This is a genomic window from Leisingera methylohalidivorans DSM 14336 (assembly GCF_000511355.1).
GTDB classification, from domain to species: domain Bacteria; phylum Pseudomonadota; class Alphaproteobacteria; order Rhodobacterales; family Rhodobacteraceae; genus Leisingera; species Leisingera methylohalidivorans.
This window is the reverse complement of the sequence record NC_023135.1, coordinates 1181576-1405968: the sequence shown is the minus strand read 5'-3', so window position 1 is coordinate 1405968 and position 224393 is coordinate 1181576. Positions and strand designations below refer to the sequence as shown.

Below are 224393 nucleotides of genomic sequence, written 5' to 3'. Positions count from 1 at the left end.
CCACGCGGCTGCAGGTCTCTTCCTTCGTCGATGAAAACCCGCAGGGATTCGGCCTGATGCAGCGCCCGCGCAAACTGTCGGAATTCAACGACCTGGAAGCCCACTATCACAACCGCCCCTGCCTGTGGGTCGAACCCAGGGACGACTGGGGCAAAGGCGCTGTCACCTTGGTGGAAATCCCGGCGGACAAGGAAATCTACGACAATATCGTCGCCTACTGGCGCCCGCGCGAACCCTATGCCGCCGGGTCCGAGGTGAACCTGAATTACCGCCTCACCTGGGGCGAGGAACCGGTGCTGTCGATGCCCCGGGTGATCGACACTGCCGAGGGCGCGCGGATCTTCGGCGGGCCGGGCCGGATCATGACCATCGATTTCGATGCCCATCCGCTGTTTGACGGCGGCCCGGACACTCTTGACGTCCACATCCACTCTCCCCATGTGGCGGCCAGCGAGGGCGTGCTGCAGCGTAACCCGGAAACCGGCGGTCTGCGGCTCGCCTTTCATTTCGATCCCGGCGAGCGGGATCACGTCGAACTTCGCGCCCAGCTCAGGAAAAACGGCAATGCCGCATCCGAAGTCTGGCTTTACAGGTGGACCGCATGACCGCATGTGATCTGATGCCCCCGGAACAGCCCCTGGCGATGCCGGAGCAGGATTTCAGCAAGGGCTTCCGCGACGCAGAAGCCCCCGGCGATGCCGCACCGCGCCAGGTGGCGCTGTGGCGGCTGCTGGCCTTCTCGCCTGCGATGCTGGCGACCGGTGTCCTCACCTGGGTGATGCGGGGCTGGTTCACCGCGGACGGGTTTTCGCTGCTGGAACTGGTGCTGCTGGCGCTGATCGCCTTCAACTTCTTCTGGATTGCCTTCACCGTCTCCACTGTGCTGCTGGGCCTTTACGGGTTGTCGCGCCGCGAAAAAGCCGTTGGCCGCGGCCCCGCCCGGCCGATGAAGGTGGCGCTTTTGATGCCGGTCTATAACGAGGTGCCCTGGTATGTGCTGGGCAACGCCCAGACCATGCTGCAGGAACTTCACGGCCGCGGCGGCCAGCACGAATATGCGATGTTCATCCTGTCGGATACCCGAGACGACACGATTGCCGAACAGGAACGCGCCAGTGTCACGGCGCTGCGCACGATGCTGCCGCAGGGAACGGAACTGTACTACCGCCGCCGCGCCGATAACGCGGGGCGCAAGGTCGGCAATATCTCCGACTGGGTGCGCCGCTGGGGTGCGGATTACGAGGCGATGCTGGTGCTGGACGCCGACAGCCTGATGACCGGCCGCGCCATTGCCCGGCTGGCCGATGCGCTGGCCCGTGATCCCGGCGCCGGCCTGATCCAAAGCTATCCGCAGCTCATCGGCGCGCAATCGGTCTTTGGCCGCATGCAGCAGTTCGCCAACGGCGTCTATGGCCTCGCCCTGGCCGAGGGCCTGGCCCGCTGGGCCGGCCACGAAGGCAACTACTGGGGCCATAACGCCATCATCCGCACCCGCGCCTTTGCCGCCTGCGCCGGCCTGCCGCTGCTGCGCTCGCGCTTTGGCGGCGGCGGCAAACTGATCATGAGCCATGATTTCGTCGAGGCAGGCCTGTTGCGCCGGGCCGGCTGGTCGGTGCGCTTCCTGCCCCGCATCCGCGGCTCTTACGAGGAAACCCCGGCCACACTGATCGACCACATCCTGCGCGACCGGCGCTGGTGCCAGGGCAACCTGCAGCACCTCAACCTGCTGCATGCCAAGGGCTTCCGGGCAATCTCGCGCTTTCACCTGTTTGCCGGAGCAATCGGCTATTTGATGGCGCCGGTGTGGTTTGCCCTCCTGGTGCTCTGGGCCGTGATCGGCCGCAGCGAGGAAGCCTCGGTGATCAGCTATTTCAGCGAGGCCAACCCCTTCCGCCCCAGCTGGCCGGATATGTCGGAACCCAAGCATGTTCTGGTGATCCTGCTGATCTACGCCATGCTGCTGGCGCCCAAGATGCTGGCCGCAATGGCGCTGCCGCTGACCGGCAGCCGGTTCTCGGAATACGGCGGGCCGGTGCATTTTGCGCTGTCTTTCGTGTCCGAAGTGCTGCTGGCGATCCTCTATGCGCCGATCCTAATGGTGCAGCAGATGATCGCGGTGTTCCGCACCGCATTGGGCCTGCAGCGCGGCTGGGAACCGCAGGCCCGCGACGGCGGCAGCTACTCCTTGCGCACGCTGATCACCTGCCATGCGCTGGAAACCGTCAGCGGCGTGGCGCTCTGGGCCGGGATCCTGTCCGGCACCGTGTCGCTGTGGCTGGCGCCGATTGCGCTGTCGCTGGTGCTGGCGGTGCCGCTTTCGGCGCTGTCCGGGGTGAAGACCGTGAACCGCATCCGCAACTGGATGGCGACGCGGGAGGAGTTCAGCGAACCCCAGATCACCCGCGCCGCCCGCGTGGCGCGTGCCGACCTGAAGGCGCTGCTGGACGGCAGTGGCGCCCGCGGCACCCCGGCGGAATAAACCAGCCAGTCAGCCGGGACCTCCCGCGCCTGCGGGGTGCCCCGGCTGCGCCGGGCCGCCCCTGTCAGCCTTGGGCCAGGCGCCGCACTGACGCGCGGCGCGGTTGCGCGGCGATCCACTGCAATCCTCAACCGCCGGCCCGGCGCCCGCAGGGCGCGCTGCCTGGCCCAACGCTTTGATGGAAATCTCTGATTCTCTCTCAAAACGGCGGGAGCGCTCTGCTCATTGCGAACACAGCCGCTGCATCAGCGCACCACCGGTTCATCCTCGAACCAATCCGCCATCAGGCCCGCCCAGCCCTTGGGCAGCGTATGGCCGCCGTCAAACAGCACCAGGTCAATCCTTGCCCCCGGCCCGCAGTCCCAGCGGCGGCGCAGCAGGCCGTCCTTGCGCAAGGCCGTGGTCGGCGCGTGCGACGTGCAGCCGTTCGCTTCCCGCCAAACCTCCAGCCCGGCAAAGACATCGCCTTGCTCCCAGCGTCCGCCGCCCAGGATCCGGCCTTCCAGCGGCACCACGCCGTCGCGCCAGCCATGCACCTGCAGCAGCCGCACCGGCCCCTTGCAAGTCTCAGGCTGCGGCCGCCAGAACGCGCCGGAAACCGGCGCATAAGCCGCAAAGGCCGCCGGATCGCTGCAGGCCAGGTAGTGCACCATGAAGGCGCCGGCGGAAAACCCGGCGAGAACCGTCTGCGCAGAGGATGTGCCGAACCGGTCCGCGGCATCCGCCAGCACCGCGGCGAAAAATGCGCCCTCGTCGCGGCCTTCGGTGAACGGGCCAAAACCCCAGGACTGCGGCCCGGTGCCGCCGCGGCTGCGGCCCTCGGGGGCAATCACCGCATAGCCGCGCCCTGTCAGCCCCTCGATCAGCGCCGTGTTGCGCAGAACCTGCGCGCCGCTGCCGCCATAGCCATGCAGGAACATCACCACCGGCGCCGGGTCCTTCACTGCCGTTGGCAGCGCAATATGATAGGCACCGTCTGCCGCCTCGCAGACGCCTGCCGCAGCCCCGCAGCCCGCAACAGCAGCACCGCTCCATACTGCAGACAGCACCGCAGCGGCGGCGCCTGTTTTCCATAACTTCATCATCCCTCCCACCGGGCCACTGGCAGATTGCCGGCAATCCAGCCGGGTCCTGCACCGGACCCCAGCATGCCCTCGGGCACGTCCATCACATTGCTGTAGCCTGCCTGTGCCAGCGCCAGTGTCAGCCGCGCCGAACGCACCCCGCGGGCGCAGATCAGCGCCACCGGTGCTGCCCGGCCAGGTCCCGCCGCGGCCTGCAGGGCTGCGATGAAATCCTTGCGCCGCATATCGATCTGATGGCTGCCGACCGGGACGCCTGAAGCGCGCCATTCCTGCGGTGTGCGGATATCCACCAGAGTTATCTCGCCGGCCTGCGCCTGGGCAAAGGCTTCGGCCGCCGTCAGCCGCGGGCGGTCATGGTCCGGAGGCTGGCGCCGCTGCCACCAGATCCCCGCACCGGCCGCCGCTGCGATAGCGCCCAGCAGCGCCAGACGGCGGGACACGCCGCGCCTGCCTGTGTCATTCTGCACCGCCATGCAGCCGCGCCTCCCATTCTCCAGGCGGCCCGGAACCGGGCCCTTGCCCGGCAATCTAGCAGGCCAAGCCGCTGCAATCACCAGAAACGCGCCGATACCGCCGGTCAAGTTCTTGTTATTGGACAGACACTGCCCATTTATGGCGCCAACGAGCGTAAGAAATCCCCCCTGGCCTGCGTCATTATTGCCGCAACCGGGCCGGCGGGGGTGGTTCTGGGCAAGAAAATTGCTTAGCACTGATCCAAAAAACGACGCGCCAACCCGACAGGAGACCTGCACGTGTCCCTATTCCTGATTGCGGCCCTGCCTTTTCTCGGAGCCGTCTTCCCAGCGCTATTGATCCGCGCGGGACGCAATGCGGCAGCCTCCGCCGCCGGTCTGACCTCCCTGCTCGCCTTTATCGGGCTGATGCTGCATATCCCGGCGGTGTTCCGGGGCGAAACTGTTCACGCCTCCGTCGACTGGCTGCCCGCACTGGGCCTGAATGCCAATTTCTTCCTCGACGGGCTCGGCTTCCTGTTTGCTGCGATGATCCTGGGCATCGGCCTGCTGATCATTCTTTACGCCCGGTTCTACCTGTCGCGCGAAGATCCGATGGGCCAGTTCTACAGCTATCTCCTGCTGTTCCAGGGCGCGATGGTCGGCATCGTTCTCTCCGACAACATCTTGCTTTTGCTGGTATTCTGGGAACTCACCTCCCTCAGTTCCTTCCTGCTGATCGGCTATTGGAAGCATCTGCCCGAAGGCCGCCAGGGCGCCCGCATGGCACTGACGGTGACCGCCTCCGGCGGGCTGGCGATGATCGCGGGGATGCTGATCCTGGGCCATATCGCCGGGTCTTACGACCTCAGCGTGATTCTGCAGAACAAGGCCGCCATTCAGGCCTCGCCGCTGTATCTGCCCGCGCTGATCCTGATCCTGCTGGGGGCCTTCACCAAATCGGCGCAATTCCCGTTCCACTTCTGGCTGCCCCATGCGATGGCCGCGCCGACCCCGGTGTCGGCCTACCTGCACTCTGCCACCATGGTTAAGGCCGGCCTGTTCCTGATGGCCCGCATGTGGCCGGTGCTGGCCGGCACGCCGGAGTGGTTCTACATCGTAGCCACAACCGGGCTTGTCACCATGCTGCTGGGTGCTGTGATTGCGCTGTTCAAGGATGACCTTAAGGCGCTGCTGGCGTTCTCCACCGTCAGCCACCTCGGCCTGATCACCATGCTGCTCGGTTTCGGCACCAAGATTGCCGCGGTGGCCGCCGTGTTCCACATCATCAACCACGCCACCTTCAAGGCGGCGCTGTTCATGACCGCGGGCATTGTCGACCACGAGGCCGGCACCCGCGATATCAAACGCCTCGGCGGCTTGCGCTACCTGATGCCGGTCACCTTCACCATCGGCACACTCGCAGCCCTGTCGATGGCAGGCATCCCGCCCCTGAACGGTTTCCTGTCCAAGGAAATGATGCTCGAGGAAGCCGCCCACACAATCTGGAACGGCTCGCATCTGGTGATCCCTGCACTGGCCACGGCGGCGGCGCTGTTCTCGGCGGCCTATTCCTTCCGTTTTATCGCCCATGTGTTCCTCGGCCCCAAGCGCGACGACTACCCCGGCCACCCGCATGACCCCAATACCGGAATGTGGATGGGCCCCGCCTTCCTGGTGGGTCTGGTGGTGCTGATCGGCCTCGCCTCGGCCAAGGTTGCAGGCCCGCTGGTGGCCACTGCCGCAGGCGCGGTGATCGGCGGTGAGAAGCTGCCCTATTACTCGCTCAAACTGTGGCATGGGCTGACCCCGGCGCTGTATATGTCCCTGTTCGCCGTGCTGGGCGGCGCCGTTCTGCTGGCGCTGCATAAACCGCTGCAGCGGATCTGGAACGCCTTGCCCCGCCCCGAAGCCAAGGTCATTTTCGAGACCCTGACCGATGCCTTCACCCGCCTCAGCCAGGGCGTGACCGAAGGGCTGCACAACGGTGTGCTCACCCGCTATGCGGCAGTGATGGTCACCTTCACTGTGGCCATCGCCTATTACGCCTATCAGGGCGGCACGCTGGGGGCACCGAGCCGCGTGGTGCAGCAGCCGGGGCTCCTGCCAGTCCTCGGCTGGTTTTCCTTGGTGGTGGCGACGCTGTTCATCGTCGCCAAGCACCGCAACCGCTTGCTGTCGCTGGTGCTGATCGGCGTTGTGGGGCTGGTCGTCTCGATGTCGTTCAACTACCTGTCGGCGCCCGATCTGGCACTGACCCAGATCTCGGTCGAGGTGGTGACCATCATCCTGCTGCTGTTGGCGCTGAACTTCATGCCCAAGGAAACCCCGGTCGAAACCCCGGTGCTGACCCGGATCCGCGATGGCGCAATTTCGGTGGTGGCTGGCCTGGGGGCCGGAGGTCTGATCTATGCGCTGCTGATGCGCGATTTTGCCTTCCCGACCATTTCCGATTTCCACCTCGCCAATTCCTACAAAGGCGGCGGCGGCACCAATGTGGTGAACGTGATCCTGGTCGATTTCCGCGGCTATGACACCTTTGGCGAGATCATCGTTCTGGGCATCGCCGCCATGGTGATCTATGCGCTGACCGAGGCGGTTCTGAACAGCCGTGTGCGCGCCCATCTTCTGAACCGCACGCCGGACCTGCCGCAGGCGGGCGACGCGCATCCGCTGATGATGGTGGTGGCAACACGGGTGATGATGCCGCTGGCGCTGATGGTTGCGGCCTATATCTTCTTCCGCGGCCACAATCTGCCGGGCGGCGGCTTTATCGCGGGCCTGGTCGCCGCGATCGCCATCATTATGCAATACATGGCGTCCGGCTTTGCCTGGGCGACCGAGCGCCAGCGTTTCCCCTATCATGCCATCATCGGCTCCGGCGTGCTGATCGCCGCCGCCACCGGCATGGGCGCCTGGTTCAACGGCATGCCGTTCCTGACCAGCGCCTTCGGCTACATCCACTGGGCGCCGCTGGAGGAATTCGAATGGGCCACCGCCGCGCTCTTTGACCTCGGCGTCTTCCTGGCGGTGGTCGGCGCCGTGCTTTTGGCACTGGAAAGCCTGTCGCGCTTTGCCTGGCAGCCGGGCATCAGCTCCGAACACGCGATGGACATCAACCCGGCGCGCGATGACGCGGACAAGACCGGGACGGAGGGATAGATATGGAACTTCTCGTCGCTTCTGCCGTGGGCATCCTGACGGCGGCCGGCATTTACCTGATCCTGCGCCGCCGCAGCTTTCCGGTGATCCTCGGCCTGTCGCTGATCACCTATGCAGTCAACGTCTTCCTGTTCGCCACCGGACGGCTGGCAACCGGCGCGCCGCCGATCCTCAACAAGTATCAAGAGGTCGCCTATACCGACCCGCTGCCGCAGGCGCTGGTGCTGACCGCCATCGTGATCTCCTTCGGCATGACCGCCGTTGTGGTGATGATTGCGCTGGGGGCGTATCTGTCGTCGCGCGATGACCGCACCGCCATGCCGGTTGAGCCCGAAGGCGCAGGAGACGACGCATGATCGACCACCTTCTGATCGCCCCGGTGGTGCTGCCCGCCCTTGTGGCCCCCTTCATCATCATGGCGGTGCGCCATCATCTGGACCTGCAGCGGATCTTCTCGCTGGCCAGCGTGGTGCTGCTGGCCGCCATCTCGCTGACCCTGGCCGCACAGGCGCTGGACGGCACCGTCAAGGTCTATGAGCTGGGCGACTGGCCGGCACCCTTCGGCATCGTGCTGGTGCTGGACCGGCTGTCGGCGATGATGATCGTGCTGACCTCGCTCTTGGCCCTGCCCGTCCTGATGTATGCCATCGGCTCCGGCTGGGACACCCGCGGCGCCAACTTCCACGCGCTGTTCCAGTTCCAGCTGATGGGCATCATGGGCGCCTTTCTGACCGGCGACGCGTTCAACCTGTTTGTTTTCTTCGAGGTGCTGCTGATCGCATCTTACGGCCTGATGATCCACTCCGGCGGCACCCGCCGGTTTCAGGCCGGGGTGCAGTATGTGGTGTTCAACCTGCTCGGCTCCACCCTGTTCCTGTTTGCACTCGGCACGCTTTATGCGGTGACCGGCACGCTGAACATGGCTGATCTCGCGGTGAAAGTGGCCCAGATCCCGGCCGAGGACACCGCCCTGTTGCGCGTTGGTGCTGTGATGCTGCTGCTGGTCTTTGCCATCAAGGCGTCGCTGCTGCCGCTGCACTTCTGGCTGCCCTCGGCCTATGCCAATGCGCCGATGCCGGTTGCCGCCCTCTTTGCGATCATGACCAAGGTCGGCGCCTATTCGATTCTGCGCTTCTACACACTGGTCTTCGGCCCGGAGGTTGAAGCCACCGCCGGCCTGACCGAGGCCTGGCTGATGCCCGCGGCGCTGCTGACGCTTGGCGCGGGCGCCATTGGCGTCCTCGGCTCCAAGAAGCTGGGCAGGCTGGCGGCCTTTGGCGCAATCGCCTCGATGGGCACGCTGCTGATTGCAATTTCGCTGTTCACCCCGTCCGCCGCGGCAGCTGCATTGTATTATCTGGTGCATTCGACCCTGGCTGCGGCGCTCTTGTTCCTGGTTGCCGATCTGGTGATCGAACGGCAGGGTCCCTGGATCCTAGCGCAGCTGCCGATGCCGCAGACCGGGCTGGTGTCGGCGCTGTTCTTTGCTGCAGCCATCGCCCTTGCGGGGATGCCGCCGCTGTCGGGTTTCCTGGGCAAGCTGCTGGTGCTGGATGCCACCCGCGGCGTTGATCTGGCCCCCTGGATCTGGGCCGTGATCCTGACCGGTTCCCTGATCACCATCATCGGCATGGCCCGCGCAGGCTCGCTGCTGTTCTGGAAAGGCCACGGCCTGCCGCCGCAGGACACCGACACCAGCGAGGAACCGCCGCTGGAAGACCTGGCCGCAAGACCGGCGCAGCTGCCCTTTGTGGCCTGCTTCGGCCTGCTCGGCGGCTTGGTGGCGCTCACCGTCTTTGCCGGTCCCGCCACCCGCTATGCCGAGGCCACGGCGGCGCAGCTTTATGCGCCGACCGCCTACATCGAAACTGTGCTGGGGAGGCCCGCAAAATGAAACTGGTCCGGCGGCTGTTCCCGCACCCCCTGCTCACGCTTCTGCTGACGCTGACCTGGCTCCTGCTGGTCAATAGCTGGTCTCTGAACTCGCTGGTCTTCGGCCTCATGCTGGGCGTGCTGATCCCGTTCGTGACCCAGCCCTACTGGCCCAACCGTCCTCTGCTGCGCCGCCCGCTGAAAATCGCCGAATATATCCTGGTGGTGCTGCTGGACATCGTGCAGGCCAATATCATCGTCGCCCGCATCGTGCTGTTCAAACCCAATGCCGACCGCCGGCCGAACTGGATCACCATCCCGCTTGACCTGAAAACACCCGAGGCGATCACCGCCCTTGCCGGCACCATCACCATGACCCCGGGCACCCTGTCGGCGGATGTCTCGGACGAAGGCCACGCCCTTCTTGTTCACTGCCTCGATGCGCCCAACCCGGACGCGGTGCGGGATGAAATCAAACAGCGCTACGAGCGCCGGCTGATGGAGATTTTCGAATGATCGAAAGCGCTTCGACCTTTGCCTTTGCCTGCTTTGCCCTGGCGATGCTGATGAACCTCTGGAAGATCGTCACCGCGCCGGATGTGGCCGACCGCATCCTGGCGCTGGATACCATGTTCATCAACGCCATCGCGCTGATGGTGCTCTACGGCCTGGCGCTGGGAACCGAGATCTTTTTCGAGGCTGCAATGATCATTGCCATGCTCGGCTTTGTCTCCACCGTGGCCTATGCGCGCTTTATCCTGCGCGGCAATATCATCGAATAGGGGAGACATATGGAAAGCCTGTTAGAACTCCTTGTTGCCGCCTTCCTGGTGATCGCCGGGATCTTTGGCATTGTCGGCTCCTTCGGGCTGCTGAAACTCAACGATCCGATGTCGCGCCTGCACGCCCCGACCAAGGCCACCACCCTGGGCGTCGGCGGCGTGCTGCTGGCCTCGATGCTGCATGCTGCAGCGTTTGAGAAATACTTCTCGGTGCATGAACTGATGATCACGCTGTTCCTGTTCCTGACCGCACCGGTCACCGCGAATTTCATTGCCAAGGTGCATATTCACCGGCAGGAGAGCCGCGAGACCATGCCCACGGCGGGCGAGGATGACCATTGGGCCACCCATGACACGCCGGAGGACGGGGAACGCAAGACCGCAACCCGCACGGACACCCCGCAATAAGGTCCGCTTTGGTGCGCCGTCCGGACCGCTGCAAAGGCAGGACATGACATGGATTCTTCGCGATTTCCCCTGACCCGTGATCTGGTGCTGATCGGCGGCGGCCACACCCATGCGCTGGTGCTGCGCAAATGGGGCATGCGGCCCCTGCCCGGCGCCCGGCTGACTGTCATCAACCCCGGTCCCGAAGCGCCCTACTCCGGCATGCTGCCCGGTTACGTGGCCGGGCATTATCCGCGCGAGGATCTGGACATCGATCTGGTGCGCCTCGCCCGCTTTGCCGGTGCCCGCGTGGTGCTGGGCGCGGCAAACCATATCGACACTGCGGCCCAGCTGGTGCATGTGCCGGGCCGCCCGCCGATTGCCTATGATGCGGCCTCAGTCGATGTCGGCATCACCTCCGCCATGCCGGACCTGCCGGGTTTTGCCGAACACGGCATCCCCGCCAAACCGCTGGGCCGCTTCGCCGCCCGATGGGCCGCCTTCCGCGAGGGCAGCACCCCAGCCCATGTTGCGGTGATCGGCGGCGGCGTCGCCGGGGCGGAGCTGATCCTGGCGATGGCCTTTGCCCTCAAAGCCCGCGGCCGCCTGGCCCAGGCCACGCTGATCGACAGCGACGCGGCCTTGCGCACGATTGGTGAACAGGCCCGCCGCCGGCTGCGCCGTGCGCTGGTCGAACACGGCGTGCGTCTGGAAGAAAACGTCAGGGTTTTGCGGATCGAAGCGGACCATATCGTCCTACAGGACGGGCGCGAGGTGCTGTCAGAGTTCACCACCGGCGCCGCCGGGGCCCGCCCTTACGGCTGGCTCAGCGCCAGCGGCCTTGCCTTGCAGAATGGGTTCATCCGGGTGAGTGAAACCCTGCAAAGCTCCGCCGCCAATGTCTTTGCCGCCGGCGATTGCGCCCATATGGAATTTGCTCCGCGCCCCAAAGCGGGCGTTTACGCGGTGCGCCAGGCGCCGGTGCTGTACCACAACCTGCGCAGCGTCCTGACCGGCGACCCCTTGCGCAAATACCGCCCGCAAAAGGACTACCTGAAGCTCATTTCGATGGGCCGCAAAGACGCCCTGGGCGAACGCTTCGGCGCCACTCTGGCAGGCCCCCTGATGTGGACCTGGAAAGACCGCATCGACCAGGCCTTCATGGAGAAATTCCGCGACCTGCCCGCCATGGACCCGCCGGACCTGCCCGCCGAACACACGCTGGGCATGGACACGGCACTTGGCGACAAACCCATGTGCGGCGGCTGCGGCGCAAAGGTCGGGCGGGATGCACTGCTGGGCACCCTTGCCGGGCTGAAAGCCGCGGACCGCCCGGACATCACCCCGCTGCCCGGCGATGATGCTGCCCTGCTGACCACTGGCGGCGCGCAGCAGGTGATCAGCACCGACCATCTGCGCAGCTTCTGCAACGACCCGGTGATGATGGCCCGCATCGCAGCCGTGCATGCGCTTGGCGATATCTGGGCAATGGGTGCGGATCCGCAGGCCGCCACCGCCAACCTGATCCTGCCGCGGATGTCGCCGGCACTGCAGTCCCGCACCCTGCAGGAGATCATGGCCGCCGCAACCGAGGTCATGCAGGACGCCGGCGCCGCCATCATCGGCGGCCATACCTCCTTGGGGGATGAGCTGACGGCGGGCTTCACCGTCACCGGCCTGTGCCGCCGCCCGGCGATCACCCTGACCGGAGCTGAACCCGGCGATGCGCTGATCCTGACCAAACCCATCGGCTCCGGCGTGCTGATGGCCGCGGAGATGGCGGGCGAGGCAAAGGGCGCGTGGATCGCCGCCGCGCTGGACCGGATGAGCCAGCCGCAAGGCGCCGCCGCCCGCATTCTGCAAAACGCCCATGCGATGACGGATGTCACTGGCTTCGGCCTCATCGGCCACCTTCTCGGCCTCTGCGAAGCATCACGAACCGGGGCCGAAATCTTCACCGGAAAAATCCCGCTGATGCAAGGCGCGGCAGAGCTGGCCGACCGCGGCATCCGGTCCTCGCTGTTCCCGTCAAATCAGGCTGCCGTGCCCGCGCTGAGGACCACCGGCTGGCAGGATCTGCTGTTCGATCCGCAAACCGCAGGCGGGCTGCTGGCAGCGGTGGCTGCGGATCAGGCGCAGGACCTGCTGGACCGGCTCTGCCTGGCCGGATACCCGGCTGCGCTGATTGGCAGGGTGACTTCAAACCACGGCGCCATCATCCTGAGCGTTTAAGGTTTTCTGCTGCGGCAAGGGGCCAGCCCCTCTTGGCCTTGCGGCCAATTCACCCCGCAGTACAGGCAACCAGAAAGATGCCAGGGACGTCCGCTTGTTCCCAGGTTTCTTTCTGGTCTGAAATACGCCTGCCGGAGACCCGCTGCGCGTCAGCGCAGCGCTACGCCCAACGGGAGCGGGAGCATCTTTGATGCGCCTGCGACAGGCGGGAGCATCGCCGGTCAGAGACTGGAGATGATCCTGGCGACCGCGGCTGCTGCAGCGTCCAGCCCGGCGTCATCCAGCGCGCCGGCTTCGACAATGGCAGCAACCTTTGCGCCGATGGCCGCGCGGGATTTGCGGTAGGCGGGGTCGTAATGCTCGGCCATCAGCGCCTTGGTCAGCCCTGCCTTGTCGCCCTCGGCGATGCGGGAAAACCAACCGTCCACCACCGCACCCGAGCGATAGGCGCGCAGGGGCGCCAGCTTTTCGCGCAGACCGTCCGCGTCTGACAGGATATCGTCATAAGCCGCCGTCAGATAGCCGCAGCGGGCCGCAGCCGGCACCTGCAGTTCGATCCGCGGCGCCTGCTTCATCCCTGCCCAGACGGAGGGCGGAATAATCCGCTGGCCCACCTTGCTCGACTCGGCCTCCACCAGCACCGGGCGGCTTGGGTCCAGCTGCATCACTGCGCCGGCAAGGGCGGATTCGAACCCCTTCTGCGACGGCTGCGGCGTCGGCATGTCCCCCAGCAGTGAGCCGCGGTGATTGGCCAGCCCCTCAAGATCCAGCACCTGCACGCCAAGCTGCCCGGCGCGTTTCAGCACCTCGGTCTTGGCGGAACCGGTATAGCCGTCCAGCGCCACCAGCCGGTGCGGCAGCGCAGTCTGATACAACGCCGCATTCACCAGACGGCGGTAGCTTTGATAACCGCCTTCCACCACCTCGGCGCGCCAGCCGATCTGCTGCAGCATCCAGGTGAAGGACCCCGACCGCTGACCGCCGCGCCAGCAGTAGACCAGCGGCCTCCAGCCGCCCTCATGATGGCTCAGGCGCTGCTCGATGTGGTTTGCGGCATTGCGGAACACCAGCGCCGCGCCCAGCTTGCGCGCCTTGAAAGGGCTGTCCTGCACATAGATGGTGCCTACCTCTGCCCGCTCGGCGTTATCCAGCACCGGCAGGCTGATGGCGCCCGGCACGCGGTCCTCGGCATATTCCGCCGGGCTGCGCACATCAATCACGGTGTCATAGCCATGGGCATAGAAGTCTTGCAGAGAGGTGAATTTCAGTGCCATACCCCTGCTCTACCGCGCCCCTTGGGCAAGGAAAAGCCGCAATTGCCGCAGCTGCGGCAATAAAACTTGCGCGCACTGCGCACGGGGCAGTAAGGCAGTCACGGCGGCCAGCCCCGCAGACAGACAGCCGGCAGCCGCAGAACGGCACCAGAAGAACGGCAAGGACCAGAAGGCCATGGACAGCGACCCTTTGGACATTCACACCCTGCCCGGGCACCTGATCCGGCGGCTGCACCAGGTCTCCGTGGCCCAGTTCATGGACCGGATGGCCGAGGAAGGCACCGACCTTACCCCGGTGCAGTTTTCCGCCATGGCCGCAATCCACCGCCACCCCGGCATCGACCAGGCCTCGGTTGCGGGGCTGATTGCCTATGACCGGGCCACCCTGGGCAAGGTGGTCGACCGGCTGGTGGAAAAGGGTCTGGTGGCACGCAGGATCTGCAAGGCGGACCGGCGCGCGCGCGAGGTCAGCCTGACCGGCGCAGGCGACGCATTGCTTAAACGGCTTCTGCCGGTTGTACGCGCCGCCCAGCCGGGTATCCTGACGGGCCTTACGGAGACAGAACAGGAAACCTTTGTGGCCCTGCTGCAAAAGGCCGCCATCGCCGCCAACGGCCTCAGCCGCGCGCCGCAGCGCGACCTGCCGCCGCGCGAGGCCGCCGGGTAGCCTCAGATCAGCCGGCCGCGCGGGATGCCGCTGTCCTCCAGCGGTTCAATCAGCTCCGGCCCTTCGGCCCGGTTGGAATTCACCGCCGGATCCACCCGGTGGAAATCCAGGATGCCCGCCGCCCCCGGCTGCATCAGCCGCGCAGCACCCGGCCCTTCTTCGCCCAGCCATCCGCCCCAGTCCTGCGGCTCCAGAATCAACGGCATCCGGTGGTGAATGGACGACAGCGCCTCATTTGCCGCCGTGGTGACAATGGCGCAGGTCTTGACCGGGTGTTCCGCTCCCCAGCTCTGCCAGATTGCGGCAAAGGCCAAAGGGGCTGCGTCGCTGCGGTGGATGTACCAGGGCAGCCGGGCGCCGCCGGCGGTTTTGGTCCATTCATAGAACCCCGTGGCCGGGATCAGGCAGCGCCGTTCGCGGCAGGCTGCGGCAAATGCGGGCTTCTCCGCAATCGTCTCTGCGCGCGCGTTGATCAGCAGCGGCCCGGCGGTTTCAGACTTGTACCAATGCGGCAGGAACCCCCAGCGCATGGCAACCAGCTGCCGCCCGGCTTCGCCTGCCTGCACCGCATGCACCAGGCTGGTCGGGCAGACATTGAAGTCGGGCACCCTGGGGAGATTGTTCGCAGGCTGCGCCGCAAACAGCTGCGCCATTGCATCCGTGGGCAGGGTTATGGCAAATCGTCCGCACATGCTGATTTTCTAAACCAGGACTGCCCCCGCGCAAAGAGCCTGCGCACATCCGGGAAACAGCTGCCCTGACATTAAGAGACGGATAGGCCACATGACCCTTCAGAACGACCTCCAGGCAGCGTTCGGCTTTCTCAATCAGGGCAGGTTCAAACAGGCGCTGAAACAGTCCAAGGCCGGGATGAAGCGGCACAAGAGCCAGCCGGATTTTCCCAACATTGCCGGGATCTCCCTGTCCGGTCTCGGCAAACACCGCGAGGCGGTGCCGCATTTCAAAAAGGCGCTGGCTCTGGCGCCCGGGTTTCATGATGCCCGCAAGAACCTGGCGCAGACGCTTTTGTTCCTGCAGCAGGGCGAGACCGCGATGAAACTGCTGGACCGGGTGCTGGCCGATCTGCCCGCGGATCAGGGCGCACTGTACCTGAAGGCACAGGCGCAGCTGGTGCAGAATGATCCCGAGGCAGCCATCGCGACTGCAAGCGGCGCCCTTGCCCGCGATGGCAAGCAACCGCGGATGCTGCGGTTGCGGGCGATGGCGTGGAAGAACCTGGGCGATGAAAAAGCGGCGCTGGAAGACTATCAGGCCACCCTGCGCCTGAACCCTGATGACGTGGACGCGCTGACCAATATCAGCCTGCCGCTGGCCCGCCTCATGCGTCAGGACGAAGCCACCGAAGCCGCGCATAAGGCCGTTGCCCTGGCGCCCGATAACCTGGAAGCGCGGCGGCGGCTGGCCAGCCAGCTGATCTCCAATGGCGAGACTGAAGCCGCCCGCGCCCAATGCCTGGCGATATTGGATCTGGACCCCAAGGACAGCCAGGTGCTGGAGATGCTGGCCCGGCTCAACAGCCGTGAACAGAACGCAGAACTGCTGCCGGTGGCGCAAAAGGCGCTGAAAGCCGCCCCGCCGCGCTCGCTGGACCGGGCCAATGTCAGCTTTGCGCTGGCGCGGATCTCCGACCAGTCCGGCGACAAACACGCCTTTGCGGCTCATAACGACGAGGCCAACGCCTGTATGGCGGCGCAGAACCCCTATGATTACGAGGACAGCGAACGCCAGTTCAGCCGCATCATGGCGGCTTTCCCGGAGGTCATCCGCCCGGCTGACACTGCCCCGGACGGCCCGCGCCCTATCTATGTGGTGGGGATGCCGCGCTCCGGCACCACACTCACCGAAACGGTGATCGGCCTGCACCCCGAAGTCTTCCCTCTGGGCGAACGCGGCGTGCCTGCCTTCCTGCTGCACCCATACCTGGACAAGGATCAGGAGTTTACCCCCTCAGCCGCCCGGAACTTCGCGGCTGAGGACATCAGCCGGCTGCCTGAAATGCCCGCGGGCACCGCGGCCTATGTTGACAAGATGCCGGACAATTACCGCCTGCTGGGCCACTTGCTGACCGCCTATCCCAATGCCCGGTTTGTGCATCTGTGCCGCGATCCGCGCGACGTGGCGCTGTCGATCTGGCGCGGTTATTTCTCCGGCAGTTCGCTCACCTATGCCTATGACTTGAAGGCAATGGCGCACCGCTTCAACCTCTATGGCCGTCTGATGCGGCATTGGCGCCAGGTGATGCCGGGCCGGATCCACGATCTGCGTTATGAGAGCCTGGTGTCTGACATCGAAAGCGAAAGCCGCAAACTGGCGGAGTTCTGCGGGCTGGACTGGGTCGCGGACATGGCCCACCCGGAACGCCACAAGGGCCAGGTTCTGACACTGTCCAACACGCAGGTCAGGCAGGCAGCGCATAGCCGTTCGGTCGGCAAGTGGGAGAAATACGCCGATGTACTGGCGCCATTTATCGATGGTCTGGATCCAGAAGTCTGGTCTGAAATCAAAGGGTAGTTCGAACTACTTCGTGTAGGATTTGCGCGCCAGTTCAATGCGCGCATCCATCATCGACATGTCTTTCAGGATCTCCAGCCGGCGGCTGCGGTCGCCGGTCTCGCGCAGTTCGGCCCGCAGGCGCTGCAACTCGCGCGACAGGCTGACGAACTCCGGCACCCCGCCGCTTTCCCGCACCAGCCGGTTGATCAGTGCGTTTTCCGGGTCGCCGCAGTCCGGCAGCGGCTTGCCGGCGCCCGCCAGATTGTCAAAGGCGCCGTCCTTTTCGGCGGCTTCGATCCGGGCGTTGATAAGGTCGATCAGCGGGTGGTCCATAGTCCGCATTTTGCCACGGCTGCGCAGCGGGTGAAACCCTTTTGCCATTGCTCCGCCCAACCTTAAGGCCAAGCAGAGACTACATATCTAGGGCAGTTGCGACTCTACTCCGCCGCCTGCGGGGCCGGATTGACTGTTTGCCAGGCCTCCAGCCGCTCAATCCCGGCTATCCATCGCAGGATATTGCTGTAGCCCTCAACCGGGTATCGGCAGGGCTCGCGGTAGCACAGGATCGCCGCAACCGAGATATCCGCCGTGGTCATCGTCTCCCCCGACAGCCAGTCGCGCCCGTCCAGATGACCGTCCAGCACCTTGGCGTATTTGTGGAAGTCCTCCGCCGCGGCCTCGATGTCGATATCCTCCCGCCCGAAGAGGTGGCGCGAGATGAATTTGCTGCAGGCCGGCGTCCAATGGCAGCCCTCCCAGAACTGCCAGCGCATGATGTCATAGCGCTGGTTCGATCGCGGCCACAGCGGCGTGTCCCGGTCGGTGCACAGACGGTTGATGATGGCGTTGGATTCCCACAGCGAAGACCCGTCGTCCTCCTCCAGCACCGGCACCTTGGCATTTGGGTTCAGCTTCGAAAATGCTTCCTGAAATTGTTCGCCGGCTTGCAGGTCCACGGTCCGGACCGGCAGATCCAAGCCCAAAAGACTGTTTACAACCAGAACTTTGCGGGAGTTTGGGGACGGGGGGAATACATGAAGTTTCATCAGGCCGCCTCTCTAGCTTCACTAATTAACACTTACGTTAAGTAACCGATACGCACGTCTGCGTCAAGGCACGACGCCCCGGTTGCCCGCCCCGCAGACAGCCGGACAGGTTAACATTCAATAAACAAAATATGTAAGCAATCCTGCCCCAATGTTTCGCGCGCGAAACATTGGGACCGAAGCGGACCCATTTCAGTTCCTCTATTTCACCTGAGTGATCCGCCCGTCCGTATAAGGGGTATAGGGGCCTTGCGCCGCCAGATATCCTGCCAGCACATCGGCCAGATCCGGACCGAAGTCATAGGCGTTTTTATCGCCGCCCTCGAACATCGCATAGCCGTCACCGCCGTTGCGGACATAGTCATTGGTGACCACAAGGTACGTCTTGGCCGGATCGATCGGCGCAAAGCCCCCGCCCTCTGCCACCATCACTTGGGTGATACGCCCTGCGTTCGGCGCCGCTGAGGCGTCCCAGCTGAAGGTGAGGCCTGCAACCTGCGGAAAGCGGCCCTTGACGTCTTCCACCTGGCTGACCCCGTTCTCCAGCGCTTGCACCAGAGTTTTACCGGTGATCTCAAAGGTCGACAGCGTATTCTGGAACGGCAGAATGGTCAGCACCTCGCCCATGGTGACGGGGCCGGCATCCAGGCTGGCGCGGATCCCGCCGGAATTGGCAATGGCAATTGTCACGCCCTGATCCTGCACGCGGTCCAGCATCGCGTCGGCCACCAGATTGCCCATCTGGCATTCCTGCACCCGGCAGACGTCCCGGCTGCCCTCAACCGGTGCGGCGATTTCCGCCACCACCTTGTTGCGGATCTCATCCAGCGGCTTGGCCAGTTCAGCAATGCGGTCCAAAGTGGCCGTGTCCTCGGCGACGGCTGCATCCATGATCAGCGGCTCGCCCTCGGCACGGATCACGTTGCCCGCGTCGTCAAAGGTCAAGTTCAGCTCCCCCAGAAACTTTCCATAGGCATAGGCCTGCACGATCTGCACCCCGTTCACCACGGTTGGGTACGGCCCCGCCGCCTTATCCGAGATATTGGACAGATAGGTGTTGCTGTGGCCGCCAACGATCACGTCAACGCCGGTGGTTTCCGCCGCGACCCGCTGGTCGACGCCGTAACCGGAATGGCTCAGCACCACGATCTTGGTCACCCCTTTTGCGCTCAGCCGGTCCGCCTCGGCCTGCACAGCTGCCACCGGATCGGAAAATGTGATGTTCCTGCCGGGGCTGGCCAGCTCGTGGGTGTCCTCCGGTGTCAGGCCAATCAGGCCGATCTTTTCGCCGCCGCGCTCGATCACCGTGGATTTTTTCAGCACCTCCGCCAGCGCCGGCTCGGCCGAGACATCGGCATTGGACATCAGCACCGGAAAGCCCACCGCGTCCATGAAGCCGCGCAGCACTTCGGGGCCGTCGTCGAACTCATGATTGCCGACAGTCATGCCGTCATAGCCGAGCTGGTTCATGAACTCGGCCGCGGCCTTGCCCTTGTAATAGGTGTAGAACAGCGAGCCCTGAAACTGGTCGCCGCCATCCACCAGGATCGTGTTCTCTGCCCGCGCACGCGCTTCGGCAATCGCCGTCAGCAGCCGCGCGGTGCCGCCGAAACATTTGCCCTCGGCCTGATCCTCGGCATCGCAGGTGCTGTCGTATTTGCTGATCGGCTCGAACCGGGAATGAAAATCGTTGGTGTGCAGGATGGTCAGCCTGTAGTCTGCCGCCGCCGCGCCGGCGGCCAGGACCAAGGCTGCAACCGATGTGAGAATCCGTGCAATCATTAGGGGCGCTCCCGTGTTCTGTTTTGGAAAGAGCCTGCGCCCAAAGCCTGGCTCCGTCAAAGGGGAAAAGCAGGGCTTGTGCATCTCCTCGCGTCAGCAATCCCGGTGGCGCCGCGCCTTGCGAACGCCAATCCCCCTTGATTCATCCGCAATCGCAGGGCATCAGGCCTGCATGCTGATTTACAAGATTTTCCGGGCGGACGAATGGGCCGCACTGCAGGCCCAGGGCGAAACCCGGGGCGCGCCGATTGATGTGGCAGACGGCTATGTCCATTTTTCCACTGCAACCCAGGCGGCAGAGACCGCGGCCAGGCATTTTGCCGACGCCGAGGGGCTGACCCTGCTGGCCTGTGATGCAGAGGCCATGGGCGATGACCTGAAATGGGAGGTCTCCCGCGGCGGCGCCAGGTTCCCGCATCTGTTCCGCAACATCCGCATGGCGGATGTGGTCTGGGCCAAGCCGCTGCCGCTGGCCGATGGCGTGCATCAGTTCCCGGAGGAAATGGCGTGAAGCTGACCGAGAAACTGGCGCTGGCCGCCATGCACAAGGTTGATCCGGAGACCGCCCATGGCCTGTCCGTCAAGGCGCTGACCCTGGGGCTGGCGCCTGCGCCCGGCCCGGTGACTTCTGCCCGTTTGAAAACCTCTTTGGCGGGGATTGATCTGCCGAACCCCGTCGGCCTCGCGGCGGGCTATGACAAGAACGCCGAGGCATTGACGCCGCTGGCGAAATCCGGTTTCGGCTTCATCGAGGTTGGCGCCGCCACCCCGCGCCCGCAGCCTGGCAACCCCAAGCCGCGCTTATTCCGCCTGACCGAGGACAAAGCCGCGATCAACCGTTTCGGCTTCAACAACGAGGGCATGGAGGCAATCGGCGCCCGGCTGGCGCAGCGTCCGCGGGATGCCGTCATCGGGCTGAATCTTGGCGCCAACAAGGACAGCGAGGATCGCGCCGCGGATTTTGCCAAGGTGCTGGCCCATTGCGGTGCGCATCTGGATTTTGCGACGGTCAATGTGTCCTCCCCCAACACCGAGAAACTGCGCGACTTGCAGGGCAAGGCGGCCCTGTCGGCGCTCTTGGCCGGGGTTGTTGAAACCCGTGACGGCCTGAGCCGCCGGGTGCCGGTGTTCCTGAAGATCGCCCCGGATCTGGACCGCGAGGGGATTGAAGACATCGCTGCCGTCGCCGTTGAAAGCGGCATTGATGCGGTGATCGCCACCAACACCACCCTGTCGCGCGATGGTTTGCAAAGCGTGCACAAAGGCGAGGCCGGCGGGCTGTCCGGAGCGCCTCTGTTTGAGAAATCCACCCGCGTGCTGGCGCAGCTGTCGGAACTGCTGGACGGCAAGGTGCCGCTGGTGGGCGTTGGCGGCATCAGCACAGCCGAGCAGGCCTATGCCAAGATCTGCGCCGGGGCCTGCGCCGTGCAGTTCTATACGGCGATGGTCTATGGCGGGCTGTCGCTGGCCGGTGATATTGCCCGCGGACTGGACGGGTTGCTGGCACGGGACGGATTTGACAACGTCGCGCAGGCGGTTGGAACAAAACGGAAGGATTGGCTGTGATCACCTATTGGCATTATCCCAAATGCTCAAAATCCCGCGCAGGGCTGGCGCTGATCGAAGAACGCGGCGTGCAAGTTCAGACGCGGATTTATCTGGAGGATGCCCCTTCGGTCGAAGAACTGAAGGCCGTGCAGGCCGCGCTTGCCGTCCCGGTGGTGGAAATGATGCGGACCGGTGAAAAGGTGTTCAAGGAGCTGGGCCTTGCGAAGGACAGCCCGGAGGAGGATCTGCTGGCCGCCATGGCCGCGCATCCGATCCTGATCGAGCGCCCGATTGCCATTAAAGGCGGCAAGGCGGTGATCGGCCGCCCGACCGAGGCGATTGAAGCGCTGCTTTAACAGAAGGCGATGGTGTCAGGCGCCGACCTGCGCCTCCAGCCGCGGATAGCGCAGGGCCAGCGTCACACCGCGGGCAATGTTCAGCACCAGCAACGACGCCCACAGGCCGTGGTTGCCAAACGCCGGCACCAGCAGCAGCAGTGCCGCCACATAGGCCGCCACCGATTGCAGCATCGCCCACCGCATGTCGCGGGTCCAGGTGGCGCCGATATAGATGCCGTCGAACATCCAGCTTGCGACGCTCAGCACAGGCATCGCCACGGCCCAGATCAGGAACACCCGCCCTGCCTCGCGGACCTCGGGGGAGGTCGACATCAGGTCGATCAATGCGGGGCCGCCCGCGGCAAAGGCAATGCCCAGCAGCACCGCTCCGCCCACGCCCCATTGCGCAGTGACGATTGACGCGCGGCGCACTCTTTGGCGGGCCTTGGCGCCGATGGCCCCGCCGACCAGCGCCTCGGCTGAGAAGGCAAAGCCGTCCAGCGCAAAGGCGGTGATTTCGACAAACTGCAGCAGGATCTGATTGGCGGCGAGGTTCACGTCGCCGACGCCGGAACCGATGAACAGAAAGGTGGTGAATGAACCGGTCAGCAGCACCGAGCGCACCATGATGTCGCCGTTGACCTGCAGCATCCGTTTCAGCCGCGCCGGATCGAACACCCGTGCCCAGTCACGCCATTGATCGCCGGCAAAGGCATCGCGGCACAGGTATAGCCCCAGCACCAGCCCGGTCCATTCGGCAATCAGCGTGGCGATGGCAACACCTTCGACACCCCAGCCGAGGACTAGCACGAACCACAGGTCCAGGACGATGTTCAGACCATTCATCCAGACCTGCAGCAGGAACACGCCGCGGGTGCGCTCCACCGCGATCAGCCATCCGGTGACGGCATAGAGCGCAATTGTGGCAGGCGCGCCCCAGATGCGGATTTCCAGGTAGTCACGGGCCAGGCTTTCGACCTCGGCACTGGCCGGGGCAAGTGCGAAGGCGCCCCAGAATACTGCGGCTTGGGCAATGATGAACAGGGTTCCCGCGGCAAAGGCCAGAAGCAGCCCGCGCATCAGGAGCGCGCCTGTCTCGGCCCAGTCCCCGGCGCCGCGCGCCTGTGCCGCCAGCCCGGTGGTGCCCATCCGCAGGAAGCCGAAGAGCCAGTAGATCGTCGCCAGGATCACCGCGCCGATGCCAACGGCGCCAATGGGTGCGGCCTCGCCCATCTGGCCGACCACGCCGGTGTCCACCGCGCCCAGGATCGGCACCGTCGCATTCGACAGCACAATCGGCAAAGCGATCGTCAGCACCCGTTTATGGGTGATTTCGGTGGGCCCGCCGGTCATCGCGTGTCAGCCTTCGCCGTTCTGGTCCTGCGGCATCAGGAAATGGCCGGTGGCCTGGGCAAACAGCTTGTCTTTGTGGTCCTGCCAGGCCTCCACATGCACCGAGGCATAGCGGCGGCCCGAGCGGTTCACCCGCGCCCGCGCATAGGCGTCGCGCGGCAGGCCGGAGCGCAGGTAGTCGACGGTAAAGTCGATGGTCTTGGGCTGGCGCGGCAGATTGCCCTTGGCCATTTCCGCCGGGTCCAGATCGCCGGATTCGATACGCTGCCAGAGATGCGACCAGTTGAGGGTGATCATCGCGGTGATTTCCAGGAAGGCCGCGGTGACGCCGCCGTGGATCGCGGGCAGGAACGGGTTGCCGATCAGCTTGTCGTCGAAATTCAGCTGCGCGGTCAGCTCATCGCCGCGGCGTTCGAAAGTGACGTTCAGGAAGCGGATGTAGGGCACCGAATCCACCAGCGCCGAGAGGGCTGCATCGCGGCGCTGCTTGACCACCTGGATGGGTTCAGGACGGGGGCGGCTCAAAACTTTTTCTCCACGGTGAAGGCGCCGGAGGCTGTGGCGACGGGGCGGTCTGTATCCTCGTCCATCGCGACCGCGCGGACAAAGGCAACGCTGCGGGTGATCTGATGGCAGGTGGCGCGGGTGGTGATCGTCTGGCCCGGAGACGCCGGGCGCATGTAGTCGATGCGCAGATCGATGGTGGCGGTGCCGCCGGGGGCCGAGGGGTGGCTCATCACCGCTGCGCCGCAGCAAGTGTCCATCAGCGCTGAAACTGCGCCGCCATGGATGACACCGGTTGCCGGATCGCCGACCAGCTTCTCGTCGTAAGCCATGCGGATTTCGGCAGTGCCGTCGCCGATCTCTGTCAGCTTCATGCCCAGTTGCTTGGCATGGGGGATGGCTTCGATGAACTGGCGCGCGAGGTCGGTCTTGTCGGCCATGGTGCTGTCCCTTTGAAATGTCTCCCCCCATCTTTGGCCCCGGCCCGGAAAAAGCGCAAGTGTGCCGCCGCGGTGGTTGCACTGTTCGCTGCAAGTGCATAGGTTCCCGGCAAGGGAGATGGCGGATGACCGACAACAGATTGTCATTCAAGGAAATGTGCGCCGAGTTCGAGGTCACACCGCGGACGCTGCGCTATTATGAATACATCGAATTGCTGCATCCCGACCGCGAAGGCCGGTCGCGATTTTATGGTGCGCGGGAGCGGGCGCGGATGAAGCTGATCCTGCGCGGACGCAAGTTCGGCTTCCAGCTGGAAGAAATACGCCAATGGCTGCTGATCTATGAAAAAGAGGGCAACGACGCCCAAAACCGTGCATTCATGGAAATGGCCGACCGCCAGCTTTTGGAGCTGGACAAGCAGCGCGAGCAGATCAATGAGGCCATTGAAGAGCTGAGCGAACTGCGTGAAAGCACCCGGGCCCTGGTGAAGTAAGCCTGCTCCCCGCCTTTCCAAGACCAATCCCGGATCCGCCCTGTGTCAATCAGCCGGGCAAGCGCCTCCCGCGGGGTGGCGCCGGACGCGCGCGTTTTCCACTTCATTCCGGCCAACAAACCCGGCTTCTTGAATTTGCTGGCGCGTCGCCGAAACGCCAGCCGATTGGCAAGCGCTGGCGCGGCGGTTTCGCCTTAAGTCCGGACTGTTGGGTTCTGCCATAGCCGCGCCTTGGATACGCTTCGGCCCCGGTCTGCGCGCCCTCCAAGTCAAAACGTTGCGTCATTTTTTGTTCGTTTTGCGAACCATTCACGCCCCGGAAAATGACGTAACGTATAACTTACGTAAACGTAAAGTCAGTCTTGATCGAAAACCCGGCTGCGGCCAGCTTGGTCCTGCACCAAGCCGTAAGAGTGACGATGATGACAGAGAAAACCATGACCATCCGCGAGATGTGCGAGGCTTATGACGTAACTCCCCGCACGCTCCGGTTCTACGAAGCCAAGGAACTGCTGTTCCCGATCCGCGACGGCCAGAAGCGGCTGTTCACCAAACGCGACCGCGCCCGGCTGAAGCTGATCCTGCGCGGCAAACGGTTCGGGTTCAGCCTGGAGGAAATCCGCCAGCTGCTGGATCTGTACCATGTCGGCGACCAGCAGGTGACCCAGCTGACCAAGACCTATGAGGTCGGCCGCGAGCGGCTTGCCGATATGGAGCGCCAGCGCGAAGAGCTGACCGAGGCGATCGAGGACCTGAAAGACCAGCTGGCCTGGGGCGAAAAGATGATCGCCTCGATGCGGGCCAAGCAGGAGGCCGCCGAATAGGCAGCCGCCCCGCCCTATCCCGCCGGCCTGCCCGGCATCGACCCCAAGCAACAAGCCCCCCGAAGAGGACCGCAATGCCTTCCTATACAGCCCCCGCAAAAGACGCCCAGTTTATCCTGCATGACGTATTGAAGGTGTCCGGCAGCGACATCCCCGGATACAGCGAACTGGAGCCGGAGTTCACCGGCGCGGTGCTGGAGGAAGCTGGCAAGATCGCCAGTGCGGTTCTGCACCCGCTGAACGTGGTGGGCGATGCAGAGGGCTGCCGCCTGGAAAACGGCGTGGTCTACACCCCCAAGGGGTTCAAGGAGGCCTTTGAACAGGTCAAGCAGGGCGGCTGGACCGGGCTGGACATGCCGGAGGAGTTCGGCGGCCAGAACATGCCGTATGTCATGGGCACCGCAGTGGGCGAGTTCTTCTCGTCCGCAAACCAGGCCTTCACCATGTACCAGGGGCTGACCCACGGGGCTGCTTCGGCGATCCTGGCGCATGGCACCGATCAGCAGAAGGCCACCTATCTGCCCAAGATGGTCAGCTGCCAATGGACCGGCACCATGAATCTGACCGAACCGCATTGCGGCACCGACCTGGGCCTGATGCGCACCAAGGCGGAACCGCTGGGCGATGGCAGCTATAAGATCTCGGGGCAGAAGATCTTCATCTCGTCCGGCGACCATGACATGGCGGAAAACGTGGTGCATCTGGTGCTGGCCAAGATCCCCGGCGGCCCCGAGGGCATCAAGGGTGTCAGCCTGTTCATCGTGCCCAAATTCATTGTCAGCGCGGATGGCACCCCGGGCGAACGCAACGGCGTCTCGGTCGGCAAGATCGAGGAGAAGATGGGCATCCACGGCAATTCAACCTGCGTGATGGATTATGACGGCGCCACCGGCTGGCTTCTGGGCGAAGAGCACAAGGGCATGCGCGCCATGTTCACCATGATGAACGAGGCCCGTCTGGGCGTCGGCATGCAGGGTTTGGCGCAGGCCGAGGCCGCCTATCAGAACGCCGTCGAATATGCCAAGGACCGGCTGCAGGGCCGCGCCGTGACCGGCGCCGAAAACCCGGACGGGCCCGCCGATCCGCTGATCGTGCATCCGGACATCCGCCGCTCGCTGATGGACCAGAAAAGCTTTGCCGAAGGGGCGCGCGCGTTCCTGCTGTGGGGCGCCACCCTGATCGACCAGGCGCACCGCGCAGGCGACAAGGACGCCGACGGGCTGATCTCGCTGATGACGCCGGTGATCAAGGGCTTCCTGACCGATCAGGGCTACGACATGACCGTGCAGGCGCAGCAGGTCTATGGCGGCCATGGCTACATCGAGGAATGGGGCATGTCGCAATACACCCGCGACGCCCGCATCGCGATGATCTACGAGGGTGCCAACGGCGTGCAGGCGCTGGACCTGGTGGGCCGCAAGCTGGGCCAGCACGGCGGCAAATATGTTCTGGCGTTCTTCGACCTGGTGAAGACCTTCTGCCAGGAAAATAAGGATGTTTCAGAGACTTTCGGCAAAGACTTCATCGATCCGCTGAAGGCGGCCTCCAAGGATCTGCAGGCGGCCGGTATGTATTTCATGCAAAAAGGCATGAAGGATCCCAACCACGCGCTGGCCGGGTCTTATGACTTTATGCATCTGTTCGGACAGGTTTGCCTGGGCCTGATGTGGGCTAAGATGGGCAAGGCCGCGCAGGAAGCGCTTGACGCGGGGTCCGATGACGCGGCGTTCTATGAGACGAAACTCGCAACCGGCCGGTACTATATGGCACGGCGGCTGCCCGCGACCAAACTGCACCTGGCCCGCATCGAAAGCGGAGCGGATCCGGTGATGGCGCTGGACGCGGACGCCTTTTGATGCCTTTCGGGCGCCCCTGTCCGGGGCGTCCATCCAGCCCCGGCCGGTGCTTTGACATGCAAAGGACCACATGATGCCGAAACGTTTCCGCCTGACCCGCCGCTTCCCGGTTGCAATGACCGAGGACGGCTACCGCAAGCTCAGGAAGTTTGCCCAGGAGGCGGGGCTCGATGAAGGCGAAGCGCTGTCATTCCTGTTCGAAAATTTCGACAGCGTGACGGACTATGAAAACCTGAGCCACCGGCTGCGGCTGTTCAATGCCGAGCTGGAGGCCCGCAAGAGATAAGGCCCGGGAAACGGCCAAAGGGAGAAAGATGACCGAGACGCGCTCCGCATGGATGACGGATGAGCATCGGATGCTCAGCCAGATGACGGCCCAGTTCATCACCAATGAATGGGCGCCCAAGTTTGAAACCTGGCGCAAGCAGGGCATGATGGACCGGGAGACCTGGACCCAGGCGGGCGGCCTTGGCCTGCTCTGCCCCTCCATCCCCGAAGCCTATGGCGGTGCCGGCGGCGACTTCGGCCATGAAGCCGTGATCCTGATGGAAGGCAGCCGCGCCAATCTGGCCAGCTGGGGCCAAGGCATTCATTCCGGCATCGTTGGCCATTACATCCTGGCCTATGGCACCGAAGAGCAGAAGCAGCGCTGGCTGCCCAGGATGGTGACCGGAGAGCTGGTCGGGGCGCTGGCAATGACCGAACCCTCCACCGGCTCGGATGTGCAGGCAATCAAGACCAAGGCGGTCAAGGATGGCAATGCTTACCGGTTGTCGGGGCAGAAGACCTTTATCACCAATGGCCAGCACGCCAATCTGATCCTGGTTGCTGCCAAGACCGACCCCGCGGCGGGCGCCAAGGGAGTCTCTCTGGTGGCAGTGGAGACCGACGGCGCCGCAGGCTTCAGCCGCGGCCGCAACCTCGACAAGATCGGCTGCCATGCGGCGGACACGTCCGAGCTGTTTTTTGACAATGTGGAAATCCCGCCCGAGAACATTCTGGGCGGCGGCGAGGGCCAGGGCTTTTACCAGATGATGCAGCAGCTGCCGCAGGAGCGCCTGATCATCGCCTGCGGCGCGGTCGGCGCGATGGAAGGCGCGGTGGACCGAACCATCGCCTATTGCAAGGAACGCGAGGCGTTCGGCGGCCCGATCCTGCAGTTTCAGAACACCCGTTTCAAGCTGGCGGAATGCCTGACCAAGACCAAGGTTGCGCGCGCCTTCCTTGACGAGTGTATCGCCGATCACTTGCAAGGGCAGCTGAGCGTCGAGAAAGCGGCCATGGCGAAATACTGGATCACCGATACCCAGGGCGAGGTGCTGGACGAGTGCCTGCAACTCTTCGGCGGCTATGGCTACATGCAGGAATACGCTGTGGGCGAGATGTGGGCTGATGCCCGGGTGCAGCGGATCTATGGCGGCACCAATGAGATCATGAAGGAGCTGATTGCGCGCAGTCTATGACCCCGCAATCCGAGGGATTTGGCGCAGATGCCGGAATTTGAGTATTTGGGGAAAGTTGAAGGCAGCGGCGCGCCCTTGCCCCCAAGCCTTCGCCGAATGGGCAGAGGCGTCTTCATCTTTCACGGCCATCGGCTCTCCAGCCTGTACCGCACCTTCAGGGTATCACGCGGCAGACCCCGGCGGGGTAACGCTGCATCATCTTTGCGAAAATACTCCACGCGCGCGGGGGTGTGCCCCCCCCCCCCCGCGCCAACAGTAAAAACAGGGAACAGCAGATGACAATTGAACTGCATTGCTTTGGCGAAAGCGGAAACTCCTACAAGGCAGCGCTGGCGCTGGAACTCTCGGGTCTTCCCTGGGAGCCGGTGTTCGTCGATTTCTTCGGCGGTGCTGCGCGCACCGATGACTTCCGGGGCTTCAATCCGATGGCCGAAGCGCCGGTGCTGGTGGACGGCGATGTGACGCTCAGCCAGTCGGGCGCCATCCAGCAGTATATCACCGACAAGACCGGCAAGTTCGGCGGCCGCCCGGAGGACAAGTACGAGGTGCTGCGCTGGGTGCTTTGGGACAATCACAAGATGTCCAGCCAGGCCGGCATGACCCGTTTCCTGATCAACTTCCTGCCGGAAAAGCACCGGCCGCCGGAAGTGATCGCCTTCATGCAAGGCCGCCTGAAGGCTGCCTATCAGACGCTGGAGTCCCACCTGGAAGGCCGCGATTGGCTGGTAGGCGACGGGCTGACCAACGCCGATATCAGCTGCTGCAGCTACCTCTACTACCCCGAGCCCTTCGGCTTTGACCGCGCCGCTTGGCCCCATATCGACGCCTGGCTTAGCCGCATCAGCGCGGTGCCCGGCTGGAAACACCCCTATGACCTGATGCCCGGCAGACCGTCGGACCGGACTTGAGGAGACAATTATGACTGAAGCTTATATCTATGACGCCCTGCGCACGCCGCGCGGCAAGGGCCGCAAGGATGGCGCCCTGCACGAGGTGACCTCCGTGCGGCTCAGCGCCCTGACGCTGAACGCGCTCAAGGAGCGCAACAACCTCGAAGGCCATGCGGTCGAGGACGTGATCTGGGGCAATGTCACCCAGGTGAAAGAGCAAGGCGGCTGCCTGGCCCGCTCCGCTGTTCTTGCCTCGGATCTGGACGAACGTATTCCCGGCCTCGCTATCAACCGCTTCTGCGCATCTGGCATGGAGGCCGTGAACCTGGCCGCGAACCAGGTGAAGGGCGGCGCCGGTGATGGCTATATCGCAGGCGGTGTCGAGATGATGGGCCGGGTGGCGATGGGCAGCGACGGCGCCGCAATTGCGGTCGACCCGACCCTGGCAATGGACACCTATTTCGTGCCGCAGGGCATCTCGGCCGATATCATCGCCACCGAATACGGCTTTACCCGCGACCAGGCCGACGCGCTGGCGATGGAGAGCCAGCGCCGCGCCGCCAAGGCCTGGGAAGAGAAGCGGTTCGACAAATCCATCATCACCGTGCGCGACCAGAACGGGCTGGCGATCCTGGATCATGACGAATACATGCGTCCCGGCACCGACATGCAGGCGCTGGGATCGCTGAACCCCGCCTTCCAGATGATGGGCGAGCAGATGCCCGGCTTTGACAAGGTGGCGATGCTGAAATACCCGCATCTGGAGCGGATCAATCATATCCACCATGCGGGCAACTCCTCAGGCATCGTGGACGGTGCTGCGGCGCTGCTGATCGGCAACAAGGAATTCGGCGACAAGCACGGGCTGAAACCGCGCGCGCGCATCAAAGCAACCGCCAAGATCGGCACCGACCCCACCATCATGCTGACCGGCCCGGTTCCGGTGACCGAGAAGATCCTGGCCGACAGTGGCATGACGATCGGCGATCTGGATCTGTTCGAGGTGAACGAGGCCTTTGCGAGCGTGGTGCTGCGCTTTCAGCAGGCGTTTGATGTGGACCCGGAGCTGGTCAACGTCAATGGCGGCTCCATCGCCATGGGGCATCCGCTGGGTGCTACCGGCGCGATCATCATCGGCACCCTGCTGGATGAACTGGAACGCCAGGACAAAGAATGCGGCCTGGCGACGCTGTGCATTGCATCCGGCATGGGTGCTGCCACCATCATCGAGCGCGTCTGATGCCAAAGCTGGACCTTTCCCGACTGCCCTGGCGCACCGGATCGGGCTACCCCGGCAAGCTGGCTGCGGCGGGCGACGGGCGCAGCGTGCAGCCGCTTGGCGATCCCGGCGGCCTGACCCAGTACGGCGTCAACATCGTGCGGCTGGAGCCCGGCGCGATGTCTTCCTTGCGACATTACCACATGGAGCAGGACGAATTCGTGATGGTGACCGAGGGCACCTGCACCCTGATCGACGATCAGGGTGCGCATGAGATGCTGCCGGGCGACTGCGCCAGCTTTCCGGCGGGGGATGAGAACGGGCACCATCTGGTGAACCGATCGGACAAGCCTGCCGCCTTTCTGGTGGTCGGCACCCGCACCCCGGCAGAGACCGCTTTTTACAGCGATTTGGACATGATGGTGAAAATTGCCGAAGGGCAGTTCAATTTCACCCGCAAGGACGGCAGCCCGCTGACGGCTGACCAGACCGGAGAAAACACATGAGCGATTTCAAATACGACGTGGACGCGGACGGCGTCGCAATCATCACCTGGGACGCGATCGGCAAGTCGATGAACGTCCTTACCCGCGAGGCCTTTGGCCTAGTGGAGGAATATGTTGACCGGGCGCTGGAAGACGACGCGGTGAAGGGTATCGTGATCACGTCGGGCAAGAAGGATTTTGCTGGCGGCATGGACCTGAATGTGCTGGCCACCATCCGCGAAGAATCGGGTGAGAACCCGGCCCAGGGCCTGTTCGACTTCACCATGGGCGGCCACCGGATCCTGCGCAAACTTGAGCTCGCAGGCATGGACCCGAAAACCAAGAAGGGCGGCAAGCCGGTGGCCTGCGCCATCAACGGCACCTGCGCCGGCATCGGCACTGAGATTGCCCTCGCCTGCCATCACCGGGTGATGACCGACAACCCCAAGGCCAAGGTCGGCCTGCCGGAGATCATGATCGGCATCTTCCCCGGCGGCGGCGGCACCACGCGCTATTCGCGTATGGTGGGCGCAATGGCGGCGGCGCCGGTGCTGCTCGAAGGCAAGATGCTGGACCCGAAGAAAGCCAAGGGCGCCCAGTTGATCGACGCTGTGGCCGAGGATCCGCTGGCGGCGGCCAAGGAGTGGGTGCTGAATGCCAAACCTGCCGATCTGGTGAAACCCTGGGACGCCAAGGGCTATAAAATGCCGGGCGGCGCACCCTATCATCCGGCCGGCTTCATGACCTTTGTCGGCGCCTCGGCGATGATCAACGGCAAGACCCAGGGCGCCTTCCCGGCGGCGCAGGCGCTGCTCAGCTCGATCTATGAAGGCGCGCTGGTTGATTTCGACACCGCGCTGAAAATCGAAGCCCGCTGGTTCACCCATGTGCTGATGAACCCCTCCTCCTCGGCCATGATCCGCAGCCTGTTCCTGAACAAGCAGGCGCTGGAAAAAGGGGCGGTGCGGCCCAAGGACGTGCCGGCCCAGACGGTCAGGAAAGTTGGCGTTCTGGGCGCGGGCATGATGGGCGCAGGGATAGCGCTGGTCTCCGCCCAGGCGGGCATGGAGGTGGTCTTGATCGACCGCGACCAGGAAGCTGCCGACAAGGGCAAGGCCTATTCCGCCGGCTACATGGACAAGGGCATCAAGCGCGGCAAGGCGACCGAGGAGAAGAAAGCGGCGCTGCTGGCGCAGATCACCGCGACCCCGGATCTGGACGCGCTGAAAGGCTGCGACCTGATCATCGAGGCGGTGTTCGAGGACCCGGGCGTCAAGGCCGAGATGACCCAAAAGGTCGAGGCGATCATCCCTGAGGATTGCATCTTTGCCTCCAACACCTCGACCCTGCCGATCTCGGAGCTGGCCAAGGCGTCGAAGCGGGCGGATCAGTTCATCGGCATCCACTTCTTCTCGCCGGTCGAGAAGATGCTGCTGGTGGAGATCATCAAGGGCCGCGAAACCGGCGACCGCGCGGTGGCCAAGGCGCTGGACTATGTGCGTCAGATCCGCAAAACGCCGATTGTGGTTAATGACGCGCGCTTCTTCTACGCCAACCGCTGCATCATCCCCTATATCAACGAAGGGGTGCGGATGATTGCCGAGGGCGTCAGCCCCGTGCTGATCGACAATGCCGCGCGGCAGCTGGGCTTCCCGGTGGGGCCGATCCAGCTGACCGATGAGACCTCGATCGACCTGGGGGCCAAGATCGCGCGGGCAACCAAGGCGGCAATGGGCGACGCCTATCCGGAAAGCCCCTCCGATGACCTGATTTTCTGGATGGAGGAGCAGGGCCGCTTGGGGCGCAAGGCCAACGCCGGCTTCTTCGACTATGACGAGAAAGGCAAGCGCGTCGAGTACTGGAAGGGCCTGCAGGAGAAATACCCGCAAGCCGCTGAGCAGCCTGATCTGATTGAAGTGCAGGAACGGCTGATGTTCGCCCAGGTGCTGGAAGCGGTGCGCGCGCTGGAGGAAGGTGTTCTGGAAGACATCCGGGAAGGCGACGTGGGCGCGGTTCTTGCTTGGGGCTTTGCCCCCTGGTCCGGCGGCCCGTTCAGCTGGCTGGATATCATCGGCACGCCCTATGCGGCCGAACGCTGCGATCAGCTGGCCGGACAGCATGGCGATCGTTTCGCCTGCCCGGAACTGCTGCGCGACATGGCGAACAAGGGCCAAAGCTTCTATGGCCGGTTCGACCCGGAGAAATCCGCGGCCGCCTAAGCGCAGGCATAAAACAAAAAAGGCCGGCGCCCGCACGCCGGCTTTTTCCAATCCCGGTCAAATGGTTGGACCCCGCAGCTGAAGCTACATTCTGACCGCAGGCTGCGCTGCGCCGGCGGTGGCGCCTGCCGGGCAGTACTCTTCTTCGGCTATCATCGACAGCACCAGGCCGCGCGCCTCATCCGGCGGCAGCACCCTGTAGGCGCTTTCCCCGGTCAAGAGGCGCCCGCACATCAAATTGACCGGAGCTGCGGAGAACCCCAGCATTCCGGCCTCCAGATAAATCACCTGATCCTGGGCAAACCGTAGTGTGACCAGCTCCATCTGCGCGCCGGGATGCATCCGGCGGATACCGCGGTAGCCCTCCAGCGCGGCGGCAGGCACGACCGCAAACGGATCGCCCTGAACATCTTCCACCAGATCGCTCTCAAGCAGCACGCCCTGATCCGGCATCAGCCACAGCGGCACCCGGTTCATCAGCGCATCACGCGGCACCAGCAGCGGACAGCGGGCCGGGTCAAGTTCCCCGTCGCCCGGAACGATGATTTCGCGCTGCGGCTCCACAACCGTCTGCATCCCATGATCGAATGTCAGCACCTTGTCGCCTGCAGTCAGCGCCTCGACCGGGCGCCAGCCCAGGTTCGACGCAACATGGGTGCCGACCAGAAACCCGCCCTGCCCGACTGAGGCCAGAGGAAAACCGCTGCTCAACGGCTGTCCCAGCGGGGCTTGCGAGCGTTTCAGGAGCCAATCCAGCATCCGACTTCCTTTCCTGCAGCCAAGGCAGTTCCGCCCGGGCCATTCCGGTTATTCCCGTCATCCCCGGTGCTGTCAGCCCGGCAATGCGGCAACGACCGCTCAATGTTCACTTCCAAGCGCCAACTGCCTGCCCAGGCCGGTCCGGCCCCGCGCTGGCAGCCGCAGCACTGTTACCTGTCATTGGAGTAACGGAGATTCGTTAAAAGAGTATTCAAATTGCCCGATATCTGCGGCACAGGCCCCGGCAATGGCTTCGGCGGCGGCATCGTCATAGTAGCCCCGCCAGTCCCGCTGCCGGCCGCTTTCATTGACCCGCGGCAGATCGAGGGAAAAACCGAGATGGTCGAACAACGGCCGGGCATCCTCCTGGAAATGCTCCAGCCGGATATAGAGCTGGCATTGCTCGGCCCCATCCGCACGGCGCATGTAAGACACCGCGGGGCTGCCCTGAAACGCGCTTACAATCTGCGGATGCTGCACAAAGGCGCGGAACTCCAGGGTTTGCGCCAGCTGGACCGCCGGATGGCTGAAGCGCTGTTCCTGCAGCCAGTGGTAATAGCTGACCGCCCGGTCCCAGGGGTTGCGCACCAGGGTGAACGCAAACAGCGACCGCAGAGTTTCTTTTGGCACCAGCCCGTCGATATCGGCAAGGGCGGAGTGTTTCCACAGCCGCCCGCGGGTCTGGGCGTCCTTCAGACGGCGGCGGCGCTTCAGCGCCTTGGGCGTATCCCCCAGCATCATGTCATCCGCCATGGCACGCGCCTCAAGCGCCAGGGCCAGCGCTGTGCCGCCGGTCTTGGGGATATGGATAAAGACGTATTTGCGGCCCGGCGACAGGATCATAGCCTGACCCTAGGCAATTGCTCCAAAGATGGAAACGCCGGAAATGCACCTGGCCCCGCCGGGCCGGAAAGCCGCTTGCCGGGCAGTGGGACAGGGGTAATTCTGCAAAGAAGACCAGCCGCACTCTGGCGCTTCTTTCTGGTCGGAAATATTCCGGGGTGAATTGCGCCGCAGGGGCAAGAGGGGCAGCGCCCCTGCCCGTCACCTGGAGCGCAGCGCGATGGTCGTTCCTGCGGCGATGATCAGTGCGATGCCTGAAATCTGCCATCCGTTGAGAGCCTGCCCCCAATATGCCCAGGCGACACCGGGGCCGACGATCATTACCGAGTATTCGAACACCGCAACATAGGAGGCCTCGCCCAGCTGGTAGGCCTTGGTGATCAGGAACACGCCGCCCACCGCCGCGCAGCCCTGCAGCAGAATCAGGTGTGTGATCTCCCACAGCGGCCAAACCCAGCCGCGAGTGACAAAGCCGTCCGCGCCTACCGGCACCGCCTGCGGCCAGACTTCCAGGCCTGCCAGCAGCAACGTGCCTATCGCGCCTTGCACCAGAAGATAGATGAACAGCATCGCCACGGTGCTTTCACCCTGGCAGTAAAGACCGGTGGCCAGCGACCCGAGCGCATAGAACAGACCGCCCGCAACCGGCACCAGAATCAGCCAGTTGAACGCAGCGGGATCCGGCTGCAGCACCATCAGAACCCCGGCAAAGCCAAAAAGCACGGCGCCGATCCGGACCCAGCCGATCCGCAACTTCAGGAACAGAACCGATATCACGACAATCAGGATCGGCGAGGTGAACAAACCGGCCAGCGCCTGTGCAATCGGCATCAAGGCGACAGCAGCAAAGTAAAATACCATCGCAACCGCAACCAGCACTGCACGCAGCAGCACCGCGCCTGACCTGTACGGCGCCAGGCCGCCAAACCCGGCCCGGGCCATCAGCCACAAAAACGGCAGCGCGACAATGCTCCGCAGCAAATAGAACTGGCCCAGCCCGATCTGTTCGGCCATCAGCGGCACCGCGTTGTCGGTGATGCCGATTATCATCATCGCCGCCAGCATGGCATGCGCGGCCGCCGTCTGGCTGCCGGTCTCTGCGGAAAGGGTCGCTGTTTGTTTCATACCCTTCCCATTGCCCGCAACATTCCGCAATATCTGTCCTCTAAACGACACCAAAGTGATTCAGGGGAGGAAACTGATGGGGTGGATGGCGGATGAAACCGGTCTGGAGAAGACCGCCGCGAATTATGTGCCGCTGACGCCGCTGTCGCATCTGCAGCGGGCGGCGCAGGTGTTTCCGGAACATCTGGCAGTCAGCTATGGCAAGCACCGCAAGACCTATGCCGAATACCACGCGCGCTGCAGCCGGCTGGCCTCGGGGCTGGTCAAGCTGGGTGTGAAGCCGGGGGACGTGGTGGCGACCCTGCTTCCGAACCTCCCGGCCCAGGCCGAGGCGCATTTCGGGGTGCCTGCCTGCGGGGCGGTGCTGAACACGATCAATACCCGGCTGGACGTGGGCACGGTGGCCTATATCTTCGGCCATGGCGAGGCCAAGGCGGTGCTGGTCGATCCGCAGTTCCTGGACCTGGCCGAGGCCGCGGTAGAGGAGATGGACGGCCCGGCCCCGGTTCTGATCGAGGTGGCGGACGATCAGGCATCCTGGCACGCAACCGGCCGGCACATGGACTATGAGGCGCTGCTGGCCAGCGGCGATCCTGAATTCCAGTGGATCATGCCAGAGGATGAATGGGAAAGCCTGGCGCTGAACTATACCTCCGGCACCACCGGGCGGCCCAAGGGCGTGGTTTACCACCACCGCGGCGCCTATCTGATGACCACCGGCACGGTGATCTCCTGGCGGATGGTGCTGCATCCGGTCTATCTGACCATCGTGCCGCTGTTCCATTGCAACGGCTGGAACCACACCTGGATGATGCCGCTGGTGGGCGGCACGCTGGTCTGCTGCCGCGATATCACAGCGCAGAACATTTATAACGCCATCCATTACGAGGGCGTCACCCATTTCGGCGGCGCGCCGATTGTGCTGAACATGATCGTCAACGCGCTGGACGAGGAACGCCGCACCTTTGACCACACGGTGGAGGTATTCACCGCTGGCGCGCCGCCTGCTCCGGCAACACTGTCGAAGATCGAGAACCTCGGCTTCAACGTCACCCATGTTTACGGGCTGACCGAAACCTTCGGTCATGTCACCGAATGCTATTGGAAAGCGGCCGAGTGGGACCGGCTGGACAGTGCCGGTATTGCCGCCAAAAAGGCGCGCCAGGGTGTCGCAATGCCAATGCTGGAGCCGGTGGTGGTGCGCGACAGCGAGCACAATACCCTGCCGATGGACGGCGAAAGCCAGGGCGAGATCGCCTTGCGCGGCAATGTGGTGATGAAGGGCTACCTGAAGAACCCCGAAGCCACTGCGGAGGCCTTCAAGGGCGGCTATTTCAACTCCGGCGATCTCGCGGTGCAGCACCCGGACGGCTATATCCAGATTGCGGACCGGGCCAAGGACATCATTATCTCGGGCGGGGAGAACATCTCCTCGGTCGAAGTGGAGGGCGTGCTGATGGCGCATCCGGATGTGCTGCTGGCCGCCGTCGCGGCAATGCCGGACGCGAAATGGGGCGAAGTGCCTTGTGCCTTTGTCGAGCTGAAACCCGGCGCCGCAGAAGACGCCGCGGCACTGATCGCCTTTACCCGCGAAACGCTGGCGGGCTTCAAGGCGCCCAAGAAAGTGGTGTTCCAGGAGCTGCCGAAAACCTCCACCGGCAAGATCCAGAAGTTCGAACTGAGGAAAATTGCCAAGAACCTGTAACTTTTCACGGCGAAACAGCAACAGGGGGCGGCAAAGCAATTTGCTGCCCCTGTTTTATGTGATTATTCTGGCGGCAACGATAAGAATGGGGGCCGGGCTGGCTGCATGACGGCATTAAAGGAATTCGAGCGGCTGGAGGCTGCGGGCTTGTGGCGCGCAGACCGGCAAGCGCAGCGGCGGGATGTGATCATCTCGCTGGGGGATGCGACGCTGACCATTGCCAGCATGAACGACCTGCCGCTGGCGCATTGGTCGCTGGCCGCGGTCGAGCGCGCCAATCCCGGAGAGTTCCCGGCCCTGTTCCATCCCGATGGCGACCCTGGCGAAACACTGGAACTGGCGCAGGACGAAACCGCCATGCTGGAAGCGATCGCCCGGGTGCAAAACGCCATCGGCCGCTCCCGCGCGCGGCCCGGGCGGCTGCGGGCCGTCAGTATCCTGGGCACCTTTGCGCTGGTGCTGGCGCTGCTGGTCCTGTGGCTGCCGGGGGCAGTCACCCGGCATGCGGTCAGCGTGGTTCCTGACATTAAGCGCAAGGCCATCGGCCAGGCATTGCTGGGCCGGATCGAGCGGGTCTCAGGCCCCGCCTGCGCGACCCCCGAAACCGCACCGATCCTGAAGGACCTGGCACAGCGCACCGGGGTGCGGCAGCTGGCTGTGCTTCGCTCCGGCATTCCCGGCAGCCTGCATCTGCCTGGCGGCATCGTGCTGCTGAACCGTTCGTTCGTTGAGGATTTCGAGGATCCGGCGGTGGCAGCCGGCGCCATCCTGGCGGAACGCGCCCGGGCTGAAGCCAGCGACCCGATGTTCGAACTTCTGGACGCCGGCGGGTTTCTGTCCACTTTCAAGCTGTTGACCACCGGCGAGCTGGACCGGGCTGCGCTGGATGCCTATTCCGAGGCCACCCTGGCCAGCCCGCGGCCCGAACTGCCGGATCAGCTGCTGCTGTCGGAATTTGCCCGCGCGGCCCTGCCCTCCTCGCCCTATGCCTACGCGCTGGACATCACCGGCGAGACGGTGCTGGGGCTGATCGAGGCGGATCCGATGGCTGGCCGCGACCAGGAGCCGCTGCTGAATGACCGCGACTGGGTGCAACTGCAGAATATCTGCGGCTGATTTCCCCCTTGAAATTGCCGGGTCGCTCGATAATTTAAGCACTCGAGCGAGGACGCCCTCCCCCATTCCGGGACAACGCTCCGGGACGGCCCGGCACAATCTGAGGGGATAGGCGATGCGCACCGCCAAAGACCGTTTCCGCCATGCAATTTTATTTGAAGTGTTGGGCCTGCTGCTTGTCACGCCAGTCGGTGCCTGGCTGTTTCACATACCGTTCCAGCATTTCGGAGCGGCAGCCCTTATCTGTTCTATAGTCGCTACCCTGTGGAACTACGTCTATAACTTTGCTTTTGACCGCGTAATGCAGCGTCAGACAGGCAGCACTCAGAAGACGGTAGCACAGCGTATTCTGCACGCGGTTATGTTCGAACTGGGCCTGTTGCTGGCAATGATGCCGTTCCTGGCCTGGTTCCTGGGGGTGACCCTGCTGGAGGCCTTTGTGATGGATATCGGGTTTGCCGGCTTCTACCTCGTCTATGCCTTCGTCTTCAACTGGGTCTATGATATCGTCTTCCCGGTTCCAGACGCCGGGGCGGCCGAATTTGCAAATGCCGGCTGAGCAGCCTGTGCGTCACACAAAAAAGCCGGGGCAAACCCCGGCTTTTTCCGTTTAAACAGGGTTGCCGCTACTTGCCCAGCTTGGCACCGGAGAAGCCAGCCTTCTGCACTTTGATCAGTGCGGCAGCGGCCTTGGCCTGGTGGCGGAACGGGCCTGCAAGAACCACCTTGTAGGGCTGCCCCTTACGGCTGACCGTGCCAAGACGCACCGGCAGTCCGGAAGCGGCAAGGCGGCGGGCGGCGGCTGTTGCCTGCCCGGCATCGGAAAAGGTTGCTGCCCGAACATAGAGGCGCGCTGCGGTCTGCTGCGGGGCAACCGCCTGCGGGGCAGAGCGGCTGGACAGGCGCAGACCTGAGGGCTGTGCTTCAGCCGGGCTGCGGCGTGCTCTGCGCGGCAGTGTCAGCGTGGGGCGGTCCAGCGGAAGCTGCACCAATTTGCGCGGCACGCCATCGGTCCAGATCCGCGCCATCTGCGCGTCGCCCTCGGGCGTGTGCACGCCGCGCATCCTGTTCAGGCGGCCGTCTTCACGTTCCACAGCCAGATAGCCGGCCGGGACTTGGGCAGAACCGGTCACCACTGCCGGGCGCACGGTACGCACCGCACGCTGCGGGTTCAGCCGCCCGTCGGACCAGACCGGGCGGTAGCCCCGGGGCACCGTGAAACTGTTGCTGAGCCGGCGGTCCTGATAGATATGCGTCTGCACCACGCGGGTGTTCGGGGTGAGGCGCAAGGAGGACTGTGCGCCGCTGCCCTGCCCGCCGTAAGTCACCGGCGGAACAGCTTGCGGACCGCAGCGCACGCCGGCGGCATTTGAGTATTGGCGGCTGATGTCCGAAAGGCCGGCACAAGCGCCTCCGGCTGCGGGCTGCGCTGCTGCCTGAGCGGGCACTGCCGGCGCCGGGGCTGGCTTGGGTGTCACGCGCACGACCCTCTTGGCTGCCGGTTCCGGTGCCGCAGCAGCCGCCGCGGCTGCGGGCCCGGCGCTGGTGGATTGCGGTGTGCGGCGCGGCTTGGCCGTGGTGACGACCCTGGGCGCAGCAGCAGCAGGTTTGGCTGCGGACGGTGTCCGCTTTGCCGGAGCGGGCGCGGCTGCCGCCGATTGCGCGGGCTGGCGGCCTGGCTCCAGCGTGATCAGTTCCGGCGCCGGGGCCGCCTGCTGCTGCCGCGTGGTGCCTGCCAGCTTGGTCGGCGCATAGCCGCAGATCTGCTTGCGCGAGCGGGAGACGCGCGGAACCCAGGCGACATTGCCGTCAATGCCTGCGCGGATGTAGATACAGCCGCGGCTGTCCACATATTGCTTACCTGTGTAGGAGACAGGCGGAAATTCGGCGGGCGGGCTGGTTTCACGCAGGGTTTGCGCCTGTATACCTGCTGCGCCAGATATCCCCGCGATGATGGCCAGTGCAATAATTCTAGTTATTTTCATTCCTGAGCCCCACAAAATATAGCTGCAGGATGCCCGAAACAGGCCTGTGAGTAAAGATTCTGCGGCAACAATAAGGCCGCGAGCCGGCAGTTTTAGCGCAGATTGGAACTTGTTTGCCGGCCGCAGGCGGCTGCCGGACATTCCGGCCAAGGCGCTTGGGGCTGCCCTGGCCGGTGCTTTGGATCATTTGGTGCCGAACATCCGGTCGCCGGCATCGCCCAGGCCGGGCAATATGTATCCCTTCTCGTTCAGCTGCCGGTCGAGCGAGGCGGTCACGATCGGCACATCCGGGTGCGATTCCTTCATGCGCGCGACGCCTTCGGGCGAGGCCAGCAGGCAGAGGAAACGGATGTTGTTGGCGCCGGCCTCTTTCAACAGGTCGATGGCGGCGGCTGAGCTGTTGCCGGTCGCCAGCATCGGGTCGACAGCGATCACCAGCCGGTCTTCCAGCGCTTCGGGCGCTTTGAAGTAATATTGCACCGGTTCCAGGGTTTCCTCGTCGCGGTACAGGCCGACAAAGCCGACGCGGGCCGAGGGGATCAGCTCCAGCACCCCGTCCAGCATGCCGTTGCCCGCGCGCAGGATCGACACCAGCGCCAGTTTCTTGCCGGCCAGGATCGGCGCGTCCATCTCCTCCATCGGGGTTTCGATGTTGGTGGTGGTCAGCGCCATTTCGCGGGTGATTTCATAGGCCAGCAGCTGGGTAATCTCACGCAGCAGGCGGCGGAAGCCGGCCGTGGATGTGCCCTTGTCCCGCATCAGGGTCAGCTTGTGCTGCACAAGCGGGTGATCAACAACAGTCAGGTGGTCGGTCATGGGGCACTCCTTGGAATCTGCATGCGGCGGGTCTGTTTGCAGCGCTTTTACGGGCTTGGGCGCGGCTGGCAAGCAGGTTTTGACCATCAGGTCAAAGAAAGCTTTTGCCGGGGCCCTGGGCCGGGACATTCAGATGGGCAGCGATTGAGGCCGCCACATCGGCGAATTTGACCTGCCCGATGGTGCCTGCGTCAAGCCCCGCAATCAGCACCGGCACTTGTTCGCGGGTATGGTCGGAGCCGGGCCAGCTGGGGTCGTTGCCATGATCGGCGGTCAGCAGCAGCATATCGCCCTTGCGCAATTTGCCCAGCAGGCGGCCGATTTCCGCATCGAACCACTCCAGCGCGCGGGCATAGCCGGGGATGTCGCGGGTGTGGCCGTGCATACTGTCGAACTCGACAAAGTTGGCAAAGGTCAGGCTGCCCTGCTCCGCCGTCTCCACCGCATGAAAGAGATACTCCATCAGCCTGGTATCAGAGCCCTTTTTCAGGGTGTCGATGCCGGACATGGAGAAGATGTCGCCGATCTTGCCGATGGCATGGACCCTGCCGCCTGCGTCCTGCACCCAGTTGGTCAGCACCGGCGCTGGCGTAGTGATGGCATAGTCGCGGCGGTTGGTGGTGCGGGTGAAACCCTCTTTTGCCGAGCCAAGGAAGGGGCGCGCGATGACCCGGCCCACTTTCATTGCGTGCAGGCGCGGGGCGATGGCTTTGCAAAGCTCCAGCAGGCGGTCGAGGCCGAACGTTTCCTCATGCGCGGCAATCTGGAAAACGCTGTCAGCGGAGGTGTAGCAGATCGGCTTGCCCGTCCGCATGTGTTCGGCGCCGAGGGTGTCGAGGATCACTGTGCCGGAGGCGTGGCAGTTGCCCAGGATGCCATCGGTGCCCGCCTGTTCGGCGACAAAGGCGCTGAGGTCCTCGGGAAAGGACAGCGCCCGGTCGGGGAAGTAATGCCAGTCCCAGGGCACCGGCAAGCCTGCCAGCTCCCAATGGCCCGAGGGCGTGTCCTTGCCGCGGCTGAATTCGCGGGCACAGCCCCACAGGCCCTGCGGCTCTGCCTCCAGCCCCGGGAACGGCACGGAGGACGCCAGCCGCATCGCGGCGCCAAGGCCAAGGCGTTCCATGTTCGGCAGATGCAGCGGGCCGCTGCGCCCCTCGTCTGCCTGGCCGGCGGCGCAGGCCTGGGCGATATGGGCCAGCGTATTGGCACCAAGGTCCGGCAGATCGCCGTTGAAGAAGGTCCCGGCATCCGGCGCACCGCCGATGCCAACGGAATCCATCACCACTAGAAAGGCACGGGGCATCAGGAGATCCTTTCGTGAACCAGCGGCGGCAAGGCGTCCGGCGCCTCCCCGATGGAGACAGCAGCAACAAGGGCCGCCTCCGCCATATCTGCTGCATCATCGCTGGCCGCGTGAATGCAGGCAAGGGTGTCTCCTGCGCCGACCTGCTGGCCCAGCCGGACGAGGCCCGAGATACCGACGCCCGGGTGAATGCGGTCGCTTTCCACCATCCGGCCGCCGCCAAGGCGGACAACGGCCAGGCCGAGCGCCTCGCCGTTCATGGCCGTGACATACCCTGCCGATGGCGTCTTGACCTCCCTGATGACTTCTGCGCCGGGCAGATGATCCTGCCATCTGTCTGCAAAATCCACGGGGCCGCCCAAGGCCGCAATCATCCGGCCAAAGCGATCAGCCGCGCGGCCATCCGTCAGGGCTGCGGTGATCTTGTCCGCGCCCGCCGCGGCATCCGCGGCCAGCCCTGCGTGGACCAGCAGTTCACCGCCCAGCACAGCCGAGATTTCCGCCAGCGGCCCCGCGGCTTTGACGGTCAGCATCCGCATCACCTCTGCCACCTCCAGCGCATTGCCCAGTGCGGGCGCCAGCGGCTGGTTCATGTCGGTGATCAGCGCCGAGGCTTTGCAACCCGCCGCATTGGCAGTATCGCAGAGGGATTGCGCCAGCGCGCCGGCCTCAGCCGCGGTTTTCATGAAGGCGCCTGAACCGATTTTGACGTCCAGTACCAGCGCGTCCGGGCTTGCGGCGAGTTTTTTGGACAGGATCGAGGCAGTGATCAGGTCGAGGCTTTCCACCGTCGCCGTCACATCGCGGATTGCATAAAGCCGTCTGTCAGCCGGTGCGATCCGGGCGGTGGCGCCGACGATGGCGCAGCCAACGTCCTGCATCAACCGGCGCAGGCGGTCTTCGCTGACCTGAATCGAGACGCCGGGAATGGCCTCCAGCTTGTCCAGGGTGCCGCCGGTATGGCCAAGGCCGCGGCCGGAGATCATCGGCACATAGGCGCCGCAGGCGGCCAGTGCGGGCGCCAGCAGCAGCGAGACGCAATCCCCCACGCCGCCAGTGGAATGCTTGTCCAGCACCGGCCCGTCCAGATCCCATTGCAGCACATCGCCGGTGTCGCGCATCGCCAGTGTCAGGGCGCGGCGGCCCTCGACACTCAGACCCTGCAGGCAAACGGCCATGGCAAAGGCACCAGCCTGCGCATCGGACACCGCACCGCTGGCCAGTCCTTGGGCAAACCAGCGCAGATCTTCTTCGCCAGGTGTTTCACCGCGCCGCAGCATTGCATTGATGGCGCGGGCATCCATCAGCAGCGCTCCATATGGTCCGCGTCAAAAGCGCCCGGCAGCAGATCGCCGATTGTGGTGTCTTTCTCGGCGCCGTCGGTGGTGGCCAGGGTCACTTTGACTTCACCGGTGCCGAACTCCTTGAGCTTCTGGCGGCAGCCCCCGCAGGGCGGGATCGGTGCGGGGCAGTCGGCGATCACATAGACCTCTGCCAGTTTCTTTTCCCCGGCTGCCACCATGGCGGCAATGGCGCCGGCCTCGGCGCAGGTGCCCTCCGGGTAGGCCACGTTTTCAACGTTGCAGCCGACATAGATCTGGCCCGAGGCCGAACGGACAGCCGCACCGACTTTGAAATTTGAATACGGCGCGTGGGCGTTTTCGCGGACGGCAGTGGCAGCGGTTTTGAGGCTCATCGGTGCTTTCCGGTTTTTGATCATCTGGTCAGAATGCCGCAGCCTAGCTGAATTGCACCGGGGAGCGGAAGCCCCCGGATGCAGTTACTGTGTTACCCCGCCGCCATGCTGCATACGCCTGGCAAGGTTGGCTCCGGCAGTTGCACATAGCCGCTGGGCGCGCTGAAGCGGGTTTTCATGCCGGGCACCGGGCCGCCGCCGGGGGTGCGGATGAGGGCAGAGATGATCCAGCCGCCCTGACGATCCGGCTCCAGGCCACGGTCAAGCCTGCCTGCGCGGCAGATGATCCAGGCCGCCTGGCCGTTCAGGCAGCGGACGGGAAAGCGGCACACGGTTCGGGACTTCACCATCGCTGATCGGTGCTCTTCGCTCCCGATCCTGTTGTGGTTGGGCGCGGTCAGGCAGCGATGGCTTTCGGCAATTCCATCAGGATCTTCAGTCACAATGCGGGTTGTGCCGGTTTTTTTGCCGGCCCCCTTTCAACCCGCAGGCGCAGGCCGTGTTTGCACGACGCCGCAGTTTGCGGGTGATCCGCGGGGGGAAGCATTTCCACCTTCACACCCAAGGCCTTGGTAGAAAACGGAATGTCATTGCGCGGCTCATCAGCCGGCGGGCGGGATCCCGCGATTGCATCGCTCGCTTTTCACTCCCAATTCACTTGGCAGGCCAGCGGCCTTGCGGCAGGATCCGGACAACAGGCTGCCGCCGCAACTGCCGCCGCGTTCATTTGCGTCAGTTTGGACTAGGTTTCCGGCAGGAAAAATGGTTTAACACTAAACAAAATAGATATCCAGGAGCGCCAGATGTCCGATCAACAGAACCTGCGCCAAGCCGCACTCAACTATCACGAGTTTCCGCAGCCCGGTAAGCTGGAGATCCGCGCGACCAAGCCGATGGCCAACGGCCGCGATCTGGCGCGCGCTTATTCCCCCGGCGTGGCGGAGGCCTGCATCGAAATCAAGGCGGATGAGGCCAATGCTGCGCGCTATACCTCGCGCGGCAATCTGGTTGCGGTTGTGACGAACGGCTCGGCGGTACTGGGACTGGGCAACATCGGTGCGCTGGCCTCGAAGCCGGTGATGGAAGGCAAGGCGGTCCTGTTCAAGAACTTCGCGGGCATCGACTGCTTTGATATCGAAGTCAACGAAAGCGACCCCGAGAAGCTGGCCGATATCGTCTGCTCGCTGGAGCCGACGTTTGGCGCGATCAATCTGGAAGACATCAAGGCGCCGGATTGCTTTGTGGTGGAGAAGCTGTGCCGCGAGCGGATGAACATCCCGGTTTTCCATGACGATCAGCATGGGACAGCCATCGTCGTAGGGGCCGCCGCCAAGAACGCGCTGCATGTGGCGGGCAAGTCGTTTGGCGAGATCAAGATCGTCTCAACCGGCGGCGGTGCGGCGGGGATCGCCTGCCTCAACATGCTGGTGAAGCTGGGGGTGAAGCGCGAGAATATCTGGCTCTGCGACATTCACGGGCTGGTCTATGAGGGCCGCGAAGAGGACATGAACCCGGAGAAAGCGGCCTTTGCCCAGGCCTCGGACAAGCGGACGCTGGAAGAGGTGGTTGACGGCGCTGATCTGTTCCTGGGGTTGTCCGGGCCGAACGTACTGAAGCCGGAAATGGTCGGCAAAATGGCCAAACGGCCAATCATTTTTGCCCTGGCCAACCCGACACCGGAGATCATGCCCGACCAGGCACGCAAGGTGGCGCCGGATGCGATCATCGCCACCGGGCGCAGCGATTTTCCAAACCAGGTCAACAATGTGCTGTGCTTCCCCTTCATCTTCCGCGGGGCGCTGGACGTGGGGGCGACCGAGATCAATGACGCGATGCAGATTGCCTGTGTCGACGGCATCGCCGAACTGGCGCGGGCAACGACCAGCGCTGAGGCGGCGGCGGCCTATAAGGGCGAGCAGCTGACTTTCGGCGCCGACTACCTGATCCCCAAGCCGTTTGACCCGCGCCTGGTGGCGGTGGTGTCTTCTGCCGTGGCCAAGGCGGCGATGGAAAGCGGTGTTGCGAACCGGCCGATCGAGGACATCGAAGCCTATAAGCAGAAGCTGAACCAAACCGTCTTCAAATCCGCCCTGCTGATGCGGCCGGTGTTCGAGGCCGCCCGAGCCGCCGCCCGCCGCATTGTCTTTACAGAGGGCGAGGACGAGCGGGTGCTGCGCGCCGCCCAGGCGATTCTGGAGGAGACAACCGAAACCCCGATCCTGATCGGCCGCCCGGAAGTGATTGAGCGCCGCTGTGAGCGGCTGGGGCTGGATGTGCGCCCCGGCCGTGACTTCCAGCTGGTCAACCCGGAAAACGACCCGCGGTATTACGACTACTGGAACAGCTATCACAAGCTGATGCAGCGGCGCGGCGTGACCCCGGACCTGGCCAAGGCGATCATGCGCACCAATACCACCGCGATTGGCGCCATCATGGTCCACCGCGGCGAGGCGGACAGTCTGATTTGCGGCACGTTCGGCGAATACCGCTGGCATATGAATTATGTCGAGCAGGTTCTGGGCGGCAACAGCTACGCGCCGCATGGGGCGCTGTCGCTGATGATTTTGGAGGACGGGCCGCTGTTCATCGCCGACACCCATGTGCGGATCGAGCCGACGCCGGAACAGATCGCAGAAACCGTCATCGGCGCAGCCCGCCATGTGCGCCGCTTTGGCCTGGAACCGAAGATTGCGCTGTGTTCGCAATCGCAATTCGGCAATATCGCCTGCGACACCGGCAGCAGGCTGCGCGCCGCGCTGGAAATCCTCGACGACAGGCGCCGGGATTTTGCCTATGAGGGCGAAATGAACATCGACAGCGCGCTGGACCCTGAGCTGCGCGAACGGATCTTCCCCAATTCGCGGCTGGAGGGCGCGGCCAATGTGCTGATCTTTGCCCATGCCGATGCCGCCTCGGGGGTGCGCAACATCCTGAAAATGCGGGCCGGCGGGCTGGAGGTCGGGCCGATCCTGATGGGCATGGGCAACCGCGCCCATATCGTTTCCCCCTCGATCACCGCGCGCGGGCTTTTGAACATGGCCGCCATTGCCGGCACCCCGGTGGCGCACTACGGTTAATCCTGCGGCTGGGAATTACCGCTGGCCGCCCATCCAGGGGGGCCAGTAGGAGGACCAGCCATGAGAGGGCATTGCCACTGCGGCGCCGTGCATTGGGAGAGCCAGGCCGAAGCGGCCTGGAGCTGCTACTGCCATTGCGCCGATTGCCGCCGCAATTGCGCGGCACCCGTCACCGCATTTTTCGGGCTGCCGCATGAGTCGGTCGCGTGGTCCGGTTCTGAGCCGCAGATCTACAATTCCTCCACCGGTGTCGAGCGGCTGTTCTGCAGCGCCTGCGGCACCCAGATGGCCTATCGCACGGCACGCGATACGGTGAATATCCACATGTACACAGCGACCCTGGAATGCCCCGGGGAACTGCCCCCCAAGTTCCATGTCTTCCACTCCGACCATGTGAGCTGGCTGGAGCTGAAAGACAGGCTGCCCCGCTACGGCCGGGGCAGAGATCAGGATGCCTAGCCGCTGACCGGGTTGGCGGACGTCTATCTGGCGTAGCCGATAGCCTGCAGGGCGTCCTTGATTTCGTCCAGCACAGCGGGATCGTCGATCGTTGCAGGCATCTTCCACGGCGTGCCATCAGCGATATTCACCATGGTGCCGCGCAGGATCTTTCCGGAACGGGTCTTGGGCAGCCGGTCGACCACCGCCGCAAGTTTGAAGGCGGCAACCGGGCCGATCTTCTCGCGCACCAGTTTAACGACCTCGGCTACCACCTCGCCAGGGTCGCGGCCGGCGCCGGAATTCAGGCAGAGGAAGCCAACAGGTATCTGGCCCTTGAGGTTGTCCGCCACGCCGATCACGGCGCATTCGGCGACATCCGGGTGGCCCGACAGCACTTCCTCCATGCCGCCGGTCGAAAGCCGGTGGCCTGCCACGTTGATCACATCATCTGTGCGCGCCATGATATAGAGATAGCCGTCCTCATCCTTCGTCCCTGCATCGCCGGTCTCGTAGTAGCCGGGAAAGGCCGTGAGGTAGCTTTTCCTGAACCGCTCCCCGGCATTCCACAGCGTCGGCAGGGTGCCCGGCGGCAACGGCAGCTTCACTGCAATGGCGCCCAGTTCGCCCGGTGCCACCAGGTTGCCGCCCTCGTCCAGAATGTCCACCTCATAGCCGGGCATCGGCAGCGCAGGCGAGCCAAGCTTGGTCGGCAGTTTTTCTATCCCTAAGGGGTTGGCGGCAATCGACCAGCCGGTTTCAGTCTGCCACCAGTGGTCCACCACCGGAACCTTCAGCTGGTTCTGCGCCCAGGTGATGGTGTCGGGATCGGCGCGCTCGCCGGCCAGATAGACCTGCTGCAGGCAGCTCAGATCGTATTTCCTGACGAATTCGCCCTTGGGATCCTCCCGCTTGACCGCGCGGAAGGCGGTGGGGGCAGTAAAGAAGCTTTTGACCCCATGCTCGGAAATAACCCGCCAGAAGGTTCCGGCATCCGGCGTGCCAACAGGCTTGCCCTCGAACACAACTGTCGTGTTGCCGTGGATCAGCGGCGCATAGCAGATATAGGAGTGCCCGACGACCCAGCCCACATCTGACGCCGCCCAGAACACATCGCCGGGATCAACGTTGTAGATGTTCTTCATCGTCCAGTTCAGCGCCACCAGCTGGCCCGCGGTATCGCGGATCACACCCTTGGGCTGGCCGGTGGTGCCGGAGGTGTAGAGGATATAGGAGGGGTGGTTGCCCTCGACCGGGACACATTCGGCGGGCTGCACACCGTACTGGAACCCATGCCAGTTCACGTCCCGGCCCGGGATCAGATCCGCCACTTCCTGTTCACGCTGGAAGATCACGCAGAACTCCGGCTTATGTTCTGACAGGTCGATGGCGCCGTCCAGCAGCGGCTTGTAATGCACGGTCCGGCCTGGCTCGATCCCGCAGGAGGCGGCGATGATCGCCTTGGGCTTGGCGTCGTCGATCCGCACTGCCAGTTCGTTGGCGGCAAAGCCGCCGAACACCACCGAATGCACCGCGCCGATGCGGGCACAGGCCAGCATCGCCTCAAGCGCTTCAGGGATCATCGGCATGTAGATGATGACCCGGTCGCCCTTTTCGATGCCCTTGGCGCGCAGCGCGCCGGCCAGCGTGGCCACCCGGTTGCGCAGCTCGACATAGGAGATTTCACGTTTGGTATGAGTGACCGGGCTGTCATAGATGATCGCGGCCTGTTCGCCGCGGCCCTGTTCCACATGCCGGTCAACGGCGTTGTAGCAGGTGTTCACCTTGGCATCGGAAAACCATTCGTAAAGACCGTCGCCCTTGTCAAACAGCGCCTGTTTCGGGGCTTCAATCCAATTGATCGCCTGCGCAGCCTTCATCCAAAACCCTTCCGGATCCTGTTTCCAGCCGGCGTAAATGTCCCTATATCCCATGATGTCCATCTCCTCCTGCTCTTTGCGTAGGCGAGAAAGCGTCAAACGGGCAAGTTTTGCTGTAGCCGCACGCAAGGTTGGTCAAGGAATTTACAGGCTGCGGGCAGGGAAACGGCCTGAGTTTACAGAATTTACACTCTGTTTGCGGTTTGCAACCAACCCGCTTTGCAAACAGGTCTTTGCGGTAGAATATTCAGGAAATCCCTGCCCGAATTGCAAATCTGCAAACATTCCGGGCGGGCATGGCCGCTGCAAGCAGGGAATCACCTGCTGGAGCGTGACACTGCGCATTTCAATCCCAGAGGTTCCGCCGTCCAAATCGAGAGACAGCAGGCGCCGGAATCTTAAAAAGATGTGTGGAGACGGGTGAGGATGGCTGGAGGAAGCGAAGGAAGGGCTGCTCGGAGCCTTCGCCCGCAGGCTCTGGCGGGAAAAAGCCGCCGCCGCGCTGCGGAAATCACGGCCGGACAGGCGGACCGAGGGCCAGACCAACCGCCTCAGGACGCTCAAGCGTCTGACCGTATGGGTTTCCAGTCTCCCCGCCTCTGCACGGACTTCCTGCGCCGGGGCGGGTTTACCCAGAGCTGGGCGGAACCAACCAAGCGGAAGCAGCCGCGCGATCCCGCCGGGGTGTCCTTGGCCCATCCTGATCGCCATAGCAGTTGGAGCCTCCCTCCCTTGCAGCGCTTCCATGAAGACAGCATCCAACCCCGTTTCAACTATCTTCTGCTGCAGCCATTGCAACAGCTGCGGCCCCGGGTCCTGACCACGAGGAACACCCGCAGAATTCCGGCAGTTTGCCGTCCGGTTTTCCTTGCAACTCCGCCCTGTCTTCCTAGGCTGCAGCCAAGGAGGCTTGAGCATGACAAATCCGGAGACCTGGCGCCTGAGTGCCACGGAACTGACACAACTGACACGCACCGGAGATCTGAGCGCCGAAGGCGCCGTGCAAGCCTCCATTGATCGAATGAACGCGGTGAACCCAGCGCTGAATGCCGTCGTTGAAGATCTGAGCGCCGAGGCACTGGATCGCGCCCGCGCGCTCGACATTGCGCGCGCAGGCGGCGCGGTTCCCGGCCCGCTGCACGGTGTGCCGGTCACCATCAAAATCAACGTGGATCAGAAAGGCCATGCCACCTCAAACGGCGTCCCGGCGCTGAAGGACTTGATCGCGCCCGCGGACGCCCCGGTGGTGGAGAACCTGCAAAAGGCCGGGGCGGTGGTGATCGGGCGGACAAATACACCTGAATTTTCCTTCCGCGCCGACACCGACAACCCGTTGCACGGCCGCACCCATAACCCATGGGGACGGCATATCTCGCCGGGCGGATCCTCCGGCGGCGCCGGGGCTGCAGTGATGGCCGGAATCGGCGCACTGGCACATGGCAATGACATCGGCGGCTCCTTGCGCTTTCCGGCCGCAGCCAATGGCGCGGTGACGGTCAAGCCCGGCCTGGGCCGGGTGCCGGCCTGGAACCCCAGCCAATCCGCCGAGCGCGGTCTGCTGGCGCAACTGATGTCGGTGCAGGGGCTGATTGCCCGCTCGGCAGAGGATCTGCATCTTTCGATGCCCTCTTTGATTGCCGCAGACCCGCGCGACCCCTTCCATGTGCCGGTGCCCTGGCGCGGTGAAGCGCTGAATGACCCGGTCAAGGTTGCTTTCACCAAGAACACCCATGGCTATGAACTGCACCCCGAGGTCGAAGCCGCATTGGATTTTGCCCGCGAGGCGCTGACCGGCGCGGGCTATTTGGTTGAGGAAGCGGAACCGCCCAATGTGTTCGAGGCCGGGCGCACCGGCTACCGCGCCCTGATGGGCGAAATCCATGCACTGATGAAGGGGGATGTAGACGCGGCAGGCTCCCAGCCCGTGCGCGACATCTTTGCCGTCTATTTCCAGGAGTTCCCGCCCTTTACCGGGGATGAGCTGCTGCAGATGATGGCCAAGCGCACGCATTACGCGCGGCAATGGTCCCTGTTCATGGAGGAATACCCGCTGGTACTATCGCCTTTCCTGCCGCAGCCCTTTTTCAAGCCGGACCGCGACACCGAAGGCGCGGAAGGCGTGCATGAGGTGCTGGGCTGCGCAGTTTACTCCTATGCGATGAACTTCCTCGGCCTGCCCGCCGCCTCAGTGCCTGCCCGGCTGGCGCAGCTGCCGAATGGGCCGCAGCCCATCAATGTGCAGATCGCCGCCCGCCGCTGGCGCGAGGATCTGGCGGTGGACGCTTGCGCCGCAATCGAAGCCCGAGCGGGCCGCATGTGCCTGCCGCTGTGGCACCAGATGCAGGCCGGCGGACGCAGCTGACATAACAGTCAGCCGGCATCAGCAAATCCTGCAAGTTCAAATCGGGGACGGTCCCAAAGCAGTCCGGGCGGGCGCAATGGGGCGACTGTGCATCTCCATGCCCTGTCCGCTTGAGGTCCCGGGGAACGGGCTGAACCGCCCCCGGGGAACTTCCATACCTAGATCACTCACTACAAACACCGCTCGCCTTGCCGCATTCAGCGAACCTGGCGTTCTGGCGCCAGGTTCCGCGGGCGTGACCGGCAGGAAACTAAAAAACAGGAACGTACAAAACACGCCGGTACGGCTCTGTGGCATTTTGCCGTTGGGCAGATACCATCCGCATCCGCCAGTGGGTTAACCTTTGCACAGAATAGTTACCGGGAAGTTCACGAAGCCGTGAATTTGTCGTTAAACGCTTACGTAAACTGCTCGGAAATAAGTCTTTCTTCCAGCCCATGACCGGGGTCGAACAGGATTTTATGGCGTATCTTCGGATCGGTGCGGATCTCGACCCAATCGATATCCGCCACCGAATTCGAGTCCGCGTCAGCCATCACCGGGCGTTTAGCGGCCTCCAGAACATCAAAGCGCACCATCGCGTTGCTGGGCAAAAGCGCGCCGCGCCAGCGCCGCGGCCGGAAGGCGGCAATCGCCGTCAGCGCCAGCACATCCGCCCCGATCGGCAGGATCGGGCCATGCGCGGAATAGTTATAGGCTGTGGAGCCCGCGGGGGTGGACACCAAGGCGCCGTCGCAGACCAGTTCCTCCATCCGCACTCGCCCGTCCACGGATATTCTGAGCCGCGCCGCCTGCGGCCCTGCCCGCAGCAAAGACACCTCGTTGATGGCCAGCGCCTTATGCACCTCGCCGCGGCGGTCCATTACGGTCATCGACAGCGGGTTGATAATTTCCTGCACGGCTTCTTCAAGCCGCCCGATCAACCCGTCTTCACGGTATTCATTCATCAGAAAGCCAACGGTGCCGCGGTTCATGCCGTACACCGGCGCCGGATGATCCACCATCGAAAGCAACGTGCGCAGCATGAAACCATCCCCGCCCAGAGCCACAACAATACCGGCTTCGGCGGGCGGCACATGACCGTATCTCTTTCGCAGGGTACCCAATGCATCCTGCGCAACATCGGCCTCACTGGCCAGAAAGGCGATTCTCAAACTCATGAAATCTGTTTCCGGTGTTAGGCATCTGGTTCCGAAACAATCACAGCTTTCCGGCAAAGACCATAGTTGCCGTTCTGTCGCAGGGAAATGTCGCTTTACAGGGTTCCTGCGCAAGGAAGTTTCCGATAGGAAATCCCTCAATTCTGATCCTTACTCCAACGGAGCCACCATGACTGAAGCGACCCGTGACCCCGGCTTTTTCACCCAAGCGCTGTCGGAGCGCGATCCTGAACTTTATGCCTCGATCACAGCCGAGCTGGGCCGCCAGCGCGACGAGATCGAGCTGATTGCCTCCGAGAACATCGTCTCGGCCGCGGTGATGGAAGCGCAAGGCTCGGTGCTGACCAACAAATACGCCGAAGGCTACCCGGGGCGCCGCTACTATGGCGGCTGCCAGTATGTCGATGTCGCCGAAAACCTCGCCATCGACCGCGCCAAGCAGCTGTTCGGCTGCGAATACGCCAACGTGCAGCCGAATTCCGGCAGCCAGGCGAACCAGGGTGTGTTCCAGGCGCTGATCCAGCCCGGCGACACCATTCTGGGCATGGATCTGGCCTCCGGGGGCCACCTGACCCACGGCGCCCGCCCGAACCAGTCGGGCAAGTGGTTCAACGCTGTGCACTACGGTGTGCGCGAAAGCGACAACCTGATCGACTACGACCAGATCCAGGCCCTCGCGACCGAGCACCAGCCCAAATTGATCATCGCCGGCGGTTCCGCCATCCCGCGCCAGATCGACTTTGCCAGATTCCGGGAAATCGCCGACAGCGTCGGCGCCTATTTCATGGTCGACATGGCCCATATCGCCGGTCTGATCGCTGCCGGTGAGCATCCCTCGCCGTTCCCGCACGCGCATGTGGCCACCACCACCACCCACAAGACCCTGCGCGGCCCGCGCGGCGGCATGATCGTGACCAATGACGAGGCGATCGCCAAGAAAGTGAACTCGGCGATCTTCCCCGGCATCCAGGGCGGCCCGCTGATGCATGTGATCGCCGGCAAGGCGGCGGCCTTCGGCGAGGCGCTGAAGCCGGAGTTCAAGGCCTACCAGAAGCAGGTCCGCGCCAACGCAGCCGCGCTGGCGGATCAGCTGATCCAGGGCGGGCTGGACATTGTCACCGGCGGCACCGATACCCACGTCATGCTGGTTGACCTGCGCCCCAAAGGCGTCACCGGCAACATCGCTGACAAGGCGCTGGGGCGGGCCCATATCACCACCAACAAGAACGGCATCCCGTTCGACCCGGAAAAGCCCACCGTGACCTCCGGCCTGCGTCTGGGCACGCCGGCAGGCACCACCCGCGGCTTCGGCGAGGCAGAGTTCCGCCAGATCGCCGATCTGATCATCGAGGTGATCGACGGGCTGGCCGCCAACGGTGAAAACGGCAATGCGGATGTGGAGGCCGCGGTGCGCGCCAAGGTTGCGGATCTCTGCGCCAGGTTCCCGCTGTACCCGAACCTGTAAGCCCTTGCAGGAGTGAAGAAACGAACCGCCGCGCGCCGGAAGGCCGCGGCGGTTTTCTGTTGATACCTTTCCTGCTGCCACCCGGCAGCCTCCCCTCGCCTGCATCCGTTCGAAGGGAACCGGACCGGGGCAAACGGTTGGAAAGCCTCCGCCTCCTCCACTGGGCTGCCGCCGCCGGAGTGGCGGCACAGACGGCGCCCGATACCCCTCTCGCGCCGGGTGGCGCGGGCGGCAAGAGCGCCCTGTTTCAGATTGGTGATGCGGCGGCTGGCGGTTTCTACCGGCTGGCGCAGCTGCAAGGTTCGGCGCGCTGGCGCTGGATCAGGTTGGCCAGCGCCAGCTTGGCCGCCTTCAAATTGCCCTCCGTCTCGCGGATCTTCTGGGTGATCAGCTCGGTCGAAAACGTCTCGTGCAGCTGTTCTTCGGCCCCCGGCATTGGCACCGGAGATCAGGGTTTTCAGAGTGGTGAACATTTCATCCTCCGCAAACTTAACCATCGTTCATGAAGAAACATGCAGCACCCAGAGCAGTCCCCGGAGCCGCTCCCAGATGAACGCCGTTCAAGGTATTTCCTGAACGGCGTTCAGATCGCTTTTGTGCCGCCGATCTAGCCCAGTACCTGAGCGATTACCTGTTCGATCTGCTCGGGCGGCACGCCGGAGAAGCGCCGTTCCACCCCCAGCAGCACGATGCCATGCACCGAGGAAAACAGCGCCCGCACCATCAGCCCGGCCTCTTCCGCGCTCTGATCCGGGGACAGTTCCGCCGCCGGGCGGGCAATATTGGCAAACAGCCCTTCCAGCGCCTCAAGGTACCAGTCCGGCACTGCCCTCCCGGCGGTCATCTGCAGATCAAACATGGCCCGCCACAGATTGGTGTTTTCCACCGCAAAATGCAGATAGGCGTTGTTCGTCAGGATCAGCCGGCGGGTCGGCGGCGCGTCCTGCGCACCGGCAATGGGGGCTGCGGCCGCTGCACCGAGCTTCTGGAAGGAGCGGCCGTTCACCGCCATGATGATCCCGGTCAGGACATCGTAAGCATTCTAGATCGCCCCCGGCGCGCAGCCTGCATCCTGTTCCAGATCGCGGGCCCGCAGCGCCCTGGCCCGATTCCGTGCAATGCGGATCTCTGCCGCTTCCACCAGTTTCTCCCGCAACGCCGCCTTGCGCGCTTTTGCCTTGCCTGCCATGAGGCCTCCGTGAGTTTTGAACCAGCTTCGAAACTCACGGAAGCGGCGGCGCAAAGCAGGAAATCAGACCAGGCCGCGCCAGCGCAGGACCACGATCAGCAGGATCAGCACCACCATCACGGAAAACGCCATACTGCCCAGCACTCCCAGCCAGAACCCTTTGCGCCGGTCGGCCAGGTCAACTTTCTGCAGATGCGCCTTCACTTCGCGCGCTGCGCCCCGCAGCGGTTTCTCGTCCACTGTCGGCCGCAGCCTTGGATGTTCCAGCATCGGCAGCGCATCGGCAAGTTTCATGCCCTGCTTGTAGATCCGGCGCGGCAGGCGGCGGCGCGCCCGTTTCAGTGCGGCGGCAAGATCGCCGGAGGCCTGTTCACGCTCCTTCAGCAGCGTACGGATGTCCTCGATATCCTGATCCAGGCTGGCGGCCATTCTGGCACTCTCCCTCAGCTGCCGTTCGCGGCTACCCTAGCCTGCGCTGATGCCTGCCTCAATGGGGGTGGCAAGCCTTTGCCTGCGCGGGTATCTAGACCCTATGCTGAACACGATCACACATGGCACTGCCACAGAAAGACCCCCGCTGCTGATTGCCCATGGCCTTTATGGCTCGGCCCGGAACTGGGGCGTCATCGCGAAACGCCTGTCGGATGAACGGCAGGTTGTTGCCGTCGACATGCGCAATCACGGCGACAGCCCGCGGACGGACAGCCACACCTATCCTGAGCTGGCCAGAGATCTGGCAGAGGTGATTGCCGCCCACGGCGGGCAGATGGATGTGATCGGCCATTCGATGGGCGGCAAGGCGGCGATGACGCTGGCGCTGAACCATCCTGAGGCAGTGCGCCGCCTGGTGGTTGCCGACATTGCACCGGTTGCCTACGGCCATACCCAGATCCAATACATCCACGCGATGCGCACGGTGGACCTGGACACGGTTGAGCGCCGCCCGGAGGCCGCCGCCCAACTGGCCGAGGCCGGGGTGGAGCCTGCGCTGCAGAGCTTTTTCACCCAGTCGCTGGATATCCCGAACAAGCGCTGGAAGCTGAATCTGGACACGCTGGCGGATCAGATGCCGAACATCATGTCCTTTCCTGAGACCGATGCCGCGTGGCAAGGTCCGGCGCTGTTCTTGTCCGGCGCCAACTCGGACTATGTGCTGCCCGAACACCGCGATAAGATCCGCGCACGCTTTCCGGCCGCCCGTTTTGCGAAACTGCCCGGTGCAGGCCATTGGCTGCACGCCGAGAAGCCGCGGGAATTCGAAGCCGCCGCGCGGGTGTTCCTGAACGCCCAGGCACCGCGGGCATAGAGCTGTCCGGCCACCAGCCATGCCACCGGAGCATCGGCAAGCGCGCCGATGGCCGCCGAAACCAGGATCGCCTGCGTAGACACCGGCCCGGCAACCGGAACCGCAATTGCGCCCGCACCTGCAAGCCTTGAACCGATCAGCGAATAGAGAACGGGTGCAAGGCGCACCATGGGGGCTCTCCCATGCCTGTCGAGTGTCTCTGAATTTGGTCCTAGGGAATTACAACTGGATCCGTCTTAATCAGGATCAAATGGCGAGCAAATCAAAGAAGCGAGAAAAAAGGCCGCCCCGAAGGACCGGCAGCGGCTGACTTTCCGGGGAGGAAACGATCAGCCGATTTCCACGAACACCCGGCCTCCCTCGACCCGCACCGGATAGGTTTTGAGGTCCTCATGCACCGGCGCCGACAGCGCCTTTCCGGTGCATATATCAAACCGGCCGCCATGCAGCGGGCATTCGATGACACAGTCGATCATCAGACCGTCCTCCAAACTCTGCTCCTCATGCGTGCACATCAGGTCAGAGGCAAAGAACCCCTTACCGGTGTTGTAGATCGCGTAGGACTTACCCGAGTGCCGCCAGGAAATCAGGTCCTCCTCGTCAATGTCACCGGTGGCGCAGGCGTCAATCCATTGGTTCATTTCCGTGGCTCCTGGTTCGTTTTTCTGGAAATCTTACATTGTCCGCTGCGCGACACGTTCCACCGGCCCGCCCTCGGTGACCATATGCGGCGCCTGGCGGATGGTGGCAGCCTTGGCCGGACGGCCCAGACTGCGGCGCAGCACCACAGACATCACCTCGAGATTGGTTCTGAAAAAGCCGGGATCGGGTTCCGGCAGCTGGTCCTGCACCGCTTCGGCCAGTCTCGGCAGCCCGTGAAAGGGCACCTGCGGGTAGAGGTGGTGCTCAACGTGGTTGTTCATGTTCATATAGAGAAAACCGGCCAGCCAGTTGCTGCGGAAAGAGCGGGTGCTATCCAGGATGGACGGCGAGTTTTCTTGCAGTTCCACATGCTGGATCAAGGTGAACAGCAGCATGACGGGGGCGCCCAGAACCCGCGGGATCACCAGGAACCAGACGGGCCACCAGATGCCAAATGCGGGCGCCGCTGCGATCAGCGCATAGATCGCCAGCATGATGCGCGCGTTGCGGGTCATCTTGGCAAATTCGCCTTCGGGGGTGACCCTCTTCATCGTATCGGTGCAGCGGCCTGCCGCCAGATGCAGGAACACCTGCATGTGGAACCGCAGCAGCGCGAAGCCGCTGACCTCTGCCAGCCAGCCGCCAAAACCCATCGGCGTGTCGAACGGCATCTGGCTGTCCTTGCCCACCCACCAGGTATGGGTGTGGTGGTTCGTGTGGGTGTAGCGGCGGTGCAGCGGCTCTTCCATGTAGAGGAGCGAAGTCACCCACAGCACTGCCTCGTTCAGCCAGCGGCTGCGGAAGGCGGTGCCATGGGCGGTTTCATGACTGAAGGAATAGGCGGGCACGGTCAGGAAGATCCCGTGCAGCAGCATCGCGGGCCACATCCAGAAAGTGCCGAGTGCTACCCAGACCAGCGCACTGGTGGCGGCCAGGAAAGCCAGCCATTGCGCGATATAGATCAAGCCGGGACTGTCGCTGCGGGCAGCAATGGATTTCAACATCTTCCTGTCGAGTTTGACGCCAGACGACGCGGCATTGGTGGGGAGGAAATCGGGCATCTGGGACCTTGCGGATGGCTGAATTGGTGTTTCTGATGGACGCAGCAAGCCGCCGGGCAGTCCGATGAACTGCCCGTGGTCTCATTGCCTGTATGGGGTGCCTCTCTTAGCTGGCGTAGGTGGAGCCTTCGTCGTCGAGGATCGCCTTCAACTCGGCCAGGTGGCGTTCCGCCTGATCCGGGTAATCCTCCAGCTCCTTGGCGGTTTTCTCGGCGACCTCGTCGCTCAGCACCCGCAGTTCCCGGCCGGTTTGCAGCGCGCGGATATAGGTCTCAGCGGCGCGTTCAAAGTAGTAGAGCCGGTTGAAAGTGTCCGCGACATTATCGCCGATGATCAGCACCCCGTGGTTGCCCATGATCATCACCTTGACCTTGGGGTCGGTAAGCATCGAGGCGCAACGCGCGCCCTCGTCGTCGAACGCCAGCCCGCCAAAACCGTTATCGATCACATAGCGGTTATAGAAGATGGCCGTGTTCTGATCGATCGGCGGCAGGGTGCTGTCGGCCAGGCAGGCCAGAACGGTGGCGTGGATCGAGTGCACATGCATCACGCAGCGGGCATGCGGGCACAGCCGGTGAATCGAGCCATGCAGCCCCCAGGCGGTAGGGTCCGGCGCGTCTGGGCGTTCCATCGTCTTGGGGTCGTTGGCGTCCAGCAGCAGCAGATCCGAGGCCTTGACCCGGGCAAAATGCACCTGGTTCGGGTTCATCAGGAACTGGCTGCCGTCGTTGTTCACCGCCAGGCTGAAGTGGTTTGCCACCGCCTCATGCATGTTCAGCCGCTCGGTCCAGCGGAAGGCGGCCGCCATATCGACGCGCTCCTGCCAATGAGTGAGGTTCGGGCTTAGGTCTGCTTGCTTGTTCATTCTGGCACCTCCGGAAACGTTGCTGCGGTATTGGTGCCAGCCATAAGAACTGCTGACAAACGATTGATTCAGCTGTAATGCATTAGGTAAACTAATGCATAGGTCATGCGTCCATGCCGTCATCCGGACCGCCCTCATCGTCCCTGCCTCCGCTCACCTGGCTGCGCGCCTTTGAAGCCAGCGCCCGGCACCTGTCCTTCACCCGCGCCGCCGGCGAGCTGAACCTGACGCAATCGGCGATCAGCCAGCATGTGCGGAGCCTGGAGAACTTCCTGGGCCGCGAACTGTTCATCCGCAAAACCCGCGCGCTGGAGCTGTCCGAGGCCGGTGCCAATTACATGCCGATCGTGCGCGAGGCCTTCGACCTGATCGCGGCCGGAACGCAGGCCTTTACCGGCGGCGATCAGGGGCGGCATCTGGTGCTGCAGTGCAACATGGCCTTTTCGGTCTTCTGGCTGTCGCCGCGCCTGCCCCGGCTGTATAAGAAGTTCCCCTGGCTGGTGCTGAACATCGTGACCCCGATCTGGGACCCGGAGCGCCATGCCAGCTCTGCCGGCACCGAAATCCGCTTTGGCCGCCCTGCCGACATGTCCGCCGCCGCGATCCGGCTGACCCGCGACAGGTTCTTTCCGGTCTGCGCACCGGGCTATCAAAACGGCAAGGTGGATTTCGGCACCGCGCATCTTCTGGATTGTGCCGGCGTGACGGGCTCTTGGGGGGCGTGGTTCAAGTCGCAGGCCCTGCCGTTTGAGCGCAATCATGAGATCAATCTTGCTTCCACCTACGTGATTTCAATGACCGCTGCGGTGAATGGTGCGGGTGTGGCGATGTCGCATGACACGCTGGCGGGCGGGCTGCTGGAAAGCGGCCAGCTGGTCAGAGCCAGCGAACATTCGGCGGAACTTCTGGAGAACTACTTTTTGATGCCGCCGCCCAACCATGCCAGCACCCCGGCATCGCGGGCGTTCCTGGAATGGCTGGAAGGAGAGCTGCAGCCGGTGTAGCGAGAAACAGCTGGCCTGGGCCTGACCTCGGAAGAACGCCTATGCATCTTCCCTGGGGCAAGGCCGGGCGCGGGCCGTGCCGCTGCGCGCCACGGCCCAAGATGGCATTTTCAACTTTTCCAAACTTCACCTTAGAAATGTGCGCTATCCGCCCGCCCCTTGCGTGTGACGGCCTGCGCCGCTATACGCCCGGCACCGGTCGCAGCCTACCCGGTCACCAAAACAAGGGTACAAAAATGAAGACTATCGTTATCTGCTCGGGCGGGCTGGATTCCGTTTCGCTTGCCCATATGGTCGCTGCTGAACAGCAGTTGACCCGTCTTGTCTCCTTTGATTATGGCCAGCGCCACCGCAAGGAGCTCGACTTTGCCGCAGCCGCCGCCAGACGGCTGGGCGTGCCGCATGACATCATCGACATGCGCACCATCGGTGCAGCACTTTCGGGTTCGGCCCTGACCGATGACATCGACGTGCCTGACGGCCACTACGCAGAAGATACTATGAAGGTCACCGTGGTTCCGAACCGCAATGCCATCATGCTGACCATCGCCTATGGCATTGCTGCCGCCAACGGCGATCAGGCGGTGGCAACGGCGGTGCATGGCGGCGACCACTTCATCTATCCGGACTGCCGCCCGGCCTTCACCGAAGCGTTTGATGCCATGCAGCGGGCAGCGCTCGACGGCTACGCCGACGTGCGCCTCTATACCCCGTTTGTGCACCAAACCAAGGGCGACATCGTGACCGCGGGGGCGAAGCACAACACCCCCTTTGCCGACACCTGGTCCTGCTACAAGGGCGGCGACAAGCACTGCGGCCGCTGCGGAACCTGCGTGGAACGGCGTGAGGCGTTCCATCTGGCGGGCGTCAAGGATCCGACAGAGTATGCAGACCCCGATTTCTGGCGGCAGGCGATTGCCGGGAAGGACGGCGGCTGATGTTCCGGATCACCAAGGAGTTCCATTTCTCCGCTTCGCACCAACTGACGCATCTGCCGTCCGATCACCAATGCGCCCGCCTGCACGGGCACAACTATGTCGTGGTTGTGGAACTGGCGGCGCAGGAGCTGAACAGCGACGGCTTCGTGCGTGACTATCACGAACTGAAGCCGCTGAAGGAGTACATCGACAGCACTTTCGACCACCGGCATCTGAACGATGTGCTGGAGGGGCATTCGACGGCTGAGAACATGGCCAAGCATTTCTATGACTGGTGCCATATACGCTGGCCGGAAGTCGCTGCCGTGAAAATTTCGGAAACCCCGAAAACCTGGGCGGAGTACCGGCCATGACCCTGCGCATTGCTGAAATCTTCGGCCCCACGATCCAGGGGGAAGGCGCCCTGATCGGGGAGCCCACGGTATTTGTGCGCGCAGGCGGCTGTGATTACCGCTGCTCCTGGTGCGACAGCCTGCATGCGGTCGACAGCGCCTACCGCCATGACTGGGCGGTGATGGCGCCGGAGCAGGTCATGGCAGAGGTGCGCCGCCTGTCTGGCGGCAGGCCGCTGACGGTGTCGATCTCCGGCGGCAACCCGGCGATCCAGGATTTCGCGCCGGTCATTGCCTATGGCAAGGCCGAAGGCTACCGCTTTGCCTGCGAGACCCAAGGATCCGTCAGCAAACCCTGGTTTGCGGATCTCGACACGCTGGTGCTGAGCCCCAAGCCGCCCTCTAGCGGCGAAACGGTGGATTGGAAAGCCTTCGACCAATGTCTTGAAGCCGCCAGGGGCTGCGGCCAGGCGGTGATGAAGATCGTGATCTTCGACGACGAGGACTACGCCTGGGCCAAGGCCGCCGCTGAACGCCATCCCGAACTGCCATTGTATCTGCAGCCCGGCAACCCGGAAGTCGACCCGGCCCTGCCGGTCGATCTGAGCCAAGCCACCGACCGGCTGTTGTGGCTGATAGAAAAAGTAACCGGCGACGGCTGGTTCACCCCCCGCGTCCTGCCCCAGCTGCATGTGCTGGTCTGGGGCAACAAGCGCGGCGTCTGAAGACAAGGAACCCTGACATGTCCGACAGCATCTACAGCAACCTCAAACAGTTGGGCGGCGACACCATCCTGCCGGCCAGCCCGCAAGAGGCTGAACTGGAGCGCGTCCAGAACCCCCAGGCCGACGTGGCCTATAATGTGCGTTTCACCGCGCCGGAGTTCACCTCGCTCTGCCCGATGACCGGGCAGCCGGATTTTGCCCATCTGGTGATCGATTACGTGCCGGGTGAATGGCTGGTGGAAAGCAAATCGCTGAAGCTGTTCCTGACCTCCTTCCGCAACCACGGCGCCTTTCACGAGGATTGCACGGTCTCCATCGCCCGCCGCCTGGCGGACTTCCTGGAGCCGCAATGGCTGCGCATCGGCGGCTACTGGTACCCGCGCGGCGGCATTCCGATTGACGTGTTCTGGCAAACCGGACCGATGCCCGAGGGCGTCTGGATTCCCGACCAAGGCGTGCCGCCCTACCGCGGCCGCGGCTGACACAACCCTAAGCACCTGCAACACACCTTGGCCCGGCAACACAACTGCCGGGTTTTTGGCATTCAAAACAAGCCCTACCCGATACTGGCCACCGGACTGCAGCAGGTGGAGAGTTCAGTTTGAAATTAACAAAATTTACCGCAAAAGTAGATTAGATTTGAGCAGACATGCACTCTGAGGCGGCGGCGTGAGACGATCCGGGCTATCCGGATATTTAACTTTGTCACGGGGGAACCTTTATGAATTTTCTGGATTTGGGCAAAACGCGTTCGGGATACTTAAACGCGCTTTCGCAAGCCGGCCTTCAGGTCGCAATGTTCACGGATTTTGAAAAAGTGCCCAAGACCGCCGCCGATACCGGCCGCCAGTTCCAGATGCCGGGTTTTGCCATCGAGCAGGCCGACCACACCCGGAACTCGGCCTTCTGGCTGTTTCTGTAGGAAGGTGACACCTATATCGGCGGTGCAGCCTCGATGCTGCAGGATCTGGGCCGCGAAACCTTGGCCGAGTTTTTGATGCGCACCTCGCGGCATCAGTTTCCCAATGATGCAGGCGGCGGGGTTGAAAGCGTCGCCGAACCGCTGGCGCGGGAGGTCAGCGGCCGACTGGCCTATATCGGCGAGCTGAACTTTCTGCCCGGCCACCGCGGCAGACGCGCGGACCGGCTTGAGCCGTTCATGCGGATTTTTCAGATCCTGACGATCCAGAAATGGGATGTGGGCTGAATATACGCCTTTATCCCGGACCGTCACATGCAGGCCCGTCTGGATCTGGTTAACGGCTTCAGCCGGGCAATTCCGCGGGCGCAGAAGTGGCGCCACCCGGAGCCGGAAGTGCGCAGCAGCTCCGAATGGTTTGTCGGCGCGTCACGCCTGGACATGGAGCACATGCTTCAAAGCGACTTAGCCAAATTTGATATCCTGTGAGAAATTGGCCACCATCAGCTTGCCATCCGGAAAATAGACCGGTGCCAGAACCCGCCGGTACTGCCGGGCGAATCGGCGCCCGTTCAGCAGCTTCACGTCGATCGACGGATGCGTGATCACCGGCTCGCCGCGGCTGATCGCTTCGCTGTGCGCCATCACCAGATCTGCGTTTAACCTGTCGCTGAACCCGTTCAGCGTGTCCCGAAGCTGATCGCTGCTTGCCACTTCAAAGCAAACGGACGCCAGGCTGGCCGGACCTGACTTGATCGGCTGGACGCGGTTTTTCTCTGCATCCGGCGGATCGAACAAATCCACCTGGTGCTGCAGCTGATCAAAGCTTTCCAGACGGCCGCTGTTGTCAAACCACCAGTCCAGGAATTTCTGCAGCGACACGTCGCAGCCGCGGTACTGGCGGGAGCGGGCAGCCGACTGCAGCTGGGCATTGAGGATTTCAAATGCCTTGCCTCCCCCGCCCTGCGGCCAGGCAGCAGCTCGAGCCCCGCGGTGTCGGACGAGAAATAGTGAAACGATCCCCCCAGCCCGCGCGCCAGCGCATCCAGCATGCTCCAGCCGATCTCCCGCTCTTTCTTCAGCGCGCTGTTGAATGTGCCATAGGGAATACCGCATTTCAGCGCTGCCTGCCGGTTGGACAGGTACATATCTGCCAAAAGCGCAGAGATTTTACTTTGAATAAGCGCCATATGCGTAAGATCTTTCACATTTTACACAATATTCTGCACAAAATGACCGGCACGGCAATGCAGTCTCTGCGCGATCCTCTCAGCACCTTTTTCATGCACAGGCTGAATGCGTCGCACCAGAATTCTCTTAGGCATAAGGCTCTCAGCCCGTTCTGTTACATTTTCCTGCTACTGGTAAGGTTTTGGTGCGGACGGCGGGACTCGAACCCGCACGGCCATACGGCCAGGAGATTTTAAGTTATGATTGAACTATTTAAATCCAAAAGGATAGCCAATTTTTCTCCCACGGACAAAACGTAAACATACAGCGAAAGTGGGAGCGCCTTTTCCTCCCGCCCTGCCCCTCGCTATTCCAGCCATATGCTCACCATCCAGAACACTTGCGCCTGAGTCCCGAAGTAATTCCCGAAGCGTTCCCACCATCAGGATTGGCCGCCTCCCATGCTGACCATTCAGATCACCTGTGCCTGCGGCCAATACAGTACCGTCACCGACGAGCGGGCGATTGCTCGAGTTCAACGCGCCGAGCGGTTAATCTTTCGCTGCACCTACTGCGGCCTGGCAGAACAAGTCGAGGCGCGCCTTGCATGGGAGGCAGAAATCAATCCATTGGAAGCAGCATTCGCGAACGGAATGAAGGATCCGGAACAATGAAAGCAGAGAGGCTTGAAAATGGCTTGATCAGGCTCTCTGGCCCCATCTGGAAGGACGAGTTCTTAGAAGAGCGTTTGAAGCCCTGGATTGCCTAGTATGAACGGATGCACGAGGATCACGGTCACCACACCTACAAAGTCGCGGCCGAAGCATTGAAAGCACTGGAAAGGTAGCCGACCGCCTTAATGGGAAAACATCAGAGCAAAGTGATATACGCTTCTGAGCAATACCAAGAGAACGCCAAAGCCACCCAGCAAGATCACGGCATTCCCGGCCTTGTCGCTCAAGCGTTTATGCATTCTGGGCCGCTTCACGATGCCGATCTTCCCAAGTGCTAACCAATACTGCCCCAAACCTCCGAAAATTCCCCGTAAATGGCAAGCGTCGCGCCCTACCATCTACCTGCCCCTGTCCCGCGGGGGCAGCGGCCCGCAGGTAACCAGTGCTCTTTTTTTCGGTATGCGGGCCGCACTCCTCCGATATGCACTCGCTGCGCGATCACATGGGTCATCTGAGCCAATTCACCCACTGGGTTGCCCGCCTCACCAGTCCAGCCGATGAAGTTGTTCACCCAAGGTGATCCAGACAAACCGTCTCTCACCACTGCTTCAGTCTCGCGGGCTCGATCCGGCGGCATTGCTGCAGAAGCACCCTTTGCAAACTCGGCCGTTTGACGCAACCAACCGAGGTTTTCTGCTACGGCGCAGCCCGCCGTTCCCGCCGTTCGCTGCGACTGCGAGATTATGGAACCGGTGAGTTCACACGATGCGGACTTTGCTGCCGTCTGCTGCGTGTCCGCCGATGTCAGCTTTTAGGGACACCACTGAGATTGAGCTGAATGCTCTGCCCACCATTGACGTACTCAGCACTTATGACCGTCAGATTACCGCTCCCGCCGCCTTTTCTTATGCGTCCTGATAAATCAAAGTGCGCGGCATATCTTCCTTCAAAGAAACCTTCAAAGTCTCCAGCTCTAAGTATTACGTGCTGGTATTTATTCGGAAAATCCACCAGTGCAAAAAACCATTCATTGTCCAACGTCAAATTCGCGTCGTCGGCAAACACAGGTTCTGGCAGTCCCAACACAGTTGAGTATTTCTGCCGCCACATTTTTGGGGCGTTCTGGCTGGCAGCGAGTTTTCGATCAACTTCATTGCGCCGCCAGACTATCACCGGGAGGTTGTTTAGCTGAACAATTTCTGCATCTCCGGGATCAAAATCAGAGACGTTGATCACTGGTCGGTTCGCCGCTTCGCGCGCGATAACGTCAGCGGACGGCAGGCCCGTTCTCAACAGCAGAAAAATCCCTAGCAAAACCAGAAACAAAAGAGCCGCTGCGGTTACGGTGTAGAGGGTGTGTGGACGCTGCATAGTGAAGATAGACATACTTAAGTGTTTTCTGCGAAGCAAAGATGAAAAAGGGTACCAGGAGCCTGCTCCGCCATTCGAACAGAATGGTCCACGGGAACTAAAACGGTCACTCATACAGCGCGCAGCATCTGTCACTATGGGCTCACTGCCGCCTTGCGGCGCCGCGGCGCGCTGATCGGCGGCCTAGATGGCTGCCGGCACTTCCGCAGGCAGCCCGAAGCGGCCGTAGACTAGGGGTGCCGCGCCTAGGATGCTGCCGGTGCGAAATTCAATGGTCAGTTTCCCAGAAGCGGACCCTCGGCAAAGCCAAGCTGCCTCACGGGATGCTGCGGGTTGCACCGGGGGCAGCGGAGCGCAGAGAGCTGACTTTGCAAACGCTAATTTTACCGCGGGGCATTCACGGGCGGCCCTTAGCCGTCGCACATCGCGACCATCTTCACCGCAACGCGGTTTCTCTTCCCAAGCGCTCGATTGGTTGAAATTCAGTCTTCTGCTGCAAAGAATCTGCAAAAAAGGATGCCACAATGACATAGAACAAAGAATGAACATTTAAATCTTCTAAGCTGGTTCTGTTTCAAGGTGCAATTGTTAACTAGTAAGGTGTTGCTGCTGTTTTCCTGTTTCCCCAGTAAGTATGGCATCAACACGGTATTTTAGGACGGTCGGCTCGTGACTCGGTTAGCATCGTGGTCACGGGCCATTTTTTCGTAGTTTAGGCGAGTTACCGCTTCGGATGCCGTGGCCAGTAGAACAGCTCTCCGCCCGATCTGCTTGTTCTCCCTGAGCCAGCCGGTCGCGAGGAATGAACCTGCTTCGGGCTGGTTGTCGCCGGTTACGTCCTGCCAAGCACCACCTGGCGGGACCGAACCTGGAGCCGCACCGCCGCAAGCAGCCCAGAGCGGTCGTGATCTTGGCGCCCGCAACATCGGGCCCTTCCCGTACAGAGGGCGGGAAGCCGTCATTCGCCGCAACCGCGAGCGTAAAATCTGCAAAGTACGGAAGCGGACATTCAGACCTGAACTCAGGTTGGGGTGAGGGTTTTCAATACAACGGACGGAGTACAGACATTCGCGACGTGCGCGGCGGAATTTTCGGCCACCTCTATAGCAGGCCTCGAGACTGCTAGAGGTTTTTGTTTTTAGAGGGCTAAGCGTTAAGTTCGAACACTTGATGCAACGCCTTAAGCATGGCTGAATACTCAGTTTTCGGGTCAGCCAAATCGTCCTGCAGCGCCTCGACTAAGATCGAGCGTTTGTCTTCATCTTGCTCCTGAATAATCCGTTCGAAACTATCTGCATAACGAGATATCTGCGCCCCGCGACGTTCCACCAATTCAGTACGATTCAAGTCCAGCCCGCGTGTTGGCTTTATACTCCGCATACCTTTTGTGGTCCGGCCGCGTACGACAGCTGCCAAAAATAGCAGATGATCCTCCGGAGCATCAACATGAGGATCAATGACACCTTCCGCGTCTGATTTCTTCTGGTTGCATCGTTCACACGCCAATGTCAGATTATTCCAGTCAAAAGTCTTCTCTCGGGCTTTTGACTTTGGAGAAATGTGCTCGATATCACCATGCGAAACGTGCCGGACGTAAGCCTCACAGTATGCGCACTTTCCATAATTTTCTGCGACTAAAGCGTCCTTGATATCTTTGTGCCCATAGCGCTTGGTTTTCTTGGCGATTTCCTCCTTGTCGCCGCTAGCAATGGCGTCCATAAGCTCTTTTTTCCATTGTTCTTCGTTATCTAACAAAACTTGAGGTTTGGGACCCTTGGACAGCTTTCTCATCGCGCCAATCCTGCTAGAGCTTCAGGAAACAAACAGCCCAGGCCTGCCGTTTGCAACTCTTTTTTCATTTCATCAAGAAGATCCCGGCTCAGTTCCCGCTCTTCGTATTTTCTGATAATCCGCACTAGGTCTTCCTCGGCCCAAATTGGTAAAGTTATGGGAACCCCTAGAACTTCAGAGAGCACTTGGGTTGCTGGTCCTGCCTGTTCTTTAAGGTCGATCATTTCTGCTCTAAAAGAAGAGCTGTTCTTGACCTCGGATGGACCGTTTTTTTTCGGCAAAACAGGCAAAGCTCTGAGTGCATACACGTGTGCTTCTCGGACTGATGAAACGATGAACGGACTGTGCGTTGCCACGACAAACTGAACCAATGGAAACGCGGTCACAAGATTTCTGAGAAACTCCCGTTGTAGAGATGGGTGTAGATGGTTCTCTGGTTCGTCCAAAACAATGGTCGGGTGACTCTTGCCAGATTTTGTGTAGAGAAAAATCTGCCACACGACCTGCATTACAGACATTAAGCCACCCGATGCACCGTCAATTGGAAACTCGCCAGTGTCTGTTTTAAGGATCAGCTCTGGTCGCCTGACTTCAAGGCTCTTAAAACCAATTTCGCGCGGAAGAGTCTTTCTCAGAATATCCTGAAACGCCTGAAACATCCCCTTCACCTCGGGGTCTGCTTTCATGTCTGAGTTATCGGAACCAAATCCTGCAAATCCGATCAAGATTTCCTTAAAGGGTAGCAGTGGATCTCCAAGCTGCCTACGTGTCTCGCCGTGGTATCTGTTTTCGGTGCCGTAGTTGTTTTGAGCAAATTTAAACGCGCTAAAGGCCCTATCCAAACTCAGGTTTCCAAACGGGATACTATCAATTTTCTGATATCTTGGCGAAGCACGATGTGAACCTATTTGAAATCCCTGCTTTTTTTGGACACCCTCGAGAACTACCTTGTATTCAATATCTGAAATCGTAGGACGTCTAAGGAAGCATTCTTGTTCATTTCCGTAGGTCAAGGTTCCAATATAATTCGGGTCAGTATCTTTATCTTCTGGTTTGCCTGCTGATTTCTGCTTGCCAAGAAGCTTCTGTGTACGCGCAAGAACTGTTGACCACCAACCGGTGGCTGAGTAGGTACGTTCACCCGTTTGTTCATCGTCAACTGGTGTGGCTAGGTAGATAGCACCTTGCCCTTGCTCATCCTCCAGACTCGACGCGATAAGTGAAAGTATGGTACTCTTTCCAGAACCATTTGGCCCGGTGATTATGGTAAGGCTGGGGTGAAATCTAATCACCAGATCTTTGAGATTCCGCCAGTCAGAAATCTCAATCTTAGAAAAGTTTTGCATAAAACAACCTCGTGCCCTGCCTACTACGAACGAATATCACATCACAGGTCAACTTCAAGATGAACGCTCATATAGTCCAGCGTACTATGGTATTGATCAGCCAGATAATGCGCCTGCAGCGAACGGCAGGAATGCGGGTTGCGGCTACAGCGTTTTATCAAAGTGCTCAAGGGCCAGAAAGGGCCGGTCAGTCAGGTCCCGCCGCCCGCTGGACCTGACTTTGCGAAGCCCGCTTTCTGCGTTTACTTGGCCTTCACACAAGTCTTCCATAATCAAGCACAGTCGCGGCTAAGCGGCGCTATCTCAAACCAATGGCTGGCTAGCCATAATCTGGCCATTTGGCAGCACGACGTTTACACTGCTTCCGTCAAATCTTAGTGAGGCAAGTGCGACTTCTCGCGCTCCGTATGGCAGCTGGCGATCATGGTTAGAGATAGCTTGAAGTAACTTATTCTTGGAGAGAACAAGGCGCGTGGCGTGTCCGCTAGAAGCAACCCCCAAACCCGGGGGGTGTATAAGACGGCCCTGATATTGATGCGTAAAGTTCAGGTTTTTCCACAATTTCTTACGAGAGGGGTCCGAGGGACCGCTGATGCCAATGACGTCTTTGAGCGTGAATCTTTCGAGCAAATCCGGGGCCGTGTAAAACAGCTTATCCAGAAGCCAGAGCTCTCCGATCTGATCATGTTTGGCGATGCCCAGAATGACCGCTTCCTGTCGGTCAGCGTAGACGAACAATAGATCATCCGTGCCTTCTGCATAACCTAAATTGGGGTCAAAATTCCCTAGATGAAAGTGGTGAATATTCCAGTGCCATAGCAGCGGATCTTGTTTAAGCTCCGCGCGTTTAAAGTCCTTTAGAACTTGGCGGGAAACACGATCTTTTAATGACTTACCGTCTTCTAGGGATTTTTGGATGTTGTTGACGATCGTCGTATACGGCTCAGGATTAAACTCAGCGCGGCGTACTTTTCGATAAATCGGCACCAAACATCGCGTATGGAAGTGCATCCAATCAAGCAGTAGCGACGAGTGCAGATGCATGAGTTGCGATCTGTCTAGACTGCACACCTGCGCTTTACGGGGTAAGGTGATGAAAACACCAACTTTGCGTCGCCGCTCGGTCATCAACTGGCTTTCCAGCGCCGCGGAGAAATCACCAATGTCCATAGCATACAGCTTGGCAATATCAGCCATGAGCTGGTCAATTTGTGAGTGTTTCAATATTCAATCCAAAACTTATATAGTATTGCTGTGCTCTAAGGCAGGTCAGCTGTAACGGATTAACTCTAATCGGACATTCCAAAGTAATCAATGGACTGATGGCCGAGGTTAATACCTTTTTGCTACCGAAAGAAACTCGAAAATGACGGCACTGGCTCGAAAGCAAGGCTTGGCACAATCGCGTCGAAGGACAGATATTTCGGCGCTGCAGACTTCCATCGAGTAATCGGTTTCGCAAACGCTGCGAATGGCCGATTCGGTGAAGCCGCACCAAGGCGAGAGTTGACGAGATGCATGACTGCTATGGCTCGGCTTGCCGCGATTAGCAGCCATTGTTTACAGTTTTGCGAAGTCCGCTTCCTGCGCTTCTCTGACACTCGAGCGGAGCGCAGCATCGCCCTCGACCGCCACCGCCTGCTGGATGGCGGCTTAAGGGGAAATGGCCCAAAGGCTTCGCACCCGCAGCAGACCCATTGCTGCGCCTCTTACGAATGTCGAGTTTGGGCTGGCATTTACCGTTCGTTAACTGGAATAGTGGAGGCTGCAGCCATGATCTGGTCTTACTGCATCGCTGCTGACATTGCCACGCCGAGCCCTCCTGAGGGCATGGTAAGAGCATCAAGCGAGGCCGAAGCCTTCGCATTGGTCGGACACCAGGACACCAACCTATACCCGCTTTGCGACGATGTAGAGTGGCCAGACCAAGAAGCGGACGAGCCAAGTGTGTGGTGCCCCCCACGCTAACCGGAAATCAATAGGCTTATGGTAGAAACAACCCGCAATCCGAATTGGACCCGCGACGAGCTTCTTGTTGCCCTTGATTACTATCTGGAGAATCGGGACGACTATTTTTCGCCGACAGGCAAGGGCGTCTTAGAGTTGACGGCGAGGATCGGCTTAGTTGCCAAAGCCCTTGGCCTGACTGGATCAGATACCCTGAGGAACGCCGCTGGCGTTTCAATGAAGCTACTGAACTTCCGGTCCCATGATCCCGAATTTGAAACCGCAGGCCTTACCCGAGGCAATAAGCTTGAAAAGGTGGTCTGGCAAGAATACGCCGACCGTCCAGCCGAACTCAGAAAAGTCGTTGCGACGATTCTCAACACTTGTGCGAATTGCGTAACTGAAGACGCACCGGTGCTTCAGGATGACGACGAACCCGAAGCACAGGAAGGCAGACTATTGTCTCGCCTGCACCGCTACAGGGAGCGTGACAGGAGTATCACCAAGAGGAAAAAGGCGTCGTTTATCAATAAGCACGGGCGCCTTTTCTGTGAGGCCTGCTACTTCGACTTCACAAAAGTCTACGGTGAGCGCGGCGATGGGTTCATGGAGTGCCACCACACCAAGCCAGTTTCCGAGATTGAGAAAGGGCAAACCACAACGTTGGCCGACCTCGTTCTTCTATGTGCCAATTGCCACAGGATGGTTCACTCTGCCCGCCCTTGGTGGAGTATGGATCAACTCCGGGCCGCATTGAAAAAGCCAACCTAAACCGCGCCAGTTTGCCGCGTCAAAGATGAAGACGTTAGCTAGCTACAGATCAGATGCCAGGAAGCTTCCTTAACCCTCTGCTTTTGCAGAAGAAATTTTACTGCACGTGGCCTGAATGTCTGAGAAGGCTGCCTGCGGTCACCTGCGGAAGTGCCGGTAGCTAACTAAGCCGCCGATCAGCACGCCGCAGCGCCGCAAGGCGGCAGTGAGCCCTTTGTGGCCGTTTCCCACAGCCTAGCAGGGGAGAGCGGTTTCTGTGCCTGTCGATAGGTCGAAGATACTTCTCTAATGTATGGCGAATTGCAAAGTACAAGCCCGACCCAACCCCAATTACAGACCGCGCAGCATAATGAGCATTCGCCTGCTTCACCCGTCGTGAACCGGCGGCGCCCCCTCGGCTGCCGCCCTTGAGACTTATACGGCCCAGCTGCTGGGACTGGATCCACCAGCAGCCGACGCGCCTCTCTACCCCATCAGGCCGACCCCGCTCGTGCACGGTAATATTGATCAAAGTTATCTGCGGACATCGGAGGTTCCGAATACGCGTTCCTGAGCGCGTTCCATGCTTGTCTAAGCGTATCCTTCCGGACGGCAGGCTCCCACTTAGCTTCAGTCCGATCGTACGCCACTCGAGTCTTCCTGTTTTTACTAGGAACGTAGCCCTGCTGCGTCGACCAATAGGTGCCAGACAGATCGCTGACTTCCAGAAGGACCCGTCGCCGTTGTCCTGCTCCGAGTTCGTCTAAAAGTGCATGAGATCGGTCCAGTCCGCGGATCCAGTTCATCATGAGGTGGCTATGTGAGACGAACGTCTTTCCCCCTCTTTTTTCCACGATTGCGCCATCGGACAACCACACTTCACCGGGACTTTCTAAGAAAGCCGCTACATTGAAAACCGAAATTTCTGAACCGTTGCTGGACTCTGGGGGCATCCAGTAGGCGAGGTATCCATCCTGGAACGGGCCATGGTCGCCCGACGTTCCCGTACCGTAGGGCGCATAGAGTGTCGCTTCGGCCGACAGCCCATCAAGCATGGCGATCGGCGGAATGCCTGAGGGCCACTCCGCCGGGGCGACTCTAAGGACGGCTCTTGGCACTAGTTTTGGCAGCACCGACTTTTCTTGACCGAAGGCCGCTCGGTGAATCGCAGGCCAATGTCCCTTCCAGACCCCAGGTCTGTGCCTGTCCTCCTCCGCCATCTCGATCTCGGTATGCTCTGTTTCGATCCGTTCGATCGCTTGGAGGTTCGCTACAAGTGCAGTCGCGAGATCATCCGTTAGCTTCGATCGCGCCTTGGCTCGGGCCGCGGAATCTGCTTCTGGTGGAAGGTTGTAGGTCAAGATCCGCCTCTGGCGAATGTCGAAAGGAAGGGCCTCAGGACCACTTCCACAGCCAACGTTCAGGACGGCAATGATCCTCTCAGGGCCAAGCGCACGCATAGCGTAGCCAAGCTCAATCATCACGTTTGGATTGGGGACGGCTTTCCCTGCCTCGCTGGTCGTAACAGGTGTAACGTCCGCCACGAAGATGGCTGCCTTGGCAACCTGTTCAAAGATGGTTCCTACGATGTCCGCCATACCCTGCGCTGACTTCGTGTCGTGGTCGAGCGCGATCGTCCGCTCAGGTTCCTCGAGTTGCAGCTCCTCTTGTGCCTTGCCCCTTGCAGCATCCAAGGCGGCCCGAATAAATGAACGGTTCACCTTCGGGTTGAGATCAGCCTGCCAAGACCAGAATACCGTCTCCGACATCCACGCTTCCTATCATTTGTTTGATCCGTCCAGCGGGCCATACCACCCGGTGCCACTTGATTTAAAGCGCAGAAAAGCAGTTTGTATGACTTCGAACAGCACTTCTGAGATGGGTTTTCATTCGTAAATGGCCGCTTTGTCCGCACTGTGTGAGCTCACCGGGTCCGAAACCTCGCAGTCGCAGCGAACGGCAGGAACGGCGGACGGCGCCGCCGCATACTATCTCGGCTGGCTGCTTCAAACGGCCGAGTTTGCAAAGAGCGCTTTCTGCGCTTCGCAGTCGCCGGTGGAGTCTGCAACATCAAACAAGGCTACACCGCCTTGGCGAGCGCTCGCTTCCGGAAAATTGACCAAGGAGTTTCGCACCGGCAGCATCCTTGACACGGCAACCCGCGTCGATGATCACGCCACGCTGTGACTTGCCGACCGCACCCGCAGCGGCCGGATAGTAATGGAACGGCCGACAAGCCTACATCGGGACTGTCTCTTGGCTCAATTGTCCAACAATCGCCTGATCCAGAAAGCCAGGGGCCTGAAGCGAAAGAAGGTCCCGGCTATGCCGGGGCCTCCCAGTGCCAGATTGTACCCCGAATCTACCCGCCGTATCGGCCCGTTGCTTCGATCAGCTTACCGCGCGCCAGGCGCTGCAACACCGGGTCGCCTGCACTCAACCTGGCGATGGCGTCTGGGACCGACGCCTTGGCATAACCCACTGCCGAGCTGATCAGCACGTCGGCAGCCTCTTCCGGCCCCTCTTCGATGGCGGCCTTGATGCCGCTCATGATCGCGCTGTGCAGCGCTTCACGGTGGCGCGCCTCGATATCGAGGCCCCAGCGCTGGTTTGCCTTATGGGCGGCGGCGGCGATCATCGCGGACAGGAAAACGCTCAGGCCGCTGACAAGCACCGGCATAAGCTCCTGCAGGACATCGTTCAGGTTCATGGTTCACACCTCTGGTTTGGGATTGGAAAGGAAACGCCTCGGACCACTCAGCTGCGGGCCAGGACAAGGAAGCGGCGCAGCCAGTCAGGCAGCCCCGGCACTGGTGCAAGCTGCAGAGGATCGGCAGGAGGCAGGGCAGTCAGCGCCTTGTGCATAGCGGCCCGGGTTACAGGCCCGATCATGCCGTCAGGGGCCAGCCTGGCAGAACGCTGGAACGCGCGGGCATCCGTGGCCGCGAAGCCCAGCAGCACCAGCTGCGCCCGGTCCGTCCAACGCTGCCGACCGGCAAAATGGGTGTAGCCGCCGTTGATCAGCTTGGTGACCCGCCGCACGTCGCCCGCATCAGCCGGCGCATTCAGCCCGCGCGTGTCCCAGTACCAGAGCGGCCCCAGCCCCTCCCACGGGTCCAGATTCACCGCATCCGGATCCACCTCGAAATCCGGTGCTGTTGGATCGCGGCGGCGCGCCCAGGCGGTGAAGGCCCGATAATTGGCCCGCCCGGTAATCTGGAAGGGCCCGCGGCCGCGGAACCGGAACCCGTCGCCGTCACGCTCCGGCGTATTGCCAAGATCCGTGCGCACGTCATAGCGAACCTGCGCAGGCGTCGGCCCCCAGATTTCCCGGTCATAGCGGAAAGCTCCGCTTTCCAGCAGGGTTTGCCCCAGCAGATAGCTCAGCCGGTGCGGCCGGTTCAAACCGCAGTCAAAGCCATAGGTGTTGAGGCCCAGCAGGAAGGATTTCGCGTTGCGCTCCTGCGCGCCGCCTGCGGCCATCGGCCCGGTAATCCGCTGCAGAGTTTCAAGGGTCAGGATTTTGGACATGCTGCCTCCAATGAAAAACCCCGCACAAGGCGGGGCTGGTTTCGCTGATTGGTGATTGGGTTAAGTCAGGGGCGGGTGCGGCTGAGCCATTTTGTCAGCAGCACCTCGGCACCGCGCGGCCCGATATAGGCCGCCAGAGCAACGATCCCGGTGCTGACCGTCGCGCTGGCGCCGAGGTAGCTGGCAATCGCTTCGCCGATGATGGCCATGCCGATCGCCACCGGGACTTCCCAAAGCAGTTCAGGGCCGAAGAAGCGGCGTTGCCCTTTGCGCACCTCGCCGGAATGCCACATCAGGCGCCCCATCGCCGCGCCGAACAGTGTGGTCGCCGCGCCGCCAAGCAAGTTCGACAGCCAGTCTACCAGGCCAGCATCCTCCATCAGGCGCCCCCCTGCCCGGCCAGCGCCGCGCCGAAGGCCGCCTGCACGTCGAAGCCCGGCACCTGGGCATCAGTCAGAGCATCAATCTGCTGATGAACGGTGCGCTCCGCCGAGAAACAGGCCTGCACATGCTGCGCCACCGCCGCCGCGGCCGCTTCGATCTGCGCCTGCGTCAGATCCTGCCATCCGCCTGGGAACTTCCAGGCAACCGGTTCCGAGACCATGCTGTTCTGCAGACTGGTGACGGCCGAGGTCAATTTGCGCGCGGACACCTCATCAGACGGCAGTGCGGTCCCATCCTGCAGGGTGACGCCGCCGGTTTCCGCCTCCCAGCGGATGCGGGCCAGATCTGCGAACAGCGCCACGCGGGCCTTAGCCGCTTTGGCTTCGGGGCTGATCTGCTGCGAAAAGTCGATATTGCTCATGCCGCGGGTTCCTCTTCCGGCTCCGTTTGGGGTTCTGGAATACTGTATGGCGGCACCGGCACCGGACCGTCCTCAGTGACAGCCACCGGCTGCGGAAACCGTGTTTCCTCCGGCGCCCTGGCGCCGTGCGGCAGCAGCAGGATCAGGGTGATTTCGCCGCCCACACGCTCCACGCCCGAAGCCAGCCAGTCGCAATCCACCGCATCGCGCGGCAGGGTGGCCCCATCCGGCAGCGGAGTGAAATCGAACACCTCGCCGTTGATTGTCAGGGCATCGCCCTGTTTGGTGACGGTCAGCGCCTCATCCCGGCGCACCGGGTTCCAATTGATCTGCATGGGGAAACTCCTTTAGAACCAGCGGCCGGTAGCTGTCAGATGACAGGACTTTGCCTGGCGCGCCCCCGCCGTGTCGAAACAGTTGAACTCAACATATGTGGTGGTGCTGGATGGCGGCTCCGCTGTCACAGAATGCGCCCCGGCACTGATCGGGAGAACTGAACATTGCGGTTCCTCAATGAAGCTGGCCGGAAAGGTCCAGGCCTCTGCCCCCGACGCGCTCGCATTCATGCGACGCGTGCAAATCTGTGTGCCGTCCGCAAAGCGCACATACCTGCCATTAGAATTGTTGCCGCGCTCGATCACTGCACCGGTGGGTACGCCTGCAGACTGAGATACAGTGCCCAGCAGGTTGTTGCGGGTCACGACCTCAGTCCAGTAAAGTCCTGTACCGTCCTCCTGGCATGATCCGATCCACAGTTTCGGCGGGTTGTTCGCGTCCTGTACCCGAGAGGCAATGTACATAACATCTCCAGACAGCCCCTTGCCTACGATACAGGAACCCCACCACGCCCCGTCATCAGGGTTCCCTGCCGCACCTCCGCTGCCGCCCAGATACCGATAAAGACCTGAAGCAGGCGGGGCCGTGAAATCTGAGATTGTCGGGGCATTTCCAGATGTTACCCCCAATCCAAAAGTGCCGGTGCCGGAGCTGGACAGTTTCAGAAGTTTGCCAAATGTGGCATCTGTGGCGCTGGACTGCACCATGTCGCTCGTGAGGACTTCCACCCAGGCTGACCAGGACACGGCATCATAAGCGCGCAGGTACATCAAACCGTCATGGGAAACAGCCAGCTGCATGTATTTGCCCTGTAGCCGCACTATGCTCAACACCACTCCAGCGGTGCTTGGCGCTCCGGTCGTGGTTCCGCCGGCATACCGGAACAGGCCAGAAACCGTCAGGGCGTCCAAATCGTCGTTAGGCGGCAAATTCAATGTCGCGTCATTAACGCCCAGACCGAAAACACCCCCGCCGGAAGACAATTTCAGAAGTTTACCTGCGGTGGTATCTGTGGCGCTGGACTGCACCGAGAAGAAGTCCTCGGCGCTCAGGGCTTCAAGATATCCGGGCATAGTGACCGCGCACCAAGTGAACATATCCAGCACGCGCTGATTAAAAGTGTCTGGCGAATTCAAGTCGGGTGCCGGTGGCACCGCAGGAAAATCAAGCCCCATAGGTTGCTCCCAAGATTTTGAGGTTCATGTCGGAAACGGTTGGGCCGGAAAGGATGGTGGAGAGCCTTTCGTAGCGGCCATAGACGGTTGTGCCGTAGTCGTTGCCGGTGGCTGTGAAATAGAAGATGGCGAACTTGGCACGGATTGCGGTGAGGCGCTTTTTGATGCGGCCGGCATCAGCGGTCTTCACCGACACTGGGAAATCAATGACGTCCCGGTATCCGCGTTCCACAATGTCCACATTGCCGAACTGGTCTTCGTTGAAGTCGCTGAAGTCTTCCACGCCGGTTTCGGTATCGAAAAGCGCATCCCCGATCTGGACGACATCCCCCAGCACCACTTCGGACACCTCGGCCTGACCGGATCCGTCGCCGATCTCGATTTCGATCTGATTGCCGGGCTGGCAGATGACGTCTTCGAAAATAGCAAACTCGCGGGTGTCCGGAGCGGTGAGTACCATCGTCAGCGCGTCGATCATCTCGCTGTAGTCCGCGAGCGCCTGGCTGCGTTCCACAAGCGTGTCGCCGCTGGTGTTTTTGACCCGGACGGTTGCGGATGCGGCCTTTGCGCCAACTAGCCCCACCGCCCGGACCAGCGACGTGGGTTGAATTACAAAGGTCATCTTACCGGCTTTCGTGGAAGGTGCAGACAGGCGCCGGTCAAAGGCCCGGCGCCCATTGGTGGCCCCGACCTCCAGCCAGCTTGCCGGATTTGTGGAAGGGTCCTTGCCGATATTACCGGCCACGGCAGACTCATAGACCTTGTGCAATGCGCCAAGGATGACGCGATCACCAAGGTTGTAGGATGTGCCGGTATCCCATTCCGGGTCGTCATCCTCTGGCACATTGGTACTGACCAGCAGAGCCTCAGTCACAGTGACCGGGACAATCGTTCTCAGCATTACGCCTGCTCCTCTTGGATTTTGACCCCAACCACGTCCTGCTTTTGTGCCAGACGCTTGATTTCTTTGGTTTCTCGGATCTTCTGGAAGTCGGCGCGGTGCTTATCCTTGCGCAGTTCCGAGACCTCTTTCCTCAGTTCCCGCAGCTCCCTGACAACATCGCCATTGTCGAGCATGGCACGGCTCTGAGAGTAGGGGTGGACCGTGGAGCCTCGCGGCAGATCCACAATTTCCGGCCCCTCCTCGCCTACCAGCGCCCGGCCGCCAGGCGCAAAGTTGGTGCCGCGAGCAAATTTCGGAATGCCACCGAGATCCTTGACCTGCTGCCGCAGTGCCTCGGCGCGGTCTTCGGCACTGCCAACCCGCCGGTTTGTGGCATTGAACACCGAGCCAATGGCATCAGTTCCGAACTCGGAGCGCAGGGCCTTTTTGAAGCCGACCACATCGCCGCCGCTGTAATAGTCAAAGGACGTCTGGATGCGCCCCGCGTCGTTTACAGAAACGGTTCCCTTCTGACCGACAAGGCCAATCCCATATTGGCTGCGCAGCGCGTTGAACTCATCGACCACGCCCTGGGCTTGCTGAGTGCGCACCACCGCATCGGCGCCTTTCACCTGCAGCCCGGCAATCTTCAGCGTGTTTTCCCGCTGCACCCGGTCCGCGTCCACCGCGTCCCGCAGCTCGCCCAGCATTCCGCGAAGCTTGTTGATGGGCGACACCAGATCCTGCACCCCGTCCGACAGGCCTTTGAACGCCTCGTCGGCAGTGAGCGCCAAGCCGCCGTCAAAGGTGATCTTGCCACTGCCCTTGGTCCCGATCAGATCCTGCAGCCGGTTGAGGCTGCGGATTGCCTTATCGCCATCCTTGGTCAGCGCAACATTCACCCGCCGTGTGAGTCCCTGATTGCGGGTCAGCAGCATTTGGCGCGTGTCCGCGTCCAGATCCTTTGCCAGCGTCAGGTTCAGATCGCGGTGAAGCTCGCCAGTGGTTTTCAACACCAGCCGCCGTGTTGCCCGGTCCAGATCGTTGCGCAGCACGAAATCCAGCGCGGAGACGTGTTCAGAGGCCGCATTGGTGGCGATCCACTTATCAGCCGGGCTCAGCTCATCATTGCGGATGACAAAATCCAGCGTGGTGCGCAGGCCCGCGTCCGCGCTGTCCACCAGCCGCTGCACCCAGCGCGGGGCGTCATCAGCCAGCGACACAGCCACATCGAGGCGCCCGACAAGATCGTCGTAGCTGAAGGCTTCCGCATTGCGGATTGCATCCTCCAGCGCGCCCAGTGAACCCTCGAAGGCCAGGACAGTGCCGTCCCAGTTCTCGGTCAGCGCCTGCACGCCGTCGCCCAGCTCGGCCACTTGATCCGCTGTCAGCCCTTCCAACTGCAGGAACATGCCCAGGCCGGTCAGCACCTCGATCTGCTGCTCATAAAGGCCGCGCAGAACGTCATCGTTCGCGCCCTCAAGCTCCGCAATTCCAGCGAGGAAACTTACCTGCCCTTGCACCTGCGCGGCAATCCGGCGGTACTCCAGCGAGGTCGAGGCGCTGTTACGGGCGCTTTCCAGATAAGCCTTGGCCAGCGCCGGCACATCCCGGGCCGCGTCCACATCCCCGCCGCGCGCCATGTCAAAGGCGGTCTCAAACCGGGACCGGTTCACAGCAATAGACTGCGACCGGCTGGCCGCTGTCAGATCCGTGTTCAGCAGGTCAGACAGGAAGTCGCGCAAAGTCGTGGCCGTGCGATACCAGAGCTGCGCCGATTGCTCGGTGAGCCGCGCCATGTCCCGCGCAGCCCCAATCTGCAGGCCGATTTCCCCGCCAATCTGGTCAACGATGCCCTGCATTGCCTCGGTGTATGCGCTGACCTTTGGCAACACCTGATCCAGGCTCGCAGACAACCCCAAAAGCTCCGCGTAAAGCGCTCGCCCCGAAGCCGCGGTCAGGTCGATGCTCTCGATCATCTGGCGGAAACCGTCGCGGCTCTCAGGCATCGCAATTCCCAGCGCCTCGAACTGATCACCAAGACGGCGCATGACCGTTTCCCGGCGCTCCGCTTCGCTGTAAAACCCGGTCCAGTAGGCAGTCGTAGCTGCTGCCATCGCCTCTTGCCCGCCGAAAGCGTCGATCAGGCTAGAGGCCGCATCACCGGCGGCGATCGACGTTTCAAAGGCGGCGCGCCCCAGCAGGTCCATGGCATCATTCACCGCCAGCAGGCCGGCTGACATGCGGGTCATCGCCTCAAGGTGACTTTCGCCCATGCGCAGATATTCGTCGCCGCCCAGGATCAGCTCCGCCATCTGGTCAGCTGATTTCTGCATTTCCTCCTGAAGGAATTGCTGCACCTGCTCCGGCGTCTTGTCATGCGTCCAGACCGACCAGCCGACTTTCTCAAAGTCCTTCAGCGCTTTGGTGCCAAGCCCCAGTGTGTCGGCCATGCCGACCACGCCGCCTGCCAAGCCCTTCATCGCCAGATTAAGCGTAAGCTCGAATTCTTCTTCAAGCGGCTTGCGCACCCACTTGTCAGACCGCAGGAACCCGCCTTTCCAGAAGTCGAAGTTCAGGCCGTCCTCAAGGCCATCCGGGGTGAACGATCCTTCAAGGCCGCCGCCCTTGTATTTGCGGGAAAAGCCTTTGACCAAAACCGCCACGCTAGCCGCAATGATCGCCACCGGGGCCATTGCCGCGCCGATGGTCGCCATAAGCGCGCTGGAGCCGGTAGCCGCCGAGGCCAGAGCGGCATTCGCCCCGATATTGAACAGTCCCGCGCTGGCATACCCGCCCAGCCCAAGTGACGCCGCTGCGCCGCCGGTGATTCCCGCAAGCGCCGTTCCGCCGCCAAGTAGACTGGCCGCGTTGCCAGCGAGGCCCAGAAACCCGCCGCCGCCAGCACCAAGACCGCCCGCGCCTGCAGCTGCCCCGGATACGCCACCGATACCCAGGCCGATCATTATCTGGTTTCTCGCCGCCAGCGCGACCATCTGCGTCAACATGCCCGTGAAACTGTCCAGAACGTTCCGCGCAAAGCCCTTGAAGTCACTGAAACCGCGCGCAACGAAATCGCTCCAGGCGCTGGACACTCCGTCGATACCGCCGACCAAAATGTCTGCCTTGGCCTTGCCCAAATCCTCTGCGGTGTAGGCTGCGTCCTCAAGCGCGTCACCGAACGCCTCAGCCTCTGTTTTGGTCTTCTTCAGCCCCTTGCCTGCTTTCTTGCCGCCCTTTTCCAGCTTTTTCAGGGCATCATTCAGCGCATTGGTGGCCTTGACGGCTTCGCCGCTGCCCTCGCCGTGCTTCGCAATCACCAGGTTCAGCGTGGCAAGTGCCGCGGATGCCTTTTCAAAGCCCAGGTCCACAAGGTCGCGGGATTGCTGCAAGGCTGCGTCTGCTGACTGCTGATATTCGTTGATGCTTGCCGTCAGGCCATGCACGCCTGAACCGGCAGAGATCGCCGCATTCCCCAGCGCAAGAATGGTGCTGTCCATGCCCGGCAGGAAGTCCATCGCCTTCGCGCCAGCGGTCACGCCATGCAGAAACTCGGCCCAGGTCTTCGCAATCGAGCGAACCATTCTCAGGAACCCAGCGGCAACATTGCTCCAAACGGCGTCAAGCGCAGGCTGTATCGCCTTCGCCGCTGTGGTGATGCCCTCCCAAACGCCGCTTGCAACGGAACCCAGGAGGCGCAAAGCCAGCCCCCAGCCGCCCGTCGCCTGAACCAGGTCAAGGAGCTTGCCGACCAAAAGGCCAGCGCCGACCACCAGCACCCCGACGCCAGAAGCGATAAGCGCGCCGCGCAGAGTGATAAGCGAGGCTATCCAGGCGCCTGTCGCCGTCACAGCGCCGTAAACGGCGGGGGCATAGGCAGTCGCAACCGCAACGCCCGCGGCAGTCACAACTCCAATCACGCTGTTAAAATTGTCACTCAGGATGCCCGCGCCAGCAGCGAGCGCCTCAACCGCGGGAACCCCTGCGGTCAGTATTACATGCCCCACTTGGGTCGCCAGATTTGTGAACTTGCCAAAAGCCGCATTCAGCCTTTGATCGACGCCATCGGCAACCTTTGCAAAGGCTTCGTCAGTAGCCCCCGCCTTGTCGCCCATTTCGGCCATGATATCCGTGAAGGTCTGCCCCGCGGCCCCGGAGAACGCCAGAACCGCATTCAGTGCTTCAACGGAACCGAACAGTTGCGTCATCGCGTCTGTGTTGCCCCCGGTCGCCTTGACAACATCGGCCATGAATTGCTCCAGGCCCTTTGCCTGCAATGCGCTTGCCGAGAACTCCAGCCCCATCGCCCTGGCCGCGTCGGCTGCCTGCTTTGATGGCTGCAAAATGCCCGTGATTGCCGCCCTCAAACCGGTCGTCGCCATTGCTGTTGACTGGCCCTGCGTCGTAAGCGCCGAGATGCCCGCAATCATTTCATCAAACGACACACCCGCTGCGCTGGCGATGGGCACGATTTGCCCCATCTGAGCGGACAATTCGCCAATAGTCGTTTTGCCCGCCTTCATGCCAACGAACATGGCGTCAGACGCCTCAGCTGCAGTCAGTCCAGTTGCGCTGTATGCATTCACTGCTGTCGTCAGAGCATCGACGCCAGTGGTAATGTCCGTCACGCCGCCAATGGCCAGCCGGTTCGACTGGTCGAGGATTTGGGCAGCTGCCTCCACACTATCGGCGCCTGCTGAAATTGCCTGATAAAATGCTTTGACCTGTTGCGTTGCGTTGCCGCCGAAGGTCGCAGCCATCCGGCGCGCCTCTTGCTCCACGAGGCTCATTTCGGCCCGGGTTCCCTCTATCAGAGTGGAGGTTTCCGCCATGGCCGCCTGAAATCCTCTCGCCTGAACTGCGGCTTGCTGCGCGGAGGCGAAGCCCGCCAGGCCGACGGCCACAGCGCCAATAGCTTTCCCCAAGGCTGAAGCCGCGGCAGTGGCGCCGCCGGCCGACTTCCCAAAACGCCCGAACTCAGCACGTGCTTGGCCCGTAGAGCGCTCAAGCTGCTCAGTTGCACCAGACGCTGCCCGTCCAGCGCGGACAAAGCCGCCAAGATCATCACTGGCCCGAATGACCTGGCGCGTGTCCACAGCGATGCCGAGGCGTGCAAAATCGGTCATATGAGACCTCTCAGTTTAGGGGGGGCAGAGTTTGGGCAGCCGTTTCTCAAGAAACCGAAGCGCCCCTCTCCATCGACGCCATTGTCAGCGCCTCGGAGCGGCTTCCTGATTTGTTCCGCTTGTGCGAATCCATCAGCGCTCTGAGGATCATCCTGTTTTGAAACAAGGGTGATTTCGATGAGCACTTTTTTGGACCGGGGATATCAGCGTGAACTGCTATTGGAGATGGCGGAAAACTATCCAGAGAACCACCACGTCCGGAATGACGGCGGCGACAGGTACGCAAAGAACGTGTACTACTTGCACGAACACGGGTTGGCCGAAGCCAAATTTTATACGGAACTTGGAACTGGCAAGGTCCAAATCTCAAGATGCAAGATCACGGCACGAGGTTTGGACTTCCTTCAGGATGACGGCGGATTGTCCTCCATCCTTAATGTTGTCACGGTGAAGCTTCATGATGATACGATCCGCCAACTGCTGATTGATCGTGTGGAGGCTTCAAGTGAGGATCCCACCGTCAAAGGCCGCCTGATTGAAGCGATCAAAACAGCTCCTGCTGAGACCCTGAAATCAGTGACACAAAAGGCGCTTGAAGCGGGGGTGCAAAGTCTGCCGAATGCAGTGCAGCTACTTCAAGGATGGCTTTCTGCTTAATGCAGGCGACGAAGCACAGCTCCGCGACAGCTATATCCGCTTCCGGTCCGCCGAGCCTCGTAAAGATCGGTTGAGGCCGGCCATCCGTGGCGGCATGGTATCCTGCGGGGCTAACCGCCATTCTCAGGATACCGCCACATTCGAAAGACTGGTCCACCCAGATTTCTTCCACTTCAAGGATCATACCGCTTCCTCTCTCTCCATTGGGGCCTTTGTGAGCGCCTCAGTTCCCCTGCGCCGTTCGGACAGGTATTCTTGGCTCATCCGCACCAGCGCTTGGACCTCCCAGGCATCGGTGATTTCCGGGCTGTTGCGAGCAAAGGCGTCAACCTCTGCCCAGGAAAGCGGAACCTCGTCCATCGAACCCGGCATGGCAGGGCCAACCTCAAGGAAGGCCCGCCAGATCATGCTCTGGTACTCGCTCAGCTCGGGGAGCGGCGGATCCATTTCCGCATCCAAGTAAGCCTGGATTCGCTGGGGCTCAGTGCGTTCCGCGCTGCCGTCAGGCTTTTTGACCTCGATAGCGCTGTGCAGGAACCCCAGCTGCTGGGCGGCGAGGATCAGCTGTTCACGATTTCCCGCGTGAAGTTGCCCTTGTCGCCCAAAAAACCATCAACCCCCTCCATGATCCAGACGCGTGTGCTGAACAGCTTCAGCGCGTTCTCCCGCGAGAACTCCATGAGCGCGGGCTGGGCATCGGGGTTATCCAGGTCAGCGTCCTCAATGTAGGTCACGCCGCGCCAGCCGGTGCAGAGCTTCGAGTAGAACTCTGCGCGGGCCAGCTCGCTGTCCTCGGCGGCGTCGATCATGTCCTGGACGCTCATCGTCGCGCTCTTGCGCTTGCCTTTGCTTTTCTTGTCCATCTTGCGGACCATCGCAGCTGCGGCACGGCGGCCGGCATCGCTTTCCAGGCCCAGGAAGTCCATCTCGATTGCCTCGCCGTCATGGAACAGCGGCTCACCGTCAAATTCGACGTGCCAGGTTGCACCCTGTTCAGCGTCCTGGCGGGTGTTGATGCGTGCAAATGCGGTCATGGTTCATTCTCCGTGGTGTTGATGTGGTGAAATCGTGGTTGCGTGATGTGGGGCGGGCGCGACCACGAACGCGGCCCGCCCCGGTCCCGGCCGGGATTAGGCGGGCTGAGTGGCCTCGACGGTCAGTGCGTTCTGGCGGAAGCCGGCCTGGAAGCCCTCATGGGAGCTGTTGTCGCCCTGGTTGGGCTGGTAGCTGTGCGCGATCCCCTGTGCGTATTCGACCGCATCACCGGTCACCGGCGCCGGACCGTGGCCCGTGTCAGTGCCAGTGCCGTTCACGATCTTCACGGACAGGATTCCGTCGTTGTCGATAGCCTGGCCGATCAAGTCGGCCTGGCCGGTGTCGCCGTCCACTTTGCGGAAGGTCATGGTAGTATCAACGCCCTGGCCCGCGCCTTTCACCGCAGTGGTGAAGCCGGTGGACAGGTCAGGAATGTCGATCATCGAATGCGAGGTGCCTAGCTGCGGAAGGGTGATGAGGCCCTTGGCCTGCACCCAGGTCAGCGCCTCGAAACCCGCGGAGTCGTTGGTGGCGGGCAGTGCTTTGGCAACAAAAATAGTCTTGCCGAGATGGTTCTGCGTCATGTCAGTTCTCCATGCAGAAAAACCCCGCACGCGGGGTGTTCAGTTCAGGTTGTGGGGAATGCCCGCTTTGCCCCGCGAGCCGGTGGGGTTACTCGGCGTTCCCCGCCGATTTCCGCGTCCAGCCCTTCGCGAGCCAGGCGTCCAGATCCGTTTCAAACGGCCGCGCGGTCTGGCCGATTGTGCCGTTGCGCTTGTCGGTGTTCACGAGCTCAACGCGCTGCGGCTTGGCAGTAGCCTTCCGCACAGTGGGCTGGGATTTGGTTTTGCCAGTCAATTCGACCTCCATTGGCTACTTAAGATGCTTGGTAGTGGATATGGACCGGCACCCTCCAATGCGTGCCATCCCGGTAGCCCTTCCCGATGAAGGCCGGGCGGTTAATGGTGATCTTGCCGCCCGGGACAGCCAGCTTCAACGCCTTGGGGAAATGCTCGGCGATGTTCTCAGCCAGCCGTTCCCCCCGGCGAGCGAGCTGGCCCAGCTCAGTGAGAACCGCAGCTTGCATAAAGCCCCGCTGGACCGTTCCGTCTCCGTTCAGCGTTGCATCCTGCGGGGGCAACCTCACTAGCTCAACAACAATGTATTCCTCCTCGGGATTCGGCTCTGCGTCCTCGTTTTCCCAGATGATGGCCGGGATGCCGACGACCTCCTCCAGACGGGCCGCTAAGGCGTCGGAAATATCACTCTCACGGATCATTTGCACACCTTCGCTACCGCCGCATCAATGAACTCCTGCCAGCGGGCTACGTTGGCGCCCACGAAGTGGCGGCCCGGCACCTGCTTGCCGCTGCCGGTAGTCCAGCCGTATTCGATGGCCGGCGCATACTCCTGCGTCCAACCGAATTCCAGCACGTCGCCGAGCTCGAAACCGGCAATGGCCACGCCATAGCTCGCCTGGTCCTCACCTCCGACCCGCGCCCCGTTTAGACTGCTGACAAGCGAGTTGATCAGATCACCCTCATCAACAGGGATCTTGCCCTCTTCGAAGCCGTCGCCGCCGCGCGACACGCCTATCTGCGGCGTCTGCGCTGCCTCCATGAGGTCTTGCGTTGCTTCGGTGGCGATGAATTTGGCGTCATCCAAAACCCGATCTGCGATTTCAGCCAGTTGCAGCTCGAAACTCTTGCTCATCCGTGCCTCCGCAGTTTCAACCGGTAAATGGCCATGCAATTGCAGCCGATCCGGTGCCGTAGCGGACCGTTCTGATCATGCGGGCGTTTCATGCGGGTACCGTCCGGGAACTGGAACCCCTGCCCCAGCGTGATCACCGTGCCACTCATGGTCACGTGGTCCGGGCGCGGTTCCTTGCTCAGGTTGTGCTGCCATCGAGCGGTGACTTCCTCCACGTCCGGACGGTCCAGCAGCTGCACCATGGCTTCCTCGCGGCCAGCTGCCAGCGCCTCGCGGGCTTCGAATTTGGCAACCACCTTGGCACGGTAGCGCAATGCCTTGGAGCGGTGCGCCTCCATGATCTGATCCAACTGCTTGCCGGTGATGGACCGGCCTTCGCGGCTCGCTTTGAGGATGGTCCGGTCGAACCGCTTGTCGCGCAGCTTCAACCCCAGGTATTCCCGCATCTGTACTGGATCACCGCTGGCCAGCTTGGACCGGCCGGATATGATGCTGTCCGCCTGCTGGGCGGTGAGCCCCAGATAGCCGCCTACCCGGCGGCTGCCAACGCGCCGGCCAATCAGCTCAGCCGCAACTGCACGGGACGAACGCCCCTGCTGTATACCTGCCTGCACCGCGGTGCGCACTGTTTGAGTGCTCTCTTCCGTGATCCCCTGGATGAACCGGGCGCCGTTCTGCGTAAGCCATGCCTCGGCGCGTTCATGGCGGCCATTGAAGCCGAAATAGCCAATCAGGCTTTTCGGGGCCACAGCCGAGCCCAGATTGCCGCCGACGATGTACCCGCCCCGCAGAGCCTCAGTCAGCGGGTACAGGACGGATTGATCAATGCGCAGGAGCCGCACCAGATCCTCAAAGCGGTTCGCTTCCATCAACTCGATCACCTGTTTCAAGCTGATTGCGCTTGAGGCGCGCTGTATCGCATCCTCGAACGCGCGGCGAATGCCCGGTTCAAGTTTGCGCAGCGCCTCGATCAAGGCCTGCCGCTGAGATGCCATGGCACCCTCTCGTTTTGTCAAATGTTGGCTGCGAGCCCCATCAGCACACCCAGAAGGAACGCGCTCTGGATTTGCTTGTCTGCGTCCTGGAAGATTTCAACAGGATAAGCTGCGGCCAGGGTGGCCAGCGTTTCGTTCCCATCCTCAAGGTGGCGGTAAACAGTGTAGGCCTGCGATGGGCTGTCGATGCCCTGAAACAAGTCTGCATTCTGTTGCACCAGGTCGGTCAGGATTTCAGCTCCAAGTCATAGGAAAGCGCCGTTCCGCCGGGAGCGAATGGGGTCACTTTCTCGATACGCGTGTATTTAGTGTCCTCTGCCGCATCCGCCATTGCAACGCCTATCGCGATAGTGTCGCCGTCTCTGGGCTCAACACCGGTGGCATTCACTGTAACTTTGCGGATCTGCTGTGTCAGCAGCGTGCCGGAGGCGTCGCGCACCTGTTGGAAGCCCTGTACCGCCACCAACTCGTGGAACGTGTCGACCGGGCGCACCGGGCGGCCATCAGCGCCGACATTGCGCGGGTTGAGCTTATCGCCCTCGCCCGCCCGCTTCAGCGTGCACATCATCGGCCCGTCGCCGACTGCTTCGCCGGCCTCCGCCAGCGCCGCGGCGATCTCTTCTGCGATGTCAAAGCCGCTCATGCGCCCAGGCTCCGAATGCCCAGACCTGCGGACCGGGGGGTATAGGGGCCAAGAATGGCCTCAATGATTGTGCTTGTGGGTGTCATGGCGCCGTCTCCTGCGCCATTGCCGACCACGGTCCACTTGATGCCTTTGACCTCAGTCAGTACCTTGGCTTCGCCCGGGGTATAGGTCTGATTGAAGAACCCCGGCTTAGCCGCCTCGATCTGTGCCGCCTCATAAGCAGCCGCTTCCAGATCGCTGTCAGCAGGCGTTCTCACTGAGTTCGCCGCATAGAAGAAGCGGATGTAATCGCTCCCTCGCTGCAGAGCCGCTGATACGTCCGCATCTTCGCCAAGGCTGGAGTTGCCGCGCGCCATGGCGTAGGCGCGCAGGCCGTCCAGATCGCCGTAGACCACGGCTTAGGTGTCCTTGTTCGGATTGGTAACGGGCACCTTGCCCTCGCCCGGGGCGGCATCCAGCTCAACGGCCTTGCCGATCAAGTGAGGCGGCATCTTGCCCCCCTTCACCGTCAGAACTTCGCCGACTTCAACCCGTTCGCCCTTCTGGTCGAACACGCCTTTTTGAGTGATTTTCACTTTCATGGTCTTTCCTCCTATGGGTTTAGGATGGGGGCCGGTCACCCAGCCCCACACCAAAGCCCATCAGCTGGAATGCGCGATGCCGCAGTTGTCTTCCGCGTCAAATTTGATTTCGAGCGCAGCGGCCGCCATGGTGACGAAGTTGTAATCATCCTCCGGGTTGGCGCGGAACTGCGCACGGGTGGCAATCGGCATCCCGTTCAGCACCTGCATCGCCCGGCGGTCTTTGACCACGCCCATGATCTCGTTCGCAGCCACGCTGTCGGCAGGAATGACCTCGCGAACACCCGGGATTTCCAGCACGCGTTGCGCAATGGTCTTCGGGTAGCCGGCTGCGAATTCGGTGGAGCCTGCATAGAACCAGTCATCCCAGTTCAGGTAGAGGGTTGCCGGCACCTTGAAGTTTGCCGCGTGCAGCAGCTTCAGGGTCGCCGTGATCTCTGCCAGCCACTGGGCGCCCGTTGCGCCGTTGAGAGCAACCCCGGTGGCGCGGGTGTTCCGCTTCGGATGGTTGCGCAGGCCGTAGGAGGACTGACCGTTCACGGTGATGGAACTGAAGCCGCTCAGCACTGCAGTCTCCAGCGTTTCGGCAACCTTGCGGTTTGCGTTCGTGCGCGCAGCCGGATCCAGCGTAAAGCCCTCGGTGCTTGCGGCCTCTACTTCGCGCCAGCCAAAGCCGAACTGGCTGTCCACGATGGGCAGCGGTGTGCCGTGGTAGTCGAAGGTCGGCTTGTCGGTCCGGGCCTTCGAGCGGCCATCCAAGGAGACGTTCGCCTCACCGGAGTCGCTGATGGTCTGGAAGTAGTGGATCAGCTTGCCGATGGCCATCGGCGAAGAGACCGAGGCCGCCAGGTCGTTGAATACGGCCAGCATGGAGCGCTGCAGCTCAACGCCTTCGCGATCCCACTGGCCCCAAACGTCCTTGGGCAAAGCGTGCGCATTGCCCAGCATGCCCTCGCCCATGGCATTTGCCAGGGCCTCTTGGCGGCCGTTGAAGCTGCGGCGGTTGTTCAGCAGGAAAGCCTGCTGCTGTTGGGTGAAACGAAGCATCTGGCTCCCCCTTATGCGGCGATGTAGCCGTCCGCGATCACAACATCGGCCAGCTGGCCCGCCGTGAATGCGCCCGGAGTATCGTTGAAGTAGGCCACAACCCGGCTGCCCGAAGTTGCGGCGGCGAGACGGCCGTCGGCCGCGATGGTGAGCGGTGCGTCTTTGGCATAGGTCGCATTCGCCAACGCAGCCTGGTAGTTCTGGCCGGGCTCCGGCTCATAGGCCACGCCGGTATCACCCGAGGTGTAGGCGGCAGTGATGACCGCGCCCGCGAAGTCCAGCGCGCCCAGCAGCAGCGGGCGCTTGCCGACCGCGGTGGTGAGCTGAACGAAGTTCGAGCCATCGTCTTCAACGAAGGTGCCCGGCAGGTAGGCGCCGGATACCTTCTGCGTGACAGTGCGCGGCTGACGATCGGTCGGGCCGCGATAGATGGTGTTGCCGGACATTACTTGGCCTCCCCGTCGATCACTTTGTTGAGGTCATAGTCGGCGAACTCGTCGCCTGACTGGGTGCCGCCGAATGCACCGTTCAGCGCTGCTGCCTTGCCCGGCTCCGCCTTCGGGGCCAGAGCGCGCAGGGTGTTCAGCGGAGTGGCTTTGGCATCGTCTTCCGAAAGCAGGCCGCCTTTCACCACCTTGTTGACCAGCACGGCCTTCTCGGCCTCATCCTTGGCCTTTTGGGTGTTCTGGATCTCGGCCAGATTGTCGGTCAGCGGCTTGACCGCATTACCGATCAAGTCGGGCAGGCCTTTCACGAGGCCTTCCACTGTTTCCGAGAGGGTGTTCACCTTCACGGAAAGCTCTTCCAGCTGCTTTTCATCAGCCATTTCTGCTTCTCCTTTGTTGAGAGGTTGTTCCCGCGCAGGGAAGCCTAGCGCCTCCAGAATTGCGGATTTGATGCGCTCTGTTGCTGGCGCGCGGGCCAAGCGTTCAGCAGCACGGGCGGCCTGATCTGCCGCCCAGTCGAGCTCTCTATCAACTTCGTCGTAAGCTGAATTGATGACCTCGATTTCCTTGCCGTCCTGATCAACGGCCTTGTTCACCAGCATGCCGACGCCCTGGTCGGGGGTCGCGGCTCCATCTTCTCCGAGGAGGATGGCGTCATGGTCGAATTCGATGTTTCGAGCGACGCTCTTGGCGCCGTCCTGCTGGTCGCCGTTGCAGGTTTCGAGATTGCACAACAGGCCGGTTGAGGTGTGGACGGGTTCGCTTTTCTCAATGGCATTGAGAACTGCCTTGCCGCCCTCAAGCTGCTTGGCAAACTCCACGTCGATCACCTTGTCCAGCAGAACCCGGCCTCCCTCCTGGCGCACATTCTCGTTCCAAGCGCCGACGAAGCCGCGCACCATGCCTTCTGGGGCTGATGCGCTGACGAAACTGCCATTCATGGTTGGGTGCCCCAAGGGAGCGGGGGTGCGGTCCAGGCTCGCGAAGCTCTTGGCAATCTCTTCCGCAGGGTAGCGGATGCCGTTCATCACCACCCCGTCCGGCAGGGTCGCACTGGGAACCACCAACACGTCCCGGCCGTCGCGGCGCTCACGCCGGATTGCTGCCGAGTTCACCGCCGTGCGGACATTGACGCGGACTGTCTTGCTCATAGGTCATCTCCATCATCGCTGAGAGCGTTTGGCGGCACGCCTTCGTCTCCGGCAGCGGCCCGGATCTCAGCTGCTCGCCAAACCGGCTCGTCCTGTTGCTGTTTGTTGATGTCGGCCATCTTCCCGGCCCGCTCGATCTTCTTGTCCTTGCTGGCGTCGGTCAGATCGGCCCAATTGATCGCCCAGTCCCGCTCGGGGATGATCTCCACACGCTCCAGCCGGTTCAGGAGCGCACGGATGCGCGGCTTTGCGAAGTTCACGCGCCGGGCATTGTTCACCAGGTTCCACTCAGTGGCGTCCTCAGTGCTGGCCCGTTCACCGGTCTGCGAACCGAGCAGGATCTTGACCGGGATCAGGAGGGAGGCAGCGAAGGAATTGACCGCCGCATTGAAGTAGGTGTCGCCGGTCGGCAGCGTCACCGGCAGCGTTTTTGCCTGCATCCCCTGAACCATCAGCAGCTTGTCGAACCCCTTCTGGAAGTCCTCCACCTGCTCGTTCATCTTGTCGGCGAGTTCTCCAACGGGAACCCCCATGGCTTTCGCCATGTCGGCCCACTTCATTTCCTTGTCGGCTTCCAGAACGGGGTTGCCACGGGCGGACTTGTAGAACCCCTCACCGCCTGCACCCTTGACCTTTTCGGCGTCCAGCAGGTCGTTGTAGCCCGGCTCCAGATCTGACTCGCAGTGGATCGTGCCATCCTTGGACCAGATCAGAACCCGATCCGGGTGGACCATGAACTGCCGGACTTTGTTTTGCCCTTTGCCCACCGCCGCCTCGTTGAAGCGGAACATCTTGGGCTTGCCGTAATCCTCGGAGCGCTCGTCTGTGACCCACTCGGCCACCTCCAGCTGCGCGCCCTGGCCGCCCCAAGCCGGGATGACCTCGGCCAGCCCGTCCAGGCCGCCGCGAACACTATCAACCGGCTGATCGAAGCGCTTGTCGTCGCGGAAGCGCAGGATCACGCCGGCATAACCGCCCACCATCGCGCGCCGGTCAGCTTCAGCCAGAGCCTGCCAGATCATCAGATCCTCGAAGCGCTGCCGGATATCCTTCTCCAGCGGGCTTTCCTTGGCCTTGGCAGTCTCCCAAATCTCCGGGGTGTCCTGCCAGGTCTTCAGGATCGTCTTATTGACGCCAGCGCTGGCCAGGCCATTGCGCCGGTACATGGAATGCAGCTGCCGGAAGGTCAGCGTCTGAGGCCAGCTGAAGTCCTTGTAGTGGTTGTGTTTGGCCTCCGGGAAGTACCCGGGAACCATCAGGTCCAACCGCCGGGCGGCATTGGCGAAGAAGTTCGTAACGCTCATCTGCGGTGCCTTTTCGTCAGGAGCATCTGCACCTGCGGCGCCGCCTCACGAGGAGCGGTGCCTGCAACGAATGCATCTGCGAGGTTCGGCGACGGCACATCCCGCTTCGCCAGGTCTTTCTTGCTTTCGACTTTTGATTTGCCCGCGTTATCGAAGTCCCGCAGCGGGGTGGCGAGCTCATCAATCAGCTGATCGACGTGCTCACATTCGCTGGAGATGGAAATCATCTCATCAACCGGGCTCATGATGCCCTTGGTGACTGCGTTGAAGGTATTGCGGAACCGCTTTGCCAGCTCCCACCAGGCCTGGGCCTTGAGGTTGGCGTAGAAATCCTTGTTCAGCGGGGAATTGGGGTCGTTCGGGTCGATCTGGTCATCAGGATTTAGAACCCCATCGCCAGCGTTGAATTTGTGATATTCCAGCTCAATGTCGAACTCTTCATTGAGCGCTTTGAAGTGGCCACCTGCGAAGGCACCGACGCCGATGCTGTCATAGTCGATACTGGCACCAAGGCGCCGGGCAACTGCATGGACCCGGCCGGCCGATTTGAGCAGCTCGTCCTCTTTTGCCGCCCACTCATCTATCCCGGTCGCCACCCACCCATGGAAGGCAACCGAGGCGCATTTGTCGTTGCCGTCGTCAGCCACATCGAAGCCGACCCGCTTTGCCCCTTCGGGTTCCAACCCCAGCTTCTTGTGCGCATCGATGGCCGCCAGAACCCAGGAGCGCTTGATGACTACGGCGTCGCCATCTTCCCGCGGCTCGCCGCCGTAGATGTGGCGGAACTCTTCCTCGTCCTCCGCCCGTTTCCGGTCGATCACCTTGAGGATGGTGGATGACAGGAACGGGTTTTCATCGAAGTTGATGTGACGCTTGATGGTGGCGCCGACCTCACCCTGTATCTTGCCTTTGATTGTCTTCGAAGGCGTGCTGCGGACAAACGTCCGGTAAACGAAGTCGGTCACCAGGCGCGGGTTGAAGATGATCCAGAATTGCGAGCCCTCGCCCCGCAGTGTCGGCTCCAGGATCTCCCACTGGGTGGAAGTCAAGTTGTGCGCCTCTTCGAGCCAGCAGATATCGATGCTTTCGAGAGACTTGATTTCGTCAATGTGCCGCCACAGGCCGTAGAACAGGAACTCGGCCCCTGTGGTTTTGTGGATGATCGTGTTCTTCTGGATGTCGAACTCATCCTTGAGCCCGAACCGTTCAATCTGGATCTTGAGCAGCGTGTACACGCTCTCGCTGATCTTGTTCTGAAACTGCCGTGCGCACAGCACCCTGATCTTGCACTGCGTTGCAAGGAAGATGGCGAACCCCGCCGCGTCCCATGACTTCGAGCTGGACCTGCCGCCGTAGAGAACCCTGTTTCTTGCCGGGGTCAGCCAGAAATCCCGGAGGACTGGATTAAGTGTCGCCGTCTTCTCCGCTTGCCCCGCCATAAAAATCAGCCAATGTCCTTACCTGCACTGGCCCGCCACCTGGGCCTGCGAGTTCCCGGCGGTTGGTGTAGGCGTTGCCCACTTCCTTCGCCGCCTGCTCCAGCAGATCCTTGGCCAGCATCATGTTCCCCATGGTCTCGGCCTTTTCCGCCATCCGCTGCAGGGTGCGAAGCCGCACCGCCCGGTGGCTGATCCCGATCTGGCTGGTGTCCTCCAGGAAGGCCTTGCGTGTCTCTTCGAAGATCGCTCGCCACTTCTGCGCCAGGTCGCGCCCTGCCCGCTTATTCGGGTCGTAGCACTCGATTGCCTGGGGCGTGATCTGCACCCCGAAATCTTCCTTGAGCGCCTTCGCTACGGTGCTCGGGCTGTCAAAGCACGCCAGCGCCTGCACAGCATAGGTTTTCTGCTCATTAGTGAGCTTGCTGTTCGCCATAGTTCTATCAAGGCTCCATCAAGGACTTCCGGCGCGACTCAGGCGCAGTTGCCGCAGGCGTGGGCGATGCTGGCCGCCGCGATCTCGGGACCGGCATTGGCTGCGTCCACCAGTTCCTGCACCTGGGTTGCCTCCGCCCCGTAGCGGCGAACCACACCCACGAAGTCCTCCACGTCGTGACCGCGCATCACATAGACGGGCATCCCTGTGGATTTGCTGAACTTGGGCGTGCCGAATGCGTCCTTGTCTTGGGCGCAGTGATACAGCTCGTGTTCGATCAGAGCGCAGCGCTCGGCATCTCCGGCCTGCAGCCACCAGGGCGCGCTGATCGTGATGATGAAGTCCGGCACCTCGGTGAACCACTGGCGGACCTGCAGCTCTGCCCGGGCACGGGCCCATTTGCCCAGGGCGCCCTGGGGCTGTCCCTTTTCCGCGGTGCCGATGACCATGCGGCCTTTCTTACTGTTGGCGACATTCGTCCAGAGGAAGCCGATGCAGGCCATGCGGAGGTGCGCGTGGTCGGGGTTCTCCAGTGTGGCGCCCTCGTCGATGAAGGTCCCGAAGGCCCAGGCTTCCAGCTCCGGCGATGGCTCGAACCAGCCCGGATGCGCACCGTCTTCCATGGAGTTCGGCAATGGGGCCAGATCTTGTGCCATTGCCAGACCCCTCCATCAGGACTAAAATTTCAACTGCAGGTTTTGTGGAAAGTCAGGTTGGCAGCTTGAGCAGCCAGATATCACCTACCATTCGGTGCAAATTCATACCGGCCTCAATGCACCTCGAACCCGGAGCGCCCGATAGCTATGACCAAGTACATTATCGACACCGACATTCAGACCAAAGCGAAGATCACAATCATTGATCATGCCAAACTGCAAAAGATGAAGAGCGGGAAGAAAGGCGTTCTTTTCGGAAAGCACTCACCTGACCTGAAATTAATGAACGCCAGTTTCGAATGGAATATGGACAGGAAGACCAAGAAAGCCGTTGGGCTTTCATCTGTAACCCTCTCCATCCGTTACACCGGCCTCATCTACCTGAGCAAAGCTATCGACAAGAAATCAAAGTGCTTTTCCCTCGTGAAAGTTCACGAAGAGGAGCATCAAAAAATCTGCATCAAAGGCGTGAAGAACATGAAATCGGCTTGCGAGAAGATCCTCCAGAAACACACCGAAGCGATGCTGCGCCATTACAAGGGTGACTACGATGCCTTCGCTCAAGCCGAGGCCAAAGCTGCGCGGAAGGTTGCCATCAACGCCTACAAGGAGATTGATGACGGCCCTTTCTTCAAAGTCGCGGTCAAGAGCCTGTCCATTGACACGCCATCGAACTACGCGAAGATCCTGCCTCACTGTTCGCAATTTGGGTAAGCGCAGAACAGGAATGCCCGCGCACAATAAGGGCGACCAATGGTTCCCCCACAAGTCGCCCGCGATACTATAAAACCGGCAATTCCGTTATTTGTCAACAACCTCAGCGAGCAATTTCAAGGCATCGAGGAATCTTTTTCCGGCGGGCGTCAGAGCTGCCTCTCGGACCGGATCCTTCCTGCCGCGGACCACGGCGAAGATGGCGGACTGGTGGTGCGCCGAAAGGTTCTGGACGTATCCACGCCACCGCATCCACGCGTTGACAGCGTCGCGGTGCTTCTCTTCCTCGCTGCGGAGGTCGAGGTCATCATCGGCGCAGGTTTCCAGGCGTTCGGGAAGAAACTCGACCTTCGCCACCCTGGCATGTATCGGGACGCCCAGCACGATCTTGGCATAGCGCGCCTCGGCTGCAGTGAGGCCGGCGTAGATATCCCAGAGCTTCGCCGCCTCCGCCCCACTATGGCGCATGTAGATCGCCTGCCCCGCCGCCTCACCGAGTGCCTGCGCCCTCATCGCCGGCAGGTCGTTCGGGTCGGCGCCCATCTGCCGCGCCCTCACCTTGAGGCCCGCGACGTCCGCCGCCGCCTCGGCCTTGACCTCCGCCGTTCTTTTCGAACGGGTTGAGTTCCCGTCCCGCTCCCGGCGCGGTACCGGCGCCAGCCCAGGAAGCGCCCGCCGCGCCTCAAGCTTGCGCGCCCGCGCCCTCGTTTCACTGCCCTTGCCCAAAATTGCCTCCTACGAAAATTGCCTCCGCCACCTCTTCAGGTGTCGGCTTCCTGTTCTGTTCGGCCTCCAGTGCTGCCTGGAGGCGCTCGATCTTCTTGCGCAGCTGCGCCCGCTCGACCCACAGCGCCTTGATCGTCTCGGCCTGCGTTTCGACCTGACTGCGAAGTGTGGCCAGCTTCGCCTTCATGCGTGCCACCACTTCCGCCCCTGGCGGAGTTTCCGCAGCGGTTTGCCAGAGGCGACCTTGTCCGGAGCCTCGACCAGCCTGTCGCGCGTCGCGGCCTGCCAGCGGGTGCGCTGCATGATCTCCTCGAGGATGACTTCTGCTTCCCGCTCGAGCTGGGATTGCACCTCGAACCTGGTGGCGTCGTACTTGCTTGAAGGTTCGGCCATCAGCGATCTCCTCCGAACCGGCGTGGCGTGAAACCGATCTCCCGCATAATCGCCTCGGCCCGTTCCGCCGATACGCGCGGCTCCTCCGGCTCAGCGGACTGGTTCGGCACAACCTTCGGCTTCGGCCGCTTGCGGAGAATGACCGCGCGGATCGCGCCGGCGTCAGGCTTGGCGAGGCGGCCGCTGGCGGTGCGATTTTTGGGGTCGGTCTGGTAGTCGCGCCAGGCGGCCCGGATTTCGCTGTGAGAACAGTTCTCGAGCACGTCCATCCAGCCTTCCAGTTCGATCGCCTTCACGGCGTCCGGGGTGTCGGCGTGCTGCCAGAACTGGCCGAGAATTGCCTGGGCCCTAACCCCAATCTTGGCCCGATGTTCCTGCTGCTGCTGCGGTGACAACGCGTTGAAGCCGGTCGGGGTGGCGGGAAGGTTCATGGTGGCCTCCTGAAATCGGGGTGAGCTTTGGTGTCTTGGAATTGCGCATCCAGTTGCGCCAGGTCGCTTGCCAGTCCAGCTTGACGCCCTTCTGGCCTGGCGCGCTGCGCCAATAGTCCTGGAATTTTTCGGCTTCGAGCCTGATCGTGTTTTCAGCCCAGCCTTCGGAAATCGCCCATTCGCGCCAGCCCCGGGGCAGAACCCAATCATCGGGCAAGCGTGTTCCTCGACTGCGCGCCTTGCCCGGCTTTTTCGGCGGGGGACCTACAGGGGGTACTGACGGTTCAATGATGGTTCCTGACGGTTTGGGTGCATCTGGTGCGGGGGTAGAGGTGCATTTCGTGCGGGGGGGTGGTGCATCTGGTGCGGGGTGCATTTCCTGCGGGGGTGCATCTGGTGCGGGGTGCATTTCCTGCGGGGGTGCATCTGGTGCGGGGGTCGGGCGCACGAAATACAGGTTTGATCCGTTCCGGCCTGCACCGGGGATAATCTCTACATAACCTTGCGCTTGGAGCTTCCTGATGTTTGTCTGAACTGCCCGCTCTCCGAGGCCGGTGCGCTGGCACAAGCGAGGAATGGACGGATAACAGCGCCCCTCGTCATCAGCGTGATCCGCAAGGGCGAGCATAATAAGTCGCTCTGTGGCGCCCAGTGTCTCGCTCTCGAATACGGCTGACATGATGCGGATGCTCATTGTGCGTCACCTCTGATCTCGACATAGACAGCGCCGCCCTTCTCAACCGGGCCGAATTCGACCGGCCAGAGGCAGCGGAATCCGTGGTCATCCACGCCCATTGCGTCGGCGATGCCGTCAATCAGCGGCTTCATCTGGCCGGGCATGTTCTGCAGGTCGCGCCGCAGGCGGTTTGGCGGGCAGAAGGTGAAATCCAGCACCACACCCGGATCAGGCTGCAGGCGCGCCAGCTGGGCGTGCCAAGCGCTCGTCAGCCGGTAAGCCTTGGTCGCCGCAGCCTTGGGGCGCCAGTGCCCCTTGGCGTGCGGCTGGAGGCCTTTCGGCGGCCAGGGGAACTTGATGACCTTGCCCATCAGGCGGCCCTCCCGATGAATTCGGTAGGACCGGATCCGCGCTGATCGAACAGATACCAGGCGCAGTTGTCCTTGCCGGTGTGCGGGCTGTCTTTGATCCACTTGACGCGCCCCACGGACACCACCTTGCGCAGCCAGGGCATGAACGGCGCCGCTTGCTTGGTGTGCATCCAGTCGGCATCGAACAGCAGCCATGTCGGACGCACGGCCGAAAAATGGGCAATCATGGGGTGAAGGACTTTGCGGTCCCACGGAGGGTTCGTGACGATGAAGTTAGACCCAGACACACACATCGGGTCGACGCCCTGCGCGGCGTCGTGCTTCCTGATGCCATCAGCGCGCGGCTCAATGTCGGTGGCCGCGTAGCAAAAGCCTGGAAGCGCCTCGATCAGCGCCCCGTCGCCCGCGCACGGCTCCCAATAGCTCCACCAACCGTCGGGCAGATGCGCCAGCAACGGCGCCACGGCCTCTGGCGGGGTCGGATAGAAGTCGCGCGGGATGCGCTCGAAACTACTGCGCTTCCCCATCAGCCTTTCCCCGCGGCCCGGCGCATCCGGCGAATGCAGCGCTTCATGATCAGTTTCCGCTCCCCCACGTCCTCGGAGAGGATCAGCTTGCGGCGCTCGATCCGCACATGCAGCTTGGCAAGGCGCTCGACCTCCTCGGCCTCAGCAAACTGGAACCAAGGGGCATCAATGCCGAACGGCTCCACCAGTGGCGGACCACCGTTGCTGCCGATCAGGGCGGCTAGGCGTTCTGCCTCTCGGTCCTGCGCCGCTATCTCGGCCTCCTGCTGCCGCTTCAGGCGCAGGAAAAGCGCATCCAACGGGTCAACCTGTACACCTATTGTCGGTGTACAGGCGCTGGCGACATCGGCGGCGCAGAACGAGTTTGGGTGGATCAGCGTGGTCATGTCTCAATGAGCGCTTTCATATTGCCCGCACGCCCAAGCCGCTGAGCCGTCGAAAAGCTTGCCCTGCTTCTTGGTGTGCACCTTCACCTGCGAGCAGAAGCCGAACCCCTTGCTTTTGCCTCTTGTGACCTTTCCATCGCGATAGTGAGCGCAAGCTGTGCACTTCGCTTTCAGCTCCGGCCTTGCCCAGGTGCATTGACCCTGCCGCGTCATAGCGATGCGGGTTGAGAGGTCATCACCGTTGATATTCTTGTGGGTCGGGTCTTTCATCATCGGGCCTTCTCCTTTTTGCAGGGTGAAACGCTTCCGGCGGACTGCTCTCTTATTTCCAGTACGCCTCAATCTCTTGTGTCTTGGCGTCGAATGCCGGGCCGTGCAGTTCACCGGACCACTTGCCAGCCCGGCGCATGTGGATACGCAGGGCGAACAAGCAGCAGGAAGATCGCTGGCGGTTGATGGCGGTGATAATTGGGTCAGGCGCGCTCATGCTGCCCCTCGAGCACTTTCGCTTCCGCGCAAGCACGAGCGCGGCGCAGTACGTCGATGGCCTCGTCAATTTCGACACCGGCTGCCGCCCAATCTGCGGCGCTAGCAGACTGCTCTGCCGCGAGGATCGAAGATACAGCCTCGCCTGCCTCCTTGCTGATGGCGCCAGCCTGCGACAGGATCGAACCCGCAGCCGTCTTCTCGTCAGGGTTCATACGCCGCATACGGTACCGAGTGACCGGGTGCCGTCCTGCGGCATCCTCCAGGGCCCAAACCTCATCAATCGGCCAGCCGCATTGCCCTGACAGACGACGAGAAAGCGTGCCCTTGCCCACCGGCTGGCCGGTTCTGGCGCGGATAGCTTCTGCCGCTGCATCGAGGCAGCCAAACGCCGGGCTGTCGATCAGAGCAACCATCTGAGCGTTGATAACGTCACGCATGGGGGAAACCTCGTTTTCTTTGAGTTTCGCGGAGCCGCCCCCAAATCGTAGCTATGGAAGCGGGAATTGGCATAGAGAGGGGGTTAGGCGGCATCCCCGAAGAGGCCAGCCAAATCCGGGCGCAGATCTCGGACACTGACGCCGAGAGCCTTTGCCAGCCTCCCGACAGTCTGCGGCCCGGGGCTGCGCTCATTGCGTTCGATCAGGCTGAGGAAGGCGCGGGAAATCCCCGCCTCTTGGCAGATCTTTTCACGCGAAAGCCCGTTTGCACTGATGTGTTCGGTGATATTCATATCGAACATTTACATTATGTGAATTTTGCGAGCAAGGGGAATTTTACATAATGTTCATGGCCGACACAGCCCGTTTGCCGCATAGAATTGGCATGAAATTCAGCATACGTGAAAAGCGCCTCGCGGCAGGCTTTACCCAGGAAGACATGGCAGACCAGCTTGGGATCTCCACCGGCCTCTATAATGGCCTGGAGAAGGGCAGCCGCCGGATGAATGAAACTTACCTGGAGGGGATTGCCAATATCTTCGGGGTGTTGGTGTCAGACCTGCTCATCGAAGACCGCCCTACCATTGCCATCGCCGGCAAGGTCGGTGCTGGCGCTCAGGTGCCGGTGTTCGACGCCTACGAAAAGGGCGACGGGCCGCAGGTGGAATGCCCACCTGGCCTGTCCCCGCATGGCGTGGTGGCGGTCGAGGTCGAAGGCGACAGTATGGAGCCGATTTATTCGCACGGGGATCTGCTGTTCTACACCCGCAACGGCCATGATGCGGTGCCATCCGACGTGATCGGCTATCGATGCGTTTGCGAGGATGCGGACGGCATGGGCTGGGTCAAACAAGTGAAGGCAGGCGATGAGCCGGGGCTATTCCACCTGATTTCATTGAACCCCGGCGCAAACACCATGTGGAACGTGCGGCTGAATTGGGCGGTGCGGGTACGGCTGCACTGGCCGGCGGAACTTGCTAAAAGGGTTCAATAATTGTGCCCCCTCAAGACGCTCCTCGCTTCTGGAATGCCGCCGGCTATCCGGCCGACAAAGTTTCGCGCATCCTCTTTGAGGGCGCGCAAACCGATACAGGCGACTTTTCCAGTGAGCAGAAAGCCTGCCTCGAAGTTTTCCGCTCCATTCGAGAAGTGACCCAGGCGCCGATTTTCATCCAGGAAAACAGTCAAGTAGCACTTATCAACTTTGGGTCACGGCTAAAAACTTGCGGGTATCTATTCAGGGACCGAGAAGGCATCATTGTATCAGTTTCGGATCGCGTTCCCACTCGCGCGCTCTTTCACGAGCTTTGCCATTTCAAGCTCCGCTGGGTTGATAAGGTCCCCCACCTGCAGCTACCTAGGAGCGCTTTCGGGCGCGCTGCGCAAAGCCTTCTCAATAATGAACTGGACCATTTGGAAATCGTACCAAGGGAAATTGAGGTCTTCGGAAAAAAGGCTGAAAAGATATGGGCAAAACGCTGGTCTGACTTTCCCAAGAACACTGGGCGGCAAGCCTGGCCGACCATCGCAATAAGAACGCTTTGCGCAACGGTAGCCTTACAGCCTGAGAGCCGGACAAAGGTGGCGAAAACTGCCAGGCGCCTCGGCCTTCAGGAGAAAGCGGACAGCTTCGCGCGTGAAATGATGAAGTTGCGCCCTGACCGGTCAGCTATGGTGAGGTTCGCTCTCGAAGCATTCGAAATTAAGGCATCTGGTGGCATGCTGCAGGTGGAATCCCCCAACGATGGCCGGCCATCAATAGAGTTCATCTCCTAGGTTAAACACCAAAACTCGACAATTTCCCCACCATAATAGTCTGGGTACGCGGTCCAGTCCGAATACTCTGATATCGGCGCACCAGGCCCAGTAAATTTATGCCGCACCTCGTTCGACAGGACATTCCACACCGTCTCATCCAAACGCGGCGCGTTGAAATTCCCCTCCCAGATGCGCTCCAACGCGAACTCATTCGCGTACCTAAAGTAGACCGACGCTCCCAGCTTCGAAACCATGCACCCAGCCTCTCCGCTCCGGCGGTTATTCTTTGCGCGCACCATGCGCTGACAGGGGCAGTGTAGCATGAACCGGTAGGCGTGCCACCGGTTTTTCACATAGTGTGAATTTTCTTCTTGCATGCATATTTCACATTATGTAAAACTTCTCTCGAGCAAAGGGAGAACCGAGATGAACGCACTTACCGAAAAGTTCCGCATCGCAACTGGCAAAGTTGTCGCCCCGGTTTTCACCTGCGGCTGCTGCAAGGACGTGACCGCCTTCGAAGACCACATGAGCGATGACTTCGGCGCAGAACACACCCGCGCCGTCCGCGCCGCCTACGGCTTCAACGTTTGCCACGCCTGTGCCGATGACTTCGAACCGGCCAAAGCAGGCGAATACAACAACCCCGATGAGACTCATGACCTCCGGGCAGAGGAGGCGTGAGCGATGCTTGATAGCGCCCCTGCCCTCGCCGTCGTTGTCACCCCGTTTACACCGTCTAACCCGGCCTGCATTGACACCCACGCGGCCTTTCTGGATGGCCACGCCTCGCCAATCACCGGCTTCGGTGATTGCCCGCTGGGCGCCCTGACCGATTTGGCTGACGTTCTGATCGACATGGGCCGGCCTGAGCCGATGATTGGGGCCCTGACCCAGCGCGTTGCTCTGGAAGGTGCCGACGCGCTTTGCCACCTCATCGACTGGTTCTGTGCCTGGGAAGACGCTGACCGCTACATCCCGCTGGCAATCGACCTACTGGAACCTCTGGACAAGGCCGCCGCTGATGAGCGCCGGAAGTGGTTTTGATCATGCAGCAGGACCCCACATTCATGTCAGAGGCGCGCCGTTTGGCCGCCACCTCCCCGGCGGCAAAAACCACCACTCACGACGATAGCTGCCGGGGGCTGGGCGGGGAGAATGACATGGGTCACCATCTGGCCCGCATAAATTCCCCCGCCTCCAAATACGAGGGCTGCTACCTCGCCCGTCGAACCGTGGCCATCCAGATCTTGTTCTGGCTCTGCATGGCTATCGGCGCCCTCTCCATCGGCGCCCAGCTGACCGGCCACGCCGAAACCCTGCGCGCCATGTGGCACCAGACACCCTGAACTCCCTGTAGGGCACCGCGTCCCCATTGTTGGCGCCCCACCTCACCCCGGCGGTGCATCTGTGCCCGCAGAACGCCGCCGGGGGCTGTTCGAAAGGAGCGAGACATGATCCGTCAGCCGACGCCGCCCAGAAAGGCCTTTGCCTGGTGGAACGCTGCGCTGCGTGACCCGCGCACACCGCGCCATGAGGGCGAACCGCAGGCGGGCTACTACAAGCGCCGCACGGTCAAGAATGGCCCTTGGGTGCCCCTGCGCATCCGCCTTGTGCAAGCCATCGACCGGGAAACCGGCGAGCTGACCGAGCCGGAAATCCACGTTGCGGAGCAAGACGGTGCCTCCTTCGATCCGAACCCGATCTGGACCCACTGCCGGCCGATCTCATCCCGTGAATTCAACGACCTCACTGCGCGCCAGGAAGATCTGCCTTTGATGGCTGCCACCCATGCGCCGGTGGACCTTTCCGAAACCCCTATTCGTCCAGGAGCTTGATCAATGACCGAACATAATCCCCGTGCCTTCATCGGCGGAAACAACCCGCCGCCCTATGACCCCATCGTGGTCGAAAAGCTGAACACCGAAGCGGCGGGCTTCCTCGACGCCGCAGCGGAGTGGATCGAGAAAGGCGATATCACCTCTGAAGGTGATGCCCAGCTGCTCAACGATTTCATTGCGGGTGCAAAAAAGCGCAAGACCGCCACCGACAAGGCCCGCGCCGCGGCCAAGAAGCCGCACGACGACGCTGGAAAGGCCGTGCAGGCTGCGTTCAAGCCGATCATCACCAAGCTTGAATCTGCCGTCTCGAAAACCTCCCCCCTCCTCACCACCTGGCTGCAGAAGAAGGAAGCGGCCCGGCAGGAAAAACTCCGGATCCAGCATGAAGAAGCACGCCGGGCGCAGGAGGAAGCAGACCGCAAGGCTGCAGAAGCCGCGGCCCGCAATGATATCAGCGGCGAGATCGATGCGGAGGCAGCCCGCGAGGAAGCCGACCTGATGGCCAAAGATGCGGCACGCGCGGCGAAGTCGAAAGCCAATGTCACAAGCGCCACCGGCGGCGGCCGCACGGCTTCGCTGCGCACCTACCACACTGCAATGGTGGTCAACGTGCGCGCTGCCTTCATGCACTACCAGGAAAACCCTGCCCTTGCCGAGTGCCTGCGCTCGCTGGCGGATGCTGAAATCCGCTCCAAGGACTTCGATCCGGAAACCATGAAGATCCCGGGCATTGAAATCATTACCGACCGGAAGGCCGTCTAATGAGCACCGCCATTGCCAAGAAACCTCTGCGGCAGGTCGACAGCGTCCAGCATCTGCTCCAGAACGATCAGGCCCGCCAGCAGCTGTCTGCTGTGGCCGCCAAGCACATGAACCCCGAACGCCTGATGCGGGTCACGGCCAACGCCATCCGCACCACGCCCAAACTGCAGGAATGCGAACCGCTTTCCTTCCTCGGCGCGCTGATGCAGTGCGCGGCCCTGGGGCTGGAACCTAACACGGTTCTCGGTCACGCCTACCTGATCCCGTTCGAAAACCGCCGGAAGGAGGTCACCGAGGTGCAGGTGGTGGTCGGGTACAAAGGCCTGATCGATCTTGCCCGCCGCTCAGGCCATATCACCAGTATCAGCGCCAACATCCACTATTCGGATGATGAGATGTGGGAATACGAAGAAGGCACCGAGGCCCGCCTGCGGCACCGCCCCGGCCCGCAAGAGGGCGAAAAGCTCCATGCCTATGCCATCGCCAAATTCACCGATGGCGGCCACGCCTATGTGGTCCTGCCCTGGGCGCAGGTGATGAAGATCCGCGACAACTCGCAGGGCTACAAGACGGCTATCCGCTACAACAAAACTGACAGCCCTTGGATGGCGCATGAGGACGCGATGGCCAAAAAGACCGCCATCCGGGCTCTGGCCAAATACCTGCCGCTGTCCGTCGAGTTCGTGGATGCCGTGCAGATCGACAACGATGCCGGCACCCGGGTGGATTACGCCTCCTTCGCGATGAGCCCCAAGGACGGCACCACCATCGACGGCGAGTTCATCGAAGAGGACGGCGAAGAGGCGGCGCCCCAGCAGGACGCCGAAGAGACCAAGCCTGCCGCCGAAAGGGCTGAGGCAAAGCCGAAGGTCCAGGACGCACCCGAGGCGCCGGAAGAACACCGCAAGGCGTTTGAGCAGATCGAGCAGGATCTGACCGATGGCGCACCGGCTGAGGCAACCGCGAAGTTCCATGCGGAAGCCCTGGAAAAGATGAAGGCCGAAGCACCCGAACTTCACCAACAGGCTCTGGAGATGATCCAGAAGGCGGAGCAAGAGGACTGATGCGCCAGAATGACCTCATCCGCGTTGTGTGGACCGGCCACGCGCTGGAGCCGGACGGCAACTATGCCATGCACCAGCTGCACGACCGCCTCGGCGCGGGCGAGGTCATCAACGTGGACCTCGACCCGGACCGGTCCGAGAAGAGCCACAAGCACCAGTTCGCATTCGTGCGAACCGCGTGGCAGAACCTGCCGGAAACGCTGAAGAATGCGCCGTTCGCCAAGAATGCAGAGACCCTGCGCAAGCATGCCCTGATCGCCACGGGGTTCTGCGACACGGAAATGGTGCCCGTAGGCTGCCCGCGGCGTGCTGACCGCGTTGCCGCCTCGATGTCCCGCCTCGCCGCCCGCCTTCACGGCTATGCCGTCACCAGCATCGAGGGGCCGGTGGTCTACTGCCATACGCCTCACAGCCAGAACCAGCGCGCCATGGGGGCCAAGGCATTCCAGCAGAGCAAGCAGGCCATCTTGGAATGGCTCGCCCATCTGCTGGAAGTATCCCCCGATCAGCTGGCCAATGCCGGAAGAAAGGAAGCCGCATGAGCCGTCCGGTCAAAGAATGGATTGGGAAGACCGACACCACCCCGGCGCCCACCCGCGTGAAAGCCCGGATCGTCATGGCGCAGGACGGCATTTGCGCCTGCGGTTGCGGCGCCAAGCTGGGCGCCTCCGGAGAGGCTATCGAGTTCGATCATGAGGACGCCCTGATCCTTGGCGGCGAAAACCGGGAGGCCAACCTGCGCGCCCTGCGCCGGCCATGCCACCGCGTCAAGACGAACCAAGACGTTGCGCAGAAGTCGGTCGAGGCCAGAAAGCGTGCCAAACACCTTGGCCTGCACCAACCCAAGAGCGCCCTGCCCGGCAGCAGAAACACCAAATGGAAGAAGAAAATAAGCGGCGAAGTTGTTCCCCGCTAACCGAATCCGCATTGCGCCCTGACAGCAACCGGGCACCCGAACCAGCATGAAGCAGCCGCAGAGTGCGTCCTGCAGAAACCCGCCAGACTTGGTTCACTCCTTTTGCCGCAATACCCGCCCGGTTGCTTTCAAGGCGCAGTTTAACCCCTTGGAGAAATTCATGAAGACACTTCGGATCCTGATCGGCTGCGAAACTTCCGGGGCAGTGCGCCGCGCCTTCCTCGATCGCGGCCATGACGCATGGTCCTGCGACCTGCTGCCTGCCGATGACTGCAGCAACCGCCACATGCAGTGCGATATCCGCGAAGTGCTGAGCATGGGCTGGGATTTGCTTGCTGTGATGCATCCGCCCTGCACGCGCCTCTGCAACAGCGGTGTGCGCTGGCTCAGCAAGCCGCCCAGAGGCCGGAGCTTGCGGGAAATGTGGTCAGAGCTGGACGCGGGCGCCGATCTGTTCTCCACCTGCTGGAACGCCCCCATTGAGCGCGTGGCAGTCGAAAACCCGGTGATGCATCGCCATGCGAAGGAGCGGATCAAGAATTACCGGCCCGCTGCCCAGCATGTGCAGCCATGGTGGTTTGGCGAACCGGCCTTCAAATCGACCGGTCTCTATCTGCGCGGCCTGCCGCCACTCAAACCAACGAACCGTCTGACCCCGCCGGCAAAGGGCACTGAGGAACACAAGCGCTGGTCGTCAATTCACCGCGCCAGCCCCGGCCCCGACCGGTGGAAGCTGCGCAGCAAAACCTTTCCCGGCATCGCCGCCGCCATGGCCGAACAATGGGGCGGCTGGGCAATCGAGCAGGAGCAAGCAGCATGAAGTTTACGACCAGCAACGACACTTGCTTTTGCCCGCTCAGGCGCGAACGGAAAAAGACCGATGACGGGTGCGTCAGCGATGCTGACAACGCATTCGCGGATGATCGTTTGAAAGAGGGTGCATAGATGGCGACCATTCAACCTGCCGCCTTACGCGAATCCAACGCGGCTGCCTTTCTGGACCTGTCCGTGACCAAGTTCCGCAATCTGGTCCGGCGCGGCGCCCTGCCCGGCCCTGTGCGGCTGGCAGATGGCGTGGAGCGCTGGCGCGCCGACGATCTGCGCGCCATACTCAGCGGCACCGCTGCGCGGCCGTCCGAGGACTTTGAGCTGTGAAGAAACCCGCCAAGCCCAGGATCACCAAACCGCACCTTGCCTGGAAGTGGAACAATCGCCGCGGAGTTTGGGAACCATACCACCGGATCACATGGACCGAGGGCGGCAAGCGGCGTGAGCGGACGGTGAAACTGGACTGGCAAGGCGATGCCGAGCGCCTGGACGTGCTCTACTGGGAGTGCGCAACCGGAAAACACCAGCGGCAGAAAGCCCAGGCCAAGCACACCTGGCGTGCGCTGATCGGGGCATGGCGACAAGATCCCCGCATTCAGGGTAGACTTTCGGACGGCACGAAAAAGACCTACCGGCGCGACATGGAAGGCATTCTCGAGAAGAACGCCGACAAGGATGTGCGGCGCACCACAAAGGCAGCCGTACGCGCAGCCCATGCCAAGCTGGCCGATACGCCGCGCAAAGCCGACCGCTACCTGCAGACGATCAGCCTGCTGTGGAACTATGGCGCGAACAAGCTGGACTGGCCGCTTGGCGACAACCCGACGAAGGGTGTGGACCACTACGGCAAGCAGCGCGAATATGAGCCGTGGCCCCAATGGATGGTCGACCAGCTGGAACAGGCGCCGGAGGACGTGCGCACCGCAGCCTCCCTGATCCTGAACACCGGCCAGCGCCCCAACGCCGCAATCTCGATGAAGTTCTCAGACTTCGACGGCGACTGGATGAGCGTCCTGGACGAAAAGAACGACGAGCGGTTGGAGGTCTACTGCCCTGCGGAACTGCGCACTTTCATTGCCTCGGCGCCGCGCAAGGGTGCCTATGTGCTGGCGAAGAACCTGACGCAGCCGCGCGGCTATTGGGCCGTGTCCAAGGCGTTTCGCGCGTGGCGCACCGACCTCGGACCAAAGGCAGAGAAATACGTGCTGCACGGGCTGCGCAAGCTGTCGATCATCCGGCTTGCCGAGGCCGGGTGCAGCGATGCCGAGATCCAGGCAGTGACAAACCAGAGCGCCGAAATGGTCGCCTATTACCGCGCACGCGCAAGCCGAAAAGCCCTGTCCCGCTCCGCTCAGCAGCGCCGGAAATAGCCTGGACCAGAACAGGAACGAAAAGAGACTGTGGGAGCAGGTTGTGGGAGTGGCTCAGTTTCAGTGTTTTCCACACTTCACCAAGCGAGCAAATTTCCCTGTAAAATCAATGGTGCGGACGGCGGGACTCGAACCCGCACGGCCATACGGCCAGGAGATTTTAAGTCTCCGGTGTCTACCATTCCACCACGTCCGCGCAAGGCACCGCAGGACGGCGCCTTAGCAGCAGGTCTAGCCTTCTGAATTCATGCGGACAATCGGTTTTCGGCGCCTATCGGAAAATTTCCCGCGTCCGGGGCAGGACTACAACTCCACATCACCTGCGCCCTGCGGTGCCAGCGGCCCGCCCGGTTCGGCCAGATGACGCTCCGGCAGCCAGGGGTTTAACGCCAGCGCTTCGGCCAGGGCCGCGCGTGCTTCATCCAGCCGTGACAAGCCGTAAAGCGACAGCGCCCGTCCGCTCATCGCGGCGACATGGCGGGGCGACAGCTCCAGCGCCCGGTCCAGATCGCGCAGTGCGGCGGCAAAGTCCCGGCGCAGGTATTGCACAAAGGCGCGCTGGTTGTAGCCCTCGGCATAGTCCGGGCAGTATGAAATCAGCTGGTCAAAGTCCTCCAAAGCCCCCAGAAAGTCGTAGGCCGTGCGCTTGGTCATCCCGCGGTCCAGCATGGCCTGAGCCTGCAAATCCGGCGCATCGGCCCAGAACTCCCACATCCGGTTGGCAATCTCGCGCGCCTGATCCTCGGTGGCGGCCTTCTGCACCTCGTGCAGCAGCCCGTCCAGCCGGGTGCTATGGTCCGGAGCAGCCGGGCAATCAGAGGCCTGCACAGGGGAAACCACGGTCAAGGCGGAGAAAACCGCAGCAATTCCGGTTAAGCGAGGCGGTGTGCGAAACAATTTATAGAGCATGCTTCTATGCTGGCATATTTCAGCATTCGATCAAGTCAACTGCGCGTGCGCATTCCGCCCCGCCCTACAGGGGTGCCAGTGCGCCGTCTTCCTTGACCGCTTCCATCGCCACATAGGTCGAGGTTGAGGCGACATGCGGCAGCGAGGAAATCTTTTCCCCCAGCACCGCCCGGTAATCGGTCATCGAGCGGGTCCGCACCTTCAGCAGATAATCGAAATGCGACGCCATCATAAAGGCCTGTTCGATCTCCGGCAGCTTCACCACAGCCGCGTTGAACTTGACCAGCGCCGCCTCGCGGGTGTCGTCCAGTTTCACCTCGACAAAGGCGACGTGATCCAGGCCCAGCCGGATCGGGTCCACCAGAGCGCGGTAACCGGTAATGATGCCCTCAGCCTCCAGCCGCCTGAGCCGGGTCTGGGTGGGCGTTTTCGACAGGCCGATTTTGCGGGCCAGATCGGCAATGGAAATCCGGCCGTCCTCACTCAGCACATTCAGAATCGCCCGATCAAACCGATCCAGTTCAGGAAAGTTCATTTGGACCTCCTTATTCCTGATTTTGCTCTCTTTCACCTAAGTATTCCTTATCTTTGGGCGATTGTCCCGCCTGAAAGGGGGTATCTTATGCAAAAGCCCTGCACACCCTTTGTGGAGTTCCCCGCATGACACCCCAACCAAAACTGCGCCACCGGATCGACGCCGGAACCTATGCCAATCAAACCGCGATGCGTGACCAGCTGATTGCTCAGGCAGCCCTGTCCGAGGCCGACCGCGCCCGGATCTGTTCCAATGCTGCCGCGCTCGTGCGCGACATCCGCGGCCATTCGGCGCCCGGCCTGATGGAAGTATTCCTGGCCGAATACGGTCTTTCCACCGACGAAGGCGTGGCTCTGATGTGCCTGGCCGAGGCGCTGCTGCGGGTGCCGGATGCCGAAACCATCGATGCGCTGATCGAGGACAAAATCGCGCCCTCCGACTGGGGCAAGCATCTGGGCAAGTCCACGTCTTCGCTGGTCAATGCTTCGACCTGGGCGCTGATGCTGACCGGCAAGGTGCTGGACGAGGAACGCAGCCCGATCGGTGCCCTGCGCGGTGCCATCAAGCGCCTGGGCGAGCCGGTAATCCGCACCGCCGTCAGCCGCGCGATGAAGGAGATGGGCCGCCAGTTCGTGCTGGGTGAGACCATCGAAAGCGCGATGGACCGCGCTGCGGGCATGGAAGCCAAGGGCTATACGTACTCCTATGACATGCTGGGCGAGGCCGCCCGGACCGAGGCTGACGCAGCCCGCTATCACCTGTCCTACTCCAAGGCGATCTCGGCCATTGCCGCCGCCTGCAACAGTGATGACATCCGCAAGAATCCCGGCATCTCGGTGAAACTGTCCGCGCTGCATCCGCGCTATGAGCTGGCGCAGGACGCCAGCGTGATGGAGCACCTGGTGCCGCGGCTGAAGGCGCTGGCGCTGCTGGCCAAGGCTGCGAAAATGGGTCTCAACATCGACGCCGAGGAGGCTGACCGCCTGTCGCTGTCGCTGGAGGTGATCGAGGCGGTGGTTTCTGATCCGGCGCTGGCCGGCTGGGACGGCTTTGGCGTGGTGGTGCAGGCCTACGGGCCGCGCACAGGCCTGGCGATCGACGCACTGCATGAAATGGCAGAGACCTATGACCGCCGTTTCATGGTGCGGCTGGTGAAAGGCGCTTACTGGGACACCGAGATTAAACGTGCCCAGGTCGAAGGCGTGGATGGGTTTCCCGTGTTCACCAACAAGGCGCTGACCGATGTGTCCTATATCTCCAACGCCCGCAAGCTGCTGGGCATGACGGACCGGATCTATCCGCAGTTCGCAACTCACAATGCTCATACCGTTGCCGCCATCCTGCATATCGCCGCAGACAAGGACAACGCAGCCTACGAGTTCCAGCGCTTGCACGGCATGGGCGAGACCCTGCACCAGATGGTGCTGGAGCAGAACAGGACCAACTGCCGGATCTACGCACCGGTGGGTGCGCACCGCGACCTGCTGGCCTATCTGGTCCGCCGCCTGCTGGAAAACGGCGCCAACTCGTCCTTTGTGAACCAGATCGTGGATGAGAACGTGCCACCAGAGGTCGTGGCTGCTGATCCGTTTGCTGCCGCCGCGGACGTGACCCGCAAGATCCCGACCGGGCCGGAGCTCTACGCCCCGGAACGCCCCAACTCCAAAGGCTTCGACCTGGGCCATGCGCCGACGCTGGCAAAGATCGAAGAAGCTCGCGCGCCCTGGCGCAGCCGCCAGTGGCAGGCCGCGCCGCTGCTGGCAGGCGACGCCCAGCCGGAGACCGCCAAGGACGTGACCAGCCCCACTGACCACCGCGTTGTTGGCACCGTCAGCCAGTGCAGCCCGGAGGATGTCGAACTGGCGCTGGCGCTGGCCGACCCATGGGACGCTCCGGCGGCGGAACGCGCCGCGATCCTGGACAAGGCCGCCGACCTTTACGAAGAAAACTTCGGCGAGCTGTTCGCCATCCTGGCCCGCGAGGCCGGCAAGACCGTTCCCGATGCGGTGGCCGAACTGCGCGAGGCGGTGGATTTCATGCGCTATTATGCGGCCCGCATCCCCGATGCGCCGCCGGCTGGGATCTTCTCCTGCATTTCGCCCTGGAACTTCCCGCTTGCGATCTTCACCGGTCAGGTTGCAGCGGCGCTGGCGGCAGGCAACGCGGTGCTGGCAAAACCCGCCGACCAGACCCCGCTGATTGCTCACCGCGCCGTGCAGCTGATGCACGAGGCCGGCGTGCCGCGCAGCGCCCTGCAACTGGTGCCGGGCCGCGGCAGCGTGGTCGGTGCGGCAATCACCTCCGATCCGCGGGTCAATGGCGTGGCCTTCACCGGCTCCACCGCCACTGCCATGCGCATCCGCCAGGCGATGGCCGACAACCTGCAGCCCGGCGCGCCGCTGATAGCGGAAACCGGCGGCCTGAACGCGATGATCGTCGACTCAACCGCCCTGCCTGAGCAAACCGTGCAGGCGGTGATCGAAAGCGCCTTCCAGTCGGCGGGTCAGCGCTGCTCCGCCCTGCGCTGCCTCTATCTGCAGGAGGACATTGCCGACACCGTTCTGAAGATGCTGAAGGGCGCAATGGATTGCCTGCATCTGGATGACCCCTGGCATCTGTCTACCGACAGCGGTCCGGTGATTGACGAAGGCGCCCGTGCGGGAATTCTCGCCCATGTCGCCAAGGCCCGTGCCGAAGGCCGCGTGCTGAAGGAAATGCCTGCTCCGCAAGGCGGTACCTTTGTCGCCCCAACGATGATAGAAATTCCCGGCATCAGCGCCCTGGAGGAAGAGATTTTTGGTCCTGTTCTTCATGTGGCGCGGTTCAAATCCCAACAATTGGATCAGGTCATTTCCGACATCAACGCAACCGGTTACGGCCTCACCTTCGGGCTGCACACCCGTATCGACGACCGGGTGCAGCATGTCTGCGACCGGGTGCATGCAGGGAACATCTATGTGAACCGCAACCAGATCGGCGCCATTGTCGGCAGCCAGCCGTTCGGCGGCGAGGGTCTGTCCGGCACCGGCCCCAAGGCGGGCGGCCCCTACTACCTCAGCCGTTTCTGCGCGCCGGACCGTCAGCAAAGCAACGCTGTGTGGGAGACCACCTTTGCTGAACTGCCTGGGGAAAGCGGCGTGCCTTTGCGCCCCGTGACCACCACCCTGCCCGGCCCGACCGGGGAATCGAACCGCCTGACCGTCTCGGCCCGCCCGCCGCTGTTGTGCATGGGACCGGGGCCCAAGGCCGCGGCGGAACAGGCCAAAGAGGTGATCGGTCTTGGCGGCACCGCAATTGCGGCGCACGGGATGTTCGATCTGCACCGGCTGGAGGCGATCCAGGGCATTGCCGGCGTGTTGTGGTGGGGCGACGAGGCAACGGGCCGCGAGATCGAACAGTGGCTGGCCAAGCGCGACGGCCCGATCATCCCGCTGATCCCCGGCACGCCAGACCGTGCCCGCGTCCTGGCTGAACGCCACGTCTGCGTTGACACAACCGCCTCGGGCGGCAACGCGGACCTGCTGGGCGGCAACGCCTGAGCTGCGCCCGATAAGTGCTTGACGCTGGGCCATTTCCGGCCCAGCGTTTCCCCATGTTTCCGATCCGCGACCACAACCCGTCCGGCCGCAGGCCCTATGTCGTCTACGTGCTGATGGCGGCGAATATCCTGGCCTATGCCTACTACACAGCCAGCTATGCCTCCCCCCGCGCGCTGGCCTATTTCTATGATGCCTATGCGGTGGTGCCGGCCGAGGTCAGCCACGGGTACGGGTTTGAAACCCTGTTCACCTCCCTGTTCATCCATGCCGGCCTGATGCATCTGGGCGGCAACATGCTGTTCCTGTGGATCTTCGGCGACAACCTGGAGGATGAGATGGGCCATCTCCCCTTCCTTGCGTTCTACCTTGCCAGTGGCATCGGCGCAGGGCTGATCCACGTCTATTCGGCGCCGGGGTCCATGGTGCCCACCGTCGGGGCTTCCGGTGCCATCGCAGGCGTCATGGGCGGTTACCTTCTGATGTTCCCCAAGGCCCGCGTCGATATCCTGCTGGTGCTGATCGTTTATTTCCGCATCCTCACGATCCCCGCTTTTGTGATGCTGGGCGTGTGGCTGGCGATGCAGTTTTTCGGCGGCCTCGGTGCCGATCCGGACCAGGGCGGCGTAGCCTATTGGGCCCATGCCGGCGGTTTTGCGGTGGGGCTGATCCTCTGCCTGCCCCTGTGGCTGCGGCGCGGCGGCCCGGCGTTCTGGAACAGAACAGACGGCCAGCCGCCGCATCCGGAAAGCGCGTATGAATACGCCGCCAGCCGCATCCCCAAACTGCCCCGCAAGAAACGCCACCCGGGGCCTTGGGGGAAATAGAATGATGGCAGAAGGTTCGTGAATGCCGGAATTGAAGCATCCCGCGGTCGGCATCGATGCGCCGAGACCTGAATGCAACGGACCGCAAAGAAAACCTGTCATGCCGGCGACTGTCAGGGCTGTTTCAACAGCGGCCTGCAGAGCCTGCTGGAAACATTTTAGGATTGATGCAAGCAGATGAACAAAGAAAGCCGTTTGATCGTCGAGCGGCCCGCAGCAATAATAACCTAAAAGTAATGCAGGCCGCTCTATCCCGGCTATCCTTCCCCCTGAAGAAGATCGGGATGTCCGGGATGTAGGGCAGCGCAAAGCTGTGTCCAGTACAGGAGGTCAAATGGAACACGTTAAAGCCAATTGCCATTGCGGCGCGGTTGAAATCGAAGCTGATTTTCCCGAAGGCCTTGCCTCTGCCGCGCGCTGCGACTGTTCCTTTTGCCGCCGCCGCGGGGCGGCTGCCGTCACCGCCATTGCCGCCAGCCTGAAGGTGCTGAAAGGGGCGGAGAACCTCAGCCTCTACACTTGGGGCACCCATACGGCGAAACATTATTTCTGCAAGACCTGCGGCATCTACACCCATCACCAGCGCCGCTCCGACCCCAGGGAATGCGGCGTCAATCTGGGCTGTATCCAAGGCGCCAATCCGCGGACACACGCGCAAACCTATGGCGAGATCCCCTGGAACGACGGTGTTAACCATCCGTCAGACCAACAATAGCCTTCCGCCCGGCCTTGATAACCTGAAACGAAAAACGCGGCCCAGAGGCCGCGTTTCAAATCGTCGGGTCTCCGGGCTGGTTCAGCCGCGGATCACCTTTGCGAAGTTATCGAAGATCGGCTCGTTCGCGCAGACCACGCTGCCGCTGTCGATAATGCCCGCCTCGGGGTCGATCGCCTCGGCAAAGCCACCGGCCTCTTTCACGATGATGATGCCCGCGGCCAGGTCCCAGGCGTTCAGGCGGCGTTCCCAGAAGCCCTCGTAACGGCCTGCGGCCACATAGGCCATGTCCAGCGCGGCAGAGCCCCAGCGGCGCACACCGGCACAGGCCGGCATCAGCCGGGCCAGGTCCTGCAGCGTCAGCGGCAGATCGGCGCGGCCGCCGAACGGCACGCCGGTGGAGAAAATGGACTCAATCATCCGGTGGCGGCCCGACACGCGGATCCGGGTATCGTTCATCCAGGCACCGGCGCCCTTCTCGGCAAAGAACATCTCGTCCTTGGCAGCGTCATAGACCACGCCCGCGACGATCTTGCCCTTATGCTCCAGCGCAATCGAGATCGCCCAGTGCGGCAGCCCGTGCAGGAAATTCGTGGTGCCGTCCAGCGGGTCGACGATCCAGCGGCGGGTCGGATCCTCGCCCTCTTCCTCGCCGCCCTCTTCGGCCAGCCAGCCATAGGTCGGGCGCGCATTGCGCAGCTCTTCCTTGATGATTTTTTCAGCGGCGATGTCAGCCTTGGAGACAAAGTCGCCGGCGCCTTTCATCGACACCTGCAGGTTCTCCACCTCGCGGAAATCTTTCACCAGGGAACGGCCAGCCTTGCGGGCGGTCTTGATCATCACATTGAGGTTTGCGCTGCCAATCATATCTGCAGTATCCTGTCACGTCGGGGAGATGCCGGTCAAACCGTGCCTATACGCCCCCTGCCCGCAGTTGCCAAGGGGCTTTGCCGCAAAGTGCCCAACCGCATTGACGCCCGGTTACCTCCTCAGGAGCGGTTGAAATCCTGCGCCATGACGCCCAGAGTTTGACGAAATCAGATCAAGGAACACCCCATGCCCGACCAGATGCAGCGTATCGTGCTGGCCAGCCGCCCCGAAGCCCAGGCCAGCGAAGACAACTTCCGCCTTGAGGTTGCCGGCTTGCCGCAACCCGGCAAAGGCGAAGTGATCGTAAAAGTCCACTATATGTCGCTGGACCCCTACATGCGCGGGCGCATGAATGCGGGCAAATCCTATGCCGCGCCGGTCGAAATCGGGGAAACCATGACCGCAGGCGGTGTTGGGGAGGTGATAGCCTCAAACAGTCCGGATTTTGTTCCCGGCGACTTTGCCCTGGGCATGTTCGGCTGGGCCAGCCATGCCTGCATCCGGGCCTCGGAGATCCGCAAGCTGGACCCGCAGATGGCTCCGCTTACGACGGCGCTCGGCGTTCTTGGCATGCCGGGGTTTACCGCCTGGCATGGCTTGCAGGCCTATGGCCGTCCCAAGGCCGGCGAAACCCTGGTGGTTGCCGCGGCCACCGGCCCTGTCGGGTCGATGGTGGGTCAGCTGGCGAAACAGGCGGGGCTGCGGGTGGTCGGCATCGCGGGCGGCGAAGACAAATGCAAACTGGCGGTGGAGGCATTCGGCTTTGACAGCTGTCTTGATCACCGTGCGCTGGGCTCAGCCGAGGCGCTCAGCGCGGCGCTGGCGGCCGCTTGCCCGGACGGGATCGACATTTACTATGAAAACGTCGGCGGCAAGGTTCTGGAAGCGGTGCTGCCGTTGATGAACAGCTTCGGCCGAATCCCGGTCTGCGGCATGATCGCCTGGTACAACAGTGCCGAAACAGAGCTGACGGCCCCCGCCATCTGGCGTTCCGTGCTGACCAAATTCCTGTCCGTAAACGGCTTCATCATCTTCAACCACTACGACCGCTACCCGGAATTCCTGCAACAGGTCGCGCCCAAGATCGCCAGCGGCGAAATCAAATATCTGGAAGATATCGCCGAGGGGCTGGAAAACGCGCCCAAAACCTTCCTGTCGATGATGCAGGGCGGCAATACCGGCAAGCAGATCGTCAAGCTGGTCTAGACCCCCGCGCCCCCTTGACAGTATCACGCAACCGCGCGGAGCGGGCACCGACGCCGGAACGGCGCCCGGCCGCTCCGCGCCTTGTCATACATGCTGCAGCTTGCGGGCTTCAACCTTGGCCAGGCGGATCAGCTCCTGCATGTAAGGTTTCTCGCGGTCCTCGGCCCGGATCGCAGCATAGAGCCTGCGGGTGATCCCCGATTTGGTCAGCGGCCGTGTCACGTAGTCCGAGGAATACTTCACCTCCCGGACCACCCAGTCCGGCAGCACTGACACGCCGCGGTTTGATGCCACCAGCAGCAGGATCACCGCCGTCAGTTCCACCTGGCGGATCGAGGCAGGCTCAACCCCCGCCGGGATCAGCAGCTGGCTGAACACATCCAGCCGGGTCTTATCCACCGGGTAGGTGATCAGGTTCTGGCCGATGAAATCCGCAGCCTCAACAAAGGGTTTCTCCGCCAAGGGATGCTGAGCCGAGGCGACAAACACAGCATTGTAATCAAACAGCTCGATAAACTCGACGCCCGCAATGTCCTCGGGATCGGAGGAGACCACCAGATCCACCTCCTCCTTTTGCAGCGCGGGCAGCGCATCAAAGGCCAGGCCGGGGCGGATATCCACATCCACATCGCCCCAGTTCTTGCGGAACCCCTCCAGCACCGGAAACAGCCATTCAAAACAGGCGTGGCATTCGATGGCGATATGCATCCGCCCGGTGTGCCCGTCGCGCAAAGAGGAAAACTCCGCCTGCGCTGCTTCAAGTTGCGGCAAGACCTGCTCGGCCAGCCGCAACAGGCGTTTTCCCGCCGGTGACAGTTTCATCGGCTTGGACCGCCGGATGAACAGCTCGACGCCGGCTTGCTCCTCCAGCCCCTTCACCTGATGGCTCAGCGCGCTTTGGGTGATGTTCAGCTGATCCGCGGCACGGGCCAGCCCGCCAGCCTCGTGAATGGCCTTGATGGTGCGGAGGTGACGGAACTCAATATGCATTATTCGATTGCGCTCATGTTGTTCTTGAGGATTATGAAATTGTCTCACAATGCTGCGCATGCAACAAGAGGTGAAATCAACCTAGCGAGAGACCTGAGATGACGACGCCCAAGATTTCCTTCGAATTCTTTCCGCCGATTCCGTGGAAAAACACCCGTTCGCGGGCGCAGAATTTCGTTGCTTGAGTTGGGCGCAAGCGCCTTTCCTATCAGGCTGTGCGCGTCTGCTGCGGTGCAGGAAAGATCTTGGCCAATTTGCGGATGTTTTGGGCGGTTGCGGCGAGGAGGAATTCGTCATTTGCACCGCATGGGCCACGTAATCGTAGCCTTCCGAGGCCGAGGATGCGCTTGAGGTGCGCGAAGAGCATCTCGACCTTCTTTCGGAGCTTCATGGAGATGTCGTATTGCTTGGTCTTTGCGATGTCTCGGGCGACCTGGCGGGCGTCTTCGTGTTCTTCGCGGGTGATTGATCTGGCATCTGCGTTCGGGCAGCATTTCGCCTTGGACGGGCAGGCCTGGCAGGTCAGTTTCAGGGCACGGTATTTGGTTCTGCCCTGTCCGGTCGGCCCCCGGTTCGGATCGGAATAGTTCCGCCGGAACTGCTTCAGCTCTTGGCCCTCGGGGCAGACGTATTGGTCGTTCTCGGCGTCCCACTCGAAGTCCGCCCGGCTCCAGGTGCCGTCGCTGCGGCCAGATTTGTCGAAGACGGGGATGTGCGGGTTAATCTTGCGTTCAACCAGCCAACCCAGCATCGGTCCGGTGCCATAGGCCGTGTCGGCGATCAGGCGTTCGGGATGCAGGTCGAACTTCTCTTTGACCCGCTTCAACATGGTCTTTGTTGACCCGACCTCTGCTTGCCGGATGGAGCGGGTGGGTTCCACATCCAAGATGACACCATGATCTGTGTCGATGAGATAATTGTCGGAATAGCTGAAGAATGCAGGGCCTTTACGGGCCGCTGTCCATTGGCTGGCGGGATCAGAATGCGAGGTGAACTTGGGTTGCACCTCGCTGGCGGCGCCAAAAGCGGCCTCGTCCAGGGTGTCGAGATACTCGCGCACGGCGCGGGGCGCATCGGCGGGATCGATTTGTCCCGCATCCCATTCTTCCTTCGGCGTCGAGTTCTGCTTGTTGGCATCCGCCTCGATCAGGCTGGCATCGACGGCCATGCGCTGTCCGCTCACCAGACCTTCTTGGATACACCGGGCGACAGTCGTCTCGAACAGGTGCCGCAGCAGTTCGCTGTCACGGAAGCGCCCGTGCCGGTTCTTGGAGAAAGTCGAGTGATCCGGAACCCGGTCGCTCAGATCAAGCCGACAAAACCACCGATAGGCGAGGTTCAGATGCACCTCTTCGCAAAGCCGCCGTTCCGACCGAATGCCGAAGCAATAGCCGACCAGGAGCATGCGGATCAGCAACTCGGGATCGACGGAGGGGCGGCCCGTGTGGCTGTAGAAATCCGCCAGATAGGCGCGGACGTCAGTCAAATCGACGAAGCGGTCGATGGACCGAAGAAGGTGATCCTGAGGGACATGATCTTCCAGCGAGAACTCGTAGAACAGCGACGGCTGCGCCTCCTGCCTTGGTCCCATCATCGCAAATCCTCCCGCCCAATGCGGGAATTGAATCAGTAGTTCAGGCCGCAATCAAGGAGGAGTTTTTCAACAAAATACGCCGCAAAATCTCGAAGCCTCCTTCCGGCTTTGGGACACCGTGCAAGTCCTCGCTCCGATGGACCCGCGGTTTGTATCCGTGACCTATGGCGCAGGCGGCACCACCCGCACGCTGACCCGCGACGCGGTGGCTGCACTGCACAAATCCTCCGGCCTGAATGTCGCCGCGCATCTCACTTGCGTCAACGCTTCCAAGGCCGAAACGCTGGAGATTGCCGACCAGTTCGCCGAAGCCGGCGTGACCGAGATTGTCGCCCTGCGCGGCGATCCGCCCAAGGGCGAAGGCAAGTTCACCCCGCACCCCGACGGTTTTGCCAGTTCAGTGGAGCTGATCAAGGGGCTGGCCTTGCGCGGCAATTTCAACATCAAGGTCGGCGCCTACCCGGACCGCCACCCGGAAGCCGCAGATCAGGCCGCAGACGTGGAATGGCTGAAGCGTAAACTGGATGCCGGCGCGGATGAGGCGCTGACCCAGTTCTTCTTTGAGGCCGAGACCTTCTTCCGCTTCCGCGATGCCTGTGAAAAGGCCGGGATAGACGGCAGCAAGCTCACCCCCGGCATCCTGCCGATCGAGAACTGGAAAGGCGCGCGCAACTTTGCCAAACGCTGCGGCACCATCATCCCTCAGTGGGTCGAGGACGCCTTTGACAAGGCCCTGCGCGACGACCGCGCGGAACTGCTGGCCACCGTACTTTGCACCGAACTGTGCTCGGACCTGCTGGAGGGCGGCGTTGACAAGCTGCATTTCTACACGCTGAACCGCCCCGAGCTGACCCGCGATGTCTGCTTTGCCCTGGGCGTCACACCCAAGGTCTCGCTTCAGAACGTGGCGTAAGGCTTGCGGGCCCCCGCGCGCGGTTTCTAATGGAGGGAATTTCCCCGCCGAGGACCCGCGCGCCATGTTTTATGCTGACAAACCTGCCGACCTGCTGACAGTGGAGCAGATCACCCGGATTTCCGGTCTTGATTTCATGCGCGGCATTTTGGAAGGCCGCCTGCCCGGCCCGCCGATCGCGGAAACGCTGGGCTATCATCTGCTCAGCGTCGAAGACGGCCAGGTTGTGTTTCGCGGCACGCCGGAATTCCCGGTCTGCAACCCGATGGGCACCGTGCATGGCGGCTGGTACGGCACGCTGCTGGACAGCGCCATGGCCTGCGCGGTGATGACCAAAGTGCCTGCGGGGTCGGTCTATACAACGCTGGAATACAAGATCAACATTCTGCGGGCGATCCCGCTGGGCACCACCATCGACTGCAGCGGCACCATCGACCACGTAGGCCGTTCCACCGGTGTCGCGCACGGTGAAATCCGCGGGCTGCAGGACCGGCGGCTCTATGCCACCGGCTCCACCACCTGCATCGTGATGCAGGCGGCCCCGGGCTGACCCGCCTTCCGGGCTTGCCCGCCGCCTCCATCCGTCTATGCTCCGGCGGAGCCGCCGGAAGACCGGAAAGAGGGCTGATCATGCCGCCAAACAGTTTCGGCCGGGCCGCCACAGCCCGCATTCAAATTCTGGCTCCTGCCAAGGAGCTGGATTTCCTGGATACGCAATCCATCGTCCTGCCCGTCCCTGTCACTCCGCTGGCGGCCTGGAACATTATGCACGCGCGGCCTCTGCCTGGCATGAAGCTGGCTGTCCGGCTACGCGATGCGATTTCAGCCTGTTTCGGGGTCAAACGCATCGGCGGTATCAGCCGCACACCGAAAGCGGCGGTCAAAACAGGTGATAAGCTGGATTTCTTTCTGGTGGAGGCCCTGTCGGATGAGGTTCTGACCCTTACCGTCCGGGACCGGCACCTGGATGTGATGACCTGCGTTTCATCCAACAGCGGTGTCTTGTCGGTGACTTCGTCCGTCAAGACGCACAATCTGTTCGGCCGGGTCTATATGATCCCGGTCCGCCCCGCCCACAGGCTGATCGTGGCCCGGACGCTGAAACGGCTGCAGCAAGAACTTGAGCGGCGGGCGCTTGGCGGCTGAACGTCATTGCCGCCGTGACCGTTTCGTCCGGGACCGGTTGCCTGGCTGACGGGCGTAAACCCGGCCGCGCCGGGGCATCAGGTCTTCGAGAACATGGCCAGCCAGCCGCCATCTTCAGCAGCGCCCTGTTTGGCGCCATCGACGCTGCTGTGCAAACGCTCGCTGCCGTCCAGACCAACCCGGCGGCGGCTGCGCAGCAGGAATATCTTGCCCCATCCGCGCCAGGTGCCAACCGAAGGTGCATTTGGGTCCACCGGAAACCGCATACGCCAGTCCAGCGGCAGCGGCAGTCCGCGGTCCTCGGCCTTTTCCAGCATCCAGACCAGCGGAATGTTTGCCTTGGGGCGGGCCTCTTCAAATCCGCCAAGCTGGCCGCCGACGTCACCATGGGCGCCGCGGAACCAAACCTGTTCCACATGACCGCGCCAATCCTTGGGGCAATCCCATAGTACCGGATTGAAAACATCGCGGGTCTCGTCCAGCGCCAGCGCGTGGTAGCCGCTTTTTACGTGGTGGCCCAATTGGTGGTTGTGGAAATTGTGCCGGTTCTCCGCCCAGCGCCACAGCAGCGGCAGACGCAGCCCCAAAGCCTTGACCGTGTCCCAGACGCCGACCATCTCGATCCCGACCTCTTCGTGGCAATGCGCAGCGGTGAAGGCGCCCGATGTCTTTGACCGCCCGTTCAGGCGGTAATGCCGGTAGGCGGTGCGAATGTTGCGCACGGTTGCATGTTCCGCCCTCAAAAGGCCGATCCGGTCGATCACACCGGCCAGCGAGCGCACCGCATAGGCGCCGCGGGAATAGCCTAACAGATAGATCCGGTCGCCGGGACGGTAGCGGGAGGCAAGATACCCATAGGCCCGGCGTATCTGACGGTTGATGCCGCGTCCCATCATCACATCGGGGGCGCTGCCCCAGCCTTTCCACTGCACGCCGGATTCATAAAAGACCGAGACCTCGCCGCTCATTTCACGGCACAGCCGGAACAGCTGCCCGGCATGGGTTTCATGGCCCTCATCCAGGGTCGACATGGTGCCGTCCAGGATAATCACATGGGCTTGCGGCCCGCGCTGCTTGGTTTCGCCGGAATGCACCGAGCGCAGCGGCCGGCCAAGCCACTCAAGAACCTTTTTACTCAGCTGCGTCAGAAACATCCCTAAGCACTTCCCAAACTCTTTGCGGGGTGAACGGCATGTCCACCTGCCGCACGCCACGGTCCCAGACCGCGTCCTGCACCGCATTGGCAACCGCGGCCAGCGCGCCGACGGTGCCCGCCTCGCCGCAGCCCTTCATTCCCATTGGATTCTGGGTCGAGGGCACTGGCTCAGAGGTAAACCCAATCATGGGGACGCCGCTTGCCCGCGGCAAGGCATAGTCCATGAACGAAGCCGTGAGCAATTGTCCGTCTGCATCGTAGACAACCCGCTCCAGCATGGCCTGTCCCAGCCCCTGCGCCACCCCGCCATGCACCTGCCCTTCGGCCAGCATCGGGTTGATCAGATTACCGAAATCGTCAACTACAGTGTAGCGCTCCACGTCCGATTGCCCAGTCTCCGGATCGATAACAACTTCGGCAATATGCGCGCCGTTCGGAAACGACCGCCCAGGCAGCCGGGCCCGCGCCGCGTGACGCTGCAGATCGAGCCGCCCTTGCGCGCGGGCCATCTCTGCCGCTTCCAGCATGGTGGGGGTCAGATTGGAGCCCGGAGCCCGGAAGGTATCGCCATCAAATTCAATCTCATTCTCCTCCACCCCCATCTCCTCCGCCAGGAAGGGGATGAAGGCAGCGATCATCTTCTCCACCGCGGCCAGCGTGGCGTTGGCCTGGGTGGTGACCGAGCGCGACCCGCCAGTGCCGCCGCCGGTTGCAATGCGGTCGCTATCGCCCTGGATCACCTGAATATGGTCCGCCGGGATACCGCTCTGGTCCGCAAGGAACTGGGCATAGACTGTTTCATGCCCCTGGCCGTTGCTTTGCGTGCCGACATAGATATTCACCCGGCCACCCTCCAGAAACTCCACTTCCGCGCCTTCTGAAGGATCGCCCAAAATGCTTTCGATATAGTAACAGACCCCGACGCCCCGGTACTTGCCGCGTTTACCATCTGCGGCGCGGCGGGCGGCGAATCCCCCCAGATCCGCTTCATCCGCGGCGCGGCTCAATACTTTGCCGAAGTCGCCCACGTCGTAGGTCTCTCCGGTTACGGTGCCATAGGGGAAGGCCGCCGGTTTGATAAAATTGCGCCGCCGCAGCTCCAGCGGGTCGACGCCCAGCTCGCGCGCAGCCCGGTCCATCGCCCGCTCAAGCACATAGATCGCCTCGGGCCGCCCAGCGCCGCGGTAAGCATCCACCTGGGTGGTGTTGGTATAAATCCCTTCCACCTGCAGCCAGGCAGTCTGGATGTCATAGGCACCCGCCAGCACCCGGCTGAACAGCTGGGTCTGGATCGGCTGGCCGAAATGCGCGTTGTAAGCGCCAAGGTTGCATCGGGTGCTGACCCTGTAGGCAGTGATTTTCAGATCCTCATCAAAGGCCAGCTCCGCCAGCGAGGTCAGATCCCGCCCGCCGTTGTCGCTCAGCATCGACTCGGTCCTGTCGGCAATCCAGAACACCGGGCGCTCCAGCGCGCGGGCGGCCTGGGCGACGGCAAAGTATTCCGGGTAGGGAAAGGCCTTCATGCCAAAGCCGCCGCCGACATCCGGGATCGTCACTTTGACGTCTGCTTCGTCCAGACGGAACTTGGCCGCCAGCTGGGATTTGATCACCCAGACCCCTTGCCCGCCGAAGGTGAAATGCAGCCGCCCGCCGGCCCATTCAGCAAAGCAGCCGCGCGGTTCCATCGAGTTGACGATAATCCGGTTGTCATCCACCTGCAGCGCAACGCTGTGCGCCGCGGTGCGGAAAGCCTCGGCCGTTGCGGCCTCATCCCCCATGCCCCAGTCAAAGGCGCGATTGTCCGGCGCCTCCGCATGCAGCGGCTCACCGCCGGGCAAGACGTCCAACTTCGCAGGCAGATCATCAATGTCGAGCTCGATCAGCTCTCCTGCATCACGGGCCTGATCCAGTGTCTCGGCAATGACCACTGCCACCGGTTCCCCCACATAGCGCACGCGGTCCCGGGCCAGCATCGGCCGTTCGGGGGCGGCACCGCCGGAGCCATCCCGGTTCTTGACCGTGGTGCCATCCAGAGAGATGTCAATGCCCGCAGCCTCAAGGTCCGCCAGGGTGATAACCGCATGGACACCTTCACACGCGCGCGCATCTTCAACGTTCAACGCGGTGATCACGCCATGCGCCACCGGACTGCGCAACACCCAGGCGCGCAGGGCGCCTGCCGGGGCAGCATCCTCGATGTACTGCCCCTGACCGGTCAGAAACCGCAGGTCCTCGACCCGCTTCACCGGCTGACTGTTACCGAATTTTCCCATGCTTGCCCCCTTGGTCGCGCTGGCTGGCGTTTCGGGGCGAGACTAACCTCAGCGGGCAGCTTGTCCAGACAGCTCGATCACCGTCGCCACGTCAGACAGGCCATAGCCGTTGAAATGCGTGCTCATGGCCGAAGAATAGGCCCCCAGCCCCGGAAACAGCACATAGTCGCCGGTTTCGGCGTCACCAGGCAGCGGCAGCCCGTCAGGCAAACGGTCAAGACTGTCACAGGTCGGACCGAACACAACGCGGGGCTGGCGCAGGCCTGCACGATGGGCGCCGTCCGCCCCTACCACTTCCACCCGGCCCGGCAGACCCATGTCGCGGATATCAACCAGCCCGCCATAGATGCCGTCGTTCAGGAACACCACCTCGCCGCCTTTACGCATCCCCTTGATTCGGGCTGCCAGGGTGAAGCTTTCAGAGACCATCGCCCTGCCCGGCTCGCAGATCAGCGTGGGCCCGTCCGCGCCGAACGCCTGATCCGCGGCGGCACCAATGGCGGCAAAGACTTTCTCCAGATCGGGCGCCACGCCATCCCGGTTAGCCGCAAACCCGCCGCCCACATTAAGACGTGCGATCTTCACACCCGCCGCGTCCACAATCCGCTTGGCAGCGTGGACGTATTCCACCCAAGCGCTTTCGTCCTCGCACTGGGTGCCGGGGTGGAAACACAGCGCAGGCGTCCAGCCAGCTGCCGCCACTTGTTTCAGCAGCTCTATGGCTTCTTCCGGGGCAGCGCCGAATTTGCTCCCGAAATCATAGGCCGCGCCGGCCACCGGCAAGGCAAAGCGTACAGCGACTTCGCAAGAGCGCGGCACTGCGCCCAGTTTCTCCAGCTCGCTGAGCTCATCCACCGACCAGCTGGCGACGCCATGTTCGATCCCCGCGGCGATCTCTGCCTTGGAGCGCATGGGGTTGTTGTAGTGCATTACCGCATCGGGGCTGGCAGCGCGCACTGCCGCCATTTCGGCAGGTGAGGCCACATCAAACGCGGTGATCCCTGCCGCCGCCAGATTGGACAGTACAGCAGGATGCGGGTTGGCCTTAACGGCATAGGTCACCAGCCCCGGAAACCCCCGCTGAAACCGCCCCGCAACCTCATGCAGCACCCGCGGCGAGAAATAGAGGATCGGATGATCCGGCGCGCTGCGGGCCAGATGGGATTCAGGGGAAAGCCAAAGCGGTGGAATTTGCTGCATCAGGAAAAGCCTCGTTCGTTTTATGCATTTTCCGATGATTTCCCGTCGATTCCGCTCGTCATTTCCACTAATGTGACGGAAACCAACGTCATATCGAAGGCAGTTCATGCAAACCGACGACATGGATCAGCGCCTCGTTTCCCTCCTGCGGGAAAATGCCCGCCGCCCGGTTGCCGAGCTTGCCCGCCATCTGGGGCTGGCGCGCACCACCGTGCAGGCAAGGATCGAGCGGCTGGAAGCCACCGGGGTAATCACCGGCTACACCCTCAAATCCTCTGCCGCCTCCCGCCCGCCGCTGCAAGCCACGGTGCTGATGTCGATCGAGCCGCGCTCAGGACCAGAGGTGCTCGCCCGCTTGCGCAGCCTGCCGGGGGTGGAGGTGGTGCACACAACCTCGGGCCGGTTCGACCTGCTGGCCCAGGTGGTGGCGCAAAGCACGACCGAGCTGGACCAGACCATCGACCATATCGCTGAGGCGCGCGGCGTGCGCTCCTCGGAAAGCCTGATCCATCTGGCCACCAAGCTGGACCGCACCGGGCAATAGCCGTCAAACCGTGCGCCCGGCAGCCAACCCCGGAGCAGCTTGGCTGCCGGGCGCATTTGAACTGCGATCCGGTTAGATCAGGTGACACGCCTCCCGCCCCGGCACTTCGGCTTCCGGCAAGCGCGCGGCGCTCTCCGTGCGGGTGACGGGAAACAGCACCCCGCGCAGCAGTTCGCCCCCTTCAGCGCTGGCAGGAACGCCGCCGCATGATCCGGGCCGGCGCATGAGATGAGAACCGGGAGACAAGGGGAGCGCGCCTGGCGGGCGGGCGCTGTCTTCAGCGCCTTCGGCGCGCGGGTTGAGTATTTCAAACCAGAACGACGCGGCAAGTTTTCCTTAACCAGAATCGGCCCACTCTCCCTATGCGGTACAGGCTGCAGAGCCGATGACCGCAACAGGAAGAGGCTGCCCCCGCCGTTGGCAGGATTATCCCTTGCGGACGGACGGCCTGCGTGCGGGGGCGCTTCGGCCTTGCTGTTTTCTGACCGAAAATGCTCAAATCGCGGCCGCCGCCCCCCTGTCACAGCGGCCTGCGGTAAAGAAAACCCCATATCCGGCTTCCCCTTCCCTCAGCCATTGGGTAATTGAACGGCCAATTGCATGAGGGATCTAGACGCATGGCGATGGAAAAGACGTTCAACGCGGCTGAAGCCGAAAGCCGCCTTTACAAGGCCTGGGAAGACGCAGGCTGTTTCAAGGCCGGTGCCAATGCCAAGCCCGAGGCCTCTGCCTATTGCATCATGATCCCGCCGCCGAATGTGACAGGCGTTCTGCACATGGGTCATGCCTTCAACAACACGCTGCAGGATATTCTGATCCGCTGGAAACGCATGCAGGGCTTCGACACCCTGTGGCAGCCGGGCACCGATCATGCGGGCATCGCCACCCAGATGGTGGTTGAGCGGGAGCTGGCGAAAACCCAGCAGCCCAGCCGCGCCGAACTTGGTCGCGAGAAGTTTCTGGAAAAGGTCTGGGACTGGAAAGAAAAATCCGGCGGCACCATCGTTGAGCAGCTGAAACGCCTCGGCGCTTCCTGCGATTTCTCCCGCACCGCCTTTACCATGGCCGGCGCGCATGGCGACACGCGGACGGGGCATGAGAATTCCCCGAATTTCCACGATGCCGTGATCAAGGTGTTTGTGGAGATGTACAACAAGGGGCTGATCTACCGCGGCAAGCGGCTGGTCAACTGGGATCCGCATTTCGAGACCGCGATTTCCGACCTTGAGGTCGAGAACATCGAAGTTGCGGGCCACATGTGGCATTTCAAATACCCGCTGGCCGGCGGCGCCACCTACACCTATGTGGAAAAGGACGAGGACGGCACCGTCACGCTGGAAGAAGAGCGCGACTATATCTCCATCGCCACCACCCGGCCCGAGACCATGCTGGGCGACGGCGCGGTCGCCGTGCACCCCTCGGATGAGCGGTATGCGCCTATCGTCGGCAAGCTGGTGGAAATCCCGGTCGGCCCCAAAGCACACCGCCGCCTGATCCCGATCATCACCGACGAATACCCCGACAAGGACTTCGGTTCGGGCGCGGTTAAGATCACCGGCGCGCATGACTTCAACGACTATCAGGTTGCCAAGCGCGGCGGCATCCCGATGTACCGCTTGATGGATACCAAGGGCCAGATGCGGGCCGACGGCGCAGCTTATGCCGAGGCCGCGGGCATCGCCATGGCGGTGGCCAAGGGTGAACAGACCCTGACCGAGAATGAGGCCGACGCCGTCAACCTGGTGCCGGACGACCTGCGCGGGCTGGACCGGTTCGAGGCGCGCAAACGGGTGGTAGAACAGATCACCCGCGAAGGGCTGGCGGTGATGTGCACCGTCACCAAGACCGATCCCGAGTCCGGCGAAGACGTTGAGGTGCTGGAACCCTACGTCGAGAACAAGCCGATCATGCAGCCCTTTGGCGACCGCTCCAAGGTTGTGATCGAGCCGATGCTGACCGACCAGTGGTTTGTCGACGCCGAAAAGGTTGTCGGCCCGGCACTGGATGCGGTGCGCAATGGCGATGTAAAGATCCTGCCGGAAAGCGGTGAAAAGACCTATTACCACTGGCTGGAAAACATCGAGCCCTGGTGCATCTCGCGCCAGCTGTGGTGGGGGCATCAGATTCCGGTTTGGTATGGGCCGAGCCTTAAGATCGTTCAAGAACCCGGCATGGCGCAGGGCGAAGCCGAAGACTGGGATAACCCAGTAGGCTTTTGCGGTGCTACCTTCAATGAAGCAAAAGAAAAGGCTCAAGCATACTACAATGAGCATTCGCACTTCCCTCTGACGGTTACAGGTGAAGCAGAAAGCGCTCAAGACGCCATCGCCAAGAATGAAGACGGGGATTATTCCGAAGGTGATCCCATTTACCTCTACCGCGACCCCGACGTCTTGGACACCTGGTTCTCCTCCGGTCTCTGGCCGATCGGCACGCTGGGCTGGCCGGAAGACACGGCCGAGATGCAGAAGTATTTCCCGACCTCGACCCTGGTCACCGGTCAGGACATCCTGTTCTTCTGGGTGGCCCGGATGATGATGATGCAGCTGGCAGTTGTCGATCAGATCCCCTTCGACACCGTCTACCTGCATGGCCTGGTGCGCGACGCCAAGGGCAAGAAGATGTCGAAATCCACCGGCAACGTGGTGGACCCCTTGGAGATCATTGATGAGTTCGGCGCCGACGCGCTGCGCTTCTCCTCCGCCGCGATGGCCGCGCTTGGCGGCGTGCTGAAGCTGGATATGGAACGCCTCAAAGGCTACCGGAACTTTGGCACCAAGCTGTGGAATGCGGTGAACTTTGCCCATTTCAACAATGTCTATGATGCGGATACCCCGGCTTATGACTGCCCCGATGCACAGGCGGCGGTGAACCAGTGGATCATTGGCGAGACCGCCAAGGTTAGGGTTGAGGTGGACGCGGCGCTGGAGGCCTATCGTTTCAACGACGCGGCCAATGCGCTTTATGCCTTTGTCTGGGGCAAGGTCTGCGACTGGTACATCGAGCTCAGCAAACCGCTGTTCGGCTCCGAAGATGAGGCAGTGATCGCCGAGACCCGCCAGACGCTGGGCTGGGTGCTGGACCAATGCATGATCCTGCTGCACCCGATCATGCCCTTCATCACCGAAGAGCTGTGGGGCAACACCGCCAAGCGCGAAAACATGCTGGTGCACGCCGATTGGCCGGCCTACGGCACCGAGCTGGTCAATGCAGATGCCGACGCCGAGATGAACTGGGTCATCACCGCGATCGAGAACATCCGCTCCACCCGCGCGCAAATGCATGTGCCGGCCGGCGCCAAGATCCCGATGGTGGTGACCGAATTCTCCGATCAGGCCCGCGCCGCCTGGGAAAAGAACGAGACGATGATCCAGAAGCTGGCCCGCATCACCGCGCTGGAGCAGGTCGACAGCTTCCCCAAGGGCTGCGCCAGCGTGGCCGCCCCCGGCGCCGCCTTTGGCCTGCCGCTGGCGGATGTGATCGACGTGGACGCCGAAAAGGCGCGTCTGGAGAAGTCTCTGGGCAAGCTGGCCAAGGAGCTGGGCGGTCTGCGCGGACGGCTGAACAACCCGAAATTCGCGGCCTCGGCCCCGGAAGACGTGGTTGCGGAGGCCAAGGCAAACCTCGCCGCGCGCGAGGAAGAGGAAGCCAAGGTCAAGGAAGCCCTGGCGCGTCTGGCTGAGATCGGCTGAGCCGGCTGCTTAGCATGTTTCAAACGCCCGCCCTCTCCGGCGGGCGTTTTGCATTTCGCGGCAAGGCCATGAACCCGGCGCAAATTACCGCGGAACGGGGACATTCTTAACAACGGCCCCATTGTCTTTGCCCCGCTTTTGTATCAGCCTGCACTCAACCATAAAAATTAGGGAGGCTGCAGCCCATGCCCAATGACTCCAGGCCCAAAGGATACTGGGTGGCCCATGTGGATGTGCACGACATGGAGCGCTACAAGGATTACATCAACGCAAACGGGCCTGTCTTTGCCGAATACGATGCCAGGTTCCTGGTGCGCGGCGGCGGCAGGGAAGTGCGCGAAGGCCAGTTCCGCTCCCGCACCGTGGTGATTGAATTCAAGGATTTCGAAACTGCAAAAGCCTGCTATGATTCAATGGCCTATCAGGACGCCAAGGCGCTTCGCGATCCGGTCTCGGCGGGTGATATGCAAATCATCGAAGGTTACGGTGAGTAATGCCGCCGGTCCTGCTGCTATTCCAAAGGTCTGCTGATGCCCTTGCTCAAGAAATTCTTCCAAGCGTTCCGCCCCTCTGAGACGCCGGCGCTTCCTGACCCGGATGCCGAATTGGCACTGGGTGCCCTGCTGGTGCGGGTGGCCCAGTCCGACCGCGAATATCAGCTGGAAGAAATCAGCCTGATCGACCGGATCCTGGCCCGGCTCTACCAGCACAACGCAATCGAGGCCGCCAAGGTGCGTGCCACCTGCGAAAAGCTGCACGCCGCGGCACCGGAAACCGACACCTTCGGGCGGCTGATCCGGGAGACCACCGGGCTGGAGGAACGGCTGGCGGCGATGGACGCGCTGTGGGAAGTGGTGCTGGCCGACGGCAACGAGCACGCGGGTGAAGTCACCATCGTCGAAGAGGCCCGCAAGGCAATGGGCCTGTCCTATGCCGACAGCCAGAAAGCCCGCGCCCGCGCGGTTGAGAAATTCAGCGGCACAGCGGAGGAAAGCTGATGTTCAAGGAGCTTCTGCAGCGGCTGCTGGAGCCTGGGCCTGCGCCGCTGGATGATGAGGGCGCGCGGCTTGCCCTGACCGCGCTGCTGGTGCGGATCGCCCGCTCTGACCACAATTACTCCGAAGTGGAAAAGGACCGGATCGACCGGATACTGGCCACCCGCTATGGGCTGGACACCGGCGGCGCGCTGATCCTGCGCGAACAGGCTGAAGCGATGGAGGCCGAGGCCCCGGACACGGTGCGCTTTACCCGCGCGATCAAGGATGCCGTGGCCTATGAGGACAGGATCGGCGTGATCGAGGCGCTGTGGCAGGTGGCCCTGGCCGACGGCCGACGCGATGCAAATGAAGATGCTCTGCTGCGGCTGTCATCCAGCCTGCTTGGGGTTTCGGATGTGGACAGCGCCAGGGCGCGCAAACGGGCAGAGGCTGCATTATGATTGCTCATCTTGGAATGTATGACCGCCCGGAAACGGCCGAGGCTAACGACCGGTTCTGGGCATTGATCCGCACCCATCTGGGCCGCGGGCCGGACCAGCTGACCCGCGGCGCCGATTTCTGGGAGGTCTGGAAATCACCGGAGCTGCTGCTGTCACAGACCTGCGGCTGCCCGTACCGCACCCGGCTATATGGCGAGGTGGAGCTGGCCGGCACCCCGGACTACGGCCTACCCGGCTGCCCGGCGGGCTATTACAACAGCGTCTTCATTGCCCGCAGTGCGGACGCAGGTCAGCCGCTGTCAGCCTTTGCCGGCCGCCGCTTTGCTTATAACGAAGGGTTATCGCAATCCGGCTGGGCCGCACCGATGGTGCATATGCACGACCGCAGCATCCTGCCAGGAGCGCTGGTGGAAACCGGCGGCCACAGCCTGTCGGCCCAGGCCGTTGCCGAAGACCGGGCCGATTTCGCTGCACTGGACGCGCTGACCTGGGAATTGGTCAAGGCGCACGACGGGTTCGCCGAAGGCCTGACCGAAATTGAACGCACTGAACCGACGCCCGCCCTGCCCTATATCACCGCCCTGGGCCAGAATCCGCAGACGCTTTTTGCTGCCATCGAAGCCGCAATCCGCGGGCTGGACGAAGACACCAGGAACCTCTTGCATCTGAAGGGGCTGGTGCAGATTGCCCCAAGTGACTACTTGGCGGTGCCAACCCCGCCGGGGCCGGTGCTGACCGAACAGCGCATCCGTGCTGCTTAACTGATGCTGCGTTCCCTTCCGAAATGGCGGATCCCCCCGTCACTTTGGCACCCGCAGTGCCGGCTTGTGCGGTTTGAACGTTGCATTCGGTCTTTTTTTCGGTCCAATAAGAACGAATTTCCACTTACAGGGACAAAAACGCCTTGACCGATACTTCGCCCGTTCTGCAAATCCGCGGCCTGCATAAATCCTATGGCGAGCTGGAAGTGATCAAAGGCGTTGATATCACCGCCCACAAGGGCGACGTGGTCTCGCTGATCGGGTCTTCGGGATCAGGAAAGTCTACCCTGCTGCGCTGCTGCAACCTGCTGGAAGACAGCCAGGAAGGCGAAATCCGGTTCAAGGGCGAGCCGATCACCTGGTCCGGCGTGGGACCGCACCGCCGCCCGGCGGACGCCAAACAGGTCCTGCGAATCCGAACCAACCTGTCCATGGTGTTCCAGCAATTCAACCTGTGGGCCCATATGACCATTCTGCAGAATGTGATGGAAGCCCCGGTCACCGTGCTGGGCCGCAACCGGGCCGAGGTGGAGGAGAAAGCCCGCCATTACCTGGCTAAGGTCGGCATCGGGGACAAATGCGACGTCTACCCGGCGCAGCTGTCAGGCGGTCAGCAGCAGCGCGCTGCAATTGCCCGCGGGCTGTGCATGGAACCCGAAGCACTGCTGTTCGACGAACCCACCTCCGCACTCGACCCTGAGCTGGAGCAGGAAGTTGTCAAGGTGATCAAGGACCTCGCTGCAGAGGGCCGCACCATGCTGATCGTGACCCATGATATGAACATGGCGGCGGATGTTTCCAGCCACGTCGTCTTCCTGCACCAAGGTCTGGTCGAGGAGGAAGGAACCCCGGACGAAGTCTTTGGCGGCACCCGCTCTGAGCGGCTGCGCGCATTCCTGTCCTCGACCCGCCACGCGCATTGAGCAATAACAAACACGTCCAATAACAAAACAGAACGGGAGTTAACTCATGAAGTCACTGATCCTTGGCACCGCCGCCCTGGCGCTGACCGCGAGCATGGGCCTGGCGGACACTGTGCGCCTGGGCACCGAGGGCGCCTATGCGCCGTGGAACTTCGTCAACGACGCTGGCGAGATCGACGGTTTCGAGCGTGAACTGGGCGACGAGCTGTGCAAGCGTGCCGAACTGACCTGCGAATGGGTCAAGAACGACTGGGATTCGATCATTCCGAACCTGGTCTCCGGCAACTACGACACCATCATCGCCGGCATGTCGATCACCGACGAGCGTGACGAAGTCATTGATTTCACCCAGCCCTACACGCCGCCGGATCCGTCCGCCTATGTCGCGCAGTCGGCAGACGTTGACCTGGCAAGCGGCGTGATTGCAGCCCAGGCGACCACCATTCAGGCCGCCTTTGTTGCCGAGCAGGGCTGGACCCTGGTCGAATTCTCCACCCCGGAAGAAACCGTCGCCGCTGTGCGCAACGGTGAAGCTGACGCGGTTCTGGCCGACAAAAGCTTCCTCGACTCTGTGGTTGGCGATGACCTTGTGATGCTGGAGCGCACCGAAGCGCTCGGCGGCGGCGTTGGCATGGGATTCCGCGAATCCGACGCTGAACTGCGCGGCACGTTCGACGCGGCGATCCAGACGATGAAAGACGACGGCTCGCTGAACGAACTGATCGCCAAATGGGAAGTCTCTTCCCAGTGGTAATCTGATCCTGTTTCAGGATCTGCAGGCCCGCCGCTGCGGCGCGCGGGCCTCATTCATTCTCATCCGGTGCCGCGCGCCGGGCGTGAACAGAAAAAGACAGGCTCACCTATGTTTTCCTATTGCACGGACCCATCGACGCTTGAGGGGCTGAGCTGGCTCAGCTGCTACCTGACCACCGGCAAGCATTTGAACCTTTATTTCTCGGTCTTTGTGGTCCTGACCCTGCTGGCCATCACCGCACCGGTCGCGCTGCTGTTCGGATTCGGCGCTGCCAGTGCCGCACGGTCCAAGATCCCGCCGCTGCGCTGGTTCGGGATCGGCTATACCAGCATTGTGCGCGGCGTGCCCGATATTGCCTTCTTCCTGTTTTTCGTCATCGCGCTCGACCAGGCGTTCGAGTGGATGCGCCACAAGGTGAAATGCCCGGACTGGGACGAACCGGTCCGGCGCGGCATCGACTTTGTGGTGTGCGATGCAGCAAAACTGCCACTGTCCACCTCGCCGCAGTGGGTGCATGAGACCTATGGATTCTTCTTGGCGGTTCTGACCTTCTCGATCGTGTTCGGCGCCTTTGCCGCCAACGTCCTGTTTGGCGCCATGCGTGCGGTGCCGCACGCCCAGATCGAAACCGCCGAGGCCTATGGCATGACCAGCCGTCAGGCGTTCTGGCGCATCCTGGTGCCGCAGATGTGGGTCTATGCGCTTCCGGGCCTGTCGAACCTGTGGATGGTGCTGATCAAATCCACCCCGTTGCTGTTTCTGCTAGGGGTCGAGGACATCGTTTATTGGGCACGGGAACTGGGCGGCACCAAAACCGCCAGATTCACCGACTACCCGCACCCGAACTGGCACGTCTGGTACTTTGCGGCGCTGCTGGTCTTCTACCTTTGCTTTACCAAAGTTTCCGAAGTTGCCCTGGACCGGATCATGAAGCGCCTGACCAAGGGCCAGGCCACCGCGGCAGGCGAAGCACAGAGAAAGGCAGCGGCATGAGTTGCGTTGAAACCATTCAGGCCTATGCCTTCCGCTCCCTGGGCTTTGGAGAACGGCTGCTGCCCAAGGGCGAATACACCCTGTGCGAACACTTCACTCTGATCGGCTCCGGCATGATCTGGAATGTTTACTTCGGCATCGTTGCTTTGACGACCGGCTTTTTCCTGGCCGTCGCTTTGGCGGTTGGCAAATCCAGCCCCAATCCGCTGTGGCGCAAACCGGCGGAGTGGTTCATCTTTGTGTTCCGTGGCAGCCCGCTGTTCATTCAGTTCTTCTTTGCCTACGCTTGCTTCCTCAGCCTCAAAAGCGTCTCCAGCTTCTTTGATCCCTTCACCTCGGCCTGGCTTGGCGCGCTGGTCGTGCTGTTCTGCAATACCGCGGCCTATTCAGGCGAGATCTTCCATGGCGCGCTCTTGTCGATCCCAAAAGGCGATATCGAAGCGGCCGACGCCTATGGCATGTCCGGCTGGACGCGGTTCCGCCGGATCACCTTCCCGACCATGATGCGGCTGGCCTGGCCCGCCTACACCAACGAGGCGATCTTCCTGTTCCACGCCACCACGCTGGTGTTCTTTTCAGGCTTTCCGGCCTGGCGGCAAAAGGGCGATGCGCTGTACTACGCCAGTTATTTCGCGGACAAGACCTTCAATCCATTTGTCCCCTACCCGATCCTGGCCTTCTATTTCATTCTGCTGACACTGGTCGTTATCTCCGTGTTCGGGTTTGTGAACAAACAGCTGAACCGGCACCTTCCGCAAGAGCGGCGCAGCCGGACCAAGTTGCGGTTCAACCTGATCCGCTGAATTCAGAATGGCTCCTTCGGGAGCCATTTTTTTGAAACGCCGGATCCAACCGGGCGCGTTCTGGGCCTCTGACCGCAGGGCGCTTTTTCCGGAAAATGAAGCCGCCGGAGCGTCACTTCAAACTTTTGATCAAATTATCTTGGCGAATGGAATTCTCTGCGCTAGGGTTGGCGCAACGCATTCATGGAGCCTCCAATGGACCTGTCCGGACTAAAGACCATCCGCATTGCCGCCTGTGACATGAACGGCCAAATGCGCGGCAAACGCCTGCCTGCGGGCATGGCCGCCAAGCTGGACAGCGGCGCGGCCCGGATGCCGATCTCCACCCTCAATGTCGATCTCTGGGGGTGCGATGTCGAAGACAACCCGCTGGTGTTTGAAACCGGCGACGCCGACGGGGTGATGCTGCCGACCGAACGCGGTGCCGTACCGATGCCCTGGCTCAAAAGCGCTTCGGCGCTGGTGCCGATGGCGATGTACTGGGAAGACGGCTCTGCTTTCCTAGGCGACCCGCGCCACGTTCTGGCCGATGTGCTGTCGCGCTATGCGGAGCGCGGCTGGACCGTCGTGGCCGCGACGGAAATGGAATTCAGCCTGCTGGATGACAGCGGCCTCCGCCCGTCACCGCCGATCGACCCGCAGACCGGCCGTGAGCTGGATCAGCAATCGGTGCTGTCAGTGGCCGAACTGGACGCCTTTGATGACTTCTTCACCGATCTCTATGACGGTGCCGAGATGATGGGCATCCCCGCCCAGTCGGCAATTTCCGAGGCGGGCCTGGGCCAGTTTGAAATCAACCTGAACCATCAGGAGGCGATGCGCGCCGCAGATGATGCCTGGCTGTTCAAGGCCTTGGTAAAAGGGCTTGCGCGCAAACACGGCTTTGCGGCGACTTTCATGGCCAAACCTTATCCGCAAGAAGCCGGCAATGGAATGCATGTGCATTTCTCGGTCGAGGACAAGGACGGCAGCAACGTCTTTGACAACGGCGGCGACACGGGGTCGGACCTGCTGATGCACGCCGTGGCGGGCTGTCTGGCGGCGATGCCCGCCAGCTCGCTGATCTTCGCCCCGCACGGCAATTCCTATGACCGGCTGGTGCCCGGCGCCCATGCGCCCGTCAGTGCCGCCTGGGCCTATGAAAACCGCACCGCCGCCATCCGCATCCCCGGCGGCAGCCCCAAGGCGCGGCGCATCGAACACCGCGTCGCCGGCGGCGACATCAACCCCTATCTGATGCTCGCAACCGTGCTTGGCTCTGCCCTGGCCGGGATCGAAGATCAGATGCAGCCCCCCGCCCCGTCCGAAGGCAACATCTACGAGATCAAGGGCCTGCCGCAGCTGGCCGCCGACTGGGAGACCGCGATCAACTGGTTCGAAAGCGATCCGCTGATCGCCCGCGTGCTGCCGGAACTTGCCATCCGGAACCTGGTGATGACCAAACGGCAGGAGCTGAAAGGCTTTGCCGAGCGCCCCCGCGAGAGCCATTGGCTGTCCTGGCTGGAAGCGGTATAGCGCCGCCCTGCCCCGGGGCTTGCCTGCTCCAGCCCCCTCAGCTAGGCTCAATTTGATCAAATCTGGTGACTTATGAAAATCGGCATCCTGCAAACTGGACACTCCCCCGAAGATCTGTTCGGCCCTTTCGGAGATTACGACGGCATGTTCCGCGACATGCTGGACGGCAACAGCTTTGAATTTCAAACCTGGGCGGTGGTGGATGGCGTGTTTCCAGACAGCGCCGATGACGCCGACGCCTGGCTGATCACCGGCTCCAAGCACGGCGCCTATGAGGATCACGCCTGGATCCCGCCGCTGGAAACGCTGATCCGCGAGATCAACACCAGGAAACAGCCCCTGGCCGGCATCTGCTTCGGCCATCAGATCATCGCCCAGGCGCTTGGCGGCAAGGTGAAGAAATACGAGGGCGGCTGGGCCGTGGGCCGCGTCACCTATGAGGTAGACGGCCGCGAGCTGACCCTTAATGCCTGGCACCAGGATCAGGTGGTGGCACTGCCGGAAGGCGCCCGCGTGCTTGGCGGCAACGACTTCTGCCGGAACGGCATCCTGGCCTATGGCGATCACATCATCTCCTGGCAGCCCCACCCCGAATTTTCCAGCGCCTTTGTCGGCGGCCTGATCGAAAAACGCGGCCGCGGCGTGGTGCCGGACGGCCTGCTGGACCGTGCAGCCGCCGAACTGGACGCCCCCGTGGACAATCAAGACATCGCAACCTTCCTCGCAGAATTTTACAGGAAAGAGAGGACTTAATGTCAGCCTGGCTCGACGCCCTTCCCGAAGCAGCAAAAACCTATCTGGAGGGCCGTCGTCTCGACGAAGTTGAATGCGTTATCTCGGACCTTCCCGGTATCGCCCGTGGCAAGGCGGTACCGGCATCCAAATTCGCAAAGACCGACTATTTTCATCTGCCTGACAGCATCTTTTACCAGACCATCACCGGGGACTGGGCTGATGCCGCGGATGAAGATGGCTGGATCGAAAAGGACATGACGCTGAAGCCGGACATGTCCACCGCCACGGCCGCGCCCTGGACCGGCGACTGGACGCTGCAGGTGATCCACGACGCCTATGACCGCGAAGGCAAACCGATACCTTTCAGCCCCCGTAACGTGCTGAAGCGTGTTGTGCAGCTTTATCATGACAAGGGCTGGAAACCGGTTGTGGCGCCCGAGATGGAGTTTTTCCTGGTCGCCCGCAATATTGATCCTGCACATGAGATCAAGCCGATGATGGGCCGCTCCGGCCGCCCGGCGGCAGCGCGCCAGGCCTATTCGATGACTGCGGTGGATGAATTCGGGCCCGTGATCGACGATATCTATGATTTCGCCGAGGCCCAGGGCTTTGAAATCGACGGCATCACCCAGGAAGGCGGCGCCGGCCAGCTGGAAATCAACCTGCTGCACGGCGACCCGGTCAAACTGGCGGATGAAGTCTTCTACTTCAAACGGCTGATCCGCGAAGCGGCGCTGCGCCACGACTGTTTTGCCACCTTCATGGCCAAGCCGATCGAGGATGAGCCCGGCTCAGCCATGCATATCCACCATTCGGTTCTGGATATGGAAACCGGCGAGAACATCTTCTCCGGCCCGCAGGGCGGCGAGACGGATGCGTTCTACAATTACATCGCAGGGTTTCAGAACCATCTGCCGGCGGGCCTGGCAGTGATGGCGCCTTATGTGAACTCCTACCGCCGCTACGTGAAGGATCACGCCGCCCCGATCAATCTGGAATGGGCACGCGACAACCGCACCACCGGCATCCGGATCCCGCTGTCGGGTCCCGGGGCGCGGCGGGTCGAAAACCGCATCGCCGGCATGGATTGCAACCCTTACCTGGGCATCGCGCTGTCGCTGGCCTGCGGTTACATCGGCCTGATCAACGAGGAACGCCCGCGCAAGCAGTTCAAGGGCGACGCCTATGAGGGCGAAGGCGATATCCCGCAAGTGATGGGCCAGGCACTGGACCTGTTTGACGCGGCCACCGAACTGCATGAGGTTCTGGGCCCGGAGTTCGCCCGCGTCTATTCCATCGTGAAACGTGCGGAATATGACGAGTTTCTTCAGGTGATTTCCCCCTGGGAGCGCGAACATCTGCTGATGAACGTGTAAGCCCTCCGGCGCTGCGCCTGGGTGCAGCGCCAGTGCAATTGAGTACTTAAGAAAAGATGAAGTGCAGGCTGCCCGCAAGGGCGCCTGTAACCGACAGAGGTGCGTGATGGGCATGAACCTGCTCTATTCCAATGACCGCAAGGGCCATTATCCAAACAGCTGGTACGCAGCGACGGCCACCCCAATGGAGCGGTTTCCGGCTCTGGCGGGGGAGCTGACCGCGGATGTCTGCATCGTCGGCGGCGGCTATACCGGCTTGTCCGCTGCGCTGCATCTGGCCGAAGCCGGTCAGCGTGTCGTTGTGCTGGAAGCGCACCGTGCGGGGTTTGGCGCCTCGGGCCGCAACGGCGGCCAGCTCGGCAGCGGCCAGAGGATGGAACAGGACGGGCTGGAAGCGCTGATGGGCGAGCCCGAAGCGCAAAAGCTCTGGCAGCTGGGCGAGGACGCCAAAAACCTGGTCAAAGCGCTGATTGACCGTCACAAAATCGACTGCCACCTGAAACCCGGCATTGCCCATGCGTGCTTTTCCAAAAGCGAAGCCGCCCATGAACGGGCCTATGCCGAACACCTGCAGAACCGCTATGGCTACGATCAGATCCAGCCGCTGGATGAAGCCGGGCTGCAGGCCGTCTGCCCCTCTCCCGCCTATAAGGGCGGCTCGCTGGACATGGGGGCCGCCCATCTGCACCCGCTGAACTTTGCCCTGGGCCTGGCCCGGGCGGCGGCGGGCGCCGGAGCGCAGATCTGCGAGCAAAGCGAGGTTCTGGACATCCAGGAAGGCGCGCAAGTCCGCGTGCGGACAGCAAACGGCACAGTCACAGCCGGACACCTGATCCTGGCCTGCAACGGCTACCTGGGCGGATTGAACCGCCAAGTCGCCGCGCGGGTGATGCCGATCAACAATTTCATCCTGGCAACCGAACCGCTGGGCGCGGATGCCGCGCGGGTGCTTGCCCGTGACGTGGCGGTGGCAGACAGCAAATTCGTGGTGAACTATTTCCGCCTCAGCCATGACAAGCGCCTGCTGTTCGGCGGCGGCGAAAGCTACGGCTACCGCTTTCCTGCCGACATCGCTTCCACCGTGCGCAAACCGATGCAGCAGATTTTCCCGCACTTGAAAGACGTCCGTATCGACTACGCCTGGGGCGGTACCCTTGGCATCACCATGAAGCGGATGCCCTATCTGGCGCGGCTAGCGCCGAATGTCCTGTCTGCTTCGGGCTACTCCGGCCACGGCGTCGGCACCGCCACCCATGCGGGCCAGCTGATGGCGCTGGCCCTGCAGGGCCAGGCCGAGGGCTTCGACACCTTGGCCCAAGTCCCCGCGCCCCGTTTCCCGGGCGGGCCGCGGATGCGATCACCGCTGCTGGCTCTGGCGATGACCTGGTTTTCCCTGCGGGACCGGCTGGGGATCTGACCCTAGGCCGGTTTCCGCGCAACTCCGCAACAGTTCTGTGAAATTCCGCCTGCAGCGGCGATTTCCGCTGCGGTGGCCCTTGGCATCTCCGGTGTCCATATTTAGATTTTCCACAGAAACAATTCGGGATTCTGAAATATGGCTTTGCCGCCCAATGTTCATGACGCTGAACCCATTCCCGCAGCTGCCCGTGAGGCCATTGAGGCCCTGATGCAGTCGGGCGATCTGTTCCGCTACACTGCGCCGGAAAACGCACCTGTGACGCTGCTGGAACAGGAATATGCAGACCTCTTGGGCAGCAAATATGCGCTGGCAGTCTCCTCCTGCTCCGCTGCCTTGTTCCTGTCACTGAAGGCGCTTAGCCTGCCCCGCGATGCACGTGTGCTGATCCCCGCCTTCACCTTTGCCGCGGTGCCCTCGTCGGTGGTGCACGCCGACTGCGTGCCGGTTCTGTGCGAGGTGGGCGAAAACTACCGCATCGACATGGCGGATTTCGAGGCCAAGCTGGACAGTGTACAGGCGGTGATCATCAGCCACATGCGCGGCCACACCTCGGACATGGACGCGATCATGGCGCTCTGCGACGCCCGCGGCATCCCGGTGGTCGAGGACGCGGCCCATTCGCTTGGCACCACCTGGAACGGCCGGAACATCGGCACCATCGGCAAGGTGGGCTGCTTCTCCTTCCAGTCCTATAAAATGGTCAACGGCGGCGAAGGCGGCATTCTGATCACCGACGACGCCGGCCTGATTGCCCGCGCCGTCATCATGTCCGGCGCTTACGAGCATAATTGGAAAAAGCACAAGGGCCCGCGTGGTGAAAATGCCCCGGACCTGGAACAGGCTTTTGCCAAGTGGCAGAACCAGCTGCCGCTATATAATCTGCGGATGAGCAATCTGTCCGCAGCCGTGATCCGCCCGCAGCTGCCGGAACTGGCGCGCCGGGTGCGCGACGGGCTGGCCAACCATGACTATGTGGCCGCGCGTCTGAATGCCTCCCCCTATTTTGACGTGCCAGCGCCGCTTGCCCCTGAACGCCGCGCGCCGGATTCGATCCAGTTCAATCTGGCGGGTCTCAGCGAGGCGCAAACCCGCGCCTTTGCCAGCACGGCAGAAGCCAAGGGCGTCAAAGTGCAGGTCTTCGGCCTCTCCAGCGACAACGCCCGCGCCTTCTGGAACTGGCAGTTCCTGCGCGATCAGCCCGAGCTGCCGCAAACCCGCGCCATGCTGATGAAGGCTTGCGACGTGCGGCTGCCGGTGCGCCTGACCCGTGCCGAGCTGGATGTGATTGCAGATATTCTGCTGGCTGCGGCCAAGGAAACCATGGCCAGGGCAGCCGCCTGAAAAGCGCCAGTAGCTGACCACGCGACCGCCCCGGCCCTGCGCCGGGGCTTTTCGTGATTGCAATCCAGGGCTGTGCCGTCCAGTTTGCCGCCATGACTCCGCTTCCCGAATTCGACCGGCGCCCGGCCACAGCCCTGGTGGCAATGGCCAATGCGCTCGGCATGGGCGATCCCGTCAGCGAGGACGCGCTGATGCAGGTCATGCGCGCGGTTTCCGCCAGCAGCGGCGAACGGGCGGCCCTTCTGGCTGCGATCGGTGCCGCAAATGATCCGGAAACCGGAGTCACGGTGGCGGATTTGCTGACCGCCTTTGCCACCCGCGCCGGAGATGCCGAAGCCCAGGTCCGGGATGCGGATCAGGTCATCGGCCAATGGTCGCAGCGGCTCGCCGCCGGCGCGCTGCTGGCCAGCTTCGCCGCCGCCATAGCCGGCACCGTGACCGGCGGGCTGGCCTTCGGCCTCACTCTGCTGTCCTTTTCCGGCTTCATTTTCGCCACCGCCTCCCGCCTCGGGGGGCGGACGCGGCGGCGCCTCAAGGCACAAGAGCGCGAGGCGGCAGAAACCTTGGCCCGCCACGTGCTGGAAGCGGCAAAACACACAAACACTGCGAAGTGATATGGAATTTTCAGCGGTCCATGCCTATATTGGACCCGAAACCGGAGAACAGCATGATTGAAGCCATGGGACTGGAAACTGTCATCGTCAGCGCAATTACCGGGGCCTGCACCCTGTCTTTTGCTGCCAGCGTCTATTTGTTCTATCGCTCCAAACCGCAACCGGAAACCGGCGATTTGGACGAAATCGTCAGGAACGCGCCTTACCACCGGCTGCACAATATCCTGAAAATCAAACCGCGCGCCTGACCGCCGCATCCGGGGTCTGATACCCGGCACTGCGCATGTACCCGGCGCCGCGCATAGGCGCTGCAAATCTCACTGATAAAAGAAGTGAAAAGAGAATGGCACCGCAACGCGGTGCCACGCTTAAGGATGAGATACAGCCGCAGATTGGTTGCGGCCAGACGGGTGCCCCCGTTGATCAAGACCCCGCGCTGTCAATCGCCTTACTTCATCTTCGACAGTTTTTCCTGCAGCTCGGCCAACTGCTTCTTGATGTCGTCCAGATCCTCGCCGTCTTCGGATTTCTCTTCCGCGGACGCGCCGCCGGTCCAGCCGGCCGCGCCAAGGCCGCCGGTCATGGCCTTCAGAAACGCTTCCTGCTGCGCCTTCATCGCTTCGAACCCCGGCATCTTCACCATCGGGTTCATCGCGCTCATGTTTTCCATCATCTTTGACTGGCTTTCGCGCAGCATATCAAAAGAAGACTGCAGGAACTGCGGCATCACCCCGCCGCCGGGCACCATGTAGCTGCGCACCAGATCGTTCAGCACATTCACCGGCAGCACATTCTCGCCGCGGCTTTCATGCTCAGCAATGATCTGCAACAGGTACTGCCGTGTCAGGTCGTCGCCGGTCTTCAGATCAACGATCTGCACCTCGCGCCCTTCCCGGATGAACCCCGCGATATCCTCCAGCGTGACGTAATCACTGGTCTCGGTGTTATAAAGCCTGCGGCTCGCGTACCGCTTGATCAGCAAGGGTTTGTCCTGTTCTGCCATGTAATCCCTCCCCGGTCATGACGCATTGCAGCAAAGCCTATGCCAGCGCAGAACAAAAGGGAAGCCTCCGCGTGTTTTCGGCAACATTTGTTCCTGCCCCCCTGCAGCGACTGCAGCCAAGACGCTTGACCTCAACCCGGCTTGAGATTTTACAGAGGATCCCGCACCAGAAACTGCAGCAGGAAAGCGCGGGGCATGAAAATCCTGATTCTCGGCGGCACCGGATCCATTGGCACCGCCGTCACCCAAGACCTGGTCCGGCACGGGCATGAGGTCACCGGTCTCAGCCGCTCGGATGCCTCGGACCGCAAACTGGCGGCATTGGGTGCCCGGCCCTTGCGCGGTGATCTGCGCCACCCCGGCAGTTGGGCCCGCGAGATCTCCCGCGTGGACGGGTTAATCCAGCTGGCGGCCACATTCGGCACCGATATGGCCGAGGCGGACACAACCGCCATGGCTGCTATTCTGCGTCAGGCGGCCATGCGCCCAGCGCCGCTGCGGCTGATCTATACCGGCGGTTGCTGGCTGTACGGCGCCACCGGCAACCGGATCGCCGATGAAGCCAGCCCGATGCGGCCGCTCAAACCCTTTGCCTGGATGCAGACGAATGCCCGTGCAGCGCTTGCTGCCCCGGCGCTTTCCACCGCTGTGATCCATCCGGCGATGGTGTACCACCCGGAAGGCGGCGCCTTCTCCCGTTATCTGGAGGCCGCCCGGCAGAAGATTCCGTTCGAGATCTGGGGCAGCGTCGCAACCCGCTGGCCTCTGGTCGAACGTGCGGATCTTGCCCGTGCCTACCGGCTGCTGATGGAACACCCCCGGCTCAAGGGCCATTTCAACGCCAGTGCTGAAACCGGCGTTCCCGTGGCTGAGATCACCCGCGAGATTGCCCGGCGCCATGGCCATGACGCCAGCTATGTTGTGCGCAGCCTGAAGCATGTGCTGATCAAATACGGCGATTGGGCCGCAGGCCCGACATTGGATCAGCAAATGGACTCCGGGAAACTGCGCCGGATGGCCGGCTGGCAGCCGCAGCACAGCAGCTTCCGCAAGGCGCAGTTTTGACTTCAGGACGCGACCTCATGAACAAATACCGAACGTTTTGCATTTGAGGTGCCGCAATAGACTCTCAATGTGATATGTTTCAGTCAGGGTCTTTTGAGTCTGTGGTAGCGGGAATGATGGCTGACCAAGGGGACAGACAAAGACAAGCTGCTGTACTAATTGCTGATGTGGCCGGGTTTTCCGCGCTGGTTGAAACCGGCGAATCGGAGGCGGTTGCCGCGGTTCGCCGTCTTGCGGACGACATCGTGGTGCCTGTGGCTCATCAGTATTCAGGTCAGCTTGTCAAAACACTGGGCGACGGTTTTCTGCTGGAGTTCGGGACCTCTGTGCAAGCGGTGAAAGCCGCCTTGCTGATTGCCAAGCGGACCGCTGCCTCGGCTGCCAGCCGCCCGCCGCCCCATCTGCACCTTAGAATGGGAATTCACACAGGAAACGTCATCGCTGCCGGGGGCGATCTGTTCGGCAGCTGTGTCAATATCGCGGCCCGCCTCGAAAGCCTTGCCGGACCCGGTGAAATCTGCGTTTCCGGCACGGTTCAAGAGCAGGTCCGCGGCAGGATCAATGCGGCCTTTGACGATCTTGGCCTGCAGGTCATCCGCAATATCTCAGACCCGGTTCGGATCTTCCGAATAGCCGAAAACCCGATGCCGCGCTTTGAAGCCGAAGGCCCCGCCTACGAAGTGTCCATCGCAGTTTTACCCTTTCTGAACAAATCCCCTGGTGCACCCGGAGCAGACAGTCTGGCTGAAACCCTGACCGAAGACGTGACCATCGGCCTGTCCCGGTTCCGCGATCTGCGTGTCATATCCCGCACCTCGGCATTCCGCTTTGCCAGCAGCGCATCAGAAACATCTCTGGCGGCGGTGGAACTCGGCGTCCGCTATCTGGCCGAAGGAACGGTGCGGCAGCGGCCTGGAAAACTGCGGGTCGCCGTTTCGCTGGCAGATGGCTACAGCGGTACGACGCTGTTCAGTGAACAATACCATCTGGACGACGAAGCCGGCTTCAGCCGTCAGGACGCTTTGGCCCGGCAGATCACCCAAACCCTGGCCGGACAGCTGCAGGCCACCGCAAAACGCATGTCGGCCGAAGTTCTGGCAAACGGCGGCCCCTGGACGTCAAGGGAACTGGTCCTGCAGGCCAAAGCCCTGACCCTCGACACCCGGGACGCTCTGCATCGGTGCCGGCAGCTGTATCAGACCGCCTGTGTCAGCGACCAGGGGAACCCCTCTGCCTATTCGGGATTGGCGCTCACATATCTGGTGGAATGGATGAGCGGCTGGGGCTTGTCGCCCGAGGACACTCTGGACCAGGCTTTCCCCTGTCTGCGCCGGGCAGCCCGTATCGACCCGCTGGACAGCGCCGTGCAACGCCGGCTGGCGATCATGCATCTGTTCAAGGGAGATTTCCCCATGGCAGAAGACCATTTCCAGCGCGCCCTTGCCCTGAACCCGAACGACACTGAAGCGATGGCCTTCCGCGGTCTGTCCTATGTGTACCGGGGCCAGCCCGAAAAGGCCCTTGCCGAATTGGATCAAGCTTCTGTCCGCAACCCGTTTCATCCAACCTACTTCCACTGGTTCAGGGGGCTGGCGCTGTACATGTGCCGGGAATACCTGCCAGCCATTTCAGAAGTGAACAAGGCTGTCGGGCTGTTTCCCGGTTTTCCGGCCCCGCACTGCCATCTGGCTGCCTGCTATGCACAATTGGGAGACAGGGCAGCGGCGGCGCGGCAATGCGGGCGCATCCTTGGCCTGGAGCCGGAGTTTTCGGTCGCCCGCATCAGCAAAACCCTTCCCTTCGTCAGAGCCGCCGATCTGGAGCATTACTGCGACGGGCTGCTGCGGGCCGGACTGCCGGACTGATCTCTGAACAGCAAAAAGGGCAGGCCCTGCGGCCTGCCCTTTTCTCACAGTCCGGCTCCGTCAGGGAGGAGAGCCAGGGCCGGTCCGTGATCGATCTTACTTTGCAGCAGCAGAAGCTTTTTTCGCTGCGGAGGTCACTTCGTCGGTGGCCTTCTTCACAGCTGCGGTCGCTTCTTCGCCCATGTCTTTGCCGGCAGCCATCACCAGTTCGACGGTTTCCATCTGGACCTTCTTGGCGATCTCAGCAAAGGCAGCCATGTTTTCAGCAGCCACTTCAGCGGAAGCGGAGGCGAAATCGGTTGCGGCTTTGGCATAGTCGGCCGGGTCGGCTTTGACTTTGGACACATCGCCCAGCTTGGAGATGGTTTCTTTGGTCCACTTGTTCGAGATCTCAGCGGATTTGCCGGCAGCGTCCAGCGCAACGGCGGACAGCTTCTCGTTCAGGGCTGCGGTGTTCTTGAAAACGTCTTCCATCGCTTTGGTGTCGACCGGGAAGGCGCCCATGAAGTCTTTCATCATCGCGGTGAAGTCTTGGGTCTTTGCCATAGTTCTAATTCCTCAGAAAGCTGCAGCAGGACCATCCTGCGCTCTTAGCATGAGAAGAATATGCTTTCTGCACCGCAGCATTTCAAGGTTTTTAATGCTGCGGTGCAGAAAAAAATCACAAATCCCGTAAAATCAACGGCTTGCCTTGACCCTGACATAGGACCCAGGGGCAGGCATCAAAGAGGGATACCCCGAATCCCCGGCTTCGCGGGCGGGAACCTGCTTGCCGGACCGCTTCTTCAGCCAATCGTTCCAGCGCGGCCACCAGGAGCCTTGGTGGTATTCCGCCCCCTCCATCCAGGCCTCGCTGTCGCCTTTCAGATCTGGATTGGTGTAATGGCCGTACTTCTTCTTGCTGGGCGGGTTGACGATACCCGCGATATGGCCGGACTCCGACACGATGAAACTCTTGCTGCGCGACCCCATCTGCTGCACCCCCCGGTAGCAGTCCTTCCAGCGGGCGATATGGTCCGTCTCGCAGGTGATCGACATCAGCGGCACGTCCACATCCCTGATATGCAGCTTGTGGCCCATCAACTCGAACCCCTCGCGGACAAATTCATTGTTCTGGCACAGGCCCCGGAGATACTGAACCGCCATCCGGCCCGGCAGGTTGGCGCCATCGCCGTTCCAATACAGCAGATCAAAGGCCGGCGGCGTCTCGCCCATCATGTAGCTTTTGACGGCGGGGCCATAGATCAGATCCTTGGAGCGCAGGAACGACATGGTCCGCGCAATCACCCAGGAGCGCAGCAGCCCATCCTCTTCCACCTGCGCCTCGATCCCGTCAACGAAATCATTCTGCAGGAACGGCGTGAACTCGCCCTGATCACCGAAATCGGTCAGGGTGGTAAAGAAGGTCGCTGATTTCACCGATGTGTCGCCGCGCTGTTTCAACAGCGACAATGTCAGGCTCAGCGTGGTGCCGGCGATGCAGTAGCCTACAGCGTTCACCTGTTTGACCTTGCAGATCTCCTTGACCGTTTCAATCGCGGTCAGGATGCCCTCCTGCATGTAATCTTCCATCCCCACATCGGCATGGCTGGCATCCGCATTGACCCAGGAGACGACGAACAGGGTATAGCCCTGCTCGGTCACCCATTTGATCATGCTGTTCTGCGCCTTCAGATCGAGGATGTAGAACTTGTTGATCCAGGGCGGGAACAGCACAATCGGAGTCTCGTGCACGGTTTCCGTCGCCGGTTTGTACTGGATCAGCTCCATCATCCGGTTGCGGTAGACCACATCGCCAGGCGTGGTGGCGATATTGCCGCCCAGTTCAAAGGCGCTCTCATCCGCCAGCCGCACCACCAGTTCGCCATTGTTGGCTTCCAGATCTGTGACCAGGTTCTCCAGCCCGTCGATCAGCGACTGGCCTTCGGTCGCTACAGCCTTTTCCAGCGCATCCGGATTGGTGGGCAGAAAATTGGTCGGCGACATCATCTCGATGATCTGGTCGGCAAAATATGTCAGGCGCTGCTTGTCCTTGCCGTCCAATTCGCCCGCATCCTGCACCGCTTTGCGGATCGCATCGGCGTTGGTTATGTATTGCTGCTTCACAAAATTGAAGTACGGGCTGCTTTCCCACAGAGGATTCGAAAAACGGCGGTCCGCGGGGCCGCCGTCATCGGTGCTGTCCAATTGTCCGGCCAGGGCCTTCTGCGCTTCGGCGAAATTCAGCACCGATTTGCTCCAGTACCCGATCTGCTGCTCCAGGATCTTGGCGGGGTTTTGCATCGCCTCTGTCCAATAGGCGGTTGCTGCACGTGCATAAAGCTCTTGATTCGGACCGTCCAAAGCGGGGTTATGCGGGACCTTCCGGGACATGACATCCGCCAGACGCTTGCTCAGCTCCTCGACACGGCTCATGTTTTCCTTAAGCTTTTCAATGCTCTCAGAACTGGCCACTGCGGAAAATTCGTCACTAGTTGTCATATAAATGAATCCCTCATAGGCTTTCTGCTATGCAGAATACTCTTCTGCATTTTTCAGGGCGAAGCGGCGATTGGTCCAATGTTCCGGATTTGATGGTCCGATGACGCAGGGGCAAAGCCCGAAGGAGACACGCATGCGATACATGATGACCTACGATCTGATGGAGACAGTCCGGAACACCAACCAATGGTTGGGCGCCACCGCGCTCTCCATGGCATCTTACCCGGTCTTTTCCGCCTTGCCAAACCCTGCTCTCAGCTGGATGGCCGCCTGGGGTGAAGTAACGGAACGTACTTACCAGCGAATGGTGGTGAAACCGGACTGGGGCATCCGCACTTTCACCTGCGAAGACGGCAAGGACCATCTGGTGGACATCACCACTGTGGTCGAACGGCCGTTCGGCGATTTGATCCATTTCAAGGTAAACGGACGCGAAGAACAGCCGCGCAAGGTGCTGCTGGTTGCCCCGATGTCCGGCCATTACGCCACCCTCCTGCGGTCCACGGTCAAAAGCTTGATCGTCAATTGTGAAGTCTACGTGACAGACTGGCATAACGCCCGCGACATTCCTGTTTCCGCAGGGAAATTCGATGTCGAGGACTACACGCTTTACCTCGTCGACTTCATGCGCGAACTGGGGCCGGACACCCATGTTGTCGCGGTGTGCCAGCCGGTTCCCTTGACCCTCGCCGCCACCGCCTATCTGGCCGAACAGGACCCCAAGGCGCAGCCGTCATCCTTGACGCTGATCGGCGGCCCGGTGGACCCGGACGCCACCCCGACCGAGGTCACCGATTTCGGCCGCCGCGTCACCATGGGCCAGCTGGAGGAAACCATGATCCAGCGGGTCGGCTACAAAAACAAAGGCGTCGGGCGCAAAGTTTATCCGGGCCTGTTGCAGCTGGCCTCCTTCATGTCGATGAACGGCGAACGCCATTCCAGGGCCTTCGTGGACCAGATCCAGCGCGTGTCCCGCGGCGAGGCGTCGGATCACGACGCCCACAACCGGTTCTATGACGAATATCTGGCTGTCATGGACATGACCGCGGAATTCTACCTGTCCACTGTCGAGCGCGTCTTCAAACGACGCGAGATCGCCCGCAACGAATTCGTTGTGAATGGCCACAAGGTCGACATCGGCAAAATCACCAATGTGGCGGTAAAGACTGTCGAAGGCGCCAAGGATGATATCTCTGCCCCCGGCCAATGCGTCGCCGCGCTGGATCTTTGCACCGGCCTGCCTGACAGCATGAAAGCCAGCCACCTGGAGCCGGGCGCGGGCCACTATGGCATCTTTGCCGGCCGCAGCTGGCGCGACAACATCCGCCCGCTGGTGATCGATTTCATGAACGCCAACAGCCGCCGGAAACCGGGCCGCAAGCCTGCCAACAAGAACACGGCTGCCTGACAGCATGGGGGACGGGCTGGCGTTTTCCTGCAATTGCGGGGCCTTGCGCGGCGAAGTGTCAGCGCAGGGCATCAAAGACGGCACCCGTGTTGTCTGCTATTGCGCCGACTGCCGCGCCAATGAGCTGCACCACGGCCGCCCCGACCCGGCGCCGGATCCGGTCGACCTGTTCCAGCTGGCGCCGGACAGCATCACCATCACCCAGGGCGCCGCGCATCTGAAAGCGCTGCGCTTTGGACCGCGCGGGCCGTTGCGCTGGTACGCATCCTGCTGCGGCACGCCGTTTGCAAACACCCTGGCCAAGCCCACGCTGCCCTTTGCCGGGATGCGGGCAGACCTGTTTCAGGACACATCCGCACTTGGCAAAATCCGCGCCAAGGCCTTCCTCCCGGTTACCGGCAAACAGACCCGGACCAAGGGCGGCGGGGTCTTGGCCTGGGGCATTCTCAGCCGGATGATCACGTCGCGCCTGTCCGGCCGCTGGCGGGAAACGCCGTTCTTCGATGCAGCCACCGGCAAACCGGTGGCCGAGCCCGAATTGCTCTGCAAAGACCAGCGCGCAAAACTTTACTCTTAGGACACCGGCACGGCCAGCCAGTGCAGCAGCGCCCGGTTCACGGCGTCGGGCTGCTCCAGCACCGGCAAATGCCCGGCCCCGGCGATCACCTGCAGCTGCGCATCCGGGATCAGCTGCGCCAGCACCTGCAGTTTGGCGACCGGGGTGATCGTGTCATGCTCCCCGGCCAATACCAGCGCCGGAACATGCACCCGCCGCATTGTCGCCTGCTGATCCAGCCGCCGCTGCAGCGCGCGGGCCTGCGCCACAAACATCTGCGGCCCCAGTTCCATCCCCATCTGGCAGAACAGGTTGTGGACTTCCAGCCTGCCCGGCCCCGGCGCCAGCGCCTCCAGCGGCAGCGTCTCGCGCAGCACATCCTGCAGCCGTCCGGTCCGGGCTGCTATGATATACGGTTCCCGGTCGGCGGCCTGCTCCGGCGTTTCCGCCAGCGGGTTCGCGCCCATGATGCACAGCCGGCTGATCCGTTCAGGGGCGCGGCGCAGCAGCTCCATCGCCACGATCCCGCCCAGCGACACGCCTGCCAGGGCAAACCGCGGCGGCAAATGGGCCAGCATCCGGGCGGCAATCTTTTCCACCGTGTCGCCGCCCGCCAGCGGCAGCACCATCACGGGCATACTGCCGGAAAAACTCCTGACCTGAGCGTCAAAAATCCGGCCGTCGCACATTATCCCCGGCAGCAGAACCAAAGGTTCCCGGCACGGTTGCTGGTCATAAGGCATATCCTGCCCTCGCGGTTTGCCTGCCACCCGTTGCCTTAACACTGCGGAGAACAGCCCCCGGGATCAAGAAAAACTTCCCGGCTGCGAGGATTTAGAAAGCTGCTGCCGCCGCGGTGCCTCGCCTAATAGCCGTTCCAGCAAAAGGCGCCATTGGCGGCCAGTTCTGAAAACGGGTTGAACGCGATTTCCCAGATGTGCCCGTCCGGGCTTCGGAAATAGCCGTGATGCCCGCCCCAGAACACATCCTGCGCAGGCTTCAGCACTTCGGCGCCAGCCGCCTCTGCTGCCGCCAGCAGCGCAGCCACGTCCTCCTTGCTGCGGGTGTTGTGGCTCAGCGTCACCGCACCGGTGCCCAGCTCTGCTTCTGCTAGACCCGTCTCAGCCGCCAGCGCCGCCAGCGGATACAGCCCCAAGGTCTGGGAGATCAGATCAAAGGCAATCACCCCGTCCGGGCTTTCAGCACGCTGCCACCCCAGTGCTTCGTAAAAGGCAGCCGCCATTTCCATATCCGGCACACCCAGCGTAATCAGGCTTACCCTCTGTTCCATCAGTCAATCCCATGCCTCTGCAACCACATCCGCAGCGCCGCCGCGATACCCTGCCGCCGCTCCTGCAAAATCATTTCAACAACCGGACTGCCCTATGCACAGTACCCGCCGCTTCAATCCCCGCTCAGAATGTCCAGAACGGCGTCTTCGATCATTGTCAGGCAAGCCTCATCCGAGAACCGGTGGTCGGCGTCCTTGACCAGGGTCAGCCGCATGTCGGCACAGGCGGCATGATCCAGCAGCCGCAGCGCGGTCCCGGTTGACACGGCGGTATCCGCCGTACCCTGCAGGCAACGCGTCCTGAAGGGCAGGAACAAGGGCGAGCGCAGCACCAGCCGCTGGCGCCCGTCTTCGATCATCCGCTTGGAGACATGATAGGGCTCCATGTAATCGCTGGGCAGCTCCACATAGCCTTGGGCTTCCAGCTCGGCCTTCTGCGCGTCCGTAAAATTGGCCCAGTACCCGTCCTCGGTGAAATCCGGTGCCGCCGCGATGGTGACCATCCCCTTGATCCGCTCCGGCACCTCCCGCGCCAGCAGCAGCGCCTGCCAGCCGCCCATCGATGACCCCACCGGGACGATGTCCCCATCGGTCAGATGCGCCACCGCCTCCAGCGTATCCTCGTGCCAGTCGCCGATGCAGCCTTCCTCAAACGTGCCCGAACTTTCACCATGGCCGGAATAGTCGAACCGCAGAAAGGCCTGACCGCGCGCCTTGGCCCAGGCTTCCAGATGCACCGCCTTGGTGCCCTCCATGTCGGATTTCAGCCCGCCCAGAAACACCACGCATGGCCCCTGCCCGTCGCTCTTGTGATAGGCAATCCTGCGGCCCTGGGCGGTCTCGAGGAAAGATGTGGCGGGCATGTCGCTGGTCTCCTGTCCTTTTTCCTGAAATGTGGCATGACGGCGCCTGCCCCGCAAGCGCCGGCACTCCCTGCTTGCAAGCCCCCCGCCTGCCTCCTTATGGTCCGCAAAAATTTTCAAGGGACCCAGGGCATGTTCAGACTCATCAAAGGCGCTGTGATCGCCGCCGCCATTTTGGCCGTCGCCCTGGCCACCGCCTGGGCGGCTTTGGCGCTGTGGTACCGGCTGCCCTTCGGCCCGATACCGCGCGGCCTGCTGGCAGGCGGATTCACCCTGTTCGGCCTTGCCGTCATCGCCGGGCTGCTCCGCAGGCGTGCCTTGCGTGCGCTGGCCGCATTCACCCTGGCACTGGCCGCGGTGATCCTGTGGTGGTCCACCCTCGTGCCGCCTTCCGAACGCAACTGGTCCCCCGACGTGGCCCGCCAGGTTACCGGCCAGGTTGACGGCAACACGCTCACGCTTACGGATGTGCGCAACTTTGCCTGGCAGACGCCAGAAGACTACAGCGAACGCTGGGAGACCCGCAGCTATGACCTGACCGCGCTCGACACGGTGGATCTGTTCATGTCCTATTGGGCCGGGCCGCAAATGGCGCATATGATCGTCAGCTTCGGCTTTGAAAACGGCGATCACATCGCCTGGTCGGTTGAGGTGCGGCGCCAGGCCGGCGGCGGCTTCTCTCCCATTGCCGACCTGTTCAAGTCCAACACCCTGGTGATCCTGGCCGCCGATGAACGCGACGTGATCGGAACCCGCACCAACGCCCGCGGCGAAAACGTGCAGCTGTTCCGCATTGACGTCAGCCCCGAAACCGCCCGCACCTTGCTGATGCAATATGTCGACGCCGCCAACAGCCTTGCCGCCCGGCCAGAGTGGTACAATTCGCTCACCACCAATTGCTCCACCGTGGTGATGACAATGATCCGCGCCTTTGCGGACGAAGTGCCGCTGGACTGGCGGGTTCTGGCCAATGGCTACCTGCCGGATTACGCATGGGAACAAGGTGTGCTCGACCAGACCCGCACAATCGGCGAGCTGCGCGCCCTGGGCAGCATCACCCCGATCGCCCAGGCCCACGGCGTGACCCCGGACTATTCCGCCGTGATTCGCGAAGGCGTCCCCGCCTTCGCATCGAACTGATCCGGCTACTTTCCGGTCTAAAATACTCCGGGGAGCGCGAGGGGCCGGCCCCTCGCCTCTTTTCGCTTTGCAGCCGCGTTCAGAAAACCCCGCTGGACGCGGTCACGAAACGCTTGCAGCCGGGCTGGAAACGGTTTTCTGAGTACTCAAGCGCCCAAGCAGTTCCTGAATCCGGCTCAAGGTCTCTCCAACCCGCAGCGCCTTTTCACCGCTCGGCCCGCCCTCGACATGCGCGCAATGCTCGTAAGACAGGCGGCGCTGCGCCAGGATCTTCTGTGACTGGCAAAGCGCGGTTTCAATCAGGTCCACATCCTCAACCGTCAGGTCAAAGTTCGGGTTCGGGCGGGTCATCGGAACACTCCTCCGGGTATGTCCATGGGTTCAGATCTTCTGGCCACCCTGCCCCAAGCCGTTTTGCATTGCAATATTTTTTTGTTACTTTTCAATTGCTTACCTGTATACACATATGTGCAATGGCATGCACAGGCACACAATGGAAAATTCCGGGGCAATTGCAGCGGCATGCAAACCCGTCTTGACTTGCCCCCGCTTTGACCGCAAAACGCGCGGACCAAACACATACCCGCAACCGGGCGTTCTGTGGGCGCCAAACCGACGAGGAGCAGCCAGACAATGGCCCAAATCTCTCTCACCTTCCCCGATGGCAATGCACGATCCTATGACGCAGGCGTAACCCCTGCGCAGGTGGCCTCCGGCATTTCCACCTCGCTGGCCAAAAAGGCCATTTCCGCCACCGTCAATGATCAGCACTGGGACCTGCAGTGGCCCATTGAAGGCGACGCCACCATTGCCATCCACACCATGAAGGACGAGGCCCAGGCCAACGAGCTGATCCGCCATGACCTGGCGCATGTGATGGCGCGCGCGGTGCAGGAAATCTGGCCCGACACCAAGGTCACCATCGGCCCGGTGATTGAAAACGGCTGGTACTACGATTTCGACCGGGCTGAGCCCTTCACCCCCGAAGACCTCGGCACCATTGAGAAAAAGATGAAGGACATCATCAACAAGCGCGATGAGGTCCGCACCGAGGTCTGGGAGCGCACCCGCGCAATCCAGCATTACACCGACTTGGGCGAACCCTATAAGGTCGAGCTGATCGAAAGCATCCCCGGCGATGAGCCGCTGCGGATGTATTGGCACGGCGACTGGCAGGATCTCTGCCGCGGCCCGCATCTGCAGCACACCGGCCAGCTGCCGGGCGATGCCTTCAAGCTGATGTCGATCGCCGGCGCCTACTGGCGCGGCGACAGCTCGCGCGCGATGCTGCAGCGGATCTACGGCGTCGCCTTCACCGGCAAGGAAAAGCTGAAGGCCCACCTCACCATGCTGGAAGAGGCCGCCAAGCGCGACCACCGCAAGCTGGGCCGCGAGATGGACCTGTTTCACATGCAGGAAGAGGCGCCGGGCCAGATCTTCTGGCACCCGAACGGCTGGAAGATCTACACCCAGCTGCAGGACTACATGCGCCGCCAGCAGGACCGCGGCGGCTATGTCGAGGTGAACACCCCGCAGGTCGTCGACCGCAAGCTGTGGGAGGCCTCGGGCCACTGGGAGAAATACCAGGAAAACATGTTCATCGTCGAAGTCGACGAGGAACACGCCCGCGAAAAGGCCGTGAACGCGCTGAAGCCGATGAACTGCCCCTGCCACGTGCAGATCTTCAACCAGGGCCTCAAGTCCTACCGCGACCTGCCGCTGCGGATGGCCGAATTCGGCTCCTGCAACCGCTATGAGCCTTCGGGCGCGCTGCACGGCATCATGCGGGTGCGCGGCTTTACCCAGGATGACGCGCATATTTTCTGCGCCGAAGACCAGATCGAGGCGGAAACCAAGAAGTTCATCGACTTCCTGTCCACCATCTACAAGGACCTCGGATTCGAGAAGTTTTCGGTCAAATTCTCCGACCGTCCGGAAAAACGCTCCGGCTCGGACGAGGTCTGGGACAAATCCGAGGCAGCCCTGAAGGCCGCAACCGAGGCCGCGGGCTGCGCCTATGAGCTGAACCCCGGCGAAGGCGCCTTCTACGGCCCCAAGCTGGAGTTCGTGCTGACCGACGCTATCGGCCGCGACTGGCAGTGCGGCACCCTGCAGGTGGACTTCGTGCTGCCCGAGCGCCTGGATGCCACCTACATCGGGCCGGACGGCGCCAAGCACCGCCCGGTGATGCTGCACCGCGCAACGCTCGGCTCCTTCGAGCGCTTCATCGGCATCCTGATCGAAGAGCACGCAGGCAAGCTGCCGTTCTGGCTGGCGCCGCGGCAGGTGGTTGTCGCCTCGATCACCTCCGAGGCGGATGACTATGTGCAGGAGGTCGTCGCGGAACTGAAACAGGCAGGCGTGCGCGCCGAGGCCGACATCCGCAACGAAAAGATCAACTACAAGGTCCGCGAGCATTCGGTCGGCAAGGTGCCGGTCATCCTCGCCGTCGGCCACCGCGAGGTGGAGGAGCGCACCGTCTCCGTCCGCCGTCTTGGCGAAAAGCAGACCAAGGTCGACTCCCTGGAAAATGTTACAAAGGCGCTGGCGGAGGAAGCAACCCCGCCGGACCTTCTGTAACATTTCCCCGCAAGATCAGCATCAGCGGCCCCCATTCGGGGGCCGTTTTGTTTCAAAGGCCGGCAAAAGCCCCTGAAACCAACGCTCTATGCAGTTGGCCGCCCTCACATAGCCTGACGCCGGCGTGAGACACGGGGTCGTGACTTAAATTCCCGGAAACCGCGGGTTAGGCTTTGCCTGTCATCACGACACCGCATGTTAACCCGAAAGGAATTCACGAGATGTCGAATACCGCAAAATCCCTGGCCGTCGCCGGCGCCGTCGCCGCCGCTCTGACCGCTGCTTCGACCATGCCCGCTGCCGCCGCCACCAAGGAAAAATGCTACGGCGTTTCGCTGGCTGGCCAGAACGACTGCGCGGCCGGCCCCGGCACCACCTGCGCGGGCACCTCGACCACCGACTATCAGGGCAACGCCTGGACGCTGGTTGACGCCGGCACCTGTACTGGCCTTGAGCTGCCGGCCATGGCTGACGGCACCGAGCGCAAAGGCTCGCTGGAGCCGCTGGAGCGCGACCAGCCGGCATAAGGGCCGCTTGAATCCGGGGGCGGGAGTTTGAATTCCCGCCCCTTTTGCCTCCGGACACAGGACTTCCCATGCTTGACGCCGCATCACATGACAGGCTGCCCGCCGCCCCCGGCGTTGGCTACAAGCCGCAGCATTTCACCCCGATCACTGCGGATCCGGGCACTGTCAAATGGTTGGAAATCCACGCCGAAAACTACATGGGGGATGGCGGCCGCCCGCTTGCGCAGCTGCGCCGCCTTGCCGAAGATTTTGCCATGTCAGTGCATGGCGTCGGCCTGTCCATCGGCGGCGAAGACCCGCTGGATGCCGGCCACCTCTCCCGGCTCAAACACCTGGTTGGCTGGCTGAACCCCGCCAGTTTCTCCGAGCATCTGGCCTGGTCCACGCATGACAGCCGCTTTTACAACGACCTGCTGCCGCTGCCCTATACGGACACCAGCCTGCAGCGGATCTGCGATCACATCGACCAATTGCAGGACACCATCGGACGGCCGATGCTGCTGGAAAACCCCTCCAGCTATCTCGCCTTTGCCGAAAGCACCTGGTCCGAGCCGGCGTTTCTTGCGGAAATCTCCCGCCGGACCGGCTGCGGGCTGCTGTTGGACGTGAACAACGTCTTTGTCTCGGCCACCAACCTTGATTTCTCGCCGCAGGGCTACATCGACGCCTTTCCGCTCGAGAAGGTGGGCGAAATCCACCTTGGCGGCCATGACGAGGATGAAGACGGCCATGGCCGCCCCCTGCTGATCGACAGCCACGGCCGCGCGGTGGTGGATCCGGTCTGGGCGCTGCTGGATTATACCCTCGCCCAATCCGGACCCAAGCCGGTGCTGGTCGAATGGGACAACGACGTGCCGGACTGGCCCACCCTGGAGGCCGAGGCCGCCCGCGCCGCAGCCGCGCTGGAGCGCGTCCCGGCATGAGTGTATCCCAAGCAGACTTCACCCGCGCCATGATGGATGCAGACCTGCCGGTTCCGGACGGTCTGACCGATCACCACGCCCGGCCCGCCGGGCGCCGCTTCAGCGTCTACCGCAACAATATCGCCGTGTCGCTGACCGAAGCGATGCACAGCGCCTTTCCGGTGATTGCCAGGCTTTTGGGCAAGCAGAACATGGACGGGCTGGCAGGGCTGTACCTGCGCCGGCACCCGCCGTCGTCGCCGCTGATGATGTTCTACGGCAAGCATTTCCCGGAATTCCTGGAAGGCATGGAACAGCTCAAGCACCTCGGCTACCTTGGCGATGTGGCCCGTTTGGAACTGGCCCTGCGCCGCGCCTATCACGCCGCCGACGCCGCCCCCATCCCGCCCGAGGCGCTTGGCGCCTTGCCGCCGGACGCGCTGATGAACGCCCGGCTGCAGCTGGCCCCGGCGGTGCAGGTGCTGCGCTCGCCCTGGCCCGTTCATGGCCTCTGGCGCTACAACACCGAAGACGGCGCGCCCAAGCCCCAGGCAGAGGCCCAGGATGTGCTGATCACCCGCCCCGAATACGATCCCATTCCCCAGGTCCCGCCGCCCGCCGGCGCAACCTGGATCCGCGCCCTGATGACGGGTGCCAGCATCGGCCAGGCTTTGGATCAGGCCGCCGCCGAAGACCAAACATTCGACCTGGGTGCCACGCTGGCCCTGCTGTTGCAGGGCGGCGCGATAACCGGACTGGACAGCAAAGGGTAAGACCATGCACGCACTTGTCTCCATTCACAACGCCGTTTTCGACCTGGTGGAACGGGCCGGAGAGCGGCTGATGCCGCTGGCCGCCCGCTTTGTCTTTGCGTCAACGCTGCTGCTGTATTTCTGGAACTCCGGCCTGACCAAGCTGGGCGACGGTTTCTCCGGCCTGTTCACCCCCTCAATCGGTGCCTACAGCCAGATCTTCCCGAAACAGCTGGAGGCTGCGGGCTATGATGTCTCGCAATTCGGCCTGTTGCAGAAACTGGTGGTGCTTGCAGGCACCTACGCCGAGTTTATCCTGCCGCTGATGATCGTGATCGGCCTGGCCACGCGCCTGGCGTCCTTCGGCATGATCGGCTTTATCATCGTTCAATCCCTCACCGATGTCGTCGGCCACGGCGCCACAGACGACAAGACGCTGGGCGCCCTTTTCGACCGTTTCCCGGATGCCGCAATCCTGGATCAGCGACTGTTGTGGATCTTTGTGCTGACCTATCTGGTGGTGAAAGGCGCAGGCGCCCTGTCGGTGGATGCTTTGCTGCGCCGCCGGATGGAACCGGCAATCGCCTGACCGGGCCGCCCCGGCAAAGGAAAGGCGCCCTGCCCCCGGCAGCGGCGCCTTTTTCAGTGCCGGGCGGCGTGCCTCAGAAATGCGCCTTGGGCTCATCCGGCTTACCCGCCGCCAGCGCCATCAGCCCGGCCGCAGCGGCAAAGCTCAGCGGGAAGATCGTAAAGACATTGAGTCCGAACCCCGCATACATGCCCGCAGCCGATCCCAGCAACAGGATCCCGCCCCACAACGCCCGCGCCCGCGCCATCGCACCGCCGGCGATCGCCAGAAGCGGCGCCAGCACCGCCAGCAGCCGCAGCTGTTCCACATTATCGACCTGTTCGGCCAGCCCTTCAACCTCGCCGAAATGCTCCACTGCCGCGGTGTAGCCATAGCCGAAAAAGCCCACGATCATGCCAAAAACACCGGCGATGATCCCCAAAACCAGGGCTGCGTTGCGCATAATGCCTCTCCCAAAACTTTCGCTACCGACATAGGCAGCTGGTCAAGTTCCGCCAAGAGCCGCCTGTGTGTTCTGATCCCAACCCAGGAATAATTCCCCGTCGCGGTCGATCAATGGCCGCTTCATCAGCGCCGGATGCTCGCGCAGCAGCGCCAGCGGCGCACCTGCCCGCTCCTGCTCGCTCAGACCACGCCAGGTGGTTGACCGCGTATTGACCAGCTTCGCGCCGAATTGCGCATAGGCCGTCTCCAGCAGCCCCTCTGGCATGCCATCGGCACGAATGTCCACCAGAGTTGAATTTTCAATCTTCTTCAACGCCTTACGGCATGTATCGCAGTTTTTCAGCCCATAGATCTTCATAAAACCTCCATCCTCCCCGCGAAACGCACACAATTTATGGTAGAACTCGCCGGTTTTTCTTGATTTTCGAACAGCCCGTGTAACACTCAAAGTTGTCTGGCCTTGCCTCACTCGCTTCAGACAACGGGACGGGCCGGATGTCTTGGGAAGCCTCAAGGCGACGTGCAAAGTAGAAGGAGACGCGGGAAATGCCAAGTGGCACCGTGAAGTGGTTTAACACCAGCAAAGGGTATGGGTTTATTGAACCCGATCAAGGCGGCAAGGATGTGTTCGTGCACATTTCCGCGGTGGAACGGTCGGGCATGACCGGCCTCGCCGACAACATGAAAGTCGGCTACGAGCTGTCCGAAGGCCGCGATGGCCGCCAAATGGCTGCAGAGCTGAAAGAGCTTTGATGTATTAATCTGCACTGCGCCCGGAATCCGACTGGGCGCAGGCAAAAAGAGCCGGTCAGCCCCGCCGCAGATACTCGGCCATCACACAGGCCGGACCGCTTTCGCGCAGCACCGTTTCGCCGGTCTTGCTCCACTCCTCTTGCCGGAAGTCCGGGAAATAGGCGTCCGCATCCTCAACCGTCAGATCCACCTCGGTGATCAGCAGCCGGTCCGCCATCTCCAGCATGCCCCGGTAAATGCCTTCGCCGCCAATGCCATAGACCCGGCGGTAGCCTTGCGCATAGGCCTCCTGCACTGCCGCCCCGATTGACGGCAGCACGGTCCCGGCCGCCCGAGGATTGGAAGACACCACCAGGTTCAGGCGGTTTTTCAACGGCTTAACCGGCAGGCTGTCCCAGGTGTTCCGGCCCATGATGAGGGCGCCGCCCAGCGTCTCACGCTGAAACGCTTTCAGATCCTCTGGTGCAAACCATGGGATATCATTGTCCTTGCCAATGGCGCCGTTGCGCGCCCGCGCAGCGATCAGAGTTATCATGAGTGTCTTCCTTGCTTGTCAAACCGCAACCGTCGCTTTGATTGCCGGAGCGGGGGGGGAAAGTTCAGCGCCTTGAAATCACCGAAGATGAAACCGCATTTCGTGTCAACGCGCCGCTTTATCCGCAGCTGCGGCAACGCCTCCGGAAAGATAGCGGCCTTCAAAAATTGCACGGCGGCTTTTCTTCGGGCCCTTGGCCGCCGGAATTGCCAGGCTTGGTGCGGGAATCAACCTCATTTCCCGCATTCAGCCTACACCGCGACGTCGGCCTTTATGTGCGGATGGGGATCGTAACCTTCGACCTCGAAGTCCTCAATCCGGTAGTCGTCAATACTCTCCGCACGTTTGGCCAGCGAAATCTTCGGCAACGCCCGAGGTTCACGCCCCAGCTGCTCACGCGCTTGGTCAAAATGGTTGCGGTAGAGGTGCACATCCCCTCCGACCCAGACCAATTCGCCGGGGCGAAGGCCCGCTTGCTGCGCAAGCATCAGCTGCAGCGCAGTAGCCCCGACATAGTTGAAGGCCGCGCCCAGCAGCAAATCGACCGATCTCTGCAACAATAGGCAGTTCAAACGCCCGTCGGAGGTCACATGATACTGATAGACCATATGGCAGGGCGGCAGCGCCATCTCTCCCAGTTCCGCAACGTTCCAGCCGTGAAAGAGCAGACGCCGGCTCGCAGGGGTTTCGCGCAGCGCCCGGATCAGCGTCCCGATCTGGTCATGTTCGCGGCCGTCGGATCCCATCCAGCGCCGCCACTGCTTGCCGTACACGGGGCCAAGCTCACCCCATTGCGCTGCGAACCCGTCATCCTCGACAATCCTGCGCTCGAATTCCTCTTGCGTGACGCTCTCCCCAGTCTCGCGGCGGTAAGCCGCCAGCGGCCAGTCCGTCCAGATCCGGACGTTCTCCCGCAGCAGGGGCTGAATATTGGTTCCCCCTGTCAGGAACCAAAGCATTTCCTTGATCGCGGTTTTCCAATAGACGCGCTTGGTCGTCAGAATCGGCGCGGTGCCATCCGACAGATCAAAGCGGACCATGGCGCCAAACAGCGAGCGGGTGCCGACGCCCGTTCTGTCAACCCGCTCGTCCCCGTATTCCAGGACCCGTTCGATCAGATCCAGGTACTGATACTCCGGATGCCGCATGCCTATGCCTCCACATTCTTTGCCATCAACAGAAACCTGCGTGGCAGCCCGTTTCAATCATAATGAATATCGCGTGCCGGGTCATAGCGCATTCTACCGCCATAGCGCTCCCGGACAGTTTTAACACTTGATTTCGGCCCGCAGGCCGCAACCGCGGAAACCGGCGCCACTGGTGGCCGTTGACCAGCTCCGGACCACCGTTCCCCTTCGCCCCGGAATGCTCCAGAGGCGTCCCGCGGCCCGGAATGCGGCAGCGCCGGCCGGGATACTGTTGCATGGCTGCCCCCAGGATTTTCACCGGAAATTCACGCCCCGGCATAACGGCTGCGCCGCCGGGCGCCAAGCGTTAAAAACACCTCTGCGCCACGCTCTCCATACCACATCTGCCCGGCCGGCCCGAAATAAAAGCCACATACAGGTAGCGCATCCGCCACGGTTGCGTCCAAATGCCGTCTGCTCAATTGACAATGGCTCTGCCCGCACCGAATGTGGCGCAAAACGATAAAACATTTTGAGGTAGAGGCAGATGAGGCGCTATTGGCTGGGGCTCGCGGTTGTCACCGCGCTGTCCGCGTGCAGCGGGGGCAACCCCTTCGTTACCGAAGACGACGATCCGACCGACGCCACCGGGACAATTCCTGAAGCTCTGGCAAACGATGTGGACAGCGTCAGCTATGATGCCGACAATCAGACGCTGACAGTGACCGGCGTTGGACTCGATGAAACCCCTTTTACTGCCACATATGTCCGCAAACCGGCCCTCGATCGGGTTGGGTACGAAGCTTACACGGTCCAGGACAATGCGCTGACGGAACATTCCACCGCCTATGTGCGCGAGGTCGAAGGCGGCTTTGCCACCGTGGTTGTGACCGGCGGGCAATTCGGCTTTTACCAAGGCGGCACCACTTACGGCCGCAACGGAAGATATTCGGCGCCGAACACTGAACAGGGCGCTGGCGGCATTGTCAGCTATGCCGGCACCTATGTGGGCTTGCTGAACATTGATGGCGACGGCGGAGACCTCATCGACCCGACAAATGGAACCGACCCCACCATTCTCCCCGGCCAGGCGGCTGAAGTCACCGGGGACGTCTTTATCAATGCCGACTTCTCCGACAACCGGGTCAAAGGCACAGTTTACAACCGGCGGATCACCGACCAGCCAGGAACCGCAGTGGAAACCCTGAACCTCGATCCCACCGCTATTGCCTCTGACGGGAGCTTTAACGGCCAGGCCTCCATCGCCAACATCGGCGTTGGGGAATACGGCGGCGTCTTTGCCGGCACGGATGCAGCTGCTGTGGCCGGCTCGATCCACGCCACCAACCATATCAGCGCCCTCAGCGGCGGCACCGGGGCTGATATCGAGGAATACGGCGTCTTTGTGCTTGGCTCCTGCGACGGCGCCAGCCCCGATCCGGTCTGCAACCAGCCCGACCCTTAACCCATGCGCAAGGCCATCGCGGCATGCCTGCTGCTGGGGCTGGCAACGGTCCAGCCCCACGCACAGGAAGGCGCAGAGCCTCAGATGCACCTGTCTGTCCAGCAGGGGCATATTCTGGCCGCTCATGCGCTGAACTCCGGCAATCCTCAGCTGGCCTTGCGGCTGTCGGACGCTTTGCTGCAGGCGGATCGCAAAAATTATGCGGCATGGCATCTCCAGGCTGCGGCTTTTGCCCAGGCGGGCCAGCCGGCCAAGGGCCGCAAATCCGCTGTCCGCGCCTATCGCTTTGCTCCTGACAGCGCCACCAAGTACCAGATGGCCCAGCTGGCCTCCCGTCTGGCCTTTCAGGGCGGCAGCCCGGTGCTGTCGCAGTACTGGCTGCGCCGCACCGCGGTGCATGCCCCCAACGAAAAAGCCGACGCGCTGATCGCCAAGGACTACCAGGCCCTGCGTCGTATCAGCCCCTGGTCTTTCCGGCTGAGCGGCGGATTGAAACCGTCAAATAACGTGAACAACGGATCGGACGCCGCAACGCAGGAAATCGATGGCCTGTCTTCACACGAAAACCGGTTAGGGCCGCGGGCCGTTGCCCTTTCCGGCATCATCGGAACCATCGATGCAGGTATCAGCCGGCGCCTGCGGGAAAACGAAACCAGTCAGACATTGCTAAGCGGGCGCCTCTATGTGCAGCGCGTTGCCCTGTCCTCCGCTGCCAAGGCAAAGGCCGCCGGTCTCGCCGCCCGGACCGGCACAACCGCCCCCCGCAGTTCTGAATTTGGCTCAACCTACGGCGAGATCACTTTGGGCCATGCCTTTGCAGCCGGACCTGCTGAACGGCTCGGCAGCGCCCGCATCGCTCTGACAGCCGCGACCTCCTGGTATGGCGGTCAGCGGAATTACAACCTGGCAAAACTGTCTGCGGCGCGCAGCTGGGCCTTGTCCCCCAAAGACCGCCTGACAATCGATGGCAGCGCCGAACATCGCCTTGATCCGCGTTTCAGTTCGCTTAAGGCTGATGTTTTCGGGCTTGGCGCGTCGCTGTCCCGCAAGCTGGAAGGTGGTGACAGCCTAAGTGTTTCGCTTGGCCTGCGGGACACCCAGGCAGAAAGTGTCAACTCAAATGGCAGAACGGCCACTTTCCGGCTTGGTTATACGCTTGGCCAGCCGATTGGTCCGGCCAGGGTCAGCACCGGCCTCATTCTTGGAACGGCCGATTATCCGCTGCACGTCTTTCACGACGGAACCTCCTAGAAGCCGATACCCGGCGGGCGGCAGGACCAGTCGGTCTATGCGGACCTGAACCTGTTCTTTGAAGAGTATGATTACGCGGGCTTTGCGCCGATGCTGCGGGTCAGAGCCGGCAAGCGCAGCTCCAACCACAGCCGTTTTGACAGCTCGGAATTCTCCATCTCTCTGGGCGTCGAATCAAAATTCTAAGAATTCCGCGGCGCTTTCGCTGGCCTTCACGCCATGGGCCGCTAATGTTCCCGCAAAGAATGACAGGAGACCCCCATGCCGCTCACATATCTTCACACTATGGTCCGGGTGAAGGATCTGGAAAAATCGATGGCTTTTTATGAGCTTCTGGGCCTTCAGGAGACCCGCCGCTGGGAGAATGAACAGGGCCGGTTCACCCTGGTCTTCATGGCCCCGCCGGGCCAGGAGGATACGCCGCTGGAACTGACCTACAACTGGGACGGCGATGATGCGCTGCCCGATGACAGCCGCCATTTCGGGCATCTCGCCTATGGTGTCGATGATATCTATGCCGCCTGCCAGCACCTGATGGACAATGGCGTCACCATCAACCGCCCGCCCCGCGACGGGCACATGGCCTTTGTCCGCTCCCCCGACAATGTCTCGATCGAATTGCTGCAGAACGGCGAGTCGCTGGCCCCGGCAGAACCCTGGTCCAGCATGGAAAACACCGGCCATTGGTAAGGCAGCACCGCGCTCCGCAACGCGAAAAACCCGGCGCAGCGCCGCCTTGGTGCTGCCCGTTCCATGCGGCATCTGCCGCCGCTCATTGGCTTTCTGCAACCCTCAAACCCGGTAACAAGGGCGGCCGCTTCTGCAACCACAGCCATGGGCCTTCATGCGGCCCCCGGCACTTTGCCCTTTGATACGTCCAGAGCACGGTTTCCCCTCATGCCCTGTCTGCATACCCTGTCTGCGGCCCGCCGGTGGTGTCCCGGCATTGCCCGGCCTGGTGCCCGCAGGGGTTTCACACCCCGACCGGCGGCTCAGTAGATATAGCGGATCTGATCCGACCAGTAACGCTCCATCCGCTTCAGTGCAGTAGAGATGTCCTCGATCCCTTCGGATGAGATCACATCCCTCTCCTCAAGGCCTTCCGCATGGCGCGAGAACAGAGCCGCCACGATATCGCGGATTTCCCGGCCCCGCTGGGTCAGGCGGACGCGCACCGACCGGCGGTCGATTTCGCAGCGCTGATGGTGCATATAGCCCATCTCGACCAGCTTCTTCAGGTTATAGCTGACATTGCTGCCCTGATAGTAGCCGCGGGTTTTCAGTTCCCCGGCGGTCACTTCATTATCGCCGATATTGAACAGCAACAGCGCCTGGACCGCATTGATCTCCAGCACGCCGACGCGCTCAAACTCATCCTTGATGACGTCCAGCAGCAGACGGTGAAGGCGCTCAAGCAGACCCAGCGCCTCCAGGTAGCCAGTCATGAACCCTTTGCGGTCTGTCTGGCCGATTGGCAATTCCATACTCATTCGCATCTCCGACTCGAATTTGCTCTTGAGACAAGATGCCAACAATTCCCCAAAAATCAGTTAAGCTGGGATTTTATTATTTTTGGTACGTCTTCGCGATATCGGCCACCAGCGCGCGGAACCGCTCCTGCGGTGCCGCCTGACCAGTGACCCATTGATATAAATCCTGATCGTTCTCGAGCAGCAGCTGGTCATAAAGATCCAGCTGCGCCCCGTTCATCTGCTCAAGATTCGCGGCCGCAAAGGCCGACAGCAGGATATCCATTTCCTTGATACCCCGGCGCATCGAGCGCATCTGCAGCCGCTTCAGACGGATGGCACGGTCTTCCTGCATGCCAGTCTCAGGCAACTTCCGTTGTCTGGCCGTCATTGACCTGCAGCAGCGCCCGCAGTTTTTTCTCCAAACGCGCTGCGCGTTCCGCATTCTGGCGCATTTCGCTGCGCAGATCGCGCAGTTCGCTCAGAACACTTGCAAAATCACCGGCTTCCAGCTCCAGCGGCGCCGGTTCCGACATGCCTTCGCCTTCGCCGGTCAGCAGCCACGACATCGAGACATTCAACACGCCAGCCAGCGTGGTCAGCTTGTTGGCACGCGGTTCCGCCAGATCCCGCTCCCAGGCGCTGAGAGTGGATTTCTTGATGCCAAGCCGGCGCGCAAGCTGACCCTGGGTCATCCCGGCGGCTTCCCGTGCGGCCGCCACGCGGTCGCCACGCGGTCGCCAAATGTTGCTGCGTCCGGACCGTACCAGTCTGTGCTCTGCTCAGTCATTGCCAGTTCTCCTAAATCCAGTTTCAACGCGGCTTGATCGCCATTCGGCCGCACCCTATGACAGTTCTGCAAAACATACAAACCAAGGCCACAGCCAATGTCTTTTCTGTCCGAGACCTTATCCCGCGTCAAACCGTCACCGACCATTGCGATGACCGCAAAAGCCGCCGAGCTGCGGGCCGCCGGGCGCGACGTCATCGGCCTAAGCGCCGGTGAGCCGGACTTTGACACGCCGCAGAACATCAAGGACGCGGCCGTCGCCGCCATTGCCGCGGGCAAGACCAAATACACCGCCCCCGACGGCATCCCCGAGCTGAAACAGGCGGTCTGCGCCAAGATGAAGCGCGACCACGGCCTGGACTACACGCCCGCACAGGTGTCGGTCGGCACCGGCGGCAAACAGACGCTCTATAACGCGCTGATGGCAACGCTGAACGAAGGCGACGAGGTGGTGATTCCCGCGCCCTATTGGGTCAGCTACCCGGACATGGTGCTGCTGGCCGGCGGCACGCCGGTGATTGCCGAGACCTCGATTCAGTCCAATTTCAAGCTGACCGCCGGTCAGCTGGAGGCCGCGATCACCCCGAAAACCAAATGGTTCATTTTCAACTCGCCGTCGAACCCCACCGGTGCGGGCTACAGCCGGGACGAATTGAAGGCGCTCACCGAGGTGCTGATGCGCCATCCCCATGTCTGGGTGATGACCGATGATATGTATGAGCACCTCGCCTATGACGGGTTCGAATTCTGCACGCCCGCACAGGTCGAACCGGCGCTTTATGACCGCACCCTCACTTGCAACGGTGTGTCCAAAGCCTATGCAATGACCGGCTGGCGCATCGGCTATGCCGCGGGCCCGGAACCGCTGATCGCCGCCATGCGCAAGGTGCAGTCGCAATCCACCTCCAACCCCTGCTCGGTCAGCCAATGGGCCGCGGTTGAGGCGCTGAACGGAACGCAGGAATTTCTGGCACCGAACAACGAGATGTTCGTCCGCCGCCGCGATCTGGTGGTGTCGATGCTGAATGAAATCGACGGCATCTCCTGCCCCGTGCCAGAGGGGGCCTTCTACGTCTACCCCTCCATCGCCGGGCTGATCGGCAAGACCACGCCCGCAGGCAAGGTGATCGGAACGGACGAGGATTTCGCCACCGCGCTTCTGGAGGAGGCGGACGTTGCCGTGGTGTTCGGCGCCGCCTTCGGACTGTCGCCCAACTTCCGCGTCAGCTACGCTACATCCGACGCAGCACTGGAGACGGCCTGCAGCCGCATCCAGGCCTTCTGCGCCGCGCTGACCTGACCGGAGAACAAGACATGAGCGCCGACCTGCCGGAATACTATTTCCGCGTCCGTGAAAACGGCGCTTTTGTCTTTCGGGTGGATACCGAAAACCGCCAGCGGCGGATCGAAATGGATCAGATCGCCGTTGTGAACATCCGCAACGGCGAGATCAAACCGCATGGCCAGCGGGAGTTGTCCGAACAGGACATCACCGAGATCAAGTCCTGGATGGAAGCCCGCGCCGCCACCCTCGCGGCCCGCGATACCGACGACATCCACCGCGCCATCGACCACCTGAACCTCACCGCCCATTGGGCCAACAGCCGGGCCACCGACGCGCAGCTGGAGGACGTCACCGACGCGCTTTTGCTGGCCATGCATGACCTGCGCAGCGTGCTGGTCCGCAAAAAGGCCGACCGGCTGATGAAGGACCGCGGCGGGGACTGACCTCCGTCCCGTCCGGGCACCTCAGCCGCAGACCCGCGGCCGCACAGAATAGGACCGGAACCGGATTTCCGCCCGCTTGGGGACCGGGCCGTGCCCCGCCGCCTGGCGCCGGGGCAGCAGCGGGCTGCCCAGCATAAACCGTCTGCGCTGCCACAATTGTTCCGCCGTGCCCGCCTCAGGCGCCCTCAGCCCCAGCCGCCACCGCAGATGCAGGCCCCATCTTAACTGCGGATCACCGCCCGGGCGGAACAGGTGCCGGCTGTCCTGCAGCGGGCGGGGCACCGGCGCCGGTCCGTCCGGACTGGCAACCTGGCAGATGTACTGTTCCTTGACCGCCGCCTGCAAATAGGCACCGCCCCGGGTCAGGGTGACCTTGTGCCCGCCCTTGATCCCTGCCCCGCGGATGGCAAATTCCAGCACCTCCGGCAGTTTGAAAACCCGCGTGTCCGGACCAAAAAGCCGCCCCTCGCCCTGCCAGCCTGTTCCGCTGGCAAAATGCAGCACATAGCGGCCCGGCGGCACCAGTACCTTGAAGAACGCACCGCCTTCGAAATAGGCCGCCAGCGCCTCTTCTCCGCTGTCTTCACGGCTCAGCACCAGAAAATAATCCGCCCCGGGCGGGCTTTTCACCTGCAGCGGGAAAACAGCAGGCAATCCGGTCCGGTTCCACATCAGCCCGCTCCGCGGCCGTTCGCCCTCTGCGGCGGCGCCTGCCGCCAAGGCGATCAATGCCAGACAGGCCAGCAAGGCGCCCCTCAAAGACGCCGGAAAAACAGGACAGGCAGCGAAGCGTGCCAATGCAGGATCCTCCTTGCCGCCGCTGGCAGTGGTCCTGTCCAGCATATCACAGCGCGGCAGCGGATGCAGGAATGCGCGGCATCGCCGCCGCCGCTAATCCCCCGGCGCGGGATACGCCAAGGGCTTCGCGCTGCCAGCGCGAAGCCCCTTTCTCTTACCCGCTGACCGGCAGGCTGCCGCTGCGGTTCAGGACGCCGGGGCTGCCGCTGCATCCTTCATCGCATCGACGCCTTTCTTCCACAGGTTTCCCTGCCACAGCTCCTCAAGGCCGGTTTCACCGCTGGCGCCCCTGGTGGTCAGGTAATCATAATAGGAGGTCGGCTTGTGCCCGGTGATGTTATAAAAATCCGGGCTGCAGCGGGTGTAGAAACCATTGGTCAGATACTCAAAGAACTCGGCGCGGGTGCTGCCGAAATCCGCCTCGAACTGCTCCATCGACTGGGCGCGGTATGCGATCTCCTTGCCCATGGCGCGGCCCAGGTCGGCGGCGATCTCCGCCATCGACTGCGGGGCCGGGCCGGTGATGTCATAGAACTTGCTGCCATGCCGCTCCGGGCCTTCCGTCAGCACCACCGCGGCCGCTTCGGCAATATCGCGGGTGGCCACGAAGGAATTGCGCATACCGCCCAGCGGGTTCGAGAACCAGCCTTCGTTTTCAATGGTTTCGCAGTCGGTCTTCAACAGGTGGTTCATGAAGAAATTGTTGCGCAGCGCGGTCACGTTCAGGCCCGCGTCGATCAGCGCCTTCTCGCCCCACCAATAGTGCTGCAGCATCAGCGGAATCGCCGCGCCGGGACGCGAGGCATGGGTATCCGCATCATAAGACGCGGTGTTGGTATCGGCGCCCATGCAGCTGACGCGCACCACATGTTTGATCTGATCCTTGCGGTCGCCCAGTGCCTTGGCAAAAGCCAGATGCCCCTCCAGCATCGGATCCAGCGAGGCGGAATAGACCGCCGAGACCCCCTCCAGCGCCGCCTCCCAGGTGGCCGGTTCAGACAGGTCGAACTTCACCGCCTCATCGGCGCCCAGCGCGGTCAGCTGGTCTGCCTTGGACGCGCTGAAATAGCAGGCGCGCACGGTGAAATCGCCTGCGGCGGCCAAACGTGCGACCAGCTCGCGGCCGATGCGGCCGGTGGCCGAGGTGATCAGAACGACGGGTTTGGACATGGGAAAGCCTCCTGATGCCGCGCACCGCCCAAGCGGCGCGCGCATGCATTGAAAATCTCGCCAAGCCCTAGCACGAAAGACCGGTGCCAAGCCTGCGGAACCCGACGCAAAATGCCAGGGTTTCGCCAGACCTCAGGCCGCTGTCACTCGGCAATGTCCTCCGCCCACAGTTCCGGTTTTTCCCGGATGAACCGCGCCATCAGCGCGATGCAGTCCGGATCGTCGGCGATCACCACTTCAACGCCCCTTGAGCGCAGGAAATCCTCATTGCCGCCAAAATTCCTGGTGTCGCCGATCACCACCCGCGGAATGCCGAACTGCACAATGGTGCCGCTGCACATCATGCAGGGCGACAACGAGGTATAAAGCACCGTATCGCGATAGGATTTCTGCCGCCCCGCCTTGCGCAGCGCGTCCATTTCGCCATGGGCAACCGGATCGCCCTTCTGCACCCGCTGATTGCGCCCCAGCGCCACCACCCGGCCGCCGCGCGCCAGCACCGAGCCGATCGGGCAGCCGCCCTCGTCAAAACCCGCCCTGGCTTCCTCATAGGCAACGCGCAGCAGGCGTGTATCGTCATCGGTCATCATCGGGAACGGCCTCTTTTTTGGAATGCAGGCAAAGCTGTTCTGCAAGCCTGCCCAGACGCCTGCAGCTGGTCAACCCCGCCCGGCTCAGGCAGCCGGGGCGCCTGCCAGCTTGATCGACTTAATCCAGAACCGGGCCATCAGGGACACGCCCGCGGCAGTGAGCCCCGCAATCAGCCCCGCCCAGACGCCGACACCGCCCCACCCCAGCACAAAGCCAAAGACATAAGACGCCGGCATCCCGACCGCCCAATAGCTCAGCACCGCAATCACCATCGGCACGGCTGTATCCTGCACCCCGCGCAGCAGTCCCAGCGCAACCGCCTGCATCCCATCCATCATTTGAAACAGCGCTGCCGCCGCCAAAAGCCCGGTGCCGATCATCAGGATTTCCGTCTTCTGCGGATCCGCGGGGTCGAGAAACAGCGACATCAGCGGTTCGGGGATGGTCAGGAACAGGGTGACCCCGACCACCGAAAACGCCAGTGACATCACTGTCACGACCTTGCCGCCGCGCGCCATGTGATCCCGGTCGCCGCGCCCGTATGCATTGCCGGCACGGATCGTGGCCGCATTGGACAGACCCAGATGCACCATGAACGTCAGCCCCGCCAGCGAGATCGCAATCCCATGCGCGGCCAGCGGCACCGTGCCCAGCCACCCCATCATCATGGCCGAGGCCGCAAACAGGCTGGATTCAGCCAGGGTGGTCAGCCCGATCGGCGCCCCCAGGCGAAGCACCTGCCCCAGCATCTCCCAGTCGGGGCGCTGGAAGTTCTTCAGCAGCTCATGTTCCGGCAGCACCTTCAGCGCATAGGCCAGCACCAGCGCAAAGGACACCCCGTTGGTCACCAGCGACGCAATCGCCGCCCCGGTGATGCCCAGCTCCGGCGCGCCCCAGTTGCCAAAGATCAGCGCATAGTTCACCAGCGCGTTCAGCACGGCCCCGAACACCGACATCCACAGCACGATCTGGGTCCGCTCCAGCGCCGCCAGATACGATTTGGCCACCATATACAACAGGGCCGGAAAGATCGCCCAGCCTGCAATCCGCAGATACTCTGCCGCCGCATGCGCAATGTCGGCCTTCTGCCCCAGCATCAGCAGGATCGCCTCCGACCACCACAGCAAGGGCATCGCCAGCGCACCGTACAGCAGCGACAGCCACAGCCCCATCCGGGTGCTGCGCCGGATCTGCCGCTCTTCCCCGGCACCGGCCGCGGCAGCCACCATCGGCATCACCGCAAAGGCAAAGCCGGACCCCAGCAGGAAGATCGAAAAGAAATAAGTCGACCCAAGCGTCACCGCCGCCAGCTCTTGCACCCCGTAGCGGCCCAGCATCACGGTATCGGTCAGGCCGATTGCAAACTGCGCCACATGGCCGCCGACCAGCGGCAGCCCAAGGACGGCTATCGCCCTTGCATGGCCGCGCAGCGGCATTCCGGAGTGTTTATTCGCCAAGGTGTTCATGCGGCAAGCCTTAGACATGGGCGCGCGCTCCCGCAAGAGCGGAGTTCCCTTGCCCTTGCGCAGGCCTATGGTGATAGTCCCGCAGACGGATTTCCCGCCCGCGTCCCGGCAGCCTGCTGCGATGACCAACGCCCTTCCCCCGCTGATCCCCGATGCCCGATCCCCGATGCCCGTGCGTTTCCGGCAGCGCTTGCGCAGAACAACAGCCGGGACTGGTTCACGGCGCATAAGGACGGGTATGACGCAGAGGTGATATCCCCGCGCTGCGGCTGCTGGACGAGATCTTCCTAGCCATCGCCCGGCGCAGCGGCGCCCCGGTCACGGGCAAAATGTTCCGCCCCCAGCGCGACCTGCGGTTTTCCAGGGACACCCCCCCTGCAACACCCATCTGCACCTGATGTGGACGCTGAAAAGCAGCGGCTGCGCGCTGGTCTTCGGACTGGCCCCCGGCTACTGCACCGCAGGCGGCGGCATCATCGGCTTCAGCAAGCCGCAGCTGCCGCGCTGGCGGGCTGCCGTCGGCGGGGCCTATGGCGACGGGAACGCAGCGCCGGCGGACATCCTTGCGCTCAAAGGCTTCACCGTCAAAGACCCCGAGTTGAAACCCGTGCCCGCCTCCTGTCGCAAGGCCCGCCCGCACGGCCACCTGCTGCAGCGCAAGTCCCTGACCTTCTGGCACGAGATGACCGCGCGGCAGCAGGCCGCGCCGGTGCCGGCACTGATGTCAGCCGATCTCACCCGGGAGAGGGTGTTTGCCCAGCTGGACAGCGCCCTGACCGCGTGATCCCTCAAAGCGCCCGCAGCATGATCTGGCCCGCCAGCACCGCCACCACAGCGCCTGCGGCGATCTCCAGCACCGCCGCTGCCCGCAGCGCGCCTGTCCCTTGCAGCTGAACCAGCGCCCCCTTGCGCAGGGTGACCGACGCCGCCGCCACCGCCACAGTCACCGTTGCAGTGCCAAGCCCCATGGCAAAGGCACCGCCAACACCGGCCCACAACACCCCCATGCGCCAGGTCAACAGCAGCAGAAACACCGCCCCCGTGCAGGGCCGCAGCGCCACCGCGCCGATGATCGCCAGCGCATCCCGCAGCGAGGCGGCACTGGCTGCCTCCTCTGCCGTGGGCCCGTGCCGGTGGCCGCAGGCGGCACAGGCATCTCCATGGTCATGCCGCCGGTGATCCGGGTGATGCCCCGCCGGCCTGCCGGCCCGGCTGGCCAGCAGCCGCCGCGAGCCGCGCAGCAGCAGCCACAGCCCGACCAGCGCAATCAGCCCATAGGACACCGGCGCCAGCACATCCTCCGCCGCAGTGGTCAGCTGCTCCCGCCCCCAGTCCAGCAGCAGCAGCCCGCCCGCCACCAGCAGCACCGCGGTGGCCGCCTGCGCCAGCGAAGACGCCACGGCCAGCCCGGCCAGCCGTGCCAGCGGCACCGGCTTGCCGATGCCGTAACCGCCGATCACCAGCTTGCCATGCCCCGGCCCGGCGGCATGAAAGAACCCGTAGGCAAAACACAAGGCCAGCAGCGCCGTCAGCGCCCCGGGCTCACCGGCCCGCAACGCCCGCAGCCCCCGCGCCAGCGCAGTCTGCGCCTCGCGCTGGCCTTCGCCCGCCCAGGCCGCAACAGCGCCGGCGCCGCCGAACCCCCACAGCCAGACGGCGGAAACCGCAACGGCCAGTGCAGAAACTGCCAGAAAAAACCGCACCTTACGCCTCGCAGCTCAACTGCACAGTGTCGGCAAAGGCTTCGCCGACCTCCGGATACGCCGCCTCCGCCTGCTCCGCCGGCATCGCATAAAGCAGCTCTTCAACCTTGGTATAGGCCGCGTCCAGATCCGGCGGGGTGACACGCCCCTGGCAGCCGCCCGAAACCGCCAGCCCGCCGGTCAGGGTATAGGCCGTGTAATAGGTCGGATCATAAGCCTTGATCATCACCCCGTGCGCTGCCTGCGGCTGCACCAGAACGCGCCGGTGGCGGGTGGTGATGCGCCCCTCGGCGACCTCGGTGGACAAATGCTCCGGCGCCCCCAGCGCCAGCGCAGCCCCGTCACGGGTGAGGTAGGTGTCGCCCTGAAACCCCTCGGTCCACGCCATGTCAAACCCCTGCAGCCCGGCCAGCTCCGCGGCTGTCAGCGCGCCGTCATAATCGCCGTCCAGCCCCCGGTCCTCGAAAATCAGCAGTGAATAGAACTCGTCATAGGCCCAGGTGATTTCCACCGCCTGCAACTGCCCGCTGTCCGAAACAATCACCTTCAGCGCGGTATCGACAAAAATATGCGGATGCGACCCGGCATCCTGCGGGGCCAGCAGCGCAGCGGCAAGCAAAGGAACCAAATGTTTCATGATCACAGCTTTACGCCCCAATCCGCAGCCCCGCAACTGCCGGGCCAAGAACCGGCAGGCTTCAGCCCGGCAGCGTCTTTATGGTTGAATATACTCCGGGGTGAGGCCGCAAGGCCGAGGGGTAGCGCCCCTTGCCTGTCCGCTGCCGCCCGGATCTTTCGGCGATCGCACCCGCCCCGAAAATTAAGGGGGTGTCCGCATACCGTGTTGGGAAAATTTCGGGCCATCTGTCGATTGGAAAGTTGGAAAGCTGCCCTCGCTTTGAACCGCCTTTAGATCAGTGCGCTGGTGGTATGGGGGTATAAAGGGCATGATCCGGTGGAGTTTTCAGACAGAGGTGGCATGTATGTCAGTTTCGGAGGAATTGATAGGTTCATGGCGTATGGATACGTGGACCCGCACATCGGTTACGACGGGCGAGACCACTGACGCGTGAGGTCCCTCTCCGATAGGTTTTATCGCAGACCATCGCTGTGGACGGATGATGGCATCAGTCTTTCGCCGTGATCGTTTTCCGCCAAAAGATCAGGCGTGGACGATGGAGGGGAAAGCGAAGTTGTTCGATGACATTCTCGCATATGTCGCCAGCTACCGCCTCGATGGAAACCGTGTCATTCACGAGGTTGAAGGCTCTTGGAACCCGAACTGGCAGGGGGCGCTGGAGCGCCCGTTCACGCTTGTGGGAGATAGGCTGGTCATCAGTGGCGCTCCCGGCATCGACCCTGCAACCGGGGAGGAAGTGATCTACCGGATGGAGTTTACCAAGGGCTGATCTACCGAACTTTCGTAGCAGACCTTTCCGCCAGTTTTGATGCAAACCAGCACGATATGCGGACACACCCAGAATTAATGAAACCGGACGCCGCAACTGGTCTGCCGCCCGGCCGCCCGCTCTTGCAAGAGACCGGGCGCCTCTCAACGCCTCATACTGCCGCCTCCCGCGCCACCGCGGCAACCGCCGCCGCCACATCCGCCTCACGGCTGCGGTGGTTGGTGATCGCGGCGCGCAGCATCACCCGGCCCTGCGAACGGGTGGTGGAAAACACCGCCTCGCCGCTTTCCTGCAGGGTCTGGGCAACCCGCGCATTCACCTCTGACTGCTTTTCAGGCGCCAGATCGCTGCGGGCGGTGAACACGCAGACATTCGACACCACCGGCGCCCCCAGCGCCATTTCCGGCTGCGCCTCAACCTGCGCCGCCATATACGCCGCCAGCGCGCAATTGCCGGTGATCGCCTCGGAAAACGCCGCCTCGCCATAGGTCTCCAGCGCGGTCCAGATCTTCAGCGCCCGGTTGCCGCGGCTCAGATCAATGCCGTAATCGCAGAACCACGGCTCGCCGCCCGCCAGCCCGCGCTCGGCCCCTTCCAGATACGACGGCCGCGCCGAAAACGCCGCCCGGTGCTCGTCTTCATTGCGCAGCAGCGCCATGCCGCAGTCATAGCCCACATACATCCACTTGTGGAAATCCAGCGCGATGCTGTCGGCCCGTCCGATCCCGTCGGACAAGGACCGCCAAGGCTCCGCCGCGATCCGTGTCCAGGCGCCAAAAGCCCCGTCTACATGCAGCCACAGCCCCAGTTCTGACGCCGCATCCGCCAGCGCATTCAGATCATCATAGAGCCCCAGATCCACCGAGCCGGCGGTGCCCACCACCAAAAAGGGCAGCGCGCCTGCGGCCTTGTCCTCTGCCACCATCGCCGCCAAAGCCGCACAGTCGATCTGCCCGTCCTTCAATGGCACCTTGCGCAGATTGTCCGAACCGATGCCCAGCAGCTCCACCGCCTTCAGCGTTGCATTGTGGACGCCCTCGCCGGCATAGGCGGTCAGCCGCACGCCACCCTGGCCACGCTTGCGCAGATCCTTCATCACCCGCAGCCGCGCCGCCTGAAAGGCAATCACGGTGGCCTGCGAGGTGCCCGTGACCAGCAGCCCGCTGGCGCCTTCGGGCATCCCCATCTTGCGGCGGGTCCAATCCACCACCGCGCGCTCCATGTAATTCGCGCCGTGATCGCGCCCGCCCATATTGGCATTCACTGCCGCCGCCGCGACCGAAGCGATCAGGTCCGTCGCCAGCCCCGACCCCTGCACCCAGCCCCAGAACCGCGGATGGGTGTTGCCGCCATGATACGGCAGCACATCGCGGATGATCCGGTCCACCGCCGCCTGCGGCCCCTGCGCCTCCGCCGTCACCGCATAGCGCGCATCGATGTCCTCAGGCACCGGCTGCCAGGGGCGCTCCGCGGCCTGTTGCATCTGATCCAGAGCCGCCTCCAGCATCCGCTGCGCCTCCTCCCGGAACGCCGCCCAGTCCTGCGTCTTGATCCCTTTGCCAGCCACCCGCGTGCCCTCCTCATGCCATTCGCTGTCCGAGGTCTATCCGGCAGGCCCTGTCCCTGCACGGGAAATATCGACGCAGCCGGCAAACCGGAACTTACCTTCGATGGTCTGAAAACAAGTCTCCTCCAGCCGCCCCGGCCGCCTTATCCACAGCCCCTTGCGTGCCTCTTCCACCCGGCCCCGACACCTGCCATAATGGTTGCCAATCAACACCAAGGAAGAGCAGTTCCCGCACATGGCCGACGACCTCCTCAGCACGCCTGCAGCCGACACCTATGACGCCTCCTCAATCGAGGTTCTGGAAGGGCTCGAACCGGTCCGCCAGCGCCCCGGCATGTACATCGGCGGCACCGATGAGCGCGCGCTGCACCATATGGTCGCCGAGATCCTCGACAACTCGATGGACGAGGCCGTCGCGGGCCATGCCAACCGCATCGAAGTCACCCTGAACGCGGATTATTCCGTCACCATCACCGACAACGGCCGCGGCATCCCGATCGATCCGCACCCCAAGTTCCCGGACAAATCCGCGCTTGAGGTGATCCTCTGCACCCTGCACGCAGGCGGCAAATTCTCCGGCAAGGCCTATCAGACCTCCGGCGGCTTGCACGGCGTCGGCTCCTCGGTGGTGAACGCGCTGTCGGATTCGCTGGTGGTGCAGGTGGCCAAGAACAAGGAACTGTTCGAACAGCGCTTCTCGCGCGGGCTGCCGCTGGGGCCGGTGGAGAAAATCGGCGCCGCCCCCAACAAGCGCGGCACCTTCGTGACCTTCCACGCGGATGAGCAGATCTTCGGCTCGCACCGCTTCAAGCCCGCCCGCCTGTTCAAACTGGTGCGCTCCAAGGCCTATCTGTTCTCCGGCGTCGAGATCCGCTGGAAGACCCTGATCGACGACGGCGAGACGCCGACCGAGGCCACCTTCCATTTCCCCGGCGGCCTCAAGGACTACCTGACCGAAGTGCTGGGAAAATCCTCCGTCTATGCCGACGCGCCCTTTGCCGGCAAGGTCGAGTTCCGCGAGAAATTCAACGCCCCGGGCTATGTCGAATGGGCGATCAACTGGACCCCGTCGCGCGACGGCTTCACCCAGTCCTACTGCAACACCGTCCCCACGCCCGAGGGCGGCACCCATGTGGCCGGCTTCTGGTCCGCAATCCTCAAGGGGATCAAGGCCTACGGCGAGCTGGTCGGCAACAAGAAGGCCGCCCAGATCACCCGCGACGACCTGATGGCGGGCGGCTGCGCGCTGGTCAGCTGCTTCATCGCCGACCCCGCATTCGTCGGCCAGACCAAGGACCGCCTCTCAACCGAAGCGGCCTCCAAAATGGTGGAAAACTCGGTCCGCGACCATTTCGACAACTGGCTTGCCGCCGACACCAAATCGGCCGGCGCCATCCTCGATTTCCTGGTCCTGCGCGCCGAGGAACGCCTGCGCCGCAAGCAGGAGAAAGAGACCCAGCGCAAATCCGCCACCAAGAAGCTGCGGCTGCCGGGCAAGCTCACCGACTGCACCTCGAAAGACCGCGCCGGCACCGAATTGTTCATTGTCGAGGGCGACTCGGCCGGCGGCTCCGGCAAGGGCGCGCGCAACCGGGTCAATCAGGCGCTCTTGCCCTTGAAGGGCAAGATCCTGAACGTGCTGGGCGCGGCTTCCAACAAGATCGGCACCAACGCCGAAATCCGCGACCTGTGCGAGGCGCTTGGCGTCGGCACCGGCACCAAGTTCAACCTCGACGATCTGCGCTATGACAAGATCATCATCATGACCGATGCCGACGTCGACGGCGCCCATATCGCTTCGCTCCTGATGACCTTCTTCTTCACCCAGATGCGGCCCCTGATCGACGGCGGCCACCTCTACCTCGCCTGCCCGCCGCTGTTCCGCCTGACCCAGGGCGCGAAACGCGTCTACTGCCTGGACGAGGCCGAACGCGACGCCTGGCTGGAAAAGGGCCTGGGCGGCAAAGGCAAGATCGACGTCAGCCGCTTCAAGGGGCTTGGCGAAATGGACGCCAAGGATCTGAAAGAGACCACGATGGACCCCGCCACCCGGAAATTGATCCGGGTGACAATCGACGAGGACGAGCCCGGCGAGACCGGCGAGCTGGTCGAACAGCTGATGGGCAAGAAACCCGAGCTGCGCTACCAGTATATCCAGGAAAACGCGAAGTTCGTGGAGGAGCTGGATGTTTGAGGGATTCAGCTGATCGAGATGAAATCAACTTCGCCAACTACGTCCACGGTGTATTCCTGCGCCCTGCCGACGAAGATTATTTAATCGCACGAATGAGCGCAAAAAATGGGTTTTGGAACCATTTCTGCTGGAGCGCCCAGCAATCGCTAGAGAAGTACCTAAAATGCTATCTGGCGCTGAGGCATGTTTCGATTCGCTTCGGGAATCGAAACACGCATGACCTAGAGAAACTACTTCAGCGGACACTTTCTCAAACCAACGAATTTGACGACAGAGCGATCTGCGCGCCCTCAGGTTTTCCATCGGAACTAGTCAAGCAAGCTGACTTCGGAGAAAAAATATCGTCCTTTGTTTCACGGGTGAATAATTACGGGCAACCCCGTCAAAGGTATCGGGAGGTTGGATACCTGATCGAACCTGGAGATGTTCACAAATTGGACGATTTGGCCCGCTCTCTGCGTAAATTGTGCTTTGAATGCCGAGACTTTGAAATTAGCTCTGGAAGGCAAGTTTTACAGCAGGGCAAATGGGTTATCATTAAAGACAGCATTCCAAAGGAACCCAAGACATTTCGGGTGAACGGAGATTACCGTTCCGAATTAACTTATGGAAACTACGCCTTCTTTCCTGACTTAGCGCGGTCTGAAAGACAGACGATAATGGCACATTGTTATCAGCTAGGTTCTCTTACACGCATCGAGAAGCGGTTGAACATTTCAGATGCCAACATAGTCACGTTACGCAATCTCGGTGTAATTGATTAACCCTTCCCACCCGTGACACAAGGCCCGCGCCTGACCTTGGGAGGGTGCGAATGCGCCTTCCCGGGGGGAAGGTCAGGCGCGGGCCGTGCGGCTGACGCCTCACGTCCCAAAAGAAATCCAGCCAGCGCCGCACTTCGATTTGCACGGTTGGTTGCGAAGGGCTCCGCCCGTCCCCGCCTCAAACAGTCCCCCGGACTGTTTGTCCCTACGGGATCCGGCGTGAACTCCCAAAGGTAAGGTCAGGCGCGGGCCGTGCGGCTGACGCCTCTCGTCCCAAAAGAAATCCAGCCAGCGCCGCACTTCGATTTGCACGGTTGGTTGCGAAGGGCTCCGCCCGTCCACGCCTTTAACAGTCTCCCGGACTGTTTGTCTCTTCGGGATCCGGCGTGAACTCCGGGGGACAGTTTCAGGTCGAAACGGGCGGAGCCCAAGGCGCGGGCCATGCGGCTGGCGCGCCACGTCCCAAAGGGGCACACCACCACCCCATCCACCTTCGCCAAATACTCCCGCCGGAGGCATCCCAACGACAGGTCTGCGCCTGCCTGGGCGGGCGCGAATGCGCCTGTCCGTTTTGCCGGAGGCAAACCTCCGGTTTGACGGGCAGGCAGGCGCAGACCGGGCCGCAAGCGCCCCGGTCAAAAGCGTTGCGCCAAACCCCAACACACCGCACGCCCCGCTTGGCCGCCCTTAACCGGGGCCTGCCATACTGCAATGCGTCGCGGCACCGGTGCGGGCTGACACCCCGCACCACCAGGAGATACGGACCCCCGAAGACCACCTCTTCATCGGGTGCAGGGGGGTTCCGCAAACAGGAAGCTTTCAAGCGGACATGGGGCCTTGCGATCCCCATCCGGCCCTCCGCCACAGGCCCATCCGGGCCCTGGCGGCGCCGCCTCCTCCGACCCGGCCAGACCACCCCGGCCTTAAGCACATAACGGCCACCCGGCCCCAGACAGCAGACCCCCCGGACGGAGCCCCGCTCCCGCCCGGCCAGACCCATGCCAGCCCCATGCCGAACCCATGCCAGACCCATGCCAGCCCCATGCGCGCGCGCCGCCGCATGACAGCTGCGTGAGGGCGGTTGCCTGAAACCCCCTCCTCTCCCTAAGGTTATCCCGACAGCAACAACGCAAAAGAGATCCGGGCATGGCCTTCATCGCAGACAACCAGCTGCCCCTGCTGCTGCTGTTCTTCCTGGCGGGCCTCATCGGCACCGCCTGCCTGTTCCGCAAACCCGCGGGCCACCGGGCCTGGAAACTGGCGGATCTGGTGTGGGTGGTGCTGGGCGGCTTCGGCGCGCTGGCCGCGGTGGTCTCCGGCATCTACGCCGCCGACAGCTCCAAGCTCGAACGCCAGATCGACATCGCCTATGCCGCCACCGCCGCCTTCGACCGCGACGCCGCCCGGTTCCGGCTCAGATTCTGCGAACCCGCCTATGACGCCGACATCGCGGTCCTGTGCGGCAAGGTCGAATTCCTCTCCGCCTCGACCGCCGGCAACGCCGAACTGCCGCTGTTCATCGCAGTGACCGATGAGGTCGCGCCGCTGCAGGGTCTCAGCTTCCTGTTCGGCACCGGCGCAGGCGGCAGCGGCGCGATGCAGGACATGAAAGCCCAGGCCAGCGCCTTTGACCCGGCCGCCTTCCTGGTCTTCACCGCGCTGGACGACACCGCCCAGGCGGCCGTTGACAACATGCGCCGCAAGGTGCCCGCCATTGCCGGCGACTACCTGATCATCGCCCGCGCCTATGACGCCCTGATCGCCCATGTGTCCAAGCTGAAGGACGAATGGGAATACCTGCAGGCCAACGCCCATATCCTGGTCTGGCAGATCATCGCGCTGTGCCTGGTCAGCTTTGCGGCCCCGTTCCGGCTCGGCAAATCGATTGTCGAGCTGCGCGCGCGCCGCTAACCTCTGCCGGCACGCTCAGGGATTTGCCATGCGAACGTTCGACGAGATCCACGCCATCGCCGCAGACCGCCACGGCGGCGCAACGGCGCTGGAAGCAAAACTCACCAGACCCGGCCCCGACGCCACCGCCCTGCCCGAGGACCGCTGGCTGGCAACCATGACCAAATGCATCTTCCAGGCGGGTTTCAATTGGAAGGTGATCGAGGCCAAGTGGGACGGGTTCGAAGAGGTCTTTCACGGCTTCGACCCCGGGTCCTGCGCCTTTATCGCTGAAGAGGAATTCGACCGGATCCTGCAGGACACACGGGTGGTCAGAAACGGCGCCAAACTGGCCAGCGTACGCGAAAACGCCGCCTTCCTGATGGACCTGCGCGCGGACGGCGGAGCAGGCCAGGTTCTGGGCGGCTGGCCCTCCACCGATTACACCGGCCTCTTGGACATGCTCAAGAAACGCGGCAGCCGGCTGGGCGGCAGCACCGGCCAATACGCCATGCGCTTTGCCGGCCGCGACAGTTTCATCCTGTCCCGGGACGTCACCGCCCGGCTGATCGCCGAAGGGGTGATCGGCAAACCCGCCGCCTCCAAGACCGCGATGAAAGCGGTGCAGGCCGCCTTCAACACCTGGATGGAGCAATCGGGCCGCACATTGACCGAAATCAGCCGCGTGCTGGCGATGAGCTGCTGACCGGATGGCCGCGCCCGGATGATCCGCCTTCTGCTTCTTGCCCTTCTGGCTCTCGCCGCCTGCGGCCGCCCGCTGACGGACACGGAACGCGCCTATCTGGCCGGGCTGCACGGCTCCAGCCTGGACACCGGAAAGCTCCGCATCGTGAAGGGCGCGCCGGTTGCCGCCATCACCTTCCGCCGCACACAGCGCCCGCGCGTCACCTGCCGCGAACGCATCCTGCCGCCGGTCACCGACGAGGTCATCACCTCCTCCCCCGCCGCCGTTGCGCTGTTCAACCGGATCTTTTTCGTCCGGGACTGGTACGCCGGAAATTACCTGCCGGACTACCCGGACAAGCTGCACCTGGTCGAGGCGATGCTGCTGGCGCATGAGGCGACCCATATCTGGCAGTGGCAGAACCGCAGGCAAACCGGCTACCACCCGCTGCGCGCCGCCGCCGAGCATGGCGGCCGCCGCGATCCCTACCTGTTCGACCTGGAGGGAGATCCGGATTTCCTCACCTATGGGTTTGAGCAGCAGGGCGCCATCATCGAGGAATACGTCTGCTGCCGCGCCCTGGCGCCGCAGGCGGCACGGACCCGCCGGCTGCACGGGATGCTGGCGGCGGCCATGCCGGTAAGCGCCCTGCCGCAAAGCCGCGAAAGCGATGTCTACCTGCCCTGGAAAAACGCCGAATTGCGCGGCATCTGCGACTGACCCTGCGTTTCCCGGCGCCGCTCGCGCTTGCGGAAAACAGTTTTGGAAACCCGGCTCTTCAGGGCTGGGCTCCGCACCCGCGTCCGGCGCCGCAACGTCGCACTTGTTCCGGCAGGCCGATTGCGTCCAGAACGGTCCCGCAACCATGAAAGGCACAGGTCCATGACACAATACGCCCTCATCATGCTGGCCGCCGGCCTTGGCATCCCGGTGCTGGCCGCCCTGAATGCGGCCCTGGGCAAGCTGATCGGCTCACCCGCTTCAGCCGCGGTGGTGCTGTTCCTGATCGCGCTGGTTTCGACCCTTATCTATTGCCTGATCGCCGGACCGCAAGCCCTGGCGAAAATCCCGGCGGCACCGAAACACCTGCTGCTGGCGGGTGTGCTGGTGGCCTTCTACGTGCTGTCCATCACCTATGTGGCGCCGCATTTCGGGGTCGGCAACGCGGTGTTCTTTGTGCTGATCGGCCAGCTGATCTCGGCGGCGGCCATCGACCACTACGGGCTGTTCGGCGCCCAGATCAGCCCGCTGACCCTGACCCGCACAGCCGGCATTTCGGTGATGGCTCTGGGGGTCTGGATCACTCAGATGGCCTAAGGCGCAGGCGCCTTAGCCGGACACCTTCTTCACAAACTGCGACTTCAGACCGATCGGGCCGACCCCCGGCACCTTGCAGTCGATGTCGTGATCGCCATCCACCAGCCGGATGCCGCGGACCTTGGTGCCGACCTTGATCACCGAGGACGTGCCCTTCAGCTTCAGGTCCTTGATCACCGTCACCGTATCGCCGTCGCACAGCACATTGCCAACGCTGTCGCGCACCTGCGCTTCCTGCCCGTCGGCTACGCCCCATTCATGCGCGCATTCGGGGCAGATAAGCAAAGCATCCACCTGGTAAGTGTAGGAAGAGGCGCATTCGGGGCACGGAGGCAAAGTGTCAGTCATGACTCCGCCAATAGCCTCTGATCCGGTTGGAAGCCAGCCAAAGAGTGCCTGGCGCTGCCATATGTTCGGGCCGGCCGCAGGCGGTGCGGGGCCTGTCCGGTCCAATGTCCGCCCGCCTGCCGCCTGCCCGGATACGCCCGCGCAGATCAGCAGACCGCCGGCAGCCTGGCCGCCAGGGCGGCGGCAGCAGCCTTGCAGGCCCGGCACCAGGCCGCTTCGCCGCGCCGGCCGAGACCGGCTGCAGGGCTGGGGTCAGGCCCTTACCCCTTCTTGCCGGCGATCCGGATTGTGCCTTCCACCTGGGCGCCGCTTTCGGTGGCCATGCTTTGGGCAGACACATCCGCCTTTACCTGCGAACTGGCCGCCAGCCGCAGGTCCTCGCACTGGATCTTGCCGCTGTAGATGCCTTCAACGGTCACCGACTTCGCGCTCAGGGCGCCGTCAACCGTGCCGCCCGCATGCACCGTGACCGCCTGCGCCGACAGATCGCCGACGACCCGCCCGCGGACCTCGACACTGCCTTTGCTGGAGGTGATATTGCCCTCAATCGTCACATCTTTTTCGATTACCGAATTCACCACGTCTCAGCCCCTTCTGCGCATTCCCGGTCAGCCTAGCCTGAAAGGCCCGGTTTGCACAGCTGATAGCAAACCGCCGCGCCGGGCCATAGCCCGGCTGTGCCGCCCCCGGCAGAGATCCGCCTGCCGCCGCCGCCTGCCGCCGCCGCACGGGCGGAAAAATGGCTAAACCGGCACCAGCAGCCCGTCCTGCAGTTTCACCTGCCGGTCCATGCGTGCGGCCAGTTCCAGGTTGTGGGTGGCAATCAGCGCCGACATTCCGGTGCCGCGCACCAGCTCCATCAGCGCTGCAAACACCTGGTCAGCGGTGCCGGGGTCAAGGTTCCCCGTCGGCTCATCCGCCAGCAGCACCCGCGGCGCATTGGCCAGCGCCCGGCAAAAGGCAACCCGCTGCTGCTCGCCGCCCGACAGTGCCGCCGGGCGGTGACCGGCCCGGCCCGCAAGGCCGACAGCGGCCAAAAGATCCGCTGCCCGCGCCGCGGCGGCCTTCTGCGCCGCGCCATTGGCCAGCTGCGGCAGCACGATGTTTTCCAGCGCCGAGAACTCCGGCAGCAGATGGTGGAACTGATAGACAAAGCCGACTTCCTGCCTGCGCACGCGGGTGCGGCGGCGGTCGCCCTTGCGGGTCACGTCCTCGCCCGCAACCCGCACCTCGCCCGCGTCCGGCGTGTCGAGCAGGCCCGCGATATGCAGCAGTGTCGATTTACCGGCACCGGAAGGCGCCACCAGCGCCACCACCTCGCCCGCCTGCAAGGCCAGATCGGCCCCGCGCAGAACATCGACCTGACCGGGCGTGCCCTGCAGATAGGATTTGCTGATCCCCGTCAGCTCCAGCGTCGGTTCACTCATAGCGCAGCGCCTCCACCGGGTTCAGCCGCGCCGCGCGGCGGGCCGGGAAAATGGTCACAAAGAACGACAGCCCCAGCGACAGGGCAACAGCCGACAGCACATCGCCCGGACGCAGCTCGGCCGGCAGCGCATAGATGCCGCGGATCGACGGGTCCCAGACACCGCCGCCCATCAGGTAGTTCACAAAAGAGAAGATCGGGTCGATATAAAGCGCAAACAGGCAGCCCAGCAGCACGCCGAACAGCGTGCCCAGCACCCCGGTAAAGGCGCCGCAGATGAAGAACACCCGCATCACCGAGCCTTCGCTGAGACCGATGGTGCGCAGGATGCCGATGTCGCGGCCCTTGTTCTTGACCAGCATGATCAGGCCCGAGACGATGTTCATCGCCGCGATCAGCACCAGGATCGACAGGATGATGAACATCACGTTATCCTCGACCTCCAGGGCCCGCAGGAACCCGCCCGAGGCATCGCGCCAGGTCCACACCCCCGCGGTGCCGCCCGCCGCCGCCAGGATCGCAGCTGCCATGGCATCGACGTCTTCCGGGTCCTCGACCATCACCTCGATCTCATCCGCCGCACCTTCGCGGTTGAAGAAGCTCTGCGCCTCGGCAAACGGCAGGTAGACGCGGGTGCGGTCGATGTCCCAGCGCCCGGCGGTGAAGATGTAGACCACCTCATAGGCATTGACCCGCGGGCTGGTGCCGAATGCGGTCTTGACCCCGTTGGGCGAGATCAACTTGATCTTGCCGCCCAGGCCCACCCCCAGTTCGCGCGCCACCCCCGAGCCGATGGCGATGCCGTCTTCAAACCGCGCCAGATCGCCCAGCGCCTCTTCGCTTTGGGCCACGCCGGGGATGCCTTTGATGTCCTCGGCCGAAATCCCGAACACCTCGACACCTGCGTTGCGCTGGCGCAGGTTCGCCATCACCTGGCCTTTGACCAGCGGCGCTGCACGGGTGACCCCGGGGACAGCGGCCACCGTTTCAGCAAGCGCCTCATACTCTGTCAGCGAGCGGTCCAGCACCCCGGCCCCGGTCACCTCGCCATAGGAATACAGCGTCACATGCGCGTTGGCGCCCAGGATGGTGCCGACAAACTCCGAACGGAAGCCCGACCGCACCGCCAGCGTCGCAATCAGCGCAAACACCGCGAGCGTAATACCGATGAGGCTGATCCAGGTCATCACGCTGACCCCGCCCTCGGCCTTGCGGGCGCGCAAGTACCGCCAGGCGATGATCCATTCGAAACGTGAAAACGGCGGAGGTGTCTTGGCCATAAGCGGTCCTGCCCGGAAAATTTGCCTGCAACCTGTGCTGCCGGGCGCGCGGGGTCAAGGTGTGGTTGCAGATCGGCCGGATAATCCGCCAGCCACGGCAGAAAGCGGCCACCGCAGACCACCCGAAACTTTTGAGAAAAAGATCTGCCAGGAGTTTTCCTGAAACTTCCCGGCCGCGGACATGCAAAAAAGGGCGCGAAGCCGCGCCCTTTTTCCTGCAATCATTTCAGCCGAGTGACCGGTGGTCAGAAGCCACGGCCGGTCGGGTGCTTGGCATAGACCGCGGCCACCTTCCTGACCGCCTCTTCCGGGCTCAGCTCCTCGCTCTCGCCGCTGCGGCGCGAAGTCAGCTCGACCACGCCGTTCTTCAGCCCGCGCGGGCCGACCGTGATGCGCCACGGCAGGCCGATCAGATCCATGGTGGCAAACTTGCCGCCTGCCCGTTCCTTGCGGTCATCATAAAGCGGGTCCAGCCCGGCCGCGGTCAGCGCGGCATAAAGCTGGTTGCAGGCGGCGTCCGCCTCGTCGTCGCCCTGCTTGAGGTTGACGATACCGCAGTGGAACGGGGTCACGCCCTCGGGCCAGATGATGCCCTTGTCGTCGTGGCTGGCCTCGATGATCGCCCCCAGCAGGCGGCTGACGCCAATGCCATGGCTGCCCATATGCACCGGCACCGGTTTGCCGTCCGGCCCCTGCACGGTGGCGCCCATCGCCTCGGAATATTTGGTGCCGAAATAGAAGATCTGCCCCACCTCGATGCCGCGGGCGACGCGGCGGCGCTCCTCGGGGATCTGGTTGAACAGGGCTTCGTCGTGGGTCTCGTCGGTGCGGGCGTATTTCGAGGTGAACTCCTCCAGCACGCCCTGGCACTGCGCGACGCTGTCATAGTCGATTTCGCGGTCGCCGAAGGTCAGATCGGTGACGGCGCTGTCATAGAACACCTCGGACTCGCCGGTGTCGGCCAGCACCAGGAATTCATGGGTGTCATCGCCGCCGATGGGCCCGGAGTCGGCCCGCATCGGGATCGCCTGCAGCCCCATCCGCTCATAGGTGCGCAGATAGCTGACCAGATGGCGGTTGTAGGCGTGCAGCGCGTCTTCCTTGGTCAGGTCGAAGTTGTAGCCGTCCTTCATGTAGAATTCGCGGCCGCGCATCACGCCGAAGCGCGGGCGGATCTCGTCGCGGAATTTCCACTGGATCTGATACATGGTCAGCGGCAGATCCTTGTAGCTGCTGACATGGGCGCGGAAGATGTCGGTGATCAGCTCTTCGGCGGTCGGGGTGAACAGCATGTCGCGGTCATGCCGGTCCTTCATCCGCAGCATTTCCTGGCCATAAGCCTCGTACCGGCCGCTCTCGCGCCACAGATCGGCGGACTGCATGGTCGGCATCTGCATCGGGATGTGGCCGGCGCGGATCTGCTCGTCATGGACGATGCTTTCGATCTTTTTCAAGACCTTGAAGCCAAGCGGCAGCCAGGAATAAATCCCGGCGGAGGATTGCTTGATCATCCCGGCGCGCAGCATCAGCCGGTGGCTGACGATCTGGGCTTCCGAGGGGTTTTCCTTCAGAACCGGCAGGAAATAGCGGGACAGGCGCATCTTGGCTCCATCAATGATGTGTGGTCGGGGTCCCGCCCGGTGTAGTGGCTGTGACGGCGACGGGCAAGGGCAGAGGTGAGTGAAGGCCGGGCGGCGCAATTTGGCAGGCCCCAACGCGCCCGGGCAGCAGCGCGGGTAAGCCTGGCTCTAACCAAAGAACAGGAAACATTTAATCGGAAACGGCCTCGGGACAGGCAAAGATTACACTGCGTTAGGACTACCCGATATGCGCCGGAATAAACCGGCCGCTGTCGCCTCAGAGTTTGGAGACGAATATGGTAGATTCAACTGACCGCGCCTTCCACGGAAATCACGCCATGGGGATCGGCTATGAGCCGACCTACAGCGGCGCAACCAGCCTTTTCAGGCGCCAATACTCCCGGGACTTGCAGGATGCAGACATTGTGACATGGGGTATTCCCTATGATCTATCAGTGACCAACCGGCCCGGATGCCGTTTCGGTCCTCGCGCCATTCGCGCGGTTTCAACCAATCTTGCCTGGGATGGTGGACCTTGGCCTTGGGGGTTCGACCCGTTTGAGAACCTGAAAATGGTCGACTACGGTGATTGCAGCTTTGACCCGGGCTTTCCTATGGAGGTTCCCCGGAAAATCTATGAGGAGGCAAAAAGCATTCTCACGTCAGACGCTTTTCTGCTGACAATGGGTGGCGACCATTCGGTGACCTACCCGATCCTGAAAGCCCAGGCCGAACGCCATGGGCCCATCTCGCTGATCCAGATCGACGCCCATTCCGACACCTGGGAAGAAACCCCGAAGCGGCTGGATCATGGATCAATGTTCTACCATGCCGCGACCGAAGGGATTTTGTCCCCGGAGACATCGGTGCAGGCTGGCATCCGCACGTTGAACAGCAAAACCCATGGTTTCAATATCCTGGATGCCCAATGGGTCCATGAAAACGGCATTGACGCAACCGTTTCCCGAATCAAGGACCTGGTTGGGGACCGCCCCGCCTATCTTACGTTTGATATTGATGCGCTTGATCCGGCCTATGCACCGGGAACTGGAACCCCTGTCTGCGGCGGACTTTCGACCTGGCAGGCTCAATCTTTGGTTCGCAAGCTTGGCGGTGTCAATCTGATCGGTGCGGACCTGGTGGAAGTCTCGCCTCCTTTCGATCACGCAGAGATCACCGCGCTGGCCGGCGCTTCGCTTCTGCTGGACATGGTGTGTCTCGTCGCATCCAACCGCCAGTAGCTTTACAGGGAGCAAGCATTGCCTTGCTCCCTTCCAGCCAAACCCCCGCTATACCGGGTAGCCTTAGTCTCCGGACAAGGGGAAGCGCCGGGCGGTGCCTATATGAACAGGATGTTGACGCTCCCTGCCCCTTCCTGGCCGCTTTTTGGCGCCGCATGACGCAATTGAACTTGAACCGCTATTCAAGATTCTAAAGTGTTAGCGGAAACGCTTCAGCGGAACCGAGTCCTTGGGGAGAGAGACGTGACCAAAACCATCCATGAGCCGGCGCGCGAAGTTCCGGTCATCCATGAAACCGAGGTGCTGGTTGTGGGCTCCGGCCCCGGCGGGCTGGCGGCGGCGCTGGCGGCGGCGCGGGCGGGGGCAGAAGTCGCTCTGCTGGACCGTTTCGGCTGTTTCGGCGGCAACATCACCACCGTGGGTGTCGAGGGCTTTGCCTGGTACCGGCATGAACAGACGGTCGAGGCCCGCGGTATCGGCTGGGAGTTCGAGGAGCGCGCCAAGGCGATGGGCGCCGCGGTTCCGGAAAGCCAGTCGCTGTCTTATGAGCTGGACAGCGAAGGGTTCAAGCTGGTCGCCGACAGGCTGGTCGAAGAGGCCGGCATCCATCCGATGCTGCACCGGGTCTTTGTGGCCCCGATCCGCGACGGCAACCGGATCACCGGCGTGATTGTCGAGAGCAAGGCAGGCCGCGAGGCGGTGCTGGCCAAGCGGGTGATCGATGCGACCGGCGACGCGGACATCGCCCATATGATGGGCGCGCCCTGCCTGAAAACGCCGGTGGAGGAGATGCAGGCGGCCAGCGTCATGTTCCACATCGCCGGCGTCGACAAGCAGAAGTTCATGGAGGGCGTGAAGGCCGACCCGCAGACCTATGCCAACTGGTCCACCGGCGAATGGCAGGTGGAGACCAGCGGCAAGGAGGACGAGATGTTCTCGCCTTTCCTCGCCAAACCCTTTGGCCAGGCGATCCGCGACGGGGTAATCCCGGCGCATCTCAATACCATCGGCGGCACCTGGGGCGCGGTGCATGACTCGGGCGAGATGACCTATATGAACCTGGTGCATCTGGGCGGGATCGACGGCACCGACCCCGACAGCATGACCAAGGGCGAGATCGAGGGCCGCAAACAGGCAATGCACGCGATTGACGCGCTGCGCGCCTATACGCCGGGCTGCGAGGGCGCCCGGCTGCGGAACTTCGGCATGACCATCGGTATCCGCGACACCCGCAAGATCGACGCGGTGCACAACATCACCGAGGGGGAGACCCGCAACCAGGGCCGGTTCGAGGACAGCATCGGCATCTACCCCGAGTTCATCGACGGTTACGGCGTGCTGATCCTGCCCACCACCGGGCGCTACATGCAGATCCCATACCGCGCGATGCTGCCCAAGGGCGTCGAAAACCTGCTGGTGACGGGCCGCGCCATCGGCGGCGACAGGATCGCCCATGCCGCGACGCGCAACATGGCCTGCTGCGCCGTGGCGGGCCAGGGCGCGGGCATCGCAGCGGCGCTGTCGGTGAAATCAGGCTGCGCGTTCGGCGCGGTGGACATCACCGCCGTGCAGGCGGAACTGAAACGCCAGGGCGTGCGGATCCATTGATGATGGCGATTCCGGCCATCGGCATTGCGGCCATTGGACGGCCGAGGCCTGGCGCACCAGCTGGCCGGCTCAGGCCGCGGATGCGGACACACCGGAGCTGGGCACGGTAAACAGCTGGAACGGCAATCCGACCCAGAACCAAGGGACCGCCCCGCCCCGCAAGAGACGGAGCGCCCGCCCGCACTGTAAGGGCGGGCGGAACCCCTCCACCAGTTGCCCCCCGGTTGCCCCCCGGTTGCCCCCGGTCTTTTCTGCCTTATCCCCGGCTTGCCCACAGGCGATTTGCCCGCGGCCCTTGCAAGCCCCTGCCCCATCAGGGAAGACTAACCGCCAAGATCCTGAACCGAACGGATAAAGGGCGGCTTGTCTGACCATGGCGCTACCAGCACAGAAACAGTTCAAATACTGGGGCATCGCCGCAGTGATGTTTGCAGTGGTGATGTGGGCGCTTGGCGGTGTGCTGATGCCCTTCATCCTCGGCGCGGCGATTGCCTATATGATCGACCCGATTGCCGACCGGCTGGAGGCCTGGGGGCTGAGCCGCACCGCGGCCACCGCCCTCATCACGGTCGGCGCCCTGCTGGTGTTCCTGCTGCTGCTGGTGCTGGTTGTGCCGGCGCTGGTGTCGCAGATGATCGACCTGGCGCAGGTGCTGCCGCAACTGATGCGCGACCTGCGCAGCTTCGCCGCCGAGCATTTCCCCTCGGTCTTTGAGGAGGACAGCCGCATCCATCAGGCGGTCACCGCCTTCCTGCAGACAATGCAATCGCGCGCGGTCGAGGTGCTGCAATCGGTTGCGGGATCGGCGGTGTCAGTGCTGAACGTGGTGATTCTGCTGGTCATCGTGCCGGTGGTTGCGGTCTATCTGCTGCTTGATTGGGACCGCATGGTCGCCCGCATTGACGAGCTGCTGCCGCGCGATCACCAGCCGGTGATCCGCCGCCTGGCCCGCGAGATCGACACGGTGATGGCCTCGTTCATCCGCGGCATGGGCACCGTCTGCCTGATCCTCGGCACCTATTACGCCGTCGCGCTGATGCTGGTGGGGCTGAATTTCGGCCTCGCCGTCGGCTTCATCGCCGGGCTGGTCACCTTCATCCCCTATCTCGGCGCTCTGATCGGCGGCGCGCTGGCGATTGGCCTGGCGCTGTTCCAGTTCTGGGGCGACTGGCTGTCGATCGGGCTGGTCGCCATCATCTTTGCCATCGGCCAGGTGATCGAGGGCAATCTCCTGACCCCCAAGCTGGTCGGCAGCTCTGTCGGCCTGCATCCGGTGTGGCTGCTGCTGGCGCTGTCGGTGTTCGGCGCCCTGTTCGGCTTTGTCGGCATGCTGGTGGCCGTTCCTGTCGCCGCCGCGCTGGGGGTCGTCGCCCGGTTCCTGACCGAGCAGTATCTGCACAGCCGCCTTTATCAGGGGCAAAGCCACCGGGACGCAGGGGCGGAATAAGTCACATGGCACAACAGCTGAGCTTTGACCTCCCGGCGAAACCTGCGCTGGGGCGGGAGGATTTCTTTGTCGCCCCGTCCAATGCGATGGCGGTTGCGCTTCTGGACCCGCAGTTCGCCTGGCCCAGCGGCAAGCTGGTGCTGACCGGCCCCAAAGGCGCCGGCAAAACCCATCTGGCGCATGTCTGGGCCAGCCAGTCGGGCGCGCGGATCCTGTCGGCCGCAGCGCTGACCGCCGAGGCGGTGCCGGAGCTGGCGCAAGGCCCTGTGGTGGTCGAGGACGTGCCGCAGACCGCCGGCAGCGCCGAACAGCAGAACGCCCTGTTCCATCTGCACAATATGGTGCTGGCAAACGGGCATTCGCTGGTGATGACCGGCCGCGGCGCGCCGAATCTGTGGGGGCTGACCCTGCCCGATCTGCAAAGCCGGGTGCAGGCCGCCACCCACGCCGAGCTGCAGCCGCCGGACGACCAGCTGCTGGCGGTGGTGCTGGCGAAACTGTTCAACGACCGCCAGATCACCCCCAAGCCGGATGTGATTCCCTATCTGGTCGCGCATATGGACCGCTCCTTTGCCGCGGCGGCGCGGATCGTCGGGCGGCTGGATCACCTGTCGCTGGCCGAAAAACGCAGCCTGTCGAGGCCGCTGGCGGTGCGGGCGCTGTCCGAGATCCGCCAGGAGGCCACGGAAAATGACGCATCCGCAAGCGGTTGACCGCTGCCTTCCCTTCGACCATCCTGACCGCGGATTGCCAGACGGAGCCCTCATGAACGTCACCCAGGACCCCGCCGCCGCCAAGACCGATTGGGGCCCCTTCGGCCGCCCGATCTTTGACGACCCCGGGGCCCGGGCGCTGTCGCGGGTCGGGGTGGTCGATGTCGGCTCCAACTCGGTCCGGCTGGTGGTGTTCGACGGCGCCGCCCGCAGCCCGGCTTATTTCTATAACGAAAAGATCATGTGCGCGCTGGGGGCCGGCCTTTCGGAGAGCGGCCGGCTGAACCCCGAGGGCCGGGTCCGGGCGCTGTCGGCGCTGCGCCGGTTCCAGCATCTGGCCAAGGGCATGGGGCTGCCGCCGCTGTCCGCCGTCGCCACCGCCGCGGTGCGCGATGCCTCGGACGGACCGGAGTTCTGCGCCGAGGTGCTGCGCGAGACCGGCCTGAAAGTCCACGTCATCGACGGCCGCGAGGAAGCCCGGCTGTCGGCGCAGGGCGTGCTTTTGGGCTGGCCCGGCGCCTATGGGCTGGTCTGCGATATCGGCGGCTCCTCGATGGAGCTGGCGGAGATCCAGGAGAACACCGTCGGGCGGCGGCTGACCTCGTCGCTGGGGCCGCTGAAGCTGCGCGACATCAAGGGCGGACGCAAGGGCCGCAAGGCGCATATCAAAGAGGTGATCGAGCAGCTGAAGGGCGAGATGGGCCCGCAGCGCGACCGCCTGTTCCTGGTCGGCGGCAGCTGGCGGGCGATTGCCCGGATCGACATGCACCGGCGCGGCTATCCGCTGAAGGTGCTGCATGAATACCGGATGTCGGCCAGGGACGTGCGCGAAACCGCGCGCTACATCGAGACCCGCAATCTGGACAAGCTGCGCGACGCCTGCGGCATCTCCTCCAGCCGGATGTCGCTGGTGCCCTATGCGATCGACGTGCTGACCCGGCTGGTCAAGACCTTCAAGCCCAAGGATATCGCGGTGTCCAGCTATGGCATCCGCGAGGGGCTGCTGTACGAGCAGATGCCGCAGCGCCTGCGCGCCCGCGACCCGCTGATCGAGGCCTCGCGCTTTGCCGAGGCCAAGGATGCCCGCGTGCCCGGTTTCGGCAGCACGCTGTATGACTTCGTGATCCCGCTGTTCAGCGGTGCCCGGCTTGCCAAGCGGCGGCTGGTCAAGGCGGCCTGCCTGTTGCATGACGTCAGCTGGCGCGCCCATCCCGACTACCGCGCCGAGGTCTGTTTCGACAATGCCACCCGCGCCAACCTGGGCGGGCTGAAACATTCCGAGCGGGTGTTCCTGGGGCTGGCGCTGCTGCACCGCTACAGCAACAAGCGGCAGGGCAGCGCCTTTGAGCATCTCTATGCGCTGCTGGATGTGAAAGGCCAGCACGAGGCCGAGGTGCTGGGCAAGGCGATGCGGTTCGGCGCCATGCTGATGCTGACCAGCAGCGGCGATATCGGGTCGCTGCGCTGGCAGCCGCGCAAACGGGTTCTGCATGCCGAACTGCCGGACGCGGCGCGGCCGCTTTGCGGTGAGGTGGCGGAAGCCCGGCTGCGCTCTCTGGGCAAGGCGCTGGAGGCTGAGGTTGTCCTGACCTTCAGCAAGCCCGCGCCGCCGTCTGACGCGCAATGACCGGGCCGGCGGGCGTCAGATTTCGGTGACGCCTTCCTCATCCCCCTGATCCTTGTCGGCGGGCGCATTGTCCTTGGGCTTCTTGCGGATGATGATATCGCCGTTGGGCAGGATCTCGGGCAGCTCATAGGCGCTCCAATCCTCCACCTGCTTGGCGATATCCGCCAAGGCCGGTCCCATTTCGGCCAGAAAAGCCCCCATCGAGGGGCCGATCTCCTCCATCATGCCTTGCAGGTCTTCCAGCGCCGGCGCCATTTCCTCGCGCAGGCCCTCCCAGAACAATTCCGCCCCGCGTTCCATCAGCGAGGGGGCATCGCCCTCCTCCCCCGCTTCCTGGGCGGCAAGCGGAGCGGACATCAGGGCGATCAGGGCGGCGGGCAAAAGGATCTGTTTCATGGGCAGTAATATAGGGGTGTGCTGACCGCAGGAACAGAGGGGCCGCGCCAAGGAAGTGCGGAGCGCATCCGCAGCAGCACAGGCCCCTGCCCGGCCCCTGCCCGCCCCCCTCCGGCACCATCCTTGCCGATGGCGCGGGCTGCAAATGTCTTTTGCGCGCAAATGGCCCGATCACAAACCTGTTGCCGCAACGGCGGCGCGGCGACTACCCTGACCCTTGCAAACCTCTGCCGGGGATCGTCAGGTCAGGAGGCTCGTCACGATGAATACGCCAAAGACAGATGCCAAGGCAGCACCTGCTGCCAAGAAAGACGACAGTAAGAAACTGACGGATCAGCTTGCCAAGGAAGTAAGCGAGCGCGCCGGCAAACTGGTTCCGAAAATAAATGCGGCCTTTACAAAAGCCAGAACCGAGGCGGTGAAACAAGCCAAGGCCGAGCTGGAGAAAAAGGCGAAGAAGGAGGCCAAAGGCGGCAAACCTGATGCAAAGGATCTGGCCAAGAAAAAAAGCGAGCTGGAAAAACGGATTCCAAGCTTTAGCGCGGCCATCAGCGACAACATCGAAAGCAGCGGCCTGCGCACAGCGGACGAGCAAGCCTATTACGCGATAAAAGGCTGGTCCAGCACCTGCTCCTCTGCCCACATGCGGCGGGCGGCAATCCATGTTCCGGTCACGGCCGTCCGGGCCGGCAAATCCAAGGTCATCCCGCACAAGAAAACCAACCTGCTGACCTATTTTCCGTCCAAGTATTCCCATGCCGACCACCTCGACGAAAAGAAGGAAGTCTGGGCCATCATGTCCTATGCGGACTTTGCCAAAGCATGGGCCGATGCCGTCAAGGGCGCCAAGCTGGCAAACTGGGGCGGCAAGAAGCCGGATCTGGCTCCGGATGATCCCTGGCATGTGGAACTGCCGCGCAAGGCCGTGAAAGGCGGAGCAGACAAGGCGGATGTCGTCAAGAAAACGCGGCCCGGACGCAGCGATAAAGAGGTCAATGCCTGCGTGGAAAACTACGCCGAATACATCGCTTTGACGGATGACCTGCCGAAAGGCAAAAAGCTGAAACGGAACGCGGAAATCGAGAAGAATTACAAGTCTCTCTTCGACAAGAAATTCAAGGCTGCCAAGGCCAAGGTCGACGCCGAGCGCAAGAAGGCAAAGGAACAGGCCGAAAAGGCAGCCAAAGCCGAGGCCAAGGATAATGACAAGAAAAAAGACAAGAAGGCCGACCCCAAGGCGGTAAAGGCCAAGACCGACGAAGCCACAAAGAAGCTGAACGATGATCTGGAAAAGCGGGCGAAAAAGCTGGTCAACAAAATGAATCCCGACCCAAGCCGGTTCAAGCTGGAAAAATGACCCTGCGGCCGTTGAGAGCGTTGGGGGGAAGGCCGCCCGGGGCCAGGCTGCTATCCGTTACCCGCGTCAATCGGGACTGGCCATGGCTGCAGCGCTGGCAGCATCTCAGGCCAGGTCAATATCCAGCGTCACCGGGAAATGGTCCGAGGCGTCGAGCAGCGCCTGCCGCATCTCGTCATCGCCATAGCATTCCGCATCCTCGAACGGGTGCCAGATCCGCCACTTGGGGGCGTGCCCCATCAGGCTGTGCGAGATCATCACGTAATCCAGCAGTGCCGTAAAATACCGTTTGGTCTCAGCGTTGTAGAACCGTGAGCTACTGGGCAGCGAGGTGGCGCGCGGCGGCAGAAGGCATTGCGCGTGGGGGTCATTCAGCACATCGCCCATCACGATCTCGACCGAAGACTGACCAAAGAGTTTTTCGTATGCGTCCGAACCGGGGCCATCATTGAGATCGCCCATCACGATCACATGCTCACCTGCGGCCACATGTTCCGCGGCCCGCCGGTGGAGCCAATTCGCCTGCGCCAGCTGCTTGCGCTGATTGGCAATGGCGAGGGCAGTGATGTCCTTGGGCATTCTGGCCCCATGCGGCGCCTTGGACTTCAGATGCGCGCCAATCATCCGCAGCGCGGTGCCGCCCCGGGTGGTGACCGCCAGTTCCAGCGGCGGTTTGGAGAACTCCACCTTGTCCAGCCGTTCATCAACATCGAGGTCGATCTTGAACACGCCGTTAAACAGCGGGGCTGTCTCGCTGGCGCGGGCATCATGCACCGCGTCCAGCGCATCGGGGTCATAAAGAAGCGCGATTTCCTGGTGGGTGTCGTTCGGAAATCCGCTGACCGCCTCGCGCGCGCGCAGGCCCGCCTCGGCAGCGAAATTCTCCAGCGCGCGGGTGGTGCGCTGGGTCCGGCCGGTGTTGGGGGCCTCGATCACCATGATGGCGTCGGCGTCGATGCGCTGCAGCACATGGGCGACCGCCCGCCCCTGCGTGTAGCGGTCAACGCCGTAAACGCCGGACGGCTTGCCATCCAGCATCAGCCGGTCGTTCTTGTCGAACAGATTGGCGAACCATTCGATATTATAGGTTGCGATCCGCATTGCCGCAGCACCCGCTGATCTCGTCCCAGGCGCGGTTGATATCGACCATCCGCTTTTCCGCCAGCCGCACCGCCTCCTCCGGGACGCCGCGGGCGATCATCGCATCCGGATGGGTGTCGCGCACCAGCTTGCGCCAATGGGTGCGGATTTCTTCCTTGGTCATCTGCGGGGAAACGCCCAGCACGGTATAGGGATCCTTGGGCGCATCCGGCACAAACCGCGCCCGCAGCGCCTGGAACTGCTGCGGGGTCTGGCCGAAGATGCGGCTCACTTCCTCGAGGAATTCATTCTCGCCGGGGTGATAGAACCCATCCGCCATGGCGATGTGGAACAGCCCCTCCATCAGGTCGCACAGCGTGGTGGGATCATCGGCAAACATGCTGTGGATGCGGCGGGCGTATTCCTGGTAGCCGGCCACATCGGTGCGCGCCATGTCAAAGACACGGGCGGCGCCGGTTTCATCATCGCGGGCGATCTGAAACACTTCGCGGAAGGCGGTGACCTCGTCGCGGGTGACCTGGCCGTCGGCCTTGGCCATCTTGGCGCCAAGCGCGATCACGGCAATGGCAAAGGCCACGGTGCGTTCGGGCGGTGCGCGCAGGCGGTCGAAAACTTCGGACAGGCTTTCGCCTGCGGCAAGTGCGGCCAGCGCGTCGGATATGCGGGTCCAGAGTGACATGGGATCAACCTATGCGTCTTTGCCGGGGTTGTCAGGGGCGGGAATACCGGGTGTCAGGATTTTTTGCATGAAAACAGTGTCGAGCCAGCGCCCCTGCTTGCAGCCCAGTTCCGGCATCCGGGCGGTTTCCAGGTATCCCAGGGCGGCGTGAAAACCGATTGCCGCGGGGTTGGCACTGCTGACACTGGCGATCAGCACATGAATGCCCGCCTGTTCCGCCTTGGCCTCCAGCGCCTGCATCAAGGCACGGCCCGCCCCCTGTGCTTGCGCTTCGGGCAGCAGGTGGATCGTATGCTCCGCCGTGAAGCGGTAGCCGGGACCTGGGCGGAACGGGAAGAAATGCGCGTGGCCGAGAATTTTGCCGTCCTGTTCCGCCACCAGATAGGCGCCATTGCCGGCCTCGATCTGTTGCCGGACGTCATCGGGCGATTTTTCAATGGTGTTGAAGGTGGCCAGCGTGTCGCGGATCACCCAGTTGGCGATGGCGCAGACGGCGTGGGCATCATCGGTGCGGGCAGAGCGGATTTTCATCGCAGCACCCTTGGCCCATGCGGGGTGGCGAATTCGGCCATCATCGCGGGTTTCCCCAGCTCAACTGCGACGCGCGGGTCTGCAAGGATCCGGTCCAGCGCGGCTTGCAGCTCTGCCGCCTCCGGGTGGCTGAGGATCAGGCGGGTCAGGCGGCAGCCCGATTGCGGCAGCTTGCCCGCAGGCGGCTCGGCTTGCCATTGCAGCACCGCAGGGAAGAGATTGTCATAGGGGAGCAGCCCGTCCGCCGGCACCGTCATCAGCCATTTGAGGCCGCCGCGCTGCATTGCCACATGGCGCTGCGCATGGGGCGGCAGCAGCGGTTTTCCGGCTTCCAGATCTTCGCTGCGCAGGATCCAGTTGCTGAGCCGCGCGGGGCCTGCGAACCGGTCAAGGTTGAACCAGCGCGGCTGCTCCTGCGGCTCCTGCTCCGGGTCGATGGCGATGGCCTCAAGGTACAGCCCGTCCTCCAGCCCGATCAGACGGTTATGGGTGCCATAGCGGGCATGGGCGCCGCCGGGGCCAAGCCGGATGCCCAGGGCTTCCTCCAGATGCGCCGCGGCCTCTGCCAGCGTTGTGCCTGCCACGGCCAGATGGTCGAGTATCATATGCGCGCCCTCCGCTTTTGCGCGTGAGACTAACGGTGCGGCGGCGGGGTTCAAGGCAGGAATTGCGGGCGGGCGGGCGCCCGGCGTTTTCGGCCTGTTCCGGGCTGCGTTTGTTTCAAAACCAGACCACCACCGCCCAGACGGCGGCAATCACCGTCGGGTAAAACGTGCCCGCAAAGCCCAGCCCCCGCAGCGGCAGCGACAGGTGGCAGCCGGCCCAGAACAGGACCCGCATCAGGGCAAAGGACAGGCCCAGAGCAAGCACCACGGCGCCGCCCAGTGCGACGGCGGCGAAGGGCCAGACCGCCAGCGCCAGCACCAGCTGCTCGGCGGTGTTGGTCAGCACCCGCTGGTCGATCTCGGCCGGTGAGCCGGGGGCAAAGGGGTCTCCGTCGATGATGGCGTCATCAAAGAACCGCCGCTGCGCGATGCGGCCGATGATCAGGGCCAGCACCAGCCCCGGCGCGAGGAAGGCGCCGGGCAAGGCAATGGGGGCCGGGATATACGGCAGGCCAAGCCATTGCGGCAGGCCGGTCACCATGACGCCCCAAAGGGCGCCCAGGGCCATGCCGGTCAGGATCTGGGGGCGTTTGGATCGCAGCATGGCGCCACTCAATCACCGCGCCGCCGGTTTGCCAAGCTCCAGCGTCAGGCTGAACAGCCAGGCGGAAAGATGCAATGGGTTCTGGATACGGCCCTCCGGACCGGAGCGCTCCCGCCCGCTGGCGGCCGTGCCTTTGGCACATCCGCACCGGTTGGGCGCGGCAGCGGCGCGCGATGCCGGCAGCCAGCCTGAAGGCTGGCTGCCAAGCCCAAAGCCGCCAAAGGGTCTGCCCCGAAGGGCAGGCACCTGCGGGTGCGGGAGTATCCCGCCGCCCGCAAGCGCCAAGGCTGGTTCAGGCCCGCGCTTCGCGGATCAGGCGCAGGATGTCCTGAGCGGCCTCGGGGATGTTGGTGCCGGGGCCGAAGATTGCCTTGACGCCTTTGGAGTACAGGAACTCGTAATCCTGCTGCGGGATCACGCCGCCGCAGATCACGATGATGTCGCCGGCGCCTTCCGCCTTCAGCGCCTCGACCAGCTGCGGTGCCAGCGTCTTGTGGCCTGCGGCCTGGCTGGAGATGCCGATCACATGGACGTCATTGTCGATGGCGTCCTGCGCGGCCTCGGCGGGGGTCTGGAACAGCGGGCCGACGTCGACGTCAAAGCCGATGTCGGCAAAGGCGGTGGCGATCACCTTGGCGCCGCGGTCGTGGCCGTCCTGGCCCATCTTGACCACCAGCAGGCGCGGGCGGCGGCCTTCTTCCTCGGCGAAATCCTCGATCGATTTCTGGATCGCGGCAAAGCCCTCGTCGCCCTCATATGCGGCGCCATAGACGCCCGCCAGGGTCTTCACCTCGGCGCGGTGGCGGCCGAATTCCTTTTCCATCGCCATGGAGATCTCTCCGACTGAGGCCCGCGCGCGGGCGGCTTCGACTGCGGCTTCCAACAGGTTGCCGCTGCCCGCCTGGGCGCGGCGGGTCAATTCATCCAATGCGGCCTGGCAGGCGGCCTCGTCGCGGGTGTCGCGCATCTTCTGCAGACGGGCGATCTGGGCGTCGCGCACCGCGTGGTTGTCCACATCAAGGATGTCGATCGGGTCTTCCTTGTCCTTGCGGTACTTGTTGACGCCGACCACAACCTCGTCGCCGCGGTCGATCATCGCCTGGCGGCGGGCAGCACTTTCCTCGATGCGCAGCTTGGGCATGCCGCTCTCGACCGCCTTGGTCATGCCGCCCATTTCCTCGACCTCTTCGATCAGCGCCCAGGCTTTCTCGATCAGCTCGTTGGTCAGGCTTTCCACATAGTAGGAGCCGGCCAGCGGGTCGACGACGTTGGTGACGCCGGTTTCCTCCTGCAGCACCAGCTGGGTGTTGCGGGCGATGCGGGCGGAGAAATCGGTTGGCAGCGCGATGGCCTCGTCCAGTGCGTTGGTGTGCAGGGACTGGGTGCCGCCGAGAACAGCCGACATCGCCTCATAGGCGGTGCGGATCACGTTGTTGTAGGGATCCTGCTCCTGCAAGGACACCCCCGAGGTCTGGCAATGGGTGCGCAGCATCTTGGAGCGTTCGGACTTGGCGCCGAATTCGGTCATCACCCGGTGCCACAGGGTGCGGGCGGCGCGCAGTTTGGCGATTTCCATGAAGAAGTTCATGCCGATCGCAAAGAAGAACGACAGCCGCCCTGCGAATTTGTCCACGTCCATGCCGGCATCCAGCGCCGCGCGCACGTATTCGCGCCCGTCCGCGATGGTATAGGCCAGCTCCTGCACCAGGTTCGCGCCGGCCTCCTGCATGTGGTAGCCGGAGATCGAAATCGAGTTGAACTTGGGCATCTCGTTCGAGGTGTATTCAATAATGTCCGAGATGATCCGCATCGAGGGTTTCGGCGGGTAGATATAGGTGTTGCGGACCATGAACTCCTTCAGGATGTCGTTCTGAATGGTGCCTGCCAGCAGCGATTTGTCGTGGCCCTGCTCCTCGCCCGCGACGATGAAGGAGGCCAGCACCGGGATCACCGCGCCGTTCATGGTCATCGAGACCGAAACCTTGTCCAGCGGGATGCCGTCGAACAGGATCTTCATGTCCTCGACGCTGTCAATGGCCACGCCGGCCTTGCCGACATCACCAACCACCCGGGGGTGGTCGCTGTCATAGCCGCGGTGGGTGGCCAGATCGAAGGCGACCGAAACGCCCTGCTGGCCCGCGGCCAGGTTGCGGCGGTAGAACGCGTTGCTTTCTTCGGCGGTGGAGAAGCCCGCGTACTGGCGGATGGTCCAGGGGCGGCCGGCGTACATGGTGGCCTTGACGCCGCGGGTGAAGGGCCCGACGCCGGGCAGCGTGCCCATGTGGGGCAGATCCCTGGTGTCGTCCTCGGTATAGAGCGGCTTGACCTCGATGCCTTCCAGCGTCTGCCAATTGAGGTCGTCAACCGCCCGTCCGCGCAGCTCTTTTTCAGCCAGAGCCCGCCATTCGTCTTTGTTTGTCATCAGGTCTTCCTCTTGTCAGGTCGATACGGGGCGGGTTCAGGCCCGCCGCCAGTTTATCCGGGTCTTGCACCAGCGAAGCGATGCCATCGGCACCGCCCGTCAGCCACATCATGTCGTCGGCATAAGCCTCGCGCAGCTGTGCGGTCTGCGCGTCGTTAAACGGGCGCCAGCGGCCGGAGCCGTCCGGCAATCGGGCCGCCACCGAAGGCGGCAGGCCGGCCCGCAGGTCCTGCAGGCAGAGCGAGGCATTGAGACGCACCCGGGCGTGGGTGCGCGGCGCCTTTGCCCCGGTGAGGGCGGTCAGCTGCGCCTCGGGACGGGCGCCGAAGATTTCAAACGGCAGCACATGCAGGCGCACATCGGGCACCGCGCAGGCGATATCGGTGATCACATCGCGCCAGCTGCGCGGCGCCTGCGCCAGCCGCTCCAGCTGCGCCGCAGCGGGCACCCGGTGGCTGCGGGCCACCGCATAGGCCAGCGCCGAGGTCCAATAGCTGTCCAGGCTGCGGATGCTGAGCGCCACGTCTGTCACCGTGCTGCCGAAGGCCTGGGAGAAACGCGCCATCCGCTCCCCCACCCCGCTGTAAAGATCGCCAAGCCGCAGATTGCAGCGGATCGACCCGATCATGTTCTCTTCGCTCACCAGCAGCTGATCCGCGCCCTGATCGCGGCACCCGGCAATCTGGATCTGCAGCCGCCCATGGGCACGCTGGGCCAGGTCGCGGCCGGTCACCGGTGCAGGCCCTGGCTGGATGCCGTGAAACAGGCCGCCGCGGGTGCGGAACGGCCCCCAGAACCCGATGCCAAATTTGGCAAGCCCCTGCGCATTCTGACGCATGTATTCCTGGAAAGACGTGGTTGCGCAGCGGTGCGCGCCGGTGTGAAGGATCACTTTCATCTTGTTTCGGGGCCTCTTCTGGAGGGCCGCAGGCCGCAGCCCGGTCAAGGGGAATGGCACAATCATACCCGGCAACCCCTCAGTATCCCGTTAACGATGATGTTTTTTGGCCAAGTTGCGGATTTCGCGGTCGCATTTGCCGCCGCGGCGCATATATTCAACAGGACAGGAGAGATCATGAGAGCAATCCTAACCGTTGTTTTGGCGGGTTTTCTTCCCTTTGCGGCCCTGGCGGCCGATGGCAGTGCGCCTGATTGGATCCAGCCCGGGTATGATGTGGAACTGGAGGATTTCCAGTGGAAGCAGCGCCCTGTGGTGGTGTTTGCCGACAGCCCCGACGACCCGCGCTTCCACGAGCAGATGGAGCGGCTGATGCAGGGCGCCGAGGTTCTGAAGACCCGCGATGTGGTGGTGCTGGTCGACACCGACCCGGCCGCCAAATCCGCGCTGCGCAAAAAGCTGCGGCCGCGCGGGTTCATGCTGGTTCTGGTCGGCAAGGACGGCGGCGTGAAGCTGCGCAAACCGCACCCGTGGACGGCGCGCGAATTGTCCCGCAGCATCGACAAATTCCCCGAACGGCTGCGCGAAGTCGAAGAGCGGCGCGGCGGCTGAACCGGCCGGGCCGCGCCTGCTGTCAGCTGTTGCCGCGGACGTAAATCAGCGCCATCGCCTGTTTGTCGAGCACAACCATCGCACGGCTGTCCGGCACAAAGACGAGGTTGGATTCCGGATTGAGGATCGCCCGGTAGTAGACGCCCTTGACGATCTCGCTCATGCAGTTGACGCCGGCCAGGCCCGAATTCAGGATCCCGATGCCCTGCGGCAGATCCCGCGACATGATCGCCTCGGTCACCGCATTGGGCGATTTGCCGGCCACCCGGAACAAAACCGGCTTGCCGTCCGCCAGCATTTTCATGCCGGTATTGACCGACCGCGCCCGGTCCAGCAGCGAGGTGATCCGCGGCCGATCCGAGGTGTGGAACACTGCCGCGGTGCAGGTGGACGAGGATTGGAAAAAGAAGGTTTCGCCCAGTTCCGTCCAGTCGGACAGCAGCAGGCGCACCTCCTCTTCCTTGTCGAGCGTGCAGCCCGTCAGCAGGAGAATGCCCGAGAGCAAGCCGGTCATCAAACGGAACATGCGGCACCTTGAGGAAGTTCGTCCCGTCCAGGATCGCAGAGAGTCCTGAAGATTTCGTGCACGCCTCAATAAAAACCGGGGCAGGCACGCGGCTGCGGGCGGAAAAACCCGCCTGCCCGTCCGCGCATATGCCTGCCTCGTGATGCATTATTCGAATTCCATGATCACATCGTCGACCGCCAGGCTGTCGCCGGCGCCCGCGTTGATCTTGGACACCACGCCCTTTTTCTCGGCGCGCAGGATGTTTTCCATCTTCATCGCCTCGATGGTGCAGAGCGCCTGCCCCTCCTGAACCTCCTGCCCCGCTTCGACATCGACCTTCACGATCAGGCCGGGCATCGGGCAAAGCAGCATCTTGGAGGTGTCGGGCGGCAGTTTTTCCGGCATCAGCTGCGCCAGTTCCGCCTGCCGCGGGGTGCGCACATGCACCTTGAGGTCAGCCCCGCGGGAGCGGATGCGGAAGCCCTGGGTGACCTTGCCGGTTTTCAGCACCAGGGTTTCGCCATCCACGTCCAGCGTCGCCAGCTGGTCGCCCGGCGTCCAGTCCGAGGTCACACGCAGCGCGCTGCCGTCGTCAAACCGCACGGTGGCGCCGTCGCGGTCGGCGTCGATCACCACGTTATAGCACTGGCCCTGCAGCGAGACCGCCCAATCAGTGCCGACCTTGCGTTCGTGGTTGTCCATCCGGCCGGAGACGCGGGTGCGGCGGATTTCGGCAACCCGGTGCATGGCGGCGCAGGAGGCGGCGATCTTGCGCAGGTCTGCCTCCGGCAGTTCGACGCCCTCAAAGCCCTCGGGATACTGCTCCTCGATGAAGGCGGTGGTCATGGTGCCGTCGATGAAGATCGGGTGGTCCATCACCGCCGACAGGAACGGCAGGTTGTGGCCGATGCCCTCCACCTCGAAACTGTCGAGCGCAATGCGCATGGCGTCGATCGCCTCGGCCCGGGTCGGGGCCCAGGTGCAGAGCTTGGCGATCATCGGGTCGTAATACATTGAAATCTCGCCGCCTTCATAGACACCGGTGTCATTGCGCACGGCGGCCTCCCCTGCCGGCGCATCGCCCTGCCACTTGCCGTTTTCCAGCATCGGGCCTGCGGCGGTCTCGGCCGGCGGGCGGTAGCGGGTCAGGCGGCCGATGGAGGGCAGGAAGCCGCGGTAGGGATCTTCGGCATAAAGGCGGTTTTCAATCGCCCAGCCGGTGAGGGTCACATCCTCCTGGCGCAGCGGCAGCTCAGCCCCGTCCGCGACGCGGATCATCTGTTCGACCAGATCGACGCCGGTGATCAGCTCGGTCACCGGGTGTTCCACCTGCAGGCGGGTGTTCATTTCCAGGAAATAGAAATTCTTGTCGCCGTCGACGATGAATTCGACGGTGCCCGCGCTGGAATAGCCCACCGCCTTGGCCAGCGCCACGGCCTGCTCGCCCATGGCGCGGCGGGTGTCCTCGTCCAGGAAGGGGCTGGGTGCCTCTTCGACGACTTTCTGGTTGCGGCGCTGGATCGAGCATTCGCGCTCGCCCAGGTAGATGCCGTTGCCGTGGGTGTCGCAGAGCACCTGGATTTCAATGTGGCGCGGCTGGGTCACGAATTTCTCGATGAAGATGCGGTCGTCGCCAAAGGAGTTCGCGGCCTCGTTCTTGGAGGACTGGAAACCTTCGCGGGCTTCCTCGTCGGTCCAGGCGATCCGCATCCCCTTGCCGCCGCCGCCGGCCGAGGCCTTGATCATCACCGGATAGCCGATCTGGTTGGAGATCTTCACCGCCTCGTCGGCATCGGCGATCAGCCCCATGTAACCGGGCACGGTGGAGACGCCGGCCTCCTGGGCGATCTTTTTGGAGGTGATCTTGTCGCCCATGCTTTCGATCGCGCCCACCGGGGGGCCGACAAAGGCGACGCCTTCGGCGGCCAGCGCCTCGGCGAATTTGGAGTTCTCAGAGAGGAAGCCGTAGCCCGGATGCACCGCCTGGGCGCCGGTTGCGCGGATCGCCTCCATCACCTTGTCGATGACGATATAGGACTGGTTGGCGGGCGGCGGGCCGATGTTGACGGCTTCATCCGCCATCTGCACATGCAGGGCCTGCTTGTCGGCGTCGGAGTAGATGGCAACGGTCTTGATGCCCATTTTCCGCGCGGTTTTGATCACACGGCAGGCGATCTCGCCGCGGTTGGCGATCAGGATCTTATCAAACATAGGCAGTCCCTTGTTCCTTGGTATTCCGGAATGCAAAACGCCGCGCCCGGGACAGGCCCAGGCGCGGCGATTGCGCGAATTCAGATGCAGCCCGCAGGGGGCGGCTGATCAGTACTGCGGCCGGGGCCTCAGCACTTGCGGGGGTTTTGCTCGCAGTAAACGAGGTTTGCGGCAACGCCGACAGCGGCGCCGGTGACCAGGTTGGCGTCGAGGACCGCAGCACCAAGCGCGCCGGCGCCGCCGCCGTAGATGATCCGCTCGCCGGTGGTGTCGCCGCAGGCCGCCGCGAGGCCGCAGAGCGACAGGGCCGCGATGAGAGATTGTGCCCGCATGTCCATATTCCTTCTTCCGGGGACGTGACTGTCCCTGCGGAATTTGCAGCCTGAGCAGCCGCGCGCAACGCGGTACGGAGCCCGCCCTTAAGTTCGGCGGAGGCCTGCCGCATCGGGGGGGGAATACGGCAAGCTTCCGCCGGCGCCCGAAGGGGAGAAAAGACGGGCAGGACGCGGATGGGGGCGCATACCTGCCCGTTCAGGCGAAGGGGCCGGAACAGATGCTCGGCACAGCAGCGTGGCTGCGCTGCTTGACCTACGATGCACAGCGCCGGCGCTGCTGTAAGCACCTGAAATGCGAGGCCTCGGATTTGGGCAGATTCCTGCTGACCTGCGCGGCGGCTGTGCAATTTCACGCCGAAATCACGCTTGGCCGCCGGTCCGGGGGCGCCGGAGCGCATCAGCTTTGTCACATCGCCGTTACAGCCAAGGTGCTGTTCTGCCCTGCGCCTGGTGCCGCCGGACAGGCCCCGTGATTGGCCGCGCCCTGCACACGGGAAGTTGTGCTTCCTTGGCAGCCGCTTATCCAGCCCGGACACCCCGGCGTTATCCGCCCGTGAAAATCCGTCACTTATGCGGGCGCGAATCCTCACAGCGGCTCGCATCGAAGTCATTTCCCCCTGTTTGCCGTCCGTGGAAGCGTGCCCGCACATCACGTAAGAAGGAGGGATAACCCCATGATGAAAAAGGTGCATAGAGGGCAGATAGCCCTGGCTGCTGCTGCACTTGCCGGCAGCGCCGGCCTGGCCCAGGCGGACGCGGGTTCCGAGCTGCAGGACCTGCGGGCGCGGGTCGAGGCGCTGGAAGCCGGAAACCTGCAAGCGGCCGCGATTCCCGGCGATTTCCGGCTGGGCAATACCGCGGTCGATATCTACGGCTATGTTAAGGCCGATTTCTATTACGACTTCGACTTCACCCAGGGCGACACCGCCTTTGTCAACAATATCGGCGAGCCGGTGAATGCTACCGATGGCGAATTCGGCGCCACCGTGCGGCAGTCGCGGCTGGGCATCCGCACCACCACCGAAAGCGATATCGGCACCCTGCAAGGACAGCTGGAATTCGACCTGTTCGCCTCGGGCGGCAGGTCCGAGCTGCGGCTGCGCCACGCAAATGTGCAGATCGGCGATCACTGGCTGATCGGCCGGACCTGGACCAACTTCATGCCGCTGGGCCAGTACCCCGCCAGCGTTGAATTCAACGGCCCTGTGGGCATCAGTTTTGCCCGGGTGGCGCAGGTCCGCTACAGCAACAGTTTTGGCGGCGGCTTCGACTACAGCCTGTCGCTGGAGGAGAACACCGCCGCATCCAGCGATCCAGTCGCCACGGCAGGCTTCCAGTACAGCAATGAGCAGTTCACCGCGCGTGTTGCGGGCCTTGCGGGCACCCTCCAAAGCGGCGGTGTTGACGTTGATCAGACCGGCGTCACCCTGTCCGGTTCCATCACGCCCTGGGACGGCGGATTGTTCCAGGCGACCTATGTTGACGGCGAGGCCCTGGGGCCGCTGCTGATCGGCCTGGGGGATGCGGTGGTCGGCGGCGAGGCCAACGACGTGGAAGGCTACACCGTCGAGTTCCGCCAGGACATCGGCGACAAGTGGAATGTTGGGATCGCCTACGGGCGTGAGGACTATGACTTGCCGACCTCGACCGGCACGCTGTCCTTCACCGAGCTGGAAACCATTCACGTGAATGCCTTCTTCAACCCCACCGACAATCTGACGCTGAGCGCCGAATACATCTTTGGCGAACGCAATGACACTGTCTCCGGCAATACGTTTGACGGCGACCGGGTGCAGCTGGCTGTGCAGCTGAACTTCTGACAGGACAGCGGACGGGCGGCGCCCCGGACGCAGCGGCAGGCATCGCGGAAAGCTCCGCGGTGCCTGAACCGTGATATGCGCCCGGGGCCGCGGCATCAGTCGAACGCGTCCGGGAAGGAGGCGCGCGCCACCGCCTCGTCAATGACCAGCAGCGCCTCGTAACTGGCGGGGTCAAACGGATCCTCGGCCGGGATCACTTCGCGGCCGAACAGCCAGCTCAGACGGCCGGCGTCCAGATTGCCGCGCTCGAACGGCTGATCGCCGAACTGCTCCCACAGCGCCCGCATGAAGGTGGCATCGACGCGGCGGTCGACGTTCTTGCGGTCGCGGTAGCGCTCGCGCCGGGTCAGCGGCGTGACCCCCTTGGGATTGGGGCGGCGGACGGTGAATTGGAAATCGGTGCCGGGCATACGGCCCGGAAACCCGCGGTGTTTCAGCATTTGGGTGCCTCCTGTCCGGCACCCTGCGGGCGGGTAAGGGCCGGCCGCAGGGCCGGACCCTTGTGGTCGTTACTTGTACTTGCCGGTGAATTCCGGCTCCTGCGAGATCGGCTCGGGCTCGACCACGACAAACTCTTCTTCCTGCTGGGCGCAGGCAGTGACGGCAGCCAGCAGGCCTGCCAGGGCGATAAGCTTGATGCTCTTGGACATTTCTGTCTCCTGATAAAAAAAGCGAAACCTGCGGGGGCGTGGCCCGCCGCGTGCCTCAACCTCAATGTGAAGGCAGCCCGCGGGCTGCCCGCACCAAGGATAGCCGGGTTTGCGTCCGAGTCACATGCGAATCGCGGCAATTGGCGGCGCTGTGGCTGCAATGCCGCAAGAATCCGCCGATCTGAAGTTCTTCCCGCAAGATGTTGTGGATGCATCAGAAAGCCTCCCAAATGCAGGCCGCGCTGTCGGGGCGGTAAGCCTCGAAAAACTGGGTGGCGGCAGGGTCCTGCGCCCCGAACGGCACCGCCCGGTCCGAGAGCGAAATCACCACCCGCGCCGCGGTCAGATCCTGTTCGGCCAGGTAAGGCAGCGCCAGGGTCTCGCAGAGGTGGTCCATGTCGGGCGCCGCCGCCTCATAGCCGACAGAGCCGCTGCCGCGGGCAATTTCCGGCGCCAGGAAGCGGAACCGCGCCCAGGTTTCGCCTGCCTGCCCGGCCGCCTCGTCCAGCAGCACCTCGGCGAGGGTCACGGGCTGGCCTGACGGCACCGCAACCGGCTCGGCGGCAGCAACCGACAGGGCTGATAATGCAAAGGGGACAACCGCCAGATATCCGCAGCCCCGGCCCCCGGTTATCCGGGCTCCTCCGGCCGGGGCTGCTGGCGCAGCGCTGAACGCGCGCGCTGTCTGATTCCGGCTGACGCGGATCATGAAACTGATTCGCTCTTCATGTCAAATTTTGCCGCAATTCCGGGCGTATTATTCGTTTTCGGGCCGGTTTGCGGGCATGTCCTGTCCCGGCGCGGCGCCGCGTGGCGCAGCCAGCGGGTCCGGTTGGCCGGGTTTTCCAGCACATCAGCGATCAGCCCGGCGGCATTGGAAGGCACCCGGCCCAGCACTTGCCCGCCCGCGCGGACCCGCAGCCCCTGCCCCTCAGGTGTGATTTCCACCACCGGGGAGAAGCCGCGCAAACGCTGCAGCCGCCGCCAGAGGTCCTGGCGGATCTGATGCGCCAGACGCTGCGGGTCCGCCTGCGGCAGCAGGGTTTCCGCCGCCACATCAAAGCGTGCAGGCAGGCGGCGCGACAGCGTCAGCCCCCCGTCTTTCCGCGTGATATGCCAACCGCTGCTGGACAAATCCGAAGCCTCCCTCTTCTTTCTGGTCACAAATATTCCCGGGGGTGCGGGGGCTGTCTGCCCCCGCTCAGCACTTGCCTCAGAGCGGAATGTTGTCGTGTTTCTTCCACGGGTTCTTCAGCTGCTTGCCGCGCAAGGAGGCAAAGGCGCGGGAGACACGGCGGCGGGTGGACTGGGGCATGATCACCTCGTCGATGAAGCCGCGCTCTGCCGCCACGAAGGGGTTGGCGAAACGGTCTTCATACTCCGCGGTTTTCTGGGCGATCTTCTCGGGATCGTTCAGATCGGCGCGGTGGATGATCTCGGTGGCGCCCTTGGCACCCATCACCGCGATCTCGGCGGTCGGCCAGGCATAGTTGAAATCGCCGCGCAGGTGCTTGGAGGCCATCACGTCATAGGCGCCGCCATAGGCCTTGCGGGTGATCACGGTGACCTTGGGCACGGTGGCTTCGCCATAGGCAAACAGCAGTTTTGCACCGTGCTTGATGACGCCGCCGTATTCCTGGGAAGTGCCCGGCAGGAAGCCCGGCACGTCGACGAAGGTCAGGATCGGGATCTCGAAACAGTCGCAGAAGCGCACGAAACGCGCCGCCTTGCGGGAGGAGTCGATGTCGAGGCAGCCCGCCAGCACCATCGGCTGGTTGGCGACAACGCCGACGGTCTGGCCTTCGAGCCGGATGAAGCCGGTGATGATGTTCTTGGCGAAATCCTCCTGGATTTCGTAGAAGTCGCCCTCATCCGCGATCTTGGTGATCAGCTCCTTCATGTCATAGGGGCTGTTGGGGTTTTCCGGGATCAGGGTATCAAGACTGGTCTCGATCCGGCCGGGTTCATCAAAGAACGGCCGCACCGGCGGCTTTTCCTGATTGTTGAGCGGCAGGAAATCGACCAGGCGGCGGACTTCGGCCAGCGCTTCGACATCGTTTTCAAAGGCGCCGTCGGCGACGCTGGACTTCTTTGTGTGGGTGGAGGCGCCGCCCAGCTCTTCGGCAGTCACCACCTCGTTGGTCACGGTTTTCACCACGTCCGGGCCGGTCACGAACATGTAGGAGGTGTCCTTGACCATGAAGATAAAGTCGGTCATCGCCGGGGAATAAACCGCACCGCCGGCACAGGGGCCCATGATGACGGAGATCTGCGGGATCACGCCGGAGGCCATGATGTTGCGCTGGAAAATCTCGGCATAGCCGGCCAGCGCATCGACACCTTCCTGGATCCGGGCGCCGCCGGAATCGTTGATGCCGATCACCGGGGCGCCGTTCTGCACCGCCATATCCATGATTTTGCAAATCTTCTGGGCATGGGTTGCCGAGACCGAGCCGCCCAGCACGGTGAAGTCCTGGCTGAAGACATAGACCTGGCGGCCATTGATCGTCCCCCAGCCGGTGACCACGCCGTCGCCTGCCGGCTTGTTGTCTTCCATGCCGAAATCGGTGCAGCGGTGGCTGATGAACATGTCGAACTCTTCAAAGCTGTCCTCGTCCAGCAAAAGTTCGATCCGTTCGCGGGCTGTCAGCTTGCCGCGGCCGTGCTGTGCGTCGATGCGGCGCTGGCCGCCGCCCAGCCGCGCGTCCTGGCGGCGGTCTTCCAGCTCGGAAAGAATGTCTTTCATGGCACATGTCCCCTGTAGATTTCTCCGCGACCATATATTGCGCTGCAGCGAAGCCAAAGGACATTATCGCAAATTTGCAAATCTTTTGCATACGGATGGCGCAAATCTGCAAATCAGCAAATCCGTAGCCCGGTTTCCGGCCCCCTGCCCGCGGCCGGAGGTGCGTCCTCAGGCGGCTTTGGCGATCTCGGCCATTTGCCGCAGGGCATTTGTCAGCGGAGTCTTGACCGGGGCTTTCACGCCGAAAGGATTGTCTTCGACCATGGCGATCACCGGATCATCCTTGAGGAACTTCAAGTAGGCGGCAATCTGGGCCAGCAGCGCCTGTGCGGCTTTTTTGCGGGCCTCGCCGGTGGCGGATTTCATCTCGAACAGCGCCTTCATCAGCGCGGTCTGATTGCCATCGGTGACGCCCGGCAGGCCGGCATCGGCGATTTGCGCCAGCACCGGGTGGTTCTGGGATTTCAGCGCGTCCTGAAGGCTGGAGATGCCGCGGTCCACATCTTCCTTGGCAGCCTGCCAGATCTCCATCGGGTCGGCTGGCGGCACCGTGTCCCCGGCAGGAGTGTCCAGCGCCCTGATCAGCGCTTTCAGCCCATCGGCGGCCGCGGGCAAGGCGCCTGATTTCAGGCTGGCGGCAATGGCGCGGGCCTGTTCGGCCAAAGGGGCGGCCTGTTCTGGCGGCAGGGATTTGATCCTGGCGGCCTGTGCGGTCAGCAGTTTGGAGAGCTTGGCAGCCTGCTCCGGATCCGCCGGGGCGGATTTCGGCTGGGCTTGCAGCTTGGCCAGTGCGGCCTCCAGCCGGTCAAGCCGTGCGGCGCAACCGTCGTGATCGCCCTGCCCCAGCAATTTCACGCTGGCCTTGATCTCCGGCGCGAGCTTGCCCGCCAGATCCGGGTTGCCCAGCGCCTTGACCGCCTCCGCGGCGGCGGCGATGCGCTGTTTCAATGCGGCTGCCGCTCCATCATCCGCCGGTGCCGGCGCGCCGGCTTCAGGCGACTCTGCGCCGTCATCCGGCAGGCTTTCTTCATCGATGATGCTGCCGTCGGGCCCGATCAGGACCGGCTTGAATTTGACCATGCCCTCTTTCATGAATTTTTTCTTCAGCTGCTTGACGATGCCCTTCAGCGGCTTTTCCGGCTGCAGGAGAACCTCGTTCTCCTCGACCCGCAGGGTGCCGAAGCAGGACTTCTTGATCGCCGGGGCCTTTTTCATGTCGCCGCGCAGCACTTTGCCGGGCTTGCGCAGGTCGATCATCAGCCCGCAGTCTTCCGGCTTGCCCGCAAGGCCGAAGGCGAAAGGCAGCGCCTTGCCGGAGGCCTTAGCCTTTTTCAGAAGTTTCAGGACAGCGTCCGCATCAAAAGCCTGATCAGGCATGGCAGGTCTCCTAAGCTGGCTCCTAGCTGGCGTTGCCGGTGAAGGCATCCCAGTCCTCAGCGCTCATTTCCACAAAATCGAGATCCGCTTCGTCGCCCGGTTCGGACAGCGGCTGATCCGGCCAGATCATTCCGTAGGCACGGCGGAACAGCGCCTGCAGCTCGGCCTCGTCAAAGGGGTATTGCTGGCCTGCAAACTGGCCGATGCGGCCGCGTGGATTGGCGATCAGCGAATCCAGCGCCAGCCGCAGCCAGTCGAGGTTGCCCTCTTTGTAGGCGCGTTTGTGCATGCTGCGGATGTCGGCGTCGAACTGGGCCAGATCGGCCATCGGATCGGGCGCGTTCACCGCCCGGCCCATGGTCAGAAGCCGCGTGTAGCCTGCGATCAGTTCCTTGCGGATTTTCATGGGATCATGTTCCCCGGATTGCCATTGGTGTAGGTCTTGGTTTCGTTGTCCCAGCCGTCGGCGACCGGGTATTGCTGCATCATCACCCAGCGGCCCGGAATCTTGGCCGGGGCGGAGTTGTGCCGGATGGTGTATTTCGCCACATAGTCGGCGTTATCCTGGGCTTTTTCCTCGGGGTAGTCCGTCGCGGGATCGGGATGGTTGGTGGTTTCCGCAGGCAGCAGCTCCGGCTCCCAGATAAAGTTCACATAGGCGCGGGTCAGGCCCTCGACCTCCTCGAAGCTTTCATAGGTCTTATCCGCGATCGGCTCGCCGCTGTCATCGGAGCGCAGGTGTTTCTTGCGGCCGATATAGGCCTTATCGATCGGGCGGCCGTGCTCGACGGTGAAATCCGCGCTTTCGTCCGGATCCGTCAGCGGATTGCCGGTGAAAGTCATTTCGGTTTCAGTGATGTCCACACCCTTGGCCAATGCGGCTTCGGCGGCAATCTCGCGGCCTGAAAGCCAGTCCTGCGGGCTGTGGAATTTTGACGACGCGCCGGTAAAGGAGCGTTCGTCGTCGGAATGCGCATTGGGCGGCTTGCCGGTTTTCAGGCGGGTGATCAGATCCTCGTCGCTGACATCCGGCCCGTGGCGGTCGAGCGAATGGCCTGCGTTGCTGCCAACCCCGTCCATCATTTCATAGGCTTCCGCCGCTTCGGTGCTGAGTTTTTCCAGTTCCTTGCGGACCTGATCAAAGGCGGTTCCGGCCTTGTCGAAATCCGGTTTCTTTGCCTCAGCCTCAGCCGCCGCGGCCTTGTCCTCGAAGGGTTTCAGCTCCTTTGACGCAACCCCGGCCCGTTTCAGCGCAGCAATAATGCCCTGCACCTGGAAACGGGCGGTGGCCATCGGCTTGACCGTCTTCAGCAGTTTTTCGTGGGTGTCCAGCATCAGGAAAGCGTCGCCGTATTCCTTGTCTTTCCCGGCCCGGTCCCTGGCCGCCTGCAACGCCTCGTCCAGTTTGCTCTCTGCCGCTGGCAGCTTCAGGTATTTTTTGGTCCGGGCGTGTTCTTTTTCGACCTTGACAAGCTTCCCCCGGTAATCCGCCATAGCCAGGACGAGATCCATGTAATCGGTGCCATCCAGCACCGTTTGCAGATCACCCGTGGCCTTGGCGGGATCGCCGCCGCGGGCCGTGATTTCCGCGGCCTTGATCGCGTCATCCAGCGTGCTTTTCAAAGCATCCGCATCGCCGGGCAGCACCGCAAGCAGATCGCCGGCAGCCTTTTTGGTGGTCAGATAGCCCGGCATTGCACGCAAAAGCGCCAGCGCCGCGGGCACTGCGCTGACGGCTTCGGGGTATTTCTGCGCAGTGATATTGTCCGCCACCGGTTTGTGGAAATCATAGGCGGCGGCCGCTGGGAATTGCGTCAGGATCTGCGCCATTTCGCGCCGGCCGTCCACAACCTTTTCCAGCTTGAACAGCTGGCTCAGCTTGGCATGGTACTGCGGCGCGCCGGTTTTCTTGTCGAACTTGTCATCATCCGCCAAAAGCTTATGCGCGTTCCAGGTTGCGGTCAGGTCGCTCAGCTCGGGCTCTGCCAGAACCTTTTTCAGGGCGTCGTATTTCGCCTCCAGCGCCTTGACGATCTGTTTGGAGTGGCTCTTGCGCATCAGGGCGCGGTTGGCCTTTTCCCAGACCTGCAGATCCGCCTGCGCGCCGGCGGGATCATTGGCGCCCTTGAATTTCTGCTTGGTATCCGCTGCCGTCAAAGCGTTGCGGAACCCCTCATCCGCTCTGAGGGAGCCGTCAAAGCCGCGCATGTAACGGGCCAGCTTGCCGCGCTCCGTGGAGCTGTAGTCGATCAGCTCCTGCAGCAGCGCCTTGGCCTCGGCAAACTTCTGGTCCTTATAGGCTTTCTTTTTGGCGTTCTTCAGGTGATTGCGGAAATCCCTGGCGTCCGGAACCGCGCTGGCCAGAATAAACGTGCAGCGGTCATGGGTGTTCGCCATGTAGCCGTCCATCAGCGCAGCGAAACTGAGTGCTTCCGCCAGATCGCCCTCATCGCCCAGATTGGTTTTCCAGGCCTCCAGCGCCGACCTGGCAGCGCCGAAGTCCCCGGCCTTGGAATGGGTGGCCGCGGATTTCATCTGGGTGCTGCGGGCGGCTGCGGCGGCGTCCTTTGTGCCGCCTGTCATCGGATTGATCAGTGCCAGCGTGGCGTGCGTCCAAGTGTCGAAATAGATGCCGTATTTGCAGGCGTCTTCTGCCTTGGCCGAAATACCCTTGGCGGTGGCCTCCACCGCCGCAAATTCCTTGTCCGTGACGGCGGCCGCCATGGTTTTCTGCGCGGCCTTGATCAGGCCCTCCACATAGGTAAAGGCGCCCTGGTCCAGGCTGTCGCGCACCGATGCGAATTTCTCCTCCGCCGCGGCCAAGGCGGATTGCGCCAGGCCCCGCGCGGCGGCAACATCCAGCTGCGCGGCGATCTGGCTGGCCAGGTCCGAGATATCGCTGTCGATCTTGTCAAACGCCCCCGCCTCATCCGCGCTGAGGATTTCCTTCTTCAGCGCCTTGCGCCCGCCTGCCAGGCTGCGCCGCGCGCCTGAGCTGAGGGCAGCGGGAATGGTGATCTTGTTCAGTTCCGCCAGGGCCGCGTTGCGCCGGTTGTCCACTGCCTCATCGCCCGGACCGGGGAGGTCCGGCATGGTCCAGGCCTTGAGGCTGTAAAACCGTTCGGCCCATTGCCGGATGGCCGGATTGTTGGCAAGCGGATCAGGGGTATTGGCCATGGGTCACCTCAACAGAAAAAAGGCCAAGCCTAAGGGAAACGCGTGAAAAATGGAGTGCTCAAGCAACCATAGGTGAGGCTTTGAATTTCACGCAAGAGTCTTTTGACGCTGCGGCACCCTTCTGCCCAGAGGTGCGATGGACTGATGGACAAGACGGGCTGACTGCTCTAACCCGATGGTATGTCCACTTATAATCACCGCTTGTCCGGCCAGCGGACGCCTCCGCGCATTTTCACCCTGATCCTGCTTGCCGGGCTGTCGGCGCTTGGCATGAACCTGCATCTGCCGTCGCTGGCAGGCATGGCTGACTATTACGCGGTTGATTACCGGGTGATGCAGCTGTCGGTGGCGCTGTATCTGGCGGGCAACGCGGTGGTGCAGATCTTTGTCGGGCCGATTTCGGACCAGATGGGGCGGCGGCCGGTGATCCTGGTCAGCATTGCGCTGTTCCTGCTGGCGACCCTGGGCTGCATCTATGCGCCGACGGCCGAAATCTTTCTGCTGTTCCGGGTGGCGCAGACTGTGGTGGCTGCCACCATGGTGCTGAGCCGGGCGGCGGTGCGCGACATGTATGACAGCAACGAAGCTGCCAGCATGATCGGCTATGTCACCATGGGCATGGCCATCGTGCCGATGATCGGCCCTGCGATCGGCGGCTTTCTGGATCAGTGGATGGGCTGGAAGGCCAATTTCTGGATGCTGTTCCTGGTCGGTGCGGCGACGCTGGCCATCACCTTTACCGATTTCGGCGAGACCGCCCACAAAAGCGGCAAGACGCTGGCGGCGCAGTTCCGCGAGTATCCCGAGCTGCTGCGCTCGCCCCGGTTCTGGGGCTATTCGCTGTCGTCCGGCCTGGCGTCGGGCGCCTTTTTTGCCTATCTGGGCGGCGCGCCATTTGTCGGCACCGAGGTCTATGGCCTCAGCACCGCAGAGCTGGGAGTGTATTTTGCGGCGCCGGCGGTGGGCTATTTTGCCGGCAACTTCATCTCCGGGCGCTATTCCACCCGGCTTGGCATCAACCGGATGGTGCTGTGGGGCTGTGTCATCAATGGCGGCGGGGTTCTGCTGTCGCTGCTGATTGCGATGGCCGGGGCGGATACCGTCTATACCTTCTTCGGGCTGATGTGCTTTATCGGCCTGGGCAATGGCATGGCGATCCCCAATGCCACTGCCGGCGCCATTTCCGTGCGCCCGCATCTGGCGGGCACCGCATCCGGCCTCAGCGGCGCGATCATGATCGGTGCAGGTGCTGCGCTCAGCGCGTTTGCCGGCATGCTGCTGGTGCCGGGCTCCACCGCGGTGCCGTTGCTGGCGATCATGTTCGCCACCGCCATCAGCGGGCTGGTGGCGATCCTGATGGTGGTCTGGCGGGAGCGGCAGATCGGCGCATAAGCCCCGCGCCGGGCTTGCAGCCCCGGATTTGCAATTATACTCTTCGCAAGAATTGGATTTGCAAAGGCGCGCCTCATGGCCACCCAGAAATTGTATGCCGGCGCCAAGCTGCGTGAAATGCGGCAGCGGCTGGAGCTGACGCAAAAGGATTTTGCCGCCAAGCTGGGGGTCTCGCTGCCCTATCTGAACCAGATGGAGAACAACAACCGCCCGGTGTCGACCACGGTGGTGCTGGCGCTGGCGCAGGAATTCGGCATGGATGTGACCGAGCTGAGCGCCGGTGACAGCGAGCGGCTGGTCAGCGACATGCGCGAGGCGATGGCGGATCCGGTGTTTGCCGACGAGGCGCCGCCGCTGGCGGATCTGCGGCTGACCGCCTCCAATGCGCCGGCCCTGGCGCGGGCGTTTCTGTCGCTGCACCGCGCCTACCGGCAGACCCATGAGCGGCTGGCGTCGCTGGACGAGGCACTGGGCCGGGAAGATGCGCGCATTCAGGCCTCCCCCTGGGAGGAGGTGCGGGATTTCTTCCACTACTGCGACAATTACATCGACGCGGTGGACCACGCGGCAGAGCATTTTGCCGCCGCCAGCGATATCCGCGCCGCGGCCGTGGCCGAGCTGGAGCGCGGCGGCGTCACCGTGCGCCAGTCCGAGATGGAGGGTTTGCGCCGCTATGATGCGGCGGCAGGGGTGCTGCATCTGTCCAACCGCTCGGCGCCGCAGACGCAGCTGTTTCAGATGCTGCTGCAGGTGGCGCTGCTGCGGCAGAACGCGCTGCTGGAAGCAACGCTGGATTTTGCAAAGTTCCAGAGCGAGGAGGCCCGCGCGATCGCCAAGATCGGCCTTGCCAATTATTTCGCCGGCGCCGCCTTGATGCCCTACACGCGGTTCCTGGAGGCGGCACAGACCTGCCGTCATGACCTGGAGCTGCTGGCGATCCGCTTTGGCGCCTCGATCGAGCAGATCGCGCACCGGCTGTCGACCATGCAGCGGCCCGGCGCCAAGGGGGTGCCGTTCTTTTTCGTGCGCGTCGATCAGGCGGGCACCATCACCAAGCGCCATTCGGCCACCCGGCTGCAATTCGCCCGTTTCGGCGGCGCCTGCCCGCTGTGGAATGTGCACCGCGCGTTTGAGACCCCGGGCCGGTTCCTGCGCCAGCTGGCCGAGACGCCGGACGGGGTGCGCTATATCTCGCTGGCGCGGGATGTGTCGAAGCCGGGCGGATCCTTCGGCGCCCCGGTGCGGCGCTATGCGATTTCGCTGGGCTGCGAAGTACGGCACGCCGAGGCGCTGGTCTATGCGGACGGGATGGATGTAAGCCAGGACAGCGCCTATGAGCCGATCGGCATCTCCTGCCGGATCTGCGAGCGGAAGGATTGCCATCAGCGCTCGGTGCCGCCGCTGGAACGGCGGCTGACCATCAACACCGACCAGCGCGGCGTGCTGCCCTATGAGGTGAGCTGAAGAACGGCTGGCCTGGGTGCGCCGGGCGTTCTAGGCTGGTGCCCATGGCAGCATTTGAACAACTGGTCCTGTCCGGCGGCGGATGCCGGTGTTTCTGGCAGGGCGGCTTTCTGCATGCCATCGAAGAAGAGCTGCCGCTGCAGCCCGCCCGCGTGACCGGGGTCTCGGGCGGCGCGCTGACGCTGGCCGGGTTCCTCGCCGGCCGCGGCGAGCGGGTGCTGGCAGAGATGAAAGAGGCGTTCCGCAGCACTGATCGCAACCTGAACTGGCACAAGCCCGGGGCAGACCGGCTGACGCCGCATCAGCGGGTTTATGCGGAGGTCGTCAGCCGGGTGCTGGACGGTGACGCCCTGGCGCGGGTTGCAGCCGGGCCGCAGTCCCAGATCCTGCTGGGCCACCCGCCTTCGGACCGCTGGGCGGGCCTGACCGGCAGCCTGGCGACCCTGGCCTATGAAGCGGAGCTGCATATCGTCGGCTCGCCGCATTTCAACTGGGCGGAACGGTTCGGCGTCACCTCCAGCCTGGTGGATGCCCGGATTGCGGCGC

The 224393-nt window shown here is 62.7% G+C and carries 240 protein-coding genes, 1 tRNA gene and 1 pseudogene (2 of these 242 running past the window's edge); 116 read left to right on the top strand and 126 right to left on the bottom strand.

The window, feature by feature from the left end; genetic code table 11:
- Nucleotides 1–605: the 3' portion of an OpgD/OpgG family glucan biosynthesis protein gene (locus METH_RS07030; protein ID WP_024089742.1), read on the top strand. Its footprint begins 904 nt before the window's first position; only the last 605 of its 1509 coding nucleotides appear in the window; the start codon falls outside the window, past its left edge; its stop codon occupies nt 603–605.
- On the top strand, nt 602–2479 hold the full coding sequence (mdoH, locus tag METH_RS07025; protein ID WP_024089741.1) for a glucans biosynthesis glucosyltransferase MdoH: 1878 nt from the start codon (nt 602–604) through the stop codon (nt 2477–2479). Before METH_RS07030 ends, mdoH begins: the two co-directional genes overlap by 4 nt.
- Nucleotides 2480–2724: 245 nt before the next feature.
- Here the strand turns inward: mdoH and METH_RS07020 are convergent, their stop codons facing one another.
- Both METH_RS07020 and METH_RS07015 read right to left on the bottom strand, forming a co-directional pair.
- A complete protein-coding gene (locus tag METH_RS07020) occupies nt 2725–3561 on the bottom strand; it encodes a CE1 family esterase (RefSeq protein ID WP_024089740.1) in 837 nt (278 codons plus the stop codon).
- Nucleotides 3561–4037 (bottom strand): rhodanese-like domain-containing protein, encoded by a 477-nt coding sequence (locus METH_RS07015; RefSeq protein WP_024089739.1) that lies wholly within the window; start codon nt 4035–4037, stop codon nt 3561–3563. The genes METH_RS07020 and METH_RS07015 overlap by 1 nt, the downstream gene beginning before the upstream one ends.
- 279 nt (nt 4038–4316) lie before the next feature.
- On the opposite strand from METH_RS07015, the gene METH_RS07010 reads away from it, so the two are divergent.
- Genes METH_RS07010 through selD form a run of 7 tightly spaced genes read left to right on the top strand, consistent with a single transcriptional unit; the run spans nt 4317 to nt 12451 of the window.
- Nucleotides 4317–7178: a monovalent cation/H+ antiporter subunit A gene (locus METH_RS07010; RefSeq protein ID WP_024089738.1), complete on the top strand. Its 2862-nt coding sequence runs from the start codon at nt 4317–4319 to the stop codon at nt 7176–7178.
- A 2-nt stretch (nt 7179–7180) separates the two neighbouring features.
- A complete protein-coding gene (locus METH_RS07005) occupies nt 7181–7534 on the top strand; it encodes a Na+/H+ antiporter subunit C (protein ID WP_024089737.1) in 354 nt (117 codons plus the stop codon).
- Nucleotides 7534–9072, top strand: a complete 1539-nt coding sequence (locus METH_RS07000) for a monovalent cation/H+ antiporter subunit D (protein WP_024089736.1) — start codon at nt 7534–7536, stop codon at nt 9070–9072. The genes METH_RS07005 and METH_RS07000 overlap by 1 nt, the downstream gene beginning before the upstream one ends.
- A complete protein-coding gene (locus tag METH_RS06995) occupies nt 9069–9566 on the top strand; it encodes a Na+/H+ antiporter subunit E (RefSeq protein ID WP_024089735.1) in 498 nt (165 codons plus the stop codon). Before METH_RS07000 ends, METH_RS06995 begins: the two co-directional genes overlap by 4 nt.
- The gene (locus METH_RS06990) at nt 9563–9832 is read left to right on the top strand and encodes a K+/H+ antiporter subunit F (protein ID WP_024089734.1); all 270 of its coding nucleotides are present in this window, start codon (nt 9563–9565) and stop codon (nt 9830–9832) included. The genes METH_RS06995 and METH_RS06990 overlap by 4 nt, the downstream gene beginning before the upstream one ends.
- Nucleotides 9833–9841: 9 nt before the next feature.
- On the top strand, nt 9842–10240 hold the full coding sequence (locus METH_RS06985) for a Na+/H+ antiporter subunit G (protein WP_024089733.1): 399 nt from the start codon (nt 9842–9844) through the stop codon (nt 10238–10240).
- 48 nt (nt 10241–10288) lie between these two features.
- Nucleotides 10289–12451, top strand: a complete 2163-nt coding sequence (gene selD, locus METH_RS06980; RefSeq protein WP_024089732.1) for a selenide, water dikinase SelD — start codon at nt 10289–10291, stop codon at nt 12449–12451.
- Between the two features lie 221 nt (nt 12452–12672).
- Here the strand turns inward: selD and mnmH are convergent, their stop codons facing one another.
- A complete protein-coding gene (gene mnmH / locus METH_RS06975) occupies nt 12673–13725 on the bottom strand; it encodes a tRNA 2-selenouridine(34) synthase MnmH (RefSeq protein WP_024089731.1) in 1053 nt (350 codons plus the stop codon).
- 175 nt (nt 13726–13900) lie between these two features.
- Here mnmH and METH_RS06970 point away from each other — a divergent pair, with 175 nt between their 5' ends.
- The gene (locus METH_RS06970) at nt 13901–14392 is read left to right on the top strand and encodes a MarR family winged helix-turn-helix transcriptional regulator (RefSeq protein WP_024089730.1); all 492 of its coding nucleotides are present in this window, start codon (nt 13901–13903) and stop codon (nt 14390–14392) included.
- A 2-nt stretch (nt 14393–14394) separates the two neighbouring features.
- Here the strand turns inward: METH_RS06970 and METH_RS06965 are convergent, their stop codons facing one another.
- Nucleotides 14395–15084: an SOS response-associated peptidase gene (locus METH_RS06965; protein WP_024089729.1), complete on the bottom strand. Its 690-nt coding sequence runs from the start codon at nt 15082–15084 to the stop codon at nt 14395–14397.
- A 91-nt stretch (nt 15085–15175) separates the two neighbouring features.
- Here METH_RS06965 and METH_RS06960 point away from each other — a divergent pair, with 91 nt between their 5' ends.
- The gene (locus METH_RS06960; RefSeq protein WP_024089728.1) at nt 15176–16924 is read left to right on the top strand and encodes a tetratricopeptide repeat-containing sulfotransferase family protein; all 1749 of its coding nucleotides are present in this window, start codon (nt 15176–15178) and stop codon (nt 16922–16924) included.
- A 6-nt stretch (nt 16925–16930) separates the two neighbouring features.
- Here METH_RS06960 and METH_RS06955 read toward each other — a convergent pair whose 3' ends face one another.
- From METH_RS06955 to METH_RS06945, 3 genes are all read right to left on the bottom strand, one after another.
- Nucleotides 16931–17239, bottom strand: a complete 309-nt coding sequence (locus tag METH_RS06955) for a DnaJ family domain-containing protein (protein WP_024089727.1) — start codon at nt 17237–17239, stop codon at nt 16931–16933.
- A gap of 104 nt (nt 17240–17343) precedes the next feature.
- Entirely contained in the window at nt 17344–17952 is a 609-nt protein-coding gene (locus tag METH_RS06950; protein WP_044008354.1) for a glutathione S-transferase family protein, read from the bottom strand.
- Nucleotides 17953–18153: 201 nt separating this feature from the next.
- The gene (locus tag METH_RS06945; RefSeq protein ID WP_024089725.1) at nt 18154–19734 is read right to left on the bottom strand and encodes a bifunctional metallophosphatase/5'-nucleotidase; all 1581 of its coding nucleotides are present in this window, start codon (nt 19732–19734) and stop codon (nt 18154–18156) included.
- A gap of 172 nt (nt 19735–19906) precedes the next feature.
- On the opposite strand from METH_RS06945, the gene METH_RS06940 reads away from it, so the two are divergent.
- Genes METH_RS06940 through arsC form a run of 3 tightly spaced genes read left to right on the top strand, consistent with a single transcriptional unit; the run spans nt 19907 to nt 21638 of the window.
- A complete protein-coding gene (locus METH_RS06940; protein ID WP_024089724.1) occupies nt 19907–20245 on the top strand; it encodes a DUF952 domain-containing protein in 339 nt (112 codons plus the stop codon).
- Nucleotides 20242–21300 (top strand): quinone-dependent dihydroorotate dehydrogenase, encoded by a 1059-nt coding sequence (locus METH_RS06935; protein ID WP_024089723.1) that lies wholly within the window; start codon nt 20242–20244, stop codon nt 21298–21300. The genes METH_RS06940 and METH_RS06935 overlap by 4 nt, the downstream gene beginning before the upstream one ends.
- Complete coding sequence (gene arsC, locus METH_RS06930) at nt 21297–21638, top strand: arsenate reductase (glutaredoxin) (RefSeq protein ID WP_024089722.1); 342 nt, start codon at nt 21297–21299, stop codon at nt 21636–21638. The genes METH_RS06935 and arsC overlap by 4 nt, the downstream gene beginning before the upstream one ends.
- 15 nt (nt 21639–21653) lie before the next feature.
- Here the strand turns inward: arsC and METH_RS06925 are convergent, their stop codons facing one another.
- From METH_RS06925 to METH_RS06915, 3 genes are read right to left on the bottom strand one after another with little or no spacing between them, the layout of a single operon-like run.
- Entirely contained in the window at nt 21654–22973 is a 1320-nt protein-coding gene (locus METH_RS06925) for an MATE family efflux transporter (protein ID WP_024089721.1), read from the bottom strand.
- A gap of 6 nt (nt 22974–22979) precedes the next feature.
- Nucleotides 22980–23498 carry a PaaI family thioesterase gene (locus METH_RS06920; RefSeq protein WP_024089720.1) on the bottom strand — a complete coding sequence of 173 codons (519 nt, stop codon included), beginning with the start codon at nt 23496–23498 and terminating at the stop codon, nt 22980–22982.
- A complete protein-coding gene (locus METH_RS06915; protein WP_024089719.1) occupies nt 23495–23917 on the bottom strand; it encodes a PaaI family thioesterase in 423 nt (140 codons plus the stop codon). Before METH_RS06915 ends, METH_RS06920 begins: the two co-directional genes overlap by 4 nt.
- 125 nt (nt 23918–24042) lie before the next feature.
- Between METH_RS06915 and METH_RS06910 the strand changes: the two genes are divergently transcribed.
- From METH_RS06910 to METH_RS06870, 9 genes are all read left to right on the top strand, one after another.
- Entirely contained in the window at nt 24043–24411 is a 369-nt protein-coding gene (locus tag METH_RS06910) for a MerR family transcriptional regulator (RefSeq protein ID WP_024089718.1), read from the top strand.
- Nucleotides 24412–24833: 422 nt separating this feature from the next.
- Complete coding sequence (locus tag METH_RS06905) at nt 24834–25235, top strand: MerR family transcriptional regulator (RefSeq protein ID WP_024089717.1); 402 nt, start codon at nt 24834–24836, stop codon at nt 25233–25235.
- 74 nt (nt 25236–25309) lie between these two features.
- Nucleotides 25310–27091 (top strand): acyl-CoA dehydrogenase C-terminal domain-containing protein, encoded by a 1782-nt coding sequence (locus METH_RS06900; RefSeq protein WP_024089716.1) that lies wholly within the window; start codon nt 25310–25312, stop codon nt 27089–27091.
- Between the two features lie 73 nt (nt 27092–27164).
- On the top strand, nt 27165–27377 hold the full coding sequence (locus METH_RS06895) for a hypothetical protein (RefSeq protein ID WP_024089715.1): 213 nt from the start codon (nt 27165–27167) through the stop codon (nt 27375–27377).
- A 28-nt stretch (nt 27378–27405) separates the two neighbouring features.
- Nucleotides 27406–28554, top strand: a complete 1149-nt coding sequence (locus METH_RS06890; protein WP_024089714.1) for an acyl-CoA dehydrogenase family protein — start codon at nt 27406–27408, stop codon at nt 28552–28554.
- A gap of 275 nt (nt 28555–28829) precedes the next feature.
- Nucleotides 28830–29462: a glutathione S-transferase family protein gene (locus tag METH_RS06885; RefSeq protein WP_024089713.1), complete on the top strand. Its 633-nt coding sequence runs from the start codon at nt 28830–28832 to the stop codon at nt 29460–29462.
- A 10-nt stretch (nt 29463–29472) separates the two neighbouring features.
- A complete protein-coding gene (locus tag METH_RS06880; RefSeq protein ID WP_024089712.1) occupies nt 29473–30684 on the top strand; it encodes an acetyl-CoA C-acetyltransferase in 1212 nt (403 codons plus the stop codon).
- Nucleotides 30684–31169: a cupin domain-containing protein gene (locus METH_RS06875; RefSeq protein ID WP_024089711.1), complete on the top strand. Its 486-nt coding sequence runs from the start codon at nt 30684–30686 to the stop codon at nt 31167–31169. Before METH_RS06880 ends, METH_RS06875 begins: the two co-directional genes overlap by 1 nt.
- On the top strand, nt 31166–33367 hold the full coding sequence (locus METH_RS06870; RefSeq protein WP_024089710.1) for a 3-hydroxyacyl-CoA dehydrogenase NAD-binding domain-containing protein: 2202 nt from the start codon (nt 31166–31168) through the stop codon (nt 33365–33367). Before METH_RS06875 ends, METH_RS06870 begins: the two co-directional genes overlap by 4 nt.
- 84 nt (nt 33368–33451) lie before the next feature.
- On the opposite strand, the gene METH_RS06865 is transcribed toward METH_RS06870, so the two are convergent.
- The 3 genes from METH_RS06865 to METH_RS06855 form a co-directional block, all read right to left on the bottom strand.
- Entirely contained in the window at nt 33452–34126 is a 675-nt protein-coding gene (locus METH_RS06865) for a Hint domain-containing protein (RefSeq protein WP_024089709.1), read from the bottom strand.
- 177 nt (nt 34127–34303) lie between these two features.
- Nucleotides 34304–34969, bottom strand: coding sequence for a sulfotransferase family 2 domain-containing protein (locus tag METH_RS06860; RefSeq protein WP_024089708.1), 666 nt, complete (start codon nt 34967–34969; stop codon nt 34304–34306).
- A 201-nt stretch (nt 34970–35170) separates the two neighbouring features.
- Nucleotides 35171–36094: a DMT family transporter gene (locus METH_RS06855; RefSeq protein ID WP_024089707.1), complete on the bottom strand. Its 924-nt coding sequence runs from the start codon at nt 36092–36094 to the stop codon at nt 35171–35173.
- Nucleotides 36095–36170: 76 nt separating this feature from the next.
- Here METH_RS06855 and METH_RS06850 point away from each other — a divergent pair, with 76 nt between their 5' ends.
- The 3 genes from METH_RS06850 (at nt 36171) to METH_RS06840 (ending at nt 39474) form a co-directional block, all read left to right on the top strand.
- Entirely contained in the window at nt 36171–37799 is a 1629-nt protein-coding gene (locus tag METH_RS06850) for an AMP-binding protein (RefSeq protein ID WP_024089706.1), read from the top strand.
- 105 nt (nt 37800–37904) lie between these two features.
- Nucleotides 37905–38915 (top strand): hypothetical protein, encoded by a 1011-nt coding sequence (locus tag METH_RS06845; protein ID WP_024089705.1) that lies wholly within the window; start codon nt 37905–37907, stop codon nt 38913–38915.
- A 115-nt stretch (nt 38916–39030) separates the two neighbouring features.
- Nucleotides 39031–39474, top strand: coding sequence for a PACE efflux transporter (locus tag METH_RS06840; protein WP_024089704.1), 444 nt, complete (start codon nt 39031–39033; stop codon nt 39472–39474).
- A 67-nt stretch (nt 39475–39541) separates the two neighbouring features.
- Here METH_RS06840 and METH_RS06835 read toward each other — a convergent pair whose 3' ends face one another.
- From METH_RS06835 to METH_RS22590, 6 genes are all read right to left on the bottom strand, one after another.
- A complete protein-coding gene (locus tag METH_RS06835) occupies nt 39542–40900 on the bottom strand; it encodes an SPOR domain-containing protein (protein WP_024089703.1) in 1359 nt (452 codons plus the stop codon).
- A gap of 183 nt (nt 40901–41083) precedes the next feature.
- Nucleotides 41084–41716, bottom strand: a complete 633-nt coding sequence (gene upp, locus METH_RS06830; RefSeq protein ID WP_024089702.1) for a uracil phosphoribosyltransferase — start codon at nt 41714–41716, stop codon at nt 41084–41086.
- Between the two features lie 91 nt (nt 41717–41807).
- Nucleotides 41808–43019, bottom strand: a complete 1212-nt coding sequence (locus METH_RS06825) for a phosphopentomutase (RefSeq protein ID WP_024089701.1) — start codon at nt 43017–43019, stop codon at nt 41808–41810.
- Entirely contained in the window at nt 43019–44323 is a 1305-nt protein-coding gene (locus METH_RS06820; protein WP_024089700.1) for a thymidine phosphorylase, read from the bottom strand. Before METH_RS06820 ends, METH_RS06825 begins: the two co-directional genes overlap by 1 nt.
- On the bottom strand, nt 44323–44757 hold the full coding sequence (locus tag METH_RS06815; protein WP_281173425.1) for a cytidine deaminase: 435 nt from the start codon (nt 44755–44757) through the stop codon (nt 44323–44325). The genes METH_RS06820 and METH_RS06815 overlap by 1 nt, the downstream gene beginning before the upstream one ends.
- Before the next feature lie 50 nt (nt 44758–44807).
- Nucleotides 44808–45158 carry a hypothetical protein gene (locus tag METH_RS22590; protein ID WP_024089698.1) on the bottom strand — a complete coding sequence of 117 codons (351 nt, stop codon included), beginning with the start codon at nt 45156–45158 and terminating at the stop codon, nt 44808–44810.
- Between the two features lie 360 nt (nt 45159–45518).
- Between METH_RS22590 and METH_RS06805 the strand changes: the two genes are divergently transcribed.
- Complete coding sequence (locus METH_RS06805; protein WP_024089697.1) at nt 45519–47792, top strand: NADP-dependent malic enzyme; 2274 nt, start codon at nt 45519–45521, stop codon at nt 47790–47792.
- A gap of 60 nt (nt 47793–47852) precedes the next feature.
- A complete protein-coding gene (locus METH_RS06800) occupies nt 47853–48251 on the top strand; it encodes a GFA family protein (RefSeq protein WP_024089696.1) in 399 nt (132 codons plus the stop codon).
- A gap of 23 nt (nt 48252–48274) precedes the next feature.
- Here METH_RS06800 and prpE read toward each other — a convergent pair whose 3' ends face one another.
- Entirely contained in the window at nt 48275–50164 is a 1890-nt protein-coding gene (gene prpE / locus METH_RS06795) for a propionate-CoA ligase PrpE (protein ID WP_024089695.1), read from the bottom strand.
- Between the two features lie 862 nt (nt 50165–51026).
- Here prpE and METH_RS06785 point away from each other — a divergent pair.
- Nucleotides 51027–52472, top strand: coding sequence for an amidase family protein (locus tag METH_RS06785; RefSeq protein WP_024089694.1), 1446 nt, complete (start codon nt 51027–51029; stop codon nt 52470–52472).
- 398 nt (nt 52473–52870) lie between these two features.
- Here the strand turns inward: METH_RS06785 and METH_RS06780 are convergent, their stop codons facing one another.
- Nucleotides 52871–53632, bottom strand: a complete 762-nt coding sequence (locus tag METH_RS06780; protein ID WP_024089693.1) for an NAD kinase — start codon at nt 53630–53632, stop codon at nt 52871–52873.
- Nucleotides 53633–53801: 169 nt separating this feature from the next.
- On the opposite strand from METH_RS06780, the gene glyA reads away from it, so the two are divergent.
- Nucleotides 53802–55097, top strand: a complete 1296-nt coding sequence (gene glyA, locus METH_RS06775; RefSeq protein ID WP_024089692.1) for a serine hydroxymethyltransferase — start codon at nt 53802–53804, stop codon at nt 55095–55097.
- Nucleotides 55098–55374: 277 nt separating this feature from the next.
- On the opposite strand, the gene METH_RS24460 is transcribed toward glyA, so the two are convergent.
- From METH_RS24460 to METH_RS06765, 4 genes are all read right to left on the bottom strand, one after another.
- The gene (locus METH_RS24460) at nt 55375–55533 is read right to left on the bottom strand and encodes a hypothetical protein (RefSeq protein WP_024089691.1); all 159 of its coding nucleotides are present in this window, start codon (nt 55531–55533) and stop codon (nt 55375–55377) included.
- Between the two features lie 171 nt (nt 55534–55704).
- Nucleotides 55705–56103: a TetR-like C-terminal domain-containing protein gene (locus METH_RS06770; RefSeq protein WP_342667086.1), complete on the bottom strand. Its 399-nt coding sequence runs from the start codon at nt 56101–56103 to the stop codon at nt 55705–55707.
- A gap of 36 nt (nt 56104–56139) precedes the next feature.
- Nucleotides 56140–56286 carry a hypothetical protein gene (locus METH_RS25250; RefSeq protein ID WP_342667085.1) on the bottom strand — a complete coding sequence of 49 codons (147 nt, stop codon included), beginning with the start codon at nt 56284–56286 and terminating at the stop codon, nt 56140–56142.
- A gap of 63 nt (nt 56287–56349) precedes the next feature.
- Nucleotides 56350–56715 carry a hypothetical protein gene (locus METH_RS06765; RefSeq protein ID WP_024089690.1) on the bottom strand — a complete coding sequence of 122 codons (366 nt, stop codon included), beginning with the start codon at nt 56713–56715 and terminating at the stop codon, nt 56350–56352.
- 103 nt (nt 56716–56818) lie between these two features.
- On the opposite strand from METH_RS06765, the gene METH_RS06760 reads away from it, so the two are divergent.
- On the top strand, nt 56819–57592 hold the full coding sequence (locus tag METH_RS06760; RefSeq protein ID WP_156927449.1) for an alpha/beta fold hydrolase: 774 nt from the start codon (nt 56819–56821) through the stop codon (nt 57590–57592).
- Nucleotides 57593–57921: 329 nt separating this feature from the next.
- On the opposite strand, the gene METH_RS06755 is transcribed toward METH_RS06760, so the two are convergent.
- The 3 genes from METH_RS06755 to METH_RS06745 all read right to left on the bottom strand — a co-directional run bounded on the left by METH_RS06755 (nt 57922) and on the right by METH_RS06745 (nt 60160).
- A complete protein-coding gene (locus tag METH_RS06755; RefSeq protein ID WP_024089687.1) occupies nt 57922–58233 on the bottom strand; it encodes a non-heme iron oxygenase ferredoxin subunit in 312 nt (103 codons plus the stop codon).
- Between the two features lie 33 nt (nt 58234–58266).
- A complete protein-coding gene (locus METH_RS06750) occupies nt 58267–59295 on the bottom strand; it encodes a fatty acid desaturase (protein ID WP_024089686.1) in 1029 nt (342 codons plus the stop codon).
- 106 nt (nt 59296–59401) lie between these two features.
- Nucleotides 59402–60160, bottom strand: coding sequence for a class II aldolase and adducin N-terminal domain-containing protein (locus tag METH_RS06745; protein WP_024089685.1), 759 nt, complete (start codon nt 60158–60160; stop codon nt 59402–59404).
- A 113-nt stretch (nt 60161–60273) separates the two neighbouring features.
- On the opposite strand from METH_RS06745, the gene METH_RS06740 reads away from it, so the two are divergent.
- From METH_RS06740 to METH_RS23800, 8 genes are all read left to right on the top strand, one after another.
- Nucleotides 60274–61164 carry a LysR family transcriptional regulator gene (locus tag METH_RS06740; RefSeq protein WP_044008352.1) on the top strand — a complete coding sequence of 297 codons (891 nt, stop codon included), beginning with the start codon at nt 60274–60276 and terminating at the stop codon, nt 61162–61164.
- A gap of 236 nt (nt 61165–61400) precedes the next feature.
- Entirely contained in the window at nt 61401–62102 is a 702-nt protein-coding gene (gene queC / locus METH_RS06735; RefSeq protein ID WP_024089683.1) for a 7-cyano-7-deazaguanine synthase QueC, read from the top strand.
- Nucleotides 62102–62455, top strand: coding sequence for a 6-carboxytetrahydropterin synthase QueD (gene queD / locus METH_RS06730; RefSeq protein WP_024089682.1), 354 nt, complete (start codon nt 62102–62104; stop codon nt 62453–62455). The genes queC and queD overlap by 1 nt, the downstream gene beginning before the upstream one ends.
- Nucleotides 62452–63159: a 7-carboxy-7-deazaguanine synthase QueE gene (gene queE / locus METH_RS06725; protein ID WP_024089681.1), complete on the top strand. Its 708-nt coding sequence runs from the start codon at nt 62452–62454 to the stop codon at nt 63157–63159. The genes queD and queE overlap by 4 nt, the downstream gene beginning before the upstream one ends.
- Before the next feature lie 17 nt (nt 63160–63176).
- The gene (gene queF, locus METH_RS06720) at nt 63177–63641 is read left to right on the top strand and encodes a preQ(1) synthase (RefSeq protein ID WP_024089680.1); all 465 of its coding nucleotides are present in this window, start codon (nt 63177–63179) and stop codon (nt 63639–63641) included.
- Nucleotides 63642–63955: 314 nt separating this feature from the next.
- A complete protein-coding gene (locus tag METH_RS25135; protein WP_281173416.1) occupies nt 63956–64081 on the top strand; it encodes a hypothetical protein in 126 nt (41 codons plus the stop codon).
- A gap of 33 nt (nt 64082–64114) precedes the next feature.
- Nucleotides 64115–64366, top strand: a complete 252-nt coding sequence (locus METH_RS06710) for a hypothetical protein (RefSeq protein WP_024089678.1) — start codon at nt 64115–64117, stop codon at nt 64364–64366.
- Between the two features lie 27 nt (nt 64367–64393).
- Entirely contained in the window at nt 64394–64567 is a 174-nt protein-coding gene (locus tag METH_RS23800; RefSeq protein WP_024089677.1) for a hypothetical protein, read from the top strand.
- Here METH_RS23800 and METH_RS24720 read toward each other — a convergent pair.
- Nucleotides 64544–64960 carry a hypothetical protein gene (locus METH_RS24720; RefSeq protein WP_024089676.1) on the bottom strand — a complete coding sequence of 139 codons (417 nt, stop codon included), beginning with the start codon at nt 64958–64960 and terminating at the stop codon, nt 64544–64546. The two genes, METH_RS23800 and METH_RS24720, sit on opposite strands and share 24 nt — an antisense overlap.
- A 749-nt stretch (nt 64961–65709) precedes the next feature.
- On the opposite strand from METH_RS24720, the gene METH_RS06695 reads away from it, so the two are divergent.
- Nucleotides 65710–65922 carry a hypothetical protein gene (locus tag METH_RS06695; RefSeq protein ID WP_024089674.1) on the top strand — a complete coding sequence of 71 codons (213 nt, stop codon included), beginning with the start codon at nt 65710–65712 and terminating at the stop codon, nt 65920–65922.
- Between the two features lie 804 nt (nt 65923–66726).
- On the opposite strand, the gene METH_RS06690 is transcribed toward METH_RS06695, so the two are convergent.
- The 4 genes from METH_RS06690 to METH_RS06675 form a co-directional block, all read right to left on the bottom strand.
- Nucleotides 66727–67308 carry a Rieske (2Fe-2S) protein gene (locus METH_RS06690; RefSeq protein WP_024089671.1) on the bottom strand — a complete coding sequence of 194 codons (582 nt, stop codon included), beginning with the start codon at nt 67306–67308 and terminating at the stop codon, nt 66727–66729.
- A 1131-nt stretch (nt 67309–68439) separates the two neighbouring features.
- The gene (locus METH_RS06685; RefSeq protein ID WP_024089670.1) at nt 68440–69084 is read right to left on the bottom strand and encodes an HNH endonuclease; all 645 of its coding nucleotides are present in this window, start codon (nt 69082–69084) and stop codon (nt 68440–68442) included.
- On the bottom strand, nt 69081–70430 hold the full coding sequence (locus METH_RS23050) for an AAA family ATPase (RefSeq protein WP_084013770.1): 1350 nt from the start codon (nt 70428–70430) through the stop codon (nt 69081–69083). The genes METH_RS06685 and METH_RS23050 overlap by 4 nt, the downstream gene beginning before the upstream one ends.
- Before the next feature lie 303 nt (nt 70431–70733).
- On the bottom strand, nt 70734–71627 hold the full coding sequence (locus METH_RS06675) for a hypothetical protein (protein ID WP_024089668.1): 894 nt from the start codon (nt 71625–71627) through the stop codon (nt 70734–70736).
- 789 nt (nt 71628–72416) lie between these two features.
- Between METH_RS06675 and METH_RS24715 the strand changes: the two genes are divergently transcribed.
- The gene (locus METH_RS24715) at nt 72417–73148 is read left to right on the top strand and encodes an HNH endonuclease (RefSeq protein WP_024089667.1); all 732 of its coding nucleotides are present in this window, start codon (nt 72417–72419) and stop codon (nt 73146–73148) included.
- A gap of 473 nt (nt 73149–73621) precedes the next feature.
- Here METH_RS24715 and METH_RS22585 read toward each other — a convergent pair whose 3' ends face one another.
- Nucleotides 73622–74896: a hypothetical protein gene (locus METH_RS22585; protein WP_024089666.1), complete on the bottom strand. Its 1275-nt coding sequence runs from the start codon at nt 74894–74896 to the stop codon at nt 73622–73624.
- A gap of 127 nt (nt 74897–75023) precedes the next feature.
- Between METH_RS22585 and METH_RS06660 the strand changes: the two genes are divergently transcribed.
- Nucleotides 75024–75314 (top strand): hypothetical protein, encoded by a 291-nt coding sequence (locus METH_RS06660; protein WP_024089665.1) that lies wholly within the window; start codon nt 75024–75026, stop codon nt 75312–75314.
- Nucleotides 75315–75489: 175 nt separating this feature from the next.
- Here METH_RS06660 and METH_RS06655 read toward each other — a convergent pair whose 3' ends face one another.
- From METH_RS06655 to METH_RS06620, 8 genes are all read right to left on the bottom strand, one after another.
- Nucleotides 75490–75837: a hypothetical protein gene (locus tag METH_RS06655; protein WP_024089664.1), complete on the bottom strand. Its 348-nt coding sequence runs from the start codon at nt 75835–75837 to the stop codon at nt 75490–75492.
- Nucleotides 75838–75884: 47 nt separating this feature from the next.
- On the bottom strand, nt 75885–76658 hold the full coding sequence (locus tag METH_RS06650; RefSeq protein WP_052348675.1) for a glycoside hydrolase family 19 protein: 774 nt from the start codon (nt 76656–76658) through the stop codon (nt 75885–75887).
- Nucleotides 76659–76723: 65 nt separating this feature from the next.
- Nucleotides 76724–77038 (bottom strand): phage holin family protein, encoded by a 315-nt coding sequence (locus METH_RS06645; protein ID WP_024089662.1) that lies wholly within the window; start codon nt 77036–77038, stop codon nt 76724–76726.
- The gene (locus tag METH_RS06640) at nt 77038–77463 is read right to left on the bottom strand and encodes a DUF4376 domain-containing protein (RefSeq protein ID WP_024089661.1); all 426 of its coding nucleotides are present in this window, start codon (nt 77461–77463) and stop codon (nt 77038–77040) included. The genes METH_RS06645 and METH_RS06640 overlap by 1 nt, the downstream gene beginning before the upstream one ends.
- Nucleotides 77460–77798: a hypothetical protein gene (locus METH_RS06635; RefSeq protein ID WP_024089660.1), complete on the bottom strand. Its 339-nt coding sequence runs from the start codon at nt 77796–77798 to the stop codon at nt 77460–77462. Before METH_RS06635 ends, METH_RS06640 begins: the two co-directional genes overlap by 4 nt.
- 12 nt (nt 77799–77810) lie before the next feature.
- Entirely contained in the window at nt 77811–78974 is a 1164-nt protein-coding gene (locus METH_RS24710; RefSeq protein ID WP_024089659.1) for a pyocin knob domain-containing protein, read from the bottom strand.
- Nucleotides 78964–79875 (bottom strand): hypothetical protein, encoded by a 912-nt coding sequence (locus tag METH_RS06625; RefSeq protein ID WP_024089658.1) that lies wholly within the window; start codon nt 79873–79875, stop codon nt 78964–78966. The genes METH_RS24710 and METH_RS06625 overlap by 11 nt, the downstream gene beginning before the upstream one ends.
- Nucleotides 79875–84983 carry a phage tail tape measure protein gene (locus tag METH_RS06620; RefSeq protein ID WP_024089657.1) on the bottom strand — a complete coding sequence of 1703 codons (5109 nt, stop codon included), beginning with the start codon at nt 84981–84983 and terminating at the stop codon, nt 79875–79877. The genes METH_RS06625 and METH_RS06620 overlap by 1 nt, the downstream gene beginning before the upstream one ends.
- 177 nt (nt 84984–85160) lie before the next feature.
- On the opposite strand from METH_RS06620, the gene METH_RS06615 reads away from it, so the two are divergent.
- The gene (locus METH_RS06615) at nt 85161–85640 is read left to right on the top strand and encodes a hypothetical protein (protein WP_024089656.1); all 480 of its coding nucleotides are present in this window, start codon (nt 85161–85163) and stop codon (nt 85638–85640) included.
- 180 nt (nt 85641–85820) lie between these two features.
- Here the strand turns inward: METH_RS06615 and METH_RS06610 are convergent, their stop codons facing one another.
- The 18 genes from METH_RS06610 to METH_RS06525 all read right to left on the bottom strand — a co-directional run bounded on the left by METH_RS06610 (nt 85821) and on the right by METH_RS06525 (nt 97086).
- Nucleotides 85821–86087: a hypothetical protein gene (locus METH_RS06610; RefSeq protein WP_024089655.1), complete on the bottom strand. Its 267-nt coding sequence runs from the start codon at nt 86085–86087 to the stop codon at nt 85821–85823.
- A 113-nt stretch (nt 86088–86200) separates the two neighbouring features.
- Nucleotides 86201–86674, bottom strand: a complete 474-nt coding sequence (locus tag METH_RS06605) for a hypothetical protein (RefSeq protein WP_024089654.1) — start codon at nt 86672–86674, stop codon at nt 86201–86203.
- A 96-nt stretch (nt 86675–86770) separates the two neighbouring features.
- Complete coding sequence (locus METH_RS06600) at nt 86771–87259, bottom strand: hypothetical protein (protein WP_024089653.1); 489 nt, start codon at nt 87257–87259, stop codon at nt 86771–86773.
- A gap of 88 nt (nt 87260–87347) precedes the next feature.
- A complete protein-coding gene (locus tag METH_RS06595) occupies nt 87348–87545 on the bottom strand; it encodes a hypothetical protein (RefSeq protein ID WP_024089652.1) in 198 nt (65 codons plus the stop codon).
- Nucleotides 87546–87552: 7 nt separating this feature from the next.
- Complete coding sequence (locus METH_RS06590) at nt 87553–87954, bottom strand: phage tail terminator-like protein (RefSeq protein ID WP_024089651.1); 402 nt, start codon at nt 87952–87954, stop codon at nt 87553–87555.
- Nucleotides 87951–88388 (bottom strand): HK97 gp10 family phage protein, encoded by a 438-nt coding sequence (locus METH_RS06585; protein ID WP_024089650.1) that lies wholly within the window; start codon nt 88386–88388, stop codon nt 87951–87953. The genes METH_RS06590 and METH_RS06585 overlap by 4 nt, the downstream gene beginning before the upstream one ends.
- Nucleotides 88385–89383, bottom strand: coding sequence for a hypothetical protein (locus METH_RS06580; protein WP_024089649.1), 999 nt, complete (start codon nt 89381–89383; stop codon nt 88385–88387). Before METH_RS06580 ends, METH_RS06585 begins: the two co-directional genes overlap by 4 nt.
- 17 nt (nt 89384–89400) lie before the next feature.
- Entirely contained in the window at nt 89401–89601 is a 201-nt protein-coding gene (locus METH_RS06575) for a hypothetical protein (RefSeq protein WP_044008350.1), read from the bottom strand.
- Nucleotides 89602–89609: 8 nt separating this feature from the next.
- The gene (locus METH_RS06570; RefSeq protein ID WP_024089647.1) at nt 89610–90026 is read right to left on the bottom strand and encodes a hypothetical protein; all 417 of its coding nucleotides are present in this window, start codon (nt 90024–90026) and stop codon (nt 89610–89612) included.
- Entirely contained in the window at nt 90023–90424 is a 402-nt protein-coding gene (locus tag METH_RS06565) for a hypothetical protein (RefSeq protein WP_024089646.1), read from the bottom strand. Before METH_RS06565 ends, METH_RS06570 begins: the two co-directional genes overlap by 4 nt.
- A gap of 3 nt (nt 90425–90427) precedes the next feature.
- Nucleotides 90428–90610: a hypothetical protein gene (locus METH_RS06560; RefSeq protein ID WP_024089645.1), complete on the bottom strand. Its 183-nt coding sequence runs from the start codon at nt 90608–90610 to the stop codon at nt 90428–90430.
- 60 nt (nt 90611–90670) lie between these two features.
- Nucleotides 90671–91657: a major capsid protein gene (locus tag METH_RS06555; protein WP_024089644.1), complete on the bottom strand. Its 987-nt coding sequence runs from the start codon at nt 91655–91657 to the stop codon at nt 90671–90673.
- An 11-nt stretch (nt 91658–91668) separates the two neighbouring features.
- Nucleotides 91669–92103, bottom strand: a complete 435-nt coding sequence (locus tag METH_RS06550; protein ID WP_024089643.1) for a hypothetical protein — start codon at nt 92101–92103, stop codon at nt 91669–91671.
- A complete protein-coding gene (locus METH_RS06545; protein WP_024089642.1) occupies nt 92103–93254 on the bottom strand; it encodes a hypothetical protein in 1152 nt (383 codons plus the stop codon). Before METH_RS06545 ends, METH_RS06550 begins: the two co-directional genes overlap by 1 nt.
- Nucleotides 93251–94558, bottom strand: coding sequence for a DUF1073 domain-containing protein (locus tag METH_RS06540; RefSeq protein ID WP_024089641.1), 1308 nt, complete (start codon nt 94556–94558; stop codon nt 93251–93253). The genes METH_RS06545 and METH_RS06540 overlap by 4 nt, the downstream gene beginning before the upstream one ends.
- Nucleotides 94555–95997: a PBSX family phage terminase large subunit gene (locus METH_RS06535; RefSeq protein ID WP_024089640.1), complete on the bottom strand. Its 1443-nt coding sequence runs from the start codon at nt 95995–95997 to the stop codon at nt 94555–94557. Before METH_RS06535 ends, METH_RS06540 begins: the two co-directional genes overlap by 4 nt.
- Entirely contained in the window at nt 95963–96430 is a 468-nt protein-coding gene (locus METH_RS06530; protein ID WP_024089639.1) for a DUF2280 domain-containing protein, read from the bottom strand. The genes METH_RS06535 and METH_RS06530 overlap by 35 nt, the downstream gene beginning before the upstream one ends.
- Before the next feature lie 38 nt (nt 96431–96468).
- The gene (locus METH_RS06525; RefSeq protein WP_197538824.1) at nt 96469–97086 is read right to left on the bottom strand and encodes a putative metallopeptidase; all 618 of its coding nucleotides are present in this window, start codon (nt 97084–97086) and stop codon (nt 96469–96471) included.
- A 147-nt stretch (nt 97087–97233) separates the two neighbouring features.
- Here METH_RS06525 and METH_RS06520 point away from each other — a divergent pair, with 147 nt between their 5' ends.
- Complete coding sequence (locus METH_RS06520) at nt 97234–97800, top strand: hypothetical protein (protein ID WP_024089637.1); 567 nt, start codon at nt 97234–97236, stop codon at nt 97798–97800.
- A gap of 87 nt (nt 97801–97887) precedes the next feature.
- Here the strand turns inward: METH_RS06520 and METH_RS06515 are convergent, their stop codons facing one another.
- From METH_RS06515 to METH_RS06470, 12 genes are all read right to left on the bottom strand, one after another.
- A complete protein-coding gene (locus METH_RS06515; RefSeq protein WP_024089636.1) occupies nt 97888–98526 on the bottom strand; it encodes a hypothetical protein in 639 nt (212 codons plus the stop codon).
- A complete protein-coding gene (locus METH_RS06510) occupies nt 98510–98722 on the bottom strand; it encodes a hypothetical protein (protein WP_156927448.1) in 213 nt (70 codons plus the stop codon). Before METH_RS06510 ends, METH_RS06515 begins: the two co-directional genes overlap by 17 nt.
- Nucleotides 98710–98919: a hypothetical protein gene (locus METH_RS06505; RefSeq protein WP_024089634.1), complete on the bottom strand. Its 210-nt coding sequence runs from the start codon at nt 98917–98919 to the stop codon at nt 98710–98712. Before METH_RS06505 ends, METH_RS06510 begins: the two co-directional genes overlap by 13 nt.
- Nucleotides 98919–99350, bottom strand: a complete 432-nt coding sequence (locus METH_RS06500; RefSeq protein WP_024089633.1) for a hypothetical protein — start codon at nt 99348–99350, stop codon at nt 98919–98921. Before METH_RS06500 ends, METH_RS06505 begins: the two co-directional genes overlap by 1 nt.
- Nucleotides 99268–100029: a helix-turn-helix domain-containing protein gene (locus METH_RS25355; protein WP_425412328.1), complete on the bottom strand. Its 762-nt coding sequence runs from the start codon at nt 100027–100029 to the stop codon at nt 99268–99270. The genes METH_RS06500 and METH_RS25355 overlap by 83 nt, the downstream gene beginning before the upstream one ends.
- 11 nt (nt 100030–100040) lie before the next feature.
- Nucleotides 100041–100397, bottom strand: coding sequence for a hypothetical protein (locus METH_RS24445; protein ID WP_024089632.1), 357 nt, complete (start codon nt 100395–100397; stop codon nt 100041–100043).
- Nucleotides 100397–100924: a hypothetical protein gene (locus METH_RS06490; RefSeq protein ID WP_024089631.1), complete on the bottom strand. Its 528-nt coding sequence runs from the start codon at nt 100922–100924 to the stop codon at nt 100397–100399. Before METH_RS06490 ends, METH_RS24445 begins: the two co-directional genes overlap by 1 nt.
- The gene (locus tag METH_RS06485) at nt 100924–101310 is read right to left on the bottom strand and encodes a hypothetical protein (protein WP_024089630.1); all 387 of its coding nucleotides are present in this window, start codon (nt 101308–101310) and stop codon (nt 100924–100926) included. The genes METH_RS06490 and METH_RS06485 overlap by 1 nt, the downstream gene beginning before the upstream one ends.
- A 3-nt stretch (nt 101311–101313) precedes the next feature.
- Nucleotides 101314–101583 (bottom strand): hypothetical protein, encoded by a 270-nt coding sequence (locus tag METH_RS06480; RefSeq protein WP_024089629.1) that lies wholly within the window; start codon nt 101581–101583, stop codon nt 101314–101316.
- A gap of 49 nt (nt 101584–101632) precedes the next feature.
- Nucleotides 101633–101797 carry a hypothetical protein gene (locus METH_RS23790; protein WP_024089628.1) on the bottom strand — a complete coding sequence of 55 codons (165 nt, stop codon included), beginning with the start codon at nt 101795–101797 and terminating at the stop codon, nt 101633–101635.
- Nucleotides 101784–102236, bottom strand: coding sequence for a hypothetical protein (locus tag METH_RS06475; RefSeq protein ID WP_024089627.1), 453 nt, complete (start codon nt 102234–102236; stop codon nt 101784–101786). The genes METH_RS23790 and METH_RS06475 overlap by 14 nt, the downstream gene beginning before the upstream one ends.
- A gap of 83 nt (nt 102237–102319) precedes the next feature.
- On the bottom strand, nt 102320–102538 hold the full coding sequence (locus METH_RS06470; protein WP_024089626.1) for a helix-turn-helix domain-containing protein: 219 nt from the start codon (nt 102536–102538) through the stop codon (nt 102320–102322).
- Nucleotides 102539–102621: 83 nt separating this feature from the next.
- On the opposite strand from METH_RS06470, the gene METH_RS06465 reads away from it, so the two are divergent.
- From METH_RS06465 to METH_RS06400, 13 genes are all read left to right on the top strand, one after another.
- The gene (locus METH_RS06465) at nt 102622–103230 is read left to right on the top strand and encodes an XRE family transcriptional regulator (RefSeq protein WP_044008584.1); all 609 of its coding nucleotides are present in this window, start codon (nt 102622–102624) and stop codon (nt 103228–103230) included.
- Between the two features lie 2 nt (nt 103231–103232).
- The gene (locus tag METH_RS06460) at nt 103233–104012 is read left to right on the top strand and encodes a hypothetical protein (RefSeq protein ID WP_024089624.1); all 780 of its coding nucleotides are present in this window, start codon (nt 103233–103235) and stop codon (nt 104010–104012) included.
- Nucleotides 104013–104420: 408 nt separating this feature from the next.
- Entirely contained in the window at nt 104421–104678 is a 258-nt protein-coding gene (locus tag METH_RS06450; protein ID WP_024089622.1) for a hypothetical protein, read from the top strand.
- 3 nt (nt 104679–104681) lie between these two features.
- Nucleotides 104682–105041: a hypothetical protein gene (locus METH_RS06445; RefSeq protein WP_024089621.1), complete on the top strand. Its 360-nt coding sequence runs from the start codon at nt 104682–104684 to the stop codon at nt 105039–105041.
- Nucleotides 105032–105343 carry a hypothetical protein gene (locus tag METH_RS06440; RefSeq protein WP_156927447.1) on the top strand — a complete coding sequence of 104 codons (312 nt, stop codon included), beginning with the start codon at nt 105032–105034 and terminating at the stop codon, nt 105341–105343. The genes METH_RS06445 and METH_RS06440 overlap by 10 nt, the downstream gene beginning before the upstream one ends.
- 105 nt (nt 105344–105448) lie before the next feature.
- Nucleotides 105449–105832, top strand: a complete 384-nt coding sequence (locus tag METH_RS06435; protein ID WP_024089619.1) for a hypothetical protein — start codon at nt 105449–105451, stop codon at nt 105830–105832.
- A 3-nt stretch (nt 105833–105835) separates the two neighbouring features.
- Nucleotides 105836–106597, top strand: coding sequence for a hypothetical protein (locus tag METH_RS06430; RefSeq protein WP_024089618.1), 762 nt, complete (start codon nt 105836–105838; stop codon nt 106595–106597).
- The gene (locus METH_RS06425) at nt 106597–107661 is read left to right on the top strand and encodes a recombinase RecT (RefSeq protein WP_024089617.1); all 1065 of its coding nucleotides are present in this window, start codon (nt 106597–106599) and stop codon (nt 107659–107661) included. The genes METH_RS06430 and METH_RS06425 overlap by 1 nt, the downstream gene beginning before the upstream one ends.
- A complete protein-coding gene (locus METH_RS06420) occupies nt 107661–108203 on the top strand; it encodes a hypothetical protein (RefSeq protein WP_024089616.1) in 543 nt (180 codons plus the stop codon). The genes METH_RS06425 and METH_RS06420 overlap by 1 nt, the downstream gene beginning before the upstream one ends.
- Nucleotides 108200–108577: an HNH endonuclease gene (locus METH_RS06415; RefSeq protein ID WP_024089615.1), complete on the top strand. Its 378-nt coding sequence runs from the start codon at nt 108200–108202 to the stop codon at nt 108575–108577. Before METH_RS06420 ends, METH_RS06415 begins: the two co-directional genes overlap by 4 nt.
- 160 nt (nt 108578–108737) lie before the next feature.
- Nucleotides 108738–109397, top strand: a complete 660-nt coding sequence (locus METH_RS06410) for a hypothetical protein (RefSeq protein ID WP_024089614.1) — start codon at nt 108738–108740, stop codon at nt 109395–109397.
- Nucleotides 109398–109522: 125 nt separating this feature from the next.
- Entirely contained in the window at nt 109523–109732 is a 210-nt protein-coding gene (locus tag METH_RS06405; RefSeq protein ID WP_052348674.1) for a helix-turn-helix transcriptional regulator, read from the top strand.
- Nucleotides 109729–110775 (top strand): tyrosine-type recombinase/integrase, encoded by a 1047-nt coding sequence (locus tag METH_RS06400; RefSeq protein WP_024089611.1) that lies wholly within the window; start codon nt 109729–109731, stop codon nt 110773–110775. The genes METH_RS06405 and METH_RS06400 overlap by 4 nt, the downstream gene beginning before the upstream one ends.
- A 110-nt stretch (nt 110776–110885) precedes the next feature.
- Here the strand turns inward: METH_RS06400 and METH_RS06395 are convergent.
- The 3 genes from METH_RS06395 to METH_RS06385 all read right to left on the bottom strand — a co-directional run bounded on the left by METH_RS06395 (nt 110886) and on the right by METH_RS06385 (nt 112219).
- Nucleotides 110886–110971: transfer RNA gene (locus METH_RS06395), tRNA-Leu, on the bottom strand.
- 107 nt (nt 110972–111078) lie between these two features.
- Nucleotides 111079–111615, bottom strand: a complete 537-nt coding sequence (locus METH_RS06390; protein WP_169731255.1) for a tetratricopeptide repeat protein — start codon at nt 111613–111615, stop codon at nt 111079–111081.
- A gap of 133 nt (nt 111616–111748) precedes the next feature.
- Nucleotides 111749–112219 carry an Lrp/AsnC family transcriptional regulator gene (locus tag METH_RS06385; RefSeq protein WP_024089609.1) on the bottom strand — a complete coding sequence of 157 codons (471 nt, stop codon included), beginning with the start codon at nt 112217–112219 and terminating at the stop codon, nt 111749–111751.
- A 125-nt stretch (nt 112220–112344) separates the two neighbouring features.
- Here METH_RS06385 and putA point away from each other — a divergent pair, with 125 nt between their 5' ends.
- The 3 genes from putA (at nt 112345) to METH_RS06370 (ending at nt 117297) form a co-directional block, all read left to right on the top strand.
- On the top strand, nt 112345–115758 hold the full coding sequence (putA, locus tag METH_RS06380) for a bifunctional proline dehydrogenase/L-glutamate gamma-semialdehyde dehydrogenase PutA (protein WP_024089608.1): 3414 nt from the start codon (nt 112345–112347) through the stop codon (nt 115756–115758).
- A 53-nt stretch (nt 115759–115811) separates the two neighbouring features.
- Nucleotides 115812–116582 carry a rhomboid family intramembrane serine protease gene (locus METH_RS06375; protein ID WP_024089607.1) on the top strand — a complete coding sequence of 257 codons (771 nt, stop codon included), beginning with the start codon at nt 115812–115814 and terminating at the stop codon, nt 116580–116582.
- A gap of 334 nt (nt 116583–116916) precedes the next feature.
- Nucleotides 116917–117297 carry a GFA family protein gene (locus METH_RS06370; protein WP_024089605.1) on the top strand — a complete coding sequence of 127 codons (381 nt, stop codon included), beginning with the start codon at nt 116917–116919 and terminating at the stop codon, nt 117295–117297.
- Nucleotides 117298–117378: 81 nt separating this feature from the next.
- On the opposite strand, the gene METH_RS06365 is transcribed toward METH_RS06370, so the two are convergent.
- A complete protein-coding gene (locus METH_RS06365) occupies nt 117379–118164 on the bottom strand; it encodes an inositol monophosphatase family protein (protein WP_024089604.1) in 786 nt (261 codons plus the stop codon).
- Nucleotides 118165–118353: 189 nt separating this feature from the next.
- On the opposite strand from METH_RS06365, the gene METH_RS06360 reads away from it, so the two are divergent.
- Nucleotides 118354–119373, top strand: coding sequence for an NADP-dependent oxidoreductase (locus tag METH_RS06360; RefSeq protein ID WP_024089603.1), 1020 nt, complete (start codon nt 118354–118356; stop codon nt 119371–119373).
- A gap of 84 nt (nt 119374–119457) precedes the next feature.
- Here METH_RS06360 and METH_RS06355 read toward each other — a convergent pair whose 3' ends face one another.
- A complete protein-coding gene (locus METH_RS06355; RefSeq protein ID WP_024089602.1) occupies nt 119458–120363 on the bottom strand; it encodes a LysR family transcriptional regulator in 906 nt (301 codons plus the stop codon).
- Between the two features lie 208 nt (nt 120364–120571).
- A complete protein-coding gene (locus METH_RS06350; RefSeq protein ID WP_024089601.1) occupies nt 120572–121957 on the bottom strand; it encodes an IS1182 family transposase in 1386 nt (461 codons plus the stop codon).
- A 31-nt stretch (nt 121958–121988) separates the two neighbouring features.
- Between METH_RS06350 and METH_RS06345 the strand changes: the two genes are divergently transcribed.
- From METH_RS06345 to METH_RS06335, 3 genes are all read left to right on the top strand, one after another.
- On the top strand, nt 121989–122870 hold the full coding sequence (locus METH_RS06345) for a methylenetetrahydrofolate reductase (RefSeq protein WP_044008347.1): 882 nt from the start codon (nt 121989–121991) through the stop codon (nt 122868–122870).
- Nucleotides 122871–122934: 64 nt separating this feature from the next.
- Complete coding sequence (locus METH_RS06340) at nt 122935–123420, top strand: PaaI family thioesterase (RefSeq protein WP_024089599.1); 486 nt, start codon at nt 122935–122937, stop codon at nt 123418–123420.
- An 80-nt stretch (nt 123421–123500) separates the two neighbouring features.
- Nucleotides 123501–124016 carry a DUF2867 domain-containing protein gene (locus METH_RS06335; protein ID WP_024089598.1) on the top strand — a complete coding sequence of 172 codons (516 nt, stop codon included), beginning with the start codon at nt 123501–123503 and terminating at the stop codon, nt 124014–124016.
- Nucleotides 124017–124093: 77 nt separating this feature from the next.
- On the opposite strand, the gene METH_RS06330 is transcribed toward METH_RS06335, so the two are convergent.
- From METH_RS06330 to METH_RS06320, 3 genes are read right to left on the bottom strand one after another with little or no spacing between them, the layout of a single operon-like run.
- Nucleotides 124094–125170, bottom strand: a complete 1077-nt coding sequence (locus METH_RS06330) for a DUF2235 domain-containing protein (RefSeq protein ID WP_024089597.1) — start codon at nt 125168–125170, stop codon at nt 124094–124096.
- Nucleotides 125148–127445, bottom strand: a complete 2298-nt coding sequence (locus METH_RS06325; RefSeq protein ID WP_024089596.1) for a xanthine dehydrogenase family protein molybdopterin-binding subunit — start codon at nt 127443–127445, stop codon at nt 125148–125150. Before METH_RS06325 ends, METH_RS06330 begins: the two co-directional genes overlap by 23 nt.
- Nucleotides 127446–127493: 48 nt before the next feature.
- Nucleotides 127494–128645, bottom strand: a complete 1152-nt coding sequence (locus METH_RS06320; RefSeq protein WP_024089595.1) for a type III PLP-dependent enzyme — start codon at nt 128643–128645, stop codon at nt 127494–127496.
- 106 nt (nt 128646–128751) lie between these two features.
- Here METH_RS06320 and METH_RS06315 point away from each other — a divergent pair, with 106 nt between their 5' ends.
- From METH_RS06315 to METH_RS06235, 17 genes are all read left to right on the top strand, one after another.
- Entirely contained in the window at nt 128752–129189 is a 438-nt protein-coding gene (locus METH_RS06315; RefSeq protein WP_024089594.1) for an Lrp/AsnC family transcriptional regulator, read from the top strand.
- A 617-nt stretch (nt 129190–129806) separates the two neighbouring features.
- Complete coding sequence (locus tag METH_RS06310) at nt 129807–132881, top strand: valine--tRNA ligase (RefSeq protein WP_024089592.1); 3075 nt, start codon at nt 129807–129809, stop codon at nt 132879–132881.
- A gap of 185 nt (nt 132882–133066) precedes the next feature.
- Nucleotides 133067–133375 (top strand): DUF1330 domain-containing protein, encoded by a 309-nt coding sequence (locus tag METH_RS06305; protein WP_024089591.1) that lies wholly within the window; start codon nt 133067–133069, stop codon nt 133373–133375.
- 42 nt (nt 133376–133417) lie between these two features.
- Nucleotides 133418–133879 (top strand): tellurite resistance TerB family protein, encoded by a 462-nt coding sequence (locus METH_RS06300; RefSeq protein ID WP_024089590.1) that lies wholly within the window; start codon nt 133418–133420, stop codon nt 133877–133879.
- Nucleotides 133879–134319, top strand: a complete 441-nt coding sequence (locus METH_RS06295; protein WP_024089589.1) for a tellurite resistance TerB family protein — start codon at nt 133879–133881, stop codon at nt 134317–134319. Before METH_RS06300 ends, METH_RS06295 begins: the two co-directional genes overlap by 1 nt.
- Nucleotides 134316–135080: a phosphate/phosphite/phosphonate ABC transporter substrate-binding protein gene (locus METH_RS06290; RefSeq protein WP_024089588.1), complete on the top strand. Its 765-nt coding sequence runs from the start codon at nt 134316–134318 to the stop codon at nt 135078–135080. The genes METH_RS06295 and METH_RS06290 overlap by 4 nt, the downstream gene beginning before the upstream one ends.
- 143 nt (nt 135081–135223) lie before the next feature.
- Complete coding sequence (locus METH_RS06285) at nt 135224–136003, top strand: ABC transporter ATP-binding protein (RefSeq protein ID WP_024089587.1); 780 nt, start codon at nt 135224–135226, stop codon at nt 136001–136003.
- A gap of 46 nt (nt 136004–136049) precedes the next feature.
- Nucleotides 136050–136757: a transporter substrate-binding domain-containing protein gene (locus METH_RS06280; RefSeq protein ID WP_024089586.1), complete on the top strand. Its 708-nt coding sequence runs from the start codon at nt 136050–136052 to the stop codon at nt 136755–136757.
- 108 nt (nt 136758–136865) lie between these two features.
- Nucleotides 136866–137750, top strand: coding sequence for an ABC transporter permease (locus METH_RS06275; RefSeq protein WP_024089585.1), 885 nt, complete (start codon nt 136866–136868; stop codon nt 137748–137750).
- Nucleotides 137747–138553, top strand: coding sequence for an ABC transporter permease (locus tag METH_RS06270; protein WP_024089584.1), 807 nt, complete (start codon nt 137747–137749; stop codon nt 138551–138553). Before METH_RS06275 ends, METH_RS06270 begins: the two co-directional genes overlap by 4 nt.
- Nucleotides 138554–138748: 195 nt before the next feature.
- Nucleotides 138749–140068, top strand: coding sequence for a glutamine synthetase family protein (locus METH_RS06265; RefSeq protein ID WP_024089583.1), 1320 nt, complete (start codon nt 138749–138751; stop codon nt 140066–140068).
- A gap of 72 nt (nt 140069–140140) precedes the next feature.
- Nucleotides 140141–140821 (top strand): type 1 glutamine amidotransferase, encoded by a 681-nt coding sequence (locus METH_RS06260; RefSeq protein ID WP_024089582.1) that lies wholly within the window; start codon nt 140141–140143, stop codon nt 140819–140821.
- Entirely contained in the window at nt 140821–142179 is a 1359-nt protein-coding gene (locus METH_RS06255) for a glutamine synthetase family protein (protein WP_024089581.1), read from the top strand. The genes METH_RS06260 and METH_RS06255 overlap by 1 nt, the downstream gene beginning before the upstream one ends.
- Before the next feature lie 106 nt (nt 142180–142285).
- On the top strand, nt 142286–143596 hold the full coding sequence (locus METH_RS06250) for an NAD(P)/FAD-dependent oxidoreductase (RefSeq protein WP_024089580.1): 1311 nt from the start codon (nt 142286–142288) through the stop codon (nt 143594–143596).
- Nucleotides 143597–143734: 138 nt separating this feature from the next.
- Nucleotides 143735–144940 carry a DegT/DnrJ/EryC1/StrS family aminotransferase gene (locus tag METH_RS06245; RefSeq protein WP_024089579.1) on the top strand — a complete coding sequence of 402 codons (1206 nt, stop codon included), beginning with the start codon at nt 143735–143737 and terminating at the stop codon, nt 144938–144940.
- 92 nt (nt 144941–145032) lie between these two features.
- The gene (locus tag METH_RS06240; protein WP_044008579.1) at nt 145033–145554 is read left to right on the top strand and encodes a hypothetical protein; all 522 of its coding nucleotides are present in this window, start codon (nt 145033–145035) and stop codon (nt 145552–145554) included.
- A 53-nt stretch (nt 145555–145607) separates the two neighbouring features.
- The gene (locus METH_RS06235) at nt 145608–145802 is read left to right on the top strand and encodes a hypothetical protein (protein ID WP_024089577.1); all 195 of its coding nucleotides are present in this window, start codon (nt 145608–145610) and stop codon (nt 145800–145802) included.
- 200 nt (nt 145803–146002) lie between these two features.
- On the opposite strand, the gene phaR is transcribed toward METH_RS06235, so the two are convergent.
- Nucleotides 146003–146557, bottom strand: coding sequence for a polyhydroxyalkanoate synthesis repressor PhaR (phaR, locus tag METH_RS06230; RefSeq protein ID WP_024089576.1), 555 nt, complete (start codon nt 146555–146557; stop codon nt 146003–146005).
- A 195-nt stretch (nt 146558–146752) separates the two neighbouring features.
- Here phaR and METH_RS06225 point away from each other — a divergent pair, with 195 nt between their 5' ends.
- Complete coding sequence (locus METH_RS06225; protein WP_024089575.1) at nt 146753–147622, top strand: NAD-dependent epimerase/dehydratase family protein; 870 nt, start codon at nt 146753–146755, stop codon at nt 147620–147622.
- A 113-nt stretch (nt 147623–147735) separates the two neighbouring features.
- Nucleotides 147736–149487 carry an adenylate/guanylate cyclase domain-containing protein gene (locus METH_RS06220; RefSeq protein WP_245602963.1) on the top strand — a complete coding sequence of 584 codons (1752 nt, stop codon included), beginning with the start codon at nt 147736–147738 and terminating at the stop codon, nt 149485–149487.
- A 96-nt stretch (nt 149488–149583) separates the two neighbouring features.
- Here the strand turns inward: METH_RS06220 and METH_RS06215 are convergent, their stop codons facing one another.
- On the bottom strand, nt 149584–150033 hold the full coding sequence (locus tag METH_RS06215; protein ID WP_024089573.1) for a phasin family protein: 450 nt from the start codon (nt 150031–150033) through the stop codon (nt 149584–149586).
- Nucleotides 150034–150165: 132 nt separating this feature from the next.
- On the bottom strand, nt 150166–151968 hold the full coding sequence (locus METH_RS06210; RefSeq protein WP_024089572.1) for a PHA/PHB synthase family protein: 1803 nt from the start codon (nt 151966–151968) through the stop codon (nt 150166–150168).
- Between the two features lie 133 nt (nt 151969–152101).
- Here METH_RS06210 and phaZ point away from each other — a divergent pair, with 133 nt between their 5' ends.
- The gene (gene phaZ, locus METH_RS06205; protein ID WP_024089571.1) at nt 152102–153376 is read left to right on the top strand and encodes a polyhydroxyalkanoate depolymerase; all 1275 of its coding nucleotides are present in this window, start codon (nt 152102–152104) and stop codon (nt 153374–153376) included.
- A gap of 4 nt (nt 153377–153380) precedes the next feature.
- Nucleotides 153381–153953 carry a DUF6151 family protein gene (locus METH_RS06200; protein WP_024089570.1) on the top strand — a complete coding sequence of 191 codons (573 nt, stop codon included), beginning with the start codon at nt 153381–153383 and terminating at the stop codon, nt 153951–153953.
- Here METH_RS06200 and METH_RS06195 read toward each other — a convergent pair.
- The 3 genes from METH_RS06195 to METH_RS06185 form a co-directional block, all read right to left on the bottom strand.
- Nucleotides 153950–154675, bottom strand: a complete 726-nt coding sequence (locus METH_RS06195; protein WP_024089569.1) for an alpha/beta fold hydrolase — start codon at nt 154673–154675, stop codon at nt 153950–153952. The genes METH_RS06200 and METH_RS06195 overlap by 4 nt on opposite strands.
- Before the next feature lie 122 nt (nt 154676–154797).
- A complete protein-coding gene (locus METH_RS06190) occupies nt 154798–155223 on the bottom strand; it encodes a VOC family protein (protein WP_024089568.1) in 426 nt (141 codons plus the stop codon).
- 113 nt (nt 155224–155336) lie between these two features.
- Entirely contained in the window at nt 155337–156086 is a 750-nt protein-coding gene (locus METH_RS06185; protein ID WP_024089567.1) for an alpha/beta hydrolase, read from the bottom strand.
- 132 nt (nt 156087–156218) lie between these two features.
- On the opposite strand from METH_RS06185, the gene METH_RS06180 reads away from it, so the two are divergent.
- Nucleotides 156219–157226 (top strand): Lnb N-terminal periplasmic domain-containing protein, encoded by a 1008-nt coding sequence (locus tag METH_RS06180; protein ID WP_024089566.1) that lies wholly within the window; start codon nt 156219–156221, stop codon nt 157224–157226.
- A gap of 102 nt (nt 157227–157328) precedes the next feature.
- Here the strand turns inward: METH_RS06180 and METH_RS06175 are convergent, their stop codons facing one another.
- Nucleotides 157329–157577: a hypothetical protein gene (locus METH_RS06175; protein ID WP_024089565.1), complete on the bottom strand. Its 249-nt coding sequence runs from the start codon at nt 157575–157577 to the stop codon at nt 157329–157331.
- A gap of 282 nt (nt 157578–157859) precedes the next feature.
- Between METH_RS06175 and thrS the strand changes: the two genes are divergently transcribed.
- The 5 genes from thrS (at nt 157860) to METH_RS06150 (ending at nt 162576) form a co-directional block, all read left to right on the top strand.
- Complete coding sequence (gene thrS, locus METH_RS06170; RefSeq protein WP_024089564.1) at nt 157860–159806, top strand: threonine--tRNA ligase; 1947 nt, start codon at nt 157860–157862, stop codon at nt 159804–159806.
- A 221-nt stretch (nt 159807–160027) separates the two neighbouring features.
- On the top strand, nt 160028–160333 hold the full coding sequence (locus METH_RS06165; protein ID WP_024089563.1) for a BufA1 family periplasmic bufferin-type metallophore: 306 nt from the start codon (nt 160028–160030) through the stop codon (nt 160331–160333).
- 68 nt (nt 160334–160401) lie between these two features.
- On the top strand, nt 160402–161256 hold the full coding sequence (gene bufB, locus METH_RS06160; protein ID WP_024089562.1) for an MNIO family bufferin maturase: 855 nt from the start codon (nt 160402–160404) through the stop codon (nt 161254–161256).
- On the top strand, nt 161253–162008 hold the full coding sequence (locus tag METH_RS06155; protein WP_024089561.1) for an HvfC/BufC N-terminal domain-containing protein: 756 nt from the start codon (nt 161253–161255) through the stop codon (nt 162006–162008). The genes bufB and METH_RS06155 overlap by 4 nt, the downstream gene beginning before the upstream one ends.
- Before the next feature lie 4 nt (nt 162009–162012).
- On the top strand, nt 162013–162576 hold the full coding sequence (locus tag METH_RS06150; protein ID WP_024089560.1) for a DoxX family protein: 564 nt from the start codon (nt 162013–162015) through the stop codon (nt 162574–162576).
- A 73-nt stretch (nt 162577–162649) separates the two neighbouring features.
- Here the strand turns inward: METH_RS06150 and METH_RS06145 are convergent, their stop codons facing one another.
- Nucleotides 162650–163018 (bottom strand): hypothetical protein, encoded by a 369-nt coding sequence (locus tag METH_RS06145; RefSeq protein ID WP_024089559.1) that lies wholly within the window; start codon nt 163016–163018, stop codon nt 162650–162652.
- 42 nt (nt 163019–163060) lie between these two features.
- A complete protein-coding gene (locus tag METH_RS06140; protein ID WP_024089558.1) occupies nt 163061–163378 on the bottom strand; it encodes an ArsC/Spx/MgsR family protein in 318 nt (105 codons plus the stop codon).
- 188 nt (nt 163379–163566) lie between these two features.
- Here METH_RS06140 and METH_RS06135 point away from each other — a divergent pair, with 188 nt between their 5' ends.
- Nucleotides 163567–163773, top strand: coding sequence for a cold-shock protein (locus METH_RS06135; protein WP_024089557.1), 207 nt, complete (start codon nt 163567–163569; stop codon nt 163771–163773).
- Between the two features lie 55 nt (nt 163774–163828).
- Here the strand turns inward: METH_RS06135 and METH_RS06130 are convergent, their stop codons facing one another.
- Together METH_RS06130 and METH_RS06125 are read right to left on the bottom strand one after the other, a co-directional pair.
- Nucleotides 163829–164308, bottom strand: coding sequence for a dihydrofolate reductase (locus tag METH_RS06130; protein ID WP_024089556.1), 480 nt, complete (start codon nt 164306–164308; stop codon nt 163829–163831).
- A gap of 251 nt (nt 164309–164559) precedes the next feature.
- Nucleotides 164560–165456: a thymidylate synthase gene (locus tag METH_RS06125; protein ID WP_024089554.1), complete on the bottom strand. Its 897-nt coding sequence runs from the start codon at nt 165454–165456 to the stop codon at nt 164560–164562.
- A gap of 526 nt (nt 165457–165982) precedes the next feature.
- Here METH_RS06125 and METH_RS06120 point away from each other — a divergent pair.
- From METH_RS06120 to METH_RS06110, 3 genes are all read left to right on the top strand, one after another.
- Entirely contained in the window at nt 165983–166900 is a 918-nt protein-coding gene (locus tag METH_RS06120; protein ID WP_024089553.1) for a hypothetical protein, read from the top strand.
- A gap of 3 nt (nt 166901–166903) precedes the next feature.
- Nucleotides 166904–168151, top strand: coding sequence for a hypothetical protein (locus METH_RS06115; protein WP_245602962.1), 1248 nt, complete (start codon nt 166904–166906; stop codon nt 168149–168151).
- A 261-nt stretch (nt 168152–168412) separates the two neighbouring features.
- The gene (locus tag METH_RS06110; RefSeq protein ID WP_024089552.1) at nt 168413–168841 is read left to right on the top strand and encodes a VOC family protein; all 429 of its coding nucleotides are present in this window, start codon (nt 168413–168415) and stop codon (nt 168839–168841) included.
- Between the two features lie 302 nt (nt 168842–169143).
- Here the strand turns inward: METH_RS06110 and METH_RS06105 are convergent, their stop codons facing one another.
- From METH_RS06105 to METH_RS06095, 3 genes and pseudogenes are all read right to left on the bottom strand, one after another.
- Nucleotides 169144–169641, bottom strand: a complete 498-nt coding sequence (locus tag METH_RS06105; RefSeq protein WP_024089551.1) for a MarR family winged helix-turn-helix transcriptional regulator — start codon at nt 169639–169641, stop codon at nt 169144–169146.
- 76 nt (nt 169642–169717) lie between these two features.
- Complete coding sequence (locus METH_RS06100; RefSeq protein ID WP_024089550.1) at nt 169718–169975, bottom strand: succinate dehydrogenase assembly factor 2; 258 nt, start codon at nt 169973–169975, stop codon at nt 169718–169720.
- 7 nt (nt 169976–169982) lie between these two features.
- Nucleotides 169983–170410 (bottom strand): annotated as a pseudogene (locus METH_RS06095) (helix-turn-helix domain-containing protein).
- Nucleotides 170411–170507: 97 nt separating this feature from the next.
- On the opposite strand from METH_RS06095, the gene METH_RS06090 reads away from it, so the two are divergent.
- Both METH_RS06090 and METH_RS06085 read left to right on the top strand, forming a co-directional pair.
- On the top strand, nt 170508–171710 hold the full coding sequence (locus tag METH_RS06090; protein ID WP_024089549.1) for a pyridoxal phosphate-dependent aminotransferase: 1203 nt from the start codon (nt 170508–170510) through the stop codon (nt 171708–171710).
- A 14-nt stretch (nt 171711–171724) separates the two neighbouring features.
- Nucleotides 171725–172138, top strand: a complete 414-nt coding sequence (locus METH_RS06085; protein ID WP_024089548.1) for a hypothetical protein — start codon at nt 171725–171727, stop codon at nt 172136–172138.
- Between the two features lie 21 nt (nt 172139–172159).
- Here METH_RS06085 and METH_RS06080 read toward each other — a convergent pair whose 3' ends face one another.
- From METH_RS06080 to METH_RS06065, 4 genes are all read right to left on the bottom strand, one after another.
- Complete coding sequence (locus METH_RS06080; protein ID WP_206777821.1) at nt 172160–172936, bottom strand: hypothetical protein; 777 nt, start codon at nt 172934–172936, stop codon at nt 172160–172162.
- A gap of 186 nt (nt 172937–173122) precedes the next feature.
- Entirely contained in the window at nt 173123–174106 is a 984-nt protein-coding gene (locus tag METH_RS06075) for an NAD(P)H-binding protein (protein WP_024089546.1), read from the bottom strand.
- Nucleotides 174107–174249: 143 nt separating this feature from the next.
- Nucleotides 174250–174693, bottom strand: coding sequence for a nucleoside deaminase (locus tag METH_RS06070; RefSeq protein WP_024089545.1), 444 nt, complete (start codon nt 174691–174693; stop codon nt 174250–174252).
- Nucleotides 174694–174780: 87 nt separating this feature from the next.
- Nucleotides 174781–176163, bottom strand: a complete 1383-nt coding sequence (locus METH_RS06065) for an MATE family efflux transporter (protein WP_052348673.1) — start codon at nt 176161–176163, stop codon at nt 174781–174783.
- A gap of 397 nt (nt 176164–176560) precedes the next feature.
- Here METH_RS06065 and METH_RS24705 point away from each other — a divergent pair, with 397 nt between their 5' ends.
- Complete coding sequence (locus METH_RS24705; protein WP_245602961.1) at nt 176561–176947, top strand: DUF2461 family protein; 387 nt, start codon at nt 176561–176563, stop codon at nt 176945–176947.
- A 4-nt stretch (nt 176948–176951) separates the two neighbouring features.
- Here the strand turns inward: METH_RS24705 and METH_RS06055 are convergent, their stop codons facing one another.
- Together METH_RS06055 and METH_RS06050 are read right to left on the bottom strand one after the other, a co-directional pair.
- The gene (locus tag METH_RS06055) at nt 176952–177866 is read right to left on the bottom strand and encodes a nickel/cobalt transporter (RefSeq protein WP_024089543.1); all 915 of its coding nucleotides are present in this window, start codon (nt 177864–177866) and stop codon (nt 176952–176954) included.
- Between the two features lies 1 nt (nt 177867).
- On the bottom strand, nt 177868–178503 hold the full coding sequence (locus METH_RS06050; RefSeq protein ID WP_024089542.1) for a DUF1007 family protein: 636 nt from the start codon (nt 178501–178503) through the stop codon (nt 177868–177870).
- A 448-nt stretch (nt 178504–178951) separates the two neighbouring features.
- Here METH_RS06050 and METH_RS06045 point away from each other — a divergent pair, with 448 nt between their 5' ends.
- Nucleotides 178952–179275 (top strand): lipocalin-like domain-containing protein, encoded by a 324-nt coding sequence (locus METH_RS06045; RefSeq protein ID WP_281173424.1) that lies wholly within the window; start codon nt 178952–178954, stop codon nt 179273–179275.
- A 151-nt stretch (nt 179276–179426) separates the two neighbouring features.
- Here the strand turns inward: METH_RS06045 and METH_RS06040 are convergent, their stop codons facing one another.
- Entirely contained in the window at nt 179427–180842 is a 1416-nt protein-coding gene (locus tag METH_RS06040; RefSeq protein ID WP_024089541.1) for a pyridoxal phosphate-dependent decarboxylase family protein, read from the bottom strand.
- Nucleotides 180843–181077: 235 nt separating this feature from the next.
- On the opposite strand from METH_RS06040, the gene parE reads away from it, so the two are divergent.
- The 6 genes from parE to METH_RS06015 all read left to right on the top strand — a co-directional run bounded on the left by parE (nt 181078) and on the right by METH_RS06015 (nt 187692).
- On the top strand, nt 181078–183036 hold the full coding sequence (gene parE, locus METH_RS06035) for a DNA topoisomerase IV subunit B (RefSeq protein ID WP_024089540.1): 1959 nt from the start codon (nt 181078–181080) through the stop codon (nt 183034–183036).
- Nucleotides 183033–183800 carry a HEPN domain-containing protein gene (locus METH_RS23040; RefSeq protein WP_024089539.1) on the top strand — a complete coding sequence of 256 codons (768 nt, stop codon included), beginning with the start codon at nt 183033–183035 and terminating at the stop codon, nt 183798–183800. Before parE ends, METH_RS23040 begins: the two co-directional genes overlap by 4 nt.
- Nucleotides 183801–184946: 1146 nt before the next feature.
- On the top strand, nt 184947–185711 hold the full coding sequence (locus METH_RS06030; RefSeq protein ID WP_024089538.1) for a hypothetical protein: 765 nt from the start codon (nt 184947–184949) through the stop codon (nt 185709–185711).
- A 28-nt stretch (nt 185712–185739) separates the two neighbouring features.
- Nucleotides 185740–186396 (top strand): DNA-3-methyladenine glycosylase I, encoded by a 657-nt coding sequence (locus METH_RS06025; protein ID WP_024089537.1) that lies wholly within the window; start codon nt 185740–185742, stop codon nt 186394–186396.
- Between the two features lie 18 nt (nt 186397–186414).
- Complete coding sequence (locus METH_RS06020; protein WP_024089536.1) at nt 186415–187095, top strand: hypothetical protein; 681 nt, start codon at nt 186415–186417, stop codon at nt 187093–187095.
- Between the two features lie 162 nt (nt 187096–187257).
- The gene (locus tag METH_RS06015) at nt 187258–187692 is read left to right on the top strand and encodes a DMT family transporter (protein WP_024089535.1); all 435 of its coding nucleotides are present in this window, start codon (nt 187258–187260) and stop codon (nt 187690–187692) included.
- 12 nt (nt 187693–187704) lie between these two features.
- Here METH_RS06015 and METH_RS06010 read toward each other — a convergent pair whose 3' ends face one another.
- The 5 genes from METH_RS06010 to proS all read right to left on the bottom strand — a co-directional run bounded on the left by METH_RS06010 (nt 187705) and on the right by proS (nt 192347).
- Nucleotides 187705–188040, bottom strand: coding sequence for a zinc ribbon domain-containing protein YjdM (locus METH_RS06010; RefSeq protein WP_024089534.1), 336 nt, complete (start codon nt 188038–188040; stop codon nt 187705–187707).
- 260 nt (nt 188041–188300) lie between these two features.
- Entirely contained in the window at nt 188301–188621 is a 321-nt protein-coding gene (locus METH_RS06005; RefSeq protein ID WP_024089533.1) for a bactofilin family protein, read from the bottom strand.
- Nucleotides 188622–188783: 162 nt separating this feature from the next.
- A complete protein-coding gene (locus METH_RS06000) occupies nt 188784–189467 on the bottom strand; it encodes an ABC transporter ATP-binding protein (protein WP_024089532.1) in 684 nt (227 codons plus the stop codon).
- Complete coding sequence (locus METH_RS05995; RefSeq protein WP_024089531.1) at nt 189460–190746, bottom strand: lipoprotein-releasing ABC transporter permease subunit; 1287 nt, start codon at nt 190744–190746, stop codon at nt 189460–189462. Before METH_RS05995 ends, METH_RS06000 begins: the two co-directional genes overlap by 8 nt.
- Before the next feature lie 245 nt (nt 190747–190991).
- A complete protein-coding gene (proS, locus tag METH_RS05990) occupies nt 190992–192347 on the bottom strand; it encodes a proline--tRNA ligase (protein ID WP_024089530.1) in 1356 nt (451 codons plus the stop codon).
- A 317-nt stretch (nt 192348–192664) separates the two neighbouring features.
- Here proS and speB point away from each other — a divergent pair, with 317 nt between their 5' ends.
- The 5 genes from speB to METH_RS05960 all read left to right on the top strand — a co-directional run bounded on the left by speB (nt 192665) and on the right by METH_RS05960 (nt 198962).
- Nucleotides 192665–193567: an agmatinase gene (gene speB / locus METH_RS05985; protein ID WP_245602959.1), complete on the top strand. Its 903-nt coding sequence runs from the start codon at nt 192665–192667 to the stop codon at nt 193565–193567.
- A gap of 243 nt (nt 193568–193810) precedes the next feature.
- Nucleotides 193811–195175: an FAD-dependent oxidoreductase gene (locus METH_RS05980; protein WP_024089528.1), complete on the top strand. Its 1365-nt coding sequence runs from the start codon at nt 193811–193813 to the stop codon at nt 195173–195175.
- A 373-nt stretch (nt 195176–195548) separates the two neighbouring features.
- Nucleotides 195549–196622, top strand: a complete 1074-nt coding sequence (locus METH_RS05970) for an AI-2E family transporter (RefSeq protein ID WP_024089527.1) — start codon at nt 195549–195551, stop codon at nt 196620–196622.
- A 5-nt stretch (nt 196623–196627) separates the two neighbouring features.
- The gene (locus tag METH_RS05965) at nt 196628–197335 is read left to right on the top strand and encodes an HdaA/DnaA family protein (RefSeq protein ID WP_024089526.1); all 708 of its coding nucleotides are present in this window, start codon (nt 196628–196630) and stop codon (nt 197333–197335) included.
- A 52-nt stretch (nt 197336–197387) separates the two neighbouring features.
- A complete protein-coding gene (locus METH_RS05960) occupies nt 197388–198962 on the top strand; it encodes a Ppx/GppA family phosphatase (RefSeq protein WP_024089525.1) in 1575 nt (524 codons plus the stop codon).
- 15 nt (nt 198963–198977) lie between these two features.
- On the opposite strand, the gene METH_RS05955 is transcribed toward METH_RS05960, so the two are convergent.
- Nucleotides 198978–199358 carry a hypothetical protein gene (locus tag METH_RS05955; protein ID WP_024089524.1) on the bottom strand — a complete coding sequence of 127 codons (381 nt, stop codon included), beginning with the start codon at nt 199356–199358 and terminating at the stop codon, nt 198978–198980.
- A 262-nt stretch (nt 199359–199620) separates the two neighbouring features.
- Between METH_RS05955 and METH_RS05950 the strand changes: the two genes are divergently transcribed.
- Nucleotides 199621–200715, top strand: coding sequence for a hypothetical protein (locus METH_RS05950; RefSeq protein WP_024089523.1), 1095 nt, complete (start codon nt 199621–199623; stop codon nt 200713–200715).
- A gap of 105 nt (nt 200716–200820) precedes the next feature.
- On the opposite strand, the gene METH_RS05945 is transcribed toward METH_RS05950, so the two are convergent.
- The 7 genes from METH_RS05945 to METH_RS05910 form a co-directional block, all read right to left on the bottom strand.
- Nucleotides 200821–201816, bottom strand: a complete 996-nt coding sequence (locus tag METH_RS05945; RefSeq protein ID WP_024089522.1) for an endonuclease/exonuclease/phosphatase family protein — start codon at nt 201814–201816, stop codon at nt 200821–200823.
- Nucleotides 201797–202495: a molecular chaperone DjiA gene (locus METH_RS05940; protein ID WP_024089521.1), complete on the bottom strand. Its 699-nt coding sequence runs from the start codon at nt 202493–202495 to the stop codon at nt 201797–201799. Before METH_RS05940 ends, METH_RS05945 begins: the two co-directional genes overlap by 20 nt.
- Before the next feature lie 9 nt (nt 202496–202504).
- Nucleotides 202505–203026: a GNAT family N-acetyltransferase gene (locus tag METH_RS05935; RefSeq protein ID WP_024089520.1), complete on the bottom strand. Its 522-nt coding sequence runs from the start codon at nt 203024–203026 to the stop codon at nt 202505–202507.
- The gene (locus METH_RS05930) at nt 203023–203631 is read right to left on the bottom strand and encodes a VOC family protein (protein ID WP_024089519.1); all 609 of its coding nucleotides are present in this window, start codon (nt 203629–203631) and stop codon (nt 203023–203025) included. The genes METH_RS05935 and METH_RS05930 overlap by 4 nt, the downstream gene beginning before the upstream one ends.
- 115 nt (nt 203632–203746) lie before the next feature.
- Nucleotides 203747–204235, bottom strand: coding sequence for an MAPEG family protein (locus METH_RS05925; protein ID WP_044008345.1), 489 nt, complete (start codon nt 204233–204235; stop codon nt 203747–203749).
- A 292-nt stretch (nt 204236–204527) separates the two neighbouring features.
- A complete protein-coding gene (gene scpA, locus METH_RS05915) occupies nt 204528–206657 on the bottom strand; it encodes a methylmalonyl-CoA mutase (protein ID WP_024089516.1) in 2130 nt (709 codons plus the stop codon).
- Nucleotides 206623–207555, bottom strand: coding sequence for a hypothetical protein (locus tag METH_RS05910; RefSeq protein ID WP_024089515.1), 933 nt, complete (start codon nt 207553–207555; stop codon nt 206623–206625). Before METH_RS05910 ends, scpA begins: the two co-directional genes overlap by 35 nt.
- A gap of 177 nt (nt 207556–207732) precedes the next feature.
- Between METH_RS05910 and METH_RS05905 the strand changes: the two genes are divergently transcribed.
- Complete coding sequence (locus METH_RS05905) at nt 207733–208167, top strand: DUF4174 domain-containing protein (RefSeq protein WP_024089514.1); 435 nt, start codon at nt 207733–207735, stop codon at nt 208165–208167.
- Between the two features lie 22 nt (nt 208168–208189).
- Here METH_RS05905 and METH_RS05900 read toward each other — a convergent pair whose 3' ends face one another.
- The 3 genes from METH_RS05900 to METH_RS05890 form a co-directional block, all read right to left on the bottom strand.
- Nucleotides 208190–208693 (bottom strand): hypothetical protein, encoded by a 504-nt coding sequence (locus METH_RS05900; RefSeq protein ID WP_024089513.1) that lies wholly within the window; start codon nt 208691–208693, stop codon nt 208190–208192.
- Nucleotides 208694–208840: 147 nt separating this feature from the next.
- Entirely contained in the window at nt 208841–210886 is a 2046-nt protein-coding gene (locus tag METH_RS05895; protein ID WP_024089512.1) for an acetyl-CoA carboxylase biotin carboxylase subunit, read from the bottom strand.
- A gap of 128 nt (nt 210887–211014) precedes the next feature.
- Nucleotides 211015–211218, bottom strand: a complete 204-nt coding sequence (locus METH_RS05890) for a hypothetical protein (RefSeq protein ID WP_024089511.1) — start codon at nt 211216–211218, stop codon at nt 211015–211017.
- A 677-nt stretch (nt 211219–211895) separates the two neighbouring features.
- Here METH_RS05890 and METH_RS05880 point away from each other — a divergent pair.
- Entirely contained in the window at nt 211896–213041 is a 1146-nt protein-coding gene (locus tag METH_RS05880; protein ID WP_245602958.1) for a DcaP family trimeric outer membrane transporter, read from the top strand.
- A gap of 95 nt (nt 213042–213136) precedes the next feature.
- Here the strand turns inward: METH_RS05880 and METH_RS05875 are convergent, their stop codons facing one another.
- From METH_RS05875 to METH_RS05845, 8 genes are all read right to left on the bottom strand, one after another.
- Nucleotides 213137–213481 (bottom strand): hypothetical protein, encoded by a 345-nt coding sequence (locus METH_RS05875; RefSeq protein WP_024089508.1) that lies wholly within the window; start codon nt 213479–213481, stop codon nt 213137–213139.
- 69 nt (nt 213482–213550) lie between these two features.
- Nucleotides 213551–213691 carry a hypothetical protein gene (locus tag METH_RS24295; RefSeq protein WP_024089507.1) on the bottom strand — a complete coding sequence of 47 codons (141 nt, stop codon included), beginning with the start codon at nt 213689–213691 and terminating at the stop codon, nt 213551–213553.
- Nucleotides 213692–213905: 214 nt separating this feature from the next.
- Entirely contained in the window at nt 213906–214268 is a 363-nt protein-coding gene (locus tag METH_RS24700) for a DUF6497 family protein (RefSeq protein WP_281173423.1), read from the bottom strand.
- A 128-nt stretch (nt 214269–214396) separates the two neighbouring features.
- The gene (locus tag METH_RS05865) at nt 214397–214825 is read right to left on the bottom strand and encodes a hypothetical protein (protein ID WP_024089505.1); all 429 of its coding nucleotides are present in this window, start codon (nt 214823–214825) and stop codon (nt 214397–214399) included.
- 79 nt (nt 214826–214904) lie between these two features.
- The gene (locus METH_RS05860) at nt 214905–216437 is read right to left on the bottom strand and encodes an acyl-CoA carboxylase subunit beta (RefSeq protein ID WP_024089504.1); all 1533 of its coding nucleotides are present in this window, start codon (nt 216435–216437) and stop codon (nt 214905–214907) included.
- Between the two features lie 168 nt (nt 216438–216605).
- Nucleotides 216606–217814: an FUSC family protein gene (locus tag METH_RS05855; protein WP_024089503.1), complete on the bottom strand. Its 1209-nt coding sequence runs from the start codon at nt 217812–217814 to the stop codon at nt 216606–216608.
- Between the two features lie 22 nt (nt 217815–217836).
- A complete protein-coding gene (locus METH_RS05850) occupies nt 217837–218220 on the bottom strand; it encodes a hypothetical protein (protein WP_024089502.1) in 384 nt (127 codons plus the stop codon).
- A complete protein-coding gene (locus tag METH_RS05845; protein ID WP_024089501.1) occupies nt 218217–220991 on the bottom strand; it encodes a hypothetical protein in 2775 nt (924 codons plus the stop codon). Before METH_RS05845 ends, METH_RS05850 begins: the two co-directional genes overlap by 4 nt.
- 180 nt (nt 220992–221171) lie before the next feature.
- On the opposite strand from METH_RS05845, the gene METH_RS05840 reads away from it, so the two are divergent.
- The 3 genes from METH_RS05840 to METH_RS05830 form a co-directional block, all read left to right on the top strand.
- Nucleotides 221172–222383 carry a multidrug effflux MFS transporter gene (locus METH_RS05840; RefSeq protein ID WP_024089500.1) on the top strand — a complete coding sequence of 404 codons (1212 nt, stop codon included), beginning with the start codon at nt 221172–221174 and terminating at the stop codon, nt 222381–222383.
- Nucleotides 222384–222458: 75 nt separating this feature from the next.
- Nucleotides 222459–223847: a helix-turn-helix domain-containing protein gene (locus METH_RS05835; RefSeq protein ID WP_024089499.1), complete on the top strand. Its 1389-nt coding sequence runs from the start codon at nt 222459–222461 to the stop codon at nt 223845–223847.
- A 44-nt stretch (nt 223848–223891) separates the two neighbouring features.
- Nucleotides 223892–224393: the 5' portion of a patatin-like phospholipase family protein gene (locus METH_RS05830; protein WP_024089498.1), read on the top strand. 314 nt of this gene lie beyond the right edge of the window; only the first 502 of its 816 coding nucleotides appear in the window; its start codon is at nt 223892–223894; its stop codon lies off the right edge, out of view.

Coding starts and splice junctions, on each gene's coding strand:
- mdoH (WP_024089741.1), top strand. CDS start 602: ATGACCGCATGTGATCTGATGCCCCCGGAACAGCCCCTGGCGATGCCG.
- METH_RS07020 (WP_024089740.1), bottom strand. CDS start 3,561: ATGAAGTTATGGAAAACAGGCGCCGCCGCTGCGGTGCTGTCTGCAGTA.
- METH_RS07015 (WP_024089739.1), bottom strand. CDS start 4,037: ATGGCGGTGCAGAATGACACAGGCAGGCGCGGCGTGTCCCGCCGTCTG.
- METH_RS07005 (WP_024089737.1), top strand. CDS start 7,181: ATGGAACTTCTCGTCGCTTCTGCCGTGGGCATCCTGACGGCGGCCGGC.
- METH_RS06995 (WP_024089735.1), top strand. CDS start 9,069: ATGAAACTGGTCCGGCGGCTGTTCCCGCACCCCCTGCTCACGCTTCTG.
- METH_RS06990 (WP_024089734.1), top strand. CDS start 9,563: ATGATCGAAAGCGCTTCGACCTTTGCCTTTGCCTGCTTTGCCCTGGCG.
- METH_RS06985 (WP_024089733.1), top strand. CDS start 9,842: ATGGAAAGCCTGTTAGAACTCCTTGTTGCCGCCTTCCTGGTGATCGCC.
- selD (WP_024089732.1), top strand. CDS start 10,289: ATGGATTCTTCGCGATTTCCCCTGACCCGTGATCTGGTGCTGATCGGC.
- mnmH (WP_024089731.1), bottom strand. CDS start 13,725: ATGGCACTGAAATTCACCTCTCTGCAAGACTTCTATGCCCATGGCTAT.
- METH_RS06970 (WP_024089730.1), top strand. CDS start 13,901: ATGGACAGCGACCCTTTGGACATTCACACCCTGCCCGGGCACCTGATC.
- METH_RS06965 (WP_024089729.1), bottom strand. CDS start 15,084: ATGTGCGGACGATTTGCCATAACCCTGCCCACGGATGCAATGGCGCAG.
- METH_RS06960 (WP_024089728.1), top strand. CDS start 15,176: ATGACCCTTCAGAACGACCTCCAGGCAGCGTTCGGCTTTCTCAATCAG.
- METH_RS06955 (WP_024089727.1), bottom strand. CDS start 17,239: ATGGACCACCCGCTGATCGACCTTATCAACGCCCGGATCGAAGCCGCC.
- METH_RS06950 (WP_044008354.1), bottom strand. CDS start 17,952: ATGAAACTTCATGTATTCCCCCCGTCCCCAAACTCCCGCAAAGTTCTG.
- METH_RS06945 (WP_024089725.1), bottom strand. CDS start 19,734: ATGATTGCACGGATTCTCACATCGGTTGCAGCCTTGGTCCTGGCCGCC.
- METH_RS06940 (WP_024089724.1), top strand. CDS start 19,907: ATGCTGATTTACAAGATTTTCCGGGCGGACGAATGGGCCGCACTGCAG.
- METH_RS06925 (WP_024089721.1), bottom strand. CDS start 22,973: ATGACCGGCGGGCCCACCGAAATCACCCATAAACGGGTGCTGACGATC.
- METH_RS06915 (WP_024089719.1), bottom strand. CDS start 23,917: ATGGCCGACAAGACCGACCTCGCGCGCCAGTTCATCGAAGCCATCCCC.
- METH_RS06910 (WP_024089718.1), top strand. CDS start 24,043: ATGACCGACAACAGATTGTCATTCAAGGAAATGTGCGCCGAGTTCGAG.
- METH_RS06905 (WP_024089717.1), top strand. CDS start 24,834: ATGACAGAGAAAACCATGACCATCCGCGAGATGTGCGAGGCTTATGAC.
- METH_RS06900 (WP_024089716.1), top strand. CDS start 25,310: ATGCCTTCCTATACAGCCCCCGCAAAAGACGCCCAGTTTATCCTGCAT.
- METH_RS06895 (WP_024089715.1), top strand. CDS start 27,165: ATGCCGAAACGTTTCCGCCTGACCCGCCGCTTCCCGGTTGCAATGACC.
- METH_RS06890 (WP_024089714.1), top strand. CDS start 27,406: ATGACCGAGACGCGCTCCGCATGGATGACGGATGAGCATCGGATGCTC.
- METH_RS06885 (WP_024089713.1), top strand. CDS start 28,830: ATGACAATTGAACTGCATTGCTTTGGCGAAAGCGGAAACTCCTACAAG.
- METH_RS06880 (WP_024089712.1), top strand. CDS start 29,473: ATGACTGAAGCTTATATCTATGACGCCCTGCGCACGCCGCGCGGCAAG.
- METH_RS06875 (WP_024089711.1), top strand. CDS start 30,684: ATGCCAAAGCTGGACCTTTCCCGACTGCCCTGGCGCACCGGATCGGGC.
- METH_RS06870 (WP_024089710.1), top strand. CDS start 31,166: ATGAGCGATTTCAAATACGACGTGGACGCGGACGGCGTCGCAATCATC.
- METH_RS06865 (WP_024089709.1), bottom strand. CDS start 34,126: ATGCTGGATTGGCTCCTGAAACGCTCGCAAGCCCCGCTGGGACAGCCG.
- METH_RS06860 (WP_024089708.1), bottom strand. CDS start 34,969: ATGATCCTGTCGCCGGGCCGCAAATACGTCTTTATCCATATCCCCAAG.
- METH_RS06855 (WP_024089707.1), bottom strand. CDS start 36,094: ATGAAACAAACAGCGACCCTTTCCGCAGAGACCGGCAGCCAGACGGCG.
- METH_RS06850 (WP_024089706.1), top strand. CDS start 36,171: ATGGGGTGGATGGCGGATGAAACCGGTCTGGAGAAGACCGCCGCGAAT.
- METH_RS06845 (WP_024089705.1), top strand. CDS start 37,905: ATGACGGCATTAAAGGAATTCGAGCGGCTGGAGGCTGCGGGCTTGTGG.
- METH_RS06840 (WP_024089704.1), top strand. CDS start 39,031: ATGCGCACCGCCAAAGACCGTTTCCGCCATGCAATTTTATTTGAAGTG.
- METH_RS06835 (WP_024089703.1), bottom strand. CDS start 40,900: ATGAAAATAACTAGAATTATTGCACTGGCCATCATCGCGGGGATATCT.
- upp (WP_024089702.1), bottom strand. CDS start 41,716: ATGACCGACCACCTGACTGTTGTTGATCACCCGCTTGTGCAGCACAAG.
- METH_RS06825 (WP_024089701.1), bottom strand. CDS start 43,019: ATGCCCCGTGCCTTTCTAGTGGTGATGGATTCCGTTGGCATCGGCGGT.
- METH_RS06820 (WP_024089700.1), bottom strand. CDS start 44,323: ATGGATGCCCGCGCCATCAATGCAATGCTGCGGCGCGGTGAAACACCT.
- METH_RS06805 (WP_024089697.1), top strand. CDS start 45,519: ATGTCCGATCAACAGAACCTGCGCCAAGCCGCACTCAACTATCACGAG.
- METH_RS06800 (WP_024089696.1), top strand. CDS start 47,853: ATGAGAGGGCATTGCCACTGCGGCGCCGTGCATTGGGAGAGCCAGGCC.
- prpE (WP_024089695.1), bottom strand. CDS start 50,164: ATGGGATATAGGGACATTTACGCCGGCTGGAAACAGGATCCGGAAGGG.
- METH_RS06785 (WP_024089694.1), top strand. CDS start 51,027: ATGACAAATCCGGAGACCTGGCGCCTGAGTGCCACGGAACTGACACAA.
- METH_RS06780 (WP_024089693.1), bottom strand. CDS start 53,632: ATGAGTTTGAGAATCGCCTTTCTGGCCAGTGAGGCCGATGTTGCGCAG.
- glyA (WP_024089692.1), top strand. CDS start 53,802: ATGACTGAAGCGACCCGTGACCCCGGCTTTTTCACCCAAGCGCTGTCG.
- METH_RS24460 (WP_024089691.1), bottom strand. CDS start 55,533: ATGCCGGGGGCCGAAGAACAGCTGCACGAGACGTTTTCGACCGAGCTG.
- METH_RS25250 (WP_342667085.1), bottom strand. CDS start 56,286: ATGGCAGGCAAGGCAAAAGCGCGCAAGGCGGCGTTGCGGGAGAAACTG.
- METH_RS06765 (WP_024089690.1), bottom strand. CDS start 56,715: ATGGCCGCCAGCCTGGATCAGGATATCGAGGACATCCGTACGCTGCTG.
- METH_RS06760 (WP_156927449.1), top strand. CDS start 56,819: ATGCTGAACACGATCACACATGGCACTGCCACAGAAAGACCCCCGCTG.
- METH_RS06755 (WP_024089687.1), bottom strand. CDS start 58,233: ATGAACCAATGGATTGACGCCTGCGCCACCGGTGACATTGACGAGGAG.
- METH_RS06750 (WP_024089686.1), bottom strand. CDS start 59,295: ATGCCCGATTTCCTCCCCACCAATGCCGCGTCGTCTGGCGTCAAACTC.
- METH_RS06745 (WP_024089685.1), bottom strand. CDS start 60,160: ATGAACAAGCAAGCAGACCTAAGCCCGAACCTCACTCATTGGCAGGAG.
- METH_RS06740 (WP_044008352.1), top strand. CDS start 60,274: ATGCCGTCATCCGGACCGCCCTCATCGTCCCTGCCTCCGCTCACCTGG.
- queC (WP_024089683.1), top strand. CDS start 61,401: ATGAAGACTATCGTTATCTGCTCGGGCGGGCTGGATTCCGTTTCGCTT.
- queD (WP_024089682.1), top strand. CDS start 62,102: ATGTTCCGGATCACCAAGGAGTTCCATTTCTCCGCTTCGCACCAACTG.
- queE (WP_024089681.1), top strand. CDS start 62,452: ATGACCCTGCGCATTGCTGAAATCTTCGGCCCCACGATCCAGGGGGAA.
- queF (WP_024089680.1), top strand. CDS start 63,177: ATGTCCGACAGCATCTACAGCAACCTCAAACAGTTGGGCGGCGACACC.
- METH_RS25135 (WP_281173416.1), top strand. CDS start 63,956: ATGTTCACGGATTTTGAAAAAGTGCCCAAGACCGCCGCCGATACCGGC.
- METH_RS06710 (WP_024089678.1), top strand. CDS start 64,115: ATGCTGCAGGATCTGGGCCGCGAAACCTTGGCCGAGTTTTTGATGCGC.
- METH_RS23800 (WP_024089677.1), top strand. CDS start 64,394: ATGCAGGCCCGTCTGGATCTGGTTAACGGCTTCAGCCGGGCAATTCCG.
- METH_RS06695 (WP_024089674.1), top strand. CDS start 65,710: ATGCTGACCATTCAGATCACCTGTGCCTGCGGCCAATACAGTACCGTC.
- METH_RS06690 (WP_024089671.1), bottom strand. CDS start 67,308: ATGTCTATCTTCACTATGCAGCGTCCACACACCCTCTACACCGTAACC.
- METH_RS06685 (WP_024089670.1), bottom strand. CDS start 69,084: ATGAGAAAGCTGTCCAAGGGTCCCAAACCTCAAGTTTTGTTAGATAAC.
- METH_RS23050 (WP_084013770.1), bottom strand. CDS start 70,430: ATGCAAAACTTTTCTAAGATTGAGATTTCTGACTGGCGGAATCTCAAA.
- METH_RS06675 (WP_024089668.1), bottom strand. CDS start 71,627: ATGGCTGATATTGCCAAGCTGTATGCTATGGACATTGGTGATTTCTCC.
- METH_RS24715 (WP_024089667.1), top strand. CDS start 72,417: ATGGTAGAAACAACCCGCAATCCGAATTGGACCCGCGACGAGCTTCTT.
- METH_RS22585 (WP_024089666.1), bottom strand. CDS start 74,896: ATGTCGGAGACGGTATTCTGGTCTTGGCAGGCTGATCTCAACCCGAAG.
- METH_RS06660 (WP_024089665.1), top strand. CDS start 75,024: ATGGCCGCTTTGTCCGCACTGTGTGAGCTCACCGGGTCCGAAACCTCG.
- METH_RS06655 (WP_024089664.1), bottom strand. CDS start 75,837: ATGAACCTGAACGATGTCCTGCAGGAGCTTATGCCGGTGCTTGTCAGC.
- METH_RS06650 (WP_052348675.1), bottom strand. CDS start 76,658: ATGTCCAAAATCCTGACCCTTGAAACTCTGCAGCGGATTACCGGGCCG.
- METH_RS06645 (WP_024089662.1), bottom strand. CDS start 77,038: ATGGAGGATGCTGGCCTGGTAGACTGGCTGTCGAACTTGCTTGGCGGC.
- METH_RS06640 (WP_024089661.1), bottom strand. CDS start 77,463: ATGAGCAATATCGACTTTTCGCAGCAGATCAGCCCCGAAGCCAAAGCG.
- METH_RS06635 (WP_024089660.1), bottom strand. CDS start 77,798: ATGCAGATCAATTGGAACCCGGTGCGCCGGGATGAGGCGCTGACCGTC.
- METH_RS24710 (WP_024089659.1), bottom strand. CDS start 78,974: ATGGGGCTTGATTTTCCTGCGGTGCCACCGGCACCCGACTTGAATTCG.
- METH_RS06625 (WP_024089658.1), bottom strand. CDS start 79,875: ATGCTGAGAACGATTGTCCCGGTCACTGTGACTGAGGCTCTGCTGGTC.
- METH_RS06620 (WP_024089657.1), bottom strand. CDS start 84,983: ATGACCGATTTTGCACGCCTCGGCATCGCTGTGGACACGCGCCAGGTC.
- METH_RS06615 (WP_024089656.1), top strand. CDS start 85,161: ATGAGCACTTTTTTGGACCGGGGATATCAGCGTGAACTGCTATTGGAG.
- METH_RS06610 (WP_024089655.1), bottom strand. CDS start 86,087: ATGGATCCGCCGCTCCCCGAGCTGAGCGAGTACCAGAGCATGATCTGG.
- METH_RS06605 (WP_024089654.1), bottom strand. CDS start 86,674: ATGACCGCATTTGCACGCATCAACACCCGCCAGGACGCTGAACAGGGT.
- METH_RS06600 (WP_024089653.1), bottom strand. CDS start 87,259: ATGACGCAGAACCATCTCGGCAAGACTATTTTTGTTGCCAAAGCACTG.
- METH_RS06595 (WP_024089652.1), bottom strand. CDS start 87,545: ATGGAGGTCGAATTGACTGGCAAAACCAAATCCCAGCCCACTGTGCGG.
- METH_RS06590 (WP_024089651.1), bottom strand. CDS start 87,954: ATGATCCGTGAGAGTGATATTTCCGACGCCTTAGCGGCCCGTCTGGAG.
- METH_RS06585 (WP_024089650.1), bottom strand. CDS start 88,388: ATGAGCAAGAGTTTCGAGCTGCAACTGGCTGAAATCGCAGATCGGGTT.
- METH_RS06580 (WP_024089649.1), bottom strand. CDS start 89,383: ATGGCATCTCAGCGGCAGGCCTTGATCGAGGCGCTGCGCAAACTTGAA.
- METH_RS06570 (WP_024089647.1), bottom strand. CDS start 90,026: ATGAGCGGCTTTGACATCGCAGAAGAGATCGCCGCGGCGCTGGCGGAG.
- METH_RS06560 (WP_024089645.1), bottom strand. CDS start 90,610: ATGAAAGTGAAAATCACTCAAAAAGGCGTGTTCGACCAGAAGGGCGAA.
- METH_RS06555 (WP_024089644.1), bottom strand. CDS start 91,657: ATGCTTCGTTTCACCCAACAGCAGCAGGCTTTCCTGCTGAACAACCGC.
- METH_RS06550 (WP_024089643.1), bottom strand. CDS start 92,103: ATGTCCGGCAACACCATCTATCGCGGCCCGACCGATCGTCAGCCGCGC.
- METH_RS06545 (WP_024089642.1), bottom strand. CDS start 93,254: ATGAGCAAGACAGTCCGCGTCAATGTCCGCACGGCGGTGAACTCGGCA.
- METH_RS06540 (WP_024089641.1), bottom strand. CDS start 94,558: ATGAGCGTTACGAACTTCTTCGCCAATGCCGCCCGGCGGTTGGACCTG.
- METH_RS06535 (WP_024089640.1), bottom strand. CDS start 95,997: ATGGCGGGGCAAGCGGAGAAGACGGCGACACTTAATCCAGTCCTCCGG.
- METH_RS06530 (WP_024089639.1), bottom strand. CDS start 96,430: ATGGCGAACAGCAAGCTCACTAATGAGCAGAAAACCTATGCTGTGCAG.
- METH_RS06525 (WP_197538824.1), bottom strand. CDS start 97,086: ATGGCACAAGATCTGGCCCCATTGCCGAACTCCATGGAAGACGGTGCG.
- METH_RS06520 (WP_024089637.1), top strand. CDS start 97,234: ATGACCAAGTACATTATCGACACCGACATTCAGACCAAAGCGAAGATC.
- METH_RS06505 (WP_024089634.1), bottom strand. CDS start 98,919: ATGGCCGAACCTTCAAGCAAGTACGACGCCACCAGGTTCGAGGTGCAA.
- METH_RS06500 (WP_024089633.1), bottom strand. CDS start 99,350: ATGAACCTTCCCGCCACCCCGACCGGCTTCAACGCGTTGTCACCGCAG.
- METH_RS25355 (WP_425412328.1), bottom strand. CDS start 100,029: ATGTCAGCCGTATTCGAGAGCGAGACACTGGGCGCCACAGAGCGACTT.
- METH_RS24445 (WP_024089632.1), bottom strand. CDS start 100,397: ATGGGCAAGGTCATCAAGTTCCCCTGGCCGCCGAAAGGCCTCCAGCCG.
- METH_RS06490 (WP_024089631.1), bottom strand. CDS start 100,924: ATGGGGAAGCGCAGTAGTTTCGAGCGCATCCCGCGCGACTTCTATCCG.
- METH_RS06485 (WP_024089630.1), bottom strand. CDS start 101,310: ATGACCACGCTGATCCACCCAAACTCGTTCTGCGCCGCCGATGTCGCC.
- METH_RS06480 (WP_024089629.1), bottom strand. CDS start 101,583: ATGATGAAAGACCCGACCCACAAGAATATCAACGGTGATGACCTCTCA.
- METH_RS23790 (WP_024089628.1), bottom strand. CDS start 101,797: ATGAGCGCGCCTGACCCAATTATCACCGCCATCAACCGCCAGCGATCT.
- METH_RS06475 (WP_024089627.1), bottom strand. CDS start 102,236: ATGCGTGACGTTATCAACGCTCAGATGGTTGCTCTGATCGACAGCCCG.
- METH_RS06470 (WP_024089626.1), bottom strand. CDS start 102,538: ATGTTCGATATGAATATCACCGAACACATCAGTGCAAACGGGCTTTCG.
- METH_RS06465 (WP_044008584.1), top strand. CDS start 102,622: ATGAAATTCAGCATACGTGAAAAGCGCCTCGCGGCAGGCTTTACCCAG.
- METH_RS06450 (WP_024089622.1), top strand. CDS start 104,421: ATGAACGCACTTACCGAAAAGTTCCGCATCGCAACTGGCAAAGTTGTC.
- METH_RS06445 (WP_024089621.1), top strand. CDS start 104,682: ATGCTTGATAGCGCCCCTGCCCTCGCCGTCGTTGTCACCCCGTTTACA.
- METH_RS06435 (WP_024089619.1), top strand. CDS start 105,449: ATGATCCGTCAGCCGACGCCGCCCAGAAAGGCCTTTGCCTGGTGGAAC.
- METH_RS06430 (WP_024089618.1), top strand. CDS start 105,836: ATGACCGAACATAATCCCCGTGCCTTCATCGGCGGAAACAACCCGCCG.
- METH_RS06425 (WP_024089617.1), top strand. CDS start 106,597: ATGAGCACCGCCATTGCCAAGAAACCTCTGCGGCAGGTCGACAGCGTC.
- METH_RS06420 (WP_024089616.1), top strand. CDS start 107,661: ATGCGCCAGAATGACCTCATCCGCGTTGTGTGGACCGGCCACGCGCTG.
- METH_RS06415 (WP_024089615.1), top strand. CDS start 108,200: ATGAGCCGTCCGGTCAAAGAATGGATTGGGAAGACCGACACCACCCCG.
- METH_RS06410 (WP_024089614.1), top strand. CDS start 108,738: ATGAAGACACTTCGGATCCTGATCGGCTGCGAAACTTCCGGGGCAGTG.
- METH_RS06405 (WP_052348674.1), top strand. CDS start 109,523: ATGGCGACCATTCAACCTGCCGCCTTACGCGAATCCAACGCGGCTGCC.
- METH_RS06385 (WP_024089609.1), bottom strand. CDS start 112,219: ATGAACTTTCCTGAACTGGATCGGTTTGATCGGGCGATTCTGAATGTG.
- putA (WP_024089608.1), top strand. CDS start 112,345: ATGACACCCCAACCAAAACTGCGCCACCGGATCGACGCCGGAACCTAT.
- METH_RS06375 (WP_024089607.1), top strand. CDS start 115,812: ATGTTTCCGATCCGCGACCACAACCCGTCCGGCCGCAGGCCCTATGTC.
- METH_RS06370 (WP_024089605.1), top strand. CDS start 116,917: ATGGAACACGTTAAAGCCAATTGCCATTGCGGCGCGGTTGAAATCGAA.
- METH_RS06365 (WP_024089604.1), bottom strand. CDS start 118,164: ATGATTGGCAGCGCAAACCTCAATGTGATGATCAAGACCGCCCGCAAG.
- METH_RS06360 (WP_024089603.1), top strand. CDS start 118,354: ATGCCCGACCAGATGCAGCGTATCGTGCTGGCCAGCCGCCCCGAAGCC.
- METH_RS06355 (WP_024089602.1), bottom strand. CDS start 120,363: ATGCATATTGAGTTCCGTCACCTCCGCACCATCAAGGCCATTCACGAG.
- METH_RS06350 (WP_024089601.1), bottom strand. CDS start 121,957: ATGATGGGACCAAGGCAGGAGGCGCAGCCGTCGCTGTTCTACGAGTTC.
- METH_RS06340 (WP_024089599.1), top strand. CDS start 122,935: ATGTTTTATGCTGACAAACCTGCCGACCTGCTGACAGTGGAGCAGATC.
- METH_RS06335 (WP_024089598.1), top strand. CDS start 123,501: ATGCCGCCAAACAGTTTCGGCCGGGCCGCCACAGCCCGCATTCAAATT.
- METH_RS06330 (WP_024089597.1), bottom strand. CDS start 125,170: ATGTTTCTGACGCAGCTGAGTAAAAAGGTTCTTGAGTGGCTTGGCCGG.
- METH_RS06325 (WP_024089596.1), bottom strand. CDS start 127,445: ATGGGAAAATTCGGTAACAGTCAGCCGGTGAAGCGGGTCGAGGACCTG.
- METH_RS06320 (WP_024089595.1), bottom strand. CDS start 128,645: ATGCAGCAAATTCCACCGCTTTGGCTTTCCCCTGAATCCCATCTGGCC.
- METH_RS06315 (WP_024089594.1), top strand. CDS start 128,752: ATGCAAACCGACGACATGGATCAGCGCCTCGTTTCCCTCCTGCGGGAA.
- METH_RS06310 (WP_024089592.1), top strand. CDS start 129,807: ATGGCGATGGAAAAGACGTTCAACGCGGCTGAAGCCGAAAGCCGCCTT.
- METH_RS06305 (WP_024089591.1), top strand. CDS start 133,067: ATGCCCAATGACTCCAGGCCCAAAGGATACTGGGTGGCCCATGTGGAT.
- METH_RS06295 (WP_024089589.1), top strand. CDS start 133,879: ATGTTCAAGGAGCTTCTGCAGCGGCTGCTGGAGCCTGGGCCTGCGCCG.
- METH_RS06290 (WP_024089588.1), top strand. CDS start 134,316: ATGATTGCTCATCTTGGAATGTATGACCGCCCGGAAACGGCCGAGGCT.
- METH_RS06280 (WP_024089586.1), top strand. CDS start 136,050: ATGAAGTCACTGATCCTTGGCACCGCCGCCCTGGCGCTGACCGCGAGC.
- METH_RS06275 (WP_024089585.1), top strand. CDS start 136,866: ATGTTTTCCTATTGCACGGACCCATCGACGCTTGAGGGGCTGAGCTGG.
- METH_RS06270 (WP_024089584.1), top strand. CDS start 137,747: ATGAGTTGCGTTGAAACCATTCAGGCCTATGCCTTCCGCTCCCTGGGC.
- METH_RS06265 (WP_024089583.1), top strand. CDS start 138,749: ATGGACCTGTCCGGACTAAAGACCATCCGCATTGCCGCCTGTGACATG.
- METH_RS06260 (WP_024089582.1), top strand. CDS start 140,141: ATGAAAATCGGCATCCTGCAAACTGGACACTCCCCCGAAGATCTGTTC.
- METH_RS06255 (WP_024089581.1), top strand. CDS start 140,821: ATGTCAGCCTGGCTCGACGCCCTTCCCGAAGCAGCAAAAACCTATCTG.
- METH_RS06250 (WP_024089580.1), top strand. CDS start 142,286: ATGGGCATGAACCTGCTCTATTCCAATGACCGCAAGGGCCATTATCCA.
- METH_RS06245 (WP_024089579.1), top strand. CDS start 143,735: ATGGCTTTGCCGCCCAATGTTCATGACGCTGAACCCATTCCCGCAGCT.
- METH_RS06240 (WP_044008579.1), top strand. CDS start 145,033: ATGACTCCGCTTCCCGAATTCGACCGGCGCCCGGCCACAGCCCTGGTG.
- METH_RS06235 (WP_024089577.1), top strand. CDS start 145,608: ATGATTGAAGCCATGGGACTGGAAACTGTCATCGTCAGCGCAATTACC.
- phaR (WP_024089576.1), bottom strand. CDS start 146,557: ATGGCAGAACAGGACAAACCCTTGCTGATCAAGCGGTACGCGAGCCGC.
- METH_RS06225 (WP_024089575.1), top strand. CDS start 146,753: ATGAAAATCCTGATTCTCGGCGGCACCGGATCCATTGGCACCGCCGTC.
- METH_RS06220 (WP_245602963.1), top strand. CDS start 147,736: ATGATGGCTGACCAAGGGGACAGACAAAGACAAGCTGCTGTACTAATT.
- METH_RS06215 (WP_024089573.1), bottom strand. CDS start 150,033: ATGGCAAAGACCCAAGACTTCACCGCGATGATGAAAGACTTCATGGGC.
- METH_RS06210 (WP_024089572.1), bottom strand. CDS start 151,968: ATGACAACTAGTGACGAATTTTCCGCAGTGGCCAGTTCTGAGAGCATT.
- phaZ (WP_024089571.1), top strand. CDS start 152,102: ATGCGATACATGATGACCTACGATCTGATGGAGACAGTCCGGAACACC.
- METH_RS06200 (WP_024089570.1), top strand. CDS start 153,381: ATGGGGGACGGGCTGGCGTTTTCCTGCAATTGCGGGGCCTTGCGCGGC.
- METH_RS06195 (WP_024089569.1), bottom strand. CDS start 154,675: ATGCCTTATGACCAGCAACCGTGCCGGGAACCTTTGGTTCTGCTGCCG.
- METH_RS06190 (WP_024089568.1), bottom strand. CDS start 155,223: ATGGAACAGAGGGTAAGCCTGATTACGCTGGGTGTGCCGGATATGGAA.
- METH_RS06185 (WP_024089567.1), bottom strand. CDS start 156,086: ATGCCCGCCACATCTTTCCTCGAGACCGCCCAGGGCCGCAGGATTGCC.
- METH_RS06180 (WP_024089566.1), top strand. CDS start 156,219: ATGTTCAGACTCATCAAAGGCGCTGTGATCGCCGCCGCCATTTTGGCC.
- METH_RS06175 (WP_024089565.1), bottom strand. CDS start 157,577: ATGACCCGCCCGAACCCGAACTTTGACCTGACGGTTGAGGATGTGGAC.
- thrS (WP_024089564.1), top strand. CDS start 157,860: ATGGCCCAAATCTCTCTCACCTTCCCCGATGGCAATGCACGATCCTAT.
- METH_RS06165 (WP_024089563.1), top strand. CDS start 160,028: ATGTCGAATACCGCAAAATCCCTGGCCGTCGCCGGCGCCGTCGCCGCC.
- bufB (WP_024089562.1), top strand. CDS start 160,402: ATGCTTGACGCCGCATCACATGACAGGCTGCCCGCCGCCCCCGGCGTT.
- METH_RS06155 (WP_024089561.1), top strand. CDS start 161,253: ATGAGTGTATCCCAAGCAGACTTCACCCGCGCCATGATGGATGCAGAC.
- METH_RS06150 (WP_024089560.1), top strand. CDS start 162,013: ATGCACGCACTTGTCTCCATTCACAACGCCGTTTTCGACCTGGTGGAA.
- METH_RS06145 (WP_024089559.1), bottom strand. CDS start 163,018: ATGCGCAACGCAGCCCTGGTTTTGGGGATCATCGCCGGTGTTTTTGGC.
- METH_RS06140 (WP_024089558.1), bottom strand. CDS start 163,378: ATGAAGATCTATGGGCTGAAAAACTGCGATACATGCCGTAAGGCGTTG.
- METH_RS06135 (WP_024089557.1), top strand. CDS start 163,567: ATGCCAAGTGGCACCGTGAAGTGGTTTAACACCAGCAAAGGGTATGGG.
- METH_RS06130 (WP_024089556.1), bottom strand. CDS start 164,308: ATGATAACTCTGATCGCTGCGCGGGCGCGCAACGGCGCCATTGGCAAG.
- METH_RS06125 (WP_024089554.1), bottom strand. CDS start 165,456: ATGCGGCATCCGGAGTATCAGTACCTGGATCTGATCGAACGGGTCCTG.
- METH_RS06120 (WP_024089553.1), top strand. CDS start 165,983: ATGAGGCGCTATTGGCTGGGGCTCGCGGTTGTCACCGCGCTGTCCGCG.
- METH_RS06115 (WP_245602962.1), top strand. CDS start 166,904: ATGCGCAAGGCCATCGCGGCATGCCTGCTGCTGGGGCTGGCAACGGTC.
- METH_RS06110 (WP_024089552.1), top strand. CDS start 168,413: ATGCCGCTCACATATCTTCACACTATGGTCCGGGTGAAGGATCTGGAA.
- METH_RS06105 (WP_024089551.1), bottom strand. CDS start 169,641: ATGAGTATGGAATTGCCAATCGGCCAGACAGACCGCAAAGGGTTCATG.
- METH_RS06100 (WP_024089550.1), bottom strand. CDS start 169,975: ATGCAGGAAGACCGTGCCATCCGTCTGAAGCGGCTGCAGATGCGCTCG.
- METH_RS06090 (WP_024089549.1), top strand. CDS start 170,508: ATGTCTTTTCTGTCCGAGACCTTATCCCGCGTCAAACCGTCACCGACC.
- METH_RS06085 (WP_024089548.1), top strand. CDS start 171,725: ATGAGCGCCGACCTGCCGGAATACTATTTCCGCGTCCGTGAAAACGGC.
- METH_RS06075 (WP_024089546.1), bottom strand. CDS start 174,106: ATGTCCAAACCCGTCGTTCTGATCACCTCGGCCACCGGCCGCATCGGC.
- METH_RS06070 (WP_024089545.1), bottom strand. CDS start 174,693: ATGACCGATGACGATACACGCCTGCTGCGCGTTGCCTATGAGGAAGCC.
- METH_RS06065 (WP_052348673.1), bottom strand. CDS start 176,163: ATGAACACCTTGGCGAATAAACACTCCGGAATGCCGCTGCGCGGCCAT.
- METH_RS24705 (WP_245602961.1), top strand. CDS start 176,561: ATGTGGACGCTGAAAAGCAGCGGCTGCGCGCTGGTCTTCGGACTGGCC.
- METH_RS06050 (WP_024089542.1), bottom strand. CDS start 178,503: ATGAAACATTTGGTTCCTTTGCTTGCCGCTGCGCTGCTGGCCCCGCAG.
- parE (WP_024089540.1), top strand. CDS start 181,078: ATGGCCGACGACCTCCTCAGCACGCCTGCAGCCGACACCTATGACGCC.
- METH_RS06030 (WP_024089538.1), top strand. CDS start 184,947: ATGGCCTTCATCGCAGACAACCAGCTGCCCCTGCTGCTGCTGTTCTTC.
- METH_RS06025 (WP_024089537.1), top strand. CDS start 185,740: ATGCGAACGTTCGACGAGATCCACGCCATCGCCGCAGACCGCCACGGC.
- METH_RS06020 (WP_024089536.1), top strand. CDS start 186,415: ATGATCCGCCTTCTGCTTCTTGCCCTTCTGGCTCTCGCCGCCTGCGGC.
- METH_RS06015 (WP_024089535.1), top strand. CDS start 187,258: ATGACACAATACGCCCTCATCATGCTGGCCGCCGGCCTTGGCATCCCG.
- METH_RS06010 (WP_024089534.1), bottom strand. CDS start 188,040: ATGACTGACACTTTGCCTCCGTGCCCCGAATGCGCCTCTTCCTACACT.
- METH_RS06000 (WP_024089532.1), bottom strand. CDS start 189,467: ATGAGTGAACCGACGCTGGAGCTGACGGGGATCAGCAAATCCTATCTG.
- METH_RS05995 (WP_024089531.1), bottom strand. CDS start 190,746: ATGGCCAAGACACCTCCGCCGTTTTCACGTTTCGAATGGATCATCGCC.
- proS (WP_024089530.1), bottom strand. CDS start 192,347: ATGCGCCTGTCCCGCTATTTCCTGCCGGTTCTGAAGGAAAACCCCTCG.
- speB (WP_245602959.1), top strand. CDS start 192,665: ATGGGGATCGGCTATGAGCCGACCTACAGCGGCGCAACCAGCCTTTTC.
- METH_RS05970 (WP_024089527.1), top strand. CDS start 195,549: ATGGCGCTACCAGCACAGAAACAGTTCAAATACTGGGGCATCGCCGCA.
- METH_RS05965 (WP_024089526.1), top strand. CDS start 196,628: ATGGCACAACAGCTGAGCTTTGACCTCCCGGCGAAACCTGCGCTGGGG.
- METH_RS05960 (WP_024089525.1), top strand. CDS start 197,388: ATGAACGTCACCCAGGACCCCGCCGCCGCCAAGACCGATTGGGGCCCC.
- METH_RS05955 (WP_024089524.1), bottom strand. CDS start 199,358: ATGAAACAGATCCTTTTGCCCGCCGCCCTGATCGCCCTGATGTCCGCT.
- METH_RS05950 (WP_024089523.1), top strand. CDS start 199,621: ATGAATACGCCAAAGACAGATGCCAAGGCAGCACCTGCTGCCAAGAAA.
- METH_RS05945 (WP_024089522.1), bottom strand. CDS start 201,816: ATGCGGATCGCAACCTATAATATCGAATGGTTCGCCAATCTGTTCGAC.
- METH_RS05940 (WP_024089521.1), bottom strand. CDS start 202,495: ATGTCACTCTGGACCCGCATATCCGACGCGCTGGCCGCACTTGCCGCA.
- METH_RS05935 (WP_024089520.1), bottom strand. CDS start 203,026: ATGAAAATCCGCTCTGCCCGCACCGATGATGCCCACGCCGTCTGCGCC.
- METH_RS05930 (WP_024089519.1), bottom strand. CDS start 203,631: ATGATACTCGACCATCTGGCCGTGGCAGGCACAACGCTGGCAGAGGCC.
- METH_RS05925 (WP_044008345.1), bottom strand. CDS start 204,235: ATGCTGCGATCCAAACGCCCCCAGATCCTGACCGGCATGGCCCTGGGC.
- scpA (WP_024089516.1), bottom strand. CDS start 206,657: ATGACAAACAAAGACGAATGGCGGGCTCTGGCTGAAAAAGAGCTGCGC.
- METH_RS05910 (WP_024089515.1), bottom strand. CDS start 207,555: ATGAAAGTGATCCTTCACACCGGCGCGCACCGCTGCGCAACCACGTCT.
- METH_RS05905 (WP_024089514.1), top strand. CDS start 207,733: ATGAGAGCAATCCTAACCGTTGTTTTGGCGGGTTTTCTTCCCTTTGCG.
- METH_RS05900 (WP_024089513.1), bottom strand. CDS start 208,693: ATGTTCCGTTTGATGACCGGCTTGCTCTCGGGCATTCTCCTGCTGACG.
- METH_RS05895 (WP_024089512.1), bottom strand. CDS start 210,886: ATGTTTGATAAGATCCTGATCGCCAACCGCGGCGAGATCGCCTGCCGT.
- METH_RS05890 (WP_024089511.1), bottom strand. CDS start 211,218: ATGCGGGCACAATCTCTCATCGCGGCCCTGTCGCTCTGCGGCCTCGCG.
- METH_RS05880 (WP_245602958.1), top strand. CDS start 211,896: ATGATGAAAAAGGTGCATAGAGGGCAGATAGCCCTGGCTGCTGCTGCA.
- METH_RS05875 (WP_024089508.1), bottom strand. CDS start 213,481: ATGCTGAAACACCGCGGGTTTCCGGGCCGTATGCCCGGCACCGATTTC.
- METH_RS24295 (WP_024089507.1), bottom strand. CDS start 213,691: ATGTCCAAGAGCATCAAGCTTATCGCCCTGGCAGGCCTGCTGGCTGCC.
- METH_RS05860 (WP_024089504.1), bottom strand. CDS start 216,437: ATGAAAGACATTCTTTCCGAGCTGGAAGACCGCCGCCAGGACGCGCGG.
- METH_RS05855 (WP_024089503.1), bottom strand. CDS start 217,814: ATGCCTGATCAGGCTTTTGATGCGGACGCTGTCCTGAAACTTCTGAAA.
- METH_RS05850 (WP_024089502.1), bottom strand. CDS start 218,220: ATGAAAATCCGCAAGGAACTGATCGCAGGCTACACGCGGCTTCTGACC.
- METH_RS05845 (WP_024089501.1), bottom strand. CDS start 220,991: ATGGCCAATACCCCTGATCCGCTTGCCAACAATCCGGCCATCCGGCAA.
- METH_RS05840 (WP_024089500.1), top strand. CDS start 221,172: ATGTCCACTTATAATCACCGCTTGTCCGGCCAGCGGACGCCTCCGCGC.
- METH_RS05835 (WP_024089499.1), top strand. CDS start 222,459: ATGGCCACCCAGAAATTGTATGCCGGCGCCAAGCTGCGTGAAATGCGG.